Genomic DNA, 227,884 nt, shown 5'->3' on the forward strand with positions numbered 1-227,884 from the left:
GGGTCGCATTTGGCGGGATTGAGCCCGTCGGGCATGGGCCCGAGGTCGGGGCTGTCCCACGGTCCGAACAGCCCGCTGCGGCAGATGTCCTCGATGGGCTTGCGCATCTCGGCCGACATCTCCCAGACCCGCACCCCGGAGGTGCTGACCAGTCGGTGCGGGCCGTCGAGGCGGTAGTGCGGCGCCTCGAATCCGGCCTCGGCGGCGGCCTTGGAGTAGGCCGTCGGCGACTGGTTCGCGTGCAGGATCGGGGCGTGGTAGAACTCCTGGAAGGCGTCCATGTAGAGCTTCCAGTTCGCGTTCACCTCGGCGCGGTAGGTGAACCGAGAGGTCAGTTTGTCGAACGGGTAGCCCTGCAGGTTGGTAACCATCGGGCCAAGGAATTCGGCCAGCGACTGCTCGGGCTCGGCGGCGAAGTTGACGAAGATGAAGCCTTCCCAGACCTCGCAGTGCACCGGAACCAGGCCGTACTTGTTCTTGTCCAGGTCGAAGAACTCGCCCTCCTGCTGCACGAAGGTCAGGTTGCCGTCCAGGTCGAACCGCCAGGCGTGGTACTTGCAGGTGAACTGACGGCACACACCGCTGGTCTCCTCGGTGGGGATGTCGTTCCACACGAGTTTGTTGCCGCGGTGCCGGCAGATGTTGTGGAACGCCTTGATCTCGCCGGCCTTGGTGCGCACCACGATGATCGAAGTGTTGACGACCTTGAGTTCCTTGGTGAAGTAACTGCCCTTGCGGGGGATCAACTCCACCCGGCCGACGTTGAGCCAGGCGCGTTTGAAGATCGCCTTGCGTTCCAGCTCGTAGATCTCCGGGTTGATGGAGTCCTCGTAGGACACCGGGCCGGTGCCGAGCGCCGGGTAGTGCTCGGTCCAGCTGCCTTCGGCGGGTTTGGGGAAACGCGGCATGCAAACTCCTGTACTCGGCGTCGAGGGCGCGGCGCGGTGGGGGTCCGGTTCGACGGTAGCCCCCGGCGCCATCAATGACAAGTGGTTGATATTGACCGGTTGCTGTGCATTCGCTCAGCGGTCGGCTAGGTTGGAGGCGACGGTGCACGCCCCGGCCCGGACGGCACCACGTGCGACGGAGGTTCTGCCATGACGATCACCGCCAGTGAACGCAAACCCGCGGCCGAACGCATCGCCGTGCGGTGTGTCGACTCCGATGTGCACCCGATGCCCAAGCGTGGCCAGCTCGTGGAGTACCTGCCCGAGCCGTGGCGCACCAAGTACTGGGGCAGCCACACCTACGGCGAACTGATCTACTACGACGCCCCCGACTACGCGCACTCCTACGCCATGCGGCTGGACACCTTCCCCTCCGACGGCGAGTTCGCCTGCAGCGACCCCGATCTGGCGTTCAAGCAGCTGATCATGGAGGCCGGGTCCGATATCGCCATCCTGGAGCCCGGCGCGTATCCGGCCCGGCTGCCCGAGGCCGACCACGCCATGAGCCAGGCGCTGAACTCCTGGCAGGCCAACCACTGGCTGGACTCGCACAACAACTGGCACGAGCGCTGGCGCGGCTCGATCTGCGTGTCGATCGAGGCCCCGGCGGCCGCCGCCGCGGAGATCGAGAAGTGGGCCGGGCATCCCTATATGGCGCAGATCCTGATCAAGGCCGAGCGCCGCCCGTCCTGGGGCGACCCGTGCTACGACCCGGTGTGGGCCGCTGCCACCAAACACGACATCGTCGTCAGCTGCCACCTGTCGCGCAGCCACCACGAGGAACTGCCGATCCCGCCGGTCGGGTTCCCCAGCTACAACCACGACTTCATGTGCAGCTACTCGCTGCTGGCCGCCAACCAGGTGATGTCGCTGATCTTCGACGGCGTCTTCGACCGCTTCCCGACGCTGCGGATCGTGTTCGTCGAGCACGCGTTCACCTGGATCCTGCCGCTGATGTGGCGGATGGACGCCATCTACGAGGCGCGGAAATCCTGGATGGACATCAAGCGCAAGCCCAGCGAATACGTCAAGGAACACATCAAGTTCACCACCCAGCCGCTGGACTACCCCGAGGACAAGACCGAACTCACCCGGGCGTTCGAGTGGATGGAGTGCGAGAAGATCCTGCTGTTCTCCTCCGACTACCCGCACTGGACGTTCGACGACCCGCGCTGGCTGGTCAAGCACCTGCCCGAACACGCCCGCGAGGCGGTCATGTTCAGAAACGGCATCGAGACCTACCACCTGCCCGACACCGTTCCCGCGCTGGAGGGCCAGGTTCGGGTTTTCTAGCGCTAGGTACAGCCCCGGGAGCTTGGGCTTCAGCGGAGGCGCCACGGGCGGATGATCCTTGCGATCGCTTGACCTCTTTGCCGAGAGTCCATATCGATCCATCGAACATTCTGATCGCTTCGCGATACCCTGCCTAGGTGTCTACATCCTCAACCAAGCGAAGACGGCCAGATACCCGCCCGCTGGGAATCACCGAATGGGGCGTGAGTAATTTTAAAGCTCTTGAGTATGCTACCTTGCCTCTGGTCAACTTGGACGTGATTTTAGGACCCAATAGTTCGGGTAAATCAAGCCTCTTGCAGAGCCTCCTCCTACTTGCGCAAAGCACGGAAGACGAGATAATTCTTAATGGGCCACTGGTGAGACTTGGCGACCCGAGTGACGTAATCCGACGGGGAAATGATGGCCTAACCATAAGTTACATGGCACGTGGGAAGAATGCATCGACTGATGAAGTAGATGATGTCCTTTTCGAAATAATTCTTTCGAAATTTGGGACAACTCTGGCCGTATCTGAATTCATTGCCGTGGATCAAGTGTCGGGATCGGTGGTTATTCATGCTACCAGTGAACGTGTGCCAAGTAGCGCTAAAGATTCCATTTGTGACCGCCGTGCTCATGAAAATTTGCTGAGGATCACGCTGATTGACGGAGAAAGGGCCCCCTCATCAACCTTTATTGTTTTTAGCGGCTTCATACCCACGGCTATCGCCTTCAGGCGCACTCGTAAGGATATTCTAACCGTATTGAAGCGCAGCGCCCGCAATAGGGAAGATCTCTATCAATCGGAGAGGGCGTTCGACACATTCTTCCATATTCTCGAATGGCTTAGTCAGTCCAAAGCGAGCGTTCCGGAAAAGTTTGCTCAACTACTGCCTAGCCGGGCTGTGAGTTCAGCGCTCGAAGGAATGCTAAACTTACCATCCTCGGAGATGCGCGAGCTTCTCGAGTGCTTCGTAAACGCGAATTTCAAGGACGTTGACTGGGTTCGGGCGCAGACCTATGGCTACCAAGACCCGTATAGCCCTGCGGCGAGGATTTTTCCGCCACTAGGTTCGCGTCATCGCCGGGCTGCTAGCGTGCTGAGTTTCGGCGCCGAAGCGCTTCGCACCTTCCAGGGGAGCATTCGATATCTAGGTCCCTTGCGCGAGGAGCCGCAGGTTGTCTCGCCGACTGGGGCACGTTATCGTGCATTGCCCGCGGGAATCAAAGGCGAGTATACGGCGGATCTTTTGGCTAGGTCGAAGGACCAGGTCGTCAAGTATCACGATTGGAACAATAGAAGCAAGACTGAGCCGCTCCCGCTCGCGTTAACACGTTGGGTAGCCCATTTGGGGCTCGGCGATGAAGTAACGGTCGAAGACCAAGGTAAGCTCGGGCGAGGCTTGCGTATGCATGTCAATGGGGTTGAGCGTGATCTGACGACAATAGGTGTAGGGGCTAGCCAGCTCCTACCTGTGCTTGCAGTTATTCTCACCGCCTCGAGCGGGAATGTGATATTGCTGGAGCAGCCTGAACTTCACCTACATCCTTTGGTTCAGAGTCGGCTTGCGGACTTCCTGCTTTACGCAAGGGCAGATGTCAAACTTGTTGTAGAAAGCCATAGCGAATACTTGGTGACTCGTATCCGTCGGCGGGTAGTTGAAAATCCAGGATTGCTCGATAGGGTTGCGGTACTCTTCGCGGAGCAACATAAAGGTGTTACTGAGCTGCGTCGGCTATATCTTGATAGGCTTGGTAATTTTTCCGACTGGCCGATCGGTTTCTTCGACACTCAGGATTCTGAAGCGGCGGAATTGGCGCAAGCGGTCCGCAATGTTCTGTGTGCGGAGAATGGCGGGTGAAGTTAATTATTGATCCGGCTCTAATCGTATGTGACCTGGGGAGCGATGATTATCAGGCGCTGTCGATGTTTTGGACCAGGGTGGTAGGTTGGGCCGCTGACAATCGGGTGTTTGTTGGAGCTGAGAGCGTGCGTTCAATATGGGGCTGGTTGGCAGAGAAGGGCTACCCAGAGTCGGAACTAGATGTATTCCCTGCTGCGCTACGCAATGAATATCGACAGGCATTAAATAAGATTCTATCCAGGGTTGTATGTCCTGCTAGCGAAACAGGGGCACGCACTCTGGATCCTAGCTACTGCGGACCCGCTGGATTGAGGGAAGCGTTAGAATTAGATATTTCGGGATCGTCAGGGTCTGGCATAGGTGCGATCGCCAGTGCTCAGTCGTTTTGGTCTTACGCGGCTGATGAGGTTTTTGTCTCGCCCCCGCCGCCCTCGCGACTTGCTCTGTGCTTCGAACCGGGTGCAACGCTCGCTGTTGAACTCGCGGATCGTATACGAGAGAAATTTTCAGAAAAGAAACTCATCATCATCGGCGGACAGCCGTCTGATCGCGTCCTGGATGAAATTAGGCACGCTACTGGAATCTCTCGCCGTAGTATCACGTGGATAGCTTCGGAGCGGAGCAAAAAACCCAGAGACTTGGATAGGCGACTCGCGAAGTTGGATCCGTGCCGCGATATTGTCATTTGTGTTACTGGTCAGATAGGGCACGCCGAGTCGGAGGCGGCTGCAACTGCGGCCGCGAAGGCGGGGGTGGCCTATTTTCCAATCGAGAACCGAAACGATATCGCGAATCGACTGATTTCGAAGTTAGCGGGTTAGGTGCGTATCCGTGAGATCCAGATTGTGGGCGGGGCAGCTATCAACAGGGTGCGGTACCAAGGAGGGCATGGCAACCCAGCCGTGCCTGACGCGAAAATGTTTGTTGACGTGTCTACCGCGCCATGCAGAACTCGAGGGGCGCCTATGGCAACTTCGGCCGTCGGGCTGGAGAACTCGAGAGACTCAGATTCCTGAACGCGTCAGCGCACGAACTGGATGGCCGAGTTCGCCAGGTCCAGCAGCGGCTGCGGCAGCGCCCCCAGCGCGAAGGTGATGCCGGCGGTCAGCGCGACGGTGGCCGCCGTCGTCCAGCTCGGCCGCACCAGCACCGGCGGGTTCTCCGGTGTGTCGGTGAAGAACATCAGCATGATCACCCGGACGTAGAAGTAGGCGGCCACCGCCGAGGCGAGCACGCCGACCACCACCAGCGGCATCGCGCCGCCGGACGCCGCGGCCTTGAACACCGCGAACTTCGCGACGAACCCACTGGTCAGCGGAATCCCGGCGAACGCCAGCAGAAACAGCGAGAACACCACACCCAGCACCGGGTAGCGCCGCCCCAGCCCGGCCCAGCGGTCCAGCGAGGTGGCCTCGTCGCCGTCGCCGTCGCGCACCAGCGTCAGCACCGCGAACGCGCCGAGGGTGGAGAAACCGTAGGCGAACAGGTAGAACAGGGTGGCGGCGACCCCGGCGTCGTTCAGCGCGATCACCCCGGTGAGGATGAACCCGGTGTGTGACACCGCCGAGTACGCCAAGAGCCGCTTGACGTCGTTCTGGGTGACCGCGGCGACGGTGGCGACGACCATGGTCAGGATCGCCACTGCCCACAGGGCAGGGCGCCAGGAGTCGGCCAGCCCGGGCAGTGCCACGTAGCAGATCCGAAGCAGTGCACCGAAACCGGCGATCTTCACCGCCGCCGCCATGAACGCGGTGACCGCCGTCGGGGCGCCCTGGTACACGTCGGGCACCCACGATCCGAACGGCACCGCGCCGACCTTGAACAGCAGCCCGACCAGCAGCAACCCGGACCCGATCAACACCAGCGACAGCGAGCCGTCGTCGCGGTGACCGGCGATCGCCGCACCGATCCCGGGCACCGACAGGGTGCCGGCGAAACCGTAGATCAGCGCCACCCCGAACAACAGCAGCGCCGACGAGAACGCGCCCAGCAGAAAGTATTTCAGCGCGGCTTCCTGGGAGGCCAGCCGGCGACGGCGGGCCAGCCCGGCCAGGATGTACAGCGGCAGCGACATCACCTCCAGGCCGATGAACAGCGTCAGCAGGTCATTGGCCGCCGCGAACAGCATCATCCCGCCGATGGAGAACAGCGTCAGCGGGAACACCTCGGTCTGCGCGACACCGGCTGCGGCGGCCTGCTTTTCGGCCACGCTACCGGGTACCGCGGAGCCCTGCGGGGTGAACGCGTCCAGTCCGTGGCCGCCGCCGTCGCCCGGTTGTGCGCGCTCGGCGATCAGCAGCAGGCCCAGCACGCCGATCACCACGATGGTGCCCTGGCAGAACAGCGCCGGGCGATCCAGGGCCACCGCGCCGCCGACCAGTGACTGCGCGCCGACCCCGCGCGCAGAAACCACCAGCATGGCCAGTGACGCTGCCGAGGCCGTCAGAGCCAGGGTGAGCTGGGCGGCGAACCGGTGCCGCCGGGGCGCGAACGCCTCGATGAGCACGCCGGCGACGGCGGCGCCGAAGACGATCAGCATCGGCGACAGCAGCCGGTAGGCCACGTCCGGGGTGGGCAGCACGGTCGGGTCGGAAAGCGCTGCACTCATGGGTGTCTCACCGGGCCCTGCGCCGTCCGCGGCGACACCGCCGACGGCGACGGATCACTCACCCCCATGATCGACAGGGTGTGCCCGACCGCCGGGTCGATCACGTCGAGCACCGGCTTCGGGTAGCAGCCGAGCCCGATCAGCAGCGCGATCAGCGGGGTGACCACCAGCAGTTCCCGGCCGCGCAGGTCACGCAACCGGTTGCTGCCGTCGCGCACCGGGCCGGTCATCACCCGCTGGTAGAGCCACAGCACGTAGACGGCCGAGAGCACCAGCGCGGTCGCGGCGAACGCGGCGGCCACCGGGTAGCGGGTGAAGGTGCCGACCAGGACCAGGAATTCGCTGACGAACGGGGCCAGACCGGGCAGCGACAGGGTGGCCAGGCCGGCGACCAGGAAGGTGCCGGCCAGCACCGGCGCGACCTTGGCCACCCCGCCGTAGTCGGCGATCGCCCGGGTGCCCAACTGCGACACCAGGAATCCGGCGATCAGGAACAGCGCGGCGGTGGACAGCCCGTGGTTGACCATGTACAGCGCGGAGCCGGACTGGCCGACGCTGGTCATCACGAAGATGCCGAGGATGATGAACCCGAAGTGGCTGATCGAGGTGTAGGAGATCAGCCGCATGATGTCGCGCTGGCCGATCGCCGCGAGCGCGCCGTAGATGATGCCGATCACCGCGAGGGTGATGACCAGCGGGCGGAACAGGATCGAGGAGTCCGGGAACAGCTGCAGGCAGTAGCGCAGCATGCCGAAGGTGCCGACCTTGTCGACGACGGCCATCATCAGCACCGCGGTGGCCGGGGTGGATTCCACCGCGGCGTCGGGCAGCCAGCGGTGCAGCGGCCACAGCGGCGCCTTCACCGCGAAGGCGCAGAAGAACCCGAGGAACAGCAAGTGCAGCACGACGGGGTTGGCCGCCAACCCGGCCGAGCCCACCACGCCGACGATCGCCCGCAGGTCGAACGTCCCGGCGGCGAACGACGAGTCGGTGGCGGTGACGACGTAAAGCCCGATCACCGCGGCCAGCATCACCAGGCCGCCGAGCAGGTTGTACAGCAGGAAGCGCACCGCGGCCGCCGAGCGGGCCGGCTTCGCACCCGCCCCGAATCCGCCGATCAAAAAATACAGCGGGATCAGCATGGCCTCGAAGAACACGTAGAACAGCAGGATGTCCAGCGATACCAGGGCGATGAGCACCATCGACTCGACGGCGAGGAACAGTGCGACGTAGGCGTGCGGCGCCCGGCCGGACAGTTCGGTCTCGTCGGGGGTGTCGCGCCAGCCGGCCAGCAGCAGCAGCGGCACCAGCACCGTCGTCAGCAGCACCAGGGCCAGCGCGATCCCGTCCACCCCGAGCAGATATCCGGTGCCGAACGACGGGATCCACGGATGGTCCTCGACGAACTGGTACTGCGCGCCGGCCGGGTCGAACCCGACGGCCAGCACTACCGAGATCCACAGCACCGCCAGCGAGATGGTCAGCGCGATCGGGCGCACCAGGTGGGCGGCCGAGCGCGGCAACCCGATCACCACTGCCGCGCCGATCATCGGCACCGCCCACAGCAGCGTCAACCACGGGGTCGTCGTCACCGGCCCACCACCCAGATCAATCCGGCCACCGCCACGGTGCCGACCAGCATGGACAACGCGTACGACCGCACGTAGCCGGTCTCGGCGCGCCGCAGCAGCCCGGACGCCAGCGACACCGCGGCCGCGGTGAGCCGGGCGGCGCCGTCGACGACGCGGTTATCGGCGACGGCCACCCCGGTGGCCAGTCCGCGGCCCGGACGCATGAACACCGCCTCGTTGACCGCGTCGCCGTACAGGTCGCGCCGGGCGGCCCGGGTCAGCGCCGAAACATCGTGCGGCGCACTCCGGTCCACCCGCTCGACGGCGTACATCCGCCAGCCCGCCCAGGCCCCGGCGAACACCACGGCCAGGATGATGATGGTCATCGCCCAGCCCGGCAGCACCGGGTGCTCGTGGTGGCTGCCGACGACGGGCTCCAGCCAGCTCACCAGCCTGCCCCCGGCCAGCGCGGCACCGGCACCCACGGACCCCAGCGCCAGCACGATCATCGGGGTGGTCATCACCGGCGGCGACTCGTGCGGGTGGGCGTCCTCGTCCCAGCGGGGGCGGCCGAAAAAGGTCAGCAGCATCACCCGGGTCATGTAGAACGCGGTGATCCCGGCGCCGACCAGCGCGGCGGTGCCCAGCACCAGGCCGCGCACCCCGCCGGCGGCGAACGCCGACTCGATGATGGCGTCCTTGGAGAAGAACCCGGCGAACGGCGGCACCCCGATGATCGCCAGATAGCCGATGCCGAAGGTGACGAAGGTGATCGGCAGCACCGTGCGCAGGCCGCCGAAGCGGCGGATGTCGGTCTCGTCGTTCATGGCGTGCATGACTGAACCGGCGCCGAGGAACAGTCCGGCCTTGAAGAACCCGTGGGTCAGCAGGTGCAGGATGGCCACCGCGTAGCCGGCCGGGCCCAGACCCGCGGCTAGCACCATGTAACCGATCTGGCTCATGGTGGATGCCGCGAGGGCTTTCTTGATGTCGTCCTTGGCGCAGCCGATGACGGCGCCGAACAGCAGGGTGACCGCGCCGACGGTCACCACCGCGGTCTGCGCGGCGGGCGCGGTGTTGAAGATCGGGCCGGAGCGGACGATCAGGTACACGCCGGCGGTCACCATGGTCGCGGCGTGGATCAGCGCCGACACCGGCGTGGGGCCCTCCATGGCGTCGCCGAGCCAGGACTGCAGCGGCACCTGCGCGGACTTGCCGCACGCCGCCAGGAGCAACAGCAGCCCGATGCCGGTCAGCGCGGACTGCGAGGCGTCCGGCGCGACGGCGAACACCCCGGCGAACGACACCGTCCCGGTGACGGCGAACATCCAGCCGATGCCCAGCACCAGCCCGATGTCACCGACCCGGTTGACCACGAACGCCTTCTTGGCCGCCGCGGCGGCGCTGGGCTTTTGCGACCAGAACCCGATCAGCAGGTAGGACGCCAAGCCGACGCCCTCCCAGCCCACGTACAGGCCGAAGTAGTTATCGGCCAGTACCAGCAGCAGCATCGCCGCCACGAACAGGTTCAGGTAGGCGAAGAACCGTCGCCGGTCCGGGTCGTGGGCCATGTAGCCGATCGAGTACACGTGGATCAGCGCCCCGACGCCGGTGATCAGCAGCACGAAGCACACGCTGAGTTGGTCTGCGCGCAAACCGAAGTCGATGTGCAGCCCGGCGGTGGGCACCCAGGAGAACAGGGTCCCGTCGACGGCGCGGTGGGCGGTGTCGCGGCCCAGCATTCGCACGAACCCGACGACCGCCGCGGCGAACGACGCGGACACCGCGGCGGTGGCCAGCAGGTGGCCCCAGCGGTCGGTGCGCCGACCGCCGAGCAGCAGCACCGCCGCCCCGGCCAGCGGTGCGGCGATGGGGATCCACCACAGCGTGGTCATCTGATCGAAGGTCATCGGGTCCGGCCCCTAGTGCCGCAGCAGGTGGTTGTCGTCGACATCGGTGCTGTGCCGGTTGCGGAAGATGGTCATGATGATGGCCAGCCCGATGACCACCTCGCAGGCCGCGACCACCATGGTGAAGAAGGCGACCACCTGCCCGTCGAGCTGGCCGTGTACCCGGGCGAAGGTGACGAACGCGAGGTTGGCGGCATTCAGCATCAGCTCCACGCACATGAACATGACGATCGCGCTGCGCCGCAGCAGGAAGCCGGCGGCGCCGATGGTGAACAGCAACGCCGACAGGTACAGGTAGTTGTCCGGGTTCACGACGACGGCTCCTGTCCGCGGGCCGGTGCGCCGGAGCGGGGGACCAGCAGGGTGTTGACCGACGACGGTTCGGGGCTGCCGTCGGGGCGCAGCGCGGCGACGTCGACGGCGTTGGCCCGGGCGAACACCCCGGGGTTGGGCAGCGGGGTTGCGCGGCCGCCGGGCGCGAACCGTTCGGCGGCCAACTGGCGTTGGGTCAAGCGGGCGACGAGGCGTTCCCGGTGCGCCAGCACCATGGCGCCGATGGCGGCGGTGATCAGCAGCGCGCTGGTCACCTCGAACGCCCACAGGTAGCGGGTGAAGATCAGCGCGGCCAGGCCCTCGACGTTGCCGCCGGCGTTGGCCTTCTCCAGGCTGATCGGCATCGGCGTGGCGGCGGTGCCGATCCCGGCGATCAGCAGCACGCCGAAGCCCAGGCCGGTGGCGACCGCGGTGAACCGTTGTCCCCGCAGCGTTTCCGACAGCGACTCGGCCGAGTCGACGCCGATGAGCATCAGCACGAACAGGAACAGCATCATCACCGCGCCGGTGTAGACCACCACCTGCACCACCCCGAGGAACAGGGCGCCCTGGGCGACGTACAGCAGCGCCAGGGCGATCATTGTGGCGGCCAGGAACAGCGCCGAATACACCGCCTTGCGGGCGCTGACCACCCCGATCGCCCCGATGACGGCGACAAAACCCAGCACCCAGAACGCGACCTGCTCACCGCTCATCGGCGGCCTCCGGTGCGGCGGGCTCCTGCGCGACGGGCTCCTGCGGGTGATCGACCGGGCCGACCCGGCCCAGGTAGTAATCGTCGTCGGAGCAGCCGTCGGCCATCGCGTGCGGCGGGGCGGCCATCCCGGGCTGCAGCGGGGCGAGCAGTTTGTCCTTGCCGTAGATCAGGTCGCGGCGGTTGTCGTCGGCCAGCTCGTAGTCGTTGGTCATGGTCAACGCCCGGGTCGGGCAAGCCTCGATGCACAGGCCGCAGCCGATGCAGCGCAGGTAGTTGATCTGGTAGACGCGGCCGTAGCGTTCACCGGGGGAGAACCGCGCGTCCTCGGTGTTGTCGGCGCCCTCGACGAAGATCGCGTCGGCCGGGCAGGCCCACGCGCACAGTTCGCAGCCGATGCACTTCTCCAACCCGTCGGCGTACCGGTTCAGCTGGTGGCGGCCGTGATAGCGCGGCGCCGTGGGGGTTTTCACGTCCGGGTACTGCTCGGTCATCGGCCGCTTGAACATCGTGTGCCCGGTGACGCGGAAGCCGCCGAGGGCCTCGAAAAATTTGGTCATGCGTGGCCTCCCGAAAACATGCGGTGCCCGGTGACCCGAAAGCCGCCGAGGGCCTCGAAAAATTTAGGCATGTGTGACCTCCCGGGGCAGCGGCGGAACGGGGAACGCCCCGGCGTCCGGCGGTGGCGTGGTCTCCCGTCGAACCCGGTTGCGCCGCCGCCGGTTCCGCAGCATCAGCGCGCCCAGCACCGCCAGGGTGAACAGGGTGTTCAAAACCACCGTGCCCCACGGGGACAGGCCCTCGGCGCGCAGCGTGCGGGTGATGGCGACCACCATGATCCACGCCAGCGACACCGGGATCAGCAGCTTCCAGCCCAGGGCCATGAATTGGTCGTAGCGCATCCGCGGCAGTGCGGCGCGCAGCCACATGTAGCCGAACATGAACAGCCACACCTTGGCGACGAACCAGATCAGCGGCAACCAACCGGCGTTGACGCCGCCGATCAGACTCAGCGGCCACGGCGCGTGCCAGCCGCCGAGGAACATGGTGGTGGCCAGCGCCGACACCGTCGTCATGTTGATGTACTCGGCGAGCATGAACATCGCGAACTTCAGCGACGAGTACTCGGTGTGGAACCCAGCGACCAGTTCACCCTCGGCCTCGGGCAGGTCGAACGGTGCCCGGTTGGTCTCGCCGACCATCGAGGTCAGGTACACCAGGAACGACGGCAGCAGCAGGAAGACGTACCAGGTGCGCTGCTGGGCGGCGACGATGCCCGACGTCGACATGGTTCCGGCGTAGAGGAACACCGCGGCGAACGACAGCGCCATGGCGATCTCGTAGGAGATCACCTGGGCGCTCGAGCGCAGCCCGCCGAGCAGCGGGTAGGTCGATCCCGACGACCAGCCGGCCAGCACGATGCCGTACACCCCGACCGACGCGACGGCCAGGATGTAGAGCACCGCGACCGGAAGATCGGTCAGCTGCAACGGGGTTCGGTGCCCGAACATGCTGACCGCCGGGCCCATCGGGATCACCGCGAACGCCATGATCGCCGGGATGGTCGCGATGACCGGGGCCAGCAGGTAGATGGGGCGGTCCACCCCGGCCGGCAGCAGGCCCTCCTTGAGGGCGAGCTTGACCCCGTCGACCAGTGACTGCAGCAGCCCCCACGGCCCGACCCGGTTGGGGCCGAACCGGTCCTGCATCCGGCCCAGCACCTTGCGCTCGACCAGGATCGCCACCAGCACGGTCAGCACCAGGAAGCCGAAGACCGCGACGGCCTTGATCAGCATCAGCCACCACGGGTCGTGGCCGAACAGCGTCATATCCGGATGCTGCATCAGGGTTCCCGTCCGATCCGTACCACCGCGCCGGGCCCGACGCCGAGGCGATCGGCCACCGACACGCCGGAATTCAGCGGCACCCACACCACCGCGTCGGGCATCTCGGTGATCACCAGCGGCAGGGCGAGCGCGCCGCGCTCGGTAGCCACGGCGACCCGGTCGCCGTCGCGGGCGCCGATCCCTGCGGCGGTGGCGGCCGACAGGTGCAGCACCGTGGGGCGGGCGGTGGCGGCGAGCTCGGCGTCGCCGTCCTGCCCGCGGCCGGAGTCGAGCAGCATCCGCCAGCCGGCCAGCACCGCCTCGCCCGGACCGGCCAGCAGCGACCCGGGGCCGCTCGCGTTCGGGGCCGCCGCGAACGGGCCGGACCAGGGGCCCAGCGCGGTCAGCTCGGCGGTCACGTCGGCCGGCTGGCGCAGGCCGAGATCGGCACCGAGGTACTCGGCGAGCATGGAGAGCACCCGCAGGTCGGCGTTGGCGCCGGTGTTGAACACCGGGCCGAACGGACGCCAGCGGGCCTCCCAGTTCAGGAACGCCCCGGACTTCTCGGTGACGGCGGCGACCGGGAGCACCACGTCGGCGGCGGCGGTGACCTCGCTGCGGCGCAGCTCCAGGCTGACCAGGAAGCCGCAGGCCGCCAGGGCGGCGCGGGCCGCGTGCGGGTCGGGCAGGTCGGCGACCTCGACGCCGCCGACGACCAGCGCGCCCAGCTCCCCGGCGGTCGCGGCGGCCAGCATGGCGGTGGTGTCGCGGCCGGGGTGTTCGGGCAGCGCCGCGGCGCCCCACACCGCGGCGGTCTGGGCCCGGGCGGTGTCGTCGGCGACGGGCCGCCCGCCGGGCAGCAGGGTCGGCAGGCAGCCGGCCTCCAGGGCGCCGCGTTCGCCGGCCCGGCGCGGGATCCAGGCGAGCGTCGCCCCGGTCGCCTCGGCCAGCGCGACGGCGGCGGAGAACGCGCCAGCGGCCGTCGCCAGCCGTTCCCCGAGCAGGATGACGCTGCCCGGGCGCAGCTGCCCGGCCAGGATGCGCAGCGCGGCGGCCTCGTCACCCGGCGGCGTCGGGATCAGCCGGGCGTTCAGTTTGGCGGCGCCGCGGCTGAGTAGCGGGGCGATGGTGATGACCTGTTGGCCGCGGGTGCGCACCGCCTTGCGCAACCGCAGGAAGACGATCGGGCTTTCCTCTTCCGGTTCGAACCCGGCCAGCACCACCACCGGCGCATCCTGGAGCTGCGCGTAGGTCAGCCCGTCGTATCGCCCGGCGACGCAGCCGGTCAGGAAGTCGGTCTCCTCGGCCGAATGGGCACGGGCGCGAAAGTCGAGATCGTTGCTGCGCAGCACTGTTCGGGCGAACTTGGCGTAGCCGTAGGCGTCGGCGAGGGTCGCCCGCCCGCCGACGAGCACCCCGGTGCGCCCGATGGCCGGTGCCAGCCCGGCGGCGGCCACCGCCAGCGCCTCGGGCCACGACGCGGGGCGCAGGCCGTCACCGTCGCGGACCAGCGGGGTGGTGATCCGGTCGTCGGCGCTGGGATAGCGGAAGGCGAATCGTCCCTTGTCGCAGTTCCATTCCTCGTTGACCTCGGGATCGTCACCGGCGAGGCGGCGCATCACGGTCCCGCGCCGGTGGTCGGTGCGCTGGGCGCAGCCGCCCGCGCAGTGCTCGCAGACGCTCGGGGTGGACACCAGGTCGAACGGGCGCGCGCGGAACCGGTAGTCCGTCGACGTCAGCGCACCGACCGGGCAGATCTGGATGGTGTTCCCGGCGAAGTAGGAGTCCAGCGGCTCGCCGTCGGCGATGCCGACCTGTTGCAGCGCACCGCGTTCCAGCAACTCGATGAAGTGGTCGCCGGCGATCTGTTCGGAGAACCGGGTGCAGCGCGCGCACAGCACGCAGCGTTCCCGGTCCAGCAGGATCTCCGCGGACAGGTGGATCGGTTTGGGGTAGGTGCGCTTGACGTCGGTGAACCGGGTTTCGGTGCGCCCGTGTGCCATTGCCTGGTTCTGCAGCGGGCACTCGCCGCCCTTGTCGCAGACCGGGCAGTCCAGCGGGTGGTTGATCAGCAGGAATTCCATGATGCCGTGCTGGGCCTTGTCGGCGGCCGGGCTGGTCTGCTGGGTGCGCACCACCATCCCCTCGGTGACGGTGGTGGTGCACGACGCCAGCGGTTTGCGCTGGCCCTCCACCTCGACCAGGCACTGGCGGCAGGCGCCGACCGGGTCCAGCAGCGGGTGGTCGCAGAATCGGGGGATGACCACGCCGATCATCTCGGCGGCCCGGATCACCAGGGTGCCCTTGGGCACGCTGACCTGCTGGTCGTCGATGGTGAGGGTGACCAGATCGACCGCCTGTGGCGCTCCGGTGGTCTGTTCGGCGGTCACTGCGGGACCCCCTCGGGTGCGACGAGCATCGACGCGACCGGGTCGAACGGACAGCCGCCGGACAGGTGCTGTTCGTACTCGGCGCGGAACCAGTTGAGTGAACTCATGATCGGGCTGGCCGCACCGTCGCCGAGGGCGCAGAACGCTTTGCCGAGGATGGCGTCGGCGATCTCGTCGAGCTTGTCCAGGTCGTCGGGCTCGCCGCGGCCGGTCTCCAGCCGCTGGTAGATCTGGGCCAGCCAGTAGGTGCCCTCCCGGCACGGTGTGCACTTGCCGCAGGACTCGTGGGCGTAGAACTGGGTCCACCGGCGTACCGCCCGCACCACGCAGGTGGTCTCGTCGAAGATCTGCAGCGCCTTGGTGCCCAGCATCGACCCGACCGACGCCATACCCTCGTAGTCCAGCGGCACGTCGAGATGCTCCGGGGTCAGCAGCGGCGTCGACGATCCGCCCGGGGTCCAGAACTTCAGGGTGTGCCCGGTGCGGACACCGCCGGCGTAGTCCAGCAGTTCGCGCAGCGTGATGCCCAGCGGCGCCTCGTACTGGCCGGGCCGGTTCACGTGCCCGGACAGCGAATACAGCGTGAAGCCGGGCGATTTCTCGGTGCCCATGCTGCGGAACCAGTCGGTACCGCCGAGCAGCACCGGCGGGACCGAGGCGATCGATTCGACGTTGTTGACCACCGTCGGGCAGGCGTAGAGGCCCGCCACGGCCGGGAACGGCGGCCGCAGCCGGGGCTGGCCGCGCCGGCCCTCCAGCGAATCCAGCAGTGCGGTCTCCTCACCGCAGATGTAGGCGCCGGCGCCGGCGTGCACCACCAGATCCACGTCCACACCCGAGCCCAGGATGTTGCGGCCCAGGTACCCGGCGGCGTACGCCTCGGCGACCGCGGCCTGCAGCCGGCGCAGCACCGGCACCACCTCGCCGCGCACGTAGACGAAGGCGTGCCGGGCACCGATCGCGTAGGCGGCGATGATGGCGCCCTCGACCAGGAAGTGCGGGGTGGTCAGCAGCAGCGGGATGTCCTTGCAGGTGCCCGGTTCGGACTCGTCGGCGTTGATCACCAGGTAGTGCGGTTTGGGATTGGGTTCGTTCTGCGGGATGAACGACCATTTCGTGCCGGTGGGGAACCCGGCGCCGCCGCGGCCGCGCAGCCCGGACTCCTTGACCAGGTTGATGACCTCGTCGGGGGTCATCGCCAGGGCCTTGCGCAGCGCCCGGTAACCGTGGTGGCGCTCATAGGTTTGCAGCGTCCACGCCGAATCGGCATCCCAGAACCGGCTCAGCACCGGTGTCAGCGGTGTGCTCATGGGCGCCCCTGCTGTTCCCGGGCCACCTGCAGACCGGCCAGCGTGGCATCCCCGGTGAACAGCGGCCCGGTGTCCGGCCGGGGGTCGGGCAGCCCGGCCAGGGTGCGGGCGGTCTGGGTGAACGGGCACAGCGGTGCCCCGCGGGTGGGCACGACGGGATGCCCGGCGCGCAGATCGTCGACCAGATCCCGTGCGCCCGAGGGACTCTGGTTGTCGAAGAACTCCCAGTTGACCATCACGACGGGCGCGTAGTCGCACGCCGCGTTGCACTCGATGTGTTCCAGGGTGACCGCGCCGTCGGGGGTGGTCTCGCCGGCCTCGATGCCCAGGTGATCCTGCAGGGTGTCCAGGATCGCGTCGCCGCCCATGATCGCGCACAGCGTGTTGGTGCACACCCCGACCAGGTAGCGGCCGGTGGGGGTGCGCCGGTACATGGAGTAGAAGGTGGCCACGGCGGTCACCTCGGCGTCGGTGAGGCCCAATTGCTCTGCGCAGAAGCGGATTCCGGCGTTGGTCAGGTATCCGTCGACGGACTGGGCCAGGTGCAGCAGCGGCAGCAGCGCCGAGCGGGGTTGCGGGTAGCGGGCGATGATGGTCGCGGCGTCGGCGGCCAGCCCGGCCGCGACGTCGTCGGGGAAACTGTCCGGGCCGGCGATGCGGGGGACCGGTTCGCTCGGCCGACCCAGCGGGAGGTCAATGGGGTTCATCGGTCGACCCCTCCCATGACCGGGTCGATGGACGCCACCGCGGAGATCAGGTCGGCGACCATGCCGCCCTCACCCATCGCGGCCACCGCCTGCAGGTTGGTGAACGACGGGTCCCGGTAATGCACCCGGTAGGGCCGGGTTCCGCCGTCGGACACCATCTGCACCCCCAGTTCGCCGCGCGGGGATTCCACCGCCACGTAGCACTGCCCGGCGGGCACCCGGAACCCCTCGGTCACCAGCTTGAAGTGGTGGATCAGGCCCTCCATCGACGTGCCCATGATCCGGGCGATGTGCGCCGGTGAGTTGCCCAGGCCGTCGGGCCCCAGCTCCAGGTCGGCCGGCCAGGCCAGCTTCTTGTCGTCGATCATCACCGGCCCGGGTTCCAGCCGGTCCAGGCACTGCCGCACGATCTTGAGCGACTCGTTCATCTCCTCGACCCGGATGACGAACCGGTCGTAGCAGTCGCAATTGCTGCCGGTGATCACGGTAAAGTCGTAATCTTCGTAGCCGCAATAAGGTTGGGCCTTGCGCAGGTCATGCGGCAGGCCGGTGGCGCGCAGCACCGGGCCGGTGATGCCCAGTGCCATGCAACCGGTCAGGTCCAGATAGCCCACGTCGACGGTGCGGGCCTTCCAGATGTAGTTCTCCCGCAGCAGGCGTTCGAATTCGGCCAGCCGCCCGGGCAGGATGTCCAGCAGCCGCTGCACCCGGGCCACCCCGTCGTCGGGCAGGTCGGCAGCCAGGCCCCCGGGCCGGATGTAGGCGTGGTTCATCCGCAGGCCGGTGATCGCCTCGAACACCGTCAGGATCTCTTCGCGTTCCCGGAAGCCGAAGAACATGGCGCTCATCGCGCCCAGTTCCATGCCGCCGGTGGCCAGGGCCACCAGGTGGCTGGAGATCCGGTTGAGTTCCATCAGCATCACCCGGATGACGCTGGCCCGATCCGGGATGTCGTCGGTGATGCCGAGCAGCTTCTCCACCCCGAGGCAGTACACCGTCTCGTTGAAGAACGGCGACAGGTAGTCCATCCGGGTGACGAAGGTGACCCCCTGGGTCCAGGTCCGGTACTCCAGGTTCTTCTCGATGCCGGTGTGCAGATAGCCGATGCCGCAACGGGCCTCGGTGACGGTCTCGCCGTCGATCTCCAGGATCAGCCGCAGCACCCCGTGGGTGGACGGGTGCTGGGGACCCATGTTGACGACGATCCGCTCGCCGGGCGCCACGCCGGCGCGGGCCGCGGCGACCACGTCGTCCCAGTCCGATCCGGCTACGCCGATGATGGTTTCGGTCATCAGGTGTACGCCCTGCGCTCGTCCGGCGGCGGGATCTGTGCGCCGTGGTATTCGACCGGGATGCCGCCGAGCGGGTAGTCCTTGCGCTGCGGGTGGCCCTCCCAGTCGTCGGGCATCTCGATGCGGGTCAGGCCGGGATGCCCGTCGAAGACGATGCCGAAGAAGTCGAACGTCTCGCGCTCGTGCCAGTCGGTGGTCGGGTACACCGAAAACAGCGACGGCACATGCGGATCGGCGTCCGGGCAGGCCACCTCCAGCTGGATGCGCCGGTTGTGGGTGATCGACATCAGCGGGTAGACGGCGTGCAGTTCGCGGCCGGTGTCACCCGGGTAGTGCACCCCCGACACCCCGGCGCAGAACTCGAAGCGCAACGCCTCGTCGTCGCGCAGCAGACGGGCGACCAGCGGCAACCGGGTGCGCTCGATGTCCAGGGTGAGCTGGTCGCGGTGCACCACGACGCGCACCACGGCGTCGTCGAACCCGTCGCCGAGCAGTTCGGCGAGCCGGTCGACGACCGCGTCGAAGTAGCCGCCGTAGGGCCGCGGGGAGCCGCCGGGCAGTGCGACGGTGCGGACCAGCCGGCCGTAGCCGGAGGTGTCGCCGGTGCCGGTCGCCCCGAACATGCCGCGGCGCACGCCGATCACCTCGGGGCCCGCGTCGTCGGTTTCGCTCACCGCAGCAGCCCCTTGAGTTCCAGGGTGGTCGGGGAGTTCAGCGCCGCGGCCTCGGCGGCGGCGATCACCTGGTCGCGGTGCACCCCCAGCGGCATCTCGGCGATCTTGGCGTGCAGGGTGAGGATGGCGTTGAGCAGCATTTCCGGGCGCGGTGGGCAGCCGGGCAGGTAGATGTCGACCGGGACGACGTGGTCGACGCCCTGGACGATGGCGTAGTTGTTGAACACGCCGCCCGAGGACGCGCAGACACCCATCGCCAGCACCCATTTCGGCTCGGCCATCTGGTCGTAGACCTGGCGCAGCACCGGGGCCATCTTCTGGCTGACCCGGCCCGCGACGATCATCAGGTCGGCCTGCCGCGGGGTGGCGGAAAACCGCTCCATGCCGAACCGGGCGATGTCGAAGCGCGGGCCGGCCGTCGCCATCATCTCGATGGCGCAGCAGGCCAGGCCGAACGTCGCCGGCCACAGGGAGCCCTTGCGGACGAACCCGGCCACCTTCTCCACGGTGGTCAGCAGGATCCCGCCGGGCAGCGCCTCTTCTAGTCCCATTCCAGACCGCCTCGGCGCCACACGTAGGCGTAGGCGACGAACACCGTCGCCATGAACAGCATCATCTCCACCAGGGCGAAGATGCCCATCCGGTCGAAGGCCACCGCCCACGGGTACAGGAACACGATCTCGATGTCGAAGACGATGAACAGCATCGCGGTCAGGTAGTACTTGATGGGGAATCGCTGCCCGGTGTGGCCGGCCGGTTCGACCGGTTCGATGCCGCACTCGTAGGCCTCCAGCTTGGCCCGGTTGTACCGGCGGGGGCCGATGAGCAGGGCGATTCCCACCGAACCGACCGCGAACAGCGCAGCAATGGCCCCCAGAATCAGAATGGGCGTGTACAGAGCCATTCGCCGGGCCGCTCCTCACGTGGGCTGTGGTTGTGAGCTGCGACACAGCGTAGCGATGTTAGTCAGTCTTCCGATGCGTTTTCGCTAGGATCGCTGTAGGCGTCCCGTCGCGATGGTTGCTGCGTAATCGCTTGGGACGTAGGGTCTTTCGCTGCGCCGATGGCGCTCACTGCGTGCGCCGGGTGTGCTCAGCGGCTGCGCAGCAGGTCGCTGACGGTATCGGCGAGCACCATGGGGTCGATCGGATGGGCGACCGCGGCCTCCGCGCGTGACCAGCGGGCCAGCCAGGCGTCGTCGCGGCGGCCGGTCAGCACCAGGATCGGCGGGCAGTCGGCGATCTCGTCCTTGAGCTGCTTGGCGATCCCCATACCGCCGGCCGGGGTGGCCTCGCCGTCGAGAATGGCCAGGTCGACCCCGCCGGCGTCGAGGGTCTGGATCACCACCGGTGCGGTGGCCACCTCCAGGTAGTCCAGTTCCGGCAGGTCCGGGTGGATCCGGCGGCCCAGCGCCAGCAGAACCTGCTCTCGGGTGCGGGCGTTGTCGCTGTAGACCAGGACCCGCAGGGCGGTGTCGGGCACGCCGGGAATCCTACGGCGCAACCGGCGCACCCCGCCGGGGATTGCCCCGGGTAGCGTCGAGGCGACACTGTGGCGTGACGACGTGAGGGGTCCAGATGCACAGATTCTCCGGGCTGGCCGCCGCGGGCCTGCTGATCGGCGGCCTCGCACTGGCCGGGTGCTCCCGCGAAGTGGGCGGCGACGGTGTCGCCGAATCCCCGGGCCCGTCCGGGACCACCAGCACCACGACGGAGGCGGACAAGCCGCAGGACCCCGCCGTCGCCGGCGGGTGTGCGGCCGCCACCACGTCGATGCTCACGCTGCAGCCGGCCAGTTCCGGACAGCCGGTGCTGGCGATCCCGCAGCCGGCCGGCTGGGAACGCAACACCACACTCGATTCCCAGATCGTGCGCGGGGTCATCGTGAACCAGAGCATGCGGGCCAACGACTTCACGCCGAACGCCGTGGTCACCGCCTCGCAAGGACCCCAGGGCATCGACAGCGAACAGAAGGTGATCGACGCCGAGCTGACCGGGCTGAACCAGCACGGCATGACGGTGGAGACGGCCGAGGCGGGCGTGGTCTGCGGGCACGCCAGCATGCGGGTCGGCTACACCCTGGAAGGGCGCCCGGTCAACGCGGTCATCGTCGGCGTGCGCAACGGTGACACCTATTACAGCGCCGTGGTCACCATGCAGACCGCCGACCCGACCAACGCTGACTACGTCCGCGACATGAACACCATCCTGGGCGGTTTCCAGGTCTGGTTCTAAGCAGCCCGGCGAGTCAGCTGCCCAGCCACCGGTCCCCGGCGCGCAGCAGGGCACTGGGCAGCTCGTGGCCGACCAGGCGCTGGGCCAGCCCGGCGGCGGCGATCGCCGCGTCCAGGTCGATGCCGGTGTCGACGCCGCAGTCGCGCAGCAGGTACACCAGATCCTCGGTGGCGATGTTGCCGGTTGCGCCGGGGGCGAACGGGCAGCCGCCGAGCCCGCCGACCGAGGCGTCCAACCGGGTCACCCCGGCCAGCACCGCGGCGTACGCGCTGGCCAGCCCGGCGCCGCGGGTGTTGTGAAAGTGCGCGCCCAGCGGCAACTGCCCGATCAGCGGCCGCACGGCCGCGATCAGCGCGGTGACCCGGCCCGGGGTGGTGGTGCCGATGGTGTCGGCCAGCGCGATCCGGTCGGCGCCCGCCGCCACCGCCCCCGCCACGATGTCGAGGACGCGCCGGGCCGGCGTGGGCCCGTCGAACGGGCAGTCCCAGGCGGTCGCGATGATCACCTCCAGGCGCGCTCCGCCGTCGTGGGCGATCGCCACGATGTCGGCGATGGCGGCGGTCGCCTCGGCGGTGTCGCGGCCCACATTGGCCCGCGAATGCCCGTCGGCGGCCGACACCACGTACTCGATCGATCCGATCCCGGCGGCCACCGCCCGTCGTGCACCGCCCGGGCCGGCCACCAGCGCGGAGAACTCGACGGTATCGAACCGGGCCAGCGCCGCGGCCAACTCGGCGGCGTCGGCCAGTGCGGGCACCTTCGACGGGGACACGAACGCGGTCGCCTCGATCTCGCGCACCCCGGTGGCCACCAAGGCGTCGAGCAGCTCCAGTTTCGCCGACAGCGGCAGCGGGTCCTCCAGCTGCAGACCGTCGCGCAGCCCGACCTCCCGGATGTCCACCCGCCGCGGCAGCGTCACAGCACACCCTCCTCGGCCAGCGCGGCGATCTCGGCGTCGTCGCGGCCGAGCAGGCCGCGGTAGATCTCGTCGTTGTGTGATCCGGGGCGCGGGGGACCGGCCGAGCGCACCGAGCCGGGAGATTCCGAGAGCACCGGAACGACCCCGGGGCCCTTGATGTTTCGTCCGACCCGCTCATCCCAGTGGTCGACGATCATGTTCCGGGCCAGCAGCTGCGGGTCGGTGAGGACCTCGGCGACGGTGTTGATCGGCCCGGCGATCACCCCGGCCGCCGATAGCGTGTCGATGATCTCGCCGGGCTGGCGGATCGCCGCCCAGGATCCGATGATGTCGTCGAGCTCGTCCTGATTGCGGCCGCGGGCAAGGTGATCGGCGAACCGCTCGTCGGTCGCCAGCTCCGGGCTGCCCATCGCGGCGCACAGCCGGGCGAACACGGTGTCCTGGTTGGCGGCGATCACCACCCAGGAGCCGTCGGCGCTGCGGTAGATGTTCGACGGCGCGATGCCGTCCAGGCGGGTGCCCGACGGGCCGCGCACCACCCCGCCGGCGTCGTAGTCGGGAATGGTGGATTCCTGTACCGCCAAACAGGATTCGGTGAGCGCGGTGTCGACGACCTGGCCGCGTCCGGTGACGGTGCGCCGGTACAGGGCGGCCAGCGCGCCCTGGGCGGCGAACATCCCGGCCAGCGAATCACCCAGCGACAGTGCCAGCCGCGGCGGCGGGCCGCCGGGGAACCCGTTCATGTGCCGCAGCCCGGATTCGGCCTCGGCCACCGAGGCGTACCCCGCCTTGCCGGCATTCGGCCCGGTCTGCCCGTAGCCGGACACCCGCACCAGGATGATCCCCGGGTTGCGCTGCGCCAGCACGTCGTAACCAAGGTCCCAGCGCTCCAGGGTGCCGGGCCGGAAGTTCTCCACCACGATGTCGGCGCGTTCGACGAGATCCAGGAACAACTCCCGGCCCCGCGGGTGGCGCAGATCGAGCGTGACGGCCTTTTTGTTGCGGGCGTGCACGGTCCAGAACACCCGCTCGCCGTCGATGTCGGCCTGGCCCCAGGTGCGCAGCGGGTCGGGCGCGCCGGGCGGTTCGATCTTGATGACCTCGGCGCCCATGTCGCCGAGCAGGCGCCCGGCGAACGGCCCGGAAATCAGGGTGCCGACCTCGACGACCCGGATGCCGTCCAGGGGCCCGGCGACCGGCGCGCTGTTCATCGGTCCAGCATCGCAGACATCATCGGCCAAACCCCTGCCGGGACAGCCAGTCCGTGCAGATCGCCACCGCCCGGCCCAGGGCGTCGCGCTGCTGCGGCCCGGAGTAGTAATGGTTGGCGCCGTCGATCTCGTGCAGCTCCTTGTCCGGGCAGCCGATCGCGTCGAACAGCCGGTAGGTGTGGCTGGGGGTGCAGGCGTCGTCGGCGCGGTTGCCGATGACCAGTGTGGGCACCGCGATGTCCGGGCCGGCGGCCACCGCGTCGGCGTTGGCGTCGTCGTAGCTCCACTGGGACAGCCAGCTGCGCAGCGAGCAGTACCGGGCCAGCCCGATGGGGGAGTTGTTCACCACCTGCGGGTCGCCGAGATAGCAGGTGCCCGGTGCGCGGTCGTTGGGGTCCACGGTCGGGTCCAGCCAGCGGGGATCGGCCATGGTGCCGTGCACGACGAAGCAAAACTCGTCGTCGGGCCGGCCGGCGGCGCGCAGTTCGGCGAGTTTGTCCTTGACCCAGGCGGTGATTCGCCGGTTGCGGGCGATTTGGGCGCCCCGGTAGCGGTCCAGGAACTCCGCGGAATACGGCGGCTGGTTGGGGTTGTGCGGGTCGTACAGGTCGAGTTCGGGGTCCCGGCGCGACGGGTCGGACTCGTCGAGGATGGACGCGTCGAGCCATTCGGTGAGCGTGCCGTGGCGGCTGATGTGGGCGGCCAGCAGCATCAGCCCGTCGGCCGGGATGAGGTCCAGTTTCGTCAGGTCCGGCCCGTCGCCGGACGGGGCGGCGGTCACCGTCGGGTGCTGGGCCTGCTGCTGGTAGAACACCGACAGCGAACCCCCGCCGCTCCAGCCGGCCAGCACCACCGTCGAATAGCCGAGCCGGTCGCGGGCGTCTTTGATGCACTCGCCGAGGTCCTGCACCACCTTCTCCATCAGCAGCGAGGTGTCGGTGCCCCGGAAGCGACTGTTGCAGTAGATGACGTGGTGACCGGCGCGGGCCAGCGCGTTGATCATCGGCAGGTATGCGCCGCCGCCGATCGGGTGCATGAACACCAGCACCGTGCCCGACGGGTTGTCACGGGGCTGCAGCAGGTGGCTCTCCAGCACGACCAGCTCGGCGACCCCGCCGTAGACGTCGCGCACCCCCGAATCATTCTGGTAGGCAATGAGATAGGGGATCCGGTCGTAGTCGTGGCGCGGTGTGCTCACCGGTGCTGGCCCAGGTCGTGGGCGAGCGCCGCGGGGGAGGGCTGCAGGCGGCGGCGGGTGTCGATGGCGATCACCGACCAGTCGACCCGGTCGTACTCGTCGAACTTGCGCCGGGCCCGCTCGCGGGCCTTCTCCGGTGCGCCGTGGTGCACACCCTGTGGGGCGTGGCTGATCAGGCCGGGCGGCATCGGGACGCCGAACAGCGATCCGCCGTGGAAGAACGCGATCTCGTCGTAGTCGACGTTGCGGTGATACCAGGGAATCCGCTCGGTTCCCGGTGCGCTCTCGGCCGGCCGGGGCAGGAAGTTCATCACGTACACCCCGGTGGCCTGCATGAACAAATGCACGGTGGGCACCAGGTGCACGCGTTCGGAGCCGACGACGTTGTAATCGGCGATGTTGAAAGTGAACGGGAAGTTGTCGCCCTGCCAGCCCACGACGTCGAGCGGATGGTGTTGGTAGTACAGGGATGTCGACCGGGTACCGGCGACCTCACGGTGCATCAGCCGGACCCGGTAGCCGTCCGCGGGGACATCGCCGTCGTCGTGGGCCTTCGGCTCGGGGATGACCACCCGGGTCGGGTCGAACGGGAAGTGCCGACCCAGCGGGCCCGGTGGCGGCACCCGGAACTCATCGGTGGCCGAGATCATCAGCCACGTGGTCTCGGTGTCGGGCAGCTGGCGCCAGGTGCACGCCTTGGGCAGGTAGATCCAGTCCCCGGGCCGGTAGTCCAGCGACCCGAACTCGGTTTCCAGCCGGCCGCTGCCGGTGTGGGTGAAGCACAGCAGGTCACCGTCGATGTAGCGGACGTGAAACGGCATCGCCGCCGCGCGCCGGGACAGCAGCACCTCGCAGTCGTCGTTCGAATACAGCAGCAGCGGGGCGCCGGCCGGGTCGGTGGAGTCCTCCGGTGTCAGCGCCGAGGCCACCACGTCGGTGGGTCGCAGCGGCCCGTCGGACCGGAACGCCGTCGGGTCGTTGCGTCGGTACAGGGTGGCGGTGCGCCCGACGAATCCGTTGCGGCCCAGCTCGTCGTCCTTGAGCCCGCCGAGGTCGGCGTGCATGCGTTCGGGCGTCTGCCCCTTGCGGAGGTGGACGAACGATTCCATCGGCGCGCTCCTCGGCGGTCGGGGTCGGGTCAGAAGAGACCGGTATGACGCCAACATTGCACACCGCCCGGCGGCGAATGCCCGGTTTCGGAAATGCGACGAGCCCCGGAAACCACGAGCCCCCGAAACCGTGCGGCACGGTCTCGGGGGCTCGTCGCGGAGCGGGGTGTTACTTCAGCTCGGCCGAGGACAGTCCCAGCAGGCGCCGCGCCACCACCAGCTGCTGGATCTGCTGGGTGCCTTCGAAGATGTCCAGGATCTTCGAATCGCGGGCCCACTTCTCCAGCAGGCTCTCCTGGGAGTAGCCCACGGTGCCGGCCAGTTCGACGGCCTTGAGCGTGATGTCGCTGCCGACGCGGGCGGCCTTGGCCTTGCACATCGACGCTTCCTTGGAGTTCGGCTTCTTGTTGTCGGCCATCCAGGCGGCCTGCAGCGTCAGCAGCCAGCCGGCCTCCCAGTCGGCCTCCATCCGGATGAACTCCGCGGCCGCCGCGCTCTGGGAGTGCGCGGGCTTGTCGTAGGAGATCTCGACGCCGGCCTCGGTGAGGATCCGGCGCAGTTCCTCCAGCGCGGCCCGGCCCACGCCGACGGCCATCGCGGCCACCATCGGCCGGGTGTTGTCGAAGGTCTCCATGACCCCGCCGAAACCCTTGTCGACGTTGATCTCCGGGCTGCCCAGCAGGTTCTCCTTGGGGATCCGGGCGTTGTCGAAGCGGATCACCGCGGTGTCGGAGGCCTTGATGCCGAGCTTGTGCTCCAGGCGCTCGACGATGACGCCGGGGGTGTCCCGCGGGACGACGAAGGACTTGATGGCCGCGCGGCCCTTAGACTTGTCCAGCGTCGCCCACACCACGATGTGGCCGGCCCGGGATCCCGCGGTGACGAAGATCTTCTCCCCGTTGATCACGTATTCGTCGCCGTCGAGGGTGGCCGTGGTGGTCACCGCCGCCGAGTCGGAGCCGAAGCTGGGCTCGGTGATCGCCATCGAGGCCCACAGGTTCTTGCCGAACCGCTCCAGCTGCTCCTCGTTGGCCACCGAGGAGATGGCCGCGTTGCCCAGGCCCTGGCGCGGCACGCTGAGCAGCAGTGCCACATCGCCCCAGGACACCTCGACGGCGTTCAGCAGCGCGGACATGTTGGCGCCGTTGACGTTCGTCTTGTCACCGGTGTCGGCACCGTGGAACGCGCCGGCGCCGGCCATCGAGATGGTGTTGGCCTCGGAGATGCCGTCGAACAGATCCGCCAGGGTGTCGAGCTCGACGGGGTAGGCGTGCTCGGACAGGTCGTACTTGCGGGATATCGGGCGGAACATCGCGACGGCGCCCTGGTGGCCCTTCTCGGCGACGGCCTTGAGCTTCTTGGGAAGTTCCAGATTGATTGCCATGTCAGGTTTTTCCTTGTCTTTGTCTCGGCCGGCCTACAGGACCACGACACCCTCGGCGACGCCGACACCGCGCAGATCGCGGTACCAGCGCTCGACCGGGTGCTCCTTGGTGTAGCCGTGGCCGCCCAGCAGCTGCACACCGTCGTTGCCGATCTGCATGCCGCGGTCGGTGGCCAGCTTGCGGGCCAGCGCCGCCTCGCGGGCGAACGGCATGCCCTGCTCGGCGCGCGACGCGCCGCGCCAGACCACCAGCCGCAGCCCGTCGAGCTCGATGGCGATGTTGGCGCACATGAACGCGACGGCCTGGCGGCGGGCGATCGGCTCGCCGAACGCCTCGCGCTCCTTGACGTAGGGGATGACGTAGTCGAGCACGGCGTGGCTGGTGCCGACGGCCAGCGCCGCCCAGCCCAGGCGCGACAGCGCGATGGCGTCGGTGTAATCCGAATCGCTCGCCTCGTCCTCGCCGAGCCGGTTGCCCAGCGGGACGGTGACGCCGTTGAGCTCGACCTGGCCCAGTGCGGCGGCCCGCAGGCCCATGCTCGGGTCGGCCTTGACGGTCAGTCCCGGGGAGTCGGACTCGACGATGAACATCGCCGGCTTGCCGCCCAGCTGCGCGGCGATGATGAACACCTCGGCCTGCGCGGCCGCGGGCACCAGCGACTTCACGCCGTCGAGCCGGTAGCCGCTCGGGGTGCGCACGGCGGTGGTCTTCAGCACGGTCGGGTCGAACAGGGCGCGCGGTTCGGTGATCGCCAGGCAGGCCTGCGGAACGTGTTCGCCGGCGAAGGCGCCCAGGTAGGTGGCCTGCTGATCGGCGCTGCCCCAGTTGGTCAGCGCCGAGGCGACGCCGCCGGGGGCCAGGATCGGCAGGGCCAGGCCCATGTCGCCGTAGGCCAGCGCCTCGGCGACGAGTGCGTTGGTGATGGTCGAGCGGGCCGCGGCGATGCCGTCGAAGTCCTCGGGCACGTTGATCGCGGTGACGCCCAGCTCGGCGGCCTTGCCGATCAGGTCGGCGGGGTAGGCGGCGGCCTCGTCGGCGTCGTGGGCGGCCGGGCGCAGGATCTCCGCGGAGAACTCCCGGACGGTGTCGACGATCATCTGCTGGTCTTCGTCCGGCGTCAGGTCGAAGTAGTCCGAGCCGCTGGCCTTGAGCCGGGTCGGGCTCTTGCCGGCGCCCTTGACCTTGTTGAACTGGCGCGTTGCCGCACCGGCGGTGGAGAAGGCGGTCTTGACGCCGTAGCGCAGGCCGCGGTTGAGCGGGTCGCGCAGGCCGTATTTGTCCAGGAATTCCTGGCCGACCAGCGGCGTGACGATGGCCAGGCCGACGTCGACCATCGAGCGCTTGTGGCGCTGCAGGCCGACGGCGCTTTCGTGGCCGGACTTCTTGGTGGATGGGATTTTGCTCATGGGTTCAGCAACCTCGGAATCGGTCGGGGTACCAGATGCCGCCTACCGTATCTTACTCAAAAGTAAGATCGCTGCTTTGTTACCGAACTCACACGTTCTGACGACTCAAAGTCGCGCGGTTCAATGCGGGCGGTTCCGGCTTCCCCTCGGCTCCGCCGGCACTCGCTGCGCTCGCGTCAACTCCGCCTCGATGGTCGGTTCCGGTCAGCGCCGGCTCCGCAAGCTCCGCCGGCTCGGCCTTCACCTCCGCCGAGCCTCGCCGAACCGCCCGAGCACCGCCTCGTGCAGCAGACCGTTACTGGCCACCGCGCTGCCGCCGTGCGGTCCCGGGGTCCCGTCGAGCGCGGTGAACGTGCCCCCGGCCTCGCGGACCAGGACGTCCAGCGGCGCCAGGTCCCACAGCGCCACCTCCGGCTCGGCCGCGATGTCCACCGCACCCTCGGCGACCAGGCAGTACGACCAGAAGTCGCCGTAGGCGCGCACCCGCCACACCTCGTCGGTCAACGCCACGAAGTCCTCCCGCAGGCCGCGGTCGGCCCAGCCCGACAGCGACGAGAACGACAGGCTGGCAACGCCCAGGTCGCCGACCGCCGAGACCCGGATCGGCCGGGTCTGGCCGCCGGCCGAGGTGAACGCGCCCAAACCCGTTCCGGCCCACCAGCGTCGGCCCAGCGCCGGCGCGCTGACCACCCCGACCACCGGGACCCCGTGGTGCAGCATGGCGATTAGCGACGCCCACACCGGAACGCCGCGGACGAAGTTCTTGGTGCCGTCGATCGGGTCGATGACCCATTGGCGGCCGTGCCCGGGCTCGCCGCCGAACTCCTCGCCGAACACCGCGTCACCGGGACGCCGCGCCGCGAGCAGTTCGCGCATCAGCGCCTCGGCGTCGCGGTCGGCATCGGTCACCGGGGTCAGGTCCGGCTTGGTCTCCACCCGCAGATCCAGGGCGCCGAAACGGGCCCGGGTCACGTCGTCGGCGCGGTCGGCCAGCTCCAGGGCCAAGGCGAGATCTTCGGCGAGGTCGAGGTTGGCGATGGCAGCGTCCATGAGTGCAGTCCTACCATTGCCCCATGTTCGAAGTGTTGTTTGTGTTGCTGCTGCTCGGTGCCCTGGTCCTGCTGCTCGGTCCCCGATTCTTCAAGCGCGGCCCGCGCAACGCCGAGGACACCGGCCACGGACAGTTGCTGATCACCGGCCTGAGCCCCCGGCCCGACGGGGTGACCGGAGAGCAGTACGTCACCATCAGCGGTGTCATCAAGGGCGACACCGTCGGCGAACACCCGGTGTACCAGCGGATGGCCGTAGACGTCGACGCCTGGCCCAGCATCGGCGAGGTGCACGACGTGACCTACTCGATCAAGAACCCGGACAACTGGCGGTTCGCCGCACCGCCGGTCGACTACCCGGACGACCCGCCGCTCCCGCATTGAAACCATGACCGGTCACCCGTGGGCGACGGCCAGCAGGTCCTCGATCCGGGTCAGCTTCACCCGCGGGCGCCCGGTGGGCTCACCCGCGCCGCGCTCGTGGGCGTCGATGAGCTCCCAGTGTGCGCTGGTTACCAGCGCCGGCTGGCGCTGTGCGAGCCAGGACGCCAGTTCGGCGTCACGGTCGGCGGCCGAACCACCCGCGTCGGCGGCGGCGAGATCGGCCAGCACCAGATCGGCCACCTCACCGGAATCGCGCTTGTTGTGCCCGATCACCCCCGACGGGCCGCGCTTGATCCAGCCCACGACGTACTCGTTGCGACTGCCGGTCACCCGGCCGTCGAGGTTGGGGATGATCCCCGCGCGCTCGTCGAACGGCAGGCCCGGGACCGGCCGGCCGCGGTAGCCGACCGCCCGCACCACCAGCTGGGCGGCCAGGTCCTCGCGCTCACCGGTGTCGCGGGCGGCCACCCGCCCGTCGGCGCCGGCCACCAGCTCGTTGCGGCCCAGCACGATGGACTCCACCCGGTTCGCGCCGCGGATCTCGATGGGCGAGGTGGCGAACCGGAACACGATGCGCCGGGCCCGCCCTGCCGGCGGCGTCTCGGCGATGTGGCGCAACACGTCGATGTTGAGTTTGACGGTGTGCCCGGCCGCGGCGGCATCCTCGTCGGAGATGGCGGCCAGGTCGGCGGGGTCGACGATCACGTCGACGTCGCGCATCGAGGTCAGCTCGGCCAGCTCGCGCAGCTCGAGGGTGGTGAAGGCGGCCTGCAGCGGCCCGCGCCGGCCCACGATCACCACCTCGGTCACCCCGCGGCCGGCCAGCGCCGCCAGCGCGTGGTCGGCGATGTCGGTGCGGGCCAGCTCGTCGCGGTCGGAGACCAGGATGCGGGCGACGTCGATGGCGACGTTGCCGTTGCCGATCACCACCGCGCGGCTCCCGGCCAGATCGGGATCGAGCTCGCGGAAATGCGGGTGCGCGTTGTACCAGCCGACGAAATCCACCGCGGCCAGGCTGCCCGGCAGATCCTCACCGGGAATGCCCAGCGGCCGGTCGGCCTGGGCGCCGATGGCGTAGACCACCGCGTCGTAACGCTGCGCCAGCTCCTCGGCGGACACCTGCGCCCCGTCGGCGCGCTCCCCGACGGTGATATTGCCGAAGTACCGGAACCGCGGGTTGGCGGCGGTCTTCTCGAATTGCTTGGCGATCGACTTGATCTTCGGGTGATCCGGTGCCACACCCGAGCGGACCAGACCCCACGGAGTCGGCAGCATCTCCAGCATGTCGACGTGCACGTCGAACTCGTCGGAGGTCTTGGCCGCCTGCAGCAGCGCCGCCGCCGCGAAGAAACCGGAAGGCCCGGAACCGACAATGGCGACGTGATAGGCGCGCATGGGCTCCCTTTCCGCGCGGGTGGGGCTGGCACCCGCGCCTACCCCCGACTGTAACGCCAGGGCCCTTTCGGCCAACGAGTGATCGGCCAGGTTGTGGCCGCCGGTAACCTGGACAGCCGTGGACCCCGACCTCGCGCTCGAAATTGCCGCCCTCGACACCACATTGACCACGGTGGAGCGGGTGCTCGACGTCGACGCCCTGCGGGCGAACATCACCACCCTGGAAGCCCAGGCCTCGGACCCGAACCTGTGGGACGACCAGGCCCACGCCCAGCAGGTGACCTCGGCGCTGTCGCACGCCCAGGGCGAGCTGCGCCGCGTCGAGGAACTCCGCGGCCGGCTCGACGACCTGCCGGTGCTGTTCGAACTGGCCGCCGAGGAATCCGGCGCCGACGCCGAGAACGCGCGCGCCGAGGCGGCCGCCGAGTTGGCGTCGCTGCGCGAGGACATCGAGGCGATGGAAGTCCGCACCCTGCTGTCGGGGGAGTACGACTCGCGCGAGGCCGTCGTCACCATCCGCTCCGGCGCCGGCGGCGTGGACGCCGCGGACTGGGCCGAGATGCTGATGCGGATGTACATCCGCTGGGCTGAGCAGCACAAGTACCCGGTCGAGGTGTTCGACACGTCCTACGCCGAGGAGGCGGGAATCAAGAGCGCGACGTTCGCCGTGCACGCGCCGTACGCCTACGGCACGCTGTCGGTGGAACAGGGAACCCACCGGCTGGTGCGGATCAGCCCGTTCGACAACCAGAGCCGCCGCCAGACCTCCTTCGCCGACGTCGAGGTGCTGCCGGTGGTGGAGACCACCGACCACATCGAGATCCCCGAGGGCGACCTGCGCGTCGACGTGTACCGGTCCTCGGGCCCGGGCGGACAGTCGGTCAACACCACCGACTCGGCGGTCCGGCTCACGCACATCCCCACCGGCATCGTGGTGACCTGCCAGAACGAGAAATCGCAGCTGCAGAACAAGGTGTCGGCGATGCGGGTGCTGCAGGCCAAGCTGCTGGAACGCAAACGTCAGGAGGAGCGCGCCGAGCTGGACGCGCTCAAGGGCGACGGCGGCAGCTCCTGGGGCAACCAGATGCGCTCCTACGTGCTGCACCCGTACCAGATGGTCAAGGACCTGCGCACCGAATACGAGGTGGGCAACCCGAGCGTGGTCCTCGACGGCGATATCGACGGATTCCTGGAGGCCGGCATCCGCTGGCGCAACCGCAAAGATGACTGACCTGCACGCACTGACCGGGCACGCGGTCGATTTCAAGGCGTCCTGGCACGGGTTCTGGACCGGCCAGATCGGCGTCTGGATCCTGACCAACGGGCTGCGAATCGTCATGCTGGTGCTGGGCGCGATGCTGGCGGCCCGGCTGATCAACTGGACCGCCGGGTGGATCAGCCGCCGCATCGACGCCGGGTTCCGGGAAAGCGATGCGCTGGTCCGGTCGGAGCGCACCAAACACCGTCAGGCCGTCGCCTCGGTGATCTCCTGGTGTTCCATCGCGCTGCTGTGCGTGCTGGTCTTCATGAAGCTGACCGACATCCTGTCGATCCCGGTCAGCTCGCTGGTGGCGCCGGCGGCCGTGCTCGGCGCGGCGCTGGGCTTCGGGGCGCAGCGCATCGTGCAGGACCTGCTGGCCGGCTTCTTCATCATCACCGAGAAGCAGTATGGCTTCGGTGATCTGGTGCAGCTGTCGGTGCAGGGCTCCAACGTCGACGCGCTGGGCACCGTGGAGGACGTCACCCTGCGGATCACCAAACTGCGCACCGCCGACGGCGAGATGTCCACCGTGCCCAACGGTCAGATCGTCAAATCGCTGAACCTGTCCAAGGATTGGGCCCGCGCCGTCGTCGACGTGCCGGTGCCCACCTCGGTGGACCTCAACACCGTCAACGACGTGCTGCGCCAGGTGTGCGACGAGGCCGTCGACGATCCCCAGCTCAAGGACCTGCTGCTGGACAAGCCGCAGCTGATGGGAGTGGAGAGCATCCACATCGACAACGTCAACGTGCGGTTGGTCGCGCGGACCCTGCCCGGCCGGCAGTTCGAGGTCGGCCGGCGTCTGCGAGTGCTGATCGTGGCGAAGCTGGCCGGCGCCGGTATCGCGACGGCGGGGGAACCCCCGACCGTCGGCGCGATCGTGCACCCGGCCACCGAGGTCGGCGCCGAGAGCGCCCAGGGCCCGGAGGTGTCGTCGTGACTCCGACAACGCGCCGCAACGCCGACAAGCAGTGGCCCGACTACCTGCTGTGGGGCCGGGTGCGCACCTCGACGGCGGTGCTGCTCGGGGCGTTCCTGCTGACCTGGTGGACCTATGACACCTACCGTCCGCAGCCCCCGGAGCCCGCGCCGGCGCAGCAGGCTCCGCCGGGAATGGTTCCGGCCTGGATCCCCAAGACCCAGGTCTACCAGCCTCAGCCCTACTCTCCGGAGCCGACGACCACCACGACGAGCCCCACCGAGACGCCGGAGCCGACGACCACCGAAACCACCGAGACCAGCCCGACCACGACGGACGTCAACCCGTTCCCCTGGCTGCAACCGCCGGCCACCACGACGGCGTCGGACACCCCCGGCGCGCCGACCCCGACTACCTCGGGGACCCCGAGTCCGCCGGTCGCACCGACCCCGACGACCACACCGCCACCGGCGCGGCCGTAGCGCCTGGCCCGGTTCGCCGGTCCGGCCGTCTAAACTGGCGTTCCGTGATGATCACCCTCGACCATGTGACCAAGCAGTACAAGAGGTCGACGCGTCCAGCGCTGGACGACGTCAGCCTCAAGATCGACAAGGGTGAGTTCGTCTTCCTGATCGGGCCGTCCGGCTCGGGCAAGTCCAGTTTCATGCGGCTGCTGCTGGCCGAGGAGCGGCCCAACCGCGGCGACATCCAGGTGTCGAAGTTCCACGTCAACAAGCTGCACGGCCGGCACATCTCGGCGCTGCGGCAGGTCGTCGGCTGCGTGTTCCAGGATTTCCGGCTGCTGCAGCAGAAGACGGTGACCGAGAACGTCGCCTTCGCGCTGGAGGTGATCGGCAAGAAGCCCGACACCATCAACCGGGTGGTGCCCGAGGTGCTGGAGATGGTCGGACTGTCCGGCAAGGCCGACCGGCTGCCCAGCGAGCTCTCCGGTGGTGAGCAGCAGCGGGTGGCGATCGCCCGGGCGTTCGTCAACCGGCCGCTGGTGCTGCTGGCCGACGAGCCGACCGGCAACCTCGACCCGGAGACCAGCAAGGACATCATGGATCTGCTGGAGCGGATCAACCGCACCGGCACCACGGTGGTGATGGCCACCCACGACCACCACATCGTCGACGCCATGCGGCAGCGGGTGGTGGAACTCTCGCTCGGCAAGCTGGTGCGTGATGAGCAGAGCGGCGTCTACGGAATGGATCGTTAAGTGCGTTTCGGGTTTCTAGTCAACGAGGTCCTGACGGGCCTGCGCCGCAACATCACGATGACCATCGCGATGATCCTGACGACGGCGATCTCCCTCGGCCTGTTCGGCGCCGGTCTGCTGATCGTCCGGCTGGCCGACCACACCCGCGAGATGTACCTGGACCGGGTGTCCTCCCAGGTGTTCTTGACCCCGGAGCTCAGCGCCAGCGACCCCGGCTGCGACGGGGACGTGTGCAAGGCCATCCGGGAGGCCATCCACGCGCGTCCGGAGTTCAAGGGCGAGGTGTTCGTCGACAGCAAGGAGGCCGGTGCGGAGGCGCTCAAGCGCAACCCGCAGTTCAAGGGCCTGGCCAGCGAGACGGTGTTCCCGTCGTCGTTCCGGGTCAAGCTGGCCGATCCGACCAAGCACAAGGACTTCGACGAGGCGATGGCCGCCCAGAACGGCGTCGCGCGGGTGATGAACGAGCTGACGCTGCTGGACCGGCTGTTCTCGGTGCTGGGCGCCATCTCCAGTGTCGCCTTCGTGATCGCGCTGGTGCAGGCCGTCGGCGCGGTGCTGCTGATCGCCAACATGGTGCAGGTCGCCGCCTACACCCGGCGCACCGAGATCGGCATCATGCGGTTGGTAGGCGCCAGCCGCTGGTACACCCAACTGCCGTTCCTGCTGGAGGCGGTGCTGGCGGCCACCGTCGGTGTCATCCTGGCGATCATCGGCCTGATCGTGGTGCGGGCGGCGTTCCTGGACCGGGTGCTCAACCAGTTCTCCAGCCTGTTCGCCCGGGTCGACTACCTCGACGTCCTCTATATCTCGCCGATCCTGCTGGCCGTCGGTGCGTCGATGGCGGCGCTGACGGCGTATGTGACGCTGCGCCTGTACGTGCGAAGGTAGCGGTGGTCAAGAGCAAGGAACTGCGCAAGGCCGCGGCCGCCAAGGCCGGCGACCGCAGCGGTGGACGGCGGGTGGTGGCCACCAACCGCAAGGCCCGCCACGACTACACCGTGCTGGACATCTACGAGGCCGGGGTGGTGCTGCAGGGCACCGAGGTGAAGGCGTTGCGGGAGGGTCAGGCGTCGCTGGCGGACGCGTTCGCCACCGTCGACGACGGCGAGATCTGGCTGCGCAACCTGCACATCCCCGAGTACCACCTGGGCACCTGGACCAACCACGCGCCGCGGCGCAACCGGAAACTGCTGCTGCACCGCAAGCAGATCGACGCGCTGACCGGAAAGATCCGCGACGGCAACCTGACCCTGGTGCCGCTGTCGCTGTACTTCTCCGACGGCCGGGTGAAGGTCGAGCTGGCGCTGGCCCGCGGCAAGCAGGCGCACGATAAACGGCAGACGCTGGCCAAGCGGGATTCGGAGCGTGAGATCTCCCGCGAGATGGGCCGCCGGGCCAAGGGCAAGCTCTAAATTCGCGCGCCCAGCCAGCGCCGCGCCAGGTCGGCCACCCAGGATTCGGCGGCGATCGGGTCGGCCGGCGGGGTGGTGATCAGCACCTGCTGGTCCACCCCGATGTCCGCCAGCCGGGTGGCGTCGTCGGGCTCGGGATCGCGCAGCGACACCACCAGGCGCAGGTCACCGAACTCCCGGCCGGCCTTGCGGCACATCCGGCGCAGCGTCGAGGTGCACCGGGCGGCCTCCTCGACATCGCCGAGAGCGAAGCCGTACCAGCCGTCACCGCAGGTCACCACCCGGCGCAGGTCGCGGTCGTCGACACCGCCGAACAGCACCGGGGCACGTCGCCGGGGCGGATGCATCCGCAGGCCCGCGTTTCCCGCCGCCGTTGCTGCGTCCCACAGCTCCCGCATCGCGTCGGCGTAGTTGCCGGCCCGGAAGTTCCGCCGGTCGTCGGTGGCCTCGGGCCCGGCCCCCTGGATCTCCAGGCCGAGCAGCAGACGGCCCCCGGAGAGCCGGTTGAGCGAGTCGGCCTGCTTGGCGACGACGGCCGGGTTGCGTTCGGGCAGCGGCTGGATTGCGGTGGCCAGCTCGATGGTGTTGGTGGCCGCCGCGGCGAAGCTCAGCGCGACGAACGGGTCCAGCCAGGTGATATCGGCGGCATCGAGGGCCACCCCGGTGGCCTGGGGGCCGTCGCCGGCCCACAGGGTGGCGAATCCGGTGCGCTCGGCGGCCGCAGCGACGGCGTCGATCACCGTGCGCTCGGCGCCGGCGCCGACGCCGAGTGCATGCAGTCCGAACTCCACGCCGCTGAGCATGGCAGCCGAACCCGCTGGTCCCGGCGTCGATCCGATTTCAGTATGGCAACGGACAACGGTGGATTAAATCGATTGTCCGCGGTGTTACTACCAGCGCTATGATGAAGGGCCCCGCCGAACCTCGGTGGGGGACGTGCACGAAGTACTAGCAGGACAAGGGGCTGAACGGTTTCGACTTCGCGCATCGAATCAAGGGAAGCGTGCCGGTGCAGGCAAGAGACCACCGTAAGCGTCGATGCAACCAATTAAGCGCCGATTCTCATCAGCGCGACTACGCCCTCGCTGCCTAAGCGACTGCGTGTCTGTCAGACCGGGAACGCCCTCGGCCCGGACCCTGGCATCAGCTAGAGGGACCCACCCACGGGTTCGGTCGCGGAACCCATGGGGACATCAAACAGCGACTGGGATCGTCATCACGGCTTGTTCACAGGACCGGGAGATCCGAGTAGAGGCAAGGTGAACTGCGCACGGAGAAGTCTTGAGGGAATGCCGTAGGACCCGGGTTCAATTCCCGGCAGCTCCACCGATAGAACACAGACAACTTCATATTCGAGACCTCCTTGCCGACGAGCAAAAGTGTCATACCCCTGCGGTACGACTGGATGCACAGGCGGTAAGGAGGTCTCTGCATGCGGATAGTCATGGTCCGGAGAAGCGCTCGCGAGGGCGAAGTTCTGCAAGCTCCCGATGGCGTGACAACGCTCCCATGGTCGTCGGTTGTGCAGGCGCTCGACCGGCAGGACATCCCGGACGGCCTTCCGTTCATCGTCGATGACGACGGCTCACTGACCGGCTGCGACCGACTCAACACCTACCTGCTGACCGCATGGCGTCAACGCGCCTACGACCTCGACAGCCTGCGGAGCTTTCACGCCTACCATCTCGCTCGGTTGCTGCGGTTCGTACGCCAGCGCCGCGGCGGGGAATTGGTGGACCTCACCGCCACCACGACTGAGGATCTGACCGCTTACCGGGATGCCCGCCAGCAGGAAGTCCTGGACAGCACGCTGGCTACCGAATTTGGCTGCTTCTCCTCGTTCTTCTACTACGCCGCCCAGATCGGCTGGATGGAGAAAGACCCGATCCCGCGCTGGGGCCGCAACAACCGCAACACTCTCATTTCCCACAAACATCGCGAGCGTAGAGCGCGATTCCTCAAGGCGGCCCAGACCAAGCACTTCCTCGAGGTCGGCCTGCGCGGTGACGGCTCCGACCCCGCGGGTGCGCCCGCCTACCCCGAACGCGACTACGTGTACGGGCTGCTACTGGCAACCACCGGCCTCCGACGCGAGGAGTGCGCGCTTCTCCTCGACGCCGAGGTTCCGGCCCCCGAAACGATGGGATCCGAGTCCATCCAGGTCTTCGACCGGCTCGGCAAGAAGCAGGTGGTCCGATCCATCTACATCACCGCACAGGTAGCCCACGCCACCGACCTCTACCGCCGGACGGAACGGCACCGCGTCGTAAAGGCGGCCCAACGCAGCCTCCGCGCCAAGATTCGTGACGGCTCTCTGCTGGTGGTCGACGACCTAATCGAGCGGCGGGGAAAGCTCTACGTCGCCATCGGATCCCAGCGCATTCCACTGGTCCGGTTCACCAACAAGGACCGGGCCAAAGCCGTCCGGCTCCTCGATGACGGCACCATCGACCCACTCGCGTTGTTCGTATCCCGCAGCGGACTCCCACCCGGACTCGAACGCTGGAACCAACTCTTCGCCGACGCTCGCGAACGAGTCCGCCACTCCGGCCACCGAGACCAGCCGCCCCGCCACGTTCACGTCACACCTCACACGATGCGACATTCTTACGCGGTCCGGATGCTGGCCGCGCTCATGAAGGAAGGACGACAGCGCGCCGGAGACGCCTACCTGCTGCTGGCAAACCCCGTACTGACCGTCAAGGAACTCCTCGGCCACGCCAGCGTCCAGACCACCATGCACTACCTCCACGCCGCAGGCACATGGACCGAAGACGTTCCGGCCGCCCTCGCGGGAACCGCAGCCGACGTCGTAGGACATACCGATGACGACCCCGGCCCCGACCCCGAGACCATCGAGGACGACTGGGATGAGCCCGACGTTGGCCCCGATGCCGGAGACGTTCAGTGAGGGGCTCCTACTCGACCCCCGACGTGCCCGCGAATTCTGCGACACCGTCGGCGTCGAACGATGGCCGGTTCACCTTCGAGTGGGCCGTGTACAGCGACACACTGACCTACACCATTGACCCCTCGACGTTTGAGACACCGGTTATCGCAGCCGAACTCGCAGGGACTTGGCTCGAGGTGCTTACTGAGTTCGGGCGCATGGAGTACTCACTCACGTCAGGGCTTCTGAGCTTCTTGCGGTCGATGGGTACGCTACCGCTGACCGACGATCAGAAGACCGCATTCGCGTTGCGGGACTTGCGCCGGGCACATTTGGACCTGTGGGAACTCAATATGCTGGCTAGTCACCGAGAAGCGAAATCAGACACCGCCTATCGCAAAGTCGTCCACGTCTTCGCCCTCCTTCGACGGCACGAGGATGACCACCCCGGCACGCTTCATGAACAGATCGCCGATCGGTTGGCGCGACAACCGCGCTTATGGCACCACCGCAACGACGGACTGCCGCCGCTGAGCGAGCAGGAGACCCGCGCATGGCGCCGATGGGCTTACCAGAAGGCGAAAAATGCTCTGTCCCAGCCGGACCGAGGCATTACCGACATCGACGTCCAGACCGCCACACACGTACTGCTCAGCCTCGCAACCGGCGAACCGCCTGAGGTGCTCCGCGCCCTGACCGTTCACGACATCGAAGCCACTACCACGGCCGAAGCAGAGGACTCGGTGTCCACGCTGTCGCCGATAGACAGACTCCGCTATCTCGCCGAGAACGACCTCATCGACCTGCTCCGCGTCCGATACACCAAGAACCGCGCACACGAAACGTACGACGAGGTGTACGCCCGCCGTGACACCGCTCCATTCACCGCGTTTCGCTGGGCCGTGATGCTCAACGCAGCCGCCCGCGCCGAATCTGATAACCCCTCATTGATCCTGATGGAGGATGTTCATGGGAGAGTGAAGCAACCACCTTGGCAGCGCCTGGCTTACCGGCTATCTGAGATTGCCGCGCGGAACAGCCTTCCGCTATCGGGTCCGAACCAATGGGCACGGCTGCGCAAGGTTGCCACCACCCGCGAAGTGCTCGCCGACCCCAAGTCCTACCTGGCTAACGGGCGCCGCCACTCCGCGAAGACCTTCTTCGGCCACTACACCAACAGCACTGTTCTCCGCGCCGAAGCCGGCCGCATCCTCATCGACAGCGTCAACGACATATTCGACAGCGCTATCAACGGTCCGACCATCGTTAGCCCGGACGCTGAGCAAGCCATCCGAGCCGGTGCAGACGCGCCCGGCCTCGACCAGGACACCGCCAGCGCTCTAGTTGCCGGCCAACTCGACGGACCACACACCGGATGCCGCAATCCTCTCGACAGCCCCTACGAGAAGAAAGGAACGGTCTGCACCAAGTCCATCACCGGCACCTGCTTCGCGTGCCCCAACGCGCTCATCACGCTGCACCACCTGCCGGCTGCCCTCGCGATCCAGGACATGACACATCCCGATCGCGCCGCCGACCCGGAAACCTGGCAGACGCACTGGAAACCGATCTACGACACCATCACTGAGGTGGTCCTGCCGACCTTCACTCCCGAGCAGGTCAAGCACGCCCGCCAGCAAGCGAACCTGACACCGATCGACGCAGGCATTCTCAACGACATGCGTGGCGTCCCGGAAGCACCGGCATCGTGACGGCCAGAAGATCCCCGCGAGAATCCCCAGCATTGTGGAGGAACCCCTTCACCGCGGAGGTGCGCGTCTGGCCCCATCTTGCCGGCGGCCCGCAATACGGCGACGACCCATGGGATCTCGCCCTTGTGGCCAACCGGGTCAACATGGCAGAGCGCTACATTCACTTCGCCAGCGCTCCGGATGTGCACCGCATGACCGTCAAGAACATCCTCATGACGGTCGCAGCCCCCGACCGCGAAGTCGTCGTAGAGGCGGGCGTCATCCGCCGCGGCGACGGAACACCACCAGCAGGGCTATACGACTGCTTTCGCAAGCTCGTCGTCATCGCCAAGTGGTCCGAGGACAACGGAACCGCCCGCTTCGCCGACTGGACTCAAGCCGACGCCGATCGTTTCCTCGATGACCTCCGCACTGGCCAGCACCGCGCGGGCGGCGTCGGACTCACCGCGACGAGTATCCGTGGGTACGTCACCACCTTGCGGTTGCTGCGAGAGTGCCAGGCAGTTCTGCCCGATGCGCTTTCCTTCTTCCCCTGGGCGGGCCGCAGCGCTTCCAGCGTCAGCGGTGAAGTCACGCACACCGAGAACACCACGCCGCCCCTCCCGTGGGAGACCTGGGCGCCGCTCATCACCGCATCATGGGTAATCGTCGACCGATTCAGCGATGACATCATCGCCGCGACCGATACTCGAGCTGCGCTTCCGAAGGAGCCACGAGGACCAGCTGGAGCCAACGCGTACAACGCCTTGCTCGACTGGACGGAGCAGCGCGGTCTGTTACCCCTGCATACCGGGTTCGGCCGCACCAAACATCAACGAGGAGAGCCGAATACGACACTGCTAGAAAAACTCCTCGGCATCAACGCCAACGTCCTCAACCGGGCGAGCCACCAGTACATGCCGGACGCCACGGCACTAATCGCAACCGCTGCGGCCGACCCGCAGCGGGCGACTTTCGGAGGACTGCACGTGCCGACTGCCGTCGTCTCCCACCCGGACGGGACAAGCAGCCCGTGGGTGGAGGAGTTGGGCCTCGGTGAAACCGAGTATCTCGAAAGCGTGCTCCGCGCTGCTTGCTACATCCTGATCGCCAGTCTTACCGGCATGCGCGACAGCGAGATCCAGGAACTGACATGCGACAGTCACACCACCAAGGACGGACTCGCCGCGCTCCGCAGCATCCAGCACAAGGGCAACGACCATCCTGACGGTGAGCGCCGAACGTGGTGGGCACCCAGACCTGTCATCCGGACCGTCGAGGTGCTGGGCGAACTCACAAGACACGACACGCATCTGTTCGCCCGCCGCAGTGGCAACGCTGGCTCCTACGCCCCGAATCGCGACATCGCCAGGCTCATCGCGTTCGTCAACGATGACCCCGCCCAACGACCAGGACGCGGTCGGGGACTCGGGCTGGAACACATCGCGATCCCGAACGGCCAGGCCGTCAACGCAACCTCCCTCCGACGTGCGTTCAGTGTCTTCGCCACCACCCGCCCCGGAGCGGAACTCGGATTGGGAATCCAACTGGGACACAGCGCATGGCGGATGACCACCGGCTACATGAGTGACGGACAACAACGGGCCGTACGCCTCATGGACGACGAACGCAAACGCGTCCTGCACAGCGACGCCGCCGCCCTGCTGCAGGCGGATAGTCCCGTGGCAGGGCCGGCAGCTCACCACGTGACCGGATTCCGCGCACAGATCATCACCAACTCTGACCGCGCCGATCGCCTCACCGCAACGCTAGCCGAGCGACTTCACCTGGGGCTCACCAATGACTGCATGTGGAACCCGGCAACCAGTAGCTGCGGCGGCGACCGCCCAAAACTCGGCGACCACGTGTGCGTCGGCGTCGACTGCACCAACGCCCTACTGCGCTCTGCACATGTCGGCGTGATCGCCAGTGCCATCGACCGCATCGACACCTACCTCGATCAACAGCGCGGCCATCCGGCTCTCATCGAACAGATGCGCCGAGACCGCGCAAACCTCGCCCGCATCCGCCGCGAACTCACCACGGCCGACGACCCAGACGACCTCTACGACGACGACCTGGACCAGGAGAACGAACATGCCTAGCCCCACCCGCAAGCGCGTCAGCGATGCCGTCATGCAAGCGATCGCCGACGCCATCACCGCCATTGAGAACAGCTCCGACATGCCACGCACCAAAAGACAAATCGAAGCGATCACCGGCCGGAGTCACGACGCCGTCGCTCGCGCCTTCGTTCAGGACCGAATCGAGAACAGCTCGTACCGTCTCAACAGCCGCTTCGAGCAACTCACCGCGAACCTGACTAGGGGTGACAGCCTGAATGCCGCTGCGATCCGTAACGACCGGCAGACCATCGCCGAACTACGCCAGAAGAACCGTGACCTACACGACCAACTCGACCGCTTCGCCACCGCACTGTTCGCGCGGCAGCTTGATGCCGAGAACGAGCGGGCGGAGATCGAACTCGTCACGCGAATCCGGCGAGGCCAGCGGGGGGAGTAACGAGTTTCGCCCACGCGGATCTGTGCGGATCGGTTCGATGAGCGAATCGAGCACAATGATCGCCCGGCCCAAGTCCGCAGAAGCTACACCGGACGCATCGTCGGCGTGATCCGATCGCCGCTCGGGCGACGCCCCGCCGGGATCGACAGACCGTCACCAAAACGCACCGTCAAAACGCGGCGTTGGTCTACCCCATACAGAAGGCAAGTCGTCCCCCACCGGGATGGTACCGGTTCCGGTACGCGGTGGGGGTCACCCCGAACCAGCGTTTGCAGGCGCGGGTGAACACGCTGTGCTCGGCGTAGCCGAGCTGGCGCGACACGTGGGACACGGGTAGGTCGGTGCCGACGAGCAGGCGGTGGGCCAGTTCACGGCGGGTCTGGTCGACCAGTTCGGGGAAGGTGGTCCCTTCCGCGACGAGGCGTCGCTGCAGGGTCTTGGGGTGGATGCCGAACTGATGGGCCACCAACCCCGCCGTGAGTTCGCCGGTGGGTAGCAGTTGGCGCACCATGCTGCGCACCGTGTCGGCGATGTCGCGTGTGCGCTGACCGTGGGCTTCTGTCAGGTAGTGCATGGCGAGTCGGTGTGCCAGCGGATCGTGGGTGAGCGGGCGCTGTAAATCCTTGGCGCGCAGGGTGAATCCCGCGATCGGATCGTTGAAGTGGGCTGTGCATCCGAAGTAGCCGCGGTAGTCGGAATCGGTTCCCAGCGGCGGGTGCGGCACGTGCACGGCGACGGGTCGGTACGCGGCGCCCAGGAACAGGCGCAGCACCTGCAGGGTGAGGCCCAATGCTAGTTCGATCGCCTGGGATTGCGGGGGCGACGGCTGCAGCAGGAAGTCGTATTCGAACCGCCGCAGCGCCGGATCGGCATGGTCGGTGATGCGTGCGATGATACCGGGGCTGTGGGAGCTCATGTAGGTGTCCAGGATGGTGAACGCCTCGGCGACGGTGGCCGTGGTGCGGGCCGCGAGCGCGACCGGGCCGAGGATGTCGATGCTCTGGTGCTGAGCGAGCTGGAGTCCTAAGTCGGGCACATCCAGGACCGTGGCCGCGTCTTCGACCGCGGCGATGGCGCTGCGCAGCGGAATGAAGCGGTCATCGTTTCCCGCGTCGGCGGGATCGATCCCGGCCGACGCCAGCAGCGCGTCCGGATCTCCCCCGTGAGTGCTGACAAGCGGAGCGAACCCGGTGAGCGACGATCCACGGACCAGATGCATGTCCATGATAGTCAAGAAGAGGTCCAGCAAAGTCAAGACAAGCGGGTGCCGGGTCGTGCAAAGTGGTTGCCCGGGTCGGGGAACCGTGACGTGTTGTGGCCGACCCGATAAGGGTGGGCCACAACGGAGATGAACCAGGGGAACCCCGTGAACCGACGTATCACAACGCTGCTGGCCGCCGCGGCACTCGCCGCCGCTCCGCTGACCATCGCACCGATCATCAACGCGGCCACGGCGTCGGCGGATGTCTGCGCAAGCGCCGGGGGCCGGCACTTCTCCGCAGGCGGCTGCACCAACATCGCCGGCGACGTCGCCGTGGGTGCGGCGATCGCGGCCCAGCATGTCCCGTACGTGCCCGGCGAGATCCCCTGCTACACCGTCGAAGGCGTTCCGTACTTCACCCCGCCCGGCCAACCCTGCTGACCAGCGGCGACTGCACACACCGCGGCGCCACACCAGCTAACCTGCACCCGAGCGGCCCCGCGAGCGGACCCGCGGTGCCAACTGACAATCAGAGGAGAACGAATGAGGTTCGGCAAGGCCATGGCGATTGGTATCGCCGCGGCGGTGGTCGCAGCGATCGCGGGCTGTGGCGGCAAATCCGAAGCGCCCACGGGCAGCTCGGCGGTGACGCCGCAGGAGATGCGCACGATCGCCAAAGAGGCATACGTGTACGGCTTCCCGATGGTGGACATGTACCGCATCGAGAACGCCTACGCGGTCAGCAAGGACAGCGGCCAGTACCTGGGCGACTGGAACCAGATCCACAGCATCGCCCGCGTTTTCACCCCGGCCGACACCACGGTGCAGACACCCAACTCCGATACGCCGTACTCGTTCCTGGCAACCGACCTGCGGACCGAGCCGCTGGTGCTGACGGTGCCGCCGATCGAGCAGGGCCGGTACTTCTCGCTGCAGTTCATCGACAGCTACACCTACGTCTACGACCTAATCGGCAGCCGCACGACCGGCAATGGTGGTGGCACCTACCTGCTGGCCGGCCCCGGCTGGCAGGGCGAGAAACCCGCCGGCGTCGACAAGGTGATCCGCACCGACACTGACTTCGGGCTGGTCCTGTACCGCACGCAGCTGTTCAACCCGGCCGACCTCGACAACGTCAAGAAGATCCAGGCCCAGTACAAGGTCGAGCCGCTCTCGACGTTCCAGAAGGCGCCGGCCCCAGCCCCTGCGCCCGCGGTCGACTTCATCACGCCGCTGACACCGGACGAGGAGAAGACGTCGCTGGACTTCTTCAAGGTCCTGGGCTTCACGCTGAAATACGCACCGGTGAAGCCGGAGGAGAAGGAGCTGCGGGATCGGTTCGCCAAGATCGGGATCGGACCCGACGGGGATTTCGATCTCGCCACGCTCAGCGACGAGCAGCGCAATGCCATCGAGGGCGGCATGGCTGATGCGTGGGCCGAGCTGCACACCTTCCAGACCGAGCAGATGCAGACCGGCAAGGTGACCTCCGGTCAGTTGTTCGGGTCCGCCGAGCAGTTGGGCGGCAACTACCTGTACCGGTTCGCCGGAGCGGTGATGGGCATCCTGGGACTGCCGGGCGCCGAAGCCATGTATATCCCGCTGACCAACGACTCGGCCGGCGCCAAACTCAACGGCGCGAACACCTACACGCTGACCTTCCCCGCTGGGCAGCTCCCGCCGGTGAAGGCGTTCTGGTCGGTCACCATGTACAAACTGCCGGAGATCCTGCTGGTCGAGAACCCGATCAACAGGTACCTGATCAACTCGCCGATGCTGCCGGACCTGGTGCGCAACCCCGACGGCGGGATCACCCTCTACCTGCAGCACACCTCGCCGGGACCGGAGAAGGAATCCAACTGGCTGCCCACCCCGGCCGGCGACTTCGAGATGATCCTGCGGACCTACTGGCCCGAGCAGGCGATCAGCGACGGCAGCTGGACGCCACCGAAGGTATCGAAGAGCTAACCGACCGAAACCCACAGTGGCCCGGCCGGATTCGGGCGAGCCGGGAGTGGGAGGCGGCCAGATCGTGAAGGATAGAGACGCGCCGGAGAACACCGACGCGTGGAACACGGCCCGCCGGGGCCGCGGAGAGGACACCAGCAAATGACAACGGGCCCACAGGTTTCCAGAACCCATCTGCCGATTCCGAGCGCGCCGCGAACGGGACTGGTCACCTACGACGCGAAGGATCCGGACACCCCGCATCCGCTGATCCGCGACATCCGGCCCCCGGAGGGCGCCCCGAACATCCTGGTGGTCCTGCTCGACGATGTCGGGTTCGGTGCGGCCAGCGCGTTCGGCGGGCCGTGCGCCACCCCGACCGCCGAACGGCTCGCGGCCGGCGGTCTGAAGTACAACCGGTTCCACACCACCGCCTTGTGTTCACCCACGCGGCAGGCCCTGCTGACCGGGCGTAACCATCACTCGGCGGGGATGGGTGGGATCACCGAGATCGCCACCGGCCAGCCCGGCTACAACTCGGTGCTGCCCAACACCATGTCGCCGATCGCGCGGACCCTCAAGCTCAACGGGTACAACACCGCGCAGTTCGGCAAATGCCATGAAGTGCCGGTGTGGCAGACCAGCCAGGTGGGGCCGTTCGACGCCTGGCCCAGCGCCGGTGGGGGTTTCGAGCACTTCTACGGCTTCATCGGCGGCGAAGCCAACCAGTGGTACCCCTCGCTGTACGAGGGGACCACCCCGATCGAGGTGGACCGCACCCCCGAGCAGGGCTACCACCTCACCGAGGACCTGGCGGACAAGGCGATCGCCTGGATCGGTCAGCAGAAGGCCCTCGCACCGGACAAGCCGTTCTTCACCTACTTCGCGCCAGGCGCCACCCACGCCCCGCACCACGCACCCAAGGACTGGATCGACAAGTACCGCGGCAAGTTCGACGCCGGCTGGGATGCATTGCGGGAGCAGACCTTCGCCCGGCAGAAGGAACTCGGGGTGATCCCGCAGGACGCCGAGCTGACGCCGCGGCCCGAGCAGATCCCGGCCTGGGACGACATGCCCGAGGAGCTCAAGCCCGTGCTGCGCCGGCAGATGGAGGTCTACGCAGGGTTCCTCGAGCACACCGACCACCACGTCGGCCGGGTCATCGACGCGCTGGACAAGCTCGGAATACTCGACGACACCTTGGTCTACTACATCGTCGGGGACAACGGCGCCTCCGCCGAGGGCACCTTCAACGGCACGTTCAACGAGATGCTGAACTTCAACGGGATGGCCGCGCTGGAGACACCCGAGTTCCTGATGGAACGCCTCGACGAGTTCGGCGGCCCGGACTCCTACAACCACTACGCGGTGGGCTGGGCGCACGCCATGTGCACCCCATACCAGTGGACCAAGCAGGTCGCCTCGCACTGGGGTGGCACCCGCAACGGCACGGTGGTGCACTGGCCCAACGGTTTCCAGTCCCGCGGCGAGCATCGTGATCAGTTCCATCACGTGATCGACGTGGCGCCCACTTTGCTGGAGGCCGCCGGGATCCCGGAGCCGCTGTTCGTCAACGGGGTGCAGCAGGCGCCGATCGAGGGCACCAGCATGCTGTACTCGTTCAACGACGGCGGGTCCGCCGACCGGCACGAGACCCAGTACTTCGAAATGTTCGGCAACCGCGGCATCTACCACAAGGGCTGGACCGCGGTGACCAAGCACAAGACACCGTGGGTGCTCATGGGCGAGGACACCGTCGCATTCGATGACGACGTGTGGGAACTCTATGACACCACGGTCGACTGGACCCAGGCGAAGGATCTGTCGAAGGAGCAGCCGCAGCGTCTGCACCAATTGCAGCGACTGTGGCTGATCGAGGCGACGCGATTCAACGTCCTGCCGCTGGACGACAACCTCACGGTCAGGATGAATCCCGACCTGGCCGGACGCCCGACGCTGATCAAGGGGAACACGCAGGTGCTGTTCGCGGGGATGGGGCGGCTCTCGGAGAACTGCGTGCTCAACCTCAAGAACAAGTCGCACTCGGTGACCGCCGAGATCGACGTGCCCGAGGGCGGCGCCGAAGGCGTGATCGTCGCGCAGGGCGCCAACATCGGCGGCTGGTCGCTGTACGCCCACGGAGGCAAGCTCAAGTACTGCTACAACCTCGGTGGCCTGCAGCATTTCTTCGCCGAATCCGCCGAACCGCTGCCTTCCGGTGCGCATCAGGTGCGCATGGAATTCGCCTACGACGGGCCGGGTCTGGCTAAGGGCGGCACGGTGACCCTGTTCGTCGACGGCGCCGCGGTGGGTACCGGGCAGGTGGCGGCAACGCTGACCAACGTGTACTCCGCCGACGACGGGCTCGACGTCGGTGCGGACACCGGTTCGGCGGTCTCACCCGACTACCGGCCAGGTGACAACCGCTTCACCGGCCGGGTGCGCGGCGTGCAACTGGCGATCGCCGAGGAATCTGACGCCGCCGGCCATCAGGTGGACCCCGCCGAGGCCGTGCGGATCGCCCTGGCCCGCCAGTAGCAGATCGGATTAAGGACCCCGTGTGCTGTAGCGGAACTTCGGTCGCGGCGTCGCCGGCGGGCGACGTGGCAAAGCGGACTTTGGCGACCGCTCTGCTGTAATGGTGGAAGACACTCTTCCTCGACCGCGCCGGATGCGACGGCATACAGACGACACGGAAGACACTCTAAATATGACAGTTAGCTCCACAACAAAACAGCAGGTCAACCCACCCGGATCGGGTGGGTTGACCTGTTTTCGACACCGGCGTCAACGGGGAGCGGCCTACCCAAACCGGTGGCGGCCGTCGCCGAGTCCGTGGACATCACCGGCGGGCGTGCAGCCCGTCGATCCCGTGATGGAGCACCATCGCACCGAGCACCAGCAGCAACACCGCCAGCAGCGCGGCGTTGTTGGCCTCCATCCAGGTTTTCAGCCGCGCCAGCGTCCGGTCGAGACGCTGTCCGAAGCCCGCGTAGGTGAGGATCGGGAGGGCGACCGAGGCGGACGCCAGCATGACGAAGAAGGCCGTCGCGATCCAGACGCCGGCTCCGGGCAATCCGCTGGTGCCGATCGCCAGCCCGGCCGGAAGGCAGATGAGCAGCACGTCGGGCCGCGCCAGCACAAGGACCACGGCGGTGATCGCCGCCCGGGGCGGCGTGATCGTTTCGAAGGACCGCATCCACCCGGGCGGATCGGTGTGCCGGCGGCGGGTCAGCCAGTGGTAGACACCGACCAGGATCAGGACGGTGCCGAGGATCACCCGCATCCAGGCCGCCCATTCCGGCGGCCCCTCGCGTTCGGTGGTGAGTGCTCCCGCACCGGCGGCGCTGAGTGCGGTCACCGCGGCCAACCCCGACACCCAGCCGGCGAGAAACGCCAGGCCGCTCCGTCGAGGTCTCGGCGCCTGCAAGACCAACACCGCCGGAATCACCGTGATCGGCGACAGTGCAACGACCAGCCCGAGCGGGACGAGGTCGGTGAGCACCGCGCTCCAGCTCTGCGCCATGGGCAGCAACGTACCGGTCCGAGGGCGTCGCCGGGGGCCATTGACGTGCCGTCGGACGGGAACCCGGCACCTCGTGCGGCAACGGTCATACTGTCCGTACACACCGCACATTCCGTGCCTGCCGAACGTCGGATCGGAGATTTCCATGGGACACGTCTGTCGCGCTCGGATCGGCGTCGTGGCCGTCGTCGCACTGCTACTGGCGACCATGACCGGCTGTTCCCGCCACGACGATTCGACCCAACCCAGCCCGGACGCCGCCCAGCATGCGGTGGCGCTGCTCGACGCGCTGGTGCGCGGCGACACCGGGGACGTGACCGCGGAGTTCGACTCGACCATGCGCGAATCGCTGTCAGCCGACCAGCTGGCCGTCTCCTGGGCGGGTTATCAGAGCATGCTGGGCGCCTACCAGTCCCACGGTGATCCGACGCAGGTCGCCCGCGGCGATCTGACGGTGGTCAGCGTGCCGTTGACGATGGCCAATGCGCCCGGCGAGTTCCGGGTGACGTTCCGGCCCGACGGCACCGTCGCCGGTCTGTGGCTGCTGAAGGCGGGCGTCCCGATTCCCTGATCCGTCCCTGCACCGGGGACGCCGCGCGGCCCGCGGGTACCATCGTCGGGTGCACCTGGGCGAAGGCGAGGAGTTTGCCGGCTTCACCGTGGTACGGCGACTGGGCGGCGGCGGCATGGGCGAGGTGTACCTGGCGCAGCATCCCCGGTTGCCCCGACTCGACGCACTGAAGGTGCTGAACCCCGAGATTTCCGCCGACGATGACTACCGGGTCCGGTTCCTCCGCGAGGCAGAGATGGCCGCCGGGCTGGGACATCCGCACATCGTCAGCGTGCACGACCGCGGCGAGACCGAGGACGGCACCCTCTGGGTGTCCATGGAGTACGTCGAAGGCATCGACGCCGGGGCGTATCTGGCCCGCCACTATCCCGACGGGATGCCGCTGTGGATGGTCACCGAGATCACCCTGGCGATCGGTGCGGCGCTGGACTACGCGCACGGGCAGCGCCTGCTGCACCGCGACGTCAAACCGGCCAACATCCTGCTCGGGGACCTGGGCGAGGGCCAGTACCGGGTGGTGCTGACCGACTTCGGCATCGCCCGCGTCGAGGGCGAGGAACACCGGCTGACCGAAGCCAATATGACTGTCGGGACCGTCAACTACACCTCGCCGGAGCAGCTGACAGCCGACCACCTGGACGGCCGGTCCGACCAGTACTCACTGGCCGCGACCGCCTACCACCTGCTGACCGGCAAGCCGCTGTTCGCTGACTCGAACGCCGCGGTCGTCATCGGCAGCCACCTGAGCGTCGAGCCGCCCCCGGTGTCCGAACAGCGTCCGGAACTGGCCGAACTGGATGAGGTGGTGGCTCGCGGCCTAGCCAAGGACCGGGACGCGCGGTATCCGAACTGCACGGCGTTCGCCCGGGCACTGTCCGGCCTGCCGGAGCAGAGCGGCGAATTCACCGTGGGGCGGGCCGTCGTCACGGCGTCCGGACCGATCCCCAGGACCACCGGTACCCAGGGCCGGCACCGGGCCGACGCCGACGAGGACGACGACGGCTACTGGGAGACTGCAGGATCCCAGCCGACGATGTTGGCACCGGCGGCGCAGGGCACGTCGAACAAGAGGCTGCTGTGGGCCATGCTGGTCGGCGTTCCGCTCATCGTGATCGCGACCGTGCTGCTGGTGCTGGCTCTGCTGCCCGAGGGGCTCGGTACCGGCCGCTACCGGGGCGAGGCGACGTCGACGGCCGCGCCGACCGAGGCCCGGACACCGGTGCCGTCGACCGCGGCCCAGGCTCCGGTTCCACCGGCCGCCCCGACGACGGCGTCCGGTCGGCATCCCTGGACGGGGGTGGTGGCGGTCGAGTGCGGTGGCACCGAGCCGTGTGAACTGCAGCAACGCAACGCGCCCTACACCAGCGCTCCCCGGTTGCATCCCGAAGGCCTGCACAACGGCACCGTCGTCAGCCTCGCCTGCCACGTCGTCGGCGATGAGCGCAGCAACCCGGGCGACGGCAGCAGCCGGCTCTGGTACCGGCTGTCCAACGGCGCCTACGTGAACTCGGTGTACCTCGACAACGTCATCGCGACGGGGATGCAGCCGTGCTGATTGCACCCGGCGGCTGAACCGACCGCACGGTCCAGCCCGGCCGGGGTTGCCGATACCATCCGGGAATGCCATTGGGGGTTGATCAGCAGTTCGCCGGCTATACGGTGGTGCGCCGACTCGGTGCCGGCGGGATGGGCGAGGTGTACCTGGCGCAGCATCCGCGGTTGCCGCGCCGCGACGCGCTGAAGCTGCTGACCGCCGACGTGTCGGTGGACCCCAGCTTCCGGGAGCGCTTCCTGCAGGAGGCCGACCTCGCCTCGACGCTGTGGCACCCGCACATCGTCGGCGTGCACGACCGCGGCGAATGTGACGGACAACTGTGGATCTCGATGGACTACGTCGAGGGCGAGGACGCGTCGGGCGTACTGGCCGGCAGCTATCCCGACGGGATGCCCCCGGATATGGTCGCGACGATCGTCACCGGCGTGGCCTCAGCGCTGGACTACGCGCACTCCCAGGGGCTGCTGCACCGCGACGTCAAGCCCGCCAACATCCTGATCGGGGATGCCGCCGACCCGAGGCATCGGCGAATCCTGTTGACCGACTTCGGGATTGCCCGCGCGGTCGGCGAGGCCAGCGGGCTGACGGCGACGAACATGACGATCGGGACGGTCGACTACACCGCACCTGAGCAGCTGCTCGGCGAGGAGCTGGACGGGCGCGCCGACCAGTATGCGCTGGCGGTGACCGCCTACCAGCTGCTGTGCGGCCGGCCGCCGTTCCGCGACACCAACGCGGCAGTGGTCATCGGGCGCCACCTCAACGCCGCGCCGCCGCCGCTGTCGAAGACCCGCCCACAGCTGGCCGCGCTGGATCCGGTGTTCGCCCGGGCGCTGGCCAAGAAACCGGCCGATCGCTACCCCAATTGCGGGGCGTTCGCCGCGGCACTGGCCGACGCGATCGCCGCGCCGGGCGAGGCACCCGTGGCACCGGAAGCGCCGGCGACGACGGTGCTGCCCAGACCGTCGGACGAGGAACCCCCGGTGCTGGTGGCGCAGATCCCGGCCGCCGCGGCGCCGGAGCCGTCCGTCGTCGACCGGCTCACCCATCCACCGTCTTCGCCCGGCCCTGCCGCGCCGCCGAACTGGCAGCCGCCGCCCGGCGCCTACTTCGACGGGCGGCAATGGCAGACGGCCGCCCCGGCGTCCGGTTCGGGTAATCGGACCCCGGTGCTGCTGGCGGTCGCCGTGGTGGCGTTGCTGGCGATCGCCGGGATCGTCGTGCTGATCGTGTCGCTGGGCGGCTCCTCGCAGGACACCGCCGACCGCACCGCTGCGGCCCCGACCAGCAGCTACCGGTCGCCGACCTATGCGGCCCCGCCGGCGTATACCGCGCCCGCCACCACCGCGGCGCCGGCCGTCGGGCTGACCGGCCGGATCGTGGGCACCTGCGACGAGGGCGGTACCTGCGGACTCAAGCAGCGCAACGCGCCGTATACCGCCGCCGGCCGGCTGGTGCCGGGCGACCTGCAGGACGGCAACGTGGTGACGGTGTCCTGCTCGGTCAGCGGTGACCTGCGCAGCAACGAGGGCCACGGGTCCAGCAGCGTGTGGTACCGGCTGGCCAACGGTGCCTACGTGCCCTCGGTGTACCTCGACGGCGTGGGCTCGGTCCCGTCGTGCTGACCCGCCGTGCGACGGCGGTGGCGGCCGCGCTGGTGGTCGCGCTGGCCGGCTGCCACAGCAACGGGTCCGCCGAACCGACCGCCACCGAACCCGCGGCGACCGAGGCGACCCCGTCGTCACCGGTCCAACCCGCCCCGCCGGCGCAGGCGGCCAACGATGACGTCAACGCCTGGCGCCAGGTCGGCACCTCGGTGCAGGGTCGCCCGCTGCGCGCGCTGACCCTGGGCCACGGGCCGCGGAAGGTGCTGTTCATCGGCGGTATCCACGGCGACGAGGACGAGGGCGCCTACACCACCGCGCAGTTGCCGGCCGCCTTCCTCGCCGACGGACTGGCCGACACGGTCACCCTCACCATCTTGGAGGACGCCAACCCCGACGGCCGGGCCGCCGGTTCCCGCGGCAATGCCGACGGCGTCGACGTCAACCGCAACTTCCCGGCGAAGAACTTCGACACCGGCACCGCCGCATACGGCGGCAGCCCGCTCAGCCAGCCCGAATCCCGTGCGGTCAAGGCACTGATCGACGAGGTGAATCCGGCGCTGGTGGTCGTCTCGCACGCCTGGTCGGGCGACGAGTTCATCAACTTCGACGGGCCGGCGCGGGAGATCGCCGAACGGTTCAGCGCGGCAACCGGTCTCAAGGTGCAGGACTCGAGTTCGTTTGCGCCGACGCCGGGTTCGCTGGGCTCCTGGGCGGGGCGCGACCGTGGGATCGCGCTGCTGACCATCGAGATCCTCAAGGGCACCGACCCGCAGCGCGAATGGGAGCGGATCAAGACCGCGCTGCTGGCCGCCATCGCCGGATAGCAGCCGGATAGTCGCCGGGTCAGTGGCCGGCCGAGCCGGTCAGTTTCGCGCCGCCCGGATCGGTCAGCACGCAGATCACGTCGCTGGGAATCGGATTGTTGTCGGTGCGGTCCTGTTTGGAATCGATCAGGAACGTCACGGCGTACCGGCCCGACGAGCCCTGACCGGTGAAGGTTCTCAGCCCGGCGTCGCATTCGGTGCGGGCGACATCGGCCAGCGCGGTGTTCACCCGCAGCCCGCCGCGGTGGAACACCTGCGCGGAATGCGGTGTCGCGCAGTCCACCACGGTCACATACACGACGCTGGGATCCTCCGGCGGTGGATCGGCCAGGCAGTCACCGGCCTGCAGATCGACCCACCGCGCCGGGCGCGCCGGCGCCGCGGTGGGGGAGACGACGGCCGCCTCGGTGGTCGTCGTCGCGGTGGCGCTCGTCGTCACGGTGTCCGCCGTCGTGGTGTCCGTCGGCGCCGGATGCGGTGCTCCACACCCGGACACCAGCAACGCGGCCAGCGGGATCGCGGTACTGCGCAGACTCATTCGCCGCGCTCCCGCAGGAACGCCAGCAGCCCCGGATCACCGGACACGATGCGGTCGACCTCCTCGCCGCCGTCGCAGCGCAGCAGCGCGACCGTCACAGTCGATGCCGACCGGCCGACCACCTGCCAGTGGGCGCCGGAGTCCTCCCAGCGCCGCAGCACCGCCACCGGATCCTCATCCATACCCACCATCATGGCCCGCCGGGGCGGCGGGCATAGCATGGGTTTGCCAAATGAATAGGAGCACTTCATGGAATCGGTATCGCTGAATTCCGTTGCCGACGAGCAACTGGGTCTCGCCCGCGAGGCCCACAGTGGCCGCGCCGCCCACACCGTGCATGGCGGGGTCGGGCATTTCCTGCGCCAGACGGTGATCGCGCTGACCGGGGGCACCGGCTTGGCCGAACACGAAAGCCCCGGTGAGGCCACCCTGCAGGTGCTGCGCGGCCGGGTGCGGCTGTCCGCCGGGGAGGACTCCGCCGAAGGTGTCGCGGGGGATCTGCTGATCATCCCCGATGCGCGGCACTCCCTCGACGCGCTGGAGGACTCCGCCGTCCTGCTGACGGTGCTGGCCGACCGCCCCTGACCCACCGGCCGGCGCCGGTCAGTACCGGTGCCGGCCCAGGGAAAGCCCTCCGCGGCAGTGCGTTCCGTCGCGCAGCAGCGCGGCGGGCAGCATCTCGCTGGTCACCAGGCCGTGCTCGGCGGTGACGGCGTCGACGATGCCGAAGTGCTCGGCGATGCCGGCCGGGGTGTCGATGATGACTGTCGCGACCGGAACACGGCGGGTGAGCCGCAACAACCGGTCCCCGTGCGGCGGCTGGTCGCCGACGAACCCCCACACCCCGCGCAGCACCGTCGCGCCGGCCGCACCGGCGGACCGCAACCGCGCCACCAGCGCGCGATGGATCGGCACGCCGTCGTGGCGGGCGTCCTCGTCGCTGTAGACGACGAGCTTCTGACGCAACTCCAGCCCGTCGGCGTCGGTGCCGGGCAACGCGTGCGGACGGGCCAGCAGCCGGCCGTCACGCTTGCACACCTGGACCCGTTCGATCAGCGGCCGGTCGGTGAGACCGCGCAGCTCGGCCACCGCGTCGCCGACCTGGCTGCGGCTGCCGATCGCCGTCACCAGCATCGGGACGTCGGTGTTCGCGCTGAAGAACCGGGCCCGATGCCGCGTCCCGGCGATCGTGCCGTCGACGCCGAGAAAACAGACGGCGCCCATGAAACCCAGTCGGTGCAGCACCGATGTCGCGGCGATGTGCGCCGGGACGCCGTCGGCGCGTTGGCGCCGGGTCAACAGCAGGGTCATCAGCACCGTCTCGGCGGCGGTGGCCGGCAGCTCGCCGTTGGTCGCCACCCGGGCCCGCTCGACGGTCAGCAGGCCGCGGGTCACCCGGTCCGCGACCTCGCCGGCCAGTGCGGCGATGGTGGCGGCCTCGTCGACGGCGGTGAGCACGACGGGCAGGTCCTCGGAGCTGCTCAACAACTCGTCGGTGCGGATGACGTTGCGCGGCCCGAAGCTGGTGATGCCGCGCAGCGCCACGCTGGCGGCGACCCGGCGGCGCTCGAACAGCTCGAGGATCTCCTCGGTGAGGAACCGGCAGCCGTGCCGTTCCCGCTCGGCCAGATACGCACTGAGCTTGTGGATCTCGGTCATGACAGCCAGCCTGCCACCGCACTGCCCAGGGCCGCGGCCGCGACGCCGGCCAGTACCGACACCACGATATTGGCGACGGCGGGCCGGAACTGGCGCTCCTCGGCCAGCCGGTGGGTTTCATACATCCAGGTGGAGAACGTGGTGTAGGCCCCGACGAACGCTGTGCCGGCCAGAAACGCAGCGTCGTGGCCGAGGACGTTACTCAGTGTCAGGCCGCTGACCAGCCCCAGCAGGATCGCGCCGGACAGGTTGACCACCAGGGTGCCCAGTGGAAACGATCCCGAAGCCCGGGCCGCCACTGCGCGGTCGACGACGAACCGCAGCACCGAGCCCACGCCGCCGATCACCGCGACGCCCGTCCACAGCAGCACCGTCATATCCGGGCCCGCCGAACCAGCGCGGTGGCGATGTGCACGGCGGCGAACCCGCAGACCAGGCTCGCCGTCAGATAGCCGGCGGCCAGCGGATACGCGTGGGCCTGCAGCATCCGCAGGATCTCCACCTGCATGGTGGAGAACGTCGTCAGCCCGCCGCAGAGCCCGGTGCCCAGCAGCGGTCGGCGGTAGGCAGATTGGGGGAGGCGCTCCAGCAGGCGGGTGCTGAAATAGCCCAGTAGGAACGCCCCGATGATGTTCACCGCGAAGGTGCCCCAGGGCCAGCGGGTCGGGTCGGTGACGGCCAGCGCGGCGATACCGGCGCGCGCCAGGGTGCCGACGGCGCCGCCGGCGAACACCGCCGCCAGCTCGCGACCGTCGTGACCGAACACCGAACGAGTATGCCCCGGGCGGACTCGCGCCGGCATCTCGCGGGTAGGCGGGGACAACCCCGCGGCGCACGGGCACAATGGCGGCCATGGCAGCCAACCCTCGCGCCGGCACCGCGGCCCGCCCCGAAGACCTCATCGATATCGCCGGGTTGGTGACGGCCTACTACGCGGTGATCCCCGACCCCGACGACGTCGCCCAGCAGGTGACCTTCGGCACCTCGGGGCACCGCGGCTCCAGCTTCGACGGCGCCTTCAACGAGGCGCACATTCTGGCCACCACCCAGGCGATCGTGGAGTATCGCACCGGGCGCGGCATCACCGGGCCGCTGTTTCTGGGCCGCGACACCCACGGACTGTCCGAACCGGCCTGGACCTCGGCGCTGGAGGTGCTGGCCGCCAACGACGTCGTGGTGATGATCGACGGCGCCGACCGGTACACGCCCACCCCGGCCGTCAGCCACGCCATCGTCGCGTTCAACCGCGGCCGCGATTCCGACCTGGCCGACGGGATCGTCGTCACCCCCTCGCACAATCCGCCCCGCGACGGCGGGTTCAAATACAACCCGCCCAACGGCGGCCCGGCCGACACCGACGCCACCTCGGCGATCGCCAAGCGCGCCAACGAGATTCTGCGCGACGGCCTGCGCGAGGTGAAACGGATCCCGCTGGCCCGGGCGCGCGCTCTGGCCCAGCGCCACGACTACCTCGACGCCTACGTCGCCGACCTGCCCAATGTCGTTGACCTGCAAGCGATCCGGGCCGAAGGGGTGCGGATCGGCGCCGATCCGCTCGGCGGGGCCAGCGTGGACTACTGGGCGGCGATCGCCGAACGGCACAACCTCGACCTCACGGTGGTCAATCCGCTGGTGGACGCCACCTGGCGGTTCATGACCCTGGACACCGACGGCAAGATCCGGATGGACTGCAGCTCACCCAACGCGATGGCCGGGCTGATCCACAAGCTGCAGGACGGCGACGCCGACTATCAGATCGCCACCGGCAACGACGCCGACTCCGACCGGCACGGCATCGTCACCCCCGACGGCGGCCTGATGAACCCCAATCACTATCTGGCCGTGGCGATCGACTACCTGTACTCGCACCGGCCGAACTGGGCGCCGGGAGTGGCCGTCGGAAAGACCGCCGTCAGCAGTTCCATCATCGACCGGGTGGTCGCGGGGATGGGGCGGCCCCTGCTGGAGGTGCCCGTCGGATTCAAATGGTTTGTCGACGGGCTGTCCACGGGCACAATCGGATTCGGTGGTGAGGAGTCCGCCGGCGCGTCGTTCCTGCGGACCGACGGCACGACGTGGACCACCGACAAGGACGGCATCATCCTGGCGCTGTTGGCCTCGGAGATCCTGGCGGTGACCGGCAAGACCCCGTCGCAGCGCTACACCGAGCTGACCGCGACCTACGGCGACCCGGCGTATGCCCGCATCGACGCCCCGGCCGACCGCGAGCAGAAGGCGCGCCTGTCGAAGCTGTCCGCCGAGCAGGTCGGCGCCACCGAGCTGGCCGGTGAGCCGATCACCGCCAAACTCACCGCGGCGCCGGGCAACGGCGCGCCGCTGGGCGGGCTGAAGGTCACCACCGAGAACGCGTGGTTCGCCGCCCGGCCGTCGGGAACCGAGGACGTGTACAAGATCTACGCCGAGTCGTTCCTGGGTGCCGACCATTTGGCCCGGGTGCAGGAGGCCGCGCGCGAGGTGGTCAATACAGTCATCGGGTGAGCACCGACACCCGCGACGAGCAGGCGCACAAGCTGCCCGCCGAGGTGTGGGTGCTGATCTCCGCCAATGCCGTCATCGCCCTCGGCTACGGCGTGGTGGCACCGGTGCTGCCCGACTACGCCCGGCACTTCGGCGTGTCGGTGAGCGCGGCGACGTTCATCATCACCGCGTTCGCCCTGATGCGGCTGATCTTCGCCCCCGCCGCCGGTGAGCTGGTCCAGCGGCTGGGGGAGCGCCACGTCTACGTCAGCGGCCTGCTCATCGTGGCGGCCTCGACAGCCGCGTGCGCCTTCGCCCACAACTACGGGCAGCTGCTGCTGTTCCGGGCGCTCGGCGGGATCGGCTCGACCATGTTCTTCATCTCCGCGCTCGGGCTGATGATCCGGGTCAGCCCGCCCGATGCCCGTGGCCGGGTGGCCGGCATGTTCTCCTCGGCGTTCCTGATCGGCTCGGTCGGCGGGCCGATGCTGGGCAGCCTGACGGCCGGGCTCGGGCTCTCTGCCCCGTTCCTGATCTACGGCGGCGCGCTGTTCATCGCGGCGACGGTGGTGTTCGTGGCGCTGCGGCACTCGTCGCTGGCCGAACCGGCGACCGAGGCAACCGCCACCGTCAGCATCGGGACGGTGCTGCACAGCGGCGCCTACCGCGCGGCGCTGCTGTCCAACTTCGCCACCGGATGGTCGGCCTTCGGACTGCGGGTGGCGCTGGTACCGCTGTTCGTCGTCGATGTGCTGGGCCGGGATACCCGCATCGCCGGGGTGGCGCTGGCGACGTTCGCCGTCGGCAACGTGGCCGCCGTCATCCCCAGCGGGCGGCTCTCGGACCGGGTGGGGCGGCGTGTGTTGCTGATCGTGGGCCTGGCCGCCGCCGGGCTGGCCACCGCGGCCGTCGGGCTGTCGAACGGACTGGTGTTCTTCCTGGTCACCGCCTTGCTGGCCGGTTTCGCCACCGGCATGTTCAGCTCACCCCAGCAGGCTGCCGTCGCCGACGTGATCGGCAACGAGGCCCGCGGCGGGACCGCCGTGGCGGCGTTCCAGATGTCGGCCGACCTCGGGTCGATCATCGGGACGTCGGCCGTCGGTCTGATCGCCCAGCACGCCTCGTTCTCCTGGGCGTTCGTGATCAGCGCCGCGATCCTGCTCACGGCGGCCGGTGGCTGGGTGCTGGCCCCGGAGACCCGCGGCCGCGCCGCCGTCCCGTCACACACCCCGGCCCGGCCGCTGGGCCCCGAGTGTGCCGGTGAGGTTCCCTGACCAGTCGTTTTGAAGCAACCCGTGGTTGTGGTGTAGTTTCGGTGATCGCAAGGGGCTATGGCGCAGTTGGTAGCGCACCACACTGGCAGTGTGGGGGTCAGGGGTTCGAATCCCCTTAGCTCCACAAGAATAACCGCAGTTCAAGCACCCTTTCCGGGAAAACCGGAGGGGTGTTTTCTGTTTTTAGCAACACCTCGACGTGGCTGGGTGGCTCGCCGCCTCGCCGAAATCGACGTGCGGGCTGTTCGGTTTGCGTTCGAGGCCGCCCGGGCGTCGATCTCGGTGAGCTAGCCGCGGCGAAACATCCCAGCCGTCAATCTCGGCGAGTCCATCAGCCCACGCGGTATCCGCGTCACTGGCGCTCGGCGTGCCTTGCCGTCAGACGAGCGCGAACGTCATCGGCGGCTGCGGTATCGCTCGGATCGGCGACCAGCGCATCGTAGGCGGTGGCGACTTCCTCGCGGAGCCACGTTTCGACGGCCCGGTCTCGGGCGAATGGTGCGCGTAGACCGTCGCGGATCACCTCGCTTTCGCTGGCGTAGGCGCCTGAGCGGACTCGCTCTCTCCGGGCGTCGGCCATGCCATTGGGCAAAGTGATACTCAACTCTCGCGTCCTCCGCATGGCCATCCCATTCGGCGAAGTGGAACGGGCGGGTTTTTGCCGCAGCGGTACGTGACTTGTAGCTCGACACAGCCCGCATAGCCGAGCATTCACTCAGGTGCACGAACTGCCGTCGGTCTGGTGCTCGAGAATGCGCAGATCCGTCCGCACATCGTTGCGGGTCTAGGACAGGAGGCGCAGCGCGGTGGCGGCAGCGGCGACCACCACGGGTATTCCGAACATGGCTGCCAAGCCCTTCGGGCTCAATTGCTCTCGTACATGGAACATGTAGTCACCCCACCCTTCGGCTTGTTCGGTGCCGCGGACGACGATCCAGGACGGTCGCAACCAGCACACCAAGCCCCAGTCAATGATCACCAGGTCGATCAGGCAGAATGCGAAGAGCGTTGCGAACGCCATCCCGAACGCCTGTAAGAAGCCGGTGGCGTGAACCCCGTCGATCCAGGTGTACGTGGCGAGAAAGACCGCCAGGATCAGCGCGATCAGAAAGATAGCGGAGAAGATGGTCCCGCGGTGGCGCTCCGTGGCGGTGAATTCGGGCACCAGAGCTTTCACATCATCGGGGAGTCCATGAGAGAGTCCGGCCATGCCCCACCTGGCGCAGGCGAGCAGAGCTGCTGTGGGAATCAGCAGTAGTGGCAGTGCGACAACGGTGAAGTGGGCCAACCACATAGGGAGAACGTACCTTCGTGGTGACGTGGGCCGCTTGAAGCAATCGGAACAGCGTTGCCGATCGTCTCGTCACGCAGGCATTGCCGAATGTTGTGAGGGTCACGGAGCGACCAACGGGCCTTCGCTGTGGTCGGCAGGTCCGTCAGTGGTCTGCCCGGCGATCATCGAGGTGCCGGGGTTCGGTAGGCCCCTCAACCTCCAGCTGTCCTCCTACACTGACAGCCATGGCCGACGAGCTGAACTGGGACTTTGCTGTAGCACCGTCCTTCGCCGTTCCAGGAGTGGTGTCAGCGGTCGGTTACCGTTCGGTTGAAGGTGTGTACCGCGGGCTGCCGTCTTCGAGGTTGACTCTCATCGTCAGCCTCGATGACGGCCTACAGGTCAACGACATGCCTTCGGAACCCAGGCCCATCCCCGTCGTGCTGGCTGGCTTGCAGCTGCAGGCCAGTCGGGTTCGGAAGGGCCGCGGTCAAGGTGTCGTGCAATTGGCCGTACATCCGTTGGCTGCACGGGCACTGTTCGGCGTCCCGGCCGCGGAGCTCAATGCCGCGTCTCTCGATGCTGCAGCGGTGCTGGGTCGGCCGGTCTCCCGGCTGCACGAGCAGGTCACCGAGGCGAAGAACTGGCCACTTGCATTCGCCCGGGTTGCGCGTTACCTCCAGGGTGCGCGGCGTGCCGCCCCGGTCCGGCCCGAAGTGGCCTACGCCTGGAAGTTGTTGGCGCACAGTCATGGCCAGATCCCGGTCCGGGTCGTCGCGGGTCAGGTGGGGATAAGTCCGCGGCACCTGACCACGTTGTTCCACCGCGAGGTCGGCCACACTCCCAAGACGGTGGCGATGCTGATGCGCTTCGAGTTCGCCACCCGACGGATCGCGGGTGCGGGGCGCAGTGGCGGACCGGCGGATCTGGCTCGGATCGCAATGGAGGCCGGGTACGCCGACCAGGCGCACCTGACCCGCCAGTTCGTCCGTTTTGCCGGTGTTTCGCCGACGACCTGGTTGGCCGAGGAGTTCCGAAACGTTCAAGACAGCCTACGAACATACGGGTCAGGCTGGACCCATGACGACTACGGGCCATGAGCACGCGATTCGAACGGCGAGGCCGTCGAACCCGTTGAATTCCCCTTGCCGCACGACGTTGCGGCGCCGGCATTCTCGGCAGCAATGACCGCTCCGATCTGGATGGCATCTCCTCCGGAGGTGCATTCGGCGTTGCTCTCCACTGGACCGGGCCCGGGATCGTTGCTCGCAGCCGCGGCGGCATGGCAGTCGTTGAGCACCGAATACGCCTCGGCGGCTGACGAGTTGACAACCCTCCTCGGCGAAGTTCAGGCCGGCCCGTGGGAGGGGCCCAGCGCCGAGCAATACGTCGACGCACACGCGCCCTACCTGTCGTGGCTGGCAGAGACCAGTGCAAACAGCGCCATTACGGCGGCTCGGTACGGGACCGTCGCAGCGGCCTATGTCGCGGCGTTGGCGACCATGCCGTCATTGCCCGAGTTGGCGGCGAATCACACGATTCACAGTGTGTTGGTCGGCACGAACTTCTTCGGGATCAATACAATCCCAATCGCACTCAACGAGGCCGACTATGTGCGTATGTGGGTGCAGGCGTCCACCACAATGGAATTCTACCAAGGGGTTTCGGATGCTGCCGTGGCGGCGATGGCGCCCACGACCCCGTCTCCGCCGATAATGACGCCGGCCGGTGAGGTTTCTCGGACGGCCGCCGAGTCGTCGGCGCTCGCGGCTCAGGCTCTGGCTGTGGAATCCGGCGCGGCGCTGGACAGCAGCAACACCGTCTCCGATCAACTGACGACCTTCTTGCGCGACCCACTGGGCACCTTAATCCAGGTAATCGAGGATTTCATCCGCAATCCGGTGGCCGCGTTGGCTACGTGGCTGCCGTTGCTGCTGACACTCGGTGTGTTGGTTTACCTGGTGGTCTCGCAGGGATACTGGTTGGCTTGGGCGATGATAATCGCGACGCCGATCCTCGTGCCGCTACTCGTCATGGCAGTGCAGCAGTATCTGAATCCCGCGACTGATGAGGCGCCCGCCGATGCCGATGCCGATCGGCCGATCCGCGGCGACGCCGTGCGGGCAGACCGTCCCCAGCCGACGGCGGCGCTCGCGCCGGCACCCACTGGTTCCGGAAACTCCACCGGTTCTGGCCCTTCGACCTCAAGCTCGTCACCGGCGCCTTCACCGGCGGCCCCGGCGGCAACCACACCGCTCTTCCTGGTGTACGCGGCATCAGAGGAACCGCCGGCTAGTCGATTCGGACCGACGCTCGATGAGGGCGGCAAGGCACCAGCTCCCGCCTCCGGATGCTCCGCGCCGGCAGCCACAGCGGCATCGGCTCGCTCTCGGGCTCGACGCAAACGTGGTGCACGAATGGAAGACCCAGCCCCACAGCACATGAACATCACCGTGGACGCCCATGTGGGCGAACCCGAGAGACCCCCAGGGCGCCAGAGCACTGCGTCGCTACGCGGCTCTGGGTCTCTCGGATCAGCCGGCACCATTCCCAAGACGATCACCACGGCAGGTCTTGTCTCGCGCGAAAACGCCGCCTTCGGTGCCGGTGCAGTGCCGTTGCTGCCAACCACGTGGGGTGCAGACCCCCATGAGAATGTTTCTCCGACCACACCTGATGACTGATCGGCACCTGACCTCTATGTTTGGGAACATTCCGAAGCGCTATGCGACTTCGCCGCTGGACGCGCGAGCTCGCGCCGTCGCCGACCGACTGCACGCGCGTAGCCGCCGCCAGCTACTGCCCCCGGCGATGGTGCCATTGGTTGCTCGATCAGTCCGCAGCAAAATCGGTACCGGAAGTTGGGATTTCACCCAATCGCCGGATTCCCGGGAATGGCTCGCGGACAAGCTGGTCGCCTTGGATCCGGCCAAGGCTGCGCTGTGTTACCTGCTGTGCCGCGCGATCGGGGCCCGCCGAGTGGTCGAAGCGGGCACCTCGTACGGTGTGTCGACCATCTACCTGGCCGCTGCGGTGCGCGACAACATTGCCACCTTTGGGGGCAGCGGTCAGGTGATCGGGACCGAGCACGAAGCGGCGAAGGTCGTTGCGGCACAGCGCAACCTCACCGATGCCGGGCTGGCCGACCTGGTCGACGTGCGCGGTGGTGATCTGCGGGAGTCGTTGCGGAATGTCGGCGGCCCAGTCGACTTCATGCTGATCGACATCTGGATTCCGATGGCGCTGCCCGCACTCGAGCGCGTACTACCCGCGCTGCGGCCGGGCGCCCTGGTGGTGTGCGACGAGGTGGTCCATGGACGTAAGGACTACCGGGACTACCTGTCGTTGGTTCGCGATCCGAGCGGCCCATTCCAGTCGGTCACGGTGCCGGGGCAGGGGGGTCTGGAGATCTCGATGAAGCGGTTCTAAGTCTCGATCAGCCGATGAGGGGCACGGGCGGCGGCCCCAAGGCGGACTCCCGCCCTCTCAAGCGCCCTCTCAAGCGGTCGGGGCGTTTGCTGTTTTCAGCAACACCTCGACGCGGCCGGGTGGCTCGCCGCGCGAGCGTCCACCTGGCGCACGAGTGGCCAGTGGTGTCCGCGTTTCCCCAGGACAGGGTCCGCGCAGGCGTACGTGGTGGAGCGCTCGCGCAGTAGGTGGCCGCTCGCCGCCCCGCCGGAATCGGCGCCAGGGCGGTTCCGGTTGCGTTCGAGCCGCCCGGGCGTCGACCTCGGTGTGCCTGCGGGTTCGGGAACGACCCTGGCGTCGATCTCGGTGAGCGCGGCGAGCAATGGGCCGGGCGACCAGTGGAGCTAAGGGGATTCGAACCCCTGACCCCCGATAGTTTGGCGTCGGCTGGGCCACGGTCCTGGCATTCTGCTGGCAGGTTACTGCAGGTCAGCTCAAACACCCGTGCCGGCCGTCCTCGCGGCGTAGCTTCGCCCGATCACGGCACGGTGCCGCGCCTGAGACGGGTGATCGCCATGAAGCAGTCGTTGCTCGGATTCCTGTCTACGGCAACGGCATCAGCAGTGGTCGCCGTCGCGGTGATGATGCCGGCCGCACACGCCGGCACCGGGGCGGATACGTCGAATCTGGACCACATCATCGAGACGCTCTACGACGACGTCCAATCCCGCTGCACGCCGACTCTGACGCCGCACTTTCAGCGCATTGACTGGGATCCCGGGTATCCCTACGGCGGCGGCGGATCCGGTCGGATCGTCGATGACGCCCCGAGCCTGGGTGGCCCGTTTCAGGTGTGGTGGAATCTGGGTCCCGATCCGCCGAACGGCTACCGCTCGGTTCCCGCTGAGCCCCAAGGGTATTGGGACATCAACCTCGAATTCTGCTGAGCTCGCGGAATTTGCGCGTACCGTGAGAGTCATGCTGGAACCACTCCCGAACATGCCCGACGGCGTCATCGGCCTGCGGGCCGTCGGCACCATTGAACCCGCCGACTACACCAGCGTCCTGGACCCGGCCGTCGATGCGCGGGCGGCCACCGGCGAGAAGGTCAACATGGTCTACCTCGTCGGCGACGAGTTCGACCACTACAGCCTCGGCGGACTGTGGGAGGACGCCAAACTGGGCCTGCGCGACCCGCGCGTGTGGGGCCGCGTCGCCGTCGTCACCAATCACGACTGGCTGCGGCGCTCGGTCGCGATCTTCCGCCCGATCATGGGCGGGCACGCCCGGTTGTTCGATGTCGATCAGCTCGACGAGGCCACCGCCTGGGCGGCCGGGCAGGACTGACTCAGTCCTTCAGCATTCCCCGCGGGATTCGCGGGGCCAGCTGCACCGACTCGGGCACCACGGAGGAGTTGGCGCGGGCCATCGTCACCAGCGAGACCAGGGTGGCGGCCACGTCGTCGAGCTCGGACATCTTCTTGGGCAGCTGGCCGTGGGCCGTCCACTGCACGAACAATTCGTCGAGCAGTTCGCGGTCGGCGCCGCGCAGGATCTCGGTGCCCTCGGTGGGACCTATGCCGACCCGGATGATCGCCATGTCCGGATGCTCGTTGCGCCAGGACCGCAGCACCTCGTCGAGCGCGGCCTTGCTGGCGTCGTAGGCGGCGACGCCGGCGCGCGGGCGGCCCACCATCTGGCTGGAGGCGACCAGGACGACACCGTCTTCGCTCAGGTGTTCGCGGGCGGCGCGCAGCACACTGCTGGCACCGATGGTGTTCACCGTGTACGCGTGCATCCAGGTCGCGGCCTCGGTGTCCTCGATATGGGCGAACGGCACGACGGTGCTGGTGAACACCACCGCGTCCAGGCCGCCGAGCGCCTCGACGACGGCGGGCACCACCCGGTTGATCGCTGCGGTCTCCTCGACGTCGAGGTCGAAGGACACCCCGCCGATCTCGGCGGCCAGTTCGGTCAGCAATTCGGTGCGACGGGCGGCGACGGCGACCTTCGCGCCGCGCGCGGCGGCGTTCTGGGCCACCGCGCGACCGATGCCCGAGGAGGCCCCCACAACCAGCAGCCGCAGTCCGTCGGCGTCGCGAATTTCACCGGTCATCGTTGGCCTCACTCTCGAAATGGCTGTCCGTGCTCTTAGGGCACCCTACGGGCTGTCGTTTCCAGCTGTGCCGGGGTCCGGCGTTTCCAGGTAGTCCAGCACCGCGGCGCACACCGCCTCGGGCGCGTCGAGCTGCAGAAAATGCCCCGCACCGTCGATCACCCGCACTCGGCTGCCGGCCGGCAGGTCCGCCGCCAGCCCGTCGGAGTAGCCGACCTGAATCGCCCCGTCCTGGGCACCCTGCAGATACAGGATCGGGATCCGCGGGGCGCCGAAGCGGTGGGCATGCAGTTCGGCGTAACGCGGGTCGGGCCGGCGGTTGCGGACCATCGCCCGGTAGTAGCCCACCGCCGCCCGGCGGTGCACCGGGCTGGGCAGCGCGGCCAGGGCGTTGGCGACGTCGATATCGTCGGCGCCGGCATCGGTCCCCGGCGGGCCCCAGTCACGCCAAAGCCGCGGGATCACCCGCCCCAGGGTCCGTTCGGGCAGGCCCGGCAGCTGGAAGTACTGGATATACCAGCTCATCCGCAGCTGACGCAGCCCCATCATCAGCCCGTTCGCGATGCCGTTGCGGAACGCCCGGATCGTAGCCATCGGCGGGACCGACATCGAAACACACGCCGCGAAAGGGAAATTCGGCGTCGCCGCCAGTGCGTTGGTGGTAATGGCACCCCAGTCGTGGCCGATCAGGACGGCGTCGGCGGGACTGCCGAAATGCCGGTGCACGGCCAGCGCGTCGTACATCAGCGCGCCGATCCCGTAGTCGGCGTCGGCGGGCACCCCGGTGGGCGCGTAGCCGCGGGTAAACGGGGCGATCACCCGGAAACCGCGATCGGCCAGCCGCGGCGCCAGTAGCCGCCAGCCCCATGCGCTGTCGGGGAACCCGTGCAGACACAGCGCCAACCGGCCATCGGGCGGGCCCCAGGCCAGCGCCCGCACGCTCAGCTGCGGCAGATCGAGCGTCAGTTCGTCCACGGACACCGCCGGTCAGAGTTCCAGCGCCGCGAGCTTTCCGGCCAGGTGCGCGATGTAGCCGGGGATCTCCTCCTCGGGCTTGTCCGGGAAGCCGTAGAGCACCTCGGTGACTCCGAGTTCCTTCCAGTGCGCCAGTTTCTCCGGGTCGGGGCGGTAGTCCAGCGCGACGATGGTCGGGGCGCCCTCGCGGCCCTGCGCCGCCCAGGCGTCCTGCAGGCGTTTGACCGGCTCGTCGAGGTTGAAGTCGCGCGGAGTGGTGATCCAGCCGTCGGCGTACCGGGCGATCCACGCGCAGGTCTTCTCCGTCGCCCCCGCGCCCACGAGCACCGGGATATGGGACTGCGCGGGCTTGGGCCACGCCCACGACGGCCCGAAGTCGACGAACTCGCCGCGGTACTCGGCCTCCTCCTGCGTCCACAGCGCGTTCATGGCCTCCAGGTACTCCCGCAGCACGGTGCGACGGCGGCCGGCCGGCACATGGTGGTCGGCCAGTTCGTCGGTGTTCCAGCCGAATCCGACGCCGAGGGTGACCCGCCCGCCGGACAGGTGATCGAGGGTGGCCAGCGTCTTGGCCAGGGTGATCGGGTCGTGCTCGACGGGCAGCGCCACCGCGGTGGCCAGCCGGATGCGAGAGGTCACCGCCGCGGCGGTGGCCAGCGCCACCCACGGATCGAGGGTCCGCATGTACCGGTCGTCGGGCAGCGAGGAATCCCCGGTGGTGGGATGTGCGGCCTCGCGCTTGACCGGGATGTGGGTGTGCTCGGGCACGTAGAACGAGGAGAACCCGTTGGTCTCGGCCAGTGTCGCGGCCGCGGCCGGGGTGATCCCGCGGTCACTGGTGAACAGGACAAGCCCAAAATCCATCTCAGCTCATTTCTCGGTCGAGTCGCGGTGCGTCCACATCGGTGAACCGGGTCGCGCAGCGCATACCGCCCGGCCTGATTCTGGACACTAGTCCAGGATAGGATGTCGTGGTCACGGTAACAAGACGGACCGGAGAAACCCTGCATTACCTGCAGAGATCCTCGTGTCACGAGACGATCGCAGAAGTTGGGCGCGTTTGGATGCCGTGTTGAGTGGACAGATTTTCATACAGTTGTCCATGTTTGCGGCTAGCATCCGACGTGGACAACCACGCGCACGCCCCGCGTTGGCAGAAAGGTTCACCCCATGCCGAAACCGCCACTGTCGATGAAACCGACGGGCTGGTTCCAGGTCGCATGGTCCGACGAGATCGCCATCGGCGGGGTCCACACGATGACCTACTTCGGCCAGGACCTGGTGGCCTGGCGGTCCGAGTCCGGGGCGCTGACCGTGATGAACGCCTACTGCGAACACCTCGGCGCCCACCTCGGCCACGGCGGCACCGTGATCGGCGAGGTACTGCAGTGCCCGTTCCACGGCTGGCAGTGGAATTGCGAGGGCCGCAATGTCTGCATCCCGTACGAGGACCGGCCCAACCGGGGCCGCCGGATCACCACCTACCCGGTCCTCGAACGCAACGCCTCGGTCTACATCTGGCACGACGAGGCGGGCCGCGCACCGTTTTTCGACGCCCCCGACGTGTTCGCCGGCTTCGAGGACGGCTCCTGCGCCGACGACTACTACCCGCAGCAGCGGCTGTTCGAACCGGCGAAGTCCATGCACCCGCAGTACGTGCTGGAAAACGGGGTCGACGTCGCCCACTTCAAATACGTGCACGGCACCCCGATCAACCCGATCTTCACCCGCCACGACTTCGCCGAGCCGGTGTCCTTCGTCGACTTCACCATCACGTTCACCGGTGACGACGGCCAGCGGATCGAGGATGTGACCAGCGGGGTGCAGGCCATCAACGGCGGACTCGGCATCGCCGTCACCAAGAGCTGGGGGATGATCGACAACCGCACCATCTCCTGCATCACCCCGGTCGACGAGTTCGTCTCCGACGTCCGGTTCAGCGTCTACATCGGCCGCCCGCGCGCCGAGGTCCGCAATCCCGAACGCGCCGCGGTCAAGGCCGAGGAATTCGGCGCAGAGATCATCCGCCAGTTCCGCCAGGACATCGAAATCTGGTCGTACCAGCGCTATTCGGACCCGCCGGCGCTGACCCAGTCCGAAAACGCCGGGTTCACCGCTATCCGCAGCTGGGCCAAGCAGTTCTATCCCGACCATCAGCCGGCGTGATCCGGCGCGAACTTTTCGAGAAAGGCCACCGCAATGAGCAAACCGATCCGGGTGTTCCAGGTCGCCACCGGCAATCTGGGTTCGGAGATGATCAAACGGATCGCCGGCGACCCGGATCTGGAACTCGTCGGCGTGCACTGCTACACGCCGGAGAAGATCGGCCGGGACAGCGGTGAACTGGTCGGGTTGGCGCCCAACGGCGTCCGGGCCACCGGAACCGTCGAGGAGATCATCGCCGCCAAGCCCGACGTGCTGACCTTCCACGGCGTCTTCCCCGACGAGGACCTCTACGTGGCGGTGCTCGAAGCCGGCATCAACATCGTCACCACCGCGGACTGGATCACCGGCTGGCACCGCGACCACAACCACCCGCACCCGTCCGGGCGGCCGGTGTCGGACCTGCTCACCGAGGCGTGCCGCAAGGGAGGATCCACCTTCTACGGCACCGGCATGAACCCCGGCCTCAACCAGATCCTGGGCGTCGTGTGCTCGGCCGACGTCGCCGAGATCGAGAACGTCACCACCATCGAATCCGTCGACGTCTCCTGCCATCACTCCCGCGACACCTGGGTCGAGGTCGGCTACGGACAGCCCGTCGACGACCCGGAGATCCCCGGCAAGCTGGAGAAGTTCACCCGGGTGTTCGCCGACAGCGTGCTGATGATGGCCGACGCGTTCGACCTGGAACTCGACGAGGTGCGATTCGAGTACGAACTGGGCGCCTGCACCCGCGACGTCGACCTGGGCTGGTACACCCTGCCCAAGGGCTCGCTCGGCGGCAACTACATCAAGTACCGGGGCATGGTCGACGGCGTCGCGCGGGTGGAAACCCACCTGGAGTGGCAGATGACCCCGCACACCGATCCCAGCTGGAACATCAAGGGCTGCTACATCACCCGGATCACCGGCGACCCGTGCATCTACAACAAGCACATGGTGTTCCCCAAGGCGGGCGTGGATCTCTCGGACCCCGCCGCATTCGCCTCGATCGGGATGACCGTCACCGGAATGCCCGCGCTGTACGCCATCCCGTCGGTGGTGGCCGCAGCTCCCGGCATCATCACCAGCAACGACCTGCCGTTGCGCGGGTTCGCCGGACGTTTCAAGCGCTGAGCACGGCGGCGCTCGGGGTGGGTGCGCCCTGATCGGTGGCGCGGTCCACAATGGAGTCCGCGTCTCGGAGCCGCCGGGACGCTGGAGAGGGCCAGATGCCGAACACCGACGCCGATATCGGTCGGCTGCTGCTGCGCTGCCCGGACCGGCCGGGGATCGTCGCGGCGGTCAGCACCTTCCTGACCCGCTGGGGGGCGAATATCGTCTCACTGGATCAGCACTCCACCGAGGCCGAGGGCGGAACGTTCCTGCAGCGCACCATCTTCCACCTTCCGGGGCTGGCGGCGGCGCTGGATCCGATGGACGCCGAGTTCGCCGCGACGGTCGGTGCGGAGTTCGAGATCGACCACCGGTTCACCGATGCGGCCAAACCCAAGAGAGTGGCCATCATGGCCTCCAAGACCGACCACTGCCTGCTGGACCTGTTGTGGCGCAACCGGCGCGGCGAACTCGACATGTCGGTGGTGATGGTGATCTCCAACCACCCCGACCTGGCCGATCAGGTCCGCCCGTTCGGCGTGCCGTTCGTGCATATTCCGGCCACCCGGGACACCCGCGCCGAAGCCGAGCGCCGGCAGCTCGAATTACTGCGCGGAAACGTGGATCTGGTGGTGCTGGCCCGCTACATGCAGATCATCACCCCGGATTTCCTTGCGCAGATCGGCTGCCCGCTGATCAACATCCACCACTCGTTCCTGCCGGCGTTCATCGGCGCGGCGCCGTACCACCAGGCCAAGGAACGCGGGGTGAAACTGGTCGGGGCGACCGCACACTACGTCACCGAGGTGCTCGACGACGGGCCGATCATCGAGCAGGACGTGGTGCGGGTCAACCACAACCACACCGTGCCCGACCTGGTGCGCCTGGGCGCCGACGTCGAACGCGCGGTGCTCTCCCGCGCGGTGCTGTGGCACTGCCAGGACCGCATCGTGCGCCACCACAACCAGACCGTGGTGTTCTGATCCCGGCATCTCCGTTGATTCAGACCTGACGCCGAGATTTCGGCGGCGAAATCAGCCTGCGTTCTGAGCAAACGCGAAGGGTCAGGCCGACGGGGCCTGACGGCGGGTGGCGCGGCGGCGCTGCTGGTTGTTCTGCCCGGTGCGCGCCTGCCCGGTGGGGGCTTGCCCGCCGCGGTTCTGGCCGGCCGAGGCCGACGCAGACGAAGTGCTGTGGCCGCCGGTGCGGGCCTGTCCGCCGGAGCGGGCCGGCGAACCACCGCGACCACGGCCGCCCTGGCCGCGGGCCTGTCCACCCTGGCGGGCCTGTCCGCCCTGCGGGCGCGACGGCCGCTTGGCCGGACGCTGCGGGGCCGGGGCGACGGGAGCGGGTGCCCGGTGGGGGGCGAGCTCGCCAACCAGGTCCAGAACCGCCGGTGAGGTGGACGAGACCTGTTGCGGCGCAACGCTGATACCCGCCTTGCGGAGCAGCTGCTGAGTGTCGCGGCGCTGCTCGGGCAGCACCACCGTCACCACGTCGCCGGTGTTCCCGGCGCGCGCGGTGCGCCCGGACCGGTGCAGATATGCCTTGTGCTCCATGGGCGGATCCACATGCACGACGAGTTCCACGTCGTCGACGTGCACGCCACGGGCGGCGATGTCGGTGGCCACCAGCACCCGGGCGTCGCCGTTGCTGAACGCGGCCAGGTTGCGGTCGCGGGCCGGCTGGGACAGGTTGCCGTGCAGATCCACCGACGGCACACCGGCCTCGGTCAGCTGCTTGGCCAGTTTCTTGGCCTGATGCTTGGTGCGCAGGAACAGGATCCGGCGGCCGGTCCCGGACGCCAGGTGGTGCACCAACTTTCGCTTGTCCTCGGTTCCGGAGACGTGGAAGACGTGGTGGGTCATCGCGGCCACGGGGGAGTGCGCCTCGTCGACCGAGTGCAGCACCTCGTCGCGCAGGAACCGGGTGACCAGCTTGTCCACCCCGTTGTCCAGGGTCGCGGAGAACAGCAGACGCTGCCCGCCGGCCGGGGTGGCCGTCAAGATGCGCGTCACTCCGGGCAGGAAGCCGAGGTCGGCCATGTGGTCGGCCTCATCGATGACGGTGATCTCGACGGCGTCCAGGCTGATCAGACGCTGGCGCATCAGATCCTCCAGGCGGCCCGGGCAGGCCACCACGATGTCGGCACCCGCGCGCAGCGCGGTGACCTGGCGGCTCTGTGCGACGCCGCCGAAGATGGTGGTCACGGTCAGGCCCGCGGCCTTTGCCAACGGTGCGATCGTCGCGGTGATCTGGGTGGCCAGCTCCCGGGTGGGGGCGAGCACCAGGCCGCGCGGACCCTTGCCGCGCCGAGCCCCGGCCAGGCGGCTGACCAGGGGAATGCTGAAGGCCAGCGTCTTGCCGCTGCCGGTCTTGCCGCGGCCCAGCACGTCGCGGCCGGCGAGCGTGTCGGGCAGGGTGTCGACCTGGATGGGGAAGGGTTCGGTGATTCCGTTGGCGGCCAGCGCGCTGACCAGCGCGGCGGGCACACCGAGTTCGGTGAAGGTTGTCATTGGGATCTTTCCGAGCGTGGGTGCCCGACGGCGTATCGGCCGGTTGCGGACACAGATGGCGAGATTGCCGGTGGGCAATATCGTTCGCCGTAAGAAGAGCTTGTGCGGGATTGCACGCATCGCCATCAGGGGCGATTAGCGTTCCACGACGCACTGGCTGTACGGCCGAAACCGAGCCAGCATTGCACCCACCCTATCCCACCGGGACCGTATAGGTCTCCTCGAGCGCGCACACGGCCATGGTGACCTTGCGCACGTTGGGCCGGAACCGGGCCGGGGCTGTCAGTCCCGGTGGCCGACCAGCGCCGGCATCGGGGCGTCGTACGGCCCGTTCCACGAGTCCGCGGTCTGCACCGCCCAGAACAGGGCGAACTCGGTGATGAGCAGAACTTCAAGCCACAGCAGCCAGTGCTCCCACTGGGGATGGTGGTAGTGCACCCAGCCGGTCAGGGCCAGGGTCACGGTCATCACGGCGGCGATGACGGCATAGAACACGGCAAACCAGCCGCGCGTGTGGCAGTGGCAGGAGTGTTGCGCCGAGTAGCAGGCGTAGAGCACGACGACGGCGATGATCCCGGCGAACATGGCAATGGCGGCCGCACCGTGCGCGTCGGTCGCAAACGACGCGCGGTCGGCGAAGAACCACACCACACCGACGACCAGAGTTGCGGCGACGGCCACCGGCACCACCAACTGCGCCCAGCGCAGCACGAACTCGATGATCCGGGCCAGCGCATCCGGTTCGGTATCGTCGGAGGCCGCGAGTTCGGCCGCGGACTGCGGCGGCGGGACGGCAGCGGCGCGGACGGCCGCGAACACCAGTAGGCCCAGCGCCGCGCCGATCAGCACCGCCCCGATGTTGTTGTCCACCGCTGCCCAGGGCTCCCCGACGGTCGGCAACCACTCGCCGCAGGCAGCCCCGCCCGCGGGCGGGGTGGTCGGGACCAGTGCCACCACCAGGGCCAGGAAGCCGGAGAAGTTCAGCAGGATGTCCTCGGTCCGGTTCATCCCCTTGTAGGCGATCAGGCAGACGCCGGTGGCACACAGCGCGCCGATGAACACCGCGTGGGCGTGGGTGTAGTAGAACGCGCTGATCGACGGCTGCCAGCACCACTGCGCCGCCTTCGCGGTCAGGGTGACCGAGGCGAACAGCGCGGCGACCACCGCGACCAGGATCAGCCGGACGTAGCGGTAGGTGGCCAGCGGATAGCCGACCTTGCGGGCCTTCTCGGTGTTGTCGGGCACCGGTCAATCATGCGGCTCGGGCGGGCCCCTGCGTGCCGGTTCAGCAGCAGCGGGCACCCGGGTCGGCGTCGGCGGCGGCGTGCCGCATGCGCCAGTACTGTGCCTCGGAACACACCGGTTCACCCGGATGTGCCCGGCGCCGGTGTTCGAGGTAACGCTGGTAGTGGTTGTCGCCCATCAATGATGCGGTGTACCAACCGATTCCCGCGCCGATTCGCCGTGCGCGCGCCAGTAGTCCTGCCACTGCCTCGTCACCTCCTTCTCGGCCTCGGTGGGGATCAGTCCGGACGGGGCGAACAGCCGCGAGGGAACCGGGTCGTCCTCGGACAGCGGGTGGCCGGTCCCGCGCACCGACCGCACCGCGGCGACGACACCGGCGAGCACCACCACCAAAACCAGCGTGGCGAACAGGATCGACAGGCTGCCCTGGATGAAGGTGTTGCGGATCACCGCGTCGATCTGGCCGGGTGACTTGGCGGCCCCGAACTGCGACGCCCCCGCCTCGCGAGCCTCACGGTAGAGCGAATGCTGTTTCCAGTAGCCCAGTTTCGGGTCGGCGGAGAAAATCTTCTGCCAGGACGCCGTCATCGTCACGGTCAGGTCCCAGGCCAGCGGCAGCCCGGGAATCCAGGCCCAGCGCAGCAGCCCGCGTTTGATCACCACCACGGTGGCCACCGTCAGCGCGATGGCGGCCAGCAGCTGGTTGGCGATGCCGAACAACGGGAACAGGGTGTTGATCCCGCCCAGTGGGTCGCCGACGCCCATCAGCAGGATGGAGCCCCAGGCAGCCACCACCGCCAGGCTGCACGCCCAGGCGCCGATGCGCCAGCTCGGGTCGCGCAACCGGCGCAGCGGGCCGCCCAGGTTGGCCAACCCGTCCGATGTCATGAACCGGGCCACCCGGGTGCCGGCGTCGACGGTGGTCAGGATGAACAGCGCCTCGAACATGATCGCGAAGTGGTACCAGAACGCCTTCATCGACGTGCCGCCGAAGACCTGGTGCAACACCTCGGACATGCCCAGCGCCAGCGTCGGTGCTCCGCCGGTGCGCGACACGATCGACTCCTCGCCGACCCCCTCGGCGGCCTCGGTGATCTGCTCGGCGGTGATCGGCGACCCCCCCAGCCCGAGGTTGTTGACGTAATCGGCCGCGGTGGCCGCCGTCGGGCCGGTCGCCGCGCCCGGGGCGTTGATGGCGAAGTACAGGTGCTGGTTGAGGATGGCCGCGGTGATCAGCGCCATGATCGCCACGAACGATTCGGTCAGCATGCCGCCGTAGCCGATCAGCCGCATCTGGCTTTCCTTCTCCAGCAGCTTGGGCGTGGTGCCCGAGGAGATCAGCGAGTGAAAGCCCGACAGTGCACCGCAGGCGATGGTGATGAACAGGAACGGAAACAGCGACCCGGCGAACACCGGACCGTCACCGCGGGTGGCGAAATCGGAGACCGCCGGGGCTGCCATCACCGGGCGCGCCAGGACGATCCCGGCGGCCAGCAGGGCGATGGTGCCGACCTTCATGAACGTCGACAGGTAGTCGCGCGGGGCCAGCAGCAGCCACACCGGCAGCACCGAGGCGGCCAGCCCGTAGCCGATGATGCACCAGCTCAACGTCATCTTGGACAGGGTGAACCAGTCTGCGCCCCAAGATGTTTCGGCGACCCAACCACCGGCGACCACCGCGAGCAGCAGCAGCCCGACGCCGATGACCGACACCTCCGACACCCGCCCGGGCCGCAGGAACCGCAGATAGCAGCCCATGAACACGGCGATGGGGATGGTCATGGCGATGGAGAAGACGCCCCACGGGCTTTCGGCCAGGGCGTTGACGACGACCAGGGCCAGGACCGCCAGCAGGATCACCATGATGGTCAGCACCGCCACGATCGCGGCGGTTCCGCCGACCGGGCCCAGTTCGTCGCGGGCCATCTGGCCCAGTGAGCGGCCGCGGCGGCGCACCGAGATGGTCAGCACCAGGTAGTCCTGGACGCAACCGGCGACCACCGCGCCGATGATGATCCAGATGGTTCCGGGCAGGTAGCCCATCTGCATGGCCAGTACCGGGCCGACCAGGGGGCCGGCGCCGGCGATCGCGGCGAAGTGATGGCCGAACAGCACCCGGCGGTCGGTCGGCAGGTAGTCGGTGCCGTTCTCGTGGATCTCGGCCGGGGTGGCGCGGTCGTCGCGCGGTTTGACGATGCGGGATTCGACGAGCCGGGCGTAGAACCGGTAGCCGATCACGTACGTGCAGATCGCGGCGGCCACGAACCAGACGGCGTTGACGGTTTCGCCGCGGCTCAGCGCGATCAGCGTCCAGGCCAGCGCCCCGATCAGCGCGATGACCGCGAACACGACGCGGTGCCCGACGCTGATCGGGGAGCGGTCGATGATCGCCACCGGCGGCAGCGCGGGGTCGGTGCGGATGCGGGTGATCTCGCCGGGAGTTCCCGTCAATTGCTCCGGCAGTGCGGCCGACGGTGTTGCCACGGGTCTGGTCCTCCGAGGTGTGCGATCGCAAAAGGTCAGTTGATCTTGTCACCGACCGTCCAGGCGCACCCGCCCTACTGAGAACCGGATACTCAATTCTGAGCCCCTGTGCCACGAGCGTTACATTGACGCGGTATTTTGTCAGTCACATCCCATCCTCGGAAGAAGGTGCACATGGAAATCAACGGCAAGAAGGCCATCGTCATCGGCGGCGCGTCCGGCATGGGCCGGGCGTCGGCCGAACTGCTGGCGGCCAAGGGCGCGTCGGTGGCGGTGCTGGACCGCGAGAACTCCGACGGCAAGGCGGTCGCCGAGGGTTTGGGCGGCACCTTCTACCCGGTCGACGTCACCGACTTCGAGGGCACTGAGGCGATCATCAATCAGGCCGTCGCCGACCTGGGTGGTCTGCACGTCGTCGTCACCACCGCCGGTGGCGGTATCGCGGAGAAGACGCTGGGCAAGAACGGGCCGCACAGCCTGGACAGCTTCCGGTCCACCATCGACCTGAACCTGGTGGCGACCTTCAACATCAGCCGGATTTCCGCAGCTCACATGGCGAACAACGAGCCGGAGGACGAGGAGCGCGGCGTCATCATCAACACCGCTTCGATCGCCGCCTTCGAAGGCCAGATCGGCCAGGTCGCCTACACCGCGGCCAAGGCCGGCATCGCCGGCATGTGCCTGACCATGGCCCGCGACCTCGGGTCGGTCGGCATCCGGGTGCTCGGCATCGCGCCCAGCCTGTTCGCCACCGGCCTGACCCAGGGCATTCCCGACGAGTTCGCCAAGCAGCTGACCAAGGACGCCGCCTTCCCGAAGCGGCTGGGCCGGCCCGAGGAGTACGCCAAGCTGGTGGCGGCGATCGTGGACAACCCGATGCTCAACGGGCAGTGCCTGCGTCTGGACGCGGGCCAGCGGTTCGCGCCGCGCTGATCCGACGGCCCGGGCCCGGCCGGAATCACCGGCCGGGCCTCGGCAAAATAAGTACACTCATTGCCGAGAGAGCAGCCAACTGCGACCGCGCCGACCGACCCTGAGACAGGTGGATTCCGAATGGGCATTGCACTGACCGACGACCACCGCGAGCTCGCCTCGGTCGCGCGTGACTTCCTGACCGCGCAGCAGGCCCGCGCCGGCGCACGCGCGCTGCTGGAGGCCCCGTCGGAGGCACTGCCCGCGTTCTGGCCGGCGCTGGCCGATCTCGGCTGGCTGGGTCTGCACCTACCCGAGTCCTACGGCGGGTCCGGATTCGGCCTGCCCGAACTGGTGGTGGTCGTCGAGGAACTCGGCCGCGCCGTCGCGCCGGGGCCGTTCGTCCCGACGGTCGCCACATCCGCCGCCATCGACGCGTGCGGCACCCCCGATCAGCGGGATCGCCTGCTGCCCGGGCTGATCGACGGCACCCGCACGGCCGGTATCGGCTTCGACACCGCGATCACCGTGGCCGACGGGGTGGCCGACGGCGACGCCGGCCTGGTGCTGGGCGCCGCACTGGCCGATGTGCTGCTGCTGACCGCCGGCGACGACGTGTTGGTCCTGGAACGACACCGCGCCGGGGTGTCGGTGGAGATTCCCGAGAACCTGGATCCGTCGCGCCGCTGCGGCCGGGTCCGGTTGACCGGCGTCGCCGTCACCGACGACGACATCCTGGTCGGCGGCCGGGACACGGCGCTGGCGCTGGCCCGCACCTTGATCGCCGCCGAAGCCGTCGGCGGCGCGTCGGACTGCGTGACCGCGGCCGTCGACTACGCGAAGGTGCGCGAACAGTTCGGCCGCACCATCGCCACCTTCCAGGCGATCAAGCATCACTGCGCGAACATGCTGGTGGCCGCCGAATCCGCCATCGCCGTGGTGTGGGACGCGGCCCGCGCCGCCGCCGACTCCGGCCCGGAGTTCCAGCTGATGGCCGCCGCCGCCGCCGCCGAAGCGCTGCCGGCCTACGCCAAAAACGCCGAGCTCAACATCCAGGTGCACGGCGGTATCGGCTACACATGGGAGCACGACGCGCATCTGCACTGGCGGCGCGCCCTGGCGGTGCGCGGGCTGTTCGGCGGCGACGGCCCGGCCGGCGACGTGTTCGACCTGACCGCCGCCGGGGTGCAGCGGGCCAACAGCCTGGACCTGCCCGCCGCCGCCGAGGCGCTGCGCCACGGTGTGCGGGCCGACCTGGCGCACATCGCGCAGGCGACCGGTTCGGCGATCATGGACAAGCTGATCGGCACCGGTTACGTCATGCCGCACTGGCCCAAGCCTTTCGGCCGTGCCGCCGATGCCGTCGAGCAACTGGTCATCGAGGAGGAATTCCGCGCGGCCGGGGTCAAACGACCGGACTACGGCATCACCGGCTGGGTGATCCTCACCCTGATCCAGCACGGAACCCCTTCGCAGATCGACCGATTCGTGGACAAGGCGCTGCGCAAGGACGAGATCTGGTGCCAGCTGTTCTCCGAGCCGGACGCCGGATCGGACGCCGCGGCGATCAAGACCCGCGCCGTGCGGGTCGACGGTGGCTGGAAGATCAACGGGCAGAAGGTGTGGACGTCCGGCGCGCACTACTGCCGCCGTGGCCTGGCCACCGTCCGTACCGACCCGGACGCGGGCAAGCACGCCGGCATCACGACCGTCATCATCGACATGAAGTCGCCCGGCGTCGAGGTCCGGCCGCTGCGGATGCTCAGCGGCGGAGCCGAATTCAACGAGGTCTTCTTCAACGACGTGTTCGTGCCCGACGAGGACGTGGTCGGCGAACCCAACAGCGGCTGGACCGTGGCCCGGGCCACCCTGGGCAATGAGCGGGTGAGCATCGGTGGTGGCGCGGGCATCGCCGGGGTCGACCCGAGGGCGCTGGTCTCGGTGGTCGCCGAGCACGGGCATCGGTTGGCCGGGGCGAAGATTCGCACCGGCAACTTCATCGCCGACGATCACGCGATGCGGTTGCTGAACCTGCGCCGCGCGGTGCGCAGCATCGAGGGCACCGGACCCGGCCCGGAGGGCAATATCACCAAGCTCAAGCTCGCCGAGCACATGGGTGAGTGCGGGGCGATCTGGTCGGCGCTGATGGGACCGGAGATGGCCGTCACCGATGGACCCGCGGCCCCGGCCATCCAGCTGACCATGGGCGCCCGGGCGATGGCCATCGCCGGTGGTACCTCGGAGGTGACCCGCAATCAGATCGCCGAGCGGATCCTGGGCATGCCGCGAGACCCGCTGATCAAGTGAGCCTGGCCGCCGAGATCGCCCGCGGTATCGAGGCCGAGGTGATCGCGACCGGCTGGCCGGTGGGCGCCTCGCTCGGTTCGGAGGCGGCGCTGCAGCAGCGCTACGGGGTGAGCCGCTCGGTGCTGCGCGAGGCGGTGCGCCTCGTCGAGCATCACCAGGTGGCCCGGATGCGCCGCGGTCCCGGCGGCGGGCTGATCGTCACCGAGCCCGACGCCCGCCCGGCCACCCGCGCGGTGGTCAGCTACCTGGCGTACGCCGGCACCACCCTCGACGAGGTGCTCGGTGCCCGACGGCTGCTGGAGCCGCTGGCCTCGGGCCTGGCCGCCGAGCGCATCGACGAAGCCGGGATCAGAAGCCTGCGGGCCTTGCTGGCCTCCGACCGCTCCGGTCCGGTGCACGACGACATCCATGTGGTGCTGGCCGAGCTGACCGGCAATCCGGTGCTGGCGTTGTTCACCGATGTGCTCAGCCGGATGACAGTGCGCTACGCCGCGGCCGCGGAATCCGGGGCGGCGGCCGGCCGACGGGCGCTGGCCGCGATGGCCGCCGATCACGACGACATCATCGCGGCGGTGACCGCCGGGGACCGGGTGAAAGCCACCACCGTGACCAGCCGGCACCTGGACACCGTCGCCGGCCTGCTGGCCGGGCGCAGCCCGGGGGCGCCGCGGCGGACGATCGCCCCCTCTGGAGCCGGCGACAAGCGGGCCGAGACGCTGGCCGCCACCATCTCCGAAGACATCGTCGGCGCCGGCTGGGTACCGGGTGCGGTGGTGGGCGCCGAGGCGGACCTACTGGATCGGTACGGGGTCAGCCGATCGGTGCTGCGCGAGGCGATCCGGATCCTGGAGTTCCACACGGTGGCCCGGATGCGCCGGGGACCGGGCGGCGGTCTGGTGGTGACCGCACCGGAGCCGCAGGCGAGTATCGACACCGTGGCGCTGTATCTGGAGTACCGCCGGCCCAGCCGGGAGGACCTGCAGGTGGTCCGCGACGCCATCGAGATCGACGCGGTGGCCACCGTGGCCGCCGGTGTCGCGGCTGGGGATCTCGTACTGCCAGCCCTGGGACCGGGCACGGTGGCCTCGGCGGTGCACACCGCCGCCCACGATCCGCAGCACACCGACGCCGCCGAGGCGAACTTCCACACCGGGATGGCCGAATTGGCCGGGAACAGCGTGCTCACCCTGTTTCTGCGGATCCTTGTCGAACTCTTCCGCCGGCACTGGGCGGCTCAGGGGGACCAGCCGGTCCCCGGACCCGAGGACGCCGCCCAGGTCGACCTGGCCCACGCCAAGATCCTGGAGGCGGTCGTCGCCGGCGACGACGGGCTGGCCCGGCACCGGTCCCGGCGCCACCTCGAGGCGTTATCTTCCTGGTGGCTCTAACACTGATGAGGGGAAATCGATGGGTGTCTACGCGGTAACCGGTTCGGCGTCGGGGATGGGTGCGCAGGTCGCCGGCAGGCTGACGGCCGCCGGGCACACCGTGATCGGCGTGGATCTGCGCGACGCCGACGTCGTCGCCGATCTTTCCACGCCCGCGGGCCGGGTCACCGCGATCGCCGGGGTGCTGGCCGCCTGCGGCGGCCGGCTGGACGGGGCGGTGCTGGCCGCCGGTGTCGGACCCACACCGGGTGCCGGGCGGGCCCGGCTGATCTTCGAGATCAACTACGCCGGTGTGGTGGAATTGCTGACGGCATGGCGGCCGGCGCTGGCCGCGGCAGCGGTCGAGGCTCCGGTGAAAGTCGTTGTGGTGGCCAGTAATTCAACGACCACCGTGCCGATGGTGCCGCGGCGGGCCATCCGGGCGCTGCTGGCCGGGGACGCCGAGAAGGCGGCCGGGGTGATGCGCTGGTACGGGCCGGCGGCGCCGTCGCTGGCGTATGCCGCATCCAAGATCGCGGTGTCGCGCTGGGTGCGCCGCACCGCGGTGACCGACCCCTGGGTGGGTGCGGGCATCCGGCTCAATGCCATCGCACCGGGCGCGATCTTGACCCCGCTGCTGGAGAAGCAGCTGGCGACCCCGAGCGAGGCCCGGGCCATCCGGGCTTTCCCGGTACCCGTCGGCGACTTCGGCGATCCCGGGCAACTCGCCGACTGGATGCTGTTCATGCTCTCGGACGCCGCCGACTTCCTGTGCGGCAGCGTCATTTTCGTCGACGGTGGCTCGGACGCCTATCTGCGGGCCAACTCCTGGCCCAAGGCGGTTCCGGCTGTCGGCGTGCCGGGCTATCTGTGGAAATTCTTGCGGCACCGCATGCGCGGCTCGTCGTAGCCCGACGCGTAGCCGACAGCGACGCTCACTTGCGCGGGCAGGTGCACCACTGCTGCAGCGGCACCTTGGCCCGCACCTCGTCGACATGCAGGCCGCAGCCGTCCCAGGTGGTCTTGCCGCATTTGGGGCAGGTGACGGGGTAACACATCGTCGGGCTCCTCGGGTTCGTCGGTCGCTCGCGGCGAGGCCGCCGCGAAACCATGTCGCCAATATACCCCGTTGGGTATACAGTGGGTGGTGAACATACCCTGCCGGGTATGCGCCGAGGGAGGTTGTCGATGAGCACGGGACCGGTGTCGTCGTGATCTGGTTGGCCGTCGCACTGTCGGTGCTGGTCGGGGTGAGCCTCGGCCTGCTCGGCGGTGGCGGCGCGATCCTGATGGTGCCGCTGCTGGTCTACGTCGCCGGGCAGTCGCCCAACGACGCGATCGCGACGTCGCTGCTGGTCGTCGGCGTGACCAGCGTTGTCGCCGTGATCAGCTACGCGCGGGCCGGTCAGGTCCGGTGGAAGGTCGCGGCGATCTTCGGCGTCGCGGCGATGGCCGGCGCATACGCCGGTGGCCTGCTGTCGCACTACATCCCCGGCTCGGTGCTGCTGGTGATGTTCGCGGTGGTGATGATCGGTGCGGGAGTAGCCATGCTGAGGCCGCGCACGGCCGCCGCCGAGGACCATCCGCTGCGCCCGGTCCGGGCGGTGATGCTCGGTGCGGTGGTCGGTGTGATCAGCGGCCTGGTGGGCGCCGGCGGGGGATTCCTGCTGGTCCCCGCGTTGGCGCTGCTGGCGGGGCTGCCGATGCAGTCCGCGGTGGGCACCTCGCTGTTGATCATCGCCATGCAGTCGTTCGCCGGGCTGGGTGGCCACCTGGCGTCGGTCGGGATCGACTGGCCGGTGGCCGGGATGATCACCGCCGCGGCGGTGATCGGTGCGCTGATCGGCGCTCCGCTGGCCGAGCGGATCCCGCCGGAGCGGCTGCGGTCCCTGTTCGGCTGGTTCGTGCTGCTGATGGCCGCGTTCGTGCTGGGCGCCGAGGTGCATCCGGCGCTGGGCCTGGGCATCGCCGCCCTGACGGTGGCGGCCATGGCCGCTCAGCTGGTGTGTGCCCGCACCGGACACTGCCCGCTGCGTCGCTGGCTGGGCGGCGGGGTGGTCGCGACGTGAGGCGCACAGATACCCCCGTGGGTACACTGACATCAACTGTTCTCGGATGAGGAGCTGACCATGTTGGCCGACGAAGATGCGATTGCCGCGGTGCTCAACCGGCTGCGGCGTGCCCAGGGGCAGCTGGCGGGCGTCATTTCGATGATCGAAGCGGGCCGCGACTGCAAGGACATCGTGACCCAGCTCGCCGCGGTGTCCAAGGCGCTGGACCGGGCGGGGTTCAAGATCGTGGCCACCGGGCTGCGCGAATGCGTGCTCGGCGTCCAGGAGGACGGCCAGCAGCCGCCACTGAGCCAGGACGAGCTGGAAAAGCTGTTCCTGGCGCTGGCCTGAGAGCTACAGCGGCCGCAACCTCAGCGGCATGCCGTCGACCGGCACCGCCATCCCGCCGTAGTCGTAGGTGGGCCGGTACCCCGGATGCGGTAGTTCCAGCCGGTAGCGGCTCAGCAGCCGGTGCATGACGGTCTTGATCTCGAACTGGCCGAACACCATGCCGATGCACTTGTGCGCGCCGCCGCCGAACGGCGCGAACGCATACCGGTGCCGCTTGTGTTCGCTGCGTGGTGCGGCGAACCGCTCCGGGTCGAACCGCTCCGGGTCGGTCCATAGTTCCGGCAGCCGATGGTTGATCCCCGGCCAGGTGACCACGTCGGTACCGGCCGGGATGAAGTGGCCCATGACCTCGGTGTCGCGCACCGCCTGCCGGAAGTTGAACGGCAGCGGGGTCTGCATCCGCAGCGACTCGTTGATCACCAGGTCGTAGGTCTCCAGCTGTTCCAGCGTGTCGATGTCCAGCGGTGCGTCGCCGATGTGGGCCGATTCGTCGCGGCAGCGCTGCTGCCACTCGGGGTTGGCGGCCAGGTGGTAGGCCATCGTGGTCAGCGTCGAGGTGGTGGTGTCGTGCGCCGCCATCATCAGGAAGATCATGTGCGCGATGACCTGCTCGTCGGTGAAGCTGCGCCCCTCCTCGTCCTGGGCGTGGCACAGCACGCTGAACATGTCGTTGCTGGCCGACCGGCGTTTCTCGGCGATCCGGCCGGCGAAATAGTCCTCCAGGACCTTGCGGGCCCGGATGCCGCGCCACCAGGTCAGCGGCGGCACCGGCTTGCGGACGATCGCGTTGCCGGCCCGGGTGACCATGGTGAACGCCTCGTTGATGGTCGTCACCAGCTTGTGGTCGGTGCCGGCCGGATGACCCATGAAGACCTCGGAGGCGATGTCCAGCGTCAGTTTCTTGAACGCCGGGTAGCTCAGGAAGCGCGGATCGTCGGCGACCCAGTCGTCGGCCAGCACCCGCGTCGACACCGAGTCGATATGCGGGATGTAGCCGGCCAGCCGGGGCCGGGTGAACGCCTCCTGCATGATCCGCCGGTGGTAGAGGTGTTCGTCGAAATCGAGCAGCATCAGGCCGCCGTCCAGGAACGGTCCGATGACCGGATCCCAGCCGCGCTGCGAGAAGTCCTTGTTGCGGTTGGTGAACACCGCCTGGGTTGCGTCGGGCCCCAGCAGCATCACCGACGACAGTGCGGGGGACTTCGCGTAGTAGACCGGGCCGTGCTTGCGGTAGATCTCCAGCACGAAATCCGGGCCGCCGCGGAAGATCTCGATCATGTGGCCGAGGATGGGCAGCCCCGAGTCGCCGACCACGGGCTTGAGGCCGCTGCCGGGTGGCGGCTCGGCCAGCACGATCTGATCCCAGTCTTTCTCCCGGAGCCGCTTGTCCACCGCCGCCATGCCGGGGATGTTCACCGGTGTCGGCTTGAGACGTCGCTTGGCCCGATCGAACAGGTAGTGCGGGGTGCTGATGGTGGCCAACGTCGCTCCTCGAGGTAGGGCGGGCGGACGGCCCACGCCACGGAACGTGGCGCGGATCACTCACAGATATCGTGCCGGGCGAACTTGACAGCTGTCAAGTTTTTTTCCGGCGCGTCGTGAGGCATCGTTGACCGGATGGACGAAGATCAGGGTTCCCACGTGGTGACCGAGCCGCGTAGCCGCGGTGACCGGCAACGCGAGGCGATCGTGGCCGCCGTCCGGGAGTTGCTGCAGGAAAAGGAGTTCGCCGATCTGTCGGTGAGCACCATCAGCGACCGCGCCGGGGTCGCCCGTTCGGGCTTCTACTTCTACTTCGACTCCAAATACGCCGTGCTGGCCCAGATTCTGGCGGAAGCCACCGCCGAGTTGCAGCGGCTGACCGAATCCTTCGCCCCCCGAGGTGCCGACGAGTCACCGGCGGAATTTGCCCGCCGCATGGTGGCCAGCGCCGCGCTCGCCTTCGCCCACAACGACCCGGTGGTGACCGCGTGCCGGCGTGCCCGGGAAACCGACGCCGAGATCCGGGAGATCCTGGACGGTCAGATCGACGTCCTGGTCGGTCAGATCGTCGCGTTGGTCCGCGCGGAGGTGCAGGACGGCACCGCCCGCCCGATCAGTGACGACCTGGAGGCGCTGATCCGGGTGTTGAGTGCGACTTCGTCGTTCATGTTGTCCGGTGACCCCACGTTCATCGGCCCGGAGCGCAACCGTGATGGCGCGCTGGCCGTGTTGGAACGACTGTGGCTGTATTCGCTCTGGGGTGGCGGCGCCGAACCGTTACCGCCGGTATCGCCAACACCGCTTCCGCCGGTATCGTCAACGGGATGAGCAAATCTTTCGCCGGCCAACGTTGCCTGGTGACCGGCGCCGCCAGCGGAATCGGACGGGCCGTGGCCCTGCAACTGGCCCGGGACGGCGCCGAGCTGTATCTGACCGATCGCGATCCCGACGGGCTGGCCGCCACCGCCGCCGACGCCCGCGCACTGGGTGCCTCGGTGCCGCAGGCCCGCGCCCTCGACATCTCCGATTACGACGCCGTCGCCAACTTCGGTGCCGATATCCACACCCAGCACGGATCGATGGACCTGCTGTTCAACATCGCCGGGGTGTCGGCCTGGGGCACCGTCGACCAGCTCACCCACCGGCAGTGGCGGTCCATGGTCGACATCAACCTGATGGGCCCGATCCACGTCATCGAGACGTTCATCCCGCCGATGATGGCCGCCGGCCGCGGTGGACAACTGGTCAACGTCTCCTCAGCCGCCGGCCTGGTGGCGCTGCCCTGGCATGCCGCCTACAGCGCCAGCAAATACGGACTGCTCGGGGTTTCCGAGGTGCTGCGCTTCGACCTGGCCCGGCACCGCATCGGGGTGTCGGTGGTGGTCCCCGGCGCGGTGCGCACCGGGCTGGTCAAGACCGTCGAGATCGCCGGCGTCGACCGCGATGACCCGAAGGTCGACCGCTGGGTGCAGCGGTTCGGCGGACACGCCATCTCCCCGGAACGCGCGGCCGAAAAGACCCTCGCGGGTGTGGCGCGCAACCGCTTTCTCATCTACACCTCGCCCGACATCTGGGCGCTGTACGCCTTCAAACGGTGGGCGTGGTTCCCGTACAGCTTCACCATGAAGCGCGTGAACGTGTTGTTCTCCCGGGCGCTGCGGCCGCGCGGCTGAGGCCGGTTTCCCGCATTGGCGTACCGGTTGGGCGCCCCACCCTGGCAGTATTTGAGTTTGTCGCAGTGATCAGCCGCAGGCGACGCAGTGCGTCGCCCGACAGACGGGACTACGGGGATGGTCGATGTGGGGGCCGCGGCGCCGCTCACCGTGCGCATGGGGTCGGCGATCCATACCTTCCCCGCGGGCCGCGAGGTCCTGGTGGGCCGCAACCCGGCCTGTGACATCCGCATCGACGCCGCTCAGGACCTGATCTCGCGCACCCACCTGGTGCTGCACACCGAGGGCGCCGACTGGGTTGCCGAGGATCGCAGCAGCAACGGCATCTTCGTCGACGGCAACCGGGTGTCACGGGTCCCGATCACCGACGACGTCGCCATCGCTCTCGGCGCCCCCGACGGCCCGCGCCTGACCTTCCAGCTCAGCACCACCATCATCCGACTCGCCGACGTGCACGCGCTGGGATGCGCCCAGACCGGGCCCCGGTCCGGACCCGTGGGCCCGCCGCCGCAACCGCCGGCACCCCCGCGACCCGCGCCGATGGCGCCCCGACCGATGCCCCCGCAGCCCGGTGTCCCTATCGGGCCGGGGGACATGCGCACCCCGGTGCCCGTCGACAACGACACCGTGTCCCGGATGACCAACGTGGTCAAGCGGGTGTTGCCGCAGCGCCCGGCCGGCCCGCCGCCGGGAGCGGTGGTGATCGGGCGCGCCGAGGACAGCGGCGTCGTCGTCGTCGATGCGCTGGCCTCCCGCCTGCACGCCTTCCTGGTGCGGACCCCCGCCGGCGTCGAAATCCGGGACAACTCCAGCAACGGCACGTTCGTCAACGGTGCGCGGATCATGACCGCCCTGCTGACCCCCGGTGACGTCGTCACCATCGGTAACACCGACCTCACCTTCAACGGGACCACCCTGGTGCCCCGGGAGGCCGCGCCACACACCGCCGGGGTCGCCGCATACCGGGTCGGCCTGACCGTGGAGGACGACAAGGCACTGCTGCAGGACGTGTCGTTCCAGGCCCGGCCGGGCACCCTGACCGCGGTGATCGGCCCGTCGGGAGCGGGCAAATCCACGCTCATCCGGGTGCTCGGCGGCGGTGACCACCCCACCACCGGCTGGGTCAGCTTCGACGGGCACGACGTGCACGCCGAGTACGCCTCGCTGCGCTCCCGCATCGGCGTGGTGCCGCAGGACGACGTCGTGCACCGCCAGCTGACCGTGCAGCGCGCCCTGCAGTACGCCGCCGAACTGCGGCTGCCACCGGACACCAGTCGCGACGACCGGGACCGGGTCATCGCCGACGTGCTGGCCGAGCTGGAACTCACCGAGCATCGCGACACCCGCATCGACAAGCTGTCCGGCGGTCAGCGCAAACGGGTGTCGGTGGCGATGGAGCTGCTGACCGGGCCCTCGCTGCTGATCCTCGATGAGCCCACCTCCGGACTGGACCCGGCGCTGGACCGCCATGTGATGGCGATGTTGCGCCGACTGGCTGACGCCGGCCGGGTGGTCGTCGTCGTCACCCACTCGCTGACCTACCTCAACGTGTGCGACCAGGTGCTGCTGCTGGCCCCGGGCGGCAAGACCGCCTACGCCGGCGCGCCGGGCGCCGTCGCGGCCGCCATCGGCACCTCGGACTGGGCCGACATCTTCGCCTGGATCTCCACCGATCCCGACGGCGCGCACTCGGCGTTCCTGGCCCGCTCCGGCTACACCACGCCGCCCGAGCCCGCGCTGACCGGCGGCCCGATGGGATCCCCGGCCGCTACCAGCCTGCGCCGCCAGCTCTCCACGGTGGCGCGGCGCCAGTTCCGGCTGATGCTGGCTGACCGGGCGTACTTCGTCTTCCTGGCCCTGCTGCCGTTCGTGCTGGGTTCGCTGGCGCTGGTGGTGCCCGGCCACACCGGCCTGGGCCGGGCCTCGTCGAGCAGTTCGTCGCCGCAGCAGGCCGCGCAGCTGTTGATCCTGCTCAACATCGCGGTGGTGTTCATGGGCACCGCGCTGACCATCCGGGACCTGGTGGGCGAGCGGGCGATCTTCCGGCGGGAACAGGCCGTCGGGCTGTCCGCCTCGGCGTATCTGGCTGCCAAGTTCGTGGTCTACGCGTTGGCGGCGGCGATCCAGACGGCGGTGCTGCTGGTGATCGTGGTGGCCGGCCAGGGCGGCCCGACCCAGGGGGCGGTGCTGCTCGGCAGCCCGGTACTGGAGCTGTACGTGGCGCTGACGGCGACCGCCATCGCGTCGGCGGTGCTGGGTCTGCTGCTGTCCTCGCTGGCCAGATCCACCGAGCAGATCCTGCCGATGCTGGTGGTCACCATCATGCTGTCGATCGTCTTCGCCGGCGGCATGATCCCGGTGACCGGGCGTATCGGGCTGACCCAGCTGTCCTGGTTGCTGCCGGCCCGCTGGGGCTATGCGGCGACCGCCTCGACGATCGACCTACTCAAGGCCTCGCCGCTGGAGACCAATAAGGACCAGCTGTGGTTCCACGAGGCGCGCTGGTGGCTGCTGGACATGGCTGCACTGGTGGTGCTCACACTGGCCTACGGCGCTGCGCTGCGCTGGCGGCTGCGGTTGCCGCGGCTGCGTGCGACGGTCGCGCGCCCGGTGCCCGGGGCTGCCGCACCGGGTGCCCCCACCGACACCGGACCCCGACCGGCCGCGGCGGCGGGCAAGGAGCGTTCCGCCGTGCGCTGGGCAGCGGTCATCGGCATCGTCGCGGTGATCGCGCTGGTGCTGACCGGGCTGTCGGTGATCACCCGCGACAGCGGCACCCGCAAGGTCAGCGTCGGCGCGTCGTGGGAGTCCGACGACGACAAGCCGGCCAAACAGCCGGTGGCCGAGGACCAGCTGGCGGGCCTGCTGATGTCGCCGTCGGCCCTGGGTTCGGAGATGTCCTCGTCGCCGATGGGAAAGGCCACGCCGGCCCGGTTCGACAAGCCGCGCACGACGGCCATCACACCGCCGGACTGCACCAGTGCCGTGGAGGTGGCCAGTGCTTCGGTCTACACCGCCGATTCCGGCTTCACCGCGCTGGCCGGCCAGACCGTGATCGACCCCACCGAACCCAACCGCATGGTCGAGGAGGCGATGGTGGCGTTCCCGGATGCCGACGCCGCCGGCTCCTTCGAGGACGACCTGGGTTCGTCCTGGCGGCACTGCGACCACTCGGTGGCGACGTTCCCCGGCGCCGACGGGGCGCCGGTGTCGGTCAGCATCGGTGGCTACGAGAGTGTCGACGACCGCACGACGATCCTGTTGTCGATGCCCGGGCGGATCTGCCAGCGCGCGATGCAGGCCGTCTCCAACGTCGTCATCGATGTCCGCAGCTGCGCGCCGGAACCGGGCAAACAGGCCGCCGAGATCGTCAAGCGGATTTCCAACAACATCCGGTAGGCGCTGGAGGTCGGGCGGTGTGACAGAGAGTAATCGCGGAGCGCCACTTGGCTTTTCGGTCATCAGCGCGATCCCCAGTGCCAGGGTGGCGCGTCCAGCAGACCCTGACCGCGGATCAGTGTCTCGCCCAGGTCCTTGTACAGCTCGAGTTCTACGGCGTCGCTGTCGCCGGACGGGTCACCGACCGCACCCAGGGCATCGCGCAGTGCGGCCGAATGCGTCACCACCACAACCTGGGTGGACCGCGACGCGGCGACGATCAACCGGCCCAACGGCGCCAGCAGCTCCGGGTGCAGACTGGTCTCCGGCTCGTTGAGCACCATCAGCGACGGCGGCTCGGGACTCAGCAGGGCGGCCGACCACAACAGGAAACGCAGTGTGCCGTCGGACAGTTCGGCCCCGCGCAGCGGGCGCAGCAGACCCGGCTGGGACAGCGCGACGTCGAACAACCCCTCCCGCACGGTGACCGCCACCGTGGCACCGGCGAAGGCATCGGCCACGGCGTCGGCCAGACGGTCCGCACCGGTGGATTCGATGATGGTCTGCAGCGCGGCGGCCAGGTCGCGACCGTCGTCGGCCAGCACCGGGGTGCGGGTACCCACCTGCGGCAGTCGGGCGGGGGCATCGGCGTCGGCGCGGAAACCGTCGTAGAACCGCCACCCGCGCAACCGGTCGCGCACCGCGGCGAGTTCGGGCAGTGCCGCGGGCTGGGCGTATTCGGCCAGCACGCTGCGATAGCTGGGCAGGCCCTGGGTCAGTTTCGCGAACTCGCCCGAGTCGTCGCGGGCCGCGGCATACGGGCCGTCGCGGTGCACCAGGGTGCCGGCCGGGCGCAGCGCCGGCCCGGCGAACACCGCCTCCCGCTTGATCTCCGGGTCACGGCTGAACTCCGAATTGTGGCCGGCATAGACCGGCAGGCCGAGATCGATCAGATAGCCGAAGTCGTCGGCGGAAAACCCCAGGGCCAGCGACACCGGCTCGCTGCGGGCGGTGCCCTGCACCCGGCCGGTACTGCGCGCCGCACCGAGGGTCTCCGGGCCGGCCCACAGCGCCGAGCCCAGCCCGCCCTCGCGGGCCAGTGACCCGATCACCTCGCCGCGGCCGCAGTCGGCGAGCAGGCGCAGCGCCCGGTAGGTGCTCGACTTACCGGATCCGTTGGCACCGGTGATCACGGTCAGCCCGCGCAGCGGCAGCACCAGGTCGCGCAGCGAACGGTAGCCGCGGATGGCGACGGTGGAGAGCATGCCCCGACCCTAGACACCGGGACCGACAGCCGGCGGTGGCCGCCGGCGCTGCGGTCGGTCAGTGGCCGCAGAGCTTGGTCGCGACCGACTGCCAGGCCCGGATCTGTTCGTCCAGGGTGTGCCCGGCGTCCAGGCGGGCCTGGATGTAGTCGGCGTCGAACAGTGCGGTGAGGGCGTCGGCCTGGGCGTCCAGGTCGCCGGTGGTGCCGGCCGCGGCGAGCAGGATGCGGATGTGGGTGCGCAGGACGGAATCCGGTGGATTGTCCGGCGGCCGAGGACCGCGGGTGAGGCTGCTGAGCAGGTCGTGGTGACGGTGGGCGAACCGGATCCGGTGCTCGCCGAAGGCACACAGCCGGGCCGGCGGTGGGGCGCCGGGGCCCAGGGGCGGCGGGCCGAACAGGAAGGCCTGCTGACTGGCCTGTTCGTCCTCGTCGAGCAACACGGCCATCAGCTCGGCGCGGCTGCCGAACCGGCGGAACAACGTGCCCTTGCCGACGCCCGCAGTGGTGGCGACGTCGTCCATGGTGACGTTGGCCGCGCCGTGCTCGGCGATCAACCGGCGTGCGGCGTCGAGTAGCCGGGTGCGGTTGCGGGCGGCATCAACGCGTTCCGGCACCATGGTGCGGAAGTCTAGCCCGGCCGGAAATAAACCGGACCGGAGTCCGGTTATTCTCGGCGAAATGCCGGGGAGCCTTCCGGCCGGGACCGTCACTGAAGGGCGTACGACCATGACGAACACTCACATCCTGATCCTGCTGGGCAGCCTGCGGGCGGCTTCGGTGAACCGCCAGCTGGCCGAGGTGGCCGTCGGCGGCGCCCCGGAGCGGGCGGGCGTCGCGGTCTACGGCGACGGGCCGGGCGGGGCAGGTCTGGGGGAGGTGCCGTTCTACAACGAGGATCTCGACGTCGACGAGCATCGGCCCGCGGCAGCCGTGGCGCTGCGCGCGGCGGTCGAGGCCGCCGACGCCGTCCTGATCGTCACCCCCGAATACAACGGTGGGGTTCCGGCGACGGTGAAGAACGCCATCGACTGGCTGTCGCGGCCCTACGGCGACAGCGCGCTCAAAGGCAAGCCGGCCGCGGTGATCGGCACCGCGCTGGGCCGTTTCGGCGGAGTGTGGGCGCATGACGAGGTCCGCAAGTCGCTCGGCATCGCCGGGGCCCGGGTCGTCGAATCGGTGACCCTGTCGCTGCCGGCCAAGCAGCTCGACGGCCGGCACCCGGGGGACGTCGACACCGTCGCCGCCGCGGTCCGCGAAGCCGTCGAGGCGCTGGCCGGCGCGGTGACCCCCGACTGAATCGACTTTGCTGGCGCAACCGGGCTCCGGTGCCGGGCGGGTTTGTCGGTGGTCACTGCTAGACAGAGAGTGGGCGACGGCAACCGGAACACCGGGCTCGGCGCGTTGTGATCGGCGACACGCCGGAGACGGGGCCGAAAAACCCGCGGGAGGTGCTTACGACCTGGGAATTTCACGAATGTTGTTCAGAACATCTTGTATCTCTTCGCTTTGTCGGCCACTAGGTGTAGTGTTCGAGACGCCAACAGGCCGCAAGTGTCCAACACCGGAAAGTCCGTCGAATCCGATCCCTCACCCGCGGGTGAGCAGCGGAAATCACGGACCGGTGTGCAGGGGATTCGGGGGTCGGGAGGCCCGTGGACCGGCTCTCGGCCGACCCGCATGAATACCTGTACCAGTTTCGCTGAGGGGAGCCTGCCGAACATGAGCCAGCCGTCGATCACCGTGTACACCAAGCCCGCGTGTGTGCAGTGCAATGCCACCTACAAGGCGCTGGACAAGCAGGGCGTGGCCTACGACATCGTCGACATCACCGTCGACACCGAGGCCCGTGACTACGTGATGGCGCTGGGCTACCTGCAGGCGCCGGTCGTGGTGGCCGGCTCCGAGCACTGGTCGGGCTTCCGGCCGGACCGGATCAAGGCGCTCGGCTCGGTCGTCGCCGCCACGGCCTAGCCACCGGCCAGCACGTCCGGTGGGGCCGCACCGTCCCCGCCGGCACCAGCCGATCAACCCGGGAGAAAACCATGGCGCACCTCGTCTACTTCTCCAGCGTGTCGGAGAACACCCACCGATTCGTCGAGAAGCTGGAACTGCCGGCCACCCGGATCCCGCTGCACGGCCGCATCGAGGTCGACGAGCCCTACGTGCTGGTCCTGCCGACCTACGGCGGAGGCCGGGCCAACGGCCCGGATCCCGACGCCGGGGGATACGTCCCCAAGCAGGTCATCGCGTTTTTGAACAATGAACACAACCGGTCGCTGATCCGGGGCGTCATCGCCGCGGGCAACACCAACTTCGGAGCCGAATTCGGCTACGCCGGCGATGTGGTCGCCCGCAAATGCGGCGTCCCCTACCTCTATCGATTCGAACTCATGGGAACCGTGGACGACGTCTTCGCCGTCCGCGCGGGACTGGAAGAATTCTGGAAGGAACTCCCGTGTCACCAACCGTCACAGCTGCAGAGCCGGTAACCACCAGCGTGCACGCCCTCCCGGGCGAAACGGATTATCACGCGCTCAACGCGATGCTGAATCTGTACGACGCCGACGGCAAGATTCAGTTCGACAAGGACGTCCTCGCCGCCCGCGAGTACTTCCTGCAGCACGTGAACCAGAACACCGTCTTCTTCCACAATCAGGACGAGAAGCTCGACTACCTGATCACCCACGACTACTACGAGCGCGAGGTGCTCGACCAGTACAGCCGCAACTTCGTCAAGACGCTGACCGACCGGGCGTATGCCAAGAAGTTCCGGTTCCCGACCTTCCTGGGCGCGTTCAAGTACTACACCAGCTACACGCTGAAGACCTTCGACGGCAAGCGTTACCTGGAGCGCTTCGAGGACCGTGTGGTCATGGTGGCGCTGACCCTGGCGTCGGGGGACACCTCGCTGGCCGAGAAGCTGGTCGACGAGATCATCGACGGCCGGTTCCAGCCGGCCACCCCGACGTTCCTCAACTCGGGCAAGAAGCAGCGCGGTGAGCCGGTGAGCTGCTTCCTGCTGCGCATCGAGGACAACATGGAGTCGATTGGCCGTTCCATCAACTCGGCCCTGCAGCTGTCCAAGCGCGGTGGTGGAGTTGCGTTGCTGCTGACCAACATTCGCGAGCACGGTGCGCCGATCAAGAACATCGAGAACCAGAGCTCCGGTGTCATCCCGATCATGAAGCTGCTGGAGGATTCGTTCTCCTACGCCAACCAGCTCGGCGCGCGTCAGGGTGCCGGCGCGGTGTACCTGCACGCGCACCACCCGGATATCTACCGCTTCCTGGACACCAAGCGGGAGAACGCCGACGAGAAGATCCGGATCAAGACGCTGAGCCTGGGCGTGGTGATCCCGGACATCACCTTCGAGCTGGCGAAGAACAACGAGGACATGTACCTGTTCTCGCCGTACGACGTCGAGAAGGTCTACGGGGTGCCGTTCGCCGACATCTCGGTGACCGAGAAGTACCACGAGATGGTCAACGACGCGCGGATCCGCAAGACCAAGATCAAGGCCCGCGAGTTCTTCCAGACCCTGGCCGAGCTGCAGTTCGAGTCCGGCTACCCGTACATCATGTACGAGGACACGGTGAACCGGGCCAACCCGATCAAGGGCAAGATCACCCACTCCAACCTGTGCTCGGAGATCCTGCAGGTCTCCACGCCGTCGGTGTTCAACGAGGACCTGTCCTACGCGCACGTGGGAAAGGACATCTCGTGCAACCTGGGCTCGCTGAACATCGCCAAGGCGATGGACTCACCGGACTTCGCCCAGACCATTGAGGTGGCCATCCGGGCGCTGACCGCGGTGAGCGACCAGACCCACATCGCCTCGGTGCCCTCGATCGAGAAGGGCAACAACGATTCGCACGCCATCGGCCTGGGGCAGATGAACCTGCACGGCTACCTGGCGCGGGAGCGGATCTTCTACGGCTCCGAAGAGGGTGTGGACTTCACCAACATCTACTTCTACACCGTGCTGTACCACGCGCTGCGGGCGTCGAATCGTATTGCGCTGGAACGCGGCCACAAGTTCAAGGGCTTCGAGGAGTCCAAGTACGCGACCGGTGAGTTCTTCGACAAGTACACCGACCAGGTCTGGGAGCCGGCGACGGAGAAGGTGCGAAAGATCTTCGCCGACGCCGAGATCCACATCCCGACGCAGGAGGACTGGCGCAAGCTGAAGGAGTCGGTGGCCGCGCACGGTATCTACAACCAGAACCTGCAGGCCGTCCCGCCGACCGGGTCGATCTCTTACATCAACCACTCCACCAGCTCGATCCACCCGGTGGCATCCAAGATCGAGATCCGCAAGGAAGGCAAGATCGGTCGCGTCTACTACCCGGCTCCGTACCTGACCAACGACAACCTGGAGTACTACCAGGACGCGTACGAGATCGGCTACGAGAAGATCATCGACACCTACGCCGCGGCCACCCAGCACGTGGACCAGGGGCTGAGCCTGACGCTGTTCTTCAAGGACACCGCCAACACCCGCGAGGTCAACAAAGCGCAGATCTACGCCTGGCGCAAGGGAATCAAGACGCTCTACTACATCCGGCTGCGTCAGATGGCCCTGGAGGGAACTGAGGTGGAGGGCTGCGTCAGCTGCATGTTGTAGTGTCACAATAGATTTCGCGGGCCAGAGGAGAAATCTTCTGGCCCGCGGTCTGTTTCGAGGAGGCTAACCCTCGGAGTCGCGCCCGGTCGGTGTCCGGGCCGACCGGAGCCCGGCCACCAGCCGTGACAGGGCGGTCCCGGCATCGGCGCGCACCGCGGTCCGGTCCTCGGCGGTGGCGATCAGCAGCGCTGTGTCGTTGACCAACATCAGCAGGATCATCGCCAGCGGCCGGGTCGGCTGGTCGTCGATCACGCCCGCCTCGATGGCGTCGCGGATGCGCGCTTCGATCGGCGCCAGCCCGCGCGCCTGTTCGGCCCGAAGCCAGCGGGTCGGGCCGAACAACGCCGGCCCGTCGACGAGCAACGCCTGGATGTCGGGCGCGGCCGCGACGACGTCGAGGAAGCCCAGGAGCACGTGCTGGAGGTCGGTCAGCGGGTCGCCCGAGGTGAGCTGCGCGCCGGACAGCGACGAGGACAGCTGCTGTTGCACCTCGTCGAAGACCGCGAGGAACAACTCCTCGCGGTTGGGGAAGTGGGCGTAGAACGCCCCCCGGGTACCGACTCCGGCGGCCGTGACGATGTCCGACGTGCTGGTGGCAAAGAACCCGCGCTCGGCCCACAGCTCCCGGGCCGCGGCCACGATCGCCGCGCGTGTGGCTAGGGCCTGTTGCTGACGGTTCACGGCTGTTACGGTAACTCACATGCAGACTGCATCTGAAATCATGGCAGCCCCGGATGCCGGATCGGGTGATGACGACAGAGCGTGGCAGCTTTTTGAGACCTTCAACCTGCTGTGCGGCTTCGGGCAGCCCGCGCCCTATCCGGCCTATGCCGCCCTACGGTCGGAATCGCCGGTGCACGCCGGACTGCCCCATCTGGGTATGCCGGGGAACTCGGCCGACGCCGCGCCGGTGTTCAGCGTCTACGGCTACGACGCCGCCGTGGCGGCGCTGCGCGACACCGACACGTTCAGTAGCATCGCCTACCACGACATGATCGGAAAGGTCATGGGGCGCTCGGTGATCGAAATGGACCCGCCCGAACACCGCGAGTACCGGCACCTGCTGCAGCCGTCGCTGGGGCCGAAGACGATGGACACCTGGCAGTCGCGGTTCGTGACGCCACTGCTGACCACGATGACCACCGAGCTGCGTCCCGCCGGACGGGCCGATCTGGTCCGCGGCTTCCTGTTCGACTTTCCCATGCGGACCTTCGCCGCCATCCTCGGATTGCCCGACGATCAGCGTGCCGAATTCCACTACACCGCAATCAAACTCGTTGCACAGTCCTATGACATCGACAAAGGCCGGGCGAGTGCGGATCGGTTGGGTGAGATGTTCGCCTCGGTGCTCGAAGAACGGCGCCGCCACCCGACCGACGACCTGATCTCGGTCCTTGTGCACGCCGAGCATGACGGCAAACGGTTGACCGACGAGGAGATCTACTCGTTCCTGCGCCTGCTGCTGCCGGCCGGAGCCGAGACCACCTACCGTTCCTCGTCGTCGCTGTTGGTGGCGCTGCTGTCGGACGCCGACCAACTCGACGCGGTCCGTGCGGATCCGGCCGCCCTGAGCGCCGCGGTCAACGAAGCGGTCCGTTGGGAGACGCCGCTGCAGTTCGTCCCCCGACGGGCCACCCGCGACACCGAACTGGGGGGAGTGGCCATCCCGGCCGGCGCGACCGTCCAGGTGGTGATCGGCGCGGCCAACCACGACCCGGTGCGGTGGGAGGACCCGGAGCGCTTCGACCTGCGTCGCCCGTACCGGTCCGCGCTGGCCTTCGGCCACGGCGTCCACATGTGCATCGGCATGCACCTGTCGAAGCTGGAGACCGAGGATCTCGTTCGGGCGCTGCTGGATTCGCTGCCGGGACTGCGTCTGGATCCCGACTGCCCGCCGCCGACGATAGAAGGCACGTTGATGCGCTCCCCGGCGCGACTGAACGTGGTGTGGGATGTCTGAGGCGACGGGCCCGATCCGGGTCGCGCAATGGACCAGCGGCATCGTCGGGGCGAGCGCGATCCGCGCGATACTCGACGATCCGCGGCTGCAGCTGGTCGCGGTGTACAGCCACAGTCCGCAGAAACGCGGGGTCGACGCGGGTGTCCTCGCCGGTCGGGATCCGGTCGGCGTCACGGCAACCGACGACATCGAGGCGATCCTGGCGGCCGAGCCCGATTGCGTCGTCTACATGCCGCACTGGCCCGACATCGCGGAGCTGGAGCGACTCCTGCGCAGCGGAGTCAACGTCGTCACCACCGCGCGGCTGGTCAACGGCCAGTACTACCCCGACGACGCCGGCGCACGATTGTCGGCCGCCGCACAGGAGGGTGCGGCCACGCTGGTCGGAACCGGGATGAATCCGATGCACGTCCCCACGGTGGCGCTGGCCGCAACCGCGATGTGCCGCCACGTCAGCCGGATCAGCGTCACCGAGTCCATGGATTGTTTCCTCTACGGCAACGCGGCCACCTGGTCCGGGTACGGGTTCGGCGGACCGCCGGACACCGAGGCGATCAAAACCACCCTGCTGGCCACCGAACCCGATTACGCCGAGGCCGTCTCGTCGATGGCGCGTGCCATCGGCGTCGAGATCGACGGGATCGACCTGAACGTGGAATGTGCCGTCGCGCTCACCGACCGGGACCTGGGCTTCCTCCAGATCCCGGCCGGTTCGGTGGCCGGGATCGACGCGACCTGGACCGCTACGCGCGCCGGGACGCCGGTGGCAGACCTGCGCACGACCTGGACCCTGGGCACGATCCTGGGTCACCGGCAGGAGCCGGAATGGAAGCTGGCCAACGGCTACCTGGTGAGCATCACCGGGGACCCCAACGTCCGGCTCAAGCTGTCGTTCGCGCCGGCGGATTTCGAGTCGTTCGACATCGGCACCACCACCGCGATGCCGGCCGTCAACGCGATCCCCGGGGTGGTGTCCGCGCCCCCGGGTGTCTTCACGCCGCTGGACCTGCCGCTGGTGACCGGCCGCGCTGCTGGACGGTAGCGCAACCCGATGGCTGACGATCTCATCCTCGCGCCGATCGAATCCGATCGGTTGCGCTGACAGCGTGCGGACGACTGGGCAGTCCGGGAGTTATCCGACCGACATGCCACCGTCGATCGAAATGGTGGCGCCGGTGATGAATCTGCTCGCGTCGGAGGCCAGGAAAACCGCGAGACTGCCGACCTCCTCGGGTTCACCGTAGCGACCCGTCGGGATCGCCGCCTCGAACTGCTTCACCGCTTCCTGAGGAGCCCCCGGTGCCGCGCCTTCCTCGATGGCGCGCATCATCCTGGTGTTGATGGGGGACGGGTGGATGGTGTTCACTCGCACCCCGTTGTCGGCGCATTCGAGTACCGCAGACCGCATCAGACCGACCAGTCCGTGTTTCGTGGCGACGTAGGCCGACAGGCCGGGAAATCCGTGCAGACCGGCGATGGAGGAGGTGACGATGATGCTGCCGCCACCGGATGCGGCCATGGCGGGAATGCCGTGCCGCAGAGAGGAATAAACCCCGCGAAGGTTGACGGCGATCACCCGGTCGAAGACGTCCATCGGGTAGTCGACGATCGGGCTGACCACTCCTTCGATGCCGGCGTTCGCGAACAGCACGTCGAGGCGGCCGTGCTCGGTGACGGTGCGCTGCACGAAACCGCGCACCTGTTCGTCGTCGGTGACATCGGCGGCGATGTAGGACACCGCTCCGCCGATCTCGCGCGCCGCGGCCTCAAGCGCAGGCTCGGAGAGATCGACCAGCACGACGGTGGCCCCCTCCTGCACGTACAGCCTCGCCGTTGCCACGCCGATACCGCCGGCGCCACCGGTGATGATGGCGACCTTGCCGTCCAATGTGCCCATCTGTCCGCCCGCCTATTCGTCGATGGTCGTGCGCCCCGGACGGGTGCGGCTGCCGCGTTTCCAGGCCACCGACCGTGTGATGAACTGAACTGTCCCATGTTGAGGCACCGTGCGGGCGCAATTCGCTCCCCGGCCAGAGAACACCGAGCGGCTTCCCCGCCTCGCCCCAGTGGCGGTTACGGCGGCTACTCGGCCCCGGGCAGACTCTGGATACGCCGGCCCACCCGCGCCAGTGCCTCGTCGAGAACCTCGACCTTCTCGTTGCGCTTCTCATTGGCGGGTTCGGCCGCGCCGCGCGCTCCCTCGGCCTCCACGCGGGCGGCGCCCTGACGCCGCAGCAGGCTGAAGTTCTTTTCCCTCGCCGTTCGGAGTCGGTGCTGCAGATCCTTCAACTGGTGCTCGTCCATCCGGGCCAGCGCCTCGGGATGGCTCTGGGAGACCAGCGAGTCTTCTTCTGCGGTCAGGTTCACGTTGTGGTTGCTCACCGGATGTTCATACCGCACAAAGCAGCGCGCCGCGCCGATGTCCACCGATCGGTCGAGGCAAGTTCCACCACCGGTTCCGCCCATCGGGGGGATCCGCGCGGCGGCAATGTACGGGACAGTTCTCGCTGTCAGTAGTACCGCCTCGAACGCCTGTCCAGAACGAGGCACTTCACATCAGGAGACACCATGAAAAACGCCGTCGCCCAGATCGCGGTCGTCGGAGCAGGGATCGCCGCCGCACTGTCCGGCAGTGCGCTCGCCCACGCCGGGACCATGCCGGTCACCCACCCCGGTGAGCCGACCATCGCGATGACGATCACCAACCACACCGACAAGGTTCAGTACCTGATCAACGACGGGACCAGTCCCAATGGTCAGTGGGTCGACGCACCCGAGAAACTGCTGGCGCCCGGGGCGAGTGAGACGGTGACTGCTGTTGCACCGCAGGGAAACTCACTGGACATGCACGTCGCCTACCGGGTCGGCCTTGGCGGCCCTACCGCCTCCTACGAGGTCAGCAACTCCAAGTCCAACACCAATGTCGCCAATACCGGCGTCACCGGATTCCTGGCGAAGAACTACTGGATCAACCACAATTTCAGCAGCCGTTACCCGAACACCAACGTCGTCTTCGACCTGTGGTGATTGCTCCGACCGGAGCGGCCGTGCGCGACAGAGTCAGCGCTCGCGAGCCTGATCGGCGCGCACGGCCTTGAGGCGTCGCTGCTCGCGCAGCACCTCCTGGTAGCTCTCCCGCTCGGCGGCCAGCCAGTCCGGCTTCTCCGCCAGCAGCGCATCGATCTGCTCGGTGGTCAGCGCCTGCTCCACGCCGCCGCGGGCCAGACCCGAGATCGACACGCCCAGCTTCGCCGCCACCAGGTTCTTCGGGTGCGGACCGTTGCGGCGCAGATCGACCAGCCACTGCGGCGGGTCGGCCGCCAGCGCGGCGAGCTCGGCGCGGGTGATCGGAGTCTGCTGGAACTCGGCGGGCGTCGCCGGCAGGTACACGTCCAGCTTCTTCGCCGCGGTGGCGGGTTTCATGGACTGCGCGTTGGGCCTGCTCATGCGACCAGCCTATCGATAACCTTTCGAGGTGACCCCGCACAACCTGACCCTCGGGTACGTCCCCGGCGCGACGCCGGCGAAGTGGGCCCGCACCTGGGCGCAGCGTCACCGCGAGATTCCGCTGCAGTTGCAGACCGTCGTCGCCGCCGATGCCGCCGACGCGGTGCGATCCGGAGCCTTCGACCTGGCCCTGCTGCGGCTGCCGACCGACACAACCGGTCTGGCCGTCATCGAGCTGTACCGGGAGGCGACGGTGGCCGTCGTCCCGACCGATCACCTGCTCACCGCCGCGGACACGGTCAGCGCCGCAGATCTCGACGGCGAGCCACGGCTCATCCCGCTCGACGACGTCCTCGACTGGCCCGAGGCGCCCGGCGTACCCGTTGACCACCGGCCGGAAACCACCAAGGACGCAACAGAACTCGTCGCGGCCGGAATGGGCGTGCTGATCGTCCCGCAGTCACTGGCCCGGCTGTATCACCGCAAGGATCTGGTCTACCGGCCGATCGCCGATGCGCCGGTCTGCCCCGTCGTACTCGCCTTCGCCGACGGCCCGCAGTCCGCGGCGGTCGAGGAGTTCATCGGCATCGTCCGGGGCCGCAAACCCGGCTCGTCGCGCGGCCCGGCCGAGCCGGCGCCGAAGCGCACCGCGCGGGAGAAAACACTGGCCAAGCAGGCAGCTCGCGCCGCGGCGGGGAGGTCCGCGCGCAAACCGGGCGGAACCGCGCGCGGCAAGCACTGAGGCCGCGCGCGCCCGGCGTCAGTGCCGAGTGCTGGGGGAGGTTTCGGTCCCCGAAGACTGTGCGTGCTCGGCGGCACCGAAGGCGGCCACGGCGACGGCGGAGACGACGGCGCCGATGAAGGCCAGTGCGACCAGCCAGCCCATGCCCGGGCGGGCGGTGTCGCCGAGCAGCAGGATGCCGACCACGCCGGGTACCACGGTTTCGCCGACCACCAGCGCCGCCGCGGCGCCGTTGACCGAACCGACCTGCAGGGCCACCGTGAACAGGTAGAACCCGCTCGCGCCGGCCAGGACGACGGTGTAGGCGGCGGGATCACGGAGCAGCACCGGAAGGCTCAACGGGTCGATCCCGTCGGTGATCCGAACCGCAATCGCCATGGCCCCGAACAGGATTCCCGCCGACAACCCGGCCGGAATGGCCGACCCGGCGCCGAGCACCCGGACCAACCCGATCCCGGCGATCAGCACGACGACCGAGGCGACCAGCACGCCCCAGTGCAGCGACGGGGCGACCGCCGTGTCGCCGAGCGGTCCGGCGGTGGCCGCCAGCACGCACAGGGACAGCAGGACACCGCCGATGGCCAGCCAGTCCCGTCGGTGCAACCGGACCCCGAGCAACACCGTTCCGAGCACCGCGGTGACCACCAGATTGGCGCTCATGATCGTTTGGGACAGAAACAACGGGATCAACCGCGCGGACACCAGTGACCCGGCGAAACCGATCACGTCCAGTGCCATACCCGCGATGAAGGCCGGAGTCAGTGCGGCGCTGATCGTCGACCGCAACGACGGGCCGTGATCACCGGCATCGGCGGTGGTGGCTTCCCGCGCCCCGTAGCCCTGCAGCGCCGAGGCGGTTCCGTAGCCGAAGCAAGCCAGCAACGCGGCGACGACGCCGATCAGCATGGGTGACCGCCGCATCGTGACATCGGCCGAGTATAGGAACCGATGCTGTCAGCAGACTTCGCGCACCACGACCTGCCGGGTGAGGACGGCCGCACTTAGGCTGACGGAGTGCATTTGTTGTTCAGCTACGGCACGCTGCGCGATCCCGGTGTGCAGGCGGCCGTCTTCGGCCGCGCGGTGGCGTGCACGGACGACGCGCTGCCCGGGTTTCGGGTCGACCAGGTCGCCATCACCGATCCGGACGTGCTGGCCGCCAGCGGCCTGGACCGCCACCCCATCCTGCGGCCCGGCTCGCCCGACGACGTGGTGACCGGTGCCCGTCTGGAACTCGACGACGACGAACTCGCCGCCGCCGACCGCTACGAGGTCGACGACTACACGCGGATCTCGGTCACCCTGGCCTCCGGCCGCGCGGCCTGGGCGTACGTCGCCGCCGACGATGCCGAGGCCGTCCGGGTCCAGCGGTTGCTCGACGCGCAACGCCGGGCGGAGGAGCTCTTCGACGAGATCGTCCGGCGCGGCCTGATCCGGCCCGGCATCGGCGAACGGGCGCTGGCCGACGAGATCCGCGACCTGGCCGCCGAACAGTTCGCTGTGCGAAGGCACTGGCACAAGCGCATCGTGCGGTCGGGGGAGAACACCCTGACGACCGCTCGGGACAACCCCGAGGACCGGGTGATCGGCGACGACGACATCGTCTTCCTCGACCTCGGCCCGATCTTCGAAGAATGGGAAGCCGACTTCGGCCGCACCTACGTCCTCGGCGACGACCCCCGCAAACATGCCCTGCGCGACGACCTGCCCAGGATCTGGGCGGCGGCGCGGGCGCACTTCGACGCCCGCCCCGAGATCACCGGCGAGCAGCTGCACGAGCACGTGGTGGGCCTCAGTCGTGACGCCGGCTGGGCATTCGGCGGCGCCATCGCCGGGCACCTGGTGGGAGAGTTCCCGCACGAGAAGATCCCCGGCAACGAGGTCGACTCCTATGCCGCACCCGGGTCGGTCCGCCCCATGCGCCGAAATGACCAGTCCGGCAGGAGATGTCACTGGATCCTCGAGGTGCACCTGGTCGATCCCGCCGGTGGGTTCGGCGGTTTCCACGAGCAACTGCTCGATCTGTAGGGCTGCCGCGGGATCCATCGCTCGTTGCTGTGGCCGGCGCACTCAGGTCGTCACGTGCCGCGCGGATTCGCCGATGGTGGCCTCGTCCGTGAGCAGCATCCGCATGAATGCGGCGTTCTCCCGGGCACCACGGGTTGCGGCGCGCCAGCGTCCACCCGGCAGCTGCGCGAGTGCCGAGCGCACCAGGTTCACCGGTAGCCGCAGCATCGGATACCACGGGATCAACGACGGGCGGGTGCCGAGCTGACGCATGGCCCGCCGACCCAGAAATGCCGTCGAGACGGAGCGGTGCTGGGATTGTGCGATGCGTCGGCGCAGCGTCGGTAGGTGATCGAAGTTCCAGCTCAACGGGTCGGAGATCATGGGCCTTGCCAGGATCGGGCTGGTTTCGTCCCGGACGGCCAGCACCTGCGAGGTCTGCGCCAGGATGCGCACGCCGTCGAGGTACCCGGTGGGCAGCAGGTCGTCGGCGACGCCCATCAGCGTGCCGACCCACCGGCAGTGCAGGGCGACCGCCGAATACTTCCGCGGATTGAGCGCCATACCCATGCCGAGACCGGCCGCCGTCGGTGCAATCAGAGCCCCGACCAGGGTGGCCGCCATATCGGTCTGGTTGACCGGCAGTCCGAACGCGCCCGGATCCCAATCCTCCATCGCCGAAACGTGACGGCGGACCATGCTGTGGATCAGCCGCACCCGCAGCGTCGACCGGTAGCCGATGCCACCGGGCCGCAGTCCCCCGGGCGTCATGACGTCCAGAGCCCACTGTGAGGTTTCGGCGAAGCGCCGATTGGAGCCCTTCTCCAAAGCTCCGGTGCGCAGCAGGGTCTGGTTGAAGCCGGAGAACAGATACCCGCCGAACAGTGCGACGTCCCGCGCTATGGCCAGCCCGTCGGATCCGCCGCTGCGCAGCGCCGCAGCGCCCAGGTCGATCCGGTCGAAGTCGACCCAATCCGGGACGGTCTCCACCGCGTCGAAGAACTCGCGCAGCGGCGCAGGGGCATCGGCCACCTGCGAAATACCGTGCTCCAAGGCTCGTTCGAACATTTCCCGGGCTTCGGGCGGGGCGTCGGTGTGCATCCAGGCGACCAGGTCGTCCATCGGTGCATCGCCGACTGTCAGCAGTTCGCCGTAGCGGCGGAACTGCTCAGCACCCAGGGTGGGCAGCCGCAGCAGTCTCGCGATCGCTTCGACGCCCGCGGGTGCCGATCGCGGTCCGGCGGGGTGCCGGCTGGGGATGGGCGTTGGTCGGGTTTCGGCCGTGATGGGCATGGTGCCGGCCTCCCGTGCTGGATGACAACGTACGTAGTCAAAAAATAGGCCGTCGAAATCGCGCCGTCAATGGTCCCAGGTCACGCGGGTCGCTGTCGTGCGTCGCCGGGTACAGTGCAGAGCGTGCGTGTTGCGGTGCGATCGAAGCCCCGGCTCGACGGTGAGCCCACCGCCGAGGGGAAGGTCGACGCCCGCACCGAGCGTTGGCGCGAACACCGCAAGAAGGTCCGGTCCGAGATCGTCGACGCGGCCTTCCGCGCCATCGACCGATGCGGCCCCAACGTCAGTGTCCGGGAGATCGCCGAAGAGGCCGGGACCGCCAAGCCGAAGATCTACCGCCACTTCACCGACAAGTCGGACCTGTTCCAGGCCGTGGGGGAGCGGCTGCGCGACATGCTGTGGGCGCAGATCTACCCCGCCGTCGACGTCGCCAACGACCCGGCCGCCGACGTCGTGCGCGGAATGATGGAGGCCTACGTCTCGCTGGTCGACGAACATCCCAACGTGCTGCGCTTCGTGTTGGCCGGCCGTTTTCCCGATCAGGCCGAGGCGGCCAAGCGCGCCGTCAACGAGGGCCGCGACATCACTCTGGCGATGGCCGAGCTGTTCAACAACGAGCTGCTCGACCTGCAGCTGGACCACGACACGCTGGAGCTGGCCGCGTTCGCGACGTTCGGCACCGCGTCCTCGGCGACCGACTGGTGGCTGGGCCCGGAACCCGACAGTGAGCGGCGGATGCCCAAGGAGCAGTTCGTCGCTCACCTCACCACCATCATGCTGGGCGCGATCACCGGTACCACCGCCGTGCTCGGCGTCCGGATCGACCCCGATCTGCCGATTCACCAGGCCGTCCGCCGTTCCCCGGAGCCCTGACCCGACGCGGCGAAAAAATTCGTCGCGACACAACGTCTTGTGTTGCAGCTAGTTGTCGGACACCAGTTGTAGTGTTGTGACCACGGTGCTCGCCGCAGCGCCCGGCCGCCGTCAACCGCACTGATCGCCAGCCGTCAATCTTCTCGAAGGGGTCCAGATGTCTGAGGGTATGAAGCTCGTCGACCGTGTTTCGGCGATCAACTGGAACCGGCTGGCCGACGACAAGGACGCCGAGGTCTGGGACCGGCTGACCGGCAACTTCTGGCTGCCCGAGAAGGTGCCGGTGTCCAACGACATCCCGTCCTGGGGCACGCTGACCGCGCACGAGAAGCAGCTGACCATGCGGGTGTTCACCGGCCTGACCATGCTGGACACCATCCAGGGCACCGTCGGTGCGGTCAGCCTGATCCCGGACGCGCTGACCCCGCACGAGGAAGCCGTCTACACCAACATCGCGTTCATGGAATCGGTGCACGCCAAGAGCTACAGCTCGATCTTCTCCACGCTGTGCTCCACCAGTGAGATCGACGACGCCTTCCGCTGGTCGGAGGAGAACCCGAACCTGCAGCGCAAGGCCGAGATCGTGCTGCAGTACTACAAGGGCGACGAGCCGCTCAAGCGCAAGGTGGCCTCCACGCTGCTGGAGAGCTTCCTGTTCTACTCCGGCTTCTACCTGCCGATGTACTGGAGCAGCCGCGCCAAGCTCACCAACACCGCCGACATGATCCGGCTGATCATCCGCGACGAGGCGGTACACGGCTACTACATCGGTTACAAGTTCCAGAAGGGCCTGGCGCTGGTCGACGAGGCCAAGCGCGCCGAGCTCAAGGACTACACCTACGAGCTGCTCTTCGAGCTCTACGACAACGAGGTGGAGTACACCCAGGACCTCTACGACGAGGTCGGGCTGACCGAGGACGTCAAGAAGTTCCTGCGCTACAACGCCAACAAGGCCCTGATGAACCTGGGTTATGAGGCCCTGTTCCCACGGGACGAGACCGACGTCAACCCGGCCATCCTGAGTGCGCTGAGCCCCAACGCCGACGAAAACCACGACTTCTTCTCGGGTTCCGGCTCGTCCTACGTCATCGGCAAGGCCGTCGTCACCGAGGACGAGGACTGGGACTTCTGACCCGTCCCGGCGGGAGCGTATGAAATCGCGGTGAATGCCGGGCAAACGCTGCCGCCAGCATTTGTCGATCGGGCCGTGACGTCGCAGACTGGGCATCGTGAGCGTCGCATCGTTGTTTGAATCGGTCCTGGACTGGCTGCGTGGCGGTTACCCGGAGGGTGTCCCGGGACCGGATCGGGTGCCGCTGCTGGCGCTGCTGCGCGACACCCCGCTGTCCGACGAGGAGATCCGGAGCGTGGTCCGCGCGATCACCGCACCGGAATCCACGGCGCTGGCCGACGGGGAGATTTCTCCGGACGAGATCGAGGCCTTCATCGCCGAGGTCGCCCATCGTGAGGTGGAGCCGTCGGAGGTGCGACGGGTTGCTGCCAAGCTGGCGGCCAGCGGCTGGCCGCTGGCGGGCACCGACGGCGGCTCGCGGTAGCGGCCGGCTGAACCGAAACGAATCGCCGGTCGGTCAGATGGTGGATGCGTCGATGACGAACCGGTAGCGCACGTCGGAGGCGAGCACCCGCTGGTAGGCCTCGTTGACGTAGGACGCCTCGATGACCTCGATCTCCGGGGTGATGCCCTTCTCGGCGCAGAAGTCGAGCATCTCCTGGGTCTCCGGGATGCCGCCGATCATCGAGCCGGACAGGCTGCGGCGCATGCCGGCCAGCGGCATGGGTGGGACCTCCATGGCGTGCTCGGGCATGCCCAGCTCGACCAGGGTGCCGTCGACCTTGAGCAGGCGCAGGTAGGCGCCCAGGTTCAGGTTTGCCGAAACGGTGTTGAGGATCAGGTCGAAGCGGTTGCGCAGCTTGGTGAAGGTGTCCGGATCGCTGGTCGCGTAGTACTCGTCGGCGCCCAGGCGCAGGCCGTCCTCCATCTTCTTCAGCGACTGGCTGAGCACGGTCACGTGCGCACCCATGGCGTGCGCGATCTTGACCCCCATGTGCCCGAGCCCGCCGAGGCCGACGACGGCAATCTCCTTGCCGGGCCCGGCATTCCAGTTCCGCAGCGGTGAGTACAGGGTGATGCCGGCGCAGAGCAGGGGAGCGGCCTTGTCCAGCGGGATGGAGTCGGGGATCCGCAGGACGTAGTTCTCGTCGACGACGATCGCGGTGCTGTAGCCGCCATAGGTGGGGCTGCCGTCGCGCTCGGTCGAGTTGTAGGTGCCGTGCATGCCGTAGTCGCCCGTGCAGTACTGCTGCAGGCCGGCCTCGCAGTTTTCGCACTCGCGGCAGGAGTCGATGAAACAGCCGACGCCGACGTGATCGCCGACCTTGTACCTGGTGACCTCGGATCCGACCTCGGTGACCACCCCGGCGATCTCGTGGCCCGGGACCACCGGGAAGTTCGGCCGGCCCCACTCGGCGGCGACGGTGTGGATGTCGGAGTGGCAGATGCCGGCGAACTTGATGTCGAAGGCCACGTCATGCGGGCCGACGTCACGGCGCTCGATGGTGGTCTTGGTCAGCGGGGCGTCGCTGCCCCAGGCGGTGGGAGCGGCATAGGCGGAGACGGTCTTGCTCATCGGAGTACCTTCCGGGTCGAAACATAGGTTCAGTTATATAGCTTATCAAAACATTTTGCGGTGATTCGTCGGCCGGGTGTCCCACCGGCCTATCGACGGCGTGCGGCTCCGCGCGCGGTCCACTACGCAAACACCGGGCGGCGCGGGTTTAATCCCGCGGCGCCCGGTGTATGCGCAGATCTATCGGGCCGTGATGATCTATCGGGTCGTGACGGTCACAAACCCGGTGCGCGCAGGTTGGCGGCGAAACCGATCCGCTCGTACTCGGCCACGTCGGCCAGCCGGTACGGGTCGGTGGCGACCATGGCGTCGACCTCCTCGGTGGGCAGGTCGGTGGTGATCAGGACGCCCCCGGTCGCCGATTCCTTCCGGCCGGCCAGCAGCATCCGGCCGGCCGCGATCTGCTGCTCGATCCATTCGATGTGCGCCGGCCGGACCTTGTCGACGATCTCGATCGGCTGGGTGTAGGTCAGGTTCAGGACGTGGAACACGGCGGCCTCTGCTTCGTCGGTGGGTCGATCGGGATCAGTTGATGGGTGCGTTGAGCCAGCGCAGGTCGTCGAGCATCCCGCGGGCGGCGATCAGGCCGCGCCCGCTCTGCCACACCTCGTTGTTGACGATGAACACCCGGTTGTCCTTGCTGGCCGAGAGTCGGCGCCACGCGTCGCTGTTGAGGATGCGCGGTGCGGCCGCCTTGGCCTCCGGCGAGTCGAACGACACGTAGACGATGTCACCGTCGGCGGCGGCAAGGTCCGCACTGTTCAACGCACCGCCGTCGACGTTGATCTCGGTGTACGGCTGGTCGGTGAACCGTTGCGCGACAGGCCGATCCACCCCGACGGCGGCCAGCACGGTCTGCGGGAAGTTCTCCCGGCCGTAGACGCGGACCGAACCGGGGGTGAACTGCACGATCGACGCCTGGAAGTGCGCCCCGTCGATGGCCTCGCCGAGCTGATGCGCCTGCTCGTTGAACTCGTCGATCAGCCGGCCGGCGGCTTCCCCCCGTCCGGTGGCCGCGCCGACGGCCCGCAGCGTCTGCTGCCAATCCGGCCCGGGAGCCCCGGTGAACACCGTCGGTGCGATGGCGGCAAGGTCCGCGTACTGACCCGATTGCACCGTCGAGGAGCCCAGGATCAGGTCGGGGTGGTAGTTGGCGATGGCGGTGCGGTCCGGGTCGCTGCGGGTGCCGACGGCGGCCAGGTCGCGGATTGCGGTGCCCAGGTACGACGGTTGCCCGCCGCTGGCGGCCGGCGTCGCGGCCGCGACGATGCGCGACTGCAGCCCGAGCGCACACAGCGCGTCGAGCTGGTCGCCGGAGAGAACGATGATGCGCTGGGGGTCGGCGGGCACGTCAACCTCGCCGCGGTCGGTGCCGGAATCCACCCGCAGTGGGCCCTCGCCGAGCTCGGGGTGGGCGGGCTCGCCGGCGCACGACTCGTCGGGCCGACGCTGGTTGCCCAGCACGCCCGCACCGGCGATCGTGGTGGTGCTCGTCGTCACGGCGGTGATACCGGCGGCCGGGGTCTCGCCCTGGGGTCGTGTGCAGCCGCTGCAACAGGTGACGACGACGGCCGCGCAGGCCGCGATCGCGGCGGCGCCGACACCCGGTCGCACGGCTGGCATCTGCACGGCCCCGACGGTAACAGTCCGTCTCGGAGAGCAGCATCCAAGGTGCTCGGAGCGGGTGTGCCGGGCACCCGCAACGGCGCCGGCAAAATATCTACGACGTAATGTCGGACCCACCCGGACGGAGCGTCGACGGGGGGATAAGATCAATCGTGTTGTCGCCCCGGTGTGGCTGTTTCCGCCCCGCCATCTGGATGTGTTTGGAGGACTCTTGACCGCCGAAGCGCCCCCGCTTGGAGAACTTGAGGCCAGCCGTCCGTACCCGGAGCGGCTCGGGCCCAAGGGCAACCTGATCTACAAGATGATCACGACGACCGATCACAAGCTGATCGGCATCATGTACTGCGTCGTCTGCTTCATCTTCTTCTTCCTCGGTGGTCTCATGGCGCTGTTGATGCGCACCGAGCTGGCGATGCCGGGACTGCAGTTTCTGTCCAATGAGCAGTTCAACCAGCTGTTCACCATGCACGGCACCGCGATGCTGCTGTTCTACGCGACCCCGATCGTCTTCGGCTTCGCGAACCTGGTGCTGCCGCTGCAGATCGGCGCGCCGGACGTGGCCTTCCCCCGGCTCAACGCGCTGTCGTTCTGGCTGTTCCTGTTCGGCGCGATGATCGCCCTGGCCGGCTTCATCACCCCCGGCGGCGCCGCCGACTTCGGCTGGACCGCATACACCCCGCTGTCGGACGCGATCCACTCGCCGGGCGCCGGTGCGGACCTGTGGATCTTCGGCCTGGCGGTCGGTGGTCTGGGCACCATCCTCGGCGGCGTCAACATGATCACCACCGTGGTCTGCATGCGCGCCCCCGGCATGACCATGTTCCGGATGCCGATCTTCACCTGGAACATCCTGGTCACCGCGATCCTGGTGCTGCTGATCTTCCCGATCCTGACCGCCGCGCTGCTGGCGCTGGTTGCCGACCGACACTTCGGCGCACACGTCTACGACCCGGCCAACGGTGGCGTCATACTCTGGCAACACGTGTTCTGGTTCTTCGGGCACCCAGAGGTGTACGTCATCGCGCTGCCGTTCTTCGGCATCGTCACCGAGATCATCCCGGTGTTCGCCCGCAAGCCGGTGTTCGGCTACACCACCCTGATCTACGCGACGCTGTCCATCGCCGCGCTGTCGGCGGCGGTGTGGGCGCACCACATGTACGCCACCGGCGCAGTGCTGCTGCCGTTCTTCAGCTTCATGACGTTCCTGATCGCGGTGCCCACCGGCATCAAGTTCTTCAACTGGATCGGGACCATGTGGCGAGGTCAGCTGACCTTCGAAACCCCGATGCTGTTCGTCATCGGCTTCATCATCACCTTCCTGCTCGGTGGTCTGTCCGGCGTGCTGCTGGCCAGCCCGCCGCTGGACTTCCACGTCTCCGACACCTACTTCGTGGTGGCGCACTTCCACTACGTGCTGTTCGGCACCATCGTGTTCGCCACCTACGCCGGTGTCTACTTCTGGTTCCCGAAGATGATCGGCCGGATGCTCGACGAGCGCCTGGGCAAGCTGCACTTCTGGCTGACCTTCATCGGCTTCCACACCACGTTCCTGGTGCAGCACTGGCTGGGCAACGAGGGCATGCCGCGTCGTTACGCCGACTACCTGGCCTCGGATCACTTCACCACGCTCAACGTCGTCTCGACGATCGGCTCGTTCATCCTGGGTCTGTCGGTGCTGCCGTTCGCCTGGAACGTCTTCAAGAGCTGGCGATTCGGCGAGGTCGTCACGGTCGACGATCCGTGGGGCCACGGCAACTCCCTGGAGTGGGCCACCAGCTGCCCGCCGCCGCGGCACAACTTCACCGAGCTGCCGCGGATCCGCTCCGAGCGCCCCGCGTTCGAGCTGCACTACCCGCACATGGTCGAGCGGATGCGTGCCGAGGCGCACGTGGGCCGCGACCACACCAACACCCACACCGGCTAGTTGTTTACGGACCCCACGGTCCACGGCGGTCGACGATGACGGCACCGGACACCTCGGTGCTGATCACCGTCACCGGCGTGGACCGTCCCGGTGTGACGTCGGCGCTGTTCGGCGTGCTGTCCCGGCATGACGCCGAGCTGCTCAACGTCGAACAGGTCGTCATCAACGGTCAGTTGACCCTGGGTGTGCTGGTCGCCGACCCCGGCCCGACGGGCGCCGGGTCGCCGTTCCGCAACGACGTCGAGGCGGCCGTGCACGGCGTCGGCCTCAACGTCACCGTGGAGCGCAGCGACGGCATCCCGGTGATCCGCGAGCCGTCGACCCACTCCATCGTGGTGCTCGGCAGGCCGATCACCGCCACCGCTTTCGGTGTGGTGGCCCAGGAAGTGGCCGCGCTCGGGGTCAACATCGACACCATTCGCGGTGTTTCCGACTATCCGGTCACCGGCCTGGAGCTGCGGGTATCGGTGCCGGCGGACACCGCCGGGGCGCTGCGCAGCATGCTGGCCCGGGTTTCGGTGGCCCAGGGTGTCGACATCGCGGTCGAGGACTACGGGCTGTCGCGCCGCGCCAAGCGCCTGGTGGTGTTCGACGTCGACTCCACCCTGATTCAGGGTGAGGTCATCGAGATGCTGGCCGCGCGCGCCGGGGCCGAGGAGAAGGTCGCGGCGATCACCGAGGCGGCGATGCGCGGTGAGCTCGACTTCGCCGAGTCGCTGCGAGAGCGGGTGTCCACCCTGGCCGGGCTGCCGGTCGAGGTGCTCGACGAGGTCGCCGACGAGATCCAGTTGACCCCCGGTGCCCGCACCACCATCCGTACGCTGCGCCGGCTGGGCTACCACTGCGGCGTCGTGTCCGGCGGGTTCCGGGAGATCATCGACCCGCTGGCGCACGAGCTGAACCTGGACTTCGTCGCCGCCAATGTGTTGGAAGTGGCCGACGGCACACTGACCGGCCGGGTGGTGGGGGAGATCGTCGACCGCCCCGGAAAGGCCAGGGCGCTGCGGAACTTCGCCGCCGAGGCGGGGGTGCCGATGGAGCAGACGGTTGCCGTCGGCGACGGCGCCAACGACATCGACATGCTCTCGGCGGCCGGCCTGGGGGTGGCGTTCAACGCCAAACCCGCGCTGCGCGAGGTCGCCGACGCGTCGTTGAGCCACCCGTACCTGGACAGTGTGCTGTTCCTGCTCGGGGTCACCCGGGCGGAGATCGAGGCCGCCGACGCAAAAGACGGTCTGGAACCCAACAGAGTGGAGCTGCCGCCGGTCTAGCGGGTTGCGGTGGCATCGATGGAGTGCGGCGGCGAACGGGTACCTGGCACAGTGCGAGCGCGACCAGGCCGATATCCGGGTGGTCGCAGGCGAGAACTCTGCGTGACCGCACCCCACGGTGAGCGGCGGTCCGGGCGCAATCGGTGCCAACTACCATGAGGCTCGTGCCCGAATCCGGTCTCGCAGCCCCCGCCGACGATGCGCCCACGGACCCCGATCTGCTGATCGATTTCCGCAACATCACGCTGCGCCGGGGCGGGCGGGACCTCGTCGGCCCGGTGAGCTGGCAGGTCGAGCTCGACGAGCGCTGGGTGGTGCTGGGACCCAACGGTGCCGGCAAGACGTCGCTGCTGCGGATCGCCGCCGCGATGGAGCACCCGTCCGCCGGAGTTGCCTACGTGATCGGTGAACGGCTCGGCCGCACCGACACCGCGGAACTGCGCTACCGCGTCGGTTTGTCGAGTTCCGCTCTGGCCCAACGGGTTCCCGACGACGAGCAGGTCCGCGACCTGGTGGTCTCGGCCGGTTACGCGGTGCTGGGCCGGTGGCGGGAGTCTTACGACGAGCTCGACTACCACCGCGCCGTGGACATGCTGGAAAGTGTGGGCGCCGAGCACCTGGCCGAGCGCCGGTACGGCACCCTCTCGGAGGGCGAGCGCAAGCGGGTGTTGATCGCCCGGGCGCTGATGGCCGACCCGGAGCTGCTGCTGCTCGACGAGCCCGCCGCCGGCCTCGACCTCGGTGGCCGCGAGGAACTGGTGGCCCGCCTGGCCGACCTGGCCGCCGACCCCGATGCGCCGGCGATGGTGCTGGTCACCCACCACGTCGAGGAGATCCCGCCCGGGTTCACCCACGCGTTGCTGCTGGCGGAGGGGCAGGTGGTGGCGAGCGGCTTCCTCGACGAGGTACTGACCTCGGAGAACCTGTCGAGCGCGTTCGGGCAGTCCATCGGGCTCGATGTCATCGACGGCCGCTACTTCGCGCGCCGGGTCCGCAGCCGTGCCGCGCACCGCCGGCGGGTGTGAGTACGGTGGAGCATCGGTCCCGAGGAGGAATGCACCGATGACACAACCCCTGCCGGTCCGCCCGGCGGCCACCGTGATGCTGGTGCGGGACACGCCCGCCGGCCTCGCGCGGGATATCGAGGTGTTCCTGATGCGGCGGCACCGGGCGATGGAGTTCGCCGGTGGGGTCATCGTGTTCCCGGGCGGTGGTGTCGACGACCGTGACCGCGGCGCCGATATCGACTGGCACGGCCCGGCGCCGTCGTGGTGGGCCGAGCGCTTCGGTATCGACGACGAACTGGCCCGCGCCCTGGTCTGCGCGGCGGCGCGGGAGACGTTCGAGGAGTCCGGCGTGTTGTTCGCCGGACCGGCCGACGATTCGGACCTGCTGGTCGACGACGCCGGCGTGTACGCCGCGCAGCGGGCCGAGCTGACCGCCGGCACCTTGAGCTTCGGAGATTTCCTGCGCGGTGAGGGGCTGATTCTGCGCGCCGACCTGCTGCGGCCGTGGGCCAACTGGGTGACCCCCGAGGAGGAGCGCACCCGCCGCTACGACACCTACTTCTTCGTCGGCGCCCTGCCCGCCGGGCAGCGGGCCGACGGGGACAACACCGAATCGGATCTGGCCGGCTGGAGCACCCCGCAGGCGGCGCTGGCGGACTTCTCGGCGCAGCGCAACTTCCTGCTGCCGCCGACGTGGACGCAGCTCGATTCGCTGGCCGGGCGGACCGTGGAGCAGGTGCTGGCGGTCGAGCGGCGGATCACCGCGGTGCAGCCCACCCTGACCGAGGCCGGCGGCAACTGGGAGATCGAGTTCTTCGACAGTGACCGGTACAACGCCGCGCGTGCGGGGCGGGCACCGTGACGCGGGAATTCGTCAGTGTCCACACGCACGGCGACGCCCCGGGTGTCGGGGTGCTGCTGTTGTCGCGACCCCCGACCAATGCGCTGACCCGCCAACTGTGCCGCGAGCTGACCGCCGCCGCGGCCGAGGTCGACGCCCGCGACGACATTCACGCAGTCATCCTGTTCGGCGGCCACGAAATCTTCTGCGCCGGTGACGATATGCCCGAGCTGCTGACCCTGGACGGCCCCGGCGCGGCGATCGCCGCCCAGATCCGCGAACAGGCCATCGATGCGGTCGCGTCGATCGGCAAACCGACGGTGGCCGCGGTCACCGGCTACGCGCTGGGCGCCGGGCTGTCGCTGGCGTTGGCCGCCGACGCCCGGGTGGCCGGGGACAACGTGAAAGTCGGGGCGACCGAGATCCTGGCCGGCCTGGTGCCCGGGGAGCCCGAGCTGGTGCGCCTGGCCGGGCTCATCGGGCGCAGCCGGGCCAAGGAGCTGGTGTTCAGCGGGCGGTTCGTCGGGGCCGAGGAGACCCTCGAACTGGGTCTGGTCGACGAACTGGTGGCCCCCGACGGCGTGTACGACGCGGCACTGGCCTGGGCGCGCCGGTTCGCCGAGGTGCCCTCGGCCGCGGTGGCCGTCGCCAAGGCGGCCATCGATGGCCGCTGCGGGCCGGGGGAGTCCGTCTCGGCGTACGTTGAGCTACTCGGTGAGGTCCAGCGGCGATCCGGCGATGACGCCGCGTCGTTTAGGCTGGGCTAAATCCATTCGCATCTCCGCCGCCGCCCGGCGGCCGCACAACGACGTTTAGGCAGTTCACATGACCAGTACGCATGAGTCACCCGCCCCCAATCCGCACGCCACCGCGGAACAGGTCAAGGCCGCCCTCAAAGACAGCAAGCTGGCCCAGGTGCTCTACCACGACTGGGAAGCCGAGAGCTACGACGACAAGTGGTCGATCTCCTACGACCAGCGCTGCGTCGACTACGCCCGCGGCCGGTTCGACGCCATCGTCCCCGACGAGGTGCAGCGCGAACTGCCGTATGACCGGGCCCTGGAGCTGGGCTGCGGCACCGGCTTTTTCCTGCTCAACCTGATCCAGGCCGGGGTCGCACGGCGCGGATCGGTCACCGACCTGTCCCCGGGCATGGTCAAGGTCGCCACCCGCAACGGCCAGGGCCTGGGCCTGGACATCGACGGCCGGGTCGCCGACGCCGAGGGCATCCCGTACGACGACAACACCTTCGACCTGGTGGTCGGGCACGCCGTGCTGCACCACATCCCCGACGTCGAACTGTCGCTGCGCGAGGTGGTCCGGGTGCTCAAGCCGGGCGGGCGGTTCGTCTTCGCCGGTGAGCCGACCACCGTCGGCAACCGGTACGCCCGCGAGCTGTCCACCCTGACCTGGCGGATCACCACCAACGTCACCAAGGTGCCGGCACTGGCCGGCTGGCGGCGGCCCCAAGCCGAGCTCGACGAGTCCTCGCGCGCCGCGGCGCTGGAAGCCGTCGTCGACCTGCACACCTTCGACCCGGCCGACCTGGAGCGGATGGCGCGGGCCGCCGGCGCCGTGCAGGTCGAGACCGCCAGCGAGGAGTTCACCGCCGCGATGCTGGGCTGGCCGGTGCGCACCTTCGAGTCCGCCGTGCCCCCGGGCAAGCTGGGCTGGGGCTGGGCGCGGTTCGCCTTCGGCAGCTGGACCTCGCTGAGCTGGGTCGACGCCAACGTGTGGCGCCGGGTGGTGCCCAAGGGCTGGTTCTACAACGTGATGGTGACCGGTGTTAAACCGGAGGCCGACCCCTCCTGAACTTCACCGTCGCCGACGTCGCCTACCTGGCCTCGCCCGAGGGCACCGCGGCGCTGGCCGTCGTCGCCGAGGCGTCGCTGACCGATCGGATCGCCGAGATCGCGGCGCTGCGGACCCGGTTCGGCGCCCGCACCCCGGTCCTGGTGGAAACCACGCTGCTGCGCCGTAAGGCCGCCGCGAAGCTGCCCGGCGCCGAACACTGGTTGTTCACCGACGAGGCACTGCAGCAGGCCACCGCCGCGCCGGTCGCCGCGCACCGCGCCGAGCGGCTGGCCGGGCGCGCGGTGCACGACGCGACGTGTTCGATCGGCACCGAACTGGCCGCGCTGGCCGGCGTCGCCGGCCCGCTGATCGGCAGCGACCTCGACGACGTCCGTCTGGCGATGGCCCGGCACAACCTCGGCGACGCCGCGCTGCTGTGCCGCGCGGATGCGCTGGCGCCGATCAGCCGCAACACCGTCGTCGTCATCGATCCGGCCCGCCGCAGTGGCGGCCGGCGCCGATTCGACCCGGCGGACTACCTGCCGCCGCTGGACGCCGTGCTGGACGTCTATGCCGGGCGCGATCTCGTCGTCAAATGCGCCCCCGGCATCGACTTCGCGGCCCTGGCGGGTCTCGGCTTCACCGGGGAGGTGGAGATCACCTCGTGGAACGGGTCGGTCCGCGAAGCCTGCCTGTGGTCACCGGGGCTGTGCGAGCCTGGCACTGCGACCGGGGTCGGGCGCCGGGCCACCGTGCTGGACCGCGGCGAGACGCTGACCGACGCCGACCCCGACGACACCGCGGTCGCACCGGCGGGCCGGTGGATCATCGACCCCGACGGCGCGGTCGTCCGAGCCGGGCTGGTGCGCCATTACGCGGCCCGCCACGGTCTGTGGCAGCTCGACCCGAACATCGCCTACCTGTCCGGGAACGAGGTGCCGGCCGGGGTCCGCGGCTTCGAGGTGCTCGAGGAACTGCCTTACACCGAAGGACGGCTGCGCCAGGCGCTGGCCGCCGTGGACTGCGGCCCGCTGGAGATCCTGGTTCGGGGCCTCGACGTCGATCCCGACGCGCTGCGCCGCCGGCTGCGGCCCCGGGGCGCCCGGCCGCACACCGTCGTCCTCACCCGGATCGGGGCCGGCCCGAACGCCCGGGCGACGGCGTTCCTATGCCGGGTCTCGGAGCCCACCGGATCGGTGACCGCAGCGCCGCGCCGGTAAAGTTTCGCCAATGCGCACCAAAAACACAGTTGTGGCCACCGCCCTGTTCGCCCTGGTCACCGGGACCGGAATGGCCACCGCCACCGCGGCACCGCCGAAGTGCTCCGACATCGGCGGCGTGCAGGTCGCCAACACCTGCCAGGTCACCGACAGCGGCGACGGCTACACCGTCAACATGGCTTTCCCGGCGCTGTACCCGAACCAGAAGCCGGTGCTGGAGTACGTCAAGCAGACCCGGGACGGGTTCCTGAACCTGGCCAAGGGCTCGGATTCGCGGACCGCGCCGTACACGCTGGAGAGCAAGGCCACCGAGTACAACTCGGCGATCCCGCCGCGCGGCACCCAGAGCGTGGTGCTGGAAACCTTCGAGTGGGTCGGCGGCGCGCACCCGACCACCTTCTACAAGGCGTTCAACTGGGACCAGGGCTACCGCAAGGCGATCACCATCGACACCCTGTTCGCCGAGGGCACCAACCCGTGGCCGGTGATCCTGCCGCTGGTGCAGGCCGACGTCGCGCGGCAGTTCGGCGCCGGTACCGCCATCCCCACCGACACCGGGATGGACCCGAACACCTACCAGAACTTCGCGATCACCAACGATTCGCTGCTGTTCTTCTTCGACCGCGGGGCCGTGCTGCCGGAGGTGGCCGGCAACTTCTCCGTCACCATCCCGCGCAGCGCCGTCGACTCCATGCTGGCCTGAGCCTGCTTGACGGGGTCAGCTCGCCCGGAAGCCGTACACCTGCCCGTCGCTGGTGGCGGTCACCACCGAGCGGTCGTGGCCCAGTGACACCCCGACCGGGAAGCCGGTGGCATCCGGCAGCGGGTAACTGTTGATCGTCGACCCGTCGTGCGGGTCGAAGACCAGCAGCGCCATCCCGTCGCCGTCGGCGACCACGGTGTAGGCGGTGTCCTTGCCGGCGCGGCTGGTGCTGGTCAGCGGGACGACGTCGGTGCGTCGCCAGGCGGCCTCGGCGTGATCACCCTTGTCGGTCAGCGCCGTGAGCGCCGTCCCGGGCCCGCCGCCGGCGATGATCGTGCCGTCCGGGGCCACCGTCGGCGGGGTCTGGGCGAGGAACTTCAGCGGGGCCGACCATTTCACCGTCCCGTCGGCGGCATTGAGCGCCCACAGCTGCTTGTCGCGGCCGTTGACGTAGACGGTGTTGCCGTCGGCGGAGAGCACCGGTGCGGCCAGCACCCCACTGGTGACCGCGTCGGAGGTCCATTCCCGGCTGATCGGGTTGTTCGACCCGGCGTGGTAGCGCAGCCCGACGAGGGTGGCGTCCTTGGCCCCGGGCTGCCACACACCCACCACGATGACGTTCGACTGCGGCGAGAACGCGGGGGCGGCGGCGACCGGGCAGTGCGGCCGGGCCGCGGCGCAGTCGGTCAGCCCGCGCTGCGGGTCGGCCGGGTCCACGCCGCTGACCAGATCGGTGGACACCCCCTGGAAGTTGCCGTTGTGCGCGTCGAACACCACCATCTGGCCCAGGTGTGTGACCACCAGCAGGGAGCCGCCGCCGAGCAGCCGCGGGGTCTGCGGCATCCCGATCACCGGCTGGCGCCAGCGGATCCACTGGGTCGGCGGGAATGCCACGATGGCGCCGGGCTGGCCGACGTAGACGTTGTCGAAACCGTCGAACAGCTGGCCGGCGAATCCGCCGCCCTGCACCAGCCGGGTGCACCAGCGCTGCCGGCCGTTGTTGTCGTTCTCCCAGACCATCAGCGAGCAGCCGTTCTCGGTCTGGGCGTTGAGCGCCAGGTAGCTGCCCGAGCCCAGCGAGACGGCCGCGCCGAGTTCCCCCTTGACCGAGCGGGTCCAGGCCGCGGTCAGGTCGCGGGCGCCCCCGGACGCGGTGTAGCTGCTGTTGGCGGCATCGCCGTACTGGGCCGACCAGCCCAGCGCCGGGGCGGCGTCGACCCAGTAGTCGGTGTTGCCGCAGCCGGCGGTGGCCAGCACGGTCAGCGCCGAGGTCAGCGCGGCGAGTCGCCGAAACACCAGTGTCGTCCCCTTAGCTCGGGTGAGGCTCGGGCCGGGTAGCCGTCGGTGCAACGAGGGTAACCGGTGGGCGCCGGTGGGCCGCGGATAGGCTTTGCGCCCATGACGACGATGTGGGGCGCCCCGATCCACAAGCGCTGGCGGGGTTCGCGGTTGACCGATCCGCGCCAGGCGAACTTCCTGACGCTGGACTCGCTGCGCTGGGTGCTGGCCAACAAGGCCTACACGCCCTGGTACCTGGTCCGGTACTGGCGGCTGCTGAAGTTCAAGCTGGCAAATCCGCACATCATCACCCGCGGCATGGTCTTTCTGGGCAAGGGCGTGGAGATCCAGTGCACCCCGGAGCTGGCCCAGATGGAGATCGGCCGCTGGGTGCACATCGGAGACAAGAACACCATCCGCTGCCACGAGGGATCGCTGCGCATCGGCGACAAGGTGGTGCTGGGTCGCGACAACGTCATCAACACCTACCTGGACATCGAGTTCGGCGACTCGGCGCTGATGGCCGACTGGTGCTACGTCTGCGACTTCGACCACAAGATGGACAGCATCGAGCTGCCGATCAAGGACCAGGGCATCATCAAGGGCCCGGTACGCATCGGCCCGGACACCTGGATCGCGGCGAAGGTGACCATCCTGCGCAACACCCGGATCGGGCGTGGTTGCGTGCTCGGCGCCCACGCGGTGGTCAAGGGCGACATCCCCGACTACTCCATCGCCGTCGGCGCCCCGGCCAAGGTGGTCAAGAACCGCAAGGTCGCCTGGGATGCGACGGCCGCCCAGCGCGCCGAGCTGGCCGAGGCGCTGGCCGACATCGAGCGCAAGAAGAAGCTGAATCAGCCGTAGTCCGGCAGGGGACGCTCGACGATCATCCGCCGCGGCTGCGGGTTGCGTTCCCCGCGCTTGGCCGACAGGTATACCTCGGCGGTGTGTTCGGCCACCGTGTGCCAGGCGAAGTCCGAGGTCAGCCGCTCCCGGGCGGCGACGGCGCGTCGCTGCGCGGCGGCCGGATCGTCGAGCACCCGGCGCACGCCGTCGGCCAGCGCGCCGACGTCACGCGGGGGAAAGACCACACCGGTCTGCCCGTCGATGACCGCCTCGCCGAGGCCGCCGACGTGGGAGGTGGCCAGCGGGATGCCGGTGGCAGCGGCCTCCAGCGCCACGATGCCGAACGGTTCGTAGTGGCTCGGCAGCACCGCCACGTCGGCGCGGTGCAGCAGCTCCAGTAGTTGCCGGTGATCCACCCGGCCGACGAACTTCGTCGCCTTGAACACCTTGTGCTTGCGGGCCTGGGCGATCAGGAAGCCTTCCTGGGTGCCGTCGCCGGCGATGGTCAGCGTGGTTCCGGGGTGGGTGCGACGGATCCGGGGCAGCGCCGCGATCAGGTCGTGTACGCCCTTCTCGTATTCCAGCCGGCCGAAGTAGAGCAGCTCGACGGGCCCGTCGTGCGACCGGCGTTCGGCGAACGGCCAACCGGTGGTGCAGATCCCGTTCGGGATCACGTTGATCTCCGACAGGCCGGGCCCGAACAGCCGGGTGATCTCCTCGCGCATGGACGCCGAGCAGGTGATCAGCGAATCCGAATCGTTGACCAGCCACGACTCCTGGGCGTGCACCTGACGGCTGACCCGCCCGGACACCCAGCCGGAATGACGTCCCGCCTCGGTCGCGTGGATGGTGGAAACCAGTGGTGCATCGAAGAATTCGGCCAGCGCGACGGCGGGGTGGGCGACCAGCCAGTCGTGCGCGTGCACGACGTCGGGTCGCCAGTCGCCCAGCGCCAGGCCGGCCCGGATCATCGAGTGACCCATCGCCAGCACCCAGGCCATCATGTCGGAGCCGAATTCGAACTCGTGCGGGTCCTGGGCGGCGGCGATGATCCGCACGCCCTCGTGCACCTCGTCGGAGGTGGGGTGGGTCCGCGGATCGGTGCCCGAGGCGCGGCGCGACAGCACCACCACGTCGTGGCCGGCGGCGGCCAGCTCGGTGGCCAGGTGGTGGACGTGGCGGCCCAGCCCGCCGATCACCACCGGCGGGTACTCCCACGAGATCAGCAGGATTCTCATAGCGGTGCGGGCAGCCTGCGGGCGTCCAGGGCGCCGAACAACCCGTCGGCGCGGTTCCAGCCGGCGGCCAGCCGCTCGGCGTTGTCGGTGCGGCCCGACGCCAGCGCTCCGGCGATCTCCCGGGTGGCGTGCGCATGCAGGTGCGCGCGGTAGCGCGCGTAGTCGGCGGCCGAATCCTTGCTGACCATGAACGGCCAGTCGCTGGACACCGTCAGCAGCGTCTCGCGCAGGATCTGGTCGGCGACGAGGTCGCGGGGGATGGGCGCGCCCAGCGGGACGCCCGCGCGGGCGAGCTCGGCGGCCTTGTCGACGGCGGTCAGCGCGGTGTCGACCACCTCGGCGTTCAGCGTCACCAGGTCGTCGACCTGTTCGCCGTTCCACACCTGCCAGTCCTTGCCGGATCCCCAGGAGCCGGCCGGCAGCTCGACGGGGGTGCCGACGAACCCGCCGGCGCGGGCGTCGGCCAGGGTGCCGACGCGGATGCCCGCGGCGGGCAGGGCGCGCAGCACCCGCTCCAGCCAGGTCGGGCCCTCGTACCACCAGTGCCCGAACAGTTCGGTGTCGAAGGCGGCCACCACGTGCGCGGGGCGGCCGATGCGCTCGGATTCGGACTGCAGGCGGCGGCGGACCACGTCGACGAAATCGGCGACGTGGGTGTCGACGGCGGCGTCCGCGCGCGCCGGGTCATAGGGCGCCTTGGCGTCCGACGGCACATTGCGCCCGGTCACCCGGGCCATCTTCAGGCCGGTGCCGTGGTGGTAGGTGTGGAAGTCGCGGTAGGCGGCGTGGCCTGGATAGCCGGACTTGGGGGACCAGACGCGATAGGAGACCGCCAGGTCACGGCCGAATGCGACGACGTCGGTGTCTCCGACCGGCCGGCCGGCGGCGGTGTCGCCGTGCAATGACGGGCCGTCGACCATGAAGTGGCCGACCCCGGCGGCCGCGTAGCCGTACTCCATTCCGGGCGCGTACGCGCATTCGGGCGCCCAGATCCCGGTGGGGGTGGTGCCGAACCGGGTGCCCGCGTCAGCCAGGCCCTCGCGCAGGGCGAATTCGCGCAGCCGCGGGGCCAGCAGCGGCTGGAACGGGTGTGCCAGCGGCCCGCCGAGCAGCTCGATGGTGCCGGCATCGATGAGTTCGCGCAGCACCGGGCTGCCGCCGTGGCGCCACAGCGAGGCGAACTCGTCGAGCTCGGTCTGCGCCTCGCGGTACTCGCGGGCGCCGAACGCCCGGACGGCCTCCGGGGTGCCTGCGGTGCCGGCCGCGGCGTCGCCGGTCCGGGTGACGGCGGCTTCGGCGGCGCGCAGCTGCCAGTTGGCCAGCCAGTGGTTCATCCCGTCGAGGCAGTACGGGTCGTCGAGCTGGGCGGCGACCACCGGGGTGATGCCCAGGGTCAGCAGCCCTTGGCGGTTCTCGGCGGTGAGGGCGCGCAGCACCCGAACCAGCGGGAGGTAGCACGCCGACCAGGACTGGTAGAGCCACTCCTCGCCGACCGGCCAGCGGCCGTGGTGGGCGAGCCAGGGCAGGTGGGTGTGCAGCACCAGGGTGAACATCCCGGGCACGGCGTCGGTCGAGGTCACCGGAGCAGCCGGCTGGTGCGTGGTCACGGGGCGACCGCGATCGCGACCAGGTCGAGGCTGGCGTCGATGTCGGCGTCGCGGGCGTCGAGCAACTCGAAGTCGTCGGCGCCGAGGGCGGCGATATCGGCGAGCAGGTCGGCCGGCCACGGGGCGTCGGCCAGGGCGCGGGCGATCTGCGCCTCGATGATCGAGCCGCCGTACTTGGCGTCGAGCTCGCGCAGCCGAGGACCGTGAAAGACCCCGTTCATCGATTCGACGGTGAAACCGCCGTCGGTGAGCAGTTCGGTCAGCTCGGCGGCGTTGAGTTCGCGGGTGTGGAACGGGTTGACCGGGGTGTCACTGTCGGGGGTGAAGGTGATCCGGTTCGGGGTGGACATCAGCAGCCGGCCGCCGGGGCGCAGGACGCGCGCGCATTCGGCCACGAACTGTGATTGATCCCACAGGTGCTCGATCACCTGAAAGTTCACCACAACGTCGACGGAATCGTCGGGCAGCGGCAGCGCGGCCAGGTTGCCGGCGAGCACGGTGACCCTCGGGTAGCGGGCGCGGGCGTGCGCGACGGCGCTCTCGTCGTAGTCGACGCCGGTGACGCCGCGGGCCACGCCGGCCAGCAGATCGGCGCCGTAGCCCTCGCCGAACCCGGCCTCCAGCACGTCGCGGTCCACGCAGTGGTGCAAAAGCTGCAGGTAGGCGACTTCGTGGCGGCGAAACCAGTAGTTCTCGACGTCCAGGCCGGGCACGGTTCGCTCACCCGTCAGCGGTAGCCCCGCCGGGGTTTGCGGACTCTCTTGGGCGCCCTCGGTGCCGTCCGGACCGTGGGTAACGAATGCACTCATTAATGGCAGGCTAACCCGCGGCGGTGCGCGACAGAACGCTGCAGGGGTACGGGCGGTGAAAAGCCGCAGTCAGACCCGCTATGGTGGACGGGCGGACCACCCTAAGTTACCAACGAGTAACAATGCCCGGTGGTGCGAACCCTGGCCGAAGAAACTGTTCTTCGCGGCCGCCACACGCGGTTGTCGAAGACCCGTCGAGGAGGACGAACACCGAGCATGACGAACATCGTGGTCCTGATCAAACAGGTCCCGGACACCTGGTCGGAGCGCAAGCTCTCGGACGGCGACTTCACGCTGGACCGTGAGGCCGCCGACGCCGTCCTGGACGAGATCAACGAGCGCGCCGTCGAAGAGGCGCTGCTGATCAAGGAGAAGCAGGGCGACGGCACCGTCACCGTGCTGACCGCCGGTCCCGAGCGGGCCAGCGAGGCGATCCGCAAGGCGCTGTCGATGGGTGCCGACAAGGCCGTCCACATCAAGGACGACGGCCTGCACGGCTCCGACATCATCCAGACCGGTTGGGCCCTGGCCCGCGCGCTGGGCGCCATCGAGGGCACCGAGCTGGTCATCGCGGGCAACGAGTCCACCGACGGTGTCGGCGGCGCGGTGCCGGCGATCATCGCCGAGTACCTGGGCCTGCCGCAGCTGACTCACATCCGCAAGCTCACCGTTGACGGCGACAAGGTCACCGCCGAGCGGGAGACCGACGAGGGCGTGTTCACCCTGGAGGCGACCCTGCCGGCCATCGTGAGCGTCAACGAGAAGATCAACGAGCCGCGCTTCCCGTCCTTCAAGGGCATCATGGCCGCCAAGAAGAAGGAAGTCACCGAGCTGACTCTGGCCGACATCGGCGTGGAGGCCGACGAGGTCGGTGTCGCCAACGCCGGTTCCACCGTGCTGTCGTCGACCCCGAAGCCGGCCAAGACCGCCGGTGAGAAGATCGCCGACGAGGGCGACGGCGGCACCAAGATCGCCCAGTACCTGGTCGCGCAGAAGCTCATCTAAGACAACTGGAAACGAAGGCAGAGAAACCCATGGCAGAAGTACTTGTGCTCGTCGAGCACGCCGATGGTGCCCTCAAGAAGGTCACCAATGAGCTCATCACCGCCGCCCGTGCCCTCGGTGAGCCGTCCGCCGTCGTCGTCGGTGCCCCCGGCACCGCCGACGCGCTGGTCGATGGCCTCAAGGCCGCCGGCGCCGCCAAGATCTACGTCGCCGAGTCGGCCGACGTGGACAGCGTCCTGGTCACCCCGTACGTGGACGTGCTGGCTTCCCTGGTCGAGACCGCCGCTCCGGCCGGTGTGCTGATCGCCGCCAACGCCGACGGCAAGGAGATCGCCGGCCGGCTGGCCGCCCGCATCGGGTCGGGCCTGCTGGTCGACGTGATCGAGGTCAAGGAGGGTGGCAAGGGCATCCACAGCATCTTCGGTGGCGCCTTCACCGTCGAGGCTCAGGTCAACGGTGACACCCCGGTGATCACCGTGCGCCCCGGTGGCGTGGAGGCCGCCGACGCCGCCGGCGCCGGCGAGCTGGTCACCGTCGAGGTGCCCGCCGCCGCCGAGAACGCCACCCGGATCACCGCCCGCGAGCCCGTCGTCGCCGGTGACCGTCCGGAGCTGACCGAGGCCTCGATCGTCGTGGCCGGTGGCCGCGGTGTGGGCTCGGCCGAGAAGTTCTCGGTCGTCGAGGAGCTCGCCGACGCGTTCGGTGCCGCCGTCGGTGCCTCGCGTGCCGCCGTCGACTCCGGCTACTACCCGGGCCAGTTCCAGATCGGCCAGACCGGTAAGACCGTGTCCCCGCAGCTGTACATCGCCCTGGGCATCTCCGGCGCGATCCAGCACCGGGCCGGTATGCAGACGTCCAAGACCATCGTTGCGGTCAACAAGGACGAAGAGGCGCCGATCTTCGAGATCGCCGACTACGGCATCGTGGGCGACCTGTTCAACGTCGCCCCGCAGCTGACCGAGGCGGTCAAGGCTCGTAAGGGCTGAGTCTCCCGATTCGGGCAACGGCCCCCGCACGCCACGCGCGTGTCGGGGGCCGTTCCCGTTTTCGGCGCCCCTTGCCAGAAATTGAAACGTGTTCCAGTATTCATCGATGGAGCACGACCCCGCGGTACCGCTCGGTGACGGCGGCCCGTTCGACCCCGATGCCCTGCGGCAGCGGTACTCGGCCGAACGCGCCCGGCGGCTGCGCTCCGACGGCCTGGGCCAGTACGTCGAGATCGCCGGGCGGTTCGCGGGATTCGGCGACGACCCGTGGGCCGATCCCGGTTTCACCCGGGATCCGCTGACCGACGAGGTCGACGTCGCCATCATCGGCGCGGGTTTCGGCGGGTTGCTCACCGGCGCCCGGCTGCGCGAACTGGGCGTGCGGAACCTGCGGCTGATCGACAAGGCCGCCGACGTGGGCGGCACCTGGTACTGGAACCGCTACCCCGGAATCGCCTGCGACGTCGAGTCCTACGTGTACCTGCCGCTGCTGGAGGAACTCGGCTACCTGCCGACCGAGAAATACGTCAAGGGCGCCGAGATCCTCGCCCACTGCCAGGCCATCGCCCGGCACTACGACCTCTACCGCAACGCCTGCCTGCAGACCGAGGTCACCGAAATCCGTTGGGTCCCCGACGATTCCCGCTGGCTGATCACCACCGACCACGGTGACGCGATTCGGGCCCGGTTCGTCTCCATGGCCAACGGCTATCTGCAGAAGCCCAAACTTCCCGGCATCGTCGGTATCTCGGAATTCGCCGGACACGCCTTCCACACCAGCCGGTGGGATTACACCTACACCGGCGCCGATCTGGAACACCTGGCCGACAAACGGGTCGGCATCGTCGGCACCGGGGCCACCGCCATCCAGTGCGTACCGAAGATCGCGCCGGCGACCGGCGAACTGTTCGTCTTCCAGCGCACCCCGTCCACCGTCGACGTGCGGGCCAACGCCCCCACCGACCCGGCCTGGGCCGCGAGCCTGCAACCGGGCTGGCAGCAGCGGCGGATCGAGAACTTCCAGCTGCTCACCGCCGGCGGCGAGGCCGACGAGGACCTGGTCGCCGACGCTTGGACCAGCCTGGCCAAGGCGATGCCGATCGCGAAGGCGGGCACCGATCCCCGGGCGTCGGCGGCCGAACTCGCCGATTTCGCCAAGATGGAGCAGATCCGGGCCCGGGTCGACGCGCTGGTCGACGACCCGGCCACGGCCGAGGGACTCAAACCCTGGTACGGCTACTACTGCAAGCGACCGTGTTTCCACGACGAGTACCTGCAGACCTTCAACCGCGACAACGTCACCCTGGTGGACACCCGCGGCGCGGGCGTGCAGCAGATCACCCCGGCGGGCGTCCTGGTCCGCGACGACGACGGCACCGCCACCGAATACCCGCTGGACTGCCTGATATTCGCCACCGGATTCGAGGTCGGCACCGACTACCGCCGCCGCACCGGTTTCGAGGTCATCGGCCGCGACGGGGTGACGCTGAGCGAGAAGTGGGCCGACGGTGTGCGCACCCTGCACGGGCTGCACGTCAACGGCTTCCCGAACTGCTTCATCGCCAGCATCGCGCAATCCGGGTTCACGGTGAACTTCCCGTACCTGATCGGCACCCAGGCCCGGCACACCGCGTGGGTGATCGCCTGGGCGCTGCACCACGGCGTCGACGAGATCGAGGCGACCGCCGAGGCCGAGACGGCCTGGGTCAACACCGTGCTAGACCGCTCGGTCGTCATCGCCGGCCGCCGGGAATCCTGCACGCCCGGCTACTACAACCGGGAGGGCCAGGTCAGCGCCCGGCTGAACCAGGACAGCTACTTCTTCGGCGGCCCAACCGAATACGCCGACATCCTGGAGGCCTGGCGGGAGGCGGAGAACCTCGACGGCCTGACCGTCACCGTCCGGGGACGCCTGTGAACACACCCCTGCTGATCGACGGCGAGCTGGTCGCCGGATCGGCCGGGGAATTCGGCACCGTCAACCCGGCCACCGAGGAAATCCTGGGCACCGCCGCCGACGCCGACGCCGGCGACCTGGACCGGGCGATCGCCGCGGCCCGGCGGGCCTTCGACGACACCGACTGGCCACGCGACACGGCGCTGCGCGTGGGATGCCTGCGACAGCTGCACACCGCACTGACCGACGAGATCGAGCACCTGCGGGCGATCACCGTCGCCGAGGTCGGCGCCCCGGTATCGCTGACCTACGGCGGCCAGCTGCAGATGCCGGTGGACAGCCTGGCCTACGTCGCCGACCTCGCCGAAAACTACTCGTGGAAAAGCGATCTCGGCGAAGCCGCGCCGTTCGGCAGACCGACGCGGCGCACCCAGGTGCGGGAGGCGACCGGGGTGGTCGGCGCGGTGACACCGTGGAACTTCCCGCACCAGCTGAACCTGGCCAAACTCGGCCCCGCGCTGGCCGCCGGCAACACCGTCGTGCTCAAGGCCGCCCCCGACACGCCCTGGTGCGCCGCCGAACTCGGCCGGATCATCGCCGAGCGCACCGACTTCCCGCCCGGCACCGTCAACATCATCACCGCCGCCGATCACGGTATCGGCGCGCAGCTGACCGCCGACCCGCGCGTCGACCTGGTGTCTTTCACCGGATCCACGGCCACCGGCCGGGCGGTGATGGCGGCGGCGTCGGCGACCGTCAAACGGGTGTTCCTGGAACTGGGCGGCAAGTCGGCCTACATCGTGCTCGACGACGCCGACCTGGGTGCGGCGTGCGCCGCGGCGGCCGCCGGGGTCGCCATGCACGCCGGCCAGGGCTGCGCGTTCACCACCCGGCTGCTGGTGCCCCGGGACCGCTACGACGAGGCGGTGGCCGCGGCGTCGGCGGCCATGGCGGGTATCGGTTTCGGCGACCCGACCGACCCGGCCACGGTCTGCGGCCCGCTGATCTCTGCCCGACAGCGCGACCGGGTCCAGGGCTACCTGCGGCTGGCACTGGCCGAGGGCGGCCGGTTCGGCTGCGGCGGCGGGCGGCCGGCGGACCGGAGCAGCGGCTTCTACATCGAGCCGACGGTGATCGGCGGGCTGACCAACGATGCCCGGGTGGCCCGCGAGGAGATCTTCGGGCCGGTGTTGGTAGTGCTGGCCCACGACGGCGACGCCGACGCGGTGCGCATCGCCAACGATTCGCCCTACGGACTGTCCGGCGCGGTGGCCGGCGCCGACCCGGACCGGGTCGACCGGGTGGCGTCGCGGCTGCGCACCGGCACCATCAACGTCAACGGTGGCGTCTGGTACAGCGCCGACGTCCCGTTCGGCGGCTACAAGCAATCCGGTGTCGGTCGGGAGATGGGCCTGGTCGGTTTCGAGGAGTACCTGCAGACGAAGGTGATCGCCACCGGCACCGGCTGACCGCGGCGTGGGTCACACCCGCGGTCCGCGATGTTCGACAGCCCGACACGAACGCGTCACGCAGCCGATGCCGCCGGGCCGATCAGCTGCGTCACCGTGACGGCCATGAGCACTGCATCTGTACTCATCGCCCCCGAATCCACCACCGCCATCTCGATCCCGCGCTACACCTTGCTGTTGTCGTCGGACCCCGAGCACATCGAGGCCGCACAGCGTCTGCGTCACCGGGTGTTCACCTGCGAACCCGGATACACCCTCGACAGCGACAGTCCCGGTTTCGAATCCGGAAGGGACGCCGACCGGTTCGACGAATACTGCGATCACCTGCTGGTCCGCGAGGACAACTCCGGTGAATTCGTCGGCTGCTACCGCATGCTGCCCCCGCCGGGCGCCATCGCCGCCGGCGGCCTCTACACCGCAACGGAATTCGACGTCACCGAGCTCGATGTACTGCGCCCCTCGATGGTCGAGATGGGCCGCGCCGTGGTGCGCGACGACCACCGCAACGGTGCCGTCGTACTGCTGATGTGGGGCGGAATCCTGGCCTACCTGGACCGCAGCGGCTACGACTTCGTCACCGGCTGCGTCTCGGTGCCCATCGCCGGAGACGACGGCGAACCGCCGGCCACCCGGATCCGCGGCGTGCGTGACTTCGTGAAACGCCGGCACGCCAGCGAATACACCATGCACCCGTACCGGCCGGTCGTCATCGACGGCAAGGCGCTCGACGAGATCGAGGCGCCCGCCCGGGTCACCGTGCCGCCGCTGATGCGCGGATACCTGAGGTTGGGCGCCAAGGTGTGTGGGGATCCCGCCCACGACCCGGACTTCGGTGTCGGCGACTTCCCGGCGCTGCTGGACAAACGCCACGCCGACGTTCGCTACCTCAAGCGGCTGCGTTCGGCGGGCGCGGCCGCGGCGGATGCCCGGTGAACGCCGCGAACCCCTGGGTGCCCCAGGCACCGTGTGACACCGGGTGCCTGCACGCCGGCACCGACCCCTCCGGCAACCGAGCCGCCCGGGCCTGGCGGATCACCCTGCGAACCGCCGCGCTGCTGATCCTGGCGCCGGGACTGCCGCTACTGCCGCTGGCCGGCCTGCTCGGCCCCGGCCGGCCGCACGTCCAGCGCGCCTACTGCCGGCTGGTGCTGCGGGCACTCGGGGTGCGGGTCACCGTCACCGGCGGGGTGATCCGCAACCTGCGCGGGGTGCTGGTGGTCGGCAACCACACCTCCTGGGCGGACATCTTCGCCGTCGGCGCGGTGCTGCCCGGCACCTTCGTCGCCAAGGCCGAGATGGTCGGCTGGCCCGGCCTGGGCCAGCTGGCCCGGATGCTGCGGGTCATCCCGATCGAGCGCGGCAGCCTGCGGGAACTACCCACCGTGGTCGCCACCGTTGCGCACCGGCTGCGGGCGGGCAAGACCGTGGTGGCCTTCCCCGAAGGCACCACCTGGTGCGGCCTGGCGCACGGCCGGTTCGCCCCGGCGCTGTTCCAGGCGGCCGTGGACGCCCGTCGCCCGGTCCAGCCGCTGCGGGTGACCTACCGCCATCGCGACGGCCGGGTGTCCACTGCGGCGGCCTACATCGGCGAGGACACCTTGGGCGCCTCGATCAAGCGGCTGATGACCGCCCGGTTCACCGTCGCGCACCTGCACGTCGGCGAGTTGCTGCTGCCCGATGTGGGCCGTCGCGCCCTGGCGGCGCGAGCCCAGGCCGAGGTCACCGGCACCACAAGCACCACAAATACCACCGGCATCAACTGCATCACGGTCACCGCCCGGCACGCCGCGCTGGCGGCCTGACCGGCGAGGTCCGGCCGGCCGGGCGCCTGCCGGTATCCTGGGAACCGCTATGACGCCCGCCCGTCCGGTCTATCTGGACCACGCCGCCACCACCCCGATGCATCCGCAAGCCATCGAGGCGATGACGGCGGTGCTGGGCACCGTCGGCAACGCCTCGGCGCTGCACGGGGCGGGCCGGTCGGCCCGGCGCCGGCTGGAGGAGGCCCGCGAGCAACTCGCCGCCGCCCTCGGGGCCCGCCCGTCGGAAGTCATCTTCACCGCCGGCGGTACCGAGAGTGACAATCTCGCCGTCAAGGGCATCTTCTGGGCCCGCCGCGCAGCCGACCCGCGGCGCCGGCGCATCGTGTGCACGGCCGTCGAACACCACGCCGTCGCCGACGCGGTGGAATGGTTGGCTGCTCACGAGGGCGCCGTGATCACCGTGCTGCCCACCGGGGCCGACGGCTCGGTGCATCCGGACGCGCTGCGCACGGTACTGACCGAGCACGACGACGTCGCCCTGGTCACCGCGATGTGGGCCAACAACGAAGTCGGAACCGTTTTACCGGTGGCCGAACTGGCCGCGGTGGCAGCAGAATTCGGTGTGCCGATGCACAGTGACGCGGTGCAGGCGATCGGCGCGCTACCGGTGGACTTCGCCGCCGTCCGATTGGCGGCGGTCAGCCTGAGCGCACACAAGTTCGGCGGGCCGATCGGCATCGGCGCGCTGCTGCTGCGCCGCGACATCGCCTGTGTGCCACTGACGCACGGCGGCGGCCAGGAGCGCGACGTGCGTTCGGGCACCCCCGATGTGGCGTCGGCGGTGGCGATGGCGGTGGCCGCGCAGATCGCCGTCGATGGCCTGGACGCGTACCGCGGGCGCATCGGCGGGCTGCGCGACCGGCTGATCGACGGTGTGCTGTCGAGCATCGACGACGTGGTGCTCAACGGCGCCGCCGGCACGGCCCGGCTACCGGGCAACGCGCACTTCACCTTCCGCGGCTGCGAAGGCGACTCCTTGCTGATGCTGTTGGACGCCAACGGAATCGAATGCTCCACCGGATCGGCGTGCACCGCCGGGGTGGCCCGGCCGTCGCACGTGCTGCTGGCCATGGGCGCCGACCCGGAGACCGCCCGCGGTTCGCTGCGACTGACCCTGGGGCACACCAGCACCGACGCCGACGTCGACGCCGCGCTCACGGCGCTGCCACCCGTGGTGGAGCGCGCCCGGCACGCCGCGCTGGCCGGTGCGGGAGGTTGGCTGTGATGCGTGTTCTGGTCGCCATGAGTGGCGGGGTGGATTCCTCGGTGGCAGCGGCCCGGCTGGTCGATGCCGGCCACGACGTTGTCGGCGTGCACCTGGCATTGTCCACCGCACCGGGCACCCTGCGCAGCGGATCCCGCGGCTGCTGCTCGAAGGAGGACGCCAATGACGCCCGCCGCGTCGGCGACGTCCTCGGGATCCCTTTCTACGTCTGGGATTTCGCCGACCGGTTCAAGGCCGAGGTGATCGACGACTTCGTCGACGCCTACGCCCGCGGCGAGACCCCCAACCCGTGCGTACGGTGCAACGAGCGGATCAAGTTCTCCGCGCTGGCCGCCCGGGCGGTGGCACTCGGCTTCGACGCCCTGGCCACCGGCCACTACGCCCGGCTCGGCGAGGGCCGGCTGCGCCGCGCCGTCGACGCCGACAAGGACCAGTCCTATGTGCTGGCGGTGCTGACCGCCGAGCAGCTGCGCCGGTCACTGTTCCCGATCGGCGACAGCCCCAAATCCGTGATCCGCGCCGAGGCCGCCGCCCGCGGCCTGCTCACCGCGGACAAGCCTGACAGCCACGACATCTGCTTCATCCCGTCGGGGGATACCCGCGCGTTCCTGGGCGAGCGGATCGGGGTGCGCCCGGGCGCGGTCGTCGACGCGACGGGCACCGTCCTCGCCGAGCACGACGGCGTCCACGGCTTCACCATCGGCCAGCGCAAAGGTCTGGGCATTGCCGGCCCCGGCCCCGACGGCAACCCGCGCTACGTCACCGGTATCGACGCCGCCACCGGCACCGTGCGGGTCGGAACCGCGCAGGACCTCGAGGTCGTCGAGCTGACCGGCCACGATCCGGTTTTCACCTCCGGTAACCCGCTGGCCGGCCCGGTCGAGGGCCAGATCCAGGTGCGCGCGCACGGCGGCATCACCGACTGCGTCGTCGAGATTGTCGACGGGGCGCTGCGGGCCCGGCTGCGCCGGCCGCTGCGCGGGGTGGCGCCGGGTCAGACCATGGTGTTCTACCGTCCGGATCCCGACGGTGACGAGGTGCTGGCCAGCGCCACCATCGGCGCCACCGGCTGACCCGGCCCGGCGAACGTCGCCTACGGTTGCCCGGTGAGCATCTTCGCGACCGCCACCGCCATCGGGTCCTGGCCGGGCACCTCCGCGCGCCACGCCGCCGAGGTTGTCGTGGGGGAGTTGCATTCCCTGACGCCGCTGCCGGAACTGCCCGCCCGCGGGGTGGGTGCGGACCTGATCGGCCGGGCGGGTGCACTGCTGGTGGACATCTTCATCGACACCACCCCGCGCGGATACCGGCTGGCGGCCCGTCCCGGTGCGGTCACCCGCCGCGCGGGGGCGCTGCTGCGCGAGGATCTCGACGCCCTGGAGGAGGCCTGGGAGAAGGCCGGCCTGCGCGGCAGCGGACGCCCGGTCAAGATCGCCGCCCCCGGTCCGATCACCCTGGCCGCGGAGCTGGAACTCGGTGGCGGGCACCGGGCGATCACCGATCGCTCGGCGGTGCGTGACCTGACCGACTCGCTGGCCGAGGGGGTCGCCGGCCGGGTGGCCGAGCTGGCCCGGCGGCTGGAGACGACGGTCGTCGTTCAGCTCGACGAACCGTCGCTGCCGATGGCGCTGGCCGGTCGGCTGGCCGGCGTCACCGCGCTCTCGGCCGTGCACCCGATCGACGCGCCGGTCGCGGTGGAGCTTCTCGACACCTGCGCCGCGGCCATCGGCACTCCGATCGCGGTGCACTGCTGCGCGACCGATATCCCGTGGGAAGTCTTGCAGCGCAGCCGAATCGACGCCGCATCGGTGGATGTGACGACGCTCGACGCCGCCGACCTCGACGGGCTCGGCACGTTCGTCGACGGCGGTCGCACGGTGCTGCTCGGGGTGGTCCCGGCGACCGCGCCGGCTCACCGTCCACACGCCGAGCAGGTGGCCGCCGCGGCGGCCGAGGTCACCGACCGGCTGGGCTTCGCCCGCTCGGTGCTCGCCGAGCGGATCGGCATCACCCCGGCGTGCGGCCTGGCCGGCGCCACCGAGGCCTGGGCGCGCACCGCGATCGAGCTGTGCCAGCGGGTCGCCGACGGGATCGCCACCGACCCCGACTCGGCGTGAGGCCGGTCAGTCGCCGGTCGCGGCGTCGAGCTGTTTGATCAGGCGTTTGGCGGCGGTCAGCCGGTAGGACGCGTCGATGAGCTCGCCGACCTCGGTCCAGTCCACCGGCGCGGCGTCGAAATCCAGGCCGAGCCAGCCGAACGGGCCGACATAGGCCGGGAAGAAGAACCTGCGGTCCTGCTCCAGCGCCGTGCGCTCGGACTCGTCGACCTTGAACAGCACGCTGTGCGGGACCGGGGTCATGGAGGTTCCCGGGTTGCGGATGTTGCCGCCGTAGATGGCGAACATCTTCGGCACGCAGAACGACGGCCGGCCGTGGGCGATCTTCTCGAAAGCCTCGGGCAGGCCCAGGGCGATGCGGCGCACCTCGGCCAGGCCCGGATCGTCGTCGGAGAACATGATCGGGTGCGGCATGGCACCAGGGTATGGCCGGGGAGCCGGGCCGGCGAGAGGTTAGCCTTGCCGGGTGAGCGGAACCGATCCCGATCTGGAAGCCGATTCTGCGGATTCCGGCCTACGCCACCGGTGGCAGGAGCTGTCCGAGGAGGTGCGCGATCACCAGTTCCGCTACTACGTCCGCGACGCACCGATCATCAGCGACGCCGAGTTCGACACGCTGCTGCGCCGGCTGCAGGAGCTGGAGGACGCCCACCCCGAACTGCGCACCCCCGATTCGCCGACGCAGCTCGTCGGCGGCGCCGGATTCCAGACCGATTTCACCCCGGCCGCCCACCTGGAGCGGATGCTCAGCCTCGACAACGTGTTCAACGTCGAGGAACTGGCGGCCTGGACCAGCCGGGTGGACGCCGAGATCGGCTCGGACGAGCATTTCCTCTGCGAGCTCAAGATCGACGGCGTCGCACTGGACCTGATCTACCGCGACGGCCGGCTCGACCGGGCGGCCACCCGCGGCGACGGGCGCACTGGTGAGGATGTGACACTCAACGCGCGCACCATCTCCGGTATCCCCGCCCAACTCACCGGCACCGCCGACTATCCGCTGCCGGCCGTGCTGGAGGTGCGCGGCGAGGTGTTCTTCCGGGTGGAGGATTTCGCCGAGCTCAACGCCGGACTGATCGCCGACGGCAGGACCCCGTTCGCCAACCCCCGCAACAGCGCGGCCGGCTCGCTGCGGCAGAAGAACCCGGCCGTCACAGCGCGGCGGCCGCTGCGGATGATCTGCCACGGGCTCGGGCACGCCGAGGGATTCAACCCGCCCACCCTGCACGACGCCTACCTCGCCATGGCGGCCTGGGGGCTGCCGGTTTCCGAGCACACCACCCGGGTCCGGGGCCTGGCCGCCGTCGAGGAGCGAATCCGCTACTGGGGGGAACACCGCCACGACGTCGACCACGAGATCGACGGCGTGGTGGTCAAGGTCGATGAGATGGCGCTGCAGCGCCGCCTCGGGGCCACGTCGCGGGCTCCGCGGTGGGCGATCGCCTACAAATATCCGCCGGAGGAGGCCCAGACCAAACTGCTCGACATCCGGGTCAACGTCGGGCGGACCGGGCGCGTCACCCCGTTCGCCCATATGGAACCGGTTCGGGTCGCGGGGTCGACGGTGTCGCTGGCCACCCTGCACAACGGCTCGGAGGTCAAACGCAAAGGCGTACTGATCGGTGACACCGTCGTCATCCGCAAGGCCGGTGACGTCATCCCCGAGGTGCTCGGTCCGGTCACCGAACTGCGCGACGGCACGCAGCGCGAGTTCGTCATGCCCACCCACTGCCCCGAGTGCGGCAGCCCGCTGGCCCCGGCCAAGGAGGGCGACGTCGACGTCCGTTGCCCGAACGCCCGCAGCTGCCCGGCGCAACTGCGCGAACGCGTCTTCCACCTGGCCGGACGCGGTGCCTTCGATATCGAAGGGCTGGGTTATGAGGCGGCCACCGCGCTGCTGGCCGCCGGGGTCATCACCGACGAGGGGGACCTGTTCGACCTCACCGCCGAGGACCTGATGCGGGCCGACTTCTTCGTCACCAACAAGGGTGAGCTGTCGGCCAACGGTGCCCGGCTGCTGGCGAATCTGGGCACGGCCAGAAAGCAGCCGCTGTGGCGGGTGCTGGTGGCCCTGTCCATCCGGCACGTGGGGCCGACGGCGGCCCGCGCGCTGGCCGGTCACTTCGGCACCCTGGATTCGATCGAAGCGGCGAGCCAGCAGCAGCTGGCCGACGTCGAGGGCGTCGGCCCGACCATCGCCGCCGCGGTCATCGACTGGTTCACCGTGGACTGGCACCGGGCGATCGTGGACAAATGGCGGGCGGCCGGGGTCCGGATGGCCGACGAGCGCGACACGTCAATCGAACGAACTCTGGAGGGCCTGTCCGTCGTGGTGACCGGCTCGCTGACCGGATTCTCCCGGGACCAGGCAAAAGAGGCGATCCTGGCGCGCGGCGGCAAGGCGGCGGGGTCGGTGTCGAAGAAGACCGCGTACCTGGTCGCCGGTGACGCACCGGGCTCCAAATACGACAAGGCCGTCGAGCTGGGGGTGCCGATCCTCGACGAGGACGGCTTCGTCCGGCTGCTGGAGGACGGGCCGCCGGCCTGAGCCGGAGTCCGGCTAGACCCATTTGGTGTGATCGGGGCCGGTGCGGTGCCTTTAAACTTGCTGCAGACCGCACGTGGCGCGCTGCTCACGGCATTGCCGCGGCCAATTGATGAGGGGTAGGACCTTGACCAACATTCCTGGTGGGCCCGGTGCGCAGTACCCGGGCGGCGGCCCGATGGAGAACCCGTCCGGTGGTGCCGTCGAATACCCCGACGCCGCCTGGGCCGGGGCTGAGGCGCCGCCGCAGTCGGCGTGGGTGCCTGGCGCCGCGGGACCGGTCAGCGCCGGTGCGCCGCTGCCGCCGGCCGGTGGCTGGGCTCCGGCCGCGGCCCCGGCCAAGTCGAAGAAACCGCTGATCATCGGTGGTGTGATCGGCGCGGTGCTACTGCTGGTGATCGTCGGCGTCATCATCGTGGTCAACGTTTCCGGCGGCTCCAAGAGCAGCGCCGGCGACGCCATGCGCGGCTACCTGGAGGCGCTGGCCCGCGGTGACGCCAAGGCCGCCCTGTCCTTCAGCAACGATGAGCCCGGCGAGAAGGAATTCCTGACCGACGAGATCCTGAAGAAGCAGATCGAGCATTCGCCGATCACCGACATCAAGATCCTCAACGACGACTCCAGCTACGGCATGGCGCGGGTGCACGTGTCGGCGAAATTCGGTGACAAGGTCTCCGACGAGACCATCTCGATGAAGAAGTCCGGCAACGACTGGAAGCTGGACAACGCGGCGATCAAGATCGAGCCGAAGAGCTACGGGGTCAACGACGACGCGAACAAGACGCTCACGCTGTTCGGCAAGCCCGTCGCCGACCACACCACCTACGTCTTCCCGGGCTGGCAGGACTGGGGCAGCAGCAACGACAACCTGGAGGTGACCTCCGAGCCGATGCTGCTCAACGGCCTGGGCTACTTCAGCTTCAGCAGCGCCAAGATCGACTTCAAGCTCAGTGAATCCGGCACCAAGTCCGTCAAGAACGCGATCGTCGCGGCGATCCAGGCGTGTGTGGCGTCCACCGACCTGGAGCCGACGGGCTGCCCGCAGCGCATCTACTCCTACCGCGCCGCGCCCAATACCGCGGCATGGAGCATGCCCGACCTTTCGCCGATGAAGCTGGAGTCGTTCTCCAGCTACTCGATGGAGGTGCGATTCTCCGGGAACCTGACCTTCCCGGTGACCTACCGGACCACCAGCGGCGACACGAAATCCGATTCGGACAACGCGCTGACCTGGGGCAAGGTCGACATCACCCAGTCTCCGCTGCGCGCCACGTTCCGCTGACCCGGTGAGCGAGCCCCGGCCGGTGACGGCCGGGGCTCGTTGCCGCGCTCAGCGCAGCAACGACGCCACGACGCCGGCCAGGTAGCCCAGCCGGTCCACCTCCGAAGCCAGGAACTCGGGGCCGCCGGCGCGGCCGAGCACCAGCGCCGTACCGGGATCACCCAGGGGCGCTGCCGCCAGTGCGGTGTCCAGATCCCGCCACAGCTGCGGCATCCAGTCCGCGGAGGTGTCCAGCGCGACGGCGTGCCGCAGCGGCAGCCACGGGCTGCGCTCCAGCGGGGTCTCCGGGGCACCGGAACTGCCGGCCACCCGTTGCACCGACGCGTCGTCCTGGCGCACGACGGAGGCCCAGCCCACCCGCAGCACCCGGGGCGCCTCGTCGACGAGTACCTGCAGTTTCTGCTTCTTCTCCGCCGCTGCGACGTGCGCGACGAGCTCCAGCTCGCGATGCGCCTCCAAGAGTCCGGTGTGCGGGCGGATGGTTTCCACTCGCACCCCCATCAGGGTCTCGGCCGCGGTGATCAGCGAATCGGGCATCGAGCCGGGCGGCAGTTCGACCACCAGGTCGTCGACCGCGAATCCGGTGCCGCGCTGGACCACGTCGAGGGACAGGATGTCGGCGCCGACCGAACCGAGGGCCACGGCCAGCGATCCGAGGCTGCCCGGCCGATCGGCCAGCTGGACGCGCAGGAGATAGGACGACACGACGTCAACTGTTCCACAGCGCCGATCACCCGGCACACCGGGCAACTCCGCGGTACCGGCGGCGCTCGGTGTTTTCACCGGTCTCAAGGGGCGCGTTCAGTCCGCCGGTTGCAACCGGAACGGTTCGGTGCCGGTGTCGGTAACCGGCGGCGCTCCGCACGATCCGTCGTCGTCGGTGGACCACAACGAGCCGGTCAGTGTCGTCGCGTCCCAGGCGTAGTGCACGTCGCCGGGATGTTCGGAACCGTCGCTGACGCACTGGACGGCGTTGGGATTGTCCAGTTCGTCGAGTCGCCACTGACCGTCGGCGGCGTTGGCCTGGGCGGTCTTGCCGTTGGGGAACCGGACCTGGGAGCACCCCTCACCGCACGGGGTGAAGACCCATACCGCCGAGGGATGGTCGCCATGCTGCGCGGTGTAGGCGCCGCTCATCGGGGTAACCGGGCCGGTGTTGGGGGGTCCGCCGGCGGCGGCCGGGCCCGCGGCCGCGAAAGCGAGCGCGAAGGCCGCGCCGACTGTCGCGGTCAAACGTGATGTTGTCGAACGTGCTGTGGTCATGACGGGTTTCCTCATCTTTGTGACAGCGACTGCTGGATGTCGGCGGCGACCATCCCGACGTCGGAGTTGGCCTGCTGCAGGCCGGTGAGCACGTCGGGGTAGTTGCCGCCGCTCATCGACAGGTCGAACACTAGGCGACGGCCGCCGTCGGTGGTCATGAAGCCGGCCAGGCTCTGCACGTTGAACAGCGCCCGGCCGGTCACCGGGTCGGCGACGGCGACCGTTCCGGTCTTGGCCGCGATCTTGCCCTTCGCCGGGCTGTCGGTGCCGACGGCGGCGATGGTTCCGGTCTCGCCGAGGATCGGTTGCCCGGCCGCCAGGGCGGGCCCCCACGGCTGGGCGTTGGCCCACCGCAACCAGGCGACCAGCTGAGCCGGCGTCGCCGACGCCGGATATGCCCCCTCGCCGTCGGTCAGCACCACCGCATCCGATGTCAGTCCGGCCTTGTCGATGGCGGCCCGAACGGTTTTCAGTCCGTCGGTGCAGTCGGTGGAACCGGCGCGGGTGGCCAGCAGGCACAGCATCGCGTTGGCACCGGTGTTGTAACTGGTGCGCAGGATCATCGACCCGAACTCGCGCAGCGGCGGGGATTGCAGCGCAGCGAGTTTCGGCATCGTCGGCACGGTTGCGACGGCCGGGAGCCGGGTTTGATCGTCGGCGCGCAGCGCGGGGGCGCCGACCGAAACGTGGGCCCGCTCGAGTGCTTCGATGAACAGGGTGCGGGCCCAGCCGGCCGCGTCGGGTACCCGGTACACGGTCAGCTGCGGCTTGCCGGCGGGGATCGACCCGGACAGCACCAGCGCGTGCGGGTTCGCCGGATCCGGTGTGACGGTCAGGTTCGACGGTGTCGCGCCGTCGGTCGTCGTCACCTTCGCGGCCACGGTGTAGGCCGAGGTCGCCGGGGTGAGGGCGACGGTGGCCGGCTGCCCGACCGCTCCGGGGGTGACGTCGATGTCGAGGAGGTTGTCGTTGACGAAGATCGGTGGGACGCTGCCCTCGTGGCCCTGTCCGGTCTGCCACAGCCGGGTGTCGACGACGACGTCCCCGGTGACGGCCGTCACGCCGCTTGCCGCGATTTGGCGGGCCAGCTCGTCGAGGCCGGCAAGCGGATCGTCGTGCACCCGGGCGGCGGTGGGGGCGATGTCGCCGTAGACGTGATCGATGTGCTCGGCGTCGAAGGCATCGTCGACCCGCCCGGCCATGGCACCGCGGCCGCCCATCGTCAGATCGCCTGCGGCGACGAGGATCAGATCGCCGTGCACCACGCCCCCGGCCGGGGCCGCGGTGGCGTACACCGGCGTGCTCAGCCGGGTGTCGGGCCCGACGGTGTCATACAGCGTGCCGATGGTGAACTGTTTTCCGGTGGAGCCGGTCAGCACCATCTCGTCGGGGCGCCGGCTCAGCAGCACCTCGCCGGTGTCCAGGTCGGCGACCTGAAAGTTCCACCGCGCGTGGGCATAGGCCGGTTTGTCGGTGATCGCCCGGGCCGAGTCGGGCAGTTCCCCGGGTTCGGTCTCCGGAGCCGAATTGCAGCCGGCGGCCGCCAGACTCAGCAGCGCGATACCGGAGAGTGCGCGTGCACTCCTCGCCGCGAATTTTGCCATGTACCTTCCCTGCTTCTCATCCGATGGTCTGAATATGCCTTGTTTGCGGGGGCAGTCCCGGGGTTTACTTGCAGCCGAGAAATTGGTAGGCGCAGGTCGACGGTTGTGCATGGGTGGGGGAGTTCGCGGTTAGCTTCGGGGGCCGGGCGCTGACCCGCTCAGTGGTACTGCTCGCGGTATCGTAGACCCAGATCCGTTGCAGGTTATCGATGAACACCCATTTCCCGTTCGGGGTCCGGTAGCTCTCGGATTCGCTGACTCCGTGCGGCCATGTGACGCCGACACTGCCGTTGTTCGGATTCACAACGAACGTTGGAGGACGCGGCTCGCCCTGGATCTTCACCGGTGGTGCGGCAGGATCTGGGTAGGCGCCCGCCGGCAGCGGGACGCTTCCCGCCGGCAGCTGGATGGTTCCCGGAATCTCGATGAGCGGACCGCCGGTGATGATCACCGGCGCGACGACGTCACTGTCGTCACTGTCGTCGGCGTTGGCCGGTGCGCTCAGGCCCAGGCCCAGGCCCAGGGTGGCCACCGCGGTCGCCCACAGGCTCATTCGTCGTGGCCGAGACCGCGCGACGCCCGTACCCGTCGCTACCGGACTGCGGCCGGATTGGTTGTTGCTGAACATATCTGCCTTCCTGATCTACTTGGTGGTCACCGGCAGTGGGCCTTGATGATGACGTCTTGTGATTTGGTGGGATCCCAGTTCGTCGCCGTACCCCCTGCGTAGTCCCAGGGGCCGTTTGGAGGCGCCATTGGGTCGACGAACATGGTGACGCCGACCCCGAAGGCGCCTTCGATCACCTCGATACCGCGTGGCACGGCCCGGTTTTTCGACGAGTAGTCCGTCTGGTCCAGGTACATCCCTTCGGCGCATTTGATTTCGACGTTTATGGTGCCAGAGGGTGCGATCGTGAACTTCTTCTCGACGACATACTCGGCAGCGGCCGATCCGGCCGTGCCCAGTGTCAGGATCACCGCGGCGGTGGCCATACCGGATGCCGTTAGCGCGCCCCGGCGGAACCTTGTCAATCCATTGATGTTCGACATGTGTGTTGTCCTTTCGTGGGTTGGGTGTTCGGCATCGGGTTGCTGCGCTACCCGACCGGGACCTGCTTGCGGTCCGTGCAGTGCGCCTTGATGACGATGTCCTGCGGCCAGACGCTCCAGTTCGTGGCCGTTCCGGTGGCGCCCCGGTAGGAGCCGGATCCCTGCTGTTGATCGACGCCGGTCATGGTCACCCCGACGGCGGTTCCGCTCTCGATCACCTCGACCCCGTAGGGGACCAAGCGCGCCGACGACGAGTAGTCGGACATCACCAGGTACATGTTGTCGGGGCAGCGAACGGCGACGTTGACGGTTTCGGACCCCTTGACGGCGTAGGTGTTCTGCACTGTCTGGTCCGCCGACGCGGTGGCCGCGGTGCTCAACGCGAAGCCCAGTGTCAGGGCGGTCACGCCGCCGAACATCACTGCTGCGGAGGCTCGGTGGTATCCCGGCCCGGTGGTGGTCATCCGGGTCATCCGTTCGGCTGGCTGGCAGGGTCGTTGCACGGGTTGGCAATCAGGGACGTCTCCGCGTTCTGGTGGTTGTTGGCGTCGCGCTGTGCCTTGTCGAACGCGCGGAAGGGGTCGCTGTCGGTGGCGGTATAGAACTTGTTGTCGGTGCCGCCCTTGACCAGGGCTGCGCAGGTCTGTCCGGCGAAGGTGGCCACCACCTTGCAGCCGTTACCGCAGATTCCCTTGGCCACCTGCTTGGCGGTCATTTCGTCCGGCTGTGACACCGACGTGCCCCAGTCGCCCTGTGGCGATACGGCGATCGCGCCCCAGGTGTTGGCGGCGCCGGCGGCCGGGGCGCCGATGAGGCCGACCGTGGCGATGGCCGCGCAGCACACGGCCCGGGCGGTAAAGAGTGTCCGGTTCATGATGGGTGTTCCTCTCACTGGTTCTGTTGGTTGGCCGGAACTACCGGTTGCCCATCGGATATCCGTCGTTGGGGTTGTTGCTGCAGTGCGCCTTGATGGTGAGGTCCTGGGGGCTGGTCTGCCAGTTGGTCGCGCTTCCGGTCGCGCCGGTGGACCACGATTCGCTGTTGTTCGAGACGGCGTGCATGTTGACGCCGACACCGCCGTTTTCGGCGATGTCGATGCCGGCGGGAACGATCCGGCCCTTGGCGCCGTCGTAGCGGCGGTTCACCAGATACCGTGCACTCGCCGGGCAGGCGACGTTCACCTCGATCGAGGCCCCGGCCTGGAGGGTGTATTTCACCTCCTGGGTGACGTCGTCGGCCGACGCCGTGCCGGCGGTGCCGAGTGCCACGATCGCGGCGAGACCGACCAGTGCGCCGGCCGTGAGCCGGTGTGTCCGGCTGGTGGTGGGGGTCATGGGAATTGTCCGTTCTATCGGTGGGGTCTGTGTCGGTGCGGTTGTTGAATTGGGTGCTTCAGTTCGGGTCAGCCGCGGTAGCTGGCCGGGCCGCTGCCCTTCGGGTCGTTGCAGCCCCAGGTCACCTGGGTGCTGCCGGGGTGTTGTTCCTCGGCCACGTCCTCGGCATCTTCCTTGGTGGCACCGGTCGCGACGAACAGGTTCCCGCCGTCGCGAACCAGGACGCCGCAGTCGGTGAAGGCGGTGACGTTGCCGCTGCAACCGGGACCGTTGCCCATGCACCGGTAGGCGGCCGTGGTTCTGGCGGCGTTCATGTCGGCCTGGCCGGTCGACACCGCCCAGCGCGTGCCGTCGGGGGAGATGGCGATGGCGCCCCAGCTGCCGTCGGCGAATGCGGCCGGCGCGGCGGCCAGCGCCAGCGCAGCGGTCGCGCCCGCCGCGGCGAACAGGCCGGCGATCCGTTGGCGATTGGTGTTCATGGTGATTCCTTCCGATTGGTGTTTGCGAGTGTGTTGGTTCGGGTGGTTGCTGTGGTAGGCGGACGAGTGCCGTGCCTACGCATTCACGCAGTGGCCCTTGATGATCAGGTCCTGGGTGAACGGGCTCCAGTTCGTGGCGGTGCCCGACGCGGATTTGAACCGCTTCCCGTTGATGTCGTCAATGGTGGATGGGCTACCCATGTTGACGCCCACGGCCGTTCCGGCCTCGATCACCTCGACTCCGTGCGGGACTGCACGGTCGTTCGACGAATAGGAGGTGTTGTTCAGGACCATCCCGTCCGGGCAGTGGATAGCGACGTTGATCGAGTTCGATCCCGCTATCGTGTAGGTGTTTTGGACAACCTGGTCGGCACTGGCGGTGCCGGCGGCGAGCAATGCGCCGCCCACCGTCAGGGCGGCGAGAGTGCCGGATACCGCGGCCGTCCTCATCCGCCGGAGTGCTTGGTGGTTGATTGTGAACATCGGTGTCATCCGTTCTCTGCGGTGGATTTCTGAACTTCCTGCTGTGGTAATCAGTTTCGTTCGGCGGGTCTGCGGTGTCTGTCGGGCCAACGGCGGTCGCAGTGGGGGAATCAGCTGTCGGGCGATCGGTGGACACCGCGAGCTGATGCGGATTGCGGTCATGGATATTCCTTTCCCGTTCGGGCTGTGATTGTCGGTCGGCCCGGGCTGCCCGGTATCCGGACGCGACTACCTGCAATCCGGACCAGGTGGTGTCCGACTACCCGATGCACGCCGAGCGCTACCCGTACCCGATGACCCGCACGACGGACGGGTAGTCGAGCGGCATTACGGGTAGTGCGGTGCGCAGGGCCGAGGAAATTCGGGTAGTCGGGCACGGACCCCGCGTCGCGCGGCTGCGGCCACAGTGGAATCCGAACGGCCCGCATTCAGCTCCCGGTAGCCGGGTTGCCGTCGGGCCGAGGCAGGAGGGCAACGTGAACACGGTGCACGAGGGGGGCCGCGGTTACGAGGCAGCGTTGCGGCGACTTCCCGACGCGCATTCGCTGGCGCTGCGCCTGCGTGCCGCGGGCGTGGCCGACGAGGTCATCTGTACCTACCTGCACGTCGAGCCGGAAGGTTTGGACAGTGTGTTCGCGCTGGCGCACCGGAAGTTGGCCGCCGAACTGTCGAAATTCCCGGACCCGGGAAGCAGTTGAGTTCTAAAATCGCTGATATGGGGGACCGCTGGCCGCTCACCGGGCGGTGTGAGGAACTGCGGTTGATTACCGATGCACTCGCCGACGGTGAGTGCCGGGGCGTCGCGATCGCCGGGCGGGCCGGCGTCGGCAAGACCAGGCTGGCGCGTGAGGTCGCGGACGGACTGGCCGCCGCCGGTTGGGCCGTCGCCCGGCTGGCCGGTACGGCGACCGGCCGATCGGTCCCGCTGGGCGCCTTCGCGGGGTGGATCGACGATTTCGACGCGAACCCGCTGGCGATGGCGCACCAGGTGATCACCGCGCTGACGGCGCGTGCTGGAGCGGCCCGGTTGCTGGTGGTGGTCGACGACGTGCACCTACTCGATGACTTGTCTGCGCTGGCCGTGCATCAACTCGTGAACCACGAGGTTGCCACGGTCGTCGCCACCGTCCGTACCGCCGAGCCCTCCGCCGACGCGGTGTCTCTGTTGTGGAAGGACCGTGTGCTGCGGCGCATCGAGCTGCAGCCGCTGTCACAACCGGAGTCCGAGGCCTTGCTGGTGTCGGTCCTCGGCGCGGTGAGCCCCGACTGTGCGCATCGAATGTGGAAGTTGACGCGCGGCAACGTGCTGTTTCTGCGCCACCTGGTGGAACAGGAGCTCGCCGCGGGACGATTGGTGTCGGCGGAGGGACAGTTGCATTGGATGACCGGGCTGTCGGTGTCGCCGACGCTCGTCGAACTGGTCGAAGCGCAGATCGGCGCAGTTCCCGGCGATGTCCGGGACGTCGTCGACCTGGTGGCGGTGGCCGAGCCCGTCGAACGGAGCTGCCTGGAGTCGCTGGCCGGTGTGCGCGCTGTGGAGGCCGCCGAGGAGCGCGGGCTGATCCGGGCGACACCGGAAGCCGATCTCGTCTACGTCGGCCACCCGCTCTACGGTGAGATCCGGCTGGAACAGTGCGGCGGGCTGCGTCTGCGACGGTTGCGCGGTGAGCTTGCCACGCTCATGGCACGAGATCCGTCGCGGGTGGATCCGCTGCGTCTCGGCATGCTGTGGCTGGATTCCGATCTTCCTCCGGACGTCGCGGTGTTGTCCCGCGCAGCGGGGATCGCGCGGTCGCGGCTCGACCTCCCGTTGGCCGAACGTTTCGCACGGGCGGCACTGGCGGCGGGAACGGACCCGCCGGCCGTGGTTGCCCTGGCCTACGTGCTGTTTCTGCAGGAGAAGGGCGCCGAAACCGAGCGGCTCCTCGACAGCCTCGATCTACCCGAACCACACGACGATCATCTCGTCACGCCCGCCGTCCTGCGGGCCGCGAACCTGCTGTGGGTTTTGCGGCGACCCGATGAATCCCGGGCGGTGATCGACGCTGCACTCGAGCGCGGCGATCCCGGGGCCCAACGACACCTGCGGGCGTTCCGGGCGGTCCAGCTGGTGCTTGCGGCGCATCCCGCGGCCGCGCTGGACGCACTGTCGCGCATCGACATCGGCCGACTCGACCCCTTCGGCCAGACGCTGGCCAGGTGCGCAGAAGTCATCGCATTCGGCGATCTGGGACGGACCGACGAGGCGGTCCGGTCTGCCGCCGCCGGGTATGCGGTCGTCGCCGCTTCGCCCCAGGACGGCTTCCAGGGCACCGGCCTGTCGGAGTTTCACGCCTTTGCCCTGTTGGCCGCCGGCCACGTCGGTGATGCCCTCGCCATCGCCCGGGAGCGCCACCGACTGTGCGCGAAGCTGCCGGGGATGGTGTCGGCGATGGCATCGGCGTTACTCGGTATGACGGCATTGGGCGGCGGCGACCTGCCGACCGCCCTGCGTTGTTTCGATACGGCGGCCGCGGGCATCGGCAGCTACGGCGAGGTCAGCGGGATCTACTACCGATTCAAGATCTCGGCTACCGAAGCACTGGCACGCAGCGGGCAGGTCGACGCCGCGGTCGCGGCACTGGCGCAGCTGACCGACACCAGACACCCTGCCTACGACTATGTCGAATCGGGTCGCCTGTTGGCGACCGCGTGGGTGGCCGCGGCGCGCGGACGCGCCGGCGAGGCCCGCGCCGCCGCCGCCGAGGCGGCCGAATTCGCCGCGCGGCACGGCCAGCCGGCCCGGGAGGTGCTGTGCCTGCAGGCTGCCGTCCAGCTCGGCGACGTGACCGTCGCCGGCCGCCTGGCCGAACTGGCGGCGCTGGTCGACGGGCCACGGGCGGGCATCGCCGCCCGCTACGGTGCAGCGCTGGCCGACGGCGATGCGCACGGGCTGGAAGCGGCGTCGTGCGAGTTCGAGGCCAGCGGTGATCGGCTGGCTGCCGCCGACGCCGCCGCACAGGCCGCGGCGGTCTACCGCCAGTCCGGTTTACGCGGCAGTGCACTGACGGCCGCCGGCCGCGCCGGTCGGCTCGCGCAGGACTGCGGCGGGGCGGTGAGCCCGGCGCTGCTCGCCGCCAGCGTCACCCTGCCGCTGACCGAACGGGAACGCGAAATCGCCCTGTTGGTGGCTCGTGGACTGTCCAATCGTGATATCGCGCAGGCGATGTCGTTGTCGGTGCGCACCGTCGAAGGCCATATCTACCGGGCTACCGTCAAGGCCGGTGTCACCACGCGGGCCGAATTGTCCTCGGCGGTCGCGCAGTATCCGCGACTGCCGGTGTCGGGCTGACGGGCCGCGGCACGGGTTCATCCGGTGGGTATCGTCTGCTGCGCGTCGGCGTAATCGTCACTGCAGTGCAGCTTGATGACGACATTGGCCGGCGCGGTGTTCCAGTTCGTCGCGGTCCCCTCCGCGCCGACGTAGACACCTTTCAGCTCCACCCAATCAGCGGCACCGCGCATGGTGACACCGACGCCGCCGTTCTCGAAGACGTCGACGCCGCGCGGTACCACCCGGCCGAGTGCGGTCGGATAGATCCGATTCACCAGGTAAGGCAGATACCGGCCGTCTACGGCCTTGTTGCCCGGACAGCGCAGACTGACCTTGATCGAATCCGACCCATTGATGGTGTAGGTCTGCTCGACCGACCCTTCGGCGGCCGATGCGGACCCGGCTCCGATGAGCGCGGCTCCTGCGGTCGCCGACGTCCACACGGTGGCGATGAGCACGGCGTTCACCAGGTGGCGCCGGTGATGATTGGTGTTGGTGTTGGTGACCATGATCTCAGTGCCTCGCGAAGTTTCCGACGTAGTAGGTTTGCGAGCCGCCGGTGGCCTCGGCAAACCCGGCATCGGTGTAGGAGCAATCCAGCATCTGCCGACGGTGCGTGGGGCTGTTCATCCAGGCGTTCACCGCGGCGGATTCGCTTGTGCCGCGGTAGATGTTCTCCGCCCAACCGCGCAGCGGCGCGTAGCCGGCGCCCTGGATGCGAGTCTGCTCGGTGGACTTGTCCGAGCCGTCGTGGGACATGCTGCCGGTAGCGGCGATGTCGTCGACATGACGCTCGGCCGCCGCCACCAGATTGTCGTTCATGGTCAGCGGTTGGCAGTGGTTCGCCACCCGCTTGTCGTTGACGAGGTTGAGTAGGGTCTGCGGATCGGCGTGCGCCGTACCCGAGCCGGCGATCAGGACGGCCGGCCCGGCCATCGCGATGGTCGCCGCCACTCCGGCGAGAAACAACTTGGTGTGGTTGACAGGTCTTGCGGTCATGTCCGGTCCTCTCGTAGGTGGGTTCTTCGGACTGCTGAGACCACCGTGGCACTTTCGATCGGACTCCGTTGTCGGCCGAATGGCTATGCGGCGGACCAATTTCACGTCCACCGATCGGTGGACTGCGGTCTGAAGTCCGCCCTGGCGCCCTCAGTGTGACGGCTCCGGGCGTCGGTGGGATCAGGCTCGGAGAAAAACAGGTAGTCGGATCCCACAACAGGTAGTCGGTGTTGTTGATCGCGTCCTCAACTGAGTCCTACCGTTGGTGAAGGTAGCCGCGGAAAAGGGGATGCGGCGGTGAATTGCGTGCCTGCCCGGAGGTCGGCGACGCGCACTTCGTCGCGGTGTGTCCCCCGACCGGGGGAGCAACGGTTCATCCGCCGATCGGGCCGGCCGGTGGACAGACGCGGCTTCCTGCTGTTGCCAAGGTTGAGGGAAGCAGGCAGTCAGGAGAATTCACATGAACGTCGGAACGGGAAACAGCTGGCGGCGGGCAATGACCGCCACGGTTGTGCTGGCGTCGGCGACGCTGGGCAGCTCGATCGTGGGCATCGGAGTCGCCTCGGCCACCGACACCACGGTCGAGCAGACCTTCACTCTCAGCGGATTGAACTCGATCAAGGTGTACGTCTACTGCCCGCAAGAGGCGAAGTACTTCCTCAACCACGATTACACGCCGGGTCGTGCGGTCCAGAAGGGCGTCGAGGTGATCGAGAGCGGGGGCATCGGGGTCAGCATTGCCAACAACTCCGGCACCGCCACGAACTGGAACGTCTCCACCAGCGAGCTCAAGATCATCACCCATTGCACCTCAGACGTCACCAAGGCCGCCCAGGGGCAGTACTGATGCCGCGGACCAACCGATTCGACCGGGCCGGACGAAACGCACAGCTGGAAAGGGAAATCGAGATGAACGCAGGTGTGAGTAACAGCTGGCAGCGGGCAATCGCCGCCACGGTTGTGCTGGCGTCGGCGACGCTGGGCAGCTCGATCCTGGGCACCGGCGTCGCCTCGGCCACCGACACCACGGTCGAGAAGACCTACTCCATGACGGCATTGGACACGATCCCGGTGGTGATCGTTTGCCCGCCGGAGGCGAAGTATCTGACGAGAGGCCACCTCGCGCCGGGCCGCATCGTCCCGGATGGCATCGAGGTGATCGAGGACGGCGGCATCGGGGTCAATATGAATAGCCACTACGGCGCGCGCGAGGAGGGCCGCGCCCGATCGGGTGCGACCATCATCGTGGAACCGATCAATGGCGGCGAAGGCACGGCCACAAACTGGAACACCTTCGGTCGCAAGGTCAAGCTGATCGCCCATTGCACCTCCGACAAGAACAAGTCTTGGCTGGATGACGGCTCCTGATGCTGCGAACCACCGTATTGGACAGGGAGAGATCAATGCGAAAGCTTTCTGCGATCGCGGTACTGGCGGTGGCACTGCTGGGCGCCGGTTGCTCGAAGGACTCGTCGAACGCCCCGGTCACGACCACCGTGACCGTGACCACGCCGACCGTGTCCGGCACCCCGACGACGACGGCCGGTGTCCCGGCTCCCGCCCCGACGCGGACCTGGGGGACCGCGCCGCGTTCGGCGCCGGCCGCTACCTCGGGGTCGGTGGCCACCACGTCGAAGTCGGGCACGGCCGCGCCGTCCACATCGTCGACCGGGTCGGCGCCGTCCTCGACGTTGCCGCCGCCGGTTCTGCCGCCGTCGGGCACCGATCTCGGGCCCTGCGAGGGCCGAGAGGTGTGTCCCGGGGAGAACCCGGCCCCGGCCAACCAGGGTCCGGCGGCACCGGCGAACGAGGTACCGGCCAACCCGGCCCCGGCCGCTCCGGCCAATGAAGCTCCGGCGGCGCCCGCGAACGCGGTCCCCGCCAACCCGGCTCCGGCCAATGAGGCCCCGGCGAACGTCGCGCCGGCCAACGGATAACCACCCGAGTGCCGCACCGCACACCTGAAGTAGGTGTGCGGCGCGGGTCGTGACGGTGGCGATTGACTAGGCTTGGTGCTCGTGTCGCAAATCTCCCGAGACGACGTCGCGCACCTGGCCCGGCTGGCCCGGCTGACGCTGACCGACGACGAACTGGACAGCTTCTCCGGCCAACTGGACGCGATCCTCGATCACGTCGGGCGGATCCAGTCCGTCGACGTCACCGGGGTGCGGCCCACCGACAACCCGCTCAAGTCGGTGAACGTCACCCGGCCCGACGTCGTCGTCCCCAGCCTGACCCAGGACCAGGCGTTGCAGGAGGCACCGGCATCGGCCGACGGCCGGTTCGCCGTCCCGCAGATCCTGGGGGAGGGCGAATGAGCGCCGACGACCTCACCCGCCTCGATGCCGCGACGCTGGCCGCCGGGATCGCCGCCGGCGAACTGTCCTCGGTGGAGGTGACCCGGGCCCACCTGGACCGGATCGCGGCCACCGACGCCGACTACAACGCCTTTCTGCACGTGGCACCCGAGCAGGCCCTGGCCGCCGCCGCCGAGGTCGACAGGACCGTCGCCGCCGGGGAAACACTGCCGTCGTCGCTGGCCGGGGTGCCGCTGGCGCTCAAGGACGTGTTCACCACCACCGATATGCCCACCACCGCCGGGTCGAAGATTCTGGCGGGCTGGCGTTCCCCGTACGACGCGACGGTGACCGCGCGGCTGCGAGCCGCCGGCATCCCGATCCTGGGCAAGACCAACATGGATGAGTTCGCGATGGGCTCCTCCACCGAGAACTCCGCCTACGGCCCGACCCGCAACCCCTGGGACACCGACCGCGTTCCCGGCGGGTCCGGCGGCGGCAGCGCCGCGGCCCTGGCGGCATTCCAGGCGCCGCTGGCCATCGGCACCGACACCGGCGGTTCGATCCGCCAGCCCGCCGCGCTGACCGCGACCGTCGGCGTCAAACCCACCTACGGCACCGTCAGCCGCTACGGGCTGATCGCCTGCGCGTCGTCGCTGGACCAGGGCGGCCCGTGCGCGCGCACCGTGCTCGACACCGCGCTTCTGCACGAGGTCATCGCCGGGCACGATCCGCGCGACTCCACCTCGGTACCCGCGGCGGTTCCCGACGTCGTCGCCGCGGCGAGGGCCGGCGCGAACGGTGACCTGAGCGGCGTGCGGGTCGGCGTGGTCGCCCAGCTGCACCGCGGCGAGGGCTACCAGCCCGGCGTGCTGGAGTCGTTCAACGCCGCCGTCGAGCAGCTACGGGAACTCGGCGCGCAGATCAGCGAGGTGGACTGCCCGCACATCGACCAGTCGATGGCGGCCTACTACCTGATCCTGCCGTCGGAGGTCTCCAGCAACCTGGCGCGCTTCGACGCGATGCGCTACGGCCTGCGCGTCGGCGACGACGGCACACACAGCGCCGAAGAGGTCATGGCGCTGACCCGGGAAGCCGGGTTCGGCCCGGAAGTCAAGCGCCGCATCATGATCGGCACCTATGCGCTGTCCGCCGGGTACTACGACGCTTACTACAATCAGGCGCAGAAGGTCCGCACCCTGATCGCCGACGACCTGAACCGGGCGTACGAGTCCGTCGACGTGCTGATCAGCCCGACCACCCCGACCACCGCCTTCCGGCTGGGGGAAAAGGTCGACGACCCGCTGGCGATGTATCTGTTCGACCTGTGCACCCTGCCGCTGAACCTGGCCGGGCATGCCGGTATGTCGGTGCCCTCGGGGCTGTCGGCCGACGACGGGCTGCCGGTCGGCCTGCAGATCATGGCCCCGGCGCTGGCCGACGACCGGCTGTACCGGGTCGGCGCCGCGTATGAGGCCGTACGCGCCCCCATCGCGCTGCCGTAACCGAACCGACGTCGAGGTCAGTCGGCCCCGGGGGCCGCGGCAAACCAGGCGGTGGTCACCGTGCGGGTCTGCGGCGCGGGGTAGTCGGCGTTCGGATCGTCGGTTGCACCCACCAGCACGGTCCACTGCGACTGGTCCCGGTTGATGGTGGCCGGGCGGTTCGGGCTGGTCCTGCGCAGCACGTTGACCGTGCCGGTGCACGAGTAGGCCAGTTCGTAGCCGTCCTTGCGGACGTGCGCGCCGCCGGGTCCACCGGCGTACCCGCGGCACCGGCTGCCGTCGTCGAGTTCGATGGCGAACGGGGTCGGCGTGGAGATCGGGGTGACTGCGGGCAGGGTGCCGTCGTAGGTCACCCGGTGCAGTATGCGCGCCCACGGGTCACCGGCGCACAGCAGCGATCCGGGTGTGGCGGTCCAGCACACGTCGGCCGACGCCGCGGTGGGGTAGCAGGAGTAGACGCCGGCGGTGACCGCGGCCGGTGACGGGTTGCTGCAGTCGCTGACCTGGGCCGCCGATCCGCTCACCCGGTAGCCGTTGGCCGGCTGGCCCTGGGCGTTCACCGCGGTGACATTGACCATGGCGGTCGCCGGTGCGGCCTGGGCGGGCGCCGCCGCCGTGATCCCGGCCAACGCCAGGACTGCGGCGGGTAACGTCGTGATTCGCATATCCCGAGGGTAAGGGACGCCGGTCATCGCATCGGGCGCTTATTTTGCCGGCCTTCCCGGGTTCACCTATCCGGACTTCCCGTTCCGCTCGTTGATCCTGCCGGAACTGTTCGGCCTGCCGCCGCAGGTCGCCGACCTGCAATTTCAGCTTGTCGACCCGGCTCTTGAGGTCACCGGGTTTGTCCGCCATCTCTGCAACCACGACGCCCCGGGGCGCCCGCGCTCGTCGGTTATCCACAGGCATCCCGACGCCGCTGAAACCGTGAGAATTAGGATCGACGCATGAGTGTTGCCGCGACTGCAGACCTGCTCGACTACGACGACGTGATCGCTCGTTACGACCCGGTCATGGGCATGGAGGTGCACGTCGAGCTGTCGACGGCGACCAAGATGTTCTGCGGCTGCGCCAACCGGTTCGGTGCCGAGCCCAACACCCTGGTGTGCCCGACCTGTCTGGGCCTGCCGGGTGCACTGCCGGTGCTCAACGAGGCCGCGGTCTCCTCGGCGATCCGCATCGGGCTGGCGCTCAACTGTGAGATCGCGTCCTGGTGCCGGTTCGCCCGGAAGAACTACTTCTACCCGGACCAGCCGAAGAACTACCAGATCAGCCAGTACGACGAGCCGATCGCGTTCAACGGCTACCTCGATGTTCCACTGGAGGACGGCACCACCTGGCGGGTGGAGATCGAGCGGGCGCACATGGAGGAGGACACCGGCAAGCTGACCCACCTGGGCAGTGAGACCGGCCGGATCGCCGGTGCCACCACGTCGTTGGCCGATTTCAACCGTGCGGGTGTGCCGCTGATCGAGATCGTCACCAAGCCGATCGAGGGGGCCGGTGAACGGGCTCCGGAGATCGCCCGCGCCTACGTCACCGCGCTGCGGGATCTGCTGCGCGGTCTGGATGTGTCCGACGTGCGGATGGACCAGGGTTCCATGCGCTGTGACGCCAACGTCTCGCTGAAACCCAAGGGGGACAGCGAGTTCGGTACCCGTACCGAGACCAAGAATGTCAACTCGCTGAAAAGCGTTGAGGTGGCGGTCCGTTACGAGATGCGCCGCCAGGCCGCGGTGCTGACGTCCGGCGGTAGGGTCACCCAGGAGACCCGGCACTTCCACGAGGATGGCTACACCAGTGCGGGCCGCGCCAAGGAGACCGCCGAGGACTACCGCTACTTCCCGGAGCCCGACCTGGAACCCGTCGCACCCAGCGCCGAGCTCGTCGAGCAGCTGCGCACCACGATCCCCGAGCTTCCCTGGCTGGCGCGCAAGCGAATCCAGGATGAATGGGGTATCTCGGACGAGGTGATGCGCGACCTGGTCAACGCCGGGGCGGTCGAACTGGTGGCGGCCACGGTGGCCGCCGGGTCCTCCAGTGAATCCGCGCGCGCCTGGTGGGGCAGCTTCCTGATGCAGAAGGCCAACGAAGCCGGAGTTGCCGTGGCGGATCTGCCGATCACCCCGGTGCAGGTCGCCGCGGTCGTGCGGTTGGTCGACGACGGCAAGCTGTCCAACAAGCTGGCCCGCCAGGTCGTCGAGGGCGTGCTGGCCGGCGAGGGCGAGCCGGAGGCGGTGATGACCGCGCGCGGCCTGGCGCTGGTGCGCGACGATTCGCTGATCCAGAGCGCGGTCGACGAGGCCCTGGCTGCCAATCCCGATGTGGCGGAGAAGATCCGGGGCGGCAAGATCGCTGCCGCGGGCGCGATCGTCGGTGCGGTGATGAAGGCCACCAAGGGCCAGGCCGATGCCGCGCGGGTTCGGGAACTGGTCCTGCAGGCCTGCGGGGTTAGCTAGGTAACTAGTCCTTGTCGTCGTTGGCGCGCGGGAAGCCGCCGCCGGTCGGGAACAGCGGGAACACCACGTCGTCGTGCTGACCGGCGTCACCGACCGCACGGTTGATGGTGGCGGCCCAGATGTTGCCGTCGCCACCGACCTTGAGCGCCCAGGCGTGCCCGTGCGCATCCTGTCGGACCACCTCGGGGTCGCCGGTCACCGCGCCGCTACCGGTGTCCAGCCGGATTGCGACGGTCTGCTTGGTGTTCACCAGGTTGACCAGGACGGTCCCGTCCAGCGCGGCGCAGCCGGCCACCCCGGGCTTGTCCGGCCAGTTCCACACCGTGGACACCTTGGAGTCCTTGGTGATGCGCTGCAACCGGTCGCCCGACGGGCTGCGGTCGGTGACATACAGCGAGCCGTCCTTGGGGTCCAGGCACATTCCGCCGCCGGCGCCCAGACCGGACAGCGCCGTGGTGGTCGGCGCCTGGTTGACGGTGGTGGGCTGCTCGATCCGCAACACCTTGCCGGCCCGGGAGTTCGGGTCGTTGGCGGCCGCCGGGTCACCGGCGTCGCCCGTCTGCACCAACAGCGTGGTGGGGCTGGTGAACAGCAGCGATCCCGCGTTGCCGGTGGCGCCCTTGGGGATGCCGGTCAGGATGTCCTTGGGCACGTCGCCGTCGGCGATCCGGACCACCCGGTTGTCGGTGGGCGTGCTGATGTAGGCGTAGGTCAGCCGGTCCTGCTGGTAGCTCGGTGACTGCACGATGTCGAGCAGGCCGCCGTCACCGGCCGGATCGACCGGGATGACCATCTTGACTTCGGGTTCGGCGGCGATGGCGATCTTCTTCACGGCGCCGGTGGTGCGTTCGGCCACCAGCGCGGTCTTGCTGTCGGAGCCCATGATCAGTCCGCTGGTGGCTTCCAGGCAGCCCTGCATCACCCCGGTTGCCGGGCAGGCCTTGGGGAACGGGGTGCCGGGCAGCGGCGGCGGCGGATTGGTCGTTGTGGTCATCCCGCCGCCGCGCTTGGGTTCGGGGGTGAACGGCTCGGACTGGGCGTTGTCGAATCGCGCACAGCCCGACGACGCCAACACGACGGCCAGGGTCAGGCATGCCGCGGACAGCAGGTGACGACCCGGTCGGTGCAATTCCATGTCAGCAAGGTTACGGAGTGTCCGGAGGCACTCGCCACGCCAGTTCGGCGAGCGTGTCGCCGACAGCCCCGGGCCGGGGGGTAACGGTCTGGAAAATGATGGCCGAAAGCGCCGCTCAAATCCCCAATTCCCACAGTCGAGCACTTACCCTGGCAGGCGTGACCAGCTCATCGGAAGACCCACGCTGGCAGCGACCCGCTTCGTCGAGCCTGGTGGATCCCGAGGATGATCTCCCCGCCGACGACTACGGCGGTGACTTCGAGACCACCGCGATCCCGTCGTACCAAGGTTCGCCGGGCTCGTCGAGCTCCGGCCAGGACGTACTGCACGAGCCGGAACCGCTGCCGTATGTGCAACCCGCCGCCACTCGCTACAACACCGGACCGGTCGAGATCGAACCGATCGACGACGAGCGGGTCCGGGCGGCCGGCCGTCGCGGCACCCAGGATCTGGGGCTGCTGCTGCTGCGCGTCGGCTTCGGCGCGCTGCTGATCGCCCACGGTTTGAACAAGGTGTTCGGCTGGTGGGGTGGCACCGGCATGTCCGGGCTGCGCGACACCCTGACCGAGATGGGCTACCGGCACGTCGACATCCTTGGCTACGTCGCCGCGGGTACCCAGATCACCGCGGGCGTGCTGCTGGTCTTAGGCCTGTTCACCCCGCTGGCCGCGGCGGCGGCGCTGGCCTACCAAGTCAACACACTGCTGGCCGGGGTGAACTCCGACGGCGGTCACAACCTGGCGTTCTTCGCGCCGCAGGGCCACGAATACGACCTGACCCTGGCGGTGATCGCGGCCGTCATCACCCTCGTCGGGCCCGGTCGGTACGGATTCGACGCCGGCCGGGGCTGGGCGCGCCGGCCGTTCATCGGCTCGTTCTTCGCCCTGCTGCTGGGCATCGGCGCCGGTGTCGGCGTGTGGGTCCTGCTCAACGGAGCCAACCCGCTGGGTTGATCAACCGCCCGGCTTGATTGCGGGCGGTCCCGGCTTCACTCCGGCTTCGCCGGCACTCGCTGCGCTCGCGCCAACTCCGCCTGCGTTCGCCGAACCGCCCGGGTTGACCCCTCAGCGGTACGGATTGGGCACTCGACCGCCGCTGGCCGCGGTCAGCAGCGGGAGCGTGGCGAACGTGACGGCGGGCAGCGTCACCGAGGAACCGTCGCGCAACTCGGCACGCGCCCAGTTGCCGCCCTTGAAGCTGAGCCCGGAGATGTCGCTCCACGGGATGGTCCGGCCGCCGGTGAGGGTCCGCGCGGTGACCCCGTCGGCGTCGGCGGTGGTCCGCAGCCGGACGATCGCCACCGATCCCAGCACCGGGATCAGCAGCAGCGGCAGGGTCCAGACCCAGATCATCACCGGGATCAACAGGCCGAGGGCGAAGAAGCCGACCGCGAAGTGAGCCATCGGGGAGATGCGGATGACCACCGGCGTTTTCACGCGGGCCATCATACGGCCGCACCTCAGGTGGATTTGACGCCTGAGCGCTGCGAGGTCTACCGTCGTGACATGCAGATGTTGGTAGTACTTGGTCGGCGCGTTGGTGCGTGACCGGTCGTAGCTACCCGTATCACCAACGCGCAACCCTCGTGCAGCAGATGACGCTGACGGGGGTTTTTTGTTGCCCGGCCCACCGAACGAAACGGAAGAGGACACCGTGAGCGCACCTACGACGCGCCCCCCGCAACAGCCCGGGACCGGCGCCCCGGCACCCATTCCCGGTAATGGCGTCAAGCCCGCCGTGACCAGGGCGCCCGCGCAGACCGTCGCCCCGGTGCAGCTCACCGGTGCGCAAGCGGTGGTGCGGTCGTTGGAGGAAATCGGTGTCGACACCATCTTCGGCATCCCCGGCGGCGCGGTGCTGCCGGTGTACGACCCGCTGTACGACTCCACCAAGCTGCGGCACGTGCTGGTCCGCCACGAGCAGGGCGCCGGCCACGCCGCCAGCGGTTATGCGCACGCCACCGGCAAGGTCGGCGTCATGATGGCCACCTCCGGACCTGGCGCGACCAACCTGGTCACCCCGCTGGCCGACGCCCAGATGGACTCCATCCCGGTGGTCGCCATCACCGGTCAGGTCGGCCGGGGCCTGATCGGCACCGATGCCTTCCAAGAAGCCGACATCTCCGGCATCACCATGCCGATCACCAAGCACAACTTCCTGGTCAACAACGGCGACGACATCCCCCGGGTGATCGCCGAGGCATTCCACATCGCCGCCACGGGGCGCCCGGGAGCCGTGCTCGTCGACATCCCCAAGGACGTCCTGCAGGCACAGTGCACGTTCAGCTGGCCGCCGACCCTGGAACTGCCCGGCTACAAGCCCAACACCCGGCCGCACAGCCGCCAGATCCGGGAAGCGGCCCGCTGCATCGCGGGGTCGAGCAAACCGGTGCTCTACGTCGGCGGCGGAGTGATCCGCGGCGAGGCGACGGCCGAGTTGCTGGAACTCGCGGAACTGACCGGGATCCCAGTGGTCACCACCCTGATGGCCCGCGGCGCGTTCCCGGACAGCCACCCGCAGCACCTGGGGATGCCCGGTATGCACGGCTCGGTCGCCGCGGTGGCCGCGCTGCAGCGTGCCGACTTGCTGATTGCCCTGGGCACCCGGTTCGACGACCGGGTGACCGGCCAGCTGGATTCGTTCGCCCCGGACGCCAAGATCATCCACGCCGACATCGACCCGGCCGAGATCGGCAAGAACCGGCATGCCGACGTGCCGATCGTCGGTGACGTCAAGGCCGTCATCGTCGAGCTGATCGCCGCGCTGCGCAAGGCCGAGGTGCCCGGGAACCTGAACATGGAGTCCTGGTGGGAGTACCTGGGCGGATTGCGGGCGACCTACCCGCTGAGCTACGGACCGCAGAGCGACGGCAGCCTCAGCCCGGAGTTCGTCATCGAGAAGCTCGGTGAGATCGCCGGCCCGGAAGCGATCTATGTCGCCGGGGTGGGCCAGCACCAGATGTGGGCCGCGCAGTTCATCAAGTACGAGAAGCCCAAGACCTGGCTGAATTCCGGTGGTCTGGGGACCATGGGCTTCGCCATCCCGGCCGCGATGGGCGCCAAGTTGGCCCGGCCCGAGGCCGAGGTGTGGGCCGTCGACGGTGACGGCTGCTTCCAGATGACCAATCAGGAGCTGGCGACCTGCGCCATCGAAGGGGCGCCGATCAAGGTGGCCTTGATCAACAACGGCAACCTGGGCATGGTGCGCCAGTGGCAGACCCTGTTCTACGGCGAGCGGTACAGCCAGACCGATCTGGCCACCCACAGCCAGCGGATCCCGGACTTCGTCAAGCTGGCCGAGGCGATGGGGTGCGTCGGAATGCGTTGTGAGCGTGCCGAAGACGTCGAAGACGTGATCCGCGCGGCGCGGGAGATCAACGACCGCCCAGTGGTGATCGACTTCATCGTCGGTGCCGACGCCCAGGTGTGGCCGATGGTCGCCGCGGGCACCAGCAATGACCAGATCATGGCGGCCCGGGACATCCGCCCGCTGTTCGACAACGAGGATCAGGTGTGATGGACGCTTTGACTGCAGGAGCGCGAGCATGACGACGACGCACACCCTGTCGGTTCTGGTCGAGGACAAGCCCGGCGTGCTGGCCCGGGTGGCGGCGCTGTTTTCCCGGCGCGGCTACAACATCGAGTCGCTGGCCGTCGGCGCCACCGAGCAGAAGAACATGTCCCGGATGACGATCGTCGTCTCGGTGGAGGACTTCCCGCTGGAACAGATCACCAAGCAGCTCAACAAGCTGATCAACGTGATCAAGATCGTCGAGCAGGACGACGAGAACTCGGTGTCCCGTGAGCTGGCGCTGATCAAGGTCCGCGCCGACGCCGGTACCCGCAGTCAGGTGATCGAGGCGGTAAACCTGTTCCGCGCCAAGATCGTCGATGTGTCCACCGAATCGCTGACCGTCGAGGCCACCGGCACCCAGGAGAAGCTGGGCGCACTGCTGCGGGTGCTGGAGCCGTTCGGCATCCGGGAGATTGTGCAGTCCGGCATGGTGTCGGTGTCCCGCGGCCCGAAGGGGATCGGGACGGCGAAGTGATGGGTGACCACAATGCTTGGTCCCGCGGTGGGATGAGCCCGAAGGGGATCGGGACGGCGAAATAGCTTCCCCCAAACAGTTTTTGAGTGCAATACGCGATAAGCGCAACACAAGAAAAGGAAACAGCAAGTGGCAGTTGAGATGTTCTACGACGACGACGCCGACCTGTCGATCATCCAGGGCCGCAAGGTCGGTGTGATCGGGTACGGCAGCCAGGGACACGCGCATGCGCTGTCGCTGCGCGACTCCGGCGTGCAGGTCAAGGTCGGCCTGAAGGAGGGATCGAAGTCCCGCGAAAAGGTCACCGAGCAGGGCCTGGAGGTCGACACGCCGGCCGAGGTGGCCAAGTGGGCCGACGTGATCATGCTGCTGGCGCCGGACACCGCGCAGGCCGAGATCTTCACGAACGACATCGAGCCGAACCTCAAAGACGGCGATGCGCTGTTCTTCGGGCACGGCCTCAACATCCACTTCGGACTGATCAAGCCGCCGGCCAACGTCACCATCGGAATGGTCGCCCCGAAGGGACCCGGCCACCTGGTGCGCCGTCAGTTCGTCGACGGCAAGGGCGTTCCCTGCCTGATCGCCGTCGACCAGGACCCCAAGGGCGAGGGCCAGGCGCTCGCGCTGTCCTACGCCAAGGGCATCGGCGGCGCCCGGGCCGGCGTCATCAAGACCACCTTCAAGGAAGAAACCGAGACCGACCTGTTCGGTGAGCAGGCCGTGCTGTGCGGTGGCACCGAGGAACTGGTAAAGACCGGGTTCGAGGTCATGGTCGAGGCCGGCTACGCCCCGGAGATGGCCTACTTCGAGGTGCTGCACGAGCTGAAGCTGATCGTCGACCTCATGTACGAGGGGGGCATCGCCCGGATGAACTACTCGGTGAGTGACACCGCGGAGTTCGGCGGGTACCTGTCCGGCCCGCGGGTCATCGACGCCGACACCAAGGAGCGGATGCGCGCCATCCTCTCCGACATCCAGGACGGCACCTTCGTCAAGCGCCTGGTTGCCAACGTCGAGGGCGGCAACAAGGAGCTCGAGGCACTGCGCAAGAAGAACGCCGAGCACCCGATCGAAGTCACCGGCAAGAAGCTGCGCGACCTGATGAGCTGGGTGGACCGGCCCATCACCGAAACCGCGTAGCGAGTCGACCGCTGCCGAGGCCCGTCCCGAAACATCGGGGCGGGCTTCGTCGCGTCACGGCTCCAGAGTCGGCACCCGGAGGCGGAATTCGCGCTTGAGCACTGTGCGGGCGGCGTAGAAGCCCGCCATTCCGTGCACGCCGCCGTTGGGTGGGGTGGCCGCCGAACACAGGTAGGCCTGCGGCATCGGCAACGCCCACGGGTTGGCGCGCAGCGTCGGTCCGGCGAAGGTGCGCCACAGCGAATTGCCGCCGCCGGTGATGTCACCGCCGACCAGGTTGGCGTTGTGCTCGGCCATCTGTGGCGCGGGCACGCTACGCACGGCCAGCACCACGTCGCGGAAGCCGGGCGCGAACCGCTCCACCGTGGCGGTGGCGGCTTCGGCCTGATCGACGGGCGAGCCGTGCGGCACGTGCACGTAGGTCCAGAACGGGCGCCGGCCGCGGTCGTCGATGCGTCCCGGGTCGCCGACGTGCGGGGAGGCGCCCAGCACCATCGGGTGCTCGGCGTGCCGGCCGGCGGCTACGGCGGATTCGGCGGCGGCCATCTGGTCGCGGTCGCCGCCGAGGTGGAACATCGCCACCTCGGCCAGTCGCGGATCGGCCCACGGGATGTCCCCGGACAGCACGAAGTCGACCTTGGCGACCCCCGAGCGGTACCGCAGCCGCCGCAGTGCGGCCGCATATCGCGGCGGCAGCCGATCGCCGTAGATGTCCAGCAGCGCGCGGGCCGGGGTGTCGAAGATCACCACGCCGGGGGGCGGAGTGGTGACCGGCTGCCCGAGGACGAGTTCACCGCCGTGCCGGGCGAAGTCGTCGAGCAGCGCGTCGGCGATCGCCTGGCTGCCGCCGATCGGCACCGGCCAGCCCACGGTGTGGGCCAGCGCCGCGAGCACGGTGCCCAGACCTGCGGCCGGTAGCGACGGCAGCGGCGATACGGCGTGGGCGGCGACCCCGGCGAACAGGGCACGGGCGTCGTCCCCGCGCAGCAACCGCCACGCCGGGCTGCCCTGGGCGCCCACCCGCAGGCCCAGCCGCGCGGCCAGGACCGGATGCGGCGGCACCGAGCGCTTGTCGCTCAACATGACCTCGGCGGCGGCCGTCGGCGACGCGGTCAACGGCGCGAACAGCGCGCGCCACGAATCCGGGTGCGACAGTTCGGCGCAGGTGCGTTCCAGATCCCGGTAGGCCAGCAGAGCCGGCCGCCCGGACAGCGGATTGGCGTAGGAGAGCGCGGGAACCGTCAGTCCGATCCGGTCGGCCAGCCCGAATTCCCGGAAGAACGGCGAGGCCAGCGCCATCGGGTGGATGGCCGAGCAGACGTCGTGCGCGACGCCGCCGAACTCCGGGTCGGCCAGCGTCCGCACACCGCCACCGGCGGTGGTTTGGCCCTCGATGATCCGAACCCGCAGCCCGGCCCTGGCGCACACGACAGCGGCGGCGAGGCCATTGGGTCCGGATCCCACAACGGTGACGTCCACCCGTCCAGTACACCGCATACCTGGCCGACCGACCTGAGGTTGCCCATACCCGACCCTTTAGGCTGTCCGGGTGACTCTTCCCGTTGTACTGATCGCCGACAAGCTGGCCGAATCGACCGTGGCCGCCCTGGGAGACCAGGTCGAGGTCCGCTGGGTCGACGGCCCGGACCGGCCGAAACTCCTGGAAGCGGTGGCCGACGCCGACGCCCTGCTGGTCCGCTCGGCCACCACCGTGGACGCCGAGGTGTTGGCCGCCGCGCCGAAACTCAAGATCGTCGCCCGCGCCGGCGTGGGCCTGGACAACGTCGACGTCGATGCGGCCACCGCCCGCGGTGTGCTGGTGGTCAACGCCCCGACCTCCAACATCCACAGCGCCGCCGAGCACGCCGTCGCGCTGCTGCTGTCGGCCGCCCGGCAGGTGCCGGCCGCCGACGCCACCCTGCGCGAGCGCACCTGGAAGCGCTCGAAGTTCTCCGGCGTGGAACTGTTCGGCAAGACCGTCGGCGTGGTGGGCCTGGGCCGCATCGGGCAACTGGTCGCGCACCGGCTGGCCGCCTTCGACACCCACATCGTGGCCTACGACCCGTACGTGCCGGCCGCCCGCGCCGCCCAGCTGGGCATCGAGCTGCTGCCGCTGGATGAGGTGCTGGCCCGCGCGGACTTCATCACCGTGCATCTGCCCAAGACGCCGGAGACCGCCGGTCTGCTGAACCGTGAGGCGCTGGCCAAGACCAAGCCCGGCGTGGTCATCGTCAACGCCGCCCGCGGCGGCCTGATCGACGAGCAGGCACTCGCCGACGCCATCACCAGCGGCCACGTGCGCGGCGCCGGACTCGACGTCTTTTCCACCGAGCCGTGCACCGACAGCCCGCTGTTCGAACTCGAGCAGGTGGTGGTGACCCCGCACCTGGGCGCCTCCACCGCCGAGGCGCAGGACCGGGCCGGCACCGACGTCGCCGAGAGCGTGAAGCTGGCCCTGGCCGGCGAGTTCGTGCCGGACGCGGTGAACGTCGGCGGCGGCGTGGTGGGCGACGAGGTCGCTCCCTGGCTGGACTTGGTTAGCAAGCTCGGTGTGCTGGTGGGTGCGCTGGCCCCGGCCGCGCCGGTGTCGCTGGGCGTGCACATCTACGGCGAGCTGGCCGCCGAGGACGCCGACATCCTGGCTCTGGCCGCGCTACGCGGCCTGTTCTCCACCGTGGTGTCCGAGCAGGTGACGTTCGTCAACACCCCGGCGCTGGCAGCCGAGCGCGGGGTGACCGCGGAGCTGACCAAGACCGCGGAGAGCCGCAACCACCGCAGCGCGGTCGATGTCGTCGCCGTGCTGTCGGACGGTTCGACGGTCAATGTGGCCGGCACGCTCGCTGGCCCGGCGGCGGTGCAGAAGATCATCCAGATCAACGGCCGCAACCTGGACCTGCGGGCCTCGGGCCACAACATGATCGTCAACTACCGCGACCAGCCCGGCGCGCTGGGCAAGATCGGCACGCTGCTCGGTGCGGCGGATGTCAACATCGAGGCGGCCCAGCTGTCCCAGGACGCCGAGGGCGACGGTGCCACCATCATGCTGCGGCTCGACCGTGACGTGCCGGAGGACGTGCGCACCCAGATCGCCGACGCGGTCGGCGCCACCCTGCTGAAAGTGGTAGCGCTGTAATGAAACTCGCAATCATCGCCGGTGACGGTATCGGCCCGGAGGTCATCGGCCAGGCGGTACGGGTGCTCGACGTGGTGCTGCCCGGTGTCGAGGCGACCGAGTACGACCTGGGTGCCCGGCGCTACCACGCGACCGGGGAATTGCTGACCGACGAGATCATCGAGGAACTGCGCGGCTACGACGCGATCCTGCTCGGCGCGATCGGTGACCCGTCGGTGCCGTCCGGGGTGCTCGAACGCGGCCTGCTGCTCAAACTGCGCTTCGCCCTCGACCACCACATCAACCTGCGGCCGTCGAAGCTGCAGACCGGGGTGGATTCGCCGCTGGCCGGAAACCCGGACATCGACTTTGTCGTCGTGCGCGAGGGCACCGAGGGCCCTTACACCGGAACCGGCGGCGCGATCCGCGTCGGCACCGAGCACGAGGTGGCCACCGAGGTCAGCCTCAACACCGCGTTCGGCATCGAACGGGTGGTGCGTGACGCGTTCGCCCGCGCCCAGACCCGACGCAAGCACCTGACCCTGGTGCACAAGACCAACGTGTTGACCTTCGCCGGCGCGCTGTGGCTGCGCATCGTCGAGCAGGTCGGCAAGGAATACCCCGACGTCGAGGTGGCCTATCAGCACATCGATGCGGCGACCATTCACCTGGTCACCGATCCGGGCCGGTTCGACGTGATCGTCACCGACAACCTGTTCGGTGACATCATCACCGACCTGGCGGCGGCAGTGTCCGGCGGAATCGGGTTGGCCGCCAGCGGCAATATCGACGGTTCCCGGCGCAACCCGTCGATGTTCGAGCCGGTGCACGGTAGTGCCCCCGATATCGCCGGCCAGGGCATTGCCGATCCGACGGCCGCCGTGATGAGCGTGGCACTGCTGCTGTCGCACCTTGGGGAGGACGAGGCCGCCGCCCGGGTGGACCGTGCCGTGGAGGCCCACCTGGCCAGCCGCGGCGACGCCAAGCTGTCCACCTCCGAGGTCGGCGACCGGATCCTGGCGAACCTGTAACCAGCACCGCCCCGTCGGTATAGATTCGGCCACTAGACAGATTCGCGTAGTTGTCTAGTAGGGGTGCGCATGGGCTTTACCAGTCCCGATCTGCCGAAGGTGGATCCCGACGAGTGGCGGCGCGGCAGCCGCGCGCAGCGGTTGCGCCCGATGGCGCGTCACATCGCCGAGCGCGGCATGGGCTATCCCGACGTGTTCTACGTGCTCTACGCCATCAAGATCGTGGTGTACATCCTGGGCGGTCTGGGATTCGCCCTGACCACCAAGGGGATTGACGGCTGGGGCAACATCGGTACCTGGTGGAGCGAACCGATCGTCTTCCAGAAGGTGGTGCTCTGGTCGCTGCTGTTCGAGGTGCTCGGCCTGGGCTGCGGGTTCGGCCCGCTGACCGGAAAGGTGATGCCGCCACTGGGATCTCCGCTGTACTGGCTGCGCACCGGGACCATCCGGCTGCCACCGTGGCCGGGCCGGATCCCCGGGACCGCCGGGGACCGGCGCACCGTCGGCGACGTGGTGGCGTACGCGGGCCTGCTGATTGCGGTCCTCTATGCGCTGTGTTCTGACGGCACCGGTCCGGTGGCCGGGCTGGATTCGGCCGTGGGACAACTGCCGGCCTGGAAGCCCGCGGTGGTGGTGGGGCTGCTGGCGCTGATCGGCCTGCGGGACAAGACGATCTTTCTGGCGGCCCGCGGCGAGGTGTACGGCACGCTGACGCTGATGTTCGTCATCCCCGGGGTGACGATGATCGTCGGGGCGAAGTTCGTACTGCTGGCCATCTGGCTCGGGGCGGCGGTGTCGAAGATGAATCGCCACTTCCCGTATGTGATCGCCACCATGATGGCCAACAATCCGTTCATCCGGGTCAAGGCATTGCGGCGCAGCTTCTTCCGCCGCTATCCCGACGATCTGCAACCCAGCTGGATCCCGCGTCTACTGGCCCACATCGGCACCGCGATCGAACTGCTGGTACCACCGGTGCTGTTCTTCTCCCACGGGGGTGTGGTGACCTATGTCGGCGCCGCGATCCTGATCCTGCTGCACGTGATCATCCTGTTCTCGATTCCGCTCGGTGTGCCCCTGGAGTGGAACGTCTTCATGATCTTTTCGGTGGCAACGCTTTTCGTGGACAAGGCGGCAATCGGTCCGGCCGACATGGTGTTCCCGTGGGCCGCTCTGGTGATCGCGGTGATGTCTGTCGTCGTGGTGACGGTGGTGATCGGCAACCTGTTCCCCAAGCGGGTGTCGTTCCTGCCCGGTATGCGGTACTACGCCGGCAACTGGGACGTCTCGGTGTGGTGCGTGACGGAGTCGGCGTGCGACAAGATCGCCGACGCCCGCATCGGGCTGGGTCTGTTGCCGCACAAGCAGATCGAGAAGTTCTACGGCGCCGAGGACGCCGAGGTGCCCAAAGAACTCGCGCTGGCTTTCCGGGTGATGTTCGCCAACGGCCGGGCGCTACTGACCCTGCTGGGCCGGGCGCTTCCGGCGGGCCGCGAACGGGACTATGCGATCCTGGAGGGCGAGCAGTTCTGCGCCTACGCCGTGGGCTGGAACTTCGGCGACGGGCACCTGCACAACGAGCAGCTGATCGACGCGCTGCAGTCGCGGTGCGGGTTCGCCCCCGGTGAGGTACGGGTGATCCTGGTCGACGGTCAGCCGATCCACCGGCAGTCCCACGAGTACCGGCTGGTCGACGCTGCCACCGGCGAATTCGAACGCGGCACCTTCCGGGTGGCCGACACCTGTGCCCGCCAGCCCTGGCAGGACGACGTCCCGGTGCAGGTGGCGAACTAGCTCGACGGGATTTCGAAGGTGAATTCGCGGTGTGCGGACAAGGGTGACTTCGTCGCCGGCTGCGTCCCCGAGATACACAGGTAGCACTGCTGGACAGCGCCGGTGCGCCGTCGCTACTGCGGTTTGCGGCGGTGTAGCCGGGCGCCCAGGTTGGTCTTGGCCAGGTCGATCAGTTCGTCACCGCGGCCCGACAGCAGCGTCTTGGTGGCCCACAGGGAGAACCCCGCCACCTGTGCCGCGTTGATGGTCGGCGGGATGGACAGTTCCTGACGGGCGGTGAGCACCTCGACCAGCGCGGGACCCGGGTGGGCGAACGCCGCCGACAGTGCGCCGTCGATCTCGCTGGGCCGCTCCACCCTGTCGGCGTGGATGCCCATAGCCTGCGCGACATCGGCGAACACCGGGTTGTCCAGGCCGGTACCGAAATTCACGATGCCCGCGGCCTTCATCTCGATCTCGACGAAGCTGAGTGCACCGTTGTTGAACACGATCATCTTCACCGGTAACTCCGACTGGGTGAGGGTCAGCAGGTCGCCGAGCATCATCGACAGCCCGCCGTCGCCGGAGAGGGTGACCACCTGTCGACCCGGGTGGGAGGCCTGTGCCCCGATCGCCTGGGGCACCGCGTTGGCCATGCTGCCGTGGTTGAACGACCCGAGCAGACGGCGGTGGCCGTTCATCGTGAGATAGCGGGCCGCCCAGATGACCGGGGTCCCGACGTCGGCGATGAACACCGCGTCATCGGCGGAGAGCGCGTCGATCCGACGCGTCAGGAACTCCGGCAGCACCGGGGTGCGGTTCCGGTCTCCGGTGGCCAGAGAGTCCAGTTGTGCGCGGGTGCGCGCATAGGTGCCCCGGGAGGCATCCAGGTGGTGAGTGTCGGTGTGTTGCCGCAGCGTCGAGCCGAGCTGCGTCAGAGTGTCCTTCACCGATCCGACCAGCGCGACGTCGACGCGCGCTCGACGGCCGATGTGCTCGCCCCGGATGTCGACCTGGATGATCTTGGCTCCGGTGGGATAGAACTGCCGGTAGGGGAAGTCTGTGCCCAGCATCAACAGGACGTCGGCGTCCTCCATCGCCTGGTAACCGGAGCGAAAACCCAACAACCCGGTCATCCCGACGTCGAACGGGTTGTCGTATTCGACGAATTCCTTGCCGCGCATGGTGTGTACGACGGGAGCCTGCAACAGGCCCGCGACGGCGAGCAGTTCGGCGTGGGCGCCCTGGCAGCCTGCGCCGGCCAGGATGGTGACGGCGCGCGCCGAATCGAGCAACTCGGCGGCGCGTCGCAGCCCGGCGGTGTCGGGAAGGCGGATTCCGATGCCCGCGGTGATCGGCTCGGCCGGTGCCGGGATGTCGGTCCTGGCCGCCAGTATCTCCCCGGGAATGGTCAGTACCGCGACACCCCGCTGATCCAGGGCCGCGCGGACGGCAATGTCGAGCAGATAGGGCAGCTGATCCACGCTGGAGACCAGCTCGCTGTACACGCTGCATTCGGCGAACAGGTTCTGCGGGTGGGTCTCCTGGAAGTAGCCGCTGCCGATCTCGGCCCCGGGGATGTGCGAGGCGATGGCCAGTACCGGGACCCGGCTGCGCTGGGCGTCGAACAGGCCGTTGATCAGGTGCAGATTGCCCGGTCCGCAGCTGGCGACGCAGACCGCCAGGTTTCCGGTCAGGGCGGCTTCGGCGCCGGCGGCGAATGCGGCGGCCTCCTCGTGGCGCACGTGCACCCAGGCCAGGGAGCCGTCGCCGCGCAGCGCATCGGTGAGTGCGTTGAGGGAATCCCCGGGGAGTCCATAGATTCGTTGCACACCTGCCGCTTTGACTGTGTCGAGGATCAGCTGGGAAACGGTGCGCGCCATGGGGGCTCCGATCATGTTCCGGTGCAGGTGTTTTGAGTGTATCCCGGTGGGGCGGGCCGATCAGGCCCGACGGCGTGCGGTGACCATCGCCACCAGGAAGTCCTCCAGGTGCTCGCGGCTGACGTCGACTTCACCGCGCAGCCAGCCAGTCACCAGGTCCAGCCCGCCGGCGACCAGCGTGTGGGCGGCCAGGTCCATATCGGCGTCGAGCGGGTTCTCGATCGGCAGCAGGGTGCGGCCCTGTTCGGCCATGATCTGGGCCAGCATGGTGATGACGTCGCGACGACGCGCCCGCAGCGCTTCGGTGGCCTGCGATTCGACCAGCAGACGGCCCCGGCGCGGATCGGCGGTCAGGTAACCCAGCCCGGTGCCGATCGCCGCGCGTGCACGCAGCAGGGGATCGGGTGGGCTGGCGGCGATGGCCGCGACCATTTCCGCCGCTGACGCCGTCATCTGCGCTTCGAACGTCGCGACCATCAGATCGTCGGTGTTGGCGAAGCTTTCGTAGAAGTACCGGTCGTTGAGCCGGGCGGCGGCGCACACGCCGCGGACGGTCACCCCCGCCACGCCGGACTCGGCGATCACGTCGAGTGCGGCGTCGAGCAGTGCCGCGCGTCGACGGGTCGCGCGCTCACCGGCGGTGGCGCCGGCGTAGGTGCGCGCCCGACCCGACATGCCGACATTGTCGCATCCTTGACCAAGGGCACTATCTGGTTGAGACTGTCACCAGATATCGGGTTGACCGAAGGGCGACACAGATGGGGTCCACTGCGCCGAAGCTGCCGAATCCGGCCGCGCTGTCCGATTTTCCGTTCAACGTGTTCGTCCGGCTGCTCGCCGACGGCGACGTGCGGGCGACCGCCGCCCAGCGGGGATCCTTCCGCCGCTTCGCCGATATGGGCGACCCGCTGGCCGACGACGTCGTCGCGATGATCGCGTCGATGCCGCCCCGGGTGGGCCGGTCGATGTTCGAGACGGCGGTGGAGCGCGGCATCGATGCGGTGGACGATCCGCCGCCGGAACTCGTGGCGTTCTTCGCCCAGGTCGACGACCAGCCGTACTGGCTGGATTACGACAAGCTGGATCTGGCGGCCCGGGTGAGCATGCGTACCGGCATCGTTGGCATCGGACTCGCGCTGCCCGGACTGGCGCTGACCGGGGGATACCTCGCGTCCAAGGCCGACAAGCCGCTGGTCGGGACGGGTGATTTGTATCGGATGGCGCCGCGGCGGCTCAACGAGACGGCCAACTGGTACATCGACGTCACCTCGCCCGGTGGATTGCAGCGATTCGCACGGGGTTTCACCGGCACACTGCGGGTCCGGCTGATGCACGCGCAGGTGCGGGCGGCGATGAGGCGCCGCGACGACTGGGACTACGACAACTGGGACATGCCCATCAACCAGGTGCAGCTGGCCGGCACGCTGATGCTGTTCTCGCTGGCGAATCTGGCCGGTTGCCAGGCGATGGGGATGAGGTTCTCGGATCGGGAACGCGATGCCGTCTACCACTTCTGGCGCTATGTCGGGCTGCTGATGGGACTGGACCCGGAGCTCGTGCCCACATGCGAAGCAGACACCTGGCGGCTGTTCTGGCTGGAGGCCGACACCGAGTTCCTGCCGGATGACGATTCGGCGCGGCTGGCCCGGGCTCTGCACGACCACCGCGACGACGGCTGGCAGACCGAGGCGGCGCGGGCCTACCTGTCGGCCTACAGCCGGCTGGTGCTGGGACGCACCAACGCCGATCGGCTCGGCCTGGCCGACAACAAGCCGTTGCAGGCGGCGGTTCTGGTGACCGCACTGGCCAATCGGGTCTTCGACTACCACCGGGTGGTGCCGGGGATGACCCGGTTGGCCGAAGAGATGGGCCAGCGGGCCCGGCGCGGGTTCATCTCCCGGGGGATCAAGGAGACCGGCGGCGACCGGACCTACGGGCGGCACGACAAGCTCGCCGGCTGACTCCCACAATCTGGGAATCCAGTTCAATATTTTGAGACCGCCGTGGCAGCATGGCGATATGGACACGATCGGCACCGCGCGGCGCTGGTCCATTCTGCTGGTCGCGCTGTGCGCCACGTTGTTCAGCAATGTGTTCATCAACGGAGTGGCGTTTCTGATCCCGACGCTGCATCGCGATCTCGGTCTCGATCTGGCCCGCGCCGGTCTGGTTTCGGCCATGCCCAGTTTCGGTATGGTGCTGACCCTGATCGCCTGGGGCGCGGTGGTGGACCGCATCGGCGAGCGGACGGTCCTGGCACTGGGTTCGGCGCTGACGGCCGCCGCGGCTTTCGGTGCGGCCGCGGCGGATTCGCTGATTGCGGTGCAGGTCTTCCTGCTGCTCGGCGGGATGGCGGCGGCCAGTAGCAATGCCGCCAGTGCACGGATGGTGGTGGGCTGGTTCCCGCCGGAGCAGCGCGGGTTGGCGATGGGCATCCGGCAGACCGCGCAACCGCTGGGCGTCGGGCTCGGCGCCTTGGTGATTCCGCAACTCGCTGCCGCGCACGGGGTTTCGGTGGCACTGATGTTCCCCGGCGTGGTGTGCGCGATCGCTGCCGTGTTGTCGGTGATGTGCCTGGTCGACCCGCCGCGCCCGGCGCGCGCCGACGCTCATCCCGATGACCTGGCCAATCCGTACCGAGGGTCGGACACGCTCTGGCGCATCCACCTGGTGTCGGTGCTGTTGGTCGTTCCCCAGTGTCTGGTCTGGACGTTCACCCTGGTCTGGTTGATGACCGACCGCGGCTGGTCGGCCTCGGCCGCCGGTGCGATCGTCACCGTCGCCCAATTGCTGGGTGCGGCAGGGCGAATCGCCGCCGGACGATGGTCGGACCGGATCGGCTCCCGGTTGCGACCGATTCGCTCCATCGCGCTGGCCGCCGCGGTATCCATGGCGCTGCTGGCCGTCACCGAGGTTTTCGATTCGCCGATTTCGGTGCTGCTGATGCTGGTGGCCTCGGTGGTCACGGTGTCGGACAACGGACTGGCGTTCACCGCCATCGCCGAGATCGCCGGGCCGTTCTGGAGTGGGCGGGCCCTCGGTGCGCAGAACACCAGTCAGCTCTTCACCTGCGGCGTCGTGCCGCCGGCTTTCGGGGCGCTGATCGGTACGGCCGGGTACGCGGTGGCGTTCGGGGTCTGCGCCGTCTTCCCGCTGATTGCCCTGCCGTTGATTCCGGTGCGCGACGACCCGCTGGCCAAGGCCTTGTAGGTAGGCGAATGGCCGATCAGGCCGCGTGCTGTTCCCGCAGTGTCTTGGAGAGCGATTTCTCCATGGGGCTGAAGGGTTTTCGCCCCGAAAGAATCGGGGGCGCGGTACTGCGGTAGTGGTGCCCGGTTGGGGTGGCGATGTCGGTGGTGTGCCGGGCGTGGTCGATCGGGGTGATGTTCCAGCCGTCGGCCTGTTTGTTGTGGTTGCAGGCCTCGCAGAGCCCCTGACCGTTGTGTTCGCTGGTCGGTCCACCGTGGACGGCGGGGTCGATATGGTCGGTGTGCCGGATGGGTGCGTCGCAGTAGGGGGTGCGACAGGTGTGATCCCGCAACCGGATCAAGGTGGCCAGTCCCTTGGGGAAGAGCCGGGCCTTGGATTCCATAGTCACCAGCGCCCCGGAGTCGGGCCGGGCGTACAAGCGCCGCAGCGTCGCCCGGACTTCCGGGCAGTCCAGTGCCGCTCCGATCAACCGGCGGGCGATGTCGGCGGGAACGGGCCCGAATCCGGGCATCACGGCCGGATCGTTGCCGCCGGTGAGTGTTTCGTCGGAGAGGACAAGGTTGACCGCGATCGGTTCGGGTGTCGCGGCAGGGCGGCCGGTGATCCGTTCGATGAGCGTGTCGGCCATCGCCTGGCCGCGTCCCCGTCCGTCGCCGCAGGTGTCGGCGGCGCGGCGCAATGCGGCGTAGACGGAAACGCCCTTGACCATCGGCAGCAGTGCGGTCAGGTAGATCATGTTCTCCGGCGCCGGGCGAATGGTGACGCAGCGGTCCGCTTCGGCCTTGACTGCGCGGTCGACGACGGCGTGCGGATCCAGCCGATAGGCGATGGCCTTGGCCGCTGCAGCGATGCGCCCGTCGCCGAGACCCTCCAGTGCGGCCGGGTCGGCGCACAGCTCGGCATCGAGGGTGGCGCGGTCATCGACGTTCAGGCAGGCCGACTCCCGCACGATCAGCGTCGCCCGCCACTCCGAGAGCGCCCCGGCTTCCAGGGCTGCCAGCGTGTGCGGCATCTCGTGCACCAGGGCCTGGGCGAAGCCGAGGTGGCGGTTGCCCCGGTTGGGGGAATCGTGGCGGGCCAGGGCGATCTCGGCGGCCAACCCCCGGCCGCGCCGCGCTACCGGCACCCCGGCGGCCACTTCAGCGTCGTGGCGCACCGTGGCCAACTGCGCCGCCAAACGGGCCTGGGTGGCCGCGGCCTGGGACTTCAGGCGTTCGAGCTCGGCGATGCCGGCGACCAGCGCCGCCTCGTCCTGGAGATCAACCCCAGATCCAACCAAACCGAACATAGTTTCGAGTATAGTCCTATTTATGCAGGTGGGCAAGGGGGTCAACCCGCCCAGTCTCGGTTTTGGAGACCGTCACTAGTCTGAACGCATGCGCCTTGGACGAGTGGCCACCCCCGCGGGGGTGGCGTTTGTGGTGATCGACGGCGACGGCGACGGCGCCGTGGCCAAGGAGATCGCCGAGCAGTACCTTTCCCGCACCCCGACCTTCACCGGCCGCAGCTGGCCGATGGCCGACGTGCGGCTGCTGGCGCCGATCCTGGCCAGCAAGGTGATCTGCATGGGCAAGAACTACGCCGCCCACGCCCGGGAGATGGGCGGCGAGCCGCCGGAGGACCCGGTGATCTTCCTCAAACCCAACACCGCCATCATCGGACCCGGCGTGCCGATCCAGCTGCCGTACGACGCCAACCCGGTGCACCACGAGGGTGAGCTGGCCGTCGTCATCGAACGGCCCTGCAAGGACGTCCCCGCCGACAAGGCCGCGCAGTACATCCTCGGCTACACCATCGCCAACGACGTCTCGGCCCGCGATCAGCAGAAGAAGGACGGCCAGTGGATGCGGGCCAAGGGGCACGACACCTTCTGCCCGGTCGGCCCGTGGATCGAGACGGCCGTCGACCCGTCCGATCTGGACATCCGCACCGAGGTCAACGGCCAGCTGCGCCAGGACTCCAACACCGCGTTGCTGCTGCACACCGTCGGCGAGATCATCGAGTGGACCTCGGCTGTCATGACGCTGTTGCCCGGTGACCTCATCCTCACCGGCACGCCCGAGGGCGTCGGGCCGATCGAGGACGGCGACACGGTGTCCATCACCATCGAGGGCATCGGCACGCTCACCAACCCCGTCGTCCGCAAACCCAAAGCAGACTGAGCCCAATCCCGCTGGGAGCAAAGGAAAACCGTGACCGTACGCGTCCGCTTCTGCCCGTCGCCGACCGGCACCCCGCACGTCGGGCTGATCCGCACCGCGCTGTTCAACTGGGCCTACGCCCGGCACACCGGTGGCGATTTCGTCTTCCGGATCGAGGACACCGACGCCGCTCGGGACAGCGAGGAGAGTTACCTGGCGCTGCTCGACGCGCTGCGCTGGCTCGGCATGGACTGGGACGAGGGTCCTGAGGTCGGCGGCCCCTACGGCCCTTACCGCCAGTCGCTGCGCAAAGATCTGCACCTCGACGTCGTGCAGAAACTGCTCGATGCCGGCGAGGCGTATGAGGCGTACTCCACCGCCGAGGAGGTCGAAGCCCGCCACCTGGCCGCTGGGCGCAACCCGAAACTCGGCTACGACAACTTCGACCGCGACCTCACCGACGAACAGCGCGCGGCGTTCAAGGCCGAGGGACGCAGCCCCGTCATCCGGCTGCGGATGCCCGACGCCGACATCACCTGGACCGACCTGGTCCGCGGCGAAACCACCTTCCCGGCCGGCTCGGTGCCCGACTTCGCGCTCACCCGCGGCACCGGGGATCCGTTGTACACGCTGGTCAACCCGGTCGACGACGCGATGATGCGCATCACCCACGTGCTGCGCGGCGAGGATCTGCTGCCGTCGACGCCGCGGCAGATCGCCCTGTACCAATCGTTGATCCGGATCGGCGTGGCCGACGCGGTCCCGGCGTTCGCGCATTTGCCCTCGGTGCTCGGTGACGGCAACAAGAAGCTGTCCAAACGTGACCCGCAGTCCAACCTGTTCCTGCATCGCGACCGCGGGTTCCTGCCCGAGGGATTGCTGAATTACCTTGCGCTGCTGGGCTGGTCGATCGCCGACGACCGTGACCTGTTCAGCCTGACCGAGATGGTGGAGGCCTTCGACATCGCCGACGTGAACTCCAACCCGGCCCGGTTCGACCAGAAGAAGGCTGATGCCATCAATGCCGAGCACATCCGCCGTCTCGGCGCCGAGGAGTTCGCCGACCGCCTCGGTGCCTACCTGCTGGCCCACGGTCATCACCTGGAGCTGACGCCGGCCCAGTTCGCCGAGGCGGCCGAGTTGGTGCAGACCCGCATCGTGGTGCTCGGCGACGCCTGGCCGCTGCTGAAGTTCCTGGCCGACGAGCACTACTGGATCGACGAGAAGGCCGCGGCCAAGGAACTGTCCGCGGCCGCCGGCCCGGTGCTCGACGCCACCCTGGTGGCGCTGGATCCGGTGGGGGACTGGACCACCGCGGCGATCGAGGCGGCGCTCAAGGAGGCCCTGATCGATCGGCTGGAGCTCAAGCCGCGCAAGGCGTTCGGACCGATCCGGGTGGCCGTCACCGGGTCGACGGTCAGTCCGCCGCTGTTCGAGTCGATGGCGCTGCTCGGCCGCGACCGCAGCCTGTCGCGGTTGCGAGAGGCGCGCGCCGGCCTGCCGGAGGAGACCGCCGAACCCGGCGATTAAGTCGTCGCCGGGCCTCGTGCTCGCGGAACTACACCGCTCGCCGAACCCGGCGATTAAGCGCCCGGGGAAATGTTTGATAGTCTGCTCGTCGGCCGTCACCGGCTGGACCTGATGTCCCGGACTCGCAAAACCATGCGGGAAAGGGTTTCTGACCAGCGGGGATGCGTCGCCAATGGGGTATGGTGTAATTGGCAACACAGCTGATTCTGGTTCAGCCATTCTAGGTTCGAGTCCTGGTACCCCAGCGATTAGGTCAGTGTGTGAGCGCTGAGCTAAGCTGTCACAGTTCTAGCCCCCGTCGTCTAGCGGCCTAGGACGCCGCCCTCTCACGGCGGTAGCGTGGGTTCGAATCCCATCGGGGGTACAAGACAAATCCCCTCCCAGCTTCAGCAGGGAGGGGATTTCTGCGTTCCCCGGTTAACCCGCGGTGGAGCCGGCGACCGGCATGGCGGGCATGCCGAGCTTGCGGTGATCCCAGGAGCGGGTACGGCTGGGCCGCAACCGGATACCGATGCGCTTGTTGAGCATCATGTCCACGGCGGGCTTGAGGTCGTCGGTGTAGGGCCCGGTGTAGCGTTCCCAGACGCTGACGCCAACCCGGAACACCGCCTCGGGATCGTCGACCAGTTCGGCGCGACCCTCCAGGGAAACTCCGCGCAGCGTGTCGTAGGTGTCGCCGTCCTCGATCATGAAGGTGAACCGCGGATCGCGGCGCAGGTTGACCGCCTTCTGCGACTTGGCCTTGGTCTCCAGCCAGATCTCACCGTCGACGATGCCGTACCACATCGCCACCAGGTGCGGCTGCCCGTCGGAACCGATGGTGGCCAGGGTTCCGGTGCGGCTGCGGGAGATGAAGTCGGTGATCTCGTCGTCGGACATGACGATCTGGCTGCGCTGATTGGTTCCCATCAGCCGAGTCTGACAGGTGGGCACGCCGCCGCGGGCGCCGGATGGGCCGAATGGCACCCGGAAACCGGATCCAAGTAGCGTGCTGTGAAGCGAGAAGAACGCAGGGGGTGGTGCGGTGAATCGTCGCGCGGTGGTGCCGATTGTTGCGGTTGTTGCTTTGGTGGTGTCGTCCTGTGGGCTCTTGCACCGCGACGACAACGCGGCCCCGGCGCCGACGAGTACCTCGGGGAGCGCGCCCGACGGTGCGCTGGCCAGGTTCACCGCTGACGTCGACGGCGTGCACGTCGAGGTCACCCCGGCCGCGGCCGATCGGGACCGTGGACTGACCATCGAACCGGTCGACGCCACGATCCCGACCGTCGAAACGCGGCTGGCCTCCACCAGCGCGATCAGCATCACCCTCGACGGCGGGGCCGGGCAGCCGTCCGCGCCGCTGAAGGTGCAATTCGATCTGTCCGACCGTCCGGATCTCACTGCCGCGATCACCGACAAGGCGCGGCCGGTACTGGAATCGGTATCGGCGACCAACCCGGATCAGCGCGACATGTTCACCGCCACCTGGGATCCGGGCACCAAGACCGTCGCCGCTGAGGTCACCCACCTCACCAACTTCTGGCTGAGTGTGTTCAACGTGTTCTCGGCGATCGAGACGGGGATCGGGAAGGCCTTCGAATTCGTCCGCGGGACTACCGATTCGCCATGTCGGGAGCACAGCGAATTGTCCCTCAACGGCACCGACTACGTACTGACGACGGTGACTCCGGGTGCCGTCGCCGGCTGCCTGGCCGATGACAACGGTGCCGTCGCCATCGATTTCACCAATGCCACCGGTGGCTTCTACACGATCTCGGTGGCTCCGGGAGATATCGGCGGCGCCTGGGTGGTGACCCAGGCGTTGAGCATGGCGGACTCCGCGGGATCCCTGGTTGCCGCGGCCACCCCGAACAGCAAGGGTGTGCTGGCCGGGCGTTCGGCCGGCCGGTTGACGCTCAACAGCGGTATCACCGAGGGTGATGTCCGGCTCCAGCCACAGCCGCAGGGGATCCTGACCAAGAGCCTGTTGTCGGGCGTCGGCATGCTGGGACTCGATCTCGGTCCGCTGGAGAACATTCCGGAGACCTGGGACTGCTTCGCGACGATCACCAACACCACCAAGCTCGACGGCAGCGCGTCCACCGCGGAAATGGTGTCGGGGATCGGCGGGATCAGTCAGTGTCTGGTCACCCACGCCAAGGTGAAGGGCGGCGATGACATACGCATGGCGGCGCTGCATCGGCTCGGGGTGGCCGTCGACCTGCTGACCGAACTTCCCGCCCAGCTGGGCGATTTCATCGCGGTCGGCCTGCAGCAGGCGGCGGGCGACTCTGTCCTGGACTTCCGGCTGCGCACCGCGGTGCCGACACCCACCGAGACGCCGACGAGCCAACCACCGGCGCCCGAGTCGACGGTGATCGACCGGGTCGACGTCAGCACCTGGGCCTATGACCGTATCGAGGGCGACAACTACAAGGCCGATAACAACGGCGGCAAGAGCGTGGCCATCTACTGGAAGTCCTACGCCGGTGAGAAGCAGATCCGCAGTGGCTGCACCTCGACGCTTGAGGTGACGGGCCCGGGATTCGCCAAGACGGTCAACGGGTCCGGCTGCGATTCCTACAACCCGGGTACCTACGTCAAGGTCAAGAGCCCCGGCACCTACACGGCGACGATCCGGGTGCACCAGGACGGCCAGCCGGACTTTGTCGCCGAACGGAATTTCACCATCCAGCGTTAGAGTCGGCGGGTCAGCGCTTCCGCGGCGGCCAAAAGATCCGCGGCCCAACGCTCACCGGGCCGACGGCCCATCCGGTCGATGGGGCCGGACACTGATACCGCGGCGACGACGGCGCCGGAGTGATCGCGTACCGGCGCGGCCACGCTGGCCACGCCCGGTTCCCGCTCGGCCGCGCTCTGCGCCCAGCCGCGCCGACGGACCTCGGCCAGCGTGCGATCGGTGAATTTCGCCTCGGCCAGCAGGCTTTGCTGGGTGCGGGGATCGGCGTAGGCGAGGAGCACCTTGGCCCCGGAACCGGCCGTCATCGGCAGATGCGCGCCGACGGGCACGGTGTCGCGCAGTCCCGCGGGTGGTTCCAGGGCGGCCACGCAGACGCGCGACGTGCCCTCCCGCCGGTACAACTGCACGCTCTCGCCGGTGATCTCACGCAGCCGGGGAAGCACCGCGGTTGCCGCTGCGACCAGGGGGTCGTTGACGTTGGCGCCCAACTGCACCAGTGCCGGCCCGGGACGCCAGCGTCCGTCGGCGTCGCGGCACAGCAGCCGGTGGGTCTCCAGGCCGGCGGCCAGCCGGTGTGCGGTGGCCCGCGGCAGTCCGGTCCGCTCGCAGAGTTCGGCGAGCCCGCACGGTGACTCGGCTGCGGCGTAGAGCACGGCCACGGCTTTGTCCAGAACGCCGATGCCGCTATTCTGTCTCATAGAGAGATACTAACGTCCCGCATTGTGAGATCGCCAGCCCAGAAGATCCCACGCGAACGAATCGAGATGTGATGACCGAACAGACTCCACGCACGATGGCGGAGAAGGTGTGGGCCGACCACGTCGTGGCCTCCGAACCCGGCGAGCCGGACCTGATCTACATCGATCTGCACCTCGTGCACGAGGTCACCAGCCCGCAGGCGTTCGACGGACTGCGGATGGCAGGCCGGCCCGTTCACCGTCTCGACCTGACCATCGCGACCGAGGATCACAACGTCCCGACGGTCGACATCGATCAGCCGATCGCCGATCCGGTGTCGCGCCTGCAGGTGGAGACCCTGCGCCGCAACTGCGAGGAATTCGGCGTCCGACTGCACAAGATGGGCGATGCCGACCAGGGAATCGTGCACATCATCGGACCGCAACTGGGCCTGACCCAGCCCGGTATGACCATCGTCTGCGGCGACAGCCACACCTCCACCCACGGCGCGTTCGGCTCCATCGGCATGGGCATCGGCACCTCTGAGGTGGAGCACGTACTGGCCACCCAGACCCTGCCGCTCAAGCCGTTCAAGACGATGGCGGTCAACGTCGACGGCGTGCTGCCGGCCGGTGTCACTGCCAAGGACATCATCCTGGCGGTGATCGCCAAGATCGGCACCGGTGGTGGCCAGGGGCACATCATCGAGTACCGGGGCAGTGCCATCGAGGGGCTGTCCATGGAGGGCCGGATGACCATCTGCAACATGAGCATTGAGGCCGGTGCGCGCGCCGGCATGGTCGCTCCCGACGAAACCACCTACGCCTACCTCAAGGGGCGCCCGCACGCCCCCAAGGGTGCGGACTGGGATGCCGCGGTCGCGGCGTGGGACCGGCTGCGCACCGATCCGGGTGCCGAATTCGACACCGAGGTGTTCATCGAGGCCGCCACCCTGAGCCCGTTCGTCACCTGGGGCACCAACCCCGGGCAGGGCGTGCCGCTCTCGGAGACGGTCCCCGACGTCGAATCCATGACCGACGACGCGGAGAAGCTGGCCACCGAGAAGGCTCTGGCCTATATGGATTTGACCTCCGGAACCCCGATGCGCGATATCGCCGTCGACGCGGTGTTCGTCGGCTCCTGCACCAACGGCCGCATCGAGGATCTGCGCGCGGTTGCCGAGGTGCTGGACGGTCGCAGGGTCGCCGACGGGGTTCGGATGCTGATCGTCCCGGGTTCGATGCAGGTGCGCGATCAGGCCGAATCTGAGGGCCTGAACGACGTTTTCCTGGCCGCCGGCGCCCAGTGGCGCGAGCCGGGCTGCTCGATGTGTCTGGGGATGAACCCGGATCAGCTGGAACCGGGGGAGCGTTGCGCGTCGACGTCCAACCGTAATTTCGAGGGCCGCCAGGGCAAGGGGTCGCGCACCCACCTGGTGTCACCGCAAGTCGCCGCGGCCACCGCCGTGCGCGGCACTCTGTCATCCCCGGCGGACCTGGACTAGGAGAACACCGATGGAAGCCTTCGACACCCACACCGGCATTGCGGTCCCGCTGCGCCGCTCCAATGTCGATACCGACCAGATCATTCCGGCGGTATATCTGAAGCGAGTGACCCGAACGGGATTCGAGGACGGTCTGTTCGCCGCCTGGCGCAACGATCCGGCCTTCATTCTCAATCAGAAGCCCTTCGACGCGGGCACCGTCCTGGTCGCCGGACCGGACTTCGGCACCGGCTCCTCCCGCGAACACGCGGTCTGGGCATTGATGGACTACGGGTTCCGGGTTGTCATCTCCTCGCGCTTCGCCGACATTTTCCGCGGCAATGCCGGGAAAGCCGGACTTTTGGCGGCGCAGGTATCCCAGGACGATGTGGAACTGCTCTGGAAGTTGATCGAGCAGCAGCCGGGCCTGGAACTCACCGTCGATCTGGACCAGCGGACTATCACTGCCGCAACGGTTGTCGTGCCCTTTTCGATCGACGATTACACGGCCTGGCGTCTGCGTGAAGGACTCGACGACATAGGCCTTACGCTGCGGAAACTCGACGAAATCGAAGCCTACGAAAGGCGTCGTCCGAGTTGGAAACCGCACACGCTGCCAATTCCCTGAGGGCGACGCGGGACCGGTTGGGCGGGGCGGAGAACCGCCGAAATTCTGTCCCGCAACGCCTTTTGGGACGGCGGTCCCATTCCGTCTGCGGGCCAATCGGATTCCTGAAAAGTTCGCTGGAAATACCCGAAACTGCGCGTGGCGCTTGGAAATCAGGGTAGCCAGGGTTTACCGTGTCCTCTAGTCGGTCCACAACGGGCCACGGACTGCGGAGGATTTGCATGAACAAAGCAGAGCTCATCGACCAAGTCGCGGAGAAATTGGGCTCGGATCGCCGGCAGGCCACGGCCGCCGTCGAGCACGTTGTCGACACCATTGTGCGCGCCGTGCACAAGGGTGAGAACGTGACGATCACCGGCTTCGGGGTATTCGAGCAGCGCAAGCGCGCCGCTCGTGTGGCACGCAATCCGCGCACCGGCGAGACCGTCAAGGTGAAGCCGACGTCGGTTCCGGCATTCCGCCCGGGTGCCCAGTTCAAGGCCGTTGTCTCTGGCGCGCAGAAGCTTCCGTCGGCCGGCCCGGCGGTCAAGCGTGGCGCCACCGCCGCGCCGGCCCGCAAGGCCGCGGCCAAGAAGGCACCGGCGAAGAAGGCCGCGACCAAGGCTGCACCGGCGAAGAAGGCTGCAGCGACCAAGGCTCCGGCCCGCAAGGTCGCGACCAAGGCTGCACCGGCGAAGAAGGCTGCGGCGACCAAGGCTCCGGCCCGCAAGGTCGCGACCAAGGCTGCACCCGCGAAGAAGGCTGCGGCGACCAAGGCTCCGGCCCGCAAGGTCGCGACCAAGGCTGCACCCGCGAAGAAGGCTGCGGCGACCAAGGCTCCGGCCCGCAAGGTCGCGACCAAGGCTGCACCCGTGAAAAAGGCTGCGGCGAAGGCGCCGGTGAAGAAGGCCGCCGCCAAGACCGTCGCGAAGAAGGCTCCGGCCAAGCGCGGTCGCAAGTAACAGCACTCAACGAAATACGCCGCGGGGCATGCCCCCGCGGCGTATTTCGCTATTCAGGTCCGGATCGATGAACGAGCCGACGGTGCGGAATTCAGGTCCGGACGGCCAGCGGGCTGGCGATGTGATCGGCGGCCACCAGCCTGCCGTGGCGCATCGACAGCACCCAGACACTGCCCTTGCGGTTGCGCGACTTGTCCGGTGTCACCGAGTCGCGCTCGCACCACCAATCGATGACCGGGGGAATCACCTTGCCCTGTGAGCAGATAACCGGGGTGGGGTCGCCGGCGGCGATCTCCAGCATCCGCGCCCGGGCCCGTTTCCGGCTGTCCGCGTAGGCTTCCTCGGTCAGTGCCGGCTCGTTGATGATATCCGTCTGCAGCTCGGCCGCCAGGGGCTCCAGCGTCTGGTGACACCGAGTGCGGTCGGCGGCGTGCAACTCTTCGGCGCCGAACGCGAGCAGCAGACCGGCCAGCGCGTCGGCCTGCAGCCGACCCTGCTGGTCCAGGGGACGTAGCCGATCGTCGTTGCCCCGGTAGCGGCTCTTGCGCCCGGCGACACCGTGGCGCACCACCAGCACGGTGTGCGTGTCCGGGTTCATCTTGGCGAAGCGGCGCAACATCTTACGGTCGTAGGGATAGACCAGGAGTTCGGCTGCCTCGGGCACGCTCAACCAGCGCAGCTCGTCCACCTCGCGATTGGGCCGGAATTCACCGTCACCGGCGCGGGCCACCCAGTAGGTGACCTTCTTGGTGGTGTTGGCCACCGGATAGGACACCGACCCCAGGTAGCGGCCCAGCCGGGAGCGAAAGCCGGTTTCCTCGAAGATCTCCCGCACGGCGGCCACCGGTTCGCTCTCGCCGCGATCCACCTTGCCCTTGGGCAGAGACCAATCGTCGTAGCGTGGCCGGTGGATGACGGCGACCTCCGGTGCCCCCTCGGGGCTCGGGCGCCACAGCACGCCACCGGCGGCGAGTACCGGCGGGCGCACTCCGGGTTGATCCCGGCTCATATCGTGCACCTGAATTCCTGAAAGCCCAATTCGCGGTCGGCTGGGAAATTCGTCAGGACTGTCGCCGTTCCATCATGGTCACCTGGTGGTCGCGCGAGGGCCGGCCGTCGCGTGGGGACGCCGTCCAGCCACCGTCGGAACCCAGTTCCCAACAGCGGGTGTCGTCGGCGAGCGCGGAAGTGAACATCTCGTCCAGTCGCGCGGTCAGCCGGGGATCCTTGACCTGGGCCAGCACCTCCACCCGGCGGTCGAGATTGCGGTGCATCATGTCGGCGCTGCCGATCCAGAATTCGTCGATCGCGTTGAAGTGAATGATGCGTGAGTGTTCCAGGAACTGGCCCAGAATCGAGCGGACCGTGATGTTCTCGGAGAATCCCTCGGCGCCGGGTCGCAGCGCGCAGATGCCGCGGACCACGACCTCGACCCGCACGCCGGCCATCGAGGCCCGATACAGCGCATCGATCACCTGCTCGTCGACCAGCGCATTCATCTTCATCCGGATCCGTGCGTCGGCACCGCTGCGGGCGGCGGCGACCTCACGGTCGATCCGCTCGATGATGCCCTTGCGAATCCCGTGCGGCGCCACCAGCAGGTTGCGGTAGGTGTCCTTGCGGGAATAGCCGGTCAGCGAGTTGAACAGATCGGTGAGATCGGCACCGAGCTCCGGTGACGCAGTCAGCAGGCCGACATCCTCATACAGCCGAGCGGTTTTCGGGTTGTAGTTACCGGTGCCGATGTGGCAATACCGACGGATCGCCGAGCCCTCGCGGCGGACGACGAGGGCGGTCTTGCAGTGCGTCTTGAGTCCGATCAGACCGTAGACGACGTGGACGCCGGCCTGTTCCAGCGCGCGAGCCCATTTAATGTTGGCCTGCTCGTCGAACCGGGCCTTGATCTCGACCAGCGCCACCACCTGCTTACCGGAGGCGGCGGCGTCGATCAGTGCGTTGACGATCGGCGAGTCCCCGGAGGTGCGGTACAGGGTCTGCTTGATGGCCAGCACATCCGGATCTGCGGCGGCGGTTTCGATGAACCTCTGCACGGTGGTGGAGAAGGAATCGTAGGGGTGGTGCACCAGCACGTCGCCGTCGCGCAGATTGGCAAACAGGCTCTTGGCGGACTCACCGAACACCGGTGGCGTGGACGGCACGAACGGCCGGTCTTTGAGTTTGGGCCGGTCGACTCCGTAGATCTGCCAGAGGGAGGAGAGATCGAGCAGACCGGGCACCTGGATGACGTCGTTGGGGTCGACGTCGAGCTCGCGCAGCAAGAGCTCCAGCATGTTCTCGGTCATGTCGTCGGCCACCTCGAGGCGCACCGGCTTGCCGAACCGGCGGCGCGCGAGTTCCCGTTCCAGGGCCTGCAACAGATCCTCGTCGCGGTCCTCCTCGACCTCCATATCGGCGTTTCGGGTGATCCGGAAGGCGTGGTGCTCGACGATTTCTAGACCGGGGAACAGCACTGGCAGGAAGGCCGCGATGAGTTCCTCCATCGGCAGGAACCGGACGTTGTGGTGCCCGTCCTCGCGCTGACGTCCCTGCAGCCGGACAAACCGATCGACGTTGTCGGGCACCTTGATCCGCGCGAAATGCTGTGTCCCGTCCTCGGGCTGGCGGATGGTGATGGCCAGATTCAGGCTCAGCCCGCTGACGAACGGGAACGGGTGCGCCGGGTCGACGGCCAGCGGGGTGAGCACCGGGAACACCTGCTCGTGGAAGTACACCGAGAGCCGATCACGGTCATCGGCATCCAGGTCCGCCCAGGTCACCACGACGATGCCCTGCTCGGCCAGCGCCGGGCGGATCGATTCCATGAATTCCCGGGCATGCCGACCGGCGATCTCCTGGGTGCGTTCGCCGATGCGCTGCAGCTGCTCCCGGGGCGAGAGCCCGTCGGCGGAGCGCACCGACAGCCCCATCTCGTCGCGGCGCTTGAGCCCGGCGACGCGCACCATGTAGAACTCGTCGAGGTTGGAGGCGAAGATTGCCAGGAACTTCGCGCGCTCCAGCAGCGGCAAAGAAGGGTTCGCCGCAAGTGTGAGCACCCGATCGTTGAAATCCAGCCAGCTCAGCTCCCGGTTGAGGTAGCGATCCTCGGGAAGTTCGACGTCGTTGATGGTCGCTTCGGTCAGGGCGTCGTCGATGGCCGTGTCGGTCACGGCGTCGGCGGTGGCGGCGGAGAGGTCTTGCGTTTCGGTCACGGAGCGATCATTGCGCATCGCGGGGCGTCCCGCTATCACTGTCGGGACATGGCGCGGTGTCCCGCCACTGCTGTTGGGCAGCTGTTCCGGTGGTGTTCACCAACACGGCACGTGTCGCCGGGCCCAGGCCCAATTCCATTGCGTAGCGCAGGTCGTCGGGGGTGTCGATGTCGCACCGCAGCCCGAGCCAGGAGCCGGATAGTTCAACGGCGCCGGAATCCCGATGCCGGGCAGCCGAATCCGCCCCGAACCGCGGATCGACGGGCACCCCGAATCCGAACAGCGCGCTGGTGCCGGTGTGATGGCGGTCGGTGACGAAACTGCGCGGATGCTCGCGCGCCCGGACTGTCGCTTCGGCCAGGTCGTCCGCGCGCAGGGCCGGTAGATCGCCTTGGAGTACGACGACGTCGTCGGCGCCCCGGGTGCCGATGGCGACGCGCAGGGCGTTGTTGAGGGGATCGGGGTGTCCGGGCGGCGTCGGGTCCGCGACGACGATCAGCCCGGCGCCGCGCACGGCGGCCGCGACATCCGCGTCCGGGGTGACCACGGTGATCGCCGGTGCACCGAAAACCGTCGCCGCGGCGCCGACGGTGTCCATCAGCATGGCCAGCACCAGCTCCTCGCGGCGTGGACCGGCGAACATCGGCGCCAGCCGGGTCTTGGCGGCGGCGAGCCGCTTGACCGCGATCACCACGGAGGTGTCGGGCGGCGTCCGGCTCATGTCGGCCATCCTGCCAGTGCCGCTCGGTACGCTGACGGGGCGCCAGAGTGGCGTGAACGGGAGGGCTCGGGCACAGATGACCAACGCGGTGGGCACGGCGACGGTGATGGGCGCAGGTTCCTGGGGGACGGCGCTGGCCAAGGTGCTCGCCGACGGTGGCAGTGACGTGCGCATCTGGGCCCGTCGTCCCGAGGTCGCCGAGCGGATCAACAGCACCGGACACAACGAGGACTACCTGCCGGGCATCGCACTGCCGTCGCGGGTGCGCGCGACCTCCGATCCTGCCGAGGCGCTCGACGGTGTGACGACGGTGCTGCTGGGGGTGCCCGCGCAGCAGCTGCGGCCGAATCTTGAGGGATGGATCCCGCTGTTGGCGCCCGACGCCACGCTGGTCAGCCTGGCCAAGGGCATCGAACTCGGCACGCTGATGCGGATGACACAGGTGATCTTGCAGGTCACCGGTGTGGATGCCGGTCAGGTGGCGGTACTGTCCGGGCCGAACCTGGCCATCGAGGTGGCCCAGGGCCAGCCGGCGGCGACGACCATCGCCTGTACCGACTCCGGCCGGGCGGTAACTCTGCAGCGCGCGCTGAACACCGGCTATTTCCGGCCGTACACCAACGCCGACGTGGTGGGCACCGAGATCGGCGGCGCTTGCAAGAACGTCATCGCGCTGGCCTGCGGGATGGCCGCCGGGGTCGGGCTGGGGGAGAACACCGCGGCCGCGATCATCACCCGCGGGCTGGCCGAGATCATGCGGCTCGGCATCGCGCTGGGCGCCCAGCCGGCGACGCTGGCCGGGCTCGCCGGGGTGGGCGACCTAGTCGCCACCTGCACCTCGCCGCGATCGCGCAACTTCTCCTTCGGGCAGCGGCTGGGCCAGGGGCTCACCGTCGCCGAGGCCCGGGCCGCGGGGGAGGGCCACGTCGCCGAGGGCGTCGCGTCGTGCGAGTCGGTGCTGGCGTTGGCGTCGAGCTACGGCGTCGAGATGCCGCTGACCGATGCTGTGCAGCGGGTCTGCCACCACGGGCTCTCGGTCACCGACGCGATTGCCCTGCTGCTGGGGCGACGCACCAAACCCGAGTGAGGCCACACGGTAGCCTGTCCGGTTGTGACTGCCGCGAGCCCGAACCCGGGACGTATCCGTGTTGCCGTCGTGTTCGGTGGGCGCAGCTCTGAGCACGCGATTTCGTGTGTCTCGGCGGGCAGCATCCTGCGCAATCTGGACCCGGAGCGGTTCGAGGCGATCCCGATCGGCATCACGCCCGACGGTTGCTGGGTGCTCAGTTCCGCGACCGCCGAGAGCTTGGCCATCGTCGACGGCACCCTGCCGCAGGTCACTGCCGACTCGGGCACCGCGCTGGCACTGACGGCAGATCCGGGCCGCCGCGGCGAGCTGCTGTCGCTGGGCCGCGACCCCGGTGCCGTGCTGGCCGCCGTCGACGTCGTTTTCCCGGTGCTGCACGGCCCCTACGGGGAGGACGGCACCATCCAGGGTCTGCTGGAGCTGGCCGGGGTTCCCTACGTGGGCGCCGGGGTGCTGGCCAGCGCGGCCGGCATGGACAAGGAGTTCACCAAGAAACTACTGGCCATCGAGGGTTTGCCGATCGGCGACCATGTGGTGTTGCGCCGTGACCGCGAGACCCTGAGCGACGACGAGCGGGAGCGGCTGGGCCTACCGGTCTTCGTCAAGCCGGCGCGCGGCGGTTCGTCGATCGGGGTCACCCGGGTCACCGACTGGAGTGCGCTGCCCGCGGCGGTGGCCGAGGCTCGCAGCCACGACCCGAAGGTCATCGTGGAGGCCGCGATCATCGGCCGCGAGGTTGAGTGCGGGGTGCTGGAGCTGCCCGACGGCCGGGTGGCCGCCAGTGAGCTCGGCGAGATCCGGGTCGGCGAGGTGGCCGAAGGTTTCTACGATTTCGCGACCAAGTATCTGGTCGACGCCGCCGAGCTGGACGTGCCGGCTGCCGTCGACGACGAGGTGGCCGAGGAGATCCGGGAGCTGGCGATCGCCGCGTTCCGCGCGGTCGACGGCCAGGGGTTGTCCCGGGTGGACTTCTTCCTCACCGCCGATGGCCCGGTGATCAACGAGATCAACACCATGCCGGGGTTCACCACCATCTCGATGTACCCACGGATGTGGGCGGCGTCGGGGGTGGACTACCCGAGCCTGCTGTCGGCGATGGTCGACACCGCGCTGGCCCGGGGGACCGGACTGCGCTGATCCGGGGTCTCAGAAAACGCGGAATCCGGCTGCGCCGGACTCTCAGAAACCGGGCGTGACACCCCGGCGGCGAGGGCGATCGAAGCTGTGAATCCGGCGGCGCCACGCGGGTGGATCCAGGTAATTTTCAGGTTTCCTGGCTCGGCGGCCCGGACGGCGGTTTCGGCGCCCGGACAGGGACGCACAGGCCGGTTGCGGTCTTTTTTCAGACTTTTTTCAGCTTGCTAAACATGTTGTGGCACAGAGTGATACGGCCATTTTCGAGACTAGTTCGGCGGACGTAGGCCTTTCGGGGGGCTGCCGCATCTGCTTGCATCCACAAATAGTTTGCTGTGCGCCGTGGACCAATAGTTAGGTAAGGCGTACCTATTGTTTCTCAGGTTCGCCTAAGCTAATTTTCAGTGTCGTCACGTTTCTGTGACATACCGAAAACTAGATGAGGAGATCCCTGGTGCAACGAGCACTACAGTCCGGGACGAGCACAGTCGCCGACCCGGCTCCCACGAGGTCGAGAAGCCGAAAGAAGAAGTTCGCCGCCGCCAGCGTCGCGTTCCTGGGCGCCAGCGCCATCGCGGTCACCCCGGTCGCCACCGGCCCGGAGCTGATGGCAGCTCAGAGCCGGTCGTACCAGCTGACCGCGTCCTACACCCCGAACCCGCTGGTGACGGATTCCCCCGACAAGGTGATCACCGGTGTCCTCGGGATCACCGGCAACAACCTGTCCGGGCTCGCGAACAGCATCATGGCGAACCCGTTCCCGCTGCTGACCCAGATCGGCGCGAACCAGCAGGGCTACCTGAACCGGATCACCGACGCGTTCGAAGCTATTCAGACGAGCTCGGAGGGCTTCTTCGACGAGGGTGTCGTGAAGAAGGACGCCGACGGCAACGATCTCCCCAGGACTGACCCCACGACCGGCCTGATCATCAGGGCCAACTTCTCGAAGGTCCCCGGGAACGGTTACCTGCACGGCCAGAACGCGTTGGCCTACCTCAAGGCGGGGAACATCTTCAAGGCGTACGAAGAGTTCAACGCCATGGCGCTGTACAGCAATACGGTCGCGGCCAGCAAGGTCGGCGGCCTACTGATGGATACGACCGTCGTGACCTCCTGGTACAAGGACAAGAGCGGCAATCTGACGACCAGTGCGGTGCGCTATGAGCTTCCGGATGGTTCCGTTAAGCTCCCGGACGGAACGCCGGTGACGAAGGACACGCCCGGCGCAAAAGAGGTGAAGAACGCCGTCGCCCTCCGGGAGGACGGCGTAACGGCCTACACCACGACGTCCACCGTCCGAGGCATTCCCGGCCAGATGGTCGAAAACGCCTCCAATCTGTTCAGCTCACTGATGAACAAGAACAACATCCAGTCCGGGCTCTTCTACTCGTCTTGGGCGGCCTTTGGCGGCGTACCCTATGAGGTTGCGCGGTCCGTGGACGCGATGGTTACCGCGATCAAAGAGCAGGACTTCCAGAAGGCATTTAACGTCCTGGTCAATGCTCCGATCATGACGGTTAACGCCCTGATCAACGGGTTCGACTACTTGCCAGATGACATAGTTAAGAACAGGGACGGCACCATTCCGAAGGATGCCAATGGCAACCCAATCCCGATCGCATCATGGCCGGGTTTGTTCGCGCCCGTGGGTATCAATGGTGCCACCGGCTCGCCGCAGCACCCCGGTGGCTTGATCTACCAGGCGATCTTCGGGATTCCCTCGGCTGGAGCTGGAGCGATCGACAACGATCCGGCCAAACCCGCCAGCCTGTTCAGTGGCCTGAACCTGGGCGGTCTGAACCTGGGCAGCCTGGGTAGCGGTCTGAACCTGGGCAGCCTGGGTAGCGGTCTGAACCTGGGCAGCGCGGGGTCGAGCTTCGACCTGTCCAACATCCTGTCGGGCTTCGGTTTGGACAAGATCCTGGGCTCGCTGTCGGGCATCACCGGCACCCAGCAGGCGAAGGTTGCTCTGGCAGCCGCTCCGGTTGCGGAACTGCCCGCCGCCGCGCCGGTTGTCGAGACCCCCGAGGTCAAGGAGAAGGTCGAGACCCCCGAGCTCGTGTCGAACCTCACGGTGCAGCGTGGAGCACTCGTGTCCGGCAACGGCGCCGACGCTGTCGACAGCAACGCCGAGGACAACAAGGGCGCCGTCGTTACCGAGCTCAAGAAGGAAGCCGAGGTCAAGAAGGACACTACGGTTGCCGAGGTGAAGAAGGATGACACCACGGTCGCCGAGGTGAAGAAGGACGACACCGCGGTTGCTGAGGTGAAGAAGGACGACACCGCGGTTGCCGAGGTGAAGAAGGAAGACGCGGCCAAGGAGCTGGCCCCCAAGCGCGGCAAGCTCAGCCTGCCGGGCCTGAAGGGCAAGAAGGGTCAGGCCCCGTCGTCCAACGGCGCCAACGACACCAACGGTGTCACCGGTGCCAATGAGTCCAACGGCACCACCGGCGTCTCCGGCACCAACGGGACCACCGGCGCCAACGACGACAACAAGGGCGCGGCCCACGAGACGAAGGATTCGAGCAACGACTCGAAGCCGGCTGCCTCGCAGGACAACGGCAAGAAGGACAACGCGAGCAACGGCAAGAAGGACAGCCCGCGCAAGGCGCGTCAGAACACCAAGCGGAACAAGGGCGGCAGCAACTAATCGCCTGACATCTGTTGCAGTAGCGGCCGGGCCCTCACCTTCGGGTGGGGGCCCGGTCCGCGTCTCAGCGAGCCGGCGTCGGATCGATCTTCTTGGGCGGCAACGTCTTCGAGATCGCCGTCGAGATCGCCGTGATCGGCTCCGCCCCGGAACCATCCGGCAGGGTCAGCGCCAGATACACCGGCCGATCCACCGCGTACCAGCTGGACAACCCGCTGTCGGACACCTGGAACCAGCTCACGCCGTTGACCACCTGCAGCGCGGAACCCACCCTGAAGTCCGCCGGCCGGTCCAGCCCGCAGCGCAGGATGACGCTGCTCTCGCTGGCATCGTTGCGCCAGGCCGCCACACCGGGGGGTACGGGAGCGACGATCTCGGCGGACTTGTAGTCACCGAGGGTGTCCGGCAGTGCTGCGAGCACGTCCCGGCACGACGGCGAATCGGCCTGCGGCGCCGGGACTGCCGCCACCGGGACCGGGCCGGTGTCGGGGGTGCGGCGCGCCGCGAACACCCCGACGCCTACCACCGTCGCCACTGCCAACCCCAGCGCGAGTGCCAGCACCGCCGTCGGCGGCCCGTCCCGCGGAGGGGTCTTGTCGATCGCGCCGTCGTCCGTTGCGGTGACAGGTGCCGCGTCGTCGTCCCGCTCGTCGCCCGGGGATTCCTCGTGCTGCGGATCGGCCACCGGATCTCCTCGTGCTCGGGCTGGGATACTTCGGGATGCGCCCGGCGCAACGCCGGATGCGCGCCAGCAGAACCTACCGCAGGTTGGGAGAACCGTGACCGACGCCAACGCCGACGACGGCCCGAGCCTGGCCGATGTCGGTGAATCCGCGGTGCTTGACGCCGTGATCGCGCAGCGGCCGCACCCCGTCGGCGTCCACGTCGGCCCCGGCGACGACGCCGCGGTGCTCGCCGCCCCGGACGGCCGCGTGGTGGCCTCCACCGACACGCTGGTCCAGGACCGGCACTTCCGGCTGGACTGGTCGACGCCGGAACAGGTCGGCCGTCGTGCCATCGCCCAGAACGCCGCCGACATCGAGGCGATGGGCGCCCGGCCCACCGGCTACCTGGTCGCGTTGGTCGCCCCCGCCGACACCACAGTGCACCGGGCCGCCGAACTGTCCCGCGGAGCCGCGGCGGAAGCGGCCAGGACCGGCGCCAGCGTCGTCGGCGGGGACCTGGTAGCCGGGCCACTGTGGACGGTGACGGTGACCGTGCTCGGCGACCTGGGCGGTCTCAGCCCGGTACTGCGGTCGGGGGCCCGGCCGGGGGATGTCGTCGCCGTCGCCGGGGAACTGGGCCGATCGGCCGCCGGATACCGGCTGCTGGCCGGCGGCGTCGCATTCGACGACCCGGAGCTTGCGGACCTGGTCGGCCGGTACCGGGTGCCGCAGCCGCCCTACGGACAGGGCCCGCTCGCGGCCGCCGCCGGCGCCAGCGCCATGACCGACGTCTCCGACGGGCTGGTCCGCGACCTCGGCGGACTCGCCGTCGACTCGCGGGTCGGTGTCGACCTTGACCGCGCGGCGCTGGCGCCGGATCACGACGCGCTGGCCGCCGCGGCGCGGGCCGTCGGTGCGGACGCCTGGGACTGGGTGTTCGGTGGTGGGGAAGATCACGCCCTGGTGGCCACCTTCGGCCTCGGCACCGAGCTGCCCACGGGGTGGCGGCCGGTCGGCCGGATCACCGCGGAGGCGGGGATCCGGGTGGACGGCCGGCCCTGGTCGGGCGCAACCGGCTGGGATTCGTTCGGATAGCGTTGGCACCCGTGACCACACCGCCGACCACCGACACCGCGCGTGCGGCGCGCCCGCTGGCCGAACTCGTCGACCCCGGCTGGGCCGCGGCGCTGGCACCGGTCGCCGACCGGGTCACCGAGATGGGTGCCTTCCTACGGGCCGAGAACGCCGCGCACCGCGGCTACCTGCCGGCCGGGGAGAACGTGCTGCGGGCCTTCACCTTCCCGTTCGACCAGGTCCGGGTGCTCATCGTCGGCCAGGATCCCTATCCCACGCCGGGACACGCCATGGGCCTGAGCTTCTCGGTGGCCCCCGATGTCCGGCCGGTGCCCCGCAGCCTGGCCAATATCTTCACCGAATACTCCGCCGACCTGGGGCTGCCCGCCCCGAGCAACGGCGATCTCACCCCGTGGGCCCGCCAGGGTGTGATGTTGCTCAACAGAGTGCTCACGGTCCGCCCCGGCACCCCGGCCTCACACCGCGGCAAGGGCTGGGAAACGGTCACCGAATGCGCGATCCGCGCGCTGGCCGACCGGCCGCAGCCCTACGTGGCCATCCTGTGGGGCCGCGACGCCGGAACCCTCAAACCGATGCTGGGCCCGCGCGCCGCGGTCATCGAATCGCCGCACCCGTCGCCGTTGTCGGCCTCCCGCGGCTTCTTCGGGTCGCGGCCGTTCAGCCGGGCCAACGCGCTACTGGCCGAGGGCGGCGCCGAGCCCATCGACTGGCGGCTGCCGTAGGGGTCCGTCAGACAGCGGAAAGGCGCCCCACCACCACAAGGTGACAGGGCGCCAGAACCGGGCCGTAAGAACTGGCCGTGCTCGGTTAGTTGAGCTCCTCATCGCGGCTCGGCTGGCGCCTCGCCGCTTGATCGTCGCTCAGCCGCGAACGACCTTGCCGGCCTTGATGCACGAGGTGCAGGCGTTGACGCGCTTCTTGTTGCCACCCGGGCGGTCCACCGAGTGGACGACCTGGATGTTCGGGTTCCAGCGACGGTTGGTCCGGCGGTGCGAGTGCGACACCGACTTGCCGAAGCCGGGAGTCTTACCGCAGATGTCGCAGACGGCAGCCATGTAGAACTCCTCGAAGTTGATAACTGGGGGCCAACAACCGGCAACGGGTGACCCGACAACCTGACCAGAATAGGTGAGGATGTGGATATCGCCAAAATCCCGACGTCGGGCTGTCGGCCCGGATGGCTAGGCTGGGCCGACAACGCCACGCTAGGGAAGGGGTCGGTGATGTCGGATCGTCGGCTCGACGGCGTCGCGCTGCGCGACTGGGCGCACGCCTGCGTCGGCGACCTGATCCGCCACACCGACGAGATCAACCGGCTCAACGTGTTCCCCGTCGCCGACTCCGACACCGGAACGAACATGCTGTTCACCATGCGTTCGGCGGTCGCCGCCTGCGACGTCGCCGGGGACCGCACCGCCGTAGACGAGGTGATGTCGGTGCTGGCCGCCGGGGCGCTGGACGGCGCTCGCGGCAACTCCGGGGTGATCCTGTCGCAGATCCTGCGCGGCTTCGCCGAGGTCACCGCCGAGGCCGTGGCACACCGGCAGTTGAGCGCACTGGACGCCGAGGTGTTCGGGGCGGGTCTGCGCCGCGGGGTGGCGACCGTGGTGGCCGCCATGGGCGGGGAGGCGATCGACGGCACCATCGTGTCGGTGTTGGCCGCCGCCGCCGACGCGGCCGAGCGCAGCGCCGTCGACGGCGACCCCCTGCCCACCACCGTGCACGCCGCGGCGACCGCAGCCGCCGCTGCCCTGGACGCCACCCCCAGCCAGCTGGCAGTACTGGCCGAGGCCGGGGTGGTCGACGCCGGCGGGCGCGGCCTGCTGGTGCTGCTCGATGCCCTCTCGGCTACCCTCACCGGCACCGCTCCGGTCCGTCCCGTCTACCGGCCCCAGGCCGCCGCCGATCCGGCCGCCAAGCCGACGGAGCTCTCGACCGCCCCGGCATTCGAAGTGATGTACACCGTCGCCGGTCTGGCTCCCGACGCCGAGAGCACCCTGCGCGGCCGGCTGGAACAGCTGGGGGATTCGGTGGTGATCGCCACCGCCGGCGAGCACAGCGACCACTCCGTGCACGTGCACACCGACGATGCGGGCGCGGCCGTCGAGGCCGGCCTCGACCACGGCTCCGTCTCACAGATCCGCATATCCGTGCTCAGCGCCGGCCAGCACGTCGCTCCGGCCGGGTGGTCCCGGGAGCGCACGATCCTCGCCGTCGTCGACGGCGACGGGTCCGCCGCGCTGTTCGAGGCCGAGGGCGCGACGATCCTGCGCTGCCACGACGATCCCCTCGACGGGTGCATCAGCGCCCACCGGCTGCTGCGCGCCGTCGTCGACACCGGAGCCGCCAAGGTGATGGTGCTGCCCAACGGCTACGTGGCCGTGGAAGAACTCGTGGCCGCCTGCACCGCGGCGATCGGCTGGGGTATCGACGTGGTCCCGCTGCCGACCGGATCGATGGTGCAGGGACTGGCGGCCCTGGCCGTGCACGATCCGGACCGCCAGGCCGTCGACGACGGCTACGCCATGGCCCAGGCCTCCGGGGCCACCCGCTACGGCTCGGTCCGGCTGGCCACCGAGGACGCCCTCACCTGGGTCGGGCCCTGCCACCGCGGCGACGGACTGGGCATCGCCGGCGACGAGGTGCTGGTGGTCCGCCACGACATCACCGCCGCCGCCCGCGGGCTGATCGACCTGATGCTCGGCGCCGGCGGCGAACTGGTCACCGTCCTGCTGGGTGACGGGGTCGACCAGCGCGTTGGGGAACTGCTCGCCGAACACGTGGGCCGTCATCACCTGGGCGCCGAACTGGTCAGCTACCGGAGCGGACACCGCGGGGATGCGGTCCTCATCGGGGTGGAGTGATGGCGACGCTCGACGATCGGCTCGACGCCGTACTGGGCGCCAAGGCCGCCGACAGCCTGGAGGAGCACCTCGGCCTGCGGACGGTCAACGACCTGGTGCGTCACTACCCGCGCAAGTACATGCAGGGCACCACCGTGCTCGACAACGACGCCCGGGAGCCCGAGCCGGGGGACCACGTCACCTTCGTCGAAGAGATCACCGACGTCGCCGTGCACCACACCAAACGCCCGCCGAACCGTGAATTCATGGTGGTCACCCTCGGTCACCGACAGCCCAAGCTCACCGCCACCTTCTTCAATGCCCGCTTCCTGAAGAAACTGCTCCTCAAGGATTCGGTGGTGATGATCTCCGGGGTGATCGAACGCAACCGCGGCGACCTGCGGCTCACCCACCCGCAGTTCCTGATCCTGAACTCCCCGGGCGGCGTCCACGACGGCAAGGGCAGCCGGTCCATGGTGAAGATCTCCGAGGCCGCCCGGGACACCGACGGCACCGTCGGCCTGGACGCCTTCCGCCGCGAGTCGCTGCCGATCTACTCCGCCACCGAGAAACTGCAGAGCTGGGACATCTACCTGTGCGTGCGCCAAGCGCTGGCCATGCTCGACCCGGTACCCGATCCGCTGCCCGAATGGGTGCGCCGACGGCTGAACCTGATGGGGGAGGACGAGGCGCTGCGGGCGATCCACCTGGCCGACAACGTCGAGGAACGCGAACGCGCGCTGCACCGCATCCGGTTCGACGAAGCCGTCGGGCTGCAGTGGGCACTGGCCGTGCGCCGTTACGGCGAAGACGCCCAGACCGGCCCTCCGGCACCCCCGCGGGATTCGGGCATCCGGGCGCAATTGTTGTCCCGCCTGCCCTTCGAACTCACCGGCGGGCAGCTCGAGGTGCTCGACGTGATCTCCGACCAACTGAGCAACCCGCATCCGATGAGCCGGATGCTCCAAGGCGAGGTCGGCTCCGGCAAGACCATCGTCGCGCTGTTGGCCATGACCCAGCTGGTCGACGCCGGCTACCAGTGCGCGCTGCTGGCACCGACGGAGGTGCTCGCCGAGCAACATGCCCGCTCGATGCGTGAGGTGCTGGGGCCGCTGGCGATGGCCGGTCAGCTCGGCGAAGCCGAACACGCCACCCGGGTCGCGCTGCTGACCGGATCGATGACACCCGCGCACAAGCGCGCCGTGCGCGACGAGATCGCCTCCGGCGAGGCCGGGATCGTCATCGGCACCCACGCGCTGCTGTCGGACACGGTGGAGTTCCACCGGCTCGGCATGGTCGTCGTCGACGAACAACACCGGTTCGGCGTCGAGCAGCGGGATACGTTGCGCGCCAAGGCCAGCGGTGGCATCACCCCGCACCTGCTGGTGATGACGGCCACCCCGATCCCGCGGACCATCGCGCTGACGGTGTACGGCGACCTGGAAATCTCCACGCTACGCGAGCTGCCCCGCGGCCGACAGCCGATCGCCACCAACGTCATTTTCAACAGGTGGCAGAAGGGCTGGCTGGACCGGGCCTGGGTGCGTATCCGGGAGGAGGTCGACGCCGGCCGGCAGGCCTACGTCGTCGCCCCCCGCATCGACGAGGACGACGCCGTCGAGCATCCCGACGACGGCGACACCGACGCCCCCCGCGACCGAGAGTCAACCCGCAAGGCCACCGCGGTGACCAATCTTTATGAACGACTGGGGATCCGCGAGCTGCGCGGACTGTCGCTGGGGTTGATGCACGGCAAGCTCAGCGCCGAGGACAAGGACGCCGTGATGGCCGACTTCCGTGCCGGCGACATCGACGTGCTGGTCTGCACCACCGTCATCGAGGTCGGCGTCGACGTGCCCAACGCCACAGTCATGGTGGTGATGGACGCCGACTGGTTCGGCATCAGCCAGCTGCACCAGCTGCGCGGCCGGATCGGCCGCGGTGCTCACCCCAGCCTGTGCCTGCTGGTCACCGAGCTGGCGCCGGATTCCAAGGCGGGACAACGTCTGTCGGCCGTCGCCTCGACGCTGGACGGCTTCGAGCTGGCCGATCTGGACCTGCAGCAGCGCCGCGAGGGCGATGTGCTGGGCCGTGACCAATCCGGTAAGAGTCTCGGGCTGCGGTTGCTGTCGGTACTGGAGCACCGCGACATCATCGAGGCCGCACGGCTGTTGGTCGACGAGATCGTCGCCGAGGGGGGACTGGTCGAGAACCCGGGGATGGACACCCTGGCGGCGGCGTTTCTCGCCGGCGGCCAGCGCAGCATCGAATACCTGGACAAGTCATGAGCCGGGACGCCGGACGGGCCCCGGTGAACCGGCGGGCGTTGCTGTGGCTGTTGGTGATTGCGATCCTCGCGGTGGTGGTTGCCGCCCAGACGGTCGGCGACTCCCGCGACCGCGCCGCGATGTTCGCCGCTCGGGCCGACGCACCCACCATGCCGACCGTCGCGCCGGGCACCGACGTGCTGGCCGGAATCGTCGTGCTGCCCCAGCGGGTGTACGTCTCCGACTATCGCCGCGCGGCGTTCGGCGAATCCTGGACCGACGACAGCGACGCACCCGGTGGGCACAACGGCTGCGACACCCGCAACGACATCCTCGAACGCGACCTGGTCGACAAGACCTACACCCATATCCGCAGCTGCCCGACGGCCGTGGCCACCGGCGTACTGCACGACCCGTACACCAACAGCGTCATCGATTTCACCCGCGGCGCCAAGATCGGCCAGTCGGTGCAGATCGACCACCTGGTGCCGCTGGCCTACGCCTGGGGCATGGGTGCGCGGGACTGGACCGATGTGCAGCGGGTGCGGTTCGCCAACGACCCGGCGAATCTGCTTGCCGTGCAGGGCAAGGCGAACCAGGACAAGGGCGCCTCGCCGCCCGCCGACTGGATGCCGCCGAATCACGCCTTCTGGTGCCAGTATTCGATGCAGTTCATCGCGGTGCTGCGCGGCTACGGCCTACCCGTGGACGCACGGTCCGCCCAAGTGCTGCGAGACGCCGCCACGACCTGCCCCACCGGCTGAGATCAGACCCGGAATGCCTACGGGCCGTCGTAGGTCAGCGGGTCCGGACGGTAGCGGGTTGCGTCGTCGAGACCGTTGAGCGTGGCCATGTCGGCATCGCTGAGCACGAAGTCGAAGACGTCGATGTTCTCGGCGATCCGCTCCGGCGTCTTGGATCGGGGGATGGCCACATTGCCCAGCTGCAGGCTCCAGCGCAGCAGTACCTGGGCCGGGGTCTTGCCGTAGCCGGCGGCCACCGTGGTGATCGCCGGGTGGTCCAGCAGATTCCCGACACCCAGTGGGCTGTACGCCTCGGTGACGACGTTCTTCTCGGCGTTGACCGCGCGCAACGCGGCCTGGTTCAGCAGCGGGTGCAGCTCGATCTGGTTCACCACCGGAACGGTGTAGACGACGTCGATGATGGTCTCCAGTGCCTCGGCGTCGAAGTTGGCGACACCGACCGAGCGCACCAGCTTCTCGTCGCGGCAGCGCAGCAGCCCGGCGAAGCTGTCGACGTAGGCACCCGGAGCGGTTCCCGGCCAGTGGATGAGATACAGGTCCAGGTAGTCCAGGCCGAGCCGCTCCAGGCTGGCGCGCAGCGCGGTCTGCGAGGAGGAGAGCCCGCGGTCGGCGTTGGCCAGCTTGGAGGTCACGAAGATCTCCGCCCGCGGGATCCCGGAGGCGGCGATAGCGCGCCCCACGGCGGCCTCGTTGCCGTAGGACGCGGCGGTGTCGATCAACCGGTAGCCCAGCTCCAGGGCGGTCGACACGGCATGTTCGGTCTCGGCGTCGGACAGCTCACCGACTCCCAGGCCGAGCACCGGCATGGTGTTGTCGTCGTGGAGTCCAACGGACGGAACGGGCGTGCCGGACATGTCACCTGCCTGGTCTCGGTGGGGCCGGCGCAGACGTCGCCGGCGGGAGTCAACGGAATATTAATCCGCGGTAGCCGCGCGCCCGTCAGTCGGTGCCAGATACGGTCGGTACCCGTGAGTACACACAATCCGGACCCCCGGCCCGCAGCAACGCTCGTCGGCGGAGCGCGGCGGTCATGACACGCCGCCGGCTGCCCGATCGGCTGCAACACCTGGTCAACCGCGCGGTGCCGCGGGTGCTCAGCGGCGTCCCCGGACCGGTCAAGCGGGTACTCAGCGGCGGCCGCGCGATTGTGGTCGACGGCAACACCCTCGATCCCTCGCTGCAGGCGTTCGTGCACGGTCTGCGGGTGGTGGGCCGGCCGTCGCTGGTCCTCGACGGCGACATCGCGACCAGCCGGCGCAACCTCGACGACGCCTCCCGCATCTTCGGCGGTCTGCCCGCACCGGTCACCGTCACCGAGGTCACCGTGGACGGGGGATCCGGGCCGCTGCGCGCCTGGCACTACCGCCCGGCCGACAACGGTGACGACTCCCCGCGCCCGCTGCTGGTGGCCTACCACGGCGGCGGATGGGTGCTGGGGGACCTGGAGGGCTGGGACGCCGGCTACCGGCAGATCTGCCGCGACGCCGACGTGCACGTGCTCAGTGTCGACTACCGACTGGCCCCCGAACATCCGGCACCGGCGGCCGTCGAGGACGCCCACGCCGCCTACCTGTGGGCCGTCGAACACGCCGCCGAACTGGGCGCCGATCCGACTCGGGTCGCCGTCGGCGGCGACAGCGCCGGCGGCTGCCTGGCTGCCGTCGTCGCCCGCCAAGCCCGCGACGCCGGTGATCCGGCGCCGGTGCTGCAGCTGCTGCTCTACCCGGTGACCGATATCGAGGCGACCACCCGGTCACGCACCCTGTTCGGCTCGGGATTCTTCCTCACCGGCGCCGACATCGACTTCTTCGAGCGCTGTTACCTGGGCGGGACGGACGTCAGCAGCGCCGATCCGCGGGTGTCGCCGCTGCTCACCGAGAACCTGCGGGGCCTGGCGCCGGCTCTGGTGATCACCGCCGGCTTCGACCCGCTGCGCGACGAGGGCATCGCCTACGCGAACCGGCTCGCCGAAGCGGGTGTGGACGTCGATTTGCGGGTCTACGGGTCGATGATCCACGGCTTCATGAACCTCAACGGCTTCGGCGGTGAGGTGAGCCGGGCCATCACCGACGTCATCTCCGCTTTGCGAGCACACCTGAGCCGCAGCTAAGGCGCCGGGGTCAGCCGGTACCCTGAAGGCTTCCGTAACCGAGCCGCCGCCGAGAGGACCACCGCAACGTGGCCAAGACACCCAAGCGCCCCGCGACCTACGACCTCAAAGCCGCAGATCGCCGGCGTGACCTGATGGTGAAGGTCGGCTTGACCGCGGTGGTCATCATCTTCGCGGTCGCCATGGTCTTCGTGATCCTGCACAACAAGGACAAGGCTGCGGAGAAGGCCAGCGGCGACGCGGCCGCCACCGCCGCCGAGCTGGCGATCCGCGCCGCCAAGCCCGATGTGCTGACCGCGCCGGGCAGCACCGAGCCCAAGGCCGTGCTGTCGCTCTACGAGGACTTCCAGTGCCCGCACTGCGGCCTGTTCGAGAAGAACTACCAGGGCACCATTGACAAGCTGATCGACAACGGCGTCGTCGCCGTCGACTACTACCCGGTCTCCATCCTCGGTGGCTATTCGACGCGCGCCTCCAACGCCGCCTACTGCGTGGCCGACGCGGACAAGAGCCCCACCAAGGACGTGTTCCGCCGCTTCCACTCCGCGCTGTTCGCCAACCAGCCCGCCGAGGGCGACCCGAACGCCCCCGACAACGACCGGCTGATCGAGTTCGCCCGCCAGGCCGGCGTCGCCGGTGAGGTGCCGGGCTGCATCAAGTCCGGCAAGTTCAACGCCAAGGCGACCGGCGCGGCCAAGCGCCTGGGCATCAAGGGCACCCCGACGGTGCGGCTCAACGGCAAGGACGTGGACTTCACCGATTCGGTCGGCAACTTCATCACCACCGACGCGTTCGTCGGCAAGATCCGCGAGGTCGTCGGCGATGCTCCCGGCCTGGCCGCCCTGAACAAGCCGAAGCCGTGACCGAAACCCCCGACGAGGCGAGCTCGGCGCCGCCGGAAGCGCCGGTGTCGGCCTGGCACGGGCCGACCGCGGGAACGCCTACTCCGGAGGCCCGCGCGGCCGCCCGGGTCGCCGAGAAGAACGCCGTCCCCGTCGGCATGCCGAGCGCCCTGTGGGTGCTGATCGCCGGGTTCATCGGGTTCGCCGCGTCGTTCACCCTGACGGTCGAGAAGATCGACATGCTGATCGACCCGCACTATCAGCCCAGCTGCAACTTCAACCCGATTCTGGCCTGCGGTTCGGTGATGGGAACGCAGCAGGCGTCGGTCTTCGGCTTTCCCAACCCCCTCATGGGCGTGGTCGCGTTCACCATCGTGATCGTCACCGGAGTGCTGTCGGTGGGGCGGGTCCGACTGCCGCGCTGGTACTGGTCGGGGCTGCTGGCCGGTCTCGCCATGGGTGTGGTGTTCGTGCACTGGCTGATCTTCCAGAGCCTGTACCGCATCAACGCGCTGTGCCCGTACTGCATGGTGGTGTGGTCGATCACCATCCCGCTGTTCGTCGTGGTCGCGTCCATCACCCTGCGCCCCCTGGCCGGCAACCCGGTCGCCCGCGTGCTGTACCAGTGGCGCTGGCCGCTGGTGGCGCTGTGGGTCACCGCGGTCATCCTGGCGATCCTGGTGCGGTTCTGGTATTTCTGGACCACGCTGATCTGACGGTGTTCGGTTGACCCGCATCATCGGCGGCGCCGCGGGCGGTCGTCGCATCGCCGTCCCGCCCCGAGGAACCCGCCCGACCACCGACCGGGTCCGCGAATCGATGTTCAACCTGCTTGCCGCGCAACGGGACTTCGACGGCCTGCGGGTGCTGGACCTGTACGCCGGGTCGGGTGCTCTGGGCCTGGAGGCGCTCTCACGCGGCGCGACGACGGCGGTCTTCGTCGAATCGAATTCCCGTGCCGCGGCGGTGATCTCCGCGAACGCGACGGCCGTCGGGCTCGACGGCGCGGTGCTGCGGCGCAGCAGCGTGGAGTCGGTACTGGGTGCCGCCGCCGAGACACCGGTGGACCTGGTGTTCGCCGACCCGCCCTATGACGTTGTGGCCGCCGCGATCGAGGCGAACCTGGTGCTGCTCACCGACAACGGCTGGGTGCACGACGGCACCGTCGTCGTGGTGGAACGCGCCTCGGCCGGGCCGCGGCTGACCTGGCCCGTCGGTTGGGAGCAGTGGAAGGAACGCCGCTACGGCGACACCCAGCTGGAGATCGCCGAATTCCGCGGGTGAGCCGCTACCTCGTTCACCCGGTCACGCCGTAGGTTCACCCGGACACGGTGAGCAGCAGCCGGACCAGCTCGGCCTGCCGGTGCGTACCGGTCTTGTCGAAGATGCGCTGCAGATGGGTGCGGACGGTGGTCAGGGACACCGACAGCTCCTCGGCGATCGGCGCCAGGCCGTCGCCGTTCAGCACCCGCATCGCCACCTGCGACTCGGCGCGGGTCAGCCCGTAGATCCGCCGCAACACCTCCACCGGCGGCTCGATCCGCCGGTCTAAGTCGATGAGCACGATCAGGGTGCCGCAGTCGTCGGCGGGCGTGGGCAGTACGTGCAGCAGGTACGGGCGCCGCCCGGACGGCCGGCAGCAGGCGACCCAGCCGCCGCCCGGGTCCCCGATTGGCAGGCCGGCGGCGGCCAAGATGGCTGTCTGCAACCGGTGGCGGGCCTCGGCGGATTCGGCGTGCAACCGCCCGGCCCGTCGCGCCAGCCCGTCATTGCCGTCCAAGATCCGGTCGGCTTCGGAATTCGCGTGCAGCACAGTGCCATCCCGGTCGAGTAGCAGCAGTCCGCGCTGAATCGCGTCGGCAGCACGCGCGGCGTCGTCGGCGTGCAGTACCCGGCCGTGCAAGTGCCGCTCGATGCGCAGGGCCTGTTGCACGTGCGGGACGAGTGCCGCGAACAACTGCGCACGGTCCGGCGTCTCGAATCCGGCGCCGTGCCCGGCGACCAGAAAGACTGCCGTTTCGCCCCCGGTTGCCAGCCGGACGAAGAATCCGCTCGCCATTCCGTGCGGGCGCAGCCAGTCGGCATCGAACTCGGTGCCGTCGCGGCGGGCGACGAGCGCCGCACCGGAGTGCAGCAGTCCGATCGGGCCGGTCTCGATCTCGGCCAACACGTAATCCACCCGGTGGTAGTAGTCGGTGTAGCTCGATCGCGCCTCGCCGGGCATGTCGCCGCACCGGGGCTGACGCCGGATGCCGTCGGAGACCACGACGGCCGCCGATTGGGCGTCGAAGAGGGTTCGGAGGTCGGCCATGGCCGCGGTCCAGTCCTGCGGGTCGAGGACGGCGGTCTGGATCCGTGCGGTTATCCGAGAAAATTCATCGACGGTGACCATGGTGACCCCCGGCCGCGAAGTATTGCGAGAATCGTAGTCTTGTTCCTCATCAATTTGAAGGATGTTCCCGGCATCGATCTCGGGTTTTCTGGTGACATGACACTGCCGAAAACCCGCCCGTCCGGACCGGTGCCGGTGGGAGCTGTCCGCGACGACGAATTCGACTGTGCGGCAATGCCATGGCCGCCGAAGAATCCGCTGCCCTATTTCCGGCGGCTCAAAGCTGCACGTTTCCTGCACACCGGCTGTGAGCAGCTCCGGGATGCCGGAGGGCCCGTCACCCTGGTGAAACTGGGGCCGAAATGGTTGATTCCCACCGTCGTCATCGTCACGTCCCCCAGCGGTGGGCATGACATGCTGGCCCGGTCGCCCGCGGTGATGGAGCGGGTCGCCGTGCACGACGAGATGCGGCGGCTGATGGGGGACAACCTGTTCGACCTCCGCTACGACCAGTGGCGGCCGTTGCGCCGGGCGCTGCAGCCGCTGTTCACCAAGCAGCACGTCGCGCAGTTCGCCGGACATATGGCCCGGGCCGCCGAAACTCTGGTCGACGGATGGCCCGACGGGGAGATCGTCGACCTGGATCACGAATGCCGGGCGGTGACGCTACGCGCGCTGGGCCGGTCGGTGCTCGGTGTCGACCTCGACGCCCACGCCGAGGCACTGGCCGGTTCGATGCGGGTGGCGCTTACCTACCTGATGGAGCGCGGCTCCCGGTCGACGGTTACCGGATTCCGGCCGGGACCCTGCTCATCTACGGCATCTATGCGGTCCAGCGTGATCCCGCACTGTGGGAGCGCGCGGAGGAATTCGACCCGCAGCGATTCCTGGGACCCGGGGCCAGGGCCTATGACCGTTGGCAGTACATCCCGTTCGGCGCCGGTCCGCGCAGCTGTATCGGTGACCATTTCGCCATGCTGGAGGCCACGCTGGCGCTCGCGACCATTGTCCGCCGGGTCGAGCTGACCTCCGGCGAGGACGACTTCCCGCTCGCGTTGCCTTTCACCATGGTCGCCGGCGCCCCCATCCCGACCGGCTGCCGGCGTCGCGCCGCGGCCTGACACCGTCGGGCCGGGTGCCCGGAGTACCGTCGTCATCCATGAGTGGAGCGGTTTGCCCGGGGTCGTTCGACCCCGTCACGCTGGGGCACGTCGACATCTTCGAGCGGGCCGCCGCGCAGTTCGACGAACTGGTGATTGCGGTGCTGGTCAACCCGAACAAGCGCGGCATGTTCAGCGCCGACGAGCGCATCGAGATGATCACCGAGGCGACCGCGCACCTGCGCAATGTCCGGGTGGAGTCCGGTTCCGGGCTGGTCGTCGACTTCGTCAAGGCGCGCGGGCTGACGGCGATCGTCAAGGGGCTGCGCACCGGCACCGATTTCGAGTATGAGCTGCAGATGGCGCAGATGAACCGGCACATCGCCGGGGTGGACACCTTCTTCGTCGCCACCCGTCCGGAGTACTCGTTTGTGTCCTCATCGCTGGCCAAGGAGGTCGCCACCCTCGGTGGCGATGTGTCGGCGCTACTGCCGGAGGCGGTCAACCGGCGGCTGCAGGCCAAACTCGGCTGATCGCGGGCGCGGAGAGAGTCGCGACACACCGGGTCAACCTCCATCGTCACAGTTGTCACACCATGCACACTGGTAACACCATTAACGCAAGCGTGGAGGCAACGCCGTGTACCGAGTATTTGAAGCACTCGACGAGCTGGGGGCCATCGTCGAAGAGGCCCGCGGCGTTCCGATGACCGCAGGCTGCGTCGTCCCGCGCGGTGACGTCCTGGAACTCATCGATGACATCAAGGACGCCATCCCCGGCGAGCTCGACGACGCCCAGGACGTCCTGGACGCCCGCGACGGGATGCTGCGCGACGCCAAGCAGCACGCCGACACCACCGTCACCTCCGCCAACGCCGAGGCCGAATCGACCCTCGGGCACGCCCGCGCCGAGGCCGACCGGCTGCTGGCCGAGGCCAAGGCGCAGGCCGACCGGATGGTCGCCGAGGCCCACGCGCACTGCGACCGAGTGGTCGGCGAGGCCCACGAGGAGGCCAACCGGCTGGTCACCACCGCCAAGCGCGACCACGAGTCGATCATGGCCCGGGCCCGCGCCGAGGCAGACCGGCTGGTGGAGAGCGGCAACATCTCCTACGAAAAGGCCGTCCAGGAAGGCATCAAGGAGCAGCAGCGGCTGGTGTCGCAGACCGAGGTCGTGGCCACCGCCACCGCCGAGGCCACCCGGCTGATCGACTCGGCCCATGCCGAGTCCGACCGGCTGCGCGGCGAATGCGATATCTACGTCGACAGCAAACTCGCGGAGTTCGAGGACTACCTCAACGGCACCCTGCGCTCGGTCGGCCGCGGCCGTCACCAACTGCGCACCGCCGCCGGCACCCACGACTACGTGCAGCGCTGAGCGCCGCCGCTCGGGGATTCTCGGCAACGTAGAATCTCCGGTTATGCCGGCTGCCAACCCCCTGCGGATCGACGTCGCGCGGCTGGGCCGACGCCCGGGCGCGCTGACCACGCGCACCGAAACGGTGCCCAGCCCCTCGCGCATCGGCCTGGACCACATCGCCATACCGGTCGGGGCGCCCATCCGGCTGGACCTGACGCTGCAATCGGTGTCCGAAGGTGTGCTGGTCACCGGCACGGTTGAGGCGCAGACGGTCGGCGAGTGCTCGCGCTGCCTGACCGAGTTCGACGGCGAGGTGGACATCGAGCTCACCGAACTGTTCGCCTACCCCGACAGCACCACCGAAGCCACCACCGAGGCCGACGAGGTCGGCCACCTCGTCGACGACATCGTGGATCTCGAACAGTCGATCGTCGATGCCGTCGGGCTCAAGCTGCCGTTCGCCCCGGTGTGCCGTCCGGACTGTCCCGGGCTGTGCCCCCAGTGCGGTGTCGCGCTGGCCGAGGCCGAACCCGACCACCAGCACGACGTCATCGACCCGCGGTGGGCCAAGCTGGCGGAGTTCCGCGCCGAAGCCGATGAATGACGACCGGGGGCCGTTGCTCGCCGCGCTGGGCGTGGACCTGCCCGAGGAACTGCTCACCCTGGCGCTGACGCACCGCAGCTACGCCTACGAGAACGGTGGGCTGCCGACCAACGAGCGGCTGGAATTCCTCGGCGACGCCGTGCTCGGGCTGACCGTCACCGACGAGCTGTACCACCGCCACCCGGACCGTTCCGAGGGCGATCTGGCCAAGCTGCGGGCCAGCATCGTCAACACCCAGGCACTGGCCGACCTCGCCCGCGGTCTGGCCGGAACCGGGCTCGGGGAGTTTCTGCTGCTGGGCCGCGGTGAACTCAACACCGGCGGAACCGACAAATCGTCGATCCTGGCCGACGGGGTGGAATCGCTGCTGGGCGCGGTGTACCTGGAACACGGCATCGAGGTGGTGCGGCGGGTCATCCTGACGCTGTTCGCCGACCTACTGGACACCGCACCCACCCTCGGTGCCGGCCTGGACTGGAAATCAAGCCTGCAGGAGCTCACCGCCGCCCGCGGCCTGGGCCCGCCCGGCTACCAGGTCACCTCGACCGGGCCGGACCATGACAAGGAGTACACCGCCGTCGTCGTTGTCGCCGGGGCCGACTACGGGCAGGGCATGGGCCGGACCAAGAAGGAGGCCGAGCTCAAGGCGGCCGCCGCGGCCTACACGGCCCTGGAGGCCGAACCGGCCGCCGGCTGATGCCTGAACTGCCCGAGGTCGAGGTGGTCCGCCGCGGCCTGCACACCCACCTGCTCGACCGCACCATCATCGACGTCAGCGTCGCCCACCCGCGTGCGGTGCGCCGGCACGACGGCGGCGCACCCGATTTGACCGCAAGGCTGCGCGGCGCCCGGATCGTCGGGACCGGGCGGCGGGGCAAGTATCTGTGGTTGCGGATCGCCGCCGCCGGCGGTGACGAGTTCGCCCTCGTCGTGCATCTCGGGATGAGTGGGCAGATGCTGATCGGCGGCGTCGGAAACCCCGGGCACATCCGGATCACCGCAGCGCTGAGCGATGGCATCCTGCTGAACTTCGTCGACCAGCGCACCTTCGGCGGCTGGCAGCTGGCCGACTTCGTGACCGTCGGCGGAGTCGAGGTCCCGGTGCCGGTGGCGCATCTGGCGCCCGACCCGCTGGATCCCGCCTTCGACCGGGATGCGGTGGTAAAGGTGTTACGCGGAAAGCACTCCGAGATCAAACGGCTGCTGCTGGACCAGACCGTGGTGTCCGGGATCGGCAACATCTACGCCGACGAAGCGCTGTGGCGGGTGGGCATCCACGGCGCCCGGCCCGCCGAGGTGCTGAGCAAACCGAAACTGGCCACGCTGCTGGATGCCGCCGCCGAGGTGATGACCGACGCGCTGGCCGCCGGCGGGACGTCGTTCGACGAGCTGTACGTCAACGTCAACGGCCAGTCCGGGTACTTCGACCGCGCCCTGGACGCCTACGGCCGGGAGGGACGACCGTGCCGGCGCTGCGGGGCGATCATGCGCCGGGAGAAGTTCATGAACCGCTCGTCGTGCTATTGCCCGAGGTGCCAGCCCCGCCCGCGCCGGTAGTCCGGCGATTCCGCCCCGATGGACAGGCAGCCGGCAACGTCGATGGTCGCGGCTGGGAAGATGGCGCTCATGACCGAACTGTGGGTGGAACGCACCGGGACCCGTCGCTACACCGGGCGCAGCTCGCGCGGCGCCGAGGTGCTGATCGGGTCGGTGGACGTCGAGGGGGTGTTCACCCCCGGCGAGTTGCTGAAGATCGCGCTGGCCGCGTGCAGCGGCATGAGCAGCGACCAGCCGCTGGCGCGGCGGCTCGGTGACGACTACGACGCCCGCATCGACGTGTCCGGCGACGCCGACCGGGACAACGAGGTGTACCCGGCGCTGGCCGAGACGCTGCGCATCGACCTGTCCGGGCTGACCGAGGCCGAAGCCGCCCGCGTGCACACCGTGGTGGCCCGCGCCATCGACTCGGTGTGCACCGTCGGACGCACCCTCAAGGCGGGCACCGAGATCACCTTCGAGATCGCCGACGGCCGGGACTGAGCCCGGCATGACAGCGCAGGTCCGGCTCACCGCCTGGGTGCACGGACGCGTCCAGGGCGTCGGTTTCCGCTGGTGGACCCGGGCCCGGGCGCTGGAACTCGGCCTCGTCGGCTACGCCAAGAACCAGCCCGACGGCCGGGTGCTGGTGGTCGCGCAGGGCCCCCGAAGCGCCTGCGAATCACTGCTGGCGCTGCTGCGCGGCGGCGGTACCCCGGGCCGCGTGGACACCGTCGTCGCCGATTGGGCCCAGGACACGACCTCGGTCAGCGGGTTTACCGAGCGGTAGCCCCCGCGACGGCACCGGTACGCTGGCACGCCATGCACCTCAAGAGTCTGACGCTGAAGGGCTTCAAGTCCTTCGCCGCGCCGACGACTCTGCGTTTCGAACCGGGCATCACCTGTGTCGTCGGGCCCAACGGCTCCGGCAAATCCAACGTCGTCGACGCGCTGACCTGGGTGATGGGCGAGCAGGGCGCCAAGGCGCTGCGCGGTGGCAAGATGCAGGACGTCATTTTCGCCGGCACCGCCAACCGGGCACCGCTGGGCCGCGCCGAGGTCACTCTGACCATCGACAACTCCGACAACGCGCTGCCCATCGAATATTCCGAAGTCTCCATCACCCGCCGGATGTTCCGCGACGGCGCCGGCGAGTACGAGATCAACGGCACCAGCTGCCGGCTGATGGACGTCCAGGAACTGCTGAGTGACTCCGGCATCGGCCGGGAAATGCACGTCATCGTCGGCCAGGGCCGGCTTTCCCAGATCCTGGAGTCCCGCCCCGAGGACCGCCGTGCGTTCATCGAGGAGGCCGCTGGCGTCCTCAAGCACCGACGCCGCAAGGAAAAGGCCGTCCGCAAGCTCGACGCGATGGCCGCCAACCTGGCCCGGCTGACCGACCTGACCACCGAGCTGCGCCGCCAGCTCAAGCCGCTGGGCCGCCAGGCCGAGGTGGCCCGACGGGCCGCCACGATCCAGGCCGACCTGCGCGACGCCCGGCTGCGGCTGGCCGCCGACGACCTGGTGCGACGCCAAGCCGAGTTCGCCGGCGTCGGTGATACCGAGGCCGCGCTGCGCCGCGACCACGACGAAGCTGCCGCCCGGCTGGCGATCGCCGCCGAGGAACTGGCCGCCCACGAATCGGCGGTGGCGGCGCTGACCCGCCGCGCCGAGGCTGCCCAGCAGGCCTGGTTCCGGCTGTCCGCACTGGCCGAGCGGGTCAGCGCGACGGTCCGCATCGCCAGCGAACGCGCCCAGCTGCTGGAGGCCGAACCGGTCGCGCACACCGGGCCGGACCCCGACGCCCTGGACGCCGAGGCCGACGAGGTCGCCGCCTACGAAGCCGAGCTGCTGGCCGAGTTGGCCGAGGCGCGCGAACGCGCCGAATACGCCCGCGCCGAGCTGTCCCAGGCCGAGGCGATGGCGGCCGAGGCCGAACGCGCCCATCTGGCTGCCGTCCGGGCCGAGGCCGACCGTCGCGAGGGGCTGGCCCGGCTGACCGGGCAGGTCGAGACGATGCGGGCCCGCGTCGAATCCATCGACGAGCGGGTCGGCCGGCTGACCGAGAACATCGAGGAGGCCGCCGACCGGGCCCAGGCCGCACAGGCCGAATTCGAGACCGCGCAGAGCCGGGTCGGTGAGCTCGACCAGGGCGAGGCGGGCCTGGATGAACAACACGAGCGCATGGTCGATGCGCTGCGGGTGGCCGACGAGCGGGTGGCCGAACTGCAGGCCGCTGAACGCGCCGCTGAACGTGAGGTCGCCTCGCTGCAGGCCCGGATCGACGCCCTGTCAGTCGGGTTGGACCGCAAGGACGGTGCGGCCTGGCTGACCGAACACCACGGCGAGCCTGGCATTCTCGGCAGCCTGGCGACGCTGGTGAAGGTGTCCGCCGGCAACGAGACCGCGCTGGCCGCGGTCCTCGGATCGGCCGCCGACGCGCTGGCCGCCGACGGCGCCGAGACCGCCCGTTCGGCCGTCGCCGCGCTCAAGGCCGCCGACGGCGGCCGCGCGGCGATCGTGCTGGGCGACTGGCCCGACGTCACAACCGCCGACCTGCCCGCCCTGCCCGCCGGTGCCCGCTGGGCCCTGGATCTGGTGGAGGTCCCTGGGCGACTGCGCGGCGCGCTGACCGCGATGCTGGACCGGGTTGCCGTCGTCGAGGATCTGTCCGCCGCGCTGGCGCTGGTCGCCGCGGCGCCGCAGCTGCGCGCGGTGACCCGCGACGGTGACCTGGTGGGATCCGGCTGGGTCAGCGGCGGTTCGGACCGCAAGCCGTCGACGTTGGAGATCACCTCCGAAATTGACCGGGCGCGAACACAATTGGAAGCTTCCGAGGCGCAGGTCGAGCGGCTGGCGGCGGCGCTGGCCGGTGCGCTGGCCGAACAGCAGTCCCGTCGGGATGCCGCGGACCAGGCGCTGGCGGCCCTCAACGAGTCCGACGCCGCGATCTCCTCGATCTACGAGCAGCTGGGCCGGCTGGGCCAGGCCGCGCGTGCCGCCGAAGGGGAGTGGCAGCGCCAGATCCGCAACCGTGACGAACTGGAGGCCGGGCGCGCCCAGACCGTCGCCGAGCTCGCCGAACTGGAGGCCCGGCTGCACGGCGCCGAGACGCTGCCGGCCGAACTGGACGACGAGACTGCCGACCGCGAGCAGCTCGCCATGGTTGCCGACGCGGCGCGCGGCGCCGAGGTGGAGGCCCGGCTGGCGGTGCGCACCGCCGAGGAACGGGCCAATGCCGTTCGCGGCCGGGCGGATTCGCTGCGCCGACAGGCCACCGCCGAGCGTGAGGCGCGGCTGCGGGCGCAGCGGGCCCGGGTGGCCCGCGAGCGGGCCGCCGCGGTCGCCGCGGCCGTCGCCGACTCCGGCCGCCGGGTGGCCGAGCGGTTGGCCGCCGTCGTCGCCGTCGCCGCGGCCCGCCGCGACCAGTGCACCGCGCAGCGCACCGAACGCGCGGCCGGGCTGACCGCGGCCCGCGCCGAGACCGATTCCCTGAGCGCCCGGATCGCCGCGCTGACCGACTCGCTGCACCGCGACGAGGTCGCCAAGGCCCAGGCCGCGCTGCGTCTGGAGCAGTTGGAGCAGATCATCCTGGAGCAGTTCGGGCTGGCACCGGCGGACCTGGTCGCCGAGTACGGCCCCGACGTCGCGCTGCCGCCGACCGAGCTGGAGATGGCCGAATACGAGCAGGCCAAGGAGCGCGGCGAGCAGGTCACCGCGCCGGCGCCGATGCCGTTCGACCGGCCCACCCAGGAGCGCCGCGCCAAGCGCGCGGAAAAGGAGCTGGCCGAGCTGGGCCGGGTGAATCCGCTGGCGCTGGAGGAATTCGCCGCCCTGGAGGAGCGCTACAACTTCCTGTCCACCCAGCTGGAGGACGTCAAGGCCGCCCGCAAGGACCTGCTCGACGTGGTCGAGGAGGTCGACGCCCGGATTCTGCAGGTGTTCACCGAGGCCTACGCCGACGTGGAACGCGAATTCACCCAGGTGTTCGCCTCGCTGTTCCCGGGCGGGGAGGGCCGGCTGCTGCTGACCGACCCGTCGGACATGCTGACCACCGGCATCGAGGTGGAGGCCCGCCCGCCGGGCAAGAAGGTCAAGAGGCTCTCGCTACTGTCCGGCGGCGAGAAGTCGCTGACCGCGGTGGCCATGCTGGTGGCGATCTTCCGGGCCCGGCCGTCGCCGTTCTACGTGATGGACGAGGTCGAGGCCGCCCTCGACGATGTCAACCTGCGCAGGCTGATCGGGTTGTTCGAGCAGTTGCGGGAGCGTTCGCAGCTGATCGTCATCACCCACCAGAAGCCGACGATGGAGATCGCCGACGCCCTCTACGGCGTCACCATGCAGGGCGACGGCATCACCCAGGTCATCTCCCAGCGGCTGCGCGGGCAGGACCTCGTGCCGTCGGGTACCGGGGGCGAACCGGCCGCGTAGCGGGATCGATGCGCCAGGCCCGCTGCGCGAAGCCTCCGTTCCTCCGGCTTCGCTTGCGACCTGGCGGCCTGGAACAATATCGGGATGCCAACGCAAGCGTGGATTGCCATCGCGGTCGTCGCGGTCCTGATCATCACCGTGCTGATCGTCGGGCTGGTGCGGTACCGCAGCCGGACCATCAGCCTTGAGCCCCGCCCGGACACCCCGATCGACCGTTCGGGCGGCTACCAGGCCGGCACCGGCTTCAGCTTCAGCGAGGGCACTCGCGACGGCGCGACGGCGACCCTGGACCCGTCCGGGCTGCCCGGGGTCGGTGACGACGCCGCGGTTCCCCGCGATGCGCCCAAGCGCACCATCTCCGACGTGCGGCTGCCCGAGCCGGAGGTGGCGGAGCCGGTCGTCGAGACCGAGGTCGTCGAGGTCGCACCCGTCGCGCCGGCACCGCAACTGGACACCATCGCCCCCACCGAGGGCCGCCTGGACCGGCTGCGCGGGCGGTTGGCGAAGTCGCAGAACGCGCTGGGCAAGAGTGTGCTCGGGCTGCTCGGCACCGGGGATCTCGACGAGGACTCCTGGCAGGACATCGAGGACACCCTGCTGATCGCCGACCTCGGGCCCACCGTCACCGCCGCGGTGGTGGACGAGCTACGCGCCAAGTTCGCCGCCAGCGGTGCGCGCACGGGTGCGGAAGCCCGCGCCGTGCTGCGCGAGGCGCTGATCGCCCAGCTTCATCCCGAGTTCGACCGCTCCATCCGTGCGCTGCCGCACGCCGATGCACCGTCGGTGCTGCTGGTGGTCGGCGTCAACGGGACCGGAAAGACCACCACCTGCGGCAAGCTGGCCCGGGTGCTGGTCGCCGACGGGCGCCGCGTCGTGCTGGGCGCAGCCGACACCTTCCGCGCCGCCGCCGCCGACCAGCTGCAGTCCTGGGGCTCGCGCGTCGGGGCCGAGGTGGTCCGCGGCGCCGAGGGCGCCGATCCGGCCTCGGTGGCGTTCGACGCGGTGAGCTCGGGGATCGCCGCCGGCGCGGACGTCGTCGTCGTCGACACCGCCGGGCGGCTGCACACCAAGACCGGGCTGATGGACGAGCTGGGCAAGGTCAAGCGGGTGGTCGAGAAGCGGGCCGTGGTCGACGAGGTGCTGCTGGTGCTCGACGCCACCATCGGCCAGAACGGTCTGGCACAGGCCAAGGTGTTCTCCGAGGTCGTCGACATCACCGGGGTGGCGCTGACCAAGCTGGACGGAACCGCCAAGGGCGGCATCGTATTCCGGGTTCAGCAGGACCTCGGCGTGCCGGTCAAACTGGTCGGCCTCGGCGAGGGGCCCGACGACCTGGCACCCTTCGAGCCGGGGGCGTTTGTGGACGCACTGTTGGGCTGAGCGCGCAGCGCGAGGCCCAGACAGTGCGAATCGGCCCGGCGCTGTTGGGTTAGCTACCGCGCCGGGGTGACCCGGATGTTGATGCTCTTGGCCAGTGGCTGGTCGCTCTGCGCGCTGTAGTCGGCATGGCCGATCAGCACGTTCATCTCCGGCATGTACCCGGCCGCACTGCCCTTGGGGGTGTTGTATGCGATCGCCCGGTAGGACCGCAGCTCCCGCTGGGAGCCGTCCTTGCACGTCGAGACGATGTCGACCAGCGAACCGTCGGGGATCCCGCGTTCGGCCATATCGGCGTCGTTCATGAAGATCAGTTCGCGGATGTTCTTCACCCCGCGGTAGCGGTCGTTGTTGGCGTAGATGGTGGTGTTCCACTGGTCGTGCGAGCGCATGGTCTGCAGCACCAGCATGTCCGCCGCCGGCGGCCGCACGTCGTGCAGCGGCGCGCTGGAGAACTCCGCCTTGCCCGATCCGGTGACGAACTCCCGCTCCCGGGCCGGCTGCGGGATCCGGAAGCCCAACGGTTTGCGGATCAACTCGTTGAAATCGGCGAAACCGGGCAGCACCACGGCCATGTCGTCGCGGATGCGGTCGTAGTTCGCGGTGTACTCCTCCCACGGGATCCGGCTGTGCGGCAACGTCGCCCTGGCCATCCGCGCGATGATCTCCGGTTCCGAGCGCAGATTCTCCGACGCCGGTTTCTTCCGGCCGACCGACAGGTGCACCATGCTCATCGCGTCCTCGACGGTCTGTCCCTGCAGGCCGTCGCGCTGAATGTCGCGCTCGGTGCGGCCCAGGCACGGCAGGATCAGCGCCTTACGGCCGTGCACCAGGTGGCTGCGATTGAGTTTGGTGCTGACCTGCACGGTCAGCGCGCAGCGCGCCAGCGCCGCGGCGGTGAAGTCGGTGTCCGGCGCGGCGAGCACGAAGTTTCCGCCGAGGGAGACGAACACCTGAACGTCGCCGCGGTGCATGGCCGCGATGCTGCCGACGGTGTCCAGGCCCGGCGTGCGCGGGCAGGTGATGCCGTGGTGGGCGTCGAGGGCGTCGAGCAGCCCGGTCGGCGCGTGATGGTCGATCCCGCAGGTGCGGTTGCCCTGGACATTGCTGTGTCCGCGCACCGGCGACGGCCCGGCGCCCGGACGGCCGATGTTGCCGCGCAACAGCAGCACGTTGGCGAATTCGCGGATCATGTCGACCGCGTGCTCGTGCTGGGCGACGCCCAGGCACCAGCTGATGATCGTCTTGTCGGACTGCACATAGAGCGCGCCGAGTCGGCGCAACTGCTGTTCGGTCAGCCCGGACTGCTCCACCAGGTCCGCCCAGGAGGTGGCCTGCACCAGCGCCCGGTACTGCTCGAGGCCGGTGGTGTGCGCGGCGATGAACTCGTTGTCGAGCACGCCGGGGTCGGTGTCGGCGGCTTCAAAGACCACTTTCGCGATCGCGCGCATCATCGCCATATCGCCGCCGGGGCGGACCTGCAGATCCCAGGTGCCGGTGGGGCTGGATCGCAGCAGCGCCATGTCCAGGAAGTCATGCGGCACGATGGTCCGGGTGGCGGCGGCCTCCACCAGCGGGTTGACGTGCACCACCTGGGCGCCGTGCTTGACCATCTCCATCAGCGACGTAAGCATTCGCGGGGCGTTGGACGCCGCGTTGACCCCGAGAAGCAGCAGCAGATCCGCCTCGGCCCAGTCGGACAGATCGGTGGTGCCCTTGCCGGTGCCGATCGAGGCATTCAGCGCGCGCCCGGACGCCTCGTGGCACATGTTGGAGCAGTCCGGCATGTTGTTGGTGCCGAATTCGCGCATGAACAGCTGGTAGAGGTAGGAGGCCTCGTTGCTCAGCCGGCCCGAGGTGTAGAACGTCGCCGCGTCGGGGGTCGGCAGCGCGCGCAGTTCCTCGGCGATCAGCGCGAACGCGGCGTCCCAGGAGATCGGCACGTATTTGTCCAGGTCGGCGTCGTAGACCATCGGGTCGGTCAGCCGTCCGGCGTCCTCCAACTCGAAATCGGTCCACTCGGCCAACTCGGTGACGGTGTGGGCGGCGAAGAACCACGGCCCGACGCGCTTGTGCGTCATCTCCCAGGTGACGTGTTTCATGCCGTTCTCGCAGATGTCCAGCCGCAGCCCGTGCTGGTCGTCCGGCCAGGCGCAGCCCGGGCAGTCGTAGCCGGCGATCGGGTGGTTCATCTTCAGCGTCGCGAGCGGCCCGGCGATCGGCTCGCGCTCGCGGGCGATCACCTTGCCCACCGACATCGCCGCGCCCCAGGCCGCCGCCGGGTGGTGGTAAGGCCGCTGCGACCAGCCGCGGTCGGTCGGTGGCCCGTACCCGCCCTGCCGGGGCCGACGCGACATCAGCCCGGTGGGCTTCTCCGGCGGCGGGAGCGCCTCGTCGCGCTGCTCGGCGGGGTTGTGCTGGATGTCGGTCATGGCAGTGCTCCTTCAGCTCGCCTGGCTGTGGCCGGGGCGCCCGCGCGGATGCGGTGCGGGTGGCTGTAGACGTTCATCGAGCGTCCGCGCAGGAAGCCGACCAGGGTCAGCCCGGCCGCTTCGGCGAGTTCGACGGCCAACGATGACGGGGCGGACACCGCGGCGAGGAACGGGACGCCGGCCATGACGGCCTTCTGTACCAGCTCGAAGCTCGCCCGGCCGGAAACCTGTAGGACGCACCCGCGCAGCGGGACCCGGTCGTTGAGCACGGCCCAGCCGATGACCTTGTCGACGGCGTTGTGCCGGCCGACGTCCTCGCGCAGCACCAGCAGCTGTCCGGTCGCCGCGTCGAACAACGCGGCGGCGTGCAGGCCACCGGTGCGGTCGAATATGCCCTGGCGTGCCCGGAGCTCGTCGGGGAAGGTGGCCAGCCGCGTTGCATCCAGCACGGCGGCGTCGGCCGCGACGTCGTACTGCGAGACGGTCTCGATCGCGTCGATGCCGGCCTTCCCGCACACTCCGCAGGAACTGGTCGTATAGAAGTTCCGTGTGGCCTCGGGCGCCGGCGCCGAGGTGCCGGGGGACAGCGTGACGTCCAAAACGTTGTAGGTGTTGCCGCCGCCACCGGTGCCCGGTCCGCCGCAGTGGATGGCGGAGCGGAATTGGTCCCCGCGGGCGATGACGGCTTCGGAAACCAGGAATCCAGCGGCGAGCTCGACGTCGCTGCCGGGCGTGCGCATGGTGACGGCCAGTGGGCGACCGCCGACCCGGATCTCCAGCGGCTCTTCGACGGCCAGGACGTCCGGGACGCGGTCCTCACCGACACCGACGACGATTTTCGTCACCGGGCGTCGCGCCGTGATACGCCCCATGCGGCGAGGTTACTCCCGGACCATCGGGTGCCGCGAACGGACGCGTAACGCCACCGAAACGAACCTCGCGTATCCATTCACCTCGGCGAAACATCAGCGCGCCGTCGTGGAAACAACAGCTGGGAATTCTCTTGGTCAGGTCGACGGCACAGCCGCGACGTGGCTGAAGGAGGACGGCGCGCGTGGATCACTATCCGATACTCGGGACACCGAACACCGGTGACACCGCCTGGTTGCTGGTCAGCGCCGCGCTGGTGCTGCTGATGACTCCGGGCCTGGCCTTCTTCTACGGGGGCATGGTTCGCGCCCGCGGTGTGCTGAACATGATCATGATGAGCATCAGTGCCATGGGCGTGGTGACCGTGCTGTGGGTGCTCTACGGCTATTCCATGACGTTCGGCAACGACGTGGGCAGGCTGTTCGGCAACCCGGCCCAGTTCTTCGGCCTGGAGGGACTGCTCGGCGGCAATGCAACCGACACCACGCAGATCCCGCTGATGGGCACCGTCCCGGCAACGGTGTTCGTGGCATTTCAGCTGATGTTCGCGATCATCACCGTCGCGCTGATCTCCGGTGCGGTCGCCGACCGGCTCAAGTTCGGCGCCTGGCTGGCGTTCGCGGCGCTGTGGGTCACGGTGGTGTACTTTCCCGTCGCGCACTGGGTCTTCGACGCCGACGTCAGCACCGACGACGGCTCCGTCGTGCACCACGGTGGCTGGATCGTCAACCAGCTCAAGGCGATCGACTTCGCCGGCGGTACCGCGGTGCACATCAACGCCGGTACCGCGGGCCTGGTCCTGGCGATCATTCTCGGCAAGCGCCTCGGGTGGCCGCGGCTGCCGATGCGCCCGCACAACCTGCCGTTCGTGATGCTCGGCGCCGGACTGCTGTGGTTCGGGTGGTACGGCTTCAACGCCGGCTCGGCCGCCTCGGCGAACGGCACTGCCGGCACCACGTTCATCACCACCACCGTGGCCACCGCCGCGGCCATGCTGTGCTGGTTGCTCACCGAGCGGATCCGGGACGGGCACGCCACCTCGCTGGGCGCCGCCTCGGGCATCGTCGCCGGCCTGGTCGCCATCACCCCGTCGTGCTCCTCGGTGAACGTGCTGGGCGCACTGGCCATCGGTGCGGTCGCCGGGGTGGCCTGCGCATTGGCCGTGGGGCTCAAGTTCCGCTTCGGCTTCGATGATTCGCTCGACGTCGTCGGCGTGCACCTGGTCGGCGGTATCGCCGGCACCCTGATGGTCGGCCTGGTGGCCACCAAGGAGGCACCGGCCGGTGTTGCCGGACTGTTCTACGGCGGCGGATTCGACCAGTTGTGGCGACAGGCCGTCGGCGTCGTGGTGGTGCTGGCGTATTCGGCGATCGCCACCGCTATCTTGGCCTTGATCATCAAGTACACGATCGGACTTCGGCTCGACCGCGAGGAGGAATCGGCGGGCATCGACGAGGCCGCTCACGCGGAGACGGCCTACGACTTCGCCGCAGCCGGCGCGGGGTCGGTCATCGGACGACACAGTGCGCAGGAGTGAGGGAGAACATGAAGCTGATCACCGCAATCGTCAAGCCGTTCACGCTGGAAGACGTGAAGACCGGGCTGGAGGAGGCCGGCATCCTGGGGATGACGGTCAGCGAGGTCCAGGGCTACGGCCGGCAGAAGGGCCACACTGAGGTCTACCGCGGCGCGGAGTACTCGGTGGACTTCGTGCCGAAGGTCCGCGTCGAGGTCATCGTGGATGACGCGGCGGTGGACCGGGTGGTCGACATCATCGTGGCCGCCGCGCGTACCGGCAAGATCGGCGACGGCAAGGTGTGGGTCAGCCCGGTGGAAACGGTGGTGCGGGTGCGTACGGGGGAGCGTGGGTCCGACGCGCTCTGATCAGCGCGACAGGCGACGGCGCACAGAGGCCCCGCTGTCCCGGTTCGAACCAGAAGGGAGACACCGATGGCACATTCGGCCAAACCCGCCACCGAGTTGGTCGCCGCGGTCGACAAGCTGGTCGCCGGGGAACGGCACCTGAGTGCTCCGGAACTGCGGATGGCGCTGCGGGATCTGTACGAACTGTGGTTGACCGGCAAGGCCAACGAACTGGGCATCACCGAAACCAGTGGCATCGCCATCGTGGCGACCGGCGGCCTGGGCCGCGGCGAGATGGTGCCCTACACCGACCTCGACCTGATGCTGCTGCACGACAACCTCGACTCGGAGCAGATCTCGGAGATCGCCGAGGCTCTCTGGTATCCGTTGTGGGACGCCAACATTCGCCTCGACCACAGCGTCCGCACGGTCCCGGGGGCGTTGACGGTGGCCAATGCAGACCTTAGCGCGGGGATGGCGATGCTGGAGGCCCGGCACATCGCCGGTGACAGCGAGCTGTCGAAACTGCTGATCGGCGGGGCCCGTCGGGCCTGGCGAACCGGCATCGCGTCGCGGTTCACCGAGCTGGTCGATTCCGCGCGGGCGCGCTGGGAACGCAGCGGTGAGATCGCCCACCGCGCCGAACCCGACCTCAAACTCGGTCGCGGCGGTCTGCGCGACGTGCAGTTGCTCAATGCGCTGGCCATCGCGCAGCTGGCCGACGGGCCGCCCCTGCGCACGGCGGCCGAACCGATCGGATCGCTGGCCGAGGCGCAGTCGGCGCTGCTGGATGTGCGCACCGAACTACACCGGGTTTCCGGCCGGGGCCGCGACACCGTGCTGGCGCAGAACGCCGACGAGATCGGCGCGGCGCTGCACATCGGCGACCGCTTCGACCTGGCCCGCATGCTCTCGGATGCGGCCCGCACCATCGGTTACCACGTCGACGCCGGGATCCGCACCGCGTCGAACAGCCTGCCCAAGAGGGGTTTTGCCGCTCTCCGCCGTCCGGTGCGCCGGCCACTGGACGAGGGGGTCATCGAATACAGCGGCGAGGTGATGCTGGCCCGGGATGCCCGACCGGAGCGCGACCCGGGGCTGATCCTGCGGGTGGCCGCCGCCTCGGCGTCCACCGGTCTGCCGATCGCCGGTGCGACCCTGGGCCGGCTGGTGGAATCCGCACCCGCGCCGCGGTCGCCGTGGCCGTCGTCGGCGCTCAACGACCTGCTGGTGACGCTGTCGGCCGGTCCGGCCACGGTGAGCACCATCGAGGCGCTGGACCGCACCGGGCTGTGGGGCCGGTTGTTCCCCGAATGGGGCGCGGTTCGCGACCTGCCGCCGCGTGATGTTGTGCACATCTGGACCGTCGACCGGCATCTGACCGAAACCGTTTCTCGCGCAGCGGCATTGACCACGCAGGTGGCGCGACCCGACCTGCTGGTGCTGGGTGCTCTGCTGCATGACATCGGCAAGGGCCGCGGCGGCGACCACAGTGTGCTCGGCGCCGAGCTGGCCGCCGCGGTGGGGCAGCGGATCGGCCTGTGGCCATCGGACATCGACACCTTGACCAAGATGGTGCGCCATCACCTGCTGCTGCCGAGTACCGCCACCCGCCGCGACCTGGCGGACCCGGCCACCATCGCCTCGGTGGTCGACACGCTCGACGGCGACGGTCAGTTGCTGGAGCTGCTGGCCGCGCTGGCCGAGGCCGACGGGCAGGCCACCGGGCCGGGGGTGTGGGGCGACTGGAAGGCATCGCTGATCGGCGACCTGGTGCGCCGCTGCCGACTGGTGCTCGCCGGTGAATCGCTGCCGCAGCCCGACCCGATCGACCCGGCGCTGGTGGAGCTTGCCTCCGACGGCGAGGTGCACGTCCAGCTGGAGCCTACGGATGGCGAGGACTACACGGTCACCGTCGTCGCGCCCGACGTTCGCGGTGTGCTCTCCCGCTCGGCCGGTGTGCTGGCGCTCAATTCACTACGGGTACAGGCGGCCTCGGTGAACAGCGTGGCCGGCTCGGCGATCGATACGTTCCGGGTGGTGCCGCACTTCGGTGCGCCGCCGGCCGCCGAACTCCTGCGCCAGCAACTCGGCCTGGCACTGTCCGGCGGCCTGAATGTGCTCGATGAGCTGGCCCGCAAGGAACGCGACGCCACCGAGGGCCGCCGTCAGGACCGGACCCGCGCTGCCGTGCCGATCAACACGCCGTCGGCGCCGCCCCGGATCCTCTGGCACCCCGGGACCGGGGACCAGTTGGTGGTCGAGGTTCGCAGTGCCGACGCGACCGGCTTGTTGGCCGTGCTGACGTCGGTCTTCGAACGCGCCGGTGTGGACGTGGCCTGGGCGAAGGTCACCACCCTGGGATCCACCGTGATCGACGTGTTCGCCGTGACGTTGCCCGCCGACGCCGACGGCGCGATGCAGCAGCGACTGGAGGCTGAGCTCTATGCCGTGCTGCCCGCGCCGCCGGTGGTCAAAGCGGCCAGTTGAGTCGCGGGCGGTCTGAGCGGGTGCATCAGGGGATCAGGATGTAGCTCATTCCGGGTACGTCCTTGACAATCCGGTTGTTCTCCTTGTTGAAGCCCTTGGTTCTGTACCCGTTTGCCTCGGTTCCGCCGGCGCCGTAATTCATCTCGGTGATGTTGATGTAGCGGCCATCGGAGCGCTTGTCGACGCTGTTGACCCAGGCCACGTGGCCCACACCGCCCACGACCGACGGCTCGAACACGACGACGGATCGCGGCTCGGCGTCGAGGACGACCTTCCAACCGCGGGCGCGGGCGTCATCGTCCCAATACATGGCATGGCGCGTCTCGTTGAGGTAGTAACCCGCATTTCTCTTGACGAACTCCTGGGCACCGTAGGTGCAGTAGCCGGCATAGCCCGCTGCATACGGGTTGCTGCCCAAGGTCTGTCCCTTCGGACGGCCGTTCGTTGCGGCCACCGGTGCCGGCGTGTTGGCCGGTGCCGGGTTGTCGACCTTGGAGCAATCCGGTGCGACCGCGTTGAACGTGCCGGTATCGATGTCGACGTCGCCGACGTAGTGACCGTCGGAGGTCCGGTACCAGAGGTTGTCCCACCCGCCGTTGGGCAGGTTGAAGCTGAAATAGCCCTTGATGGACTGGCCGCGCTTGGAGCAGACCAGGGTCAGCTTCTGACCCGCCTCGTACCAGCCGTGCTGGGTGGACTTCAGCGTGGCGTCGGTCATCCGCTGCGTCTTGACCTTGGCGGTGCCGGTGGCAGCATTGGCTGGGGCGGCCAGGGCCAGGGCCGGAACGGCGAGGGTGGCCGCCAGGCCGGCGGCTAGGCCGCGCAGCAGCCGCCTCCGTCGTGCGGTGGTGGTCGAAGACGATGAGCCGTGGAACATGGGATCCCCCTGGTGGTTTGCGGTGAGTCTTGCTCGGAACATCTGTCTCGGTGCGCGTGCTGTTAGCGGAAAATGTGCGCTGACGGGGTGATTCATCCGTTCGTACGACAACGCGCGACGAGTTCTGGCTCAGCCGAAGTACTTCGCCGGGTCGACCCGGCCGGCGTACCCGTTCTTGAAGTCCGGCCTGAGCGGCAGGACTTCGAAGTGCAGATGCGGGCCCGTCGAATTTCCGGTGCTGCCGGTGTAGCCGATCAACTGCCCCTTCTTCACGGCCTGACCGTTGGAGACTTTGATTCCACCATTGTTCAGATGTGCGTACCCGGTGTATTTGTCGGAGTGCTTCAGCAGGATGCAGTTCCCGGCCTGCCAGCCCATCCAGCTGTTGTTTCGGCCGTCTCCTGCGAACGTCACCGTCCCATCGGCGGCGGCGTACACCGGGGTGCCGACCGGCGTCGGGTAGTCGATGCCGTTGTGCCCGCTTCCGCCGAACCCGCGGCCCTGCGCCACATTATTGAGAGGAAGCCGCAGGCTGCCGCCCGCCGTCGGAGCCGGCGCGGCGTTGCTCGTCGGTGCGGGGTTGTCGAGCGCGGAGCACTCCGGGCCCAGCGCGTTCTGGGTGCCGGTCTCGATATCGACGTCGGCGACGTAGTGCCCATCGGCGGTTCGGTACCAGAGGTTGTCCCACCCGCCGTTGGGCAGGTAGCGGCTGAAGTACCCCTGGACGGACTGGCCGCGCTTGTGGCAGACGAGGTTGAGCTTGTCGCCAACGCTGTACCAGCCCTTCTGGGTGGACTTCAGCGTCGAATCGGTCATCTTCTGCGTCTTGACCTTGACGGTGCCGGTCTCGGCATTGGCCGGCGCGGCCAGAACCAGGGCGGGCACGGCCAGGGCTGCGGCCAAGCCGGCGGTGACGCTGCGCAGCAGGTGAGGCCGTCGGGCCGTCGTTGCCGTCGAGATGGATGACCGATCGAACACGTGAACCCCCCTGAAGGTGTGAAAAGACTGTCAGGAACATCATCGGATCCTGTGAAGATCCTGTTAGCAGGAGGGTGGAACCCGGGGTTCGATTCATCCGTTCGTACGACCACCGCCGGATCGAACCGGCCCCGCGTCGGCGGGCAAGGGCGGGTGCAGCGCGGTGGCCGCCGCCGTCGGCACCGCCGGTCCGGCCGGTCGCGATAGGCTGGCCCTCGTGTTTGAATCCCTCTCCGACCGGTTGACCGGTGCGCTGGCCGGGCTGCGCGGCAAGGGTCGGCTGACCGACGCCGATATCGATGCCACCGCCCGCGAGATCCGGCTGGCGCTGCTGGAAGCCGACGTCTCGTTGCCCGTCGTCCGCGAGTTCATTGCCCGGGTCAAGGAACGGTCCAAGGGCGCTGAGGTCTCCGGCGCGCTCAACCCAGCCCAGCAGGTCGTCAAGATCGTCAACGACGAGCTGATCGGGATCCTCGGCGGACAGACCCGCCAGCTCGCCTTCGCCAAGACCCCACCGACGGTCATCATGCTGGCCGGTCTGCAGGGTGCCGGTAAGACCACGCTGGCGGGCAAGCTGGCCAAATGGCTCAAGAGCCAGGGCCACAACCCGCTGCTGGTGGCGTGTGACCTGCAGCGCCCGGGCGCGGTCAACCAGCTGCAGATCGTCGGCGAACGCGCCGGGGTCACGGTGTTCGCGCCGCATCCCGGCACCGCGCCCGAGGCCGTCGAAATCGACGGCGCCGGCCCCGGTGACCCGGTCGCCGTCGCCGCCGCGGGCCTGGCCGAGGCCAAGGCCAAGCACTTCGACGTCGTCATCGTCGACACCGCCGGCCGACTGGGCATCGATGACGTGCTGATGGCCCAGGCCGCGGCCATCCGCGACGCCGTGTCACCCGACGAGACGCTGTTCGTCCTCGACGCCATGATCGGCCAGGACGCGGTGGCCACCGCCGAGGCGTTCGGCGCCGGTGTCGGCTTCACCGGTGTTGTGCTGACCAAGCTCGACGGCGACGCCCGCGGTGGTGCGGCGCTGTCGGTGCGCGAGGTCACCGGCGTGCCGATCCTGTTCGCCTCCACCGGCGAGAA

Annotated in this window: 212 protein-coding genes, 3 tRNA genes, 1 other RNA gene and 4 pseudogenes (2 of these 220 running past the window's edge); 129 read left to right on the top strand and 91 right to left on the bottom strand. The window is 68.8% G+C overall.

The window, feature by feature from the left end:
• Positions 1-908: the 5' portion of an aromatic ring-hydroxylating oxygenase subunit alpha gene (locus G6N16_RS08975; RefSeq protein WP_083032642.1), read on the bottom strand. 358 nt of this gene lie to the left of the window's left edge; the window shows 908 of its 1,266 coding nt (coding positions 1-908); its start codon is at positions 906-908; the stop codon falls past the left edge of the window.
• A gap of 189 nt (positions 909-1,097) precedes the next feature.
• Here G6N16_RS08975 and G6N16_RS08980 point away from each other — a divergent pair, with 189 nt between their 5' ends.
• Positions 1,098-2,240 carry an amidohydrolase family protein gene (locus G6N16_RS08980; protein WP_083032644.1) on the top strand — a complete coding sequence of 381 codons (1,143 nt, stop codon included), beginning with the start codon at positions 1,098-1,100 and terminating at the stop codon, positions 2,238-2,240.
• A 137-nt stretch (positions 2,241-2,377) separates the two neighbouring features.
• Positions 2,378-4,084 carry an AAA family ATPase gene (locus G6N16_RS08985; RefSeq protein ID WP_083032645.1) on the top strand — a complete coding sequence of 569 codons (1,707 nt, stop codon included), beginning with the start codon at positions 2,378-2,380 and terminating at the stop codon, positions 4,082-4,084.
• Between the two features lie 1,024 nt (positions 4,085-5,108).
• On the opposite strand, the gene nuoN is transcribed toward G6N16_RS08985, so the two are convergent.
• The 15 genes from nuoN to G6N16_RS09060 all read right to left on the bottom strand — a co-directional run bounded on the left by nuoN (position 5,109) and on the right by G6N16_RS09060 (position 20,884).
• Entirely contained in the window at positions 5,109-6,695 is a 1,587-nt protein-coding gene (nuoN, locus tag G6N16_RS08990) for an NADH-quinone oxidoreductase subunit NuoN (RefSeq protein ID WP_083032647.1), read from the bottom strand.
• On the bottom strand, positions 6,692-8,287 hold the full coding sequence (locus tag G6N16_RS08995) for an NADH-quinone oxidoreductase subunit M (protein ID WP_083032648.1): 1,596 nt from the start codon (positions 8,285-8,287) through the stop codon (positions 6,692-6,694). The genes nuoN and G6N16_RS08995 overlap by 4 nt, the downstream gene beginning before the upstream one ends.
• A complete protein-coding gene (gene nuoL, locus G6N16_RS09000; RefSeq protein WP_407663629.1) occupies positions 8,284-10,176 on the bottom strand; it encodes an NADH-quinone oxidoreductase subunit L in 1,893 nt (630 codons plus the stop codon). Before nuoL ends, G6N16_RS08995 begins: the two co-directional genes overlap by 4 nt.
• A 12-nt stretch (positions 10,177-10,188) precedes the next feature.
• Complete coding sequence (gene nuoK / locus G6N16_RS09005; RefSeq protein WP_083032650.1) at positions 10,189-10,488, bottom strand: NADH-quinone oxidoreductase subunit NuoK; 300 nt, start codon at positions 10,486-10,488, stop codon at positions 10,189-10,191.
• Positions 10,485-11,204, bottom strand: coding sequence for an NADH-quinone oxidoreductase subunit J (locus G6N16_RS09010; RefSeq protein ID WP_083032651.1), 720 nt, complete (start codon positions 11,202-11,204; stop codon positions 10,485-10,487). Before G6N16_RS09010 ends, nuoK begins: the two co-directional genes overlap by 4 nt.
• Positions 11,194-11,763: an NADH-quinone oxidoreductase subunit NuoI gene (gene nuoI, locus G6N16_RS09015; RefSeq protein ID WP_083032653.1), complete on the bottom strand. Its 570-nt coding sequence runs from the start codon at positions 11,761-11,763 to the stop codon at positions 11,194-11,196. The genes G6N16_RS09010 and nuoI overlap by 11 nt, the downstream gene beginning before the upstream one ends.
• A gap of 63 nt (positions 11,764-11,826) precedes the next feature.
• Positions 11,827-13,047 (bottom strand): NADH-quinone oxidoreductase subunit NuoH, encoded by a 1,221-nt coding sequence (nuoH, locus tag G6N16_RS09020; protein WP_083032655.1) that lies wholly within the window; start codon positions 13,045-13,047, stop codon positions 11,827-11,829.
• Complete coding sequence (locus G6N16_RS09025) at positions 13,047-15,419, bottom strand: NADH-quinone oxidoreductase subunit G (protein ID WP_163787837.1); 2,373 nt, start codon at positions 15,417-15,419, stop codon at positions 13,047-13,049. The genes nuoH and G6N16_RS09025 overlap by 1 nt, the downstream gene beginning before the upstream one ends.
• Positions 15,416-16,729, bottom strand: coding sequence for an NADH-quinone oxidoreductase subunit NuoF (gene nuoF, locus G6N16_RS09030; RefSeq protein ID WP_163787838.1), 1,314 nt, complete (start codon positions 16,727-16,729; stop codon positions 15,416-15,418). The genes G6N16_RS09025 and nuoF overlap by 4 nt, the downstream gene beginning before the upstream one ends.
• Positions 16,726-17,436 carry an NADH-quinone oxidoreductase subunit NuoE gene (gene nuoE, locus G6N16_RS09035; RefSeq protein WP_083029438.1) on the bottom strand — a complete coding sequence of 237 codons (711 nt, stop codon included), beginning with the start codon at positions 17,434-17,436 and terminating at the stop codon, positions 16,726-16,728. Before nuoE ends, nuoF begins: the two co-directional genes overlap by 4 nt.
• Positions 17,433-18,728 (bottom strand): NADH dehydrogenase (quinone) subunit D, encoded by a 1,296-nt coding sequence (gene nuoD / locus G6N16_RS09040; RefSeq protein ID WP_083029439.1) that lies wholly within the window; start codon positions 18,726-18,728, stop codon positions 17,433-17,435. Before nuoD ends, nuoE begins: the two co-directional genes overlap by 4 nt.
• Entirely contained in the window at positions 18,728-19,402 is a 675-nt protein-coding gene (locus tag G6N16_RS09045) for an NADH-quinone oxidoreductase subunit C (protein WP_083029440.1), read from the bottom strand. Before G6N16_RS09045 ends, nuoD begins: the two co-directional genes overlap by 1 nt.
• A complete protein-coding gene (locus G6N16_RS09050) occupies positions 19,399-19,953 on the bottom strand; it encodes a NuoB/complex I 20 kDa subunit family protein (protein ID WP_083029441.1) in 555 nt (184 codons plus the stop codon). Before G6N16_RS09050 ends, G6N16_RS09045 begins: the two co-directional genes overlap by 4 nt.
• Positions 19,944-20,306, bottom strand: a complete 363-nt coding sequence (locus G6N16_RS09055; RefSeq protein WP_083029442.1) for an NADH-quinone oxidoreductase subunit A — start codon at positions 20,304-20,306, stop codon at positions 19,944-19,946. Before G6N16_RS09055 ends, G6N16_RS09050 begins: the two co-directional genes overlap by 10 nt.
• A gap of 188 nt (positions 20,307-20,494) precedes the next feature.
• Positions 20,495-20,884, bottom strand: coding sequence for an Rv3143 family two-component system response regulator (locus G6N16_RS09060; protein ID WP_083029443.1), 390 nt, complete (start codon positions 20,882-20,884; stop codon positions 20,495-20,497).
• Positions 20,885-20,979: 95 nt separating this feature from the next.
• On the opposite strand from G6N16_RS09060, the gene G6N16_RS09065 reads away from it, so the two are divergent.
• Positions 20,980-21,636: a hypothetical protein gene (locus G6N16_RS09065; protein ID WP_083029444.1), complete on the top strand. Its 657-nt coding sequence runs from the start codon at positions 20,980-20,982 to the stop codon at positions 21,634-21,636.
• A gap of 13 nt (positions 21,637-21,649) precedes the next feature.
• Here G6N16_RS09065 and G6N16_RS09070 read toward each other — a convergent pair whose 3' ends face one another.
• From G6N16_RS09070 to hisN, 7 genes are all read right to left on the bottom strand, one after another.
• Entirely contained in the window at positions 21,650-22,555 is a 906-nt protein-coding gene (locus G6N16_RS09070) for a hydroxymethylglutaryl-CoA lyase (RefSeq protein WP_083029445.1), read from the bottom strand.
• Complete coding sequence (locus G6N16_RS09075; RefSeq protein ID WP_083029446.1) at positions 22,552-23,766, bottom strand: CaiB/BaiF CoA transferase family protein; 1,215 nt, start codon at positions 23,764-23,766, stop codon at positions 22,552-22,554. The genes G6N16_RS09070 and G6N16_RS09075 overlap by 4 nt, the downstream gene beginning before the upstream one ends.
• Before the next feature lie 19 nt (positions 23,767-23,785).
• Positions 23,786-24,964, bottom strand: a complete 1,179-nt coding sequence (locus G6N16_RS09080) for an alpha/beta hydrolase (protein ID WP_083029447.1) — start codon at positions 24,962-24,964, stop codon at positions 23,786-23,788.
• Positions 24,961-26,073, bottom strand: a complete 1,113-nt coding sequence (locus tag G6N16_RS09085) for a homogentisate 1,2-dioxygenase (RefSeq protein WP_083029448.1) — start codon at positions 26,071-26,073, stop codon at positions 24,961-24,963. Before G6N16_RS09085 ends, G6N16_RS09080 begins: the two co-directional genes overlap by 4 nt.
• 169 nt (positions 26,074-26,242) lie before the next feature.
• A complete protein-coding gene (locus tag G6N16_RS09090) occupies positions 26,243-27,457 on the bottom strand; it encodes an acyl-CoA dehydrogenase family protein (protein ID WP_083029449.1) in 1,215 nt (404 codons plus the stop codon).
• Positions 27,458-27,490: 33 nt separating this feature from the next.
• Positions 27,491-28,864 (bottom strand): acyl-CoA dehydrogenase family protein, encoded by a 1,374-nt coding sequence (locus G6N16_RS09095; RefSeq protein ID WP_083029450.1) that lies wholly within the window; start codon positions 28,862-28,864, stop codon positions 27,491-27,493.
• A gap of 240 nt (positions 28,865-29,104) precedes the next feature.
• Positions 29,105-29,914 (bottom strand): histidinol-phosphatase, encoded by an 810-nt coding sequence (gene hisN / locus G6N16_RS09100; RefSeq protein WP_083029451.1) that lies wholly within the window; start codon positions 29,912-29,914, stop codon positions 29,105-29,107.
• A gap of 23 nt (positions 29,915-29,937) precedes the next feature.
• Here hisN and G6N16_RS09105 point away from each other — a divergent pair, with 23 nt between their 5' ends.
• A complete protein-coding gene (locus G6N16_RS09105; RefSeq protein ID WP_083029452.1) occupies positions 29,938-30,297 on the top strand; it encodes a hypothetical protein in 360 nt (119 codons plus the stop codon).
• A 12-nt stretch (positions 30,298-30,309) separates the two neighbouring features.
• Here the strand turns inward: G6N16_RS09105 and G6N16_RS09110 are convergent, their stop codons facing one another.
• Positions 30,310-31,692: an FAD-dependent oxidoreductase gene (locus G6N16_RS09110; RefSeq protein ID WP_083029453.1), complete on the bottom strand. Its 1,383-nt coding sequence runs from the start codon at positions 31,690-31,692 to the stop codon at positions 30,310-30,312.
• Positions 31,693-31,810: 118 nt separating this feature from the next.
• On the opposite strand from G6N16_RS09110, the gene prfB reads away from it, so the two are divergent.
• From prfB to smpB, 6 genes are read left to right on the top strand one after another with little or no spacing between them, the layout of a single operon-like run.
• Entirely contained in the window at positions 31,811-32,923 is a 1,113-nt protein-coding gene (gene prfB / locus G6N16_RS09115; RefSeq protein WP_083029454.1) for a peptide chain release factor 2, read from the top strand.
• Complete coding sequence (locus tag G6N16_RS09120) at positions 32,916-33,893, top strand: mechanosensitive ion channel family protein (protein ID WP_083029455.1); 978 nt, start codon at positions 32,916-32,918, stop codon at positions 33,891-33,893. The genes prfB and G6N16_RS09120 overlap by 8 nt, the downstream gene beginning before the upstream one ends.
• Complete coding sequence (locus tag G6N16_RS09125) at positions 33,890-34,354, top strand: Rv3103c family proline-rich protein (protein WP_083029456.1); 465 nt, start codon at positions 33,890-33,892, stop codon at positions 34,352-34,354. Before G6N16_RS09120 ends, G6N16_RS09125 begins: the two co-directional genes overlap by 4 nt.
• Before the next feature lie 47 nt (positions 34,355-34,401).
• Positions 34,402-35,091 (top strand): cell division ATP-binding protein FtsE, encoded by a 690-nt coding sequence (ftsE, locus tag G6N16_RS09130; RefSeq protein ID WP_083029457.1) that lies wholly within the window; start codon positions 34,402-34,404, stop codon positions 35,089-35,091.
• Complete coding sequence (gene ftsX, locus G6N16_RS09135; protein ID WP_083029458.1) at positions 35,092-35,979, top strand: permease-like cell division protein FtsX; 888 nt, start codon at positions 35,092-35,094, stop codon at positions 35,977-35,979.
• Positions 35,980-35,999: 20 nt separating this feature from the next.
• Entirely contained in the window at positions 36,000-36,503 is a 504-nt protein-coding gene (gene smpB / locus G6N16_RS09140; protein ID WP_110810739.1) for an SsrA-binding protein SmpB, read from the top strand.
• Here the strand turns inward: smpB and G6N16_RS09145 are convergent.
• On the bottom strand, positions 36,500-37,294 hold the full coding sequence (locus G6N16_RS09145; RefSeq protein ID WP_083029552.1) for an LLM class flavin-dependent oxidoreductase: 795 nt from the start codon (positions 37,292-37,294) through the stop codon (positions 36,500-36,502). The two genes, smpB and G6N16_RS09145, sit on opposite strands and share 4 nt — an antisense overlap.
• Positions 37,295-37,463: 169 nt before the next feature.
• Here G6N16_RS09145 and ssrA point away from each other — a divergent pair.
• From ssrA to G6N16_RS09175, 5 genes are all read left to right on the top strand, one after another.
• Positions 37,464-37,832: a transfer-messenger RNA gene (ssrA, locus tag G6N16_RS09150) on the top strand.
• Positions 37,833-37,998: 166 nt separating this feature from the next.
• Positions 37,999-39,414 carry a tyrosine-type recombinase/integrase gene (locus G6N16_RS09155; protein WP_234805731.1) on the top strand — a complete coding sequence of 472 codons (1,416 nt, stop codon included), beginning with the start codon at positions 37,999-38,001 and terminating at the stop codon, positions 39,412-39,414.
• Positions 39,415-39,500: 86 nt separating this feature from the next.
• On the top strand, positions 39,501-41,105 hold the full coding sequence (locus G6N16_RS21750; protein WP_234786295.1) for a hypothetical protein: 1,605 nt from the start codon (positions 39,501-39,503) through the stop codon (positions 41,103-41,105).
• Positions 41,106-41,164: 59 nt separating this feature from the next.
• Entirely contained in the window at positions 41,165-43,189 is a 2,025-nt protein-coding gene (locus G6N16_RS09170) for a hypothetical protein (RefSeq protein WP_232461660.1), read from the top strand.
• Positions 43,182-43,607, top strand: coding sequence for a hypothetical protein (locus G6N16_RS09175; protein ID WP_052615835.1), 426 nt, complete (start codon positions 43,182-43,184; stop codon positions 43,605-43,607). Before G6N16_RS09170 ends, G6N16_RS09175 begins: the two co-directional genes overlap by 8 nt.
• A 187-nt stretch (positions 43,608-43,794) precedes the next feature.
• On the opposite strand, the gene G6N16_RS09180 is transcribed toward G6N16_RS09175, so the two are convergent.
• A complete protein-coding gene (locus tag G6N16_RS09180; RefSeq protein ID WP_052615985.1) occupies positions 43,795-44,826 on the bottom strand; it encodes an AraC family transcriptional regulator in 1,032 nt (343 codons plus the stop codon).
• Positions 44,827-44,973: 147 nt separating this feature from the next.
• On the opposite strand from G6N16_RS09180, the gene G6N16_RS09185 reads away from it, so the two are divergent.
• From G6N16_RS09185 to G6N16_RS09195, 3 genes are all read left to right on the top strand, one after another.
• The gene (locus tag G6N16_RS09185; RefSeq protein ID WP_052615986.1) at positions 44,974-45,249 is read left to right on the top strand and encodes a hypothetical protein; all 276 of its coding nucleotides are present in this window, start codon (positions 44,974-44,976) and stop codon (positions 45,247-45,249) included.
• 102 nt (positions 45,250-45,351) lie between these two features.
• Complete coding sequence (locus tag G6N16_RS09190) at positions 45,352-46,776, top strand: DUF1254 domain-containing protein (protein WP_078313701.1); 1,425 nt, start codon at positions 45,352-45,354, stop codon at positions 46,774-46,776.
• Positions 46,777-46,917: 141 nt separating this feature from the next.
• Positions 46,918-49,293, top strand: a complete 2,376-nt coding sequence (locus tag G6N16_RS09195; protein WP_052615836.1) for an arylsulfatase — start codon at positions 46,918-46,920, stop codon at positions 49,291-49,293.
• Positions 49,294-49,597: 304 nt separating this feature from the next.
• On the opposite strand, the gene G6N16_RS09200 is transcribed toward G6N16_RS09195, so the two are convergent.
• On the bottom strand, positions 49,598-50,281 hold the full coding sequence (locus tag G6N16_RS09200; protein WP_083029460.1) for a GAP family protein: 684 nt from the start codon (positions 50,279-50,281) through the stop codon (positions 49,598-49,600).
• Positions 50,282-50,426: 145 nt separating this feature from the next.
• Here G6N16_RS09200 and G6N16_RS09205 point away from each other — a divergent pair, with 145 nt between their 5' ends.
• From G6N16_RS09205 to G6N16_RS09220, 4 genes are all read left to right on the top strand, one after another.
• The gene (locus tag G6N16_RS09205; RefSeq protein ID WP_163787839.1) at positions 50,427-50,852 is read left to right on the top strand and encodes a DUF3887 domain-containing protein; all 426 of its coding nucleotides are present in this window, start codon (positions 50,427-50,429) and stop codon (positions 50,850-50,852) included.
• Between the two features lie 49 nt (positions 50,853-50,901).
• Positions 50,902-52,407, top strand: coding sequence for a serine/threonine-protein kinase (locus tag G6N16_RS21585; RefSeq protein ID WP_179961191.1), 1,506 nt, complete (start codon positions 50,902-50,904; stop codon positions 52,405-52,407).
• A gap of 65 nt (positions 52,408-52,472) precedes the next feature.
• Positions 52,473-54,032 (top strand): serine/threonine-protein kinase, encoded by a 1,560-nt coding sequence (locus G6N16_RS22040; RefSeq protein ID WP_083029462.1) that lies wholly within the window; start codon positions 52,473-52,475, stop codon positions 54,030-54,032.
• Complete coding sequence (locus G6N16_RS09220; RefSeq protein ID WP_163787840.1) at positions 54,026-54,838, top strand: M14 family zinc carboxypeptidase; 813 nt, start codon at positions 54,026-54,028, stop codon at positions 54,836-54,838. Before G6N16_RS22040 ends, G6N16_RS09220 begins: the two co-directional genes overlap by 7 nt.
• A gap of 19 nt (positions 54,839-54,857) precedes the next feature.
• Here the strand turns inward: G6N16_RS09220 and G6N16_RS09225 are convergent, their stop codons facing one another.
• Both G6N16_RS09225 and G6N16_RS09230 read right to left on the bottom strand, forming a co-directional pair.
• The gene (locus G6N16_RS09225; RefSeq protein ID WP_110810731.1) at positions 54,858-55,376 is read right to left on the bottom strand and encodes a hypothetical protein; all 519 of its coding nucleotides are present in this window, start codon (positions 55,374-55,376) and stop codon (positions 54,858-54,860) included.
• Positions 55,373-55,558 carry a hypothetical protein gene (locus tag G6N16_RS09230; protein ID WP_083029554.1) on the bottom strand — a complete coding sequence of 62 codons (186 nt, stop codon included), beginning with the start codon at positions 55,556-55,558 and terminating at the stop codon, positions 55,373-55,375. The genes G6N16_RS09225 and G6N16_RS09230 overlap by 4 nt, the downstream gene beginning before the upstream one ends.
• Positions 55,559-55,625: 67 nt before the next feature.
• On the opposite strand from G6N16_RS09230, the gene G6N16_RS09235 reads away from it, so the two are divergent.
• Positions 55,626-55,961 carry a cupin domain-containing protein gene (locus G6N16_RS09235; RefSeq protein WP_083029464.1) on the top strand — a complete coding sequence of 112 codons (336 nt, stop codon included), beginning with the start codon at positions 55,626-55,628 and terminating at the stop codon, positions 55,959-55,961.
• A gap of 18 nt (positions 55,962-55,979) precedes the next feature.
• Here the strand turns inward: G6N16_RS09235 and G6N16_RS09240 are convergent, their stop codons facing one another.
• Genes G6N16_RS09240 through crcB (G6N16_RS09250) form a run of 3 tightly spaced genes read right to left on the bottom strand, consistent with a single transcriptional unit; the run spans position 55,980 to position 57,801 of the window.
• Positions 55,980-57,035 carry a DUF190 domain-containing protein gene (locus G6N16_RS09240; RefSeq protein WP_083029465.1) on the bottom strand — a complete coding sequence of 352 codons (1,056 nt, stop codon included), beginning with the start codon at positions 57,033-57,035 and terminating at the stop codon, positions 55,980-55,982.
• Positions 57,032-57,412, bottom strand: coding sequence for a fluoride efflux transporter CrcB (crcB, locus tag G6N16_RS09245; protein ID WP_083029466.1), 381 nt, complete (start codon positions 57,410-57,412; stop codon positions 57,032-57,034). The genes G6N16_RS09240 and crcB (G6N16_RS09245) overlap by 4 nt, the downstream gene beginning before the upstream one ends.
• The gene (crcB, locus tag G6N16_RS09250) at positions 57,409-57,801 is read right to left on the bottom strand and encodes a fluoride efflux transporter CrcB (protein ID WP_110810732.1); all 393 of its coding nucleotides are present in this window, start codon (positions 57,799-57,801) and stop codon (positions 57,409-57,411) included. Before crcB (G6N16_RS09250) ends, crcB (G6N16_RS09245) begins: the two co-directional genes overlap by 4 nt.
• An 86-nt stretch (positions 57,802-57,887) precedes the next feature.
• Between crcB (G6N16_RS09250) and pgm the strand changes: the two genes are divergently transcribed.
• The 3 genes from pgm to G6N16_RS09265 all read left to right on the top strand — a co-directional run bounded on the left by pgm (position 57,888) and on the right by G6N16_RS09265 (position 60,911).
• Entirely contained in the window at positions 57,888-59,534 is a 1,647-nt protein-coding gene (pgm, locus tag G6N16_RS09255) for a phosphoglucomutase (alpha-D-glucose-1,6-bisphosphate-dependent) (RefSeq protein WP_083029468.1), read from the top strand.
• A complete protein-coding gene (locus tag G6N16_RS09260) occupies positions 59,531-60,787 on the top strand; it encodes an MFS transporter (protein ID WP_083029469.1) in 1,257 nt (418 codons plus the stop codon). The genes pgm and G6N16_RS09260 overlap by 4 nt, the downstream gene beginning before the upstream one ends.
• A gap of 51 nt (positions 60,788-60,838) precedes the next feature.
• Positions 60,839-60,911, top strand: a tRNA-Ala gene (locus G6N16_RS09265).
• A gap of 228 nt (positions 60,912-61,139) precedes the next feature.
• Here the strand turns inward: G6N16_RS09265 and G6N16_RS09270 are convergent.
• Both G6N16_RS09270 and G6N16_RS09275 read right to left on the bottom strand, forming a co-directional pair.
• A complete protein-coding gene (locus tag G6N16_RS09270) occupies positions 61,140-61,391 on the bottom strand; it encodes a ribbon-helix-helix domain-containing protein (protein ID WP_234805732.1) in 252 nt (83 codons plus the stop codon).
• 180 nt (positions 61,392-61,571) lie between these two features.
• The gene (locus G6N16_RS09275) at positions 61,572-62,081 is read right to left on the bottom strand and encodes a hypothetical protein (RefSeq protein ID WP_163787841.1); all 510 of its coding nucleotides are present in this window, start codon (positions 62,079-62,081) and stop codon (positions 61,572-61,574) included.
• A 224-nt stretch (positions 62,082-62,305) separates the two neighbouring features.
• Between G6N16_RS09275 and G6N16_RS09280 the strand changes: the two genes are divergently transcribed.
• From G6N16_RS09280 to G6N16_RS09300, 5 genes are all read left to right on the top strand, one after another.
• Positions 62,306-63,160 (top strand): helix-turn-helix domain-containing protein, encoded by an 855-nt coding sequence (locus G6N16_RS09280; protein WP_083029471.1) that lies wholly within the window; start codon positions 62,306-62,308, stop codon positions 63,158-63,160.
• Between the two features lie 84 nt (positions 63,161-63,244).
• Positions 63,245-64,744: a PPE family protein gene (locus G6N16_RS09285; RefSeq protein ID WP_083029472.1), complete on the top strand. Its 1,500-nt coding sequence runs from the start codon at positions 63,245-63,247 to the stop codon at positions 64,742-64,744.
• Positions 64,737-65,489 (top strand): O-methyltransferase, encoded by a 753-nt coding sequence (locus G6N16_RS09290; protein WP_234805733.1) that lies wholly within the window; start codon positions 64,737-64,739, stop codon positions 65,487-65,489. The genes G6N16_RS09285 and G6N16_RS09290 overlap by 8 nt, the downstream gene beginning before the upstream one ends.
• A gap of 554 nt (positions 65,490-66,043) precedes the next feature.
• A complete protein-coding gene (locus tag G6N16_RS09295) occupies positions 66,044-66,415 on the top strand; it encodes a hypothetical protein (protein WP_163787842.1) in 372 nt (123 codons plus the stop codon).
• Between the two features lie 31 nt (positions 66,416-66,446).
• Positions 66,447-66,815, top strand: a complete 369-nt coding sequence (locus G6N16_RS09300) for a SpoIIAA family protein (RefSeq protein ID WP_163787843.1) — start codon at positions 66,447-66,449, stop codon at positions 66,813-66,815.
• Position 66,816: 1 nt separating this feature from the next.
• On the opposite strand, the gene G6N16_RS09305 is transcribed toward G6N16_RS09300, so the two are convergent.
• The 3 genes from G6N16_RS09305 to G6N16_RS09315 are packed head-to-tail and all read right to left on the bottom strand — an operon-like array spanning position 66,817 to position 69,423.
• Positions 66,817-67,584 (bottom strand): SDR family oxidoreductase, encoded by a 768-nt coding sequence (locus G6N16_RS09305; RefSeq protein ID WP_083029474.1) that lies wholly within the window; start codon positions 67,582-67,584, stop codon positions 66,817-66,819.
• A 45-nt stretch (positions 67,585-67,629) separates the two neighbouring features.
• Positions 67,630-68,565: an alpha/beta fold hydrolase gene (locus G6N16_RS09310; protein WP_083029475.1), complete on the bottom strand. Its 936-nt coding sequence runs from the start codon at positions 68,563-68,565 to the stop codon at positions 67,630-67,632.
• Between the two features lie 6 nt (positions 68,566-68,571).
• Positions 68,572-69,423 (bottom strand): LLM class F420-dependent oxidoreductase, encoded by an 852-nt coding sequence (locus tag G6N16_RS09315; RefSeq protein WP_083029476.1) that lies wholly within the window; start codon positions 69,421-69,423, stop codon positions 68,572-68,574.
• A gap of 306 nt (positions 69,424-69,729) precedes the next feature.
• Between G6N16_RS09315 and G6N16_RS09320 the strand changes: the two genes are divergently transcribed.
• From G6N16_RS09320 to purU, 3 genes are read left to right on the top strand one after another with little or no spacing between them, the layout of a single operon-like run.
• Complete coding sequence (locus tag G6N16_RS09320) at positions 69,730-70,725, top strand: 3-ketosteroid-9-alpha-monooxygenase, oxygenase component (RefSeq protein WP_083029477.1); 996 nt, start codon at positions 69,730-69,732, stop codon at positions 70,723-70,725.
• Between the two features lie 33 nt (positions 70,726-70,758).
• Complete coding sequence (locus tag G6N16_RS09325; protein ID WP_083029478.1) at positions 70,759-71,838, top strand: NAD(P)H-dependent amine dehydrogenase family protein; 1,080 nt, start codon at positions 70,759-70,761, stop codon at positions 71,836-71,838.
• A 50-nt stretch (positions 71,839-71,888) separates the two neighbouring features.
• A complete protein-coding gene (purU, locus tag G6N16_RS09330) occupies positions 71,889-72,800 on the top strand; it encodes a formyltetrahydrofolate deformylase (protein ID WP_110810733.1) in 912 nt (303 codons plus the stop codon).
• Positions 72,801-72,881: 81 nt separating this feature from the next.
• On the opposite strand, the gene G6N16_RS09335 is transcribed toward purU, so the two are convergent.
• The 4 genes from G6N16_RS09335 to G6N16_RS09350 all read right to left on the bottom strand — a co-directional run bounded on the left by G6N16_RS09335 (position 72,882) and on the right by G6N16_RS09350 (position 78,062).
• Positions 72,882-74,333, bottom strand: a complete 1,452-nt coding sequence (locus G6N16_RS09335; RefSeq protein ID WP_083029480.1) for a DEAD/DEAH box helicase — start codon at positions 74,331-74,333, stop codon at positions 72,882-72,884.
• A 282-nt stretch (positions 74,334-74,615) separates the two neighbouring features.
• Positions 74,616-75,578, bottom strand: coding sequence for a hypothetical protein (locus tag G6N16_RS09340; RefSeq protein ID WP_083029481.1), 963 nt, complete (start codon positions 75,576-75,578; stop codon positions 74,616-74,618).
• A gap of 40 nt (positions 75,579-75,618) precedes the next feature.
• A complete protein-coding gene (locus G6N16_RS09345; protein ID WP_110810734.1) occupies positions 75,619-75,756 on the bottom strand; it encodes a YbdD/YjiX family protein in 138 nt (45 codons plus the stop codon).
• On the bottom strand, positions 75,756-78,062 hold the full coding sequence (locus G6N16_RS09350; RefSeq protein ID WP_083029483.1) for a carbon starvation CstA family protein: 2,307 nt from the start codon (positions 78,060-78,062) through the stop codon (positions 75,756-75,758). Before G6N16_RS09350 ends, G6N16_RS09345 begins: the two co-directional genes overlap by 1 nt.
• Before the next feature lie 174 nt (positions 78,063-78,236).
• Between G6N16_RS09350 and G6N16_RS09355 the strand changes: the two genes are divergently transcribed.
• The 4 genes from G6N16_RS09355 to G6N16_RS09370 all read left to right on the top strand — a co-directional run bounded on the left by G6N16_RS09355 (position 78,237) and on the right by G6N16_RS09370 (position 83,558).
• Positions 78,237-78,995: an SDR family NAD(P)-dependent oxidoreductase gene (locus G6N16_RS09355; protein WP_083029484.1), complete on the top strand. Its 759-nt coding sequence runs from the start codon at positions 78,237-78,239 to the stop codon at positions 78,993-78,995.
• Positions 78,996-79,115: 120 nt separating this feature from the next.
• Entirely contained in the window at positions 79,116-81,281 is a 2,166-nt protein-coding gene (locus G6N16_RS09360) for an acyl-CoA dehydrogenase family protein (RefSeq protein WP_083029485.1), read from the top strand.
• Positions 81,278-82,669, top strand: a complete 1,392-nt coding sequence (locus G6N16_RS09365; RefSeq protein ID WP_083029486.1) for a FadR/GntR family transcriptional regulator — start codon at positions 81,278-81,280, stop codon at positions 82,667-82,669. Before G6N16_RS09360 ends, G6N16_RS09365 begins: the two co-directional genes overlap by 4 nt.
• 19 nt (positions 82,670-82,688) lie before the next feature.
• Positions 82,689-83,558, top strand: a complete 870-nt coding sequence (locus G6N16_RS09370; protein WP_083029487.1) for an SDR family oxidoreductase — start codon at positions 82,689-82,691, stop codon at positions 83,556-83,558.
• A gap of 25 nt (positions 83,559-83,583) precedes the next feature.
• On the opposite strand, the gene G6N16_RS21960 is transcribed toward G6N16_RS09370, so the two are convergent.
• Positions 83,584-83,706, bottom strand: coding sequence for a DUF8730 family Cys-rich protein (locus G6N16_RS21960; protein WP_264026576.1), 123 nt, complete (start codon positions 83,704-83,706; stop codon positions 83,584-83,586).
• A 153-nt stretch (positions 83,707-83,859) separates the two neighbouring features.
• Here G6N16_RS21960 and G6N16_RS09375 point away from each other — a divergent pair, with 153 nt between their 5' ends.
• Both G6N16_RS09375 and G6N16_RS09380 read left to right on the top strand, forming a co-directional pair.
• Complete coding sequence (locus G6N16_RS09375; protein ID WP_083029488.1) at positions 83,860-84,717, top strand: sulfite exporter TauE/SafE family protein; 858 nt, start codon at positions 83,860-83,862, stop codon at positions 84,715-84,717.
• Between the two features lie 60 nt (positions 84,718-84,777).
• Positions 84,778-85,050 (top strand): metal-sensitive transcriptional regulator, encoded by a 273-nt coding sequence (locus G6N16_RS09380; protein WP_083029489.1) that lies wholly within the window; start codon positions 84,778-84,780, stop codon positions 85,048-85,050.
• A gap of 3 nt (positions 85,051-85,053) precedes the next feature.
• On the opposite strand, the gene G6N16_RS09385 is transcribed toward G6N16_RS09380, so the two are convergent.
• On the bottom strand, positions 85,054-86,532 hold the full coding sequence (locus G6N16_RS09385) for a cytochrome P450 (protein WP_083029490.1): 1,479 nt from the start codon (positions 86,530-86,532) through the stop codon (positions 85,054-85,056).
• Positions 86,533-86,667: 135 nt separating this feature from the next.
• Between G6N16_RS09385 and G6N16_RS09390 the strand changes: the two genes are divergently transcribed.
• The 4 genes and pseudogenes from G6N16_RS09390 to G6N16_RS21760 all read left to right on the top strand — a co-directional run.
• Positions 86,668-87,360, top strand: coding sequence for a TetR/AcrR family transcriptional regulator (locus tag G6N16_RS09390; RefSeq protein WP_083029491.1), 693 nt, complete (start codon positions 86,668-86,670; stop codon positions 87,358-87,360).
• A complete protein-coding gene (locus tag G6N16_RS09395) occupies positions 87,357-88,205 on the top strand; it encodes an SDR family oxidoreductase (protein ID WP_083029492.1) in 849 nt (282 codons plus the stop codon). Before G6N16_RS09390 ends, G6N16_RS09395 begins: the two co-directional genes overlap by 4 nt.
• Before the next feature lie 117 nt (positions 88,206-88,322).
• Positions 88,323-90,785, top strand: a pseudogene (locus G6N16_RS09400) (ATP-binding cassette domain-containing protein); the annotation flags it as partial.
• Between the two features lie 270 nt (positions 90,786-91,055).
• A pseudogene (locus G6N16_RS21760) lies at positions 91,056-91,604 on the top strand (sensor domain-containing protein); the annotation flags it as partial.
• Between the two features lie 62 nt (positions 91,605-91,666).
• Here G6N16_RS21760 and G6N16_RS09405 read toward each other — a convergent pair.
• A complete protein-coding gene (locus tag G6N16_RS09405; RefSeq protein ID WP_083029494.1) occupies positions 91,667-92,848 on the bottom strand; it encodes an AAA family ATPase in 1,182 nt (393 codons plus the stop codon).
• 58 nt (positions 92,849-92,906) lie between these two features.
• Positions 92,907-93,467 carry a TetR/AcrR family transcriptional regulator gene (locus tag G6N16_RS09410; protein ID WP_083029495.1) on the bottom strand — a complete coding sequence of 187 codons (561 nt, stop codon included), beginning with the start codon at positions 93,465-93,467 and terminating at the stop codon, positions 92,907-92,909.
• Between the two features lie 109 nt (positions 93,468-93,576).
• On the opposite strand from G6N16_RS09410, the gene G6N16_RS09415 reads away from it, so the two are divergent.
• The 4 genes from G6N16_RS09415 (at position 93,577) to nrdE (ending at position 97,474) form a co-directional block, all read left to right on the top strand.
• A complete protein-coding gene (locus G6N16_RS09415) occupies positions 93,577-94,146 on the top strand; it encodes an NAD(P)H-dependent oxidoreductase (RefSeq protein ID WP_083029496.1) in 570 nt (189 codons plus the stop codon).
• A gap of 423 nt (positions 94,147-94,569) precedes the next feature.
• On the top strand, positions 94,570-94,821 hold the full coding sequence (gene nrdH / locus G6N16_RS09420) for a glutaredoxin-like protein NrdH (RefSeq protein WP_083029497.1): 252 nt from the start codon (positions 94,570-94,572) through the stop codon (positions 94,819-94,821).
• Positions 94,822-94,892: 71 nt separating this feature from the next.
• The gene (gene nrdI, locus G6N16_RS09425; RefSeq protein WP_083029498.1) at positions 94,893-95,339 is read left to right on the top strand and encodes a class Ib ribonucleoside-diphosphate reductase assembly flavoprotein NrdI; all 447 of its coding nucleotides are present in this window, start codon (positions 94,893-94,895) and stop codon (positions 95,337-95,339) included.
• Positions 95,306-97,474: a class 1b ribonucleoside-diphosphate reductase subunit alpha gene (gene nrdE, locus G6N16_RS09430; protein WP_083029499.1), complete on the top strand. Its 2,169-nt coding sequence runs from the start codon at positions 95,306-95,308 to the stop codon at positions 97,472-97,474. The genes nrdI and nrdE overlap by 34 nt, the downstream gene beginning before the upstream one ends.
• Before the next feature lie 63 nt (positions 97,475-97,537).
• Here nrdE and G6N16_RS09435 read toward each other — a convergent pair whose 3' ends face one another.
• Positions 97,538-98,155, bottom strand: coding sequence for a TetR/AcrR family transcriptional regulator (locus G6N16_RS09435; protein ID WP_083029500.1), 618 nt, complete (start codon positions 98,153-98,155; stop codon positions 97,538-97,540).
• A 19-nt stretch (positions 98,156-98,174) separates the two neighbouring features.
• On the opposite strand from G6N16_RS09435, the gene G6N16_RS09440 reads away from it, so the two are divergent.
• Both G6N16_RS09440 and G6N16_RS09445 read left to right on the top strand, forming a co-directional pair.
• Complete coding sequence (locus G6N16_RS09440) at positions 98,175-99,434, top strand: cytochrome P450 (RefSeq protein WP_083029501.1); 1,260 nt, start codon at positions 98,175-98,177, stop codon at positions 99,432-99,434.
• On the top strand, positions 99,427-100,476 hold the full coding sequence (locus G6N16_RS09445; RefSeq protein WP_083029502.1) for an NAD(P)H-dependent amine dehydrogenase family protein: 1,050 nt from the start codon (positions 99,427-99,429) through the stop codon (positions 100,474-100,476). The genes G6N16_RS09440 and G6N16_RS09445 overlap by 8 nt, the downstream gene beginning before the upstream one ends.
• A gap of 90 nt (positions 100,477-100,566) precedes the next feature.
• On the opposite strand, the gene G6N16_RS09450 is transcribed toward G6N16_RS09445, so the two are convergent.
• Positions 100,567-101,331, bottom strand: a complete 765-nt coding sequence (locus G6N16_RS09450) for an SDR family NAD(P)-dependent oxidoreductase (protein WP_083029503.1) — start codon at positions 101,329-101,331, stop codon at positions 100,567-100,569.
• 185 nt (positions 101,332-101,516) lie between these two features.
• Positions 101,517-101,816 carry a hypothetical protein gene (locus G6N16_RS09455; RefSeq protein ID WP_083029558.1) on the bottom strand — a complete coding sequence of 100 codons (300 nt, stop codon included), beginning with the start codon at positions 101,814-101,816 and terminating at the stop codon, positions 101,517-101,519.
• A 186-nt stretch (positions 101,817-102,002) separates the two neighbouring features.
• Between G6N16_RS09455 and G6N16_RS09460 the strand changes: the two genes are divergently transcribed.
• Positions 102,003-102,461, top strand: a complete 459-nt coding sequence (locus G6N16_RS09460; RefSeq protein WP_083029504.1) for a hypothetical protein — start codon at positions 102,003-102,005, stop codon at positions 102,459-102,461.
• 33 nt (positions 102,462-102,494) lie between these two features.
• On the opposite strand, the gene G6N16_RS09465 is transcribed toward G6N16_RS09460, so the two are convergent.
• A complete protein-coding gene (locus tag G6N16_RS09465) occupies positions 102,495-102,881 on the bottom strand; it encodes a DUF5997 family protein (protein ID WP_083029505.1) in 387 nt (128 codons plus the stop codon).
• A gap of 28 nt (positions 102,882-102,909) precedes the next feature.
• Between G6N16_RS09465 and G6N16_RS09470 the strand changes: the two genes are divergently transcribed.
• Complete coding sequence (locus G6N16_RS09470) at positions 102,910-103,623, top strand: LysR family transcriptional regulator substrate-binding protein (protein WP_083029506.1); 714 nt, start codon at positions 102,910-102,912, stop codon at positions 103,621-103,623.
• An 18-nt stretch (positions 103,624-103,641) separates the two neighbouring features.
• Here G6N16_RS09470 and G6N16_RS09475 read toward each other — a convergent pair whose 3' ends face one another.
• Positions 103,642-104,529 (bottom strand): DMT family protein, encoded by an 888-nt coding sequence (locus tag G6N16_RS09475; protein ID WP_083029507.1) that lies wholly within the window; start codon positions 104,527-104,529, stop codon positions 103,642-103,644.
• A 108-nt stretch (positions 104,530-104,637) separates the two neighbouring features.
• Between G6N16_RS09475 and G6N16_RS21765 the strand changes: the two are divergent.
• Positions 104,638-104,955 (top strand): annotated as a pseudogene (locus G6N16_RS21765) (gamma-glutamylcyclotransferase family protein); the annotation flags it as partial.
• A gap of 39 nt (positions 104,956-104,994) precedes the next feature.
• Positions 104,995-105,651, top strand: a complete 657-nt coding sequence (locus tag G6N16_RS09480; RefSeq protein ID WP_234805737.1) for a M24 family metallopeptidase — start codon at positions 104,995-104,997, stop codon at positions 105,649-105,651.
• A 42-nt stretch (positions 105,652-105,693) separates the two neighbouring features.
• Here the strand turns inward: G6N16_RS09480 and G6N16_RS09485 are convergent, their stop codons facing one another.
• Positions 105,694-106,923, bottom strand: a complete 1,230-nt coding sequence (locus tag G6N16_RS09485; RefSeq protein WP_083029509.1) for an oxygenase MpaB family protein — start codon at positions 106,921-106,923, stop codon at positions 105,694-105,696.
• Between the two features lie 123 nt (positions 106,924-107,046).
• Here G6N16_RS09485 and G6N16_RS09490 point away from each other — a divergent pair, with 123 nt between their 5' ends.
• From G6N16_RS09490 to G6N16_RS09500, 3 genes are all read left to right on the top strand, one after another.
• Positions 107,047-107,796, top strand: coding sequence for a TetR/AcrR family transcriptional regulator (locus G6N16_RS09490; RefSeq protein WP_407663630.1), 750 nt, complete (start codon positions 107,047-107,049; stop codon positions 107,794-107,796).
• A gap of 157 nt (positions 107,797-107,953) precedes the next feature.
• A complete protein-coding gene (nrdF, locus tag G6N16_RS09495) occupies positions 107,954-108,928 on the top strand; it encodes a class 1b ribonucleoside-diphosphate reductase subunit beta (protein WP_110810737.1) in 975 nt (324 codons plus the stop codon).
• A 97-nt stretch (positions 108,929-109,025) separates the two neighbouring features.
• Complete coding sequence (locus G6N16_RS09500; protein ID WP_083029512.1) at positions 109,026-109,352, top strand: DUF3349 domain-containing protein; 327 nt, start codon at positions 109,026-109,028, stop codon at positions 109,350-109,352.
• A gap of 33 nt (positions 109,353-109,385) precedes the next feature.
• On the opposite strand, the gene G6N16_RS09505 is transcribed toward G6N16_RS09500, so the two are convergent.
• The 3 genes from G6N16_RS09505 to G6N16_RS09515 all read right to left on the bottom strand — a co-directional run bounded on the left by G6N16_RS09505 (position 109,386) and on the right by G6N16_RS09515 (position 112,067).
• Positions 109,386-110,444 (bottom strand): NAD(P)-dependent alcohol dehydrogenase, encoded by a 1,059-nt coding sequence (locus G6N16_RS09505; RefSeq protein ID WP_083029513.1) that lies wholly within the window; start codon positions 110,442-110,444, stop codon positions 109,386-109,388.
• A gap of 215 nt (positions 110,445-110,659) precedes the next feature.
• Positions 110,660-110,935, bottom strand: a complete 276-nt coding sequence (locus G6N16_RS09510; protein ID WP_083029514.1) for a YciI family protein — start codon at positions 110,933-110,935, stop codon at positions 110,660-110,662.
• A gap of 34 nt (positions 110,936-110,969) precedes the next feature.
• Positions 110,970-112,067 carry an iron-siderophore ABC transporter substrate-binding protein gene (locus tag G6N16_RS09515; protein ID WP_083029559.1) on the bottom strand — a complete coding sequence of 366 codons (1,098 nt, stop codon included), beginning with the start codon at positions 112,065-112,067 and terminating at the stop codon, positions 110,970-110,972.
• Positions 112,068-112,281: 214 nt separating this feature from the next.
• Here G6N16_RS09515 and ctaD point away from each other — a divergent pair, with 214 nt between their 5' ends.
• The 8 genes from ctaD (at position 112,282) to G6N16_RS09555 (ending at position 120,830) form a co-directional block, all read left to right on the top strand.
• The gene (gene ctaD / locus G6N16_RS09520) at positions 112,282-113,994 is read left to right on the top strand and encodes an aa3-type cytochrome oxidase subunit I (protein ID WP_083029560.1); all 1,713 of its coding nucleotides are present in this window, start codon (positions 112,282-112,284) and stop codon (positions 113,992-113,994) included.
• A gap of 35 nt (positions 113,995-114,029) precedes the next feature.
• A complete protein-coding gene (gene serB, locus G6N16_RS22115) occupies positions 114,030-115,265 on the top strand; it encodes a phosphoserine phosphatase SerB (RefSeq protein ID WP_083029515.1) in 1,236 nt (411 codons plus the stop codon).
• A 155-nt stretch (positions 115,266-115,420) separates the two neighbouring features.
• Complete coding sequence (locus tag G6N16_RS09530) at positions 115,421-116,290, top strand: ABC transporter ATP-binding protein (RefSeq protein ID WP_083029516.1); 870 nt, start codon at positions 115,421-115,423, stop codon at positions 116,288-116,290.
• A 37-nt stretch (positions 116,291-116,327) separates the two neighbouring features.
• Positions 116,328-117,134: an NUDIX hydrolase gene (locus G6N16_RS09535; protein WP_083029517.1), complete on the top strand. Its 807-nt coding sequence runs from the start codon at positions 116,328-116,330 to the stop codon at positions 117,132-117,134.
• On the top strand, positions 117,131-117,880 hold the full coding sequence (locus G6N16_RS09540; RefSeq protein WP_083029518.1) for an enoyl-CoA hydratase: 750 nt from the start codon (positions 117,131-117,133) through the stop codon (positions 117,878-117,880). The genes G6N16_RS09535 and G6N16_RS09540 overlap by 4 nt, the downstream gene beginning before the upstream one ends.
• Positions 117,881-117,938: 58 nt before the next feature.
• Positions 117,939-118,925 (top strand): class I SAM-dependent methyltransferase, encoded by a 987-nt coding sequence (locus G6N16_RS09545; protein ID WP_083029519.1) that lies wholly within the window; start codon positions 117,939-117,941, stop codon positions 118,923-118,925.
• Positions 118,922-120,127 carry a THUMP-like domain-containing protein gene (locus G6N16_RS09550; RefSeq protein WP_083029520.1) on the top strand — a complete coding sequence of 402 codons (1,206 nt, stop codon included), beginning with the start codon at positions 118,922-118,924 and terminating at the stop codon, positions 120,125-120,127. The genes G6N16_RS09545 and G6N16_RS09550 overlap by 4 nt, the downstream gene beginning before the upstream one ends.
• Positions 120,128-120,137: 10 nt before the next feature.
• Positions 120,138-120,830 (top strand): esterase, encoded by a 693-nt coding sequence (locus G6N16_RS09555; RefSeq protein ID WP_083029521.1) that lies wholly within the window; start codon positions 120,138-120,140, stop codon positions 120,828-120,830.
• A 15-nt stretch (positions 120,831-120,845) separates the two neighbouring features.
• On the opposite strand, the gene G6N16_RS09560 is transcribed toward G6N16_RS09555, so the two are convergent.
• The gene (locus tag G6N16_RS09560; RefSeq protein WP_083029522.1) at positions 120,846-122,126 is read right to left on the bottom strand and encodes a BamB-related PQQ repeat family beta-propellar protein; all 1,281 of its coding nucleotides are present in this window, start codon (positions 122,124-122,126) and stop codon (positions 120,846-120,848) included.
• Between the two features lie 102 nt (positions 122,127-122,228).
• On the opposite strand from G6N16_RS09560, the gene G6N16_RS09565 reads away from it, so the two are divergent.
• Positions 122,229-122,972 carry an acyltransferase gene (locus G6N16_RS09565; protein ID WP_083029523.1) on the top strand — a complete coding sequence of 248 codons (744 nt, stop codon included), beginning with the start codon at positions 122,229-122,231 and terminating at the stop codon, positions 122,970-122,972.
• On the opposite strand, the gene G6N16_RS09570 is transcribed toward G6N16_RS09565, so the two are convergent.
• From G6N16_RS09570 to G6N16_RS09580, 3 genes are read right to left on the bottom strand one after another with little or no spacing between them, the layout of a single operon-like run.
• Positions 122,963-124,192: a glycosyltransferase family 4 protein gene (locus G6N16_RS09570; protein WP_083029524.1), complete on the bottom strand. Its 1,230-nt coding sequence runs from the start codon at positions 124,190-124,192 to the stop codon at positions 122,963-122,965. The genes G6N16_RS09565 and G6N16_RS09570 overlap by 10 nt on opposite strands.
• A complete protein-coding gene (locus tag G6N16_RS09575; protein ID WP_083029561.1) occupies positions 124,189-125,745 on the bottom strand; it encodes a 1,4-alpha-glucan branching protein domain-containing protein in 1,557 nt (518 codons plus the stop codon). Before G6N16_RS09575 ends, G6N16_RS09570 begins: the two co-directional genes overlap by 4 nt.
• Positions 125,746-125,795: 50 nt before the next feature.
• The gene (locus tag G6N16_RS09580) at positions 125,796-126,608 is read right to left on the bottom strand and encodes a class I SAM-dependent methyltransferase (protein WP_083029525.1); all 813 of its coding nucleotides are present in this window, start codon (positions 126,606-126,608) and stop codon (positions 125,796-125,798) included.
• 216 nt (positions 126,609-126,824) lie between these two features.
• Between G6N16_RS09580 and G6N16_RS09585 the strand changes: the two genes are divergently transcribed.
• The 9 genes from G6N16_RS09585 to G6N16_RS09625 all read left to right on the top strand — a co-directional run bounded on the left by G6N16_RS09585 (position 126,825) and on the right by G6N16_RS09625 (position 137,130).
• Complete coding sequence (locus tag G6N16_RS09585) at positions 126,825-127,613, top strand: electron transfer flavoprotein subunit beta/FixA family protein (protein ID WP_083029526.1); 789 nt, start codon at positions 126,825-126,827, stop codon at positions 127,611-127,613.
• A 29-nt stretch (positions 127,614-127,642) separates the two neighbouring features.
• Positions 127,643-128,599 carry an electron transfer flavoprotein subunit alpha/FixB family protein gene (locus G6N16_RS09590; protein WP_083029527.1) on the top strand — a complete coding sequence of 319 codons (957 nt, stop codon included), beginning with the start codon at positions 127,643-127,645 and terminating at the stop codon, positions 128,597-128,599.
• A 106-nt stretch (positions 128,600-128,705) separates the two neighbouring features.
• Positions 128,706-130,517: a flavin-containing monooxygenase gene (locus G6N16_RS09595; RefSeq protein ID WP_083029528.1), complete on the top strand. Its 1,812-nt coding sequence runs from the start codon at positions 128,706-128,708 to the stop codon at positions 130,515-130,517.
• Entirely contained in the window at positions 130,514-131,965 is a 1,452-nt protein-coding gene (locus G6N16_RS09600) for an aldehyde dehydrogenase (RefSeq protein ID WP_083029529.1), read from the top strand. The genes G6N16_RS09595 and G6N16_RS09600 overlap by 4 nt, the downstream gene beginning before the upstream one ends.
• A gap of 105 nt (positions 131,966-132,070) precedes the next feature.
• Entirely contained in the window at positions 132,071-132,898 is an 828-nt protein-coding gene (locus tag G6N16_RS09605) for a GNAT family N-acetyltransferase (RefSeq protein WP_083029562.1), read from the top strand.
• Complete coding sequence (locus tag G6N16_RS09610; RefSeq protein ID WP_110810738.1) at positions 132,895-133,767, top strand: lysophospholipid acyltransferase family protein; 873 nt, start codon at positions 132,895-132,897, stop codon at positions 133,765-133,767. The genes G6N16_RS09605 and G6N16_RS09610 overlap by 4 nt, the downstream gene beginning before the upstream one ends.
• 49 nt (positions 133,768-133,816) lie before the next feature.
• Positions 133,817-135,013 carry a cysteine desulfurase family protein gene (locus tag G6N16_RS09615; RefSeq protein WP_083029530.1) on the top strand — a complete coding sequence of 399 codons (1,197 nt, stop codon included), beginning with the start codon at positions 133,817-133,819 and terminating at the stop codon, positions 135,011-135,013.
• Entirely contained in the window at positions 135,013-136,086 is a 1,074-nt protein-coding gene (gene mnmA, locus G6N16_RS09620; protein ID WP_083029531.1) for a tRNA 2-thiouridine(34) synthase MnmA, read from the top strand. The genes G6N16_RS09615 and mnmA overlap by 1 nt, the downstream gene beginning before the upstream one ends.
• A 33-nt stretch (positions 136,087-136,119) precedes the next feature.
• On the top strand, positions 136,120-137,130 hold the full coding sequence (locus G6N16_RS09625; protein ID WP_083029532.1) for a methionine synthase: 1,011 nt from the start codon (positions 136,120-136,122) through the stop codon (positions 137,128-137,130).
• Between the two features lie 6 nt (positions 137,131-137,136).
• On the opposite strand, the gene G6N16_RS09630 is transcribed toward G6N16_RS09625, so the two are convergent.
• Complete coding sequence (locus G6N16_RS09630) at positions 137,137-137,544, bottom strand: MmcQ/YjbR family DNA-binding protein (protein WP_083029533.1); 408 nt, start codon at positions 137,542-137,544, stop codon at positions 137,137-137,139.
• 52 nt (positions 137,545-137,596) lie between these two features.
• Here G6N16_RS09630 and ligA point away from each other — a divergent pair, with 52 nt between their 5' ends.
• Positions 137,597-139,678, top strand: coding sequence for an NAD-dependent DNA ligase LigA (ligA, locus tag G6N16_RS09635; RefSeq protein WP_083029534.1), 2,082 nt, complete (start codon positions 137,597-137,599; stop codon positions 139,676-139,678).
• 124 nt (positions 139,679-139,802) lie between these two features.
• Positions 139,803-140,957 (top strand): DUF4878 domain-containing protein, encoded by a 1,155-nt coding sequence (locus G6N16_RS09640; protein WP_163787845.1) that lies wholly within the window; start codon positions 139,803-139,805, stop codon positions 140,955-140,957.
• 48 nt (positions 140,958-141,005) lie between these two features.
• On the opposite strand, the gene G6N16_RS09645 is transcribed toward G6N16_RS09640, so the two are convergent.
• From G6N16_RS09645 to G6N16_RS09690, 10 genes are all read right to left on the bottom strand, one after another.
• Positions 141,006-141,662: an ACT domain-containing protein gene (locus tag G6N16_RS09645; RefSeq protein WP_083029536.1), complete on the bottom strand. Its 657-nt coding sequence runs from the start codon at positions 141,660-141,662 to the stop codon at positions 141,006-141,008.
• A 96-nt stretch (positions 141,663-141,758) separates the two neighbouring features.
• Positions 141,759-142,220, bottom strand: coding sequence for a hypothetical protein (locus G6N16_RS09650; protein ID WP_133052879.1), 462 nt, complete (start codon positions 142,218-142,220; stop codon positions 141,759-141,761).
• A gap of 11 nt (positions 142,221-142,231) precedes the next feature.
• Positions 142,232-143,824 carry a D-alanyl-D-alanine carboxypeptidase/D-alanyl-D-alanine endopeptidase gene (dacB, locus tag G6N16_RS09655; protein ID WP_083029538.1) on the bottom strand — a complete coding sequence of 531 codons (1,593 nt, stop codon included), beginning with the start codon at positions 143,822-143,824 and terminating at the stop codon, positions 142,232-142,234.
• Positions 143,825-143,888: 64 nt separating this feature from the next.
• Positions 143,889-144,356 carry a hypothetical protein gene (locus tag G6N16_RS09660; protein ID WP_133052880.1) on the bottom strand — a complete coding sequence of 156 codons (468 nt, stop codon included), beginning with the start codon at positions 144,354-144,356 and terminating at the stop codon, positions 143,889-143,891.
• 122 nt (positions 144,357-144,478) lie between these two features.
• Positions 144,479-144,874, bottom strand: coding sequence for a hypothetical protein (locus G6N16_RS09665; protein ID WP_133052881.1), 396 nt, complete (start codon positions 144,872-144,874; stop codon positions 144,479-144,481).
• 47 nt (positions 144,875-144,921) lie between these two features.
• Complete coding sequence (locus G6N16_RS09670; RefSeq protein WP_133052882.1) at positions 144,922-145,338, bottom strand: hypothetical protein; 417 nt, start codon at positions 145,336-145,338, stop codon at positions 144,922-144,924.
• 5 nt (positions 145,339-145,343) lie between these two features.
• Entirely contained in the window at positions 145,344-145,748 is a 405-nt protein-coding gene (locus G6N16_RS09675) for a DUF4189 domain-containing protein (RefSeq protein ID WP_083029542.1), read from the bottom strand.
• A 40-nt stretch (positions 145,749-145,788) separates the two neighbouring features.
• On the bottom strand, positions 145,789-146,208 hold the full coding sequence (locus G6N16_RS09680; RefSeq protein ID WP_083029543.1) for a hypothetical protein: 420 nt from the start codon (positions 146,206-146,208) through the stop codon (positions 145,789-145,791).
• A gap of 68 nt (positions 146,209-146,276) precedes the next feature.
• On the bottom strand, positions 146,277-146,687 hold the full coding sequence (locus G6N16_RS09685) for a DUF4189 domain-containing protein (RefSeq protein ID WP_083029544.1): 411 nt from the start codon (positions 146,685-146,687) through the stop codon (positions 146,277-146,279).
• A 75-nt stretch (positions 146,688-146,762) separates the two neighbouring features.
• Positions 146,763-147,332, bottom strand: a complete 570-nt coding sequence (locus G6N16_RS09690; RefSeq protein ID WP_163787846.1) for a hypothetical protein — start codon at positions 147,330-147,332, stop codon at positions 146,763-146,765.
• Positions 147,333-147,646: 314 nt separating this feature from the next.
• Here G6N16_RS09690 and G6N16_RS09695 point away from each other — a divergent pair, with 314 nt between their 5' ends.
• The gene (locus tag G6N16_RS09695) at positions 147,647-147,868 is read left to right on the top strand and encodes a hypothetical protein (protein WP_083029546.1); all 222 of its coding nucleotides are present in this window, start codon (positions 147,647-147,649) and stop codon (positions 147,866-147,868) included.
• 17 nt (positions 147,869-147,885) lie between these two features.
• Positions 147,886-150,501 carry a helix-turn-helix transcriptional regulator gene (locus G6N16_RS22045; protein WP_083029547.1) on the top strand — a complete coding sequence of 872 codons (2,616 nt, stop codon included), beginning with the start codon at positions 147,886-147,888 and terminating at the stop codon, positions 150,499-150,501.
• A 17-nt stretch (positions 150,502-150,518) separates the two neighbouring features.
• Here the strand turns inward: G6N16_RS22045 and G6N16_RS09705 are convergent, their stop codons facing one another.
• A complete protein-coding gene (locus G6N16_RS09705; RefSeq protein WP_083029548.1) occupies positions 150,519-150,992 on the bottom strand; it encodes a hypothetical protein in 474 nt (157 codons plus the stop codon).
• A 4-nt stretch (positions 150,993-150,996) separates the two neighbouring features.
• Positions 150,997-151,482, bottom strand: coding sequence for a CAP domain-containing protein (locus G6N16_RS09710; RefSeq protein WP_083029549.1), 486 nt, complete (start codon positions 151,480-151,482; stop codon positions 150,997-150,999).
• A 460-nt stretch (positions 151,483-151,942) separates the two neighbouring features.
• On the opposite strand from G6N16_RS09710, the gene G6N16_RS09715 reads away from it, so the two are divergent.
• The 5 genes from G6N16_RS09715 (at position 151,943) to gatA (ending at position 155,284) form a co-directional block, all read left to right on the top strand.
• Positions 151,943-152,329 (top strand): hypothetical protein, encoded by a 387-nt coding sequence (locus G6N16_RS09715; protein ID WP_133052884.1) that lies wholly within the window; start codon positions 151,943-151,945, stop codon positions 152,327-152,329.
• Positions 152,329-152,850: a hypothetical protein gene (locus G6N16_RS09720; protein WP_083029551.1), complete on the top strand. Its 522-nt coding sequence runs from the start codon at positions 152,329-152,331 to the stop codon at positions 152,848-152,850. Before G6N16_RS09715 ends, G6N16_RS09720 begins: the two co-directional genes overlap by 1 nt.
• A 35-nt stretch (positions 152,851-152,885) precedes the next feature.
• Positions 152,886-153,419, top strand: a complete 534-nt coding sequence (locus tag G6N16_RS21590; RefSeq protein WP_179961192.1) for a hypothetical protein — start codon at positions 152,886-152,888, stop codon at positions 153,417-153,419.
• Positions 153,420-153,500: 81 nt separating this feature from the next.
• Positions 153,501-153,800, top strand: a complete 300-nt coding sequence (gatC, locus tag G6N16_RS09730) for an Asp-tRNA(Asn)/Glu-tRNA(Gln) amidotransferase subunit GatC (RefSeq protein WP_083029914.1) — start codon at positions 153,501-153,503, stop codon at positions 153,798-153,800.
• Positions 153,797-155,284 carry an Asp-tRNA(Asn)/Glu-tRNA(Gln) amidotransferase subunit GatA gene (gene gatA, locus G6N16_RS09735; RefSeq protein ID WP_083029897.1) on the top strand — a complete coding sequence of 496 codons (1,488 nt, stop codon included), beginning with the start codon at positions 153,797-153,799 and terminating at the stop codon, positions 155,282-155,284. The genes gatC and gatA overlap by 4 nt, the downstream gene beginning before the upstream one ends.
• Positions 155,285-155,301: 17 nt before the next feature.
• Here the strand turns inward: gatA and G6N16_RS09740 are convergent, their stop codons facing one another.
• Positions 155,302-155,949: a hypothetical protein gene (locus tag G6N16_RS09740; protein WP_083029896.1), complete on the bottom strand. Its 648-nt coding sequence runs from the start codon at positions 155,947-155,949 to the stop codon at positions 155,302-155,304.
• A gap of 91 nt (positions 155,950-156,040) precedes the next feature.
• Here G6N16_RS09740 and G6N16_RS09745 point away from each other — a divergent pair, with 91 nt between their 5' ends.
• Both G6N16_RS09745 and gatB read left to right on the top strand, forming a co-directional pair.
• The gene (locus G6N16_RS09745; protein ID WP_083029895.1) at positions 156,041-156,235 is read left to right on the top strand and encodes a hypothetical protein; all 195 of its coding nucleotides are present in this window, start codon (positions 156,041-156,043) and stop codon (positions 156,233-156,235) included.
• A complete protein-coding gene (gene gatB / locus G6N16_RS09750) occupies positions 156,232-157,743 on the top strand; it encodes an Asp-tRNA(Asn)/Glu-tRNA(Gln) amidotransferase subunit GatB (protein ID WP_083029894.1) in 1,512 nt (503 codons plus the stop codon). The genes G6N16_RS09745 and gatB overlap by 4 nt, the downstream gene beginning before the upstream one ends.
• Positions 157,744-157,747: 4 nt before the next feature.
• On the opposite strand, the gene G6N16_RS09755 is transcribed toward gatB, so the two are convergent.
• Positions 157,748-158,878 carry a PQQ-dependent sugar dehydrogenase gene (locus G6N16_RS09755; RefSeq protein WP_083029893.1) on the bottom strand — a complete coding sequence of 377 codons (1,131 nt, stop codon included), beginning with the start codon at positions 158,876-158,878 and terminating at the stop codon, positions 157,748-157,750.
• Between the two features lie 158 nt (positions 158,879-159,036).
• Here G6N16_RS09755 and G6N16_RS09760 point away from each other — a divergent pair, with 158 nt between their 5' ends.
• A complete protein-coding gene (locus tag G6N16_RS09760; protein ID WP_083029892.1) occupies positions 159,037-159,831 on the top strand; it encodes a DoxX family protein in 795 nt (264 codons plus the stop codon).
• A gap of 111 nt (positions 159,832-159,942) precedes the next feature.
• Here the strand turns inward: G6N16_RS09760 and G6N16_RS09765 are convergent, their stop codons facing one another.
• On the bottom strand, positions 159,943-160,281 hold the full coding sequence (locus G6N16_RS09765; protein ID WP_407663686.1) for a PH domain-containing protein: 339 nt from the start codon (positions 160,279-160,281) through the stop codon (positions 159,943-159,945).
• Positions 160,282-160,531: 250 nt separating this feature from the next.
• Here G6N16_RS09765 and G6N16_RS09770 point away from each other — a divergent pair, with 250 nt between their 5' ends.
• The 3 genes from G6N16_RS09770 (at position 160,532) to ilvC (ending at position 164,069) form a co-directional block, all read left to right on the top strand.
• Positions 160,532-162,394 (top strand): acetolactate synthase large subunit, encoded by a 1,863-nt coding sequence (locus tag G6N16_RS09770; RefSeq protein ID WP_083029890.1) that lies wholly within the window; start codon positions 160,532-160,534, stop codon positions 162,392-162,394.
• Positions 162,395-162,422: 28 nt separating this feature from the next.
• The gene (gene ilvN, locus G6N16_RS09775; RefSeq protein WP_083029889.1) at positions 162,423-162,926 is read left to right on the top strand and encodes an acetolactate synthase small subunit; all 504 of its coding nucleotides are present in this window, start codon (positions 162,423-162,425) and stop codon (positions 162,924-162,926) included.
• A 141-nt stretch (positions 162,927-163,067) separates the two neighbouring features.
• Positions 163,068-164,069 (top strand): ketol-acid reductoisomerase, encoded by a 1,002-nt coding sequence (gene ilvC / locus G6N16_RS09780; RefSeq protein ID WP_179961253.1) that lies wholly within the window; start codon positions 163,068-163,070, stop codon positions 164,067-164,069.
• 54 nt (positions 164,070-164,123) lie between these two features.
• Here the strand turns inward: ilvC and G6N16_RS09785 are convergent, their stop codons facing one another.
• Positions 164,124-165,548 (bottom strand): phytoene desaturase family protein, encoded by a 1,425-nt coding sequence (locus tag G6N16_RS09785; RefSeq protein ID WP_083029887.1) that lies wholly within the window; start codon positions 165,546-165,548, stop codon positions 164,124-164,126.
• A 70-nt stretch (positions 165,549-165,618) separates the two neighbouring features.
• On the opposite strand from G6N16_RS09785, the gene serA reads away from it, so the two are divergent.
• The 3 genes from serA (at position 165,619) to G6N16_RS09800 (ending at position 170,006) form a co-directional block, all read left to right on the top strand.
• Positions 165,619-167,202, top strand: a complete 1,584-nt coding sequence (serA, locus tag G6N16_RS09790; RefSeq protein ID WP_083029886.1) for a phosphoglycerate dehydrogenase — start codon at positions 165,619-165,621, stop codon at positions 167,200-167,202.
• Positions 167,202-168,212, top strand: coding sequence for a 3-isopropylmalate dehydrogenase (locus G6N16_RS09795; RefSeq protein ID WP_083029885.1), 1,011 nt, complete (start codon positions 167,202-167,204; stop codon positions 168,210-168,212). The genes serA and G6N16_RS09795 overlap by 1 nt, the downstream gene beginning before the upstream one ends.
• A 69-nt stretch (positions 168,213-168,281) precedes the next feature.
• Complete coding sequence (locus G6N16_RS09800) at positions 168,282-170,006, top strand: DUF3556 domain-containing protein (protein WP_083029884.1); 1,725 nt, start codon at positions 168,282-168,284, stop codon at positions 170,004-170,006.
• Between the two features lie 113 nt (positions 170,007-170,119).
• Here the strand turns inward: G6N16_RS09800 and poxB are convergent, their stop codons facing one another.
• Positions 170,120-171,868: a ubiquinone-dependent pyruvate dehydrogenase gene (poxB, locus tag G6N16_RS09805; RefSeq protein WP_083029883.1), complete on the bottom strand. Its 1,749-nt coding sequence runs from the start codon at positions 171,866-171,868 to the stop codon at positions 170,120-170,122.
• A 60-nt stretch (positions 171,869-171,928) separates the two neighbouring features.
• On the bottom strand, positions 171,929-172,543 hold the full coding sequence (locus G6N16_RS09810) for a TetR family transcriptional regulator (protein ID WP_083029882.1): 615 nt from the start codon (positions 172,541-172,543) through the stop codon (positions 171,929-171,931).
• Positions 172,544-172,626: 83 nt separating this feature from the next.
• Between G6N16_RS09810 and G6N16_RS09815 the strand changes: the two genes are divergently transcribed.
• Complete coding sequence (locus tag G6N16_RS09815) at positions 172,627-173,829, top strand: oxygenase MpaB family protein (RefSeq protein WP_083029881.1); 1,203 nt, start codon at positions 172,627-172,629, stop codon at positions 173,827-173,829.
• A 58-nt stretch (positions 173,830-173,887) separates the two neighbouring features.
• Positions 173,888-175,078 carry an MFS transporter gene (locus tag G6N16_RS09820; protein WP_083029880.1) on the top strand — a complete coding sequence of 397 codons (1,191 nt, stop codon included), beginning with the start codon at positions 173,888-173,890 and terminating at the stop codon, positions 175,076-175,078.
• 16 nt (positions 175,079-175,094) lie between these two features.
• On the opposite strand, the gene G6N16_RS09825 is transcribed toward G6N16_RS09820, so the two are convergent.
• The gene (locus tag G6N16_RS09825) at positions 175,095-176,366 is read right to left on the bottom strand and encodes an HNH endonuclease (protein ID WP_083029879.1); all 1,272 of its coding nucleotides are present in this window, start codon (positions 176,364-176,366) and stop codon (positions 175,095-175,097) included.
• An 88-nt stretch (positions 176,367-176,454) separates the two neighbouring features.
• On the opposite strand from G6N16_RS09825, the gene G6N16_RS09830 reads away from it, so the two are divergent.
• From G6N16_RS09830 to G6N16_RS09845, 4 genes are all read left to right on the top strand, one after another.
• Positions 176,455-177,240 carry a fumarylacetoacetate hydrolase family protein gene (locus tag G6N16_RS09830; RefSeq protein ID WP_083029878.1) on the top strand — a complete coding sequence of 262 codons (786 nt, stop codon included), beginning with the start codon at positions 176,455-176,457 and terminating at the stop codon, positions 177,238-177,240.
• 30 nt (positions 177,241-177,270) lie between these two features.
• Positions 177,271-178,749, top strand: coding sequence for a glutamate--tRNA ligase (gene gltX / locus G6N16_RS09835; protein ID WP_083029877.1), 1,479 nt, complete (start codon positions 177,271-177,273; stop codon positions 178,747-178,749).
• A gap of 173 nt (positions 178,750-178,922) precedes the next feature.
• A tRNA-Gln gene (locus G6N16_RS09840) sits at positions 178,923-178,994 on the top strand.
• A gap of 46 nt (positions 178,995-179,040) precedes the next feature.
• Positions 179,041-179,113: transfer RNA gene (locus tag G6N16_RS09845), tRNA-Glu, on the top strand.
• A 53-nt stretch (positions 179,114-179,166) separates the two neighbouring features.
• Here G6N16_RS09845 and G6N16_RS09850 read toward each other — a convergent pair.
• Positions 179,167-179,658: a PPOX class F420-dependent oxidoreductase gene (locus G6N16_RS09850; protein WP_083029876.1), complete on the bottom strand. Its 492-nt coding sequence runs from the start codon at positions 179,656-179,658 to the stop codon at positions 179,167-179,169.
• A 115-nt stretch (positions 179,659-179,773) separates the two neighbouring features.
• Between G6N16_RS09850 and G6N16_RS09855 the strand changes: the two genes are divergently transcribed.
• Complete coding sequence (locus G6N16_RS09855) at positions 179,774-181,432, top strand: hypothetical protein (protein WP_083029875.1); 1,659 nt, start codon at positions 179,774-179,776, stop codon at positions 181,430-181,432.
• Here the strand turns inward: G6N16_RS09855 and G6N16_RS09860 are convergent.
• On the bottom strand, positions 181,429-182,130 hold the full coding sequence (locus G6N16_RS09860; protein WP_083029874.1) for an IclR family transcriptional regulator: 702 nt from the start codon (positions 182,128-182,130) through the stop codon (positions 181,429-181,431). The genes G6N16_RS09855 and G6N16_RS09860 overlap by 4 nt on opposite strands.
• Positions 182,131-182,201: 71 nt before the next feature.
• Here G6N16_RS09860 and leuC point away from each other — a divergent pair, with 71 nt between their 5' ends.
• The 3 genes from leuC (at position 182,202) to G6N16_RS09875 (ending at position 185,162) form a co-directional block, all read left to right on the top strand.
• Positions 182,202-183,614, top strand: a complete 1,413-nt coding sequence (gene leuC / locus G6N16_RS09865; protein ID WP_179961193.1) for a 3-isopropylmalate dehydratase large subunit — start codon at positions 182,202-182,204, stop codon at positions 183,612-183,614.
• Between the two features lie 10 nt (positions 183,615-183,624).
• On the top strand, positions 183,625-184,221 hold the full coding sequence (gene leuD, locus G6N16_RS09870; RefSeq protein ID WP_083029872.1) for a 3-isopropylmalate dehydratase small subunit: 597 nt from the start codon (positions 183,625-183,627) through the stop codon (positions 184,219-184,221).
• Positions 184,222-184,442: 221 nt separating this feature from the next.
• On the top strand, positions 184,443-185,162 hold the full coding sequence (locus tag G6N16_RS09875) for an HU family DNA-binding protein (RefSeq protein WP_163787847.1): 720 nt from the start codon (positions 184,443-184,445) through the stop codon (positions 185,160-185,162).
• A gap of 91 nt (positions 185,163-185,253) precedes the next feature.
• On the opposite strand, the gene mutT1 is transcribed toward G6N16_RS09875, so the two are convergent.
• The 3 genes and pseudogenes from mutT1 to cofC form a co-directional block, all read right to left on the bottom strand.
• Positions 185,254-186,171, bottom strand: a complete 918-nt coding sequence (gene mutT1 / locus G6N16_RS09880) for an 8-oxo-(d)GTP phosphatase MutT1 (protein ID WP_083029913.1) — start codon at positions 186,169-186,171, stop codon at positions 185,254-185,256.
• A gap of 52 nt (positions 186,172-186,223) precedes the next feature.
• Entirely contained in the window at positions 186,224-188,389 is a 2,166-nt protein-coding gene (locus tag G6N16_RS09885; protein ID WP_083029870.1) for an RNA degradosome polyphosphate kinase, read from the bottom strand.
• An 85-nt stretch (positions 188,390-188,474) separates the two neighbouring features.
• Positions 188,475-189,092: pseudogene (gene cofC / locus G6N16_RS09890) on the bottom strand (2-phospho-L-lactate guanylyltransferase); the annotation flags it as partial.
• Between the two features lie 76 nt (positions 189,093-189,168).
• Here cofC and G6N16_RS09895 point away from each other — a divergent pair.
• The 3 genes from G6N16_RS09895 to G6N16_RS09905 all read left to right on the top strand — a co-directional run bounded on the left by G6N16_RS09895 (position 189,169) and on the right by G6N16_RS09905 (position 193,963).
• Positions 189,169-190,179 (top strand): NAD(P)H-dependent glycerol-3-phosphate dehydrogenase, encoded by a 1,011-nt coding sequence (locus G6N16_RS09895; protein ID WP_083029869.1) that lies wholly within the window; start codon positions 189,169-189,171, stop codon positions 190,177-190,179.
• Positions 190,180-190,203: 24 nt separating this feature from the next.
• Complete coding sequence (locus G6N16_RS09900; protein ID WP_083029868.1) at positions 190,204-191,316, top strand: D-alanine--D-alanine ligase family protein; 1,113 nt, start codon at positions 190,204-190,206, stop codon at positions 191,314-191,316.
• Positions 191,317-191,752: 436 nt separating this feature from the next.
• On the top strand, positions 191,753-193,963 hold the full coding sequence (locus G6N16_RS09905) for a hypothetical protein (protein WP_133052897.1): 2,211 nt from the start codon (positions 191,753-191,755) through the stop codon (positions 193,961-193,963).
• A 64-nt stretch (positions 193,964-194,027) separates the two neighbouring features.
• On the opposite strand, the gene G6N16_RS09910 is transcribed toward G6N16_RS09905, so the two are convergent.
• Entirely contained in the window at positions 194,028-194,564 is a 537-nt protein-coding gene (locus G6N16_RS09910) for a DUF3515 domain-containing protein (RefSeq protein WP_083029911.1), read from the bottom strand.
• Positions 194,565-194,742: 178 nt separating this feature from the next.
• On the opposite strand from G6N16_RS09910, the gene G6N16_RS09915 reads away from it, so the two are divergent.
• Together G6N16_RS09915 and G6N16_RS09920 are read left to right on the top strand one after the other, a co-directional pair.
• On the top strand, positions 194,743-195,723 hold the full coding sequence (locus G6N16_RS09915; RefSeq protein ID WP_083029866.1) for a thiamine-phosphate kinase: 981 nt from the start codon (positions 194,743-194,745) through the stop codon (positions 195,721-195,723).
• 11 nt (positions 195,724-195,734) lie between these two features.
• Complete coding sequence (locus G6N16_RS09920) at positions 195,735-196,445, top strand: uracil-DNA glycosylase (RefSeq protein WP_083029910.1); 711 nt, start codon at positions 195,735-195,737, stop codon at positions 196,443-196,445.
• A 138-nt stretch (positions 196,446-196,583) separates the two neighbouring features.
• Here G6N16_RS09920 and rpmB read toward each other — a convergent pair whose 3' ends face one another.
• Positions 196,584-196,778 (bottom strand): 50S ribosomal protein L28, encoded by a 195-nt coding sequence (gene rpmB / locus G6N16_RS09925; protein ID WP_083029865.1) that lies wholly within the window; start codon positions 196,776-196,778, stop codon positions 196,584-196,586.
• Positions 196,779-196,946: 168 nt separating this feature from the next.
• On the opposite strand from rpmB, the gene G6N16_RS09930 reads away from it, so the two are divergent.
• From G6N16_RS09930 to G6N16_RS09940, 3 genes are read left to right on the top strand one after another with little or no spacing between them, the layout of a single operon-like run.
• Positions 196,947-198,587: a fatty acid kinase ATP-binding subunit FakA gene (locus tag G6N16_RS09930; RefSeq protein WP_083029864.1), complete on the top strand. Its 1,641-nt coding sequence runs from the start codon at positions 196,947-196,949 to the stop codon at positions 198,585-198,587.
• Complete coding sequence (gene recG / locus G6N16_RS09935) at positions 198,587-200,854, top strand: ATP-dependent DNA helicase RecG (RefSeq protein WP_083029863.1); 2,268 nt, start codon at positions 198,587-198,589, stop codon at positions 200,852-200,854. Before G6N16_RS09930 ends, recG begins: the two co-directional genes overlap by 1 nt.
• Positions 200,855-200,877: 23 nt before the next feature.
• The gene (locus tag G6N16_RS09940) at positions 200,878-201,597 is read left to right on the top strand and encodes an HNH endonuclease family protein (protein WP_083029909.1); all 720 of its coding nucleotides are present in this window, start codon (positions 200,878-200,880) and stop codon (positions 201,595-201,597) included.
• A gap of 17 nt (positions 201,598-201,614) precedes the next feature.
• Here the strand turns inward: G6N16_RS09940 and G6N16_RS09945 are convergent, their stop codons facing one another.
• Positions 201,615-202,451: an aldo/keto reductase gene (locus G6N16_RS09945; protein ID WP_083029862.1), complete on the bottom strand. Its 837-nt coding sequence runs from the start codon at positions 202,449-202,451 to the stop codon at positions 201,615-201,617.
• A 176-nt stretch (positions 202,452-202,627) separates the two neighbouring features.
• On the opposite strand from G6N16_RS09945, the gene G6N16_RS09950 reads away from it, so the two are divergent.
• The 4 genes from G6N16_RS09950 (at position 202,628) to rsmD (ending at position 205,833) form a co-directional block, all read left to right on the top strand.
• The gene (locus G6N16_RS09950) at positions 202,628-203,707 is read left to right on the top strand and encodes an alpha/beta hydrolase (RefSeq protein ID WP_083029861.1); all 1,080 of its coding nucleotides are present in this window, start codon (positions 202,628-202,630) and stop codon (positions 203,705-203,707) included.
• A 68-nt stretch (positions 203,708-203,775) separates the two neighbouring features.
• Positions 203,776-204,570: a DsbA family protein gene (locus tag G6N16_RS09955; protein WP_083029860.1), complete on the top strand. Its 795-nt coding sequence runs from the start codon at positions 203,776-203,778 to the stop codon at positions 204,568-204,570.
• 137 nt (positions 204,571-204,707) lie between these two features.
• Entirely contained in the window at positions 204,708-205,265 is a 558-nt protein-coding gene (locus G6N16_RS09960) for a vitamin K epoxide reductase family protein (protein ID WP_083029908.1), read from the top strand.
• Positions 205,266-205,275: 10 nt separating this feature from the next.
• A complete protein-coding gene (rsmD, locus tag G6N16_RS09965) occupies positions 205,276-205,833 on the top strand; it encodes a 16S rRNA (guanine(966)-N(2))-methyltransferase RsmD (protein ID WP_083029859.1) in 558 nt (185 codons plus the stop codon).
• 34 nt (positions 205,834-205,867) lie between these two features.
• On the opposite strand, the gene G6N16_RS09970 is transcribed toward rsmD, so the two are convergent.
• A complete protein-coding gene (locus G6N16_RS09970) occupies positions 205,868-206,941 on the bottom strand; it encodes a helix-turn-helix transcriptional regulator (protein WP_083029858.1) in 1,074 nt (357 codons plus the stop codon).
• Between the two features lie 590 nt (positions 206,942-207,531).
• Between G6N16_RS09970 and G6N16_RS22120 the strand changes: the two genes are divergently transcribed.
• From G6N16_RS22120 to ftsY, 10 genes are all read left to right on the top strand, one after another.
• Positions 207,532-208,002, top strand: coding sequence for a cytochrome P450 (locus tag G6N16_RS22120; RefSeq protein WP_407663632.1), 471 nt, complete (start codon positions 207,532-207,534; stop codon positions 208,000-208,002).
• Between the two features lie 38 nt (positions 208,003-208,040).
• Positions 208,041-208,514, top strand: coding sequence for a pantetheine-phosphate adenylyltransferase (gene coaD / locus G6N16_RS09980; RefSeq protein WP_083029857.1), 474 nt, complete (start codon positions 208,041-208,043; stop codon positions 208,512-208,514).
• 106 nt (positions 208,515-208,620) lie between these two features.
• On the top strand, positions 208,621-209,358 hold the full coding sequence (gene sepIVA, locus G6N16_RS09985; RefSeq protein WP_083029856.1) for a cell division protein SepIVA: 738 nt from the start codon (positions 208,621-208,623) through the stop codon (positions 209,356-209,358).
• A 43-nt stretch (positions 209,359-209,401) separates the two neighbouring features.
• A complete protein-coding gene (locus G6N16_RS09990) occupies positions 209,402-209,944 on the top strand; it encodes a YceD family protein (protein ID WP_083029855.1) in 543 nt (180 codons plus the stop codon).
• Positions 209,937-210,641 carry a ribonuclease III gene (gene rnc / locus G6N16_RS09995; protein ID WP_083029854.1) on the top strand — a complete coding sequence of 235 codons (705 nt, stop codon included), beginning with the start codon at positions 209,937-209,939 and terminating at the stop codon, positions 210,639-210,641. The genes G6N16_RS09990 and rnc overlap by 8 nt, the downstream gene beginning before the upstream one ends.
• Positions 210,641-211,501: a bifunctional DNA-formamidopyrimidine glycosylase/DNA-(apurinic or apyrimidinic site) lyase gene (gene mutM, locus G6N16_RS10000; RefSeq protein ID WP_083029853.1), complete on the top strand. Its 861-nt coding sequence runs from the start codon at positions 210,641-210,643 to the stop codon at positions 211,499-211,501. Before rnc ends, mutM begins: the two co-directional genes overlap by 1 nt.
• 69 nt (positions 211,502-211,570) lie before the next feature.
• Positions 211,571-211,984, top strand: a complete 414-nt coding sequence (locus G6N16_RS10005; RefSeq protein ID WP_083029907.1) for an OsmC family protein — start codon at positions 211,571-211,573, stop codon at positions 211,982-211,984.
• A gap of 7 nt (positions 211,985-211,991) precedes the next feature.
• Positions 211,992-212,270 (top strand): acylphosphatase, encoded by a 279-nt coding sequence (locus G6N16_RS10010; protein ID WP_083029852.1) that lies wholly within the window; start codon positions 211,992-211,994, stop codon positions 212,268-212,270.
• Between the two features lie 32 nt (positions 212,271-212,302).
• Positions 212,303-215,911 carry a chromosome segregation protein SMC gene (gene smc, locus G6N16_RS10015; RefSeq protein WP_083029851.1) on the top strand — a complete coding sequence of 1,203 codons (3,609 nt, stop codon included), beginning with the start codon at positions 212,303-212,305 and terminating at the stop codon, positions 215,909-215,911.
• A gap of 84 nt (positions 215,912-215,995) precedes the next feature.
• Positions 215,996-217,291, top strand: coding sequence for a signal recognition particle-docking protein FtsY (ftsY, locus tag G6N16_RS10020; protein ID WP_083029850.1), 1,296 nt, complete (start codon positions 215,996-215,998; stop codon positions 217,289-217,291).
• A 53-nt stretch (positions 217,292-217,344) separates the two neighbouring features.
• Here ftsY and G6N16_RS10025 read toward each other — a convergent pair whose 3' ends face one another.
• Together G6N16_RS10025 and fdhD are read right to left on the bottom strand one after the other, a co-directional pair.
• Positions 217,345-219,720 (bottom strand): FdhF/YdeP family oxidoreductase, encoded by a 2,376-nt coding sequence (locus G6N16_RS10025; protein WP_083029849.1) that lies wholly within the window; start codon positions 219,718-219,720, stop codon positions 217,345-217,347.
• On the bottom strand, positions 219,717-220,592 hold the full coding sequence (gene fdhD, locus G6N16_RS10030) for a formate dehydrogenase accessory sulfurtransferase FdhD (protein WP_083029848.1): 876 nt from the start codon (positions 220,590-220,592) through the stop codon (positions 219,717-219,719). Before fdhD ends, G6N16_RS10025 begins: the two co-directional genes overlap by 4 nt.
• A gap of 182 nt (positions 220,593-220,774) precedes the next feature.
• Between fdhD and G6N16_RS10035 the strand changes: the two genes are divergently transcribed.
• The 3 genes from G6N16_RS10035 (at position 220,775) to G6N16_RS10045 (ending at position 224,943) form a co-directional block, all read left to right on the top strand.
• Complete coding sequence (locus tag G6N16_RS10035; protein ID WP_179961194.1) at positions 220,775-222,127, top strand: ammonium transporter; 1,353 nt, start codon at positions 220,775-220,777, stop codon at positions 222,125-222,127.
• 8 nt (positions 222,128-222,135) lie between these two features.
• Positions 222,136-222,474 (top strand): P-II family nitrogen regulator, encoded by a 339-nt coding sequence (locus G6N16_RS10040; protein WP_083029847.1) that lies wholly within the window; start codon positions 222,136-222,138, stop codon positions 222,472-222,474.
• 66 nt (positions 222,475-222,540) lie between these two features.
• Positions 222,541-224,943: a [protein-PII] uridylyltransferase gene (locus tag G6N16_RS10045; RefSeq protein WP_083029846.1), complete on the top strand. Its 2,403-nt coding sequence runs from the start codon at positions 222,541-222,543 to the stop codon at positions 224,941-224,943.
• A 25-nt stretch (positions 224,944-224,968) separates the two neighbouring features.
• Here the strand turns inward: G6N16_RS10045 and G6N16_RS10050 are convergent, their stop codons facing one another.
• Both G6N16_RS10050 and G6N16_RS21640 read right to left on the bottom strand, forming a co-directional pair.
• Complete coding sequence (locus G6N16_RS10050; RefSeq protein WP_163787848.1) at positions 224,969-225,820, bottom strand: CHAP domain-containing protein; 852 nt, start codon at positions 225,818-225,820, stop codon at positions 224,969-224,971.
• 129 nt (positions 225,821-225,949) lie between these two features.
• Complete coding sequence (locus tag G6N16_RS21640; protein ID WP_197913099.1) at positions 225,950-226,798, bottom strand: M23 family metallopeptidase; 849 nt, start codon at positions 226,796-226,798, stop codon at positions 225,950-225,952.
• 217 nt (positions 226,799-227,015) lie between these two features.
• Here G6N16_RS21640 and ffh point away from each other — a divergent pair, with 217 nt between their 5' ends.
• On the top strand, positions 227,016-227,884 hold the 5' portion of the coding sequence (gene ffh / locus G6N16_RS10060; protein WP_083029904.1) for a signal recognition particle protein. 697 nt of this gene lie beyond the right edge of the window; only the first 869 of its 1,566 coding nucleotides appear in the window; the start codon lies at positions 227,016-227,018; the stop codon falls past the right edge of the window.

The sequence above is a fragment of the Mycolicibacterium insubricum genome (assembly GCF_010731615.1).
Taxonomy (GTDB): domain Bacteria; phylum Actinomycetota; class Actinomycetes; order Mycobacteriales; family Mycobacteriaceae; genus Mycobacterium; species Mycobacterium insubricum.

Excerpts from the sequence above, each read along its gene's own strand:
- G6N16_RS08980 (WP_083032644.1), top strand. The coding sequence starts at position 1,098 with ATGACGATCACCGCCAGTGAACGCAAACCCGCGGCCGAACGCATCGCC.
- nuoN (WP_083032647.1), bottom strand. The coding sequence starts at position 6,695 with ATGAGTGCAGCGCTTTCCGACCCGACCGTGCTGCCCACCCCGGACGTG.
- nuoL (WP_407663629.1), bottom strand. The coding sequence starts at position 10,176 with ATGACCTTCGATCAGATGACCACGCTGTGGTGGATCCCCATCGCCGCA.
- G6N16_RS09010 (WP_083032651.1), bottom strand. The coding sequence starts at position 11,204 with ATGAGCGGTGAGCAGGTCGCGTTCTGGGTGCTGGGTTTTGTCGCCGTC.
- nuoI (WP_083032653.1), bottom strand. The coding sequence starts at position 11,763 with ATGACCAAATTTTTCGAGGCCCTCGGCGGCTTCCGCGTCACCGGGCAC.
- nuoH (WP_083032655.1), bottom strand. The coding sequence starts at position 13,047 with ATGCAGCATCCGGATATGACGCTGTTCGGCCACGACCCGTGGTGGCTG.
- nuoF (WP_163787838.1), bottom strand. The coding sequence starts at position 16,729 with ATGAGCACACCGCTGACACCGGTGCTGAGCCGGTTCTGGGATGCCGAT.
- nuoE (WP_083029438.1), bottom strand. The coding sequence starts at position 17,436 with ATGAACCCCATTGACCTCCCGCTGGGTCGGCCGAGCGAACCGGTCCCC.
- nuoD (WP_083029439.1), bottom strand. The coding sequence starts at position 18,728 with ATGACCGAAACCATCATCGGCGTAGCCGGATCGGACTGGGACGACGTG.
- G6N16_RS09050 (WP_083029441.1), bottom strand. The coding sequence starts at position 19,953 with ATGGGACTAGAAGAGGCGCTGCCCGGCGGGATCCTGCTGACCACCGTG.
- G6N16_RS09055 (WP_083029442.1), bottom strand. The coding sequence starts at position 20,306 with ATGGCTCTGTACACGCCCATTCTGATTCTGGGGGCCATTGCTGCGCTG.
- G6N16_RS09065 (WP_083029444.1), top strand. The coding sequence starts at position 20,980 with ATGCACAGATTCTCCGGGCTGGCCGCCGCGGGCCTGCTGATCGGCGGC.
- G6N16_RS09075 (WP_083029446.1), bottom strand. The coding sequence starts at position 23,766 with ATGAACAGCGCGCCGGTCGCCGGGCCCCTGGACGGCATCCGGGTCGTC.
- G6N16_RS09085 (WP_083029448.1), bottom strand. The coding sequence starts at position 26,073 with ATGGAATCGTTCGTCCACCTCCGCAAGGGGCAGACGCCCGAACGCATG.
- G6N16_RS09090 (WP_083029449.1), bottom strand. The coding sequence starts at position 27,457 with ATGGCAATCAATCTGGAACTTCCCAAGAAGCTCAAGGCCGTCGCCGAG.
- G6N16_RS09095 (WP_083029450.1), bottom strand. The coding sequence starts at position 28,864 with ATGAGCAAAATCCCATCCACCAAGAAGTCCGGCCACGAAAGCGCCGTC.
- hisN (WP_083029451.1), bottom strand. The coding sequence starts at position 29,914 with ATGGACGCTGCCATCGCCAACCTCGACCTCGCCGAAGATCTCGCCTTG.
- G6N16_RS09105 (WP_083029452.1), top strand. The coding sequence starts at position 29,938 with ATGTTCGAAGTGTTGTTTGTGTTGCTGCTGCTCGGTGCCCTGGTCCTG.
- G6N16_RS09110 (WP_083029453.1), bottom strand. The coding sequence starts at position 31,692 with ATGCGCGCCTATCACGTCGCCATTGTCGGTTCCGGGCCTTCCGGTTTC.
- G6N16_RS09120 (WP_083029455.1), top strand. The coding sequence starts at position 32,916 with ATGACTGACCTGCACGCACTGACCGGGCACGCGGTCGATTTCAAGGCG.
- ftsE (WP_083029457.1), top strand. The coding sequence starts at position 34,402 with ATGATCACCCTCGACCATGTGACCAAGCAGTACAAGAGGTCGACGCGT.
- G6N16_RS09175 (WP_052615835.1), top strand. The coding sequence starts at position 43,182 with ATGCCTAGCCCCACCCGCAAGCGCGTCAGCGATGCCGTCATGCAAGCG.
- G6N16_RS09180 (WP_052615985.1), bottom strand. The coding sequence starts at position 44,826 with ATGCATCTGGTCCGTGGATCGTCGCTCACCGGGTTCGCTCCGCTTGTC.
- G6N16_RS09190 (WP_078313701.1), top strand. The coding sequence starts at position 45,352 with ATGAGGTTCGGCAAGGCCATGGCGATTGGTATCGCCGCGGCGGTGGTC.
- G6N16_RS09195 (WP_052615836.1), top strand. The coding sequence starts at position 46,918 with ATGACAACGGGCCCACAGGTTTCCAGAACCCATCTGCCGATTCCGAGC.
- G6N16_RS09200 (WP_083029460.1), bottom strand. The coding sequence starts at position 50,281 with ATGGCGCAGAGCTGGAGCGCGGTGCTCACCGACCTCGTCCCGCTCGGG.
- G6N16_RS09205 (WP_163787839.1), top strand. The coding sequence starts at position 50,427 with ATGGGACACGTCTGTCGCGCTCGGATCGGCGTCGTGGCCGTCGTCGCA.
- G6N16_RS22040 (WP_083029462.1), top strand. The coding sequence starts at position 52,473 with ATGCCATTGGGGGTTGATCAGCAGTTCGCCGGCTATACGGTGGTGCGC.
- G6N16_RS09225 (WP_110810731.1), bottom strand. The coding sequence starts at position 55,376 with ATGAGTCTGCGCAGTACCGCGATCCCGCTGGCCGCGTTGCTGGTGTCC.
- G6N16_RS09230 (WP_083029554.1), bottom strand. The coding sequence starts at position 55,558 with ATGGATGAGGATCCGGTGGCGGTGCTGCGGCGCTGGGAGGACTCCGGC.
- G6N16_RS09235 (WP_083029464.1), top strand. The coding sequence starts at position 55,626 with ATGGAATCGGTATCGCTGAATTCCGTTGCCGACGAGCAACTGGGTCTC.
- G6N16_RS09240 (WP_083029465.1), bottom strand. The coding sequence starts at position 57,035 with ATGACCGAGATCCACAAGCTCAGTGCGTATCTGGCCGAGCGGGAACGG.
- crcB (WP_083029466.1), bottom strand. The coding sequence starts at position 57,412 with ATGACGGTGCTGCTGTGGACGGGCGTCGCGGTGATCGGCGGCGTGGGC.
- pgm (WP_083029468.1), top strand. The coding sequence starts at position 57,888 with ATGGCAGCCAACCCTCGCGCCGGCACCGCGGCCCGCCCCGAAGACCTC.
- G6N16_RS09275 (WP_163787841.1), bottom strand. The coding sequence starts at position 62,081 with ATGTGGTTGGCCCACTTCACCGTTGTCGCACTGCCACTACTGCTGATT.
- G6N16_RS09280 (WP_083029471.1), top strand. The coding sequence starts at position 62,306 with ATGGCCGACGAGCTGAACTGGGACTTTGCTGTAGCACCGTCCTTCGCC.
- G6N16_RS09285 (WP_083029472.1), top strand. The coding sequence starts at position 63,245 with ATGACCGCTCCGATCTGGATGGCATCTCCTCCGGAGGTGCATTCGGCG.
- G6N16_RS09290 (WP_234805733.1), top strand. The coding sequence starts at position 64,737 with ATGACTGATCGGCACCTGACCTCTATGTTTGGGAACATTCCGAAGCGC.
- G6N16_RS09295 (WP_163787842.1), top strand. The coding sequence starts at position 66,044 with ATGAAGCAGTCGTTGCTCGGATTCCTGTCTACGGCAACGGCATCAGCA.
- G6N16_RS09300 (WP_163787843.1), top strand. The coding sequence starts at position 66,447 with ATGCTGGAACCACTCCCGAACATGCCCGACGGCGTCATCGGCCTGCGG.
- G6N16_RS09305 (WP_083029474.1), bottom strand. The coding sequence starts at position 67,584 with ATGACCGGTGAAATTCGCGACGCCGACGGACTGCGGCTGCTGGTTGTG.
- G6N16_RS09315 (WP_083029476.1), bottom strand. The coding sequence starts at position 69,423 with ATGGATTTTGGGCTTGTCCTGTTCACCAGTGACCGCGGGATCACCCCG.
- G6N16_RS09320 (WP_083029477.1), top strand. The coding sequence starts at position 69,730 with ATGCCGAAACCGCCACTGTCGATGAAACCGACGGGCTGGTTCCAGGTC.
- G6N16_RS09325 (WP_083029478.1), top strand. The coding sequence starts at position 70,759 with ATGAGCAAACCGATCCGGGTGTTCCAGGTCGCCACCGGCAATCTGGGT.
- purU (WP_110810733.1), top strand. The coding sequence starts at position 71,889 with ATGGAGTCCGCGTCTCGGAGCCGCCGGGACGCTGGAGAGGGCCAGATG.
- G6N16_RS09335 (WP_083029480.1), bottom strand. The coding sequence starts at position 74,333 with ATGACAACCTTCACCGAACTCGGTGTGCCCGCCGCGCTGGTCAGCGCG.
- G6N16_RS09345 (WP_110810734.1), bottom strand. The coding sequence starts at position 75,756 with ATGGGCGACAACCACTACCAGCGTTACCTCGAACACCGGCGCCGGGCA.
- G6N16_RS09355 (WP_083029484.1), top strand. The coding sequence starts at position 78,237 with ATGGAAATCAACGGCAAGAAGGCCATCGTCATCGGCGGCGCGTCCGGC.
- G6N16_RS09360 (WP_083029485.1), top strand. The coding sequence starts at position 79,116 with ATGGGCATTGCACTGACCGACGACCACCGCGAGCTCGCCTCGGTCGCG.
- G6N16_RS09370 (WP_083029487.1), top strand. The coding sequence starts at position 82,689 with ATGGGTGTCTACGCGGTAACCGGTTCGGCGTCGGGGATGGGTGCGCAG.
- G6N16_RS21960 (WP_264026576.1), bottom strand. The coding sequence starts at position 83,706 with ATGTGTTACCCCGTCACCTGCCCCAAATGCGGCAAGACCACCTGGGAC.
- G6N16_RS09380 (WP_083029489.1), top strand. The coding sequence starts at position 84,778 with ATGTTGGCCGACGAAGATGCGATTGCCGCGGTGCTCAACCGGCTGCGG.
- G6N16_RS09390 (WP_083029491.1), top strand. The coding sequence starts at position 86,668 with ATGGACGAAGATCAGGGTTCCCACGTGGTGACCGAGCCGCGTAGCCGC.
- G6N16_RS09395 (WP_083029492.1), top strand. The coding sequence starts at position 87,357 with ATGAGCAAATCTTTCGCCGGCCAACGTTGCCTGGTGACCGGCGCCGCC.
- G6N16_RS09405 (WP_083029494.1), bottom strand. The coding sequence starts at position 92,848 with ATGCTCTCCACCGTCGCCATCCGCGGCTACCGTTCGCTGCGCGACCTG.
- G6N16_RS09410 (WP_083029495.1), bottom strand. The coding sequence starts at position 93,467 with ATGGTGCCGGAACGCGTTGATGCCGCCCGCAACCGCACCCGGCTACTC.
- G6N16_RS09415 (WP_083029496.1), top strand. The coding sequence starts at position 93,577 with ATGACGAACACTCACATCCTGATCCTGCTGGGCAGCCTGCGGGCGGCT.
- nrdH (WP_083029497.1), top strand. The coding sequence starts at position 94,570 with ATGAGCCAGCCGTCGATCACCGTGTACACCAAGCCCGCGTGTGTGCAG.
- nrdI (WP_083029498.1), top strand. The coding sequence starts at position 94,893 with ATGGCGCACCTCGTCTACTTCTCCAGCGTGTCGGAGAACACCCACCGA.
- G6N16_RS09440 (WP_083029501.1), top strand. The coding sequence starts at position 98,175 with ATGCAGACTGCATCTGAAATCATGGCAGCCCCGGATGCCGGATCGGGT.
- G6N16_RS09445 (WP_083029502.1), top strand. The coding sequence starts at position 99,427 with ATGTCTGAGGCGACGGGCCCGATCCGGGTCGCGCAATGGACCAGCGGC.
- G6N16_RS09450 (WP_083029503.1), bottom strand. The coding sequence starts at position 101,331 with ATGGGCACATTGGACGGCAAGGTCGCCATCATCACCGGTGGCGCCGGC.
- G6N16_RS09460 (WP_083029504.1), top strand. The coding sequence starts at position 102,003 with ATGAAAAACGCCGTCGCCCAGATCGCGGTCGTCGGAGCAGGGATCGCC.
- G6N16_RS09465 (WP_083029505.1), bottom strand. The coding sequence starts at position 102,881 with ATGAGCAGGCCCAACGCGCAGTCCATGAAACCCGCCACCGCGGCGAAG.
- G6N16_RS09475 (WP_083029507.1), bottom strand. The coding sequence starts at position 104,529 with ATGCTGATCGGCGTCGTCGCCGCGTTGCTGGCTTGCTTCGGCTACGGA.
- G6N16_RS09485 (WP_083029509.1), bottom strand. The coding sequence starts at position 106,923 with ATGCCCATCACGGCCGAAACCCGACCAACGCCCATCCCCAGCCGGCAC.
- nrdF (WP_110810737.1), top strand. The coding sequence starts at position 107,954 with ATGTCTGAGGGTATGAAGCTCGTCGACCGTGTTTCGGCGATCAACTGG.
- G6N16_RS09505 (WP_083029513.1), bottom strand. The coding sequence starts at position 110,444 with ATGAGCAAGACCGTCTCCGCCTATGCCGCTCCCACCGCCTGGGGCAGC.
- G6N16_RS09515 (WP_083029559.1), bottom strand. The coding sequence starts at position 112,067 with ATGCCAGCCGTGCGACCGGGTGTCGGCGCCGCCGCGATCGCGGCCTGC.
- serB (WP_083029515.1), top strand. The coding sequence starts at position 114,030 with ATGACGGCACCGGACACCTCGGTGCTGATCACCGTCACCGGCGTGGAC.
- G6N16_RS09530 (WP_083029516.1), top strand. The coding sequence starts at position 115,421 with ATGAGGCTCGTGCCCGAATCCGGTCTCGCAGCCCCCGCCGACGATGCG.
- G6N16_RS09535 (WP_083029517.1), top strand. The coding sequence starts at position 116,328 with ATGACACAACCCCTGCCGGTCCGCCCGGCGGCCACCGTGATGCTGGTG.
- G6N16_RS09545 (WP_083029519.1), top strand. The coding sequence starts at position 117,939 with ATGACCAGTACGCATGAGTCACCCGCCCCCAATCCGCACGCCACCGCG.
- G6N16_RS09555 (WP_083029521.1), top strand. The coding sequence starts at position 120,138 with ATGCGCACCAAAAACACAGTTGTGGCCACCGCCCTGTTCGCCCTGGTC.
- G6N16_RS09565 (WP_083029523.1), top strand. The coding sequence starts at position 122,229 with ATGACGACGATGTGGGGCGCCCCGATCCACAAGCGCTGGCGGGGTTCG.
- G6N16_RS09570 (WP_083029524.1), bottom strand. The coding sequence starts at position 124,192 with ATGAGAATCCTGCTGATCTCGTGGGAGTACCCGCCGGTGGTGATCGGC.
- G6N16_RS09575 (WP_083029561.1), bottom strand. The coding sequence starts at position 125,745 with ATGTTCACCCTGGTGCTGCACACCCACCTGCCCTGGCTCGCCCACCAC.
- G6N16_RS09580 (WP_083029525.1), bottom strand. The coding sequence starts at position 126,608 with ATGAGTGCATTCGTTACCCACGGTCCGGACGGCACCGAGGGCGCCCAA.
- G6N16_RS09585 (WP_083029526.1), top strand. The coding sequence starts at position 126,825 with ATGACGAACATCGTGGTCCTGATCAAACAGGTCCCGGACACCTGGTCG.
- G6N16_RS09590 (WP_083029527.1), top strand. The coding sequence starts at position 127,643 with ATGGCAGAAGTACTTGTGCTCGTCGAGCACGCCGATGGTGCCCTCAAG.
- G6N16_RS09595 (WP_083029528.1), top strand. The coding sequence starts at position 128,706 with ATGGAGCACGACCCCGCGGTACCGCTCGGTGACGGCGGCCCGTTCGAC.
- G6N16_RS09605 (WP_083029562.1), top strand. The coding sequence starts at position 132,071 with ATGAGCACTGCATCTGTACTCATCGCCCCCGAATCCACCACCGCCATC.
- G6N16_RS09615 (WP_083029530.1), top strand. The coding sequence starts at position 133,817 with ATGACGCCCGCCCGTCCGGTCTATCTGGACCACGCCGCCACCACCCCG.
- mnmA (WP_083029531.1), top strand. The coding sequence starts at position 135,013 with ATGCGTGTTCTGGTCGCCATGAGTGGCGGGGTGGATTCCTCGGTGGCA.
- G6N16_RS09630 (WP_083029533.1), bottom strand. The coding sequence starts at position 137,544 with ATGCCGCACCCGATCATGTTCTCCGACGACGATCCGGGCCTGGCCGAG.
- G6N16_RS09650 (WP_133052879.1), bottom strand. The coding sequence starts at position 142,220 with ATGACCACAGCACGTTCGACAACATCACGTTTGACCGCGACAGTCGGC.
- dacB (WP_083029538.1), bottom strand. The coding sequence starts at position 143,824 with ATGGCAAAATTCGCGGCGAGGAGTGCACGCGCACTCTCCGGTATCGCG.
- G6N16_RS09665 (WP_133052881.1), bottom strand. The coding sequence starts at position 144,874 with ATGTCGAACATCAATGGATTGACAAGGTTCCGCCGGGGCGCGCTAACG.
- G6N16_RS09670 (WP_133052882.1), bottom strand. The coding sequence starts at position 145,338 with ATGACCACCACCGGGCCGGGATACCACCGAGCCTCCGCAGCAGTGATG.
- G6N16_RS09675 (WP_083029542.1), bottom strand. The coding sequence starts at position 145,748 with ATGAACCGGACACTCTTTACCGCCCGGGCCGTGTGCTGCGCGGCCATC.
- G6N16_RS09680 (WP_083029543.1), bottom strand. The coding sequence starts at position 146,208 with ATGACCCCCACCACCAGCCGGACACACCGGCTCACGGCCGGCGCACTG.
- G6N16_RS09685 (WP_083029544.1), bottom strand. The coding sequence starts at position 146,687 with ATGAACACCAATCGCCAACGGATCGCCGGCCTGTTCGCCGCGGCGGGC.
- G6N16_RS09690 (WP_163787846.1), bottom strand. The coding sequence starts at position 147,332 with ATGACCGCAATCCGCATCAGCTCGCGGTGTCCACCGATCGCCCGACAG.
- G6N16_RS22045 (WP_083029547.1), top strand. The coding sequence starts at position 147,886 with ATGGGGGACCGCTGGCCGCTCACCGGGCGGTGTGAGGAACTGCGGTTG.
- G6N16_RS09705 (WP_083029548.1), bottom strand. The coding sequence starts at position 150,992 with ATGGTCACCAACACCAACACCAATCATCACCGGCGCCACCTGGTGAAC.
- G6N16_RS09710 (WP_083029549.1), bottom strand. The coding sequence starts at position 151,482 with ATGACCGCAAGACCTGTCAACCACACCAAGTTGTTTCTCGCCGGAGTG.
- G6N16_RS09715 (WP_133052884.1), top strand. The coding sequence starts at position 151,943 with ATGAACGTCGGAACGGGAAACAGCTGGCGGCGGGCAATGACCGCCACG.
- G6N16_RS09720 (WP_083029551.1), top strand. The coding sequence starts at position 152,329 with ATGCCGCGGACCAACCGATTCGACCGGGCCGGACGAAACGCACAGCTG.
- G6N16_RS21590 (WP_179961192.1), top strand. The coding sequence starts at position 152,886 with ATGCGAAAGCTTTCTGCGATCGCGGTACTGGCGGTGGCACTGCTGGGC.
- gatA (WP_083029897.1), top strand. The coding sequence starts at position 153,797 with ATGAGCGCCGACGACCTCACCCGCCTCGATGCCGCGACGCTGGCCGCC.
- G6N16_RS09740 (WP_083029896.1), bottom strand. The coding sequence starts at position 155,949 with ATGCGAATCACGACGTTACCCGCCGCAGTCCTGGCGTTGGCCGGGATC.
- gatB (WP_083029894.1), top strand. The coding sequence starts at position 156,232 with ATGAGTGTTGCCGCGACTGCAGACCTGCTCGACTACGACGACGTGATC.
- G6N16_RS09755 (WP_083029893.1), bottom strand. The coding sequence starts at position 158,878 with ATGGAATTGCACCGACCGGGTCGTCACCTGCTGTCCGCGGCATGCCTG.
- G6N16_RS09765 (WP_407663686.1), bottom strand. The coding sequence starts at position 160,281 with ATGGCTCACTTCGCGGTCGGCTTCTTCGCCCTCGGCCTGTTGATCCCG.
- ilvN (WP_083029889.1), top strand. The coding sequence starts at position 162,423 with ATGACGACGACGCACACCCTGTCGGTTCTGGTCGAGGACAAGCCCGGC.
- ilvC (WP_179961253.1), top strand. The coding sequence starts at position 163,068 with ATGTTCTACGACGACGACGCCGACCTGTCGATCATCCAGGGCCGCAAG.
- G6N16_RS09795 (WP_083029885.1), top strand. The coding sequence starts at position 167,202 with ATGAAACTCGCAATCATCGCCGGTGACGGTATCGGCCCGGAGGTCATC.
- G6N16_RS09800 (WP_083029884.1), top strand. The coding sequence starts at position 168,282 with ATGGGCTTTACCAGTCCCGATCTGCCGAAGGTGGATCCCGACGAGTGG.
- poxB (WP_083029883.1), bottom strand. The coding sequence starts at position 171,868 with ATGGCGCGCACCGTTTCCCAGCTGATCCTCGACACAGTCAAAGCGGCA.
- G6N16_RS09810 (WP_083029882.1), bottom strand. The coding sequence starts at position 172,543 with ATGTCGGGTCGGGCGCGCACCTACGCCGGCGCCACCGCCGGTGAGCGC.
- G6N16_RS09815 (WP_083029881.1), top strand. The coding sequence starts at position 172,627 with ATGGGGTCCACTGCGCCGAAGCTGCCGAATCCGGCCGCGCTGTCCGAT.
- G6N16_RS09820 (WP_083029880.1), top strand. The coding sequence starts at position 173,888 with ATGGACACGATCGGCACCGCGCGGCGCTGGTCCATTCTGCTGGTCGCG.
- G6N16_RS09825 (WP_083029879.1), bottom strand. The coding sequence starts at position 176,366 with ATGTTCGGTTTGGTTGGATCTGGGGTTGATCTCCAGGACGAGGCGGCG.
- G6N16_RS09830 (WP_083029878.1), top strand. The coding sequence starts at position 176,455 with ATGCGCCTTGGACGAGTGGCCACCCCCGCGGGGGTGGCGTTTGTGGTG.
- G6N16_RS09850 (WP_083029876.1), bottom strand. The coding sequence starts at position 179,658 with ATGGGAACCAATCAGCGCAGCCAGATCGTCATGTCCGACGACGAGATC.
- G6N16_RS09860 (WP_083029874.1), bottom strand. The coding sequence starts at position 182,130 with ATGAGACAGAATAGCGGCATCGGCGTTCTGGACAAAGCCGTGGCCGTG.
- leuC (WP_179961193.1), top strand. The coding sequence starts at position 182,202 with ATGACCGAACAGACTCCACGCACGATGGCGGAGAAGGTGTGGGCCGAC.
- leuD (WP_083029872.1), top strand. The coding sequence starts at position 183,625 with ATGGAAGCCTTCGACACCCACACCGGCATTGCGGTCCCGCTGCGCCGC.
- G6N16_RS09875 (WP_163787847.1), top strand. The coding sequence starts at position 184,443 with ATGAACAAAGCAGAGCTCATCGACCAAGTCGCGGAGAAATTGGGCTCG.
- mutT1 (WP_083029913.1), bottom strand. The coding sequence starts at position 186,171 with ATGAGCCGGGATCAACCCGGAGTGCGCCCGCCGGTACTCGCCGCCGGT.
- G6N16_RS09885 (WP_083029870.1), bottom strand. The coding sequence starts at position 188,389 with ATGCGCAATGATCGCTCCGTGACCGAAACGCAAGACCTCTCCGCCGCC.
- G6N16_RS09895 (WP_083029869.1), top strand. The coding sequence starts at position 189,169 with ATGACCAACGCGGTGGGCACGGCGACGGTGATGGGCGCAGGTTCCTGG.
- G6N16_RS09905 (WP_133052897.1), top strand. The coding sequence starts at position 191,753 with ATGAGGAGATCCCTGGTGCAACGAGCACTACAGTCCGGGACGAGCACA.
- rpmB (WP_083029865.1), bottom strand. The coding sequence starts at position 196,778 with ATGGCTGCCGTCTGCGACATCTGCGGTAAGACTCCCGGCTTCGGCAAG.
- G6N16_RS09930 (WP_083029864.1), top strand. The coding sequence starts at position 196,947 with ATGTCGGATCGTCGGCTCGACGGCGTCGCGCTGCGCGACTGGGCGCAC.
- recG (WP_083029863.1), top strand. The coding sequence starts at position 198,587 with ATGGCGACGCTCGACGATCGGCTCGACGCCGTACTGGGCGCCAAGGCC.
- G6N16_RS09945 (WP_083029862.1), bottom strand. The coding sequence starts at position 202,451 with ATGTCCGGCACGCCCGTTCCGTCCGTTGGACTCCACGACGACAACACC.
- G6N16_RS09950 (WP_083029861.1), top strand. The coding sequence starts at position 202,628 with ATGACACGCCGCCGGCTGCCCGATCGGCTGCAACACCTGGTCAACCGC.
- G6N16_RS09960 (WP_083029908.1), top strand. The coding sequence starts at position 204,708 with ATGCCGAGCGCCCTGTGGGTGCTGATCGCCGGGTTCATCGGGTTCGCC.
- G6N16_RS09970 (WP_083029858.1), bottom strand. The coding sequence starts at position 206,941 with ATGGTCACCGTCGATGAATTTTCTCGGATAACCGCACGGATCCAGACC.
- G6N16_RS22120 (WP_407663632.1), top strand. The coding sequence starts at position 207,532 with ATGCCGGGCGGTGACGCTACGCGCGCTGGGCCGGTCGGTGCTCGGTGT.
- coaD (WP_083029857.1), top strand. The coding sequence starts at position 208,041 with ATGAGTGGAGCGGTTTGCCCGGGGTCGTTCGACCCCGTCACGCTGGGG.
- G6N16_RS09990 (WP_083029855.1), top strand. The coding sequence starts at position 209,402 with ATGCCGGCTGCCAACCCCCTGCGGATCGACGTCGCGCGGCTGGGCCGA.
- rnc (WP_083029854.1), top strand. The coding sequence starts at position 209,937 with ATGAATGACGACCGGGGGCCGTTGCTCGCCGCGCTGGGCGTGGACCTG.
- mutM (WP_083029853.1), top strand. The coding sequence starts at position 210,641 with ATGCCTGAACTGCCCGAGGTCGAGGTGGTCCGCCGCGGCCTGCACACC.
- G6N16_RS10005 (WP_083029907.1), top strand. The coding sequence starts at position 211,571 with ATGACCGAACTGTGGGTGGAACGCACCGGGACCCGTCGCTACACCGGG.
- G6N16_RS10010 (WP_083029852.1), top strand. The coding sequence starts at position 211,992 with ATGACAGCGCAGGTCCGGCTCACCGCCTGGGTGCACGGACGCGTCCAG.
- smc (WP_083029851.1), top strand. The coding sequence starts at position 212,303 with ATGCACCTCAAGAGTCTGACGCTGAAGGGCTTCAAGTCCTTCGCCGCG.
- ftsY (WP_083029850.1), top strand. The coding sequence starts at position 215,996 with ATGCCAACGCAAGCGTGGATTGCCATCGCGGTCGTCGCGGTCCTGATC.
- G6N16_RS10025 (WP_083029849.1), bottom strand. The coding sequence starts at position 219,720 with ATGACCGACATCCAGCACAACCCCGCCGAGCAGCGCGACGAGGCGCTC.
- fdhD (WP_083029848.1), bottom strand. The coding sequence starts at position 220,592 with ATGGGGCGTATCACGGCGCGACGCCCGGTGACGAAAATCGTCGTCGGT.
- G6N16_RS10040 (WP_083029847.1), top strand. The coding sequence starts at position 222,136 with ATGAAGCTGATCACCGCAATCGTCAAGCCGTTCACGCTGGAAGACGTG.
- G6N16_RS10045 (WP_083029846.1), top strand. The coding sequence starts at position 222,541 with ATGGCACATTCGGCCAAACCCGCCACCGAGTTGGTCGCCGCGGTCGAC.
- G6N16_RS10050 (WP_163787848.1), bottom strand. The coding sequence starts at position 225,820 with ATGTTCCACGGCTCATCGTCTTCGACCACCACCGCACGACGGAGGCGG.